A 228213-nucleotide genomic window follows, 5' to 3' on the forward strand; every position below is an offset into this window, starting at 1 on the left:
CGTCAGGTGAGTGCACGAGCAGTCCTCCCGGCCACGGCCGACAGATCCCGTTCAAGACCCGAAGTCAGTTAGAGGGCGGGTCAGACCGGACCGGGAGGACTCTCTCGTACATCCTCACTGTTAGCGGAGGGCTAGGCGGGCGGCTCGGGCGTCGCGCTTCTCCTCGAAGCGGCTCGCCGCGCGGTCCAGGTCCGCCAACTGGGTGGCGAGCTGCTCGCGGGCGGCCTCGCCGTCGGCGTTGAGGCCGGTCACGTTGAAGACGTCCCACTGGCGCAGGACCGGCTGCAGCACCTCGTCGCGGTGCTGGCGCAGGTCGTAGATGCCGGCCAGGGCGATCGCCACCGACTTGCGGGCGAAGCCGTCGATGCCGTTGCCCGGCATCTGGAAGTCGGCCACCACGTCGGCGACGGCCCGCATGGCCTGGCTCGGGGCCAGCTCGAACGCGGCCGCGAGCAGGTTGCGGTAGAAGACCATGTGCAGGTTCTCGTCGGCGGCCACCCGGGCCAGCAGCGCCTCGCAGGCCGGGTCGCCGGTGGCCTTGCCGGTGTTGCGGTGCGAGATGCGGGTGGCCAACTCCTGGAACGAGACGTACGCCAGCGAGTGCAGCACCTCGTCGCCGTGGGCGTTGGTGTAGCCCTCCGACATGTGCGTCATCCGGGCCCGCTCCAACGCCACCGGGTCGACCGCCCGGGTGACGGTCAGGTAGTCGCGGATCGCGACGCCGTGCCGCCCCTCCTCGGCGGTCCACCGGTGCACCCAGGTGCCCCACGCGCCGTCCCGGCCGAACAGGGTGGCGATCTCGTGGTGGTACGAGGGCAGGTTGTCCTCGGTCAGCAGGTTCACGATCAGCGCGGTGCGGGCCACGTCCGGGATGGTGGAGTCGGTCGGCGACCACGCCTCGCCGCCGAGCGGCCCGTCGAAGGTCCGCCCCTCGCTCCACGGCACGTACTCGTGCGGGAACCACTCCTTGGCGAGCGAGAGGTGGCGGTCGAGGTTGCGCGCGACCACCGGCTCCAACTCGACGAGCAGCGCGGTCTGACTCAATGTGGTGCTGACGGTCACGAGAAACTCCCTACGGTGGCGTAACTTACGCTACCGTAGGTCCCCGTGGCCGTTAGCGCCAGTGGGGACACTCAACCGACCGTCGGAGTGAGGTCCACCAGGGGTGGCATCCACTCCTCGGCGCCGGCCGTGACCTGCTCACCGGAGCGGATGTCCTTCACCTCGTCCGGCGCTCCCTCGGCACCGGGGAACCAGACGTACGGGATGCCGCGCCGCTCGGCGTAGCGGATCTGCTTGCCGAACTTCGCCGCGCTCGGTGACACCTCGGTCGGCACCCCGCGCCGCCGCAACGCCTCCGCCACCCGGTTGCTGGCCGTCCGCTGCTCCTCCCTGGTCACCGCGACGAGCACGGCGGTCGGCACCTCCCGGGAGACCGACAGCGCCCCCGCGCCGAAGAGCAGCCCGAGCATCCGGGTCACACCGATCGAGATCCCCACCCCCGGGTACGAGACAGCACCGGCGCTGGCCAGGTTGTCGTACCGACCACCGGAGCAGATCGAGCCGAAGCGCTCGTAGCCGCGCAGCTGGGTTTCGTAGACGGTGCCGGTGTAGTAATCCAGGCCACGGGCGATGCGCAGGTCCGCCACGCAGAGCCCGGGCGAGTGCGCGGCGGCGGTCTCCACCACCCGGATCAGTTCCTCGATGCCCTCGTCGAGCAGCGGGTCGCTCACCCCGAGCGCCCGCACGGCGTCGGCGAACGACGCGTCCGGGGCGGAGATCTCGGCCAGCGCCAGGCACGCCTTGGCCTGCGCCTCGCTCGCCCCGGCGGTCTGGGCGAGCAGGTCGGCCACCTTCGCCGGGCCGATCTTGTCGAGCTTGTCGACGGCGCGCAGCGCGGCCTCCGGGTCGGTCAGCCCGACACCCCGGTAGAAACCCTCGCTGATCTTGCGGTTGTTGACCTGGATCGTCACCGGCGGGATCGGCAACGACCGCAGCGCGTCCCCGATGACCAGCGGCATCTCCGCCTCGTGGTGCGGGGCCAGGGTGTCCCGGTCGACGATGTCGATGTCGGCCTGGACGAACTCCCGGTAGCGGCCCTCCTGCGGCCGCTCGCCGCGCCACACCTTCTGGATCTGGTAGCGGCGGAACGGGAAGCTCAGCTTTCCGGCGTTCTCCAGCACGTACCGGGCGAACGGCACGGTCAGGTCGAAGTGCAGGCCGAGCTGGTCGTCACCGGCCGGGCCCTCAGCGTCGGCGTGCAACCGCCGGATCACGTAGACCTCCTTCGAGGTCTCGCCCTTGCGCAGCAGCTGGTCCAGCGGCTCCACGGCGCGGGTCTCCAGCGGCGCGAAGCCGTACAGCTCGAAGGTGGCCCGGATCTTGTCGAGCACGAACTGCTCGATCATCCGCTGACCGGGGGTCCACTCCGGGAAACCGGAGATGGGCGTGGGCTTGCTCATCGGCGTACTCCTTGCGGTTCCGCACCGGTGGCGCGGTGGTGTCGTGGGTCCGCGCGTGGCGCGGACGAAGATCTAGAGGCCCCGGGTGGGAGCGGCCGGCGACGTGCCAGCCACCTCGATGAGGTACGGGTTACTGGCGCGCTCGCGGCCGATGGTGGTGCTGGGGCCGTGGCCGGGCAGCACGACGGTGTCGTCGGCCAGCGGGAGGATCTTGTCGCGCAGGCTGCTGAGCATGGCCGGCATGCTCCCGCCCGGCAGGTCGGTGCGGCCGATCGACCCGGCGAAGAGGACGTCACCGGAGAGGCACAGCTCGTCGGCCTCCCAGCCCGACCCGGCGCCGGGCAGCCGGAACAGCACCGACCCGCCGGTATGGCCCGGGGCATGGTCGACGGCGATCTCCAGGCCGGCGAGGGTGAGGGTGGCGCCGTCGGTCAGCTCCGCCACGTCCTCCGGCTCGGTGTAGCTCAACCGGCCACCGAAGAGCGACGTCAGGTCGGCCGAGAGGCCCTTGGCCGGGTCGGCCAGCATCTCCCGGTCGCCCGGGTGCACGTAGGCGGTGATGCCGCGCGCACCGCAGACCGGCGCTACCGAGAAGGTGTGGTCGAGGTGGCCGTGGGTGAGCAGCACGGCGGCCGGATGCAGGCGGTGCTCGGCGAGCAGCGCGTCGAGGCGGCCGAGCACCCCGATGCCGGGGTCGACCACCACGCACTGCTCCCCCGGCGCGGTGGCAACCACGTAGCAGTTGGTGCCGAAGGCGTCCGCGGGAAAGCCGGCCACGAGCACTGGCGCTGTCCTTTCCGTCGAGCAGCTGTCGTCCTGCCCCGCAGCCTATCGGGCGCGCCCAGCCAGTTTGCCGCGTCCGTCCCAGGCACCCCGCAGGGCACAGTGACGATCTCCGATAAGCGCTGCTCGGGACGGGGCGGACCTCGTACACCACATTCCCAGTCACTAGCCGTACACTCTGGCGGGCGTGTGGCGCGGCACACGTGACGCCCGGACGGGCCGGGGCGACCGGCCGCCGGCGACGACCAGGTAGAGGAAAGGGGAGCACTGGTGGCTTCCAGCAGGGACCGGCAGCGCAAACTGGCACGGGCCAAGCTCGACCGGCAGTTGGCTCGCCGGGCGGCCGCTACGCGGCGCCGACGGCAGATCCAGGCCGGAGTCGGCGCCGCTCTGATCCTCGTGTTGGTAGTGGCCGGCTCGGCCTGGGCGCTCGGGGCGTTCGACTCCGACCCGAAGCAGAACACGGCCGCGGCGGAAACCTGCCTCTGGACGCCGCAGGACGCGACGGCCAACACCAACCTCAAGGACGTCGGCACGCCGGCCACCAAGGACCTGCCCACCGACGGCACCCGGCCGATGACCGTGACCACCAACCAGGGCGCGCCGATCACCGCGGAGCTGAACCTCACCAACTCCCCGTGCGCGGCGGCGAGCATCGCCCACCTGGCGAGCCGGTCGTTCTACGACAACACCAAGTGCCACGAGATCACCACCGAGGGCGCGCTGCGCTGCGGCGACCCGTCCGGCACCGGTCTCGGTGGGCCGACCTACTCGTTCTACGACGAGGAGCTGCCGACCGTGCCGTCGGCGTCACCGTCGGCCACCCCGGCCCCCGACCAGCCGCCGACGTACCCGAAGGGCACTGTGGCGATGGTCTCCAACCCGCCGGGCAGCAACGGCAGCCAGTTCCTGATCTTCTTCAAGGACTTCACCACCACCGACCCGAAGTACCCGGTCATCGGCCGGGTGACCGGCGGGCTGGACGTGGTGGAGAAGATCGGCGCCCTCCCGACCGTGGACAATGGGACCGGGGCGAAGGTCAAGCCCAGCACCGATGTGACGATCCAGAGCCTCACGGTCGGTGAGCCGGTCTCCGCCGCGGCACCGGCGCCGTCGGCATCCGGCACCCCGGCCAGCAGCCCGAGCGCCGGCTGACCGGGCGCCACCACCCACCCAAGCGGCACTCAGCAGCAGACAGCCAGGAGGATCCAGGCGTGACGTCCACCAGAGAGCGGCAGCGCGCGGCGGCCCGCGCCCGGCTCGAGAAGGAGATGGCCGAGCGCGCGGCCAAGGCCCGCAAGCGCCGGCAGACGACGGCGATCGTCAGCGCGGCTGCCGCGCTGGTGCTCGTGGTCGCCGGCACCGTCTGGTTGGCGGTGAGCCTCGGCGACGACGACGACAAGGCCGACACCACCACCGCGGCGCCCGGCGCGTCCGAGTGCGCGTTCAACGCGGTGCCCGCCGAGCAGCGGCCACCGCAGATCAAGGACGTGGGGTTGCCGAGCAACGAGCAGTCGGCCACCGGCGTGCAGACCATGACGATCGACACCAACCTCGGCCCAATCACCGCCAAGGTCGACCGGTCGCTGGTGCCGTGCACGGCGGGCAGCTTCACCTACCTCGCGGAGAAGAACTTCTTCGACAACACCAAGTGCCACCGCCTGGTGACCGAGGGCATCAAGGTGTTGCAGTGCGGTGACCCCAGCGCCACCGGCAACGGCTGGCGGGACACCGACGGCCAGGGCGGCCCGAGCTACCGCATGGCCGAGGAGAACCTGCCCACCGACAAGCGCCCGCCGTACCCGGAGGGCGTCATCGCGATGGCCAACTCCGGCCAGCCGGGCAGCACCGGCAGCCAGTTCTTCATCGTCTACGGCGACTCCCCGCTGGACCCGGCGTACACGGTGCTGGGCACCATCACCGGCGGCCTGGACCTGGTCAAGGACGTGGCCAAGGCCGGCGACGACGGGGCGTTCGCCCAGCAGGCCGGCGGCGGCCACCCGAAGAAGGAGGTCATCATCAAGGACCTCGCGATGAGCAATCCGCAGGGCTGACACCCGCGCAGACGACACAGCGCCCGCCGGCTGAGCCGGCGGGCGCTGTCGTGTTCGGGGTACGGCGTCAGGCGCCCGAGGTGACCCGGTAGGCGTCGAAGACGCCGTCGACCTTGCGGACCGTGGCCAGCAGGTGGCCAAGGTGCTTCGGGTCGGCCATCTCGAAGCTGAACCGGCTCACCGCCACCCGGTCACGGGTGGTGGTGACGGTAGCGGAGAGGATGTTGACCCGCTCGTCGGAGAGCACCCGGGTGACGTCGGCCAGCAGCTTGTGCCGGTCCAACGCCTCGACCTGGATGGCGACCAGGAACGTCGAGGCGGAGGTGAGCTTCCAACTCACCTCGACGACCCGCTCGCTCTGCGCGCGCAGGTCCTCGGCGTTGGCGCAGTCGTCGCGGTGCACGCTCACCCCGCCGGAGCGGGTGACGAAGCCGAACACCGAGTCCGGTGGCACGGGGGTGCAGCACCGGGCCAGTTTGATCCAGACGTCGCTGACGCCCCGGACCACCACGCCCGGATCGCTGCTGCTCTGGCGGCTGCGCGGCGGCCGGGTGGCGACGGCGGTCTCGGCGATGTCCTCCGCAGCGCCCTCCTCGCCGCCGTACGCGGCCATCAGCTTCTGCACCACCGACTGCGCGGAGACCTGGCTGTCGCCGACCGCCGCGTAGAGCGACGCCACGTCGGCCAGGTGCAGGTCCCGGGCGATCGACATCAGCGCGTCGGAGGTGAGCATCCGCTGCAACGGCATGCCCTGCTTGCGCATCGCCTTGACGATCGCGTCCTTGCCGGCCTCGATCGCCTCCTCGCGCCGCTCCTTGTTGAAGTACTGCCGGATCTTCGTGCGGGCGCGCGGGCTCTTGACGAAGCCCAGCCAGTCCTGCGTGGGGCCGGCCGTCTCGGACTTCGACGTGAAGATCTCGATCACGTCGCCGTTGGACAGCGTCGACTCCAACGGCACCAGCTTGCCGTTGACCCGCGCCCCGATGCACTTGTGCCCCACCTCGGTGTGCACCGCGTACGCGAAGTCCACCGGCGTCGATCCGGTCGGCAGCGGGATGACGTCACCCTTGGGGGTGAAGACGTACACCTCCTGGCTGGACAGGTCGAAGCGCAGCGCGTCCAGGAACTCGCTCGGGTCGGCCGCCTCCCGCTGCCAGTCCAGCAGCTGCCGCAGCCAGGTCATCTCGTCGATGTGCGCCGGCGGGCCGACGATCTGGGTGCCCTTGTGCTCCTTGTACTTCCAGTGCGCGGCGATGCCGAACTCGGCGGTGCGGTGCATCGCGTACGTGCGGATCTGCATCTCCACCGGCTTGCCGGTGGGCCCGATGACAGTCGTGTGCAACGACTGGTACATGTTGAACTTGGGCATGGCGATGTAGTCCTTGAACCGGCCCGGCACCGGCTGCCAGTTGGCGTGGATCACACCAAGCGCCGCGTAGCAGTCCCGAACCGTGTCGACCAGGATGCGCACACCGACCAGGTCGTAGATGTCGTTGAAGTCGCGACCCCGCACGATCATCTTCTGGTAGATCGAGTAGAGGTGCTTCGGCCGACCGGTCGTCTCCGCCTTGATCTTGGCGGCCTTCAGGTCGGTCTGCACCTTCTGCGTCACCTGCCGCAGCAGCGCCTCGCGCTGCGGCTGGTGCTCCCCGATCAGCCGGTTGATCTCCTCGTAGCGCTTCGGGAAGAGCGTGCCGAAGGACAGATCCTCCAGCTCCCACTTGATCGTGTTCATACCGAGCCGGTGCGCCAGCGGCGCGAGGATCTCCAGCGTCTCCTTGGCCTTCTGCTCCTGCTTGGGGCGGGGCAGGAAGGTCAGGGTACGCATGTTGTGCAGCCGGTCGGCCAGCTTGATCACCAGCACCCGCGGGTCCTTGGCCATCGCCACGACCATCTTGCGGATCGTCTCGGCCTTGGCCGCGTCGCCCAGCTTGACCTTGTCGAGCTTGGTGACGCCGTCGACCAGCAGGGCGACCTCGCCGCCGAAGTCGGCGCGCATCTGGTCGAGGGTGTACTCGGTGTCCTCGATGGTGTCGTGCAGCAGCGCGGCGACCAGGGTGGTGGTGTCCATCCCCAGGTTGCCGAGGATCGTCGCCACGGCGAGAGGGTGGGTGATGTAGGGGTCGCCGGACTTGCGGTACTGCCCGGAGTGCCACCGGGCGGCCGTGTCGAAGGCGCGCTGGAGCAGCCGGGCATCCGCCTTGGGGTGGTTGTCCCGGTGGCTCGCGATGAGCGGCTCCAGCACCTCGCTGACCTGAGAGGTCTGCCAGGGCGCGTTGAACCGCGCCAGCCGGGCCCGGACCCGCCGGCCGGTGGGCGCGTTGGACAGCCCGAAGCCACCGCTGGGCGACGGGTCGATGCCGGCGTCGCTCGGGAACGGCACCACCACACCGTCGGCGCCGGGAGACGCCTCGGCGCTCGGCGGGCCGCTGGTCGGACGCACCGGACTCTCGCCGGAAGCCCTGCCGGAGCCGTTGCCGGTGCCCGTCACCCGGGCCGGCGCGTCGCCTGTCCGGTCAGTCACCGAGCCGTCAGCGTCGCCTGTCGGGTGCACCGTGCCCTCCGCCGGAGGGACGACATCGTGGGACACCGGCCTCCTCACCGCTCGCCGGAAACACGCCGGCCGAAGATCGGCCGACCTGGTCTCGCCCGCCGGACGGGGTACCGCCGGCGTCAGCAAAGGGCAATGCTACCCGCACGGACGGTCCCCTGCCGCTCCGCCGGACGGTCGGCACCGGGTCCATCCGACAGGTCCGGGATCAAACGGTCAGCCGGGTATCGACCGGCTCAAACAGTCAACAGGGCGTGGACGGGACGCGGCGCCAGTCGTTCACGCCCACCCAGGAAGCCGAGCTCCAGCAGCACTGTGAAACCGGCGACGGTCCCACCGGCCCGCTCGACCAGGTCCAGCGTCGCCTCGGCGGTGCCACCGGTGGCCAGCACGTCGTCGACCACCAGCACCCGGTGCCCGGCGGTGAAGGCGTCCTCGTGCACTTCCAGCGTCGCCTCGCCGTACTCCAGGGCGTAGGAGACCGAGTGCGCCGGGCGGGGCAGCTTGCCGGCCTTGCGTACCGGGACCACGCCCACCCCTGTCGCGTACGCGATGGCCGCCGCGACGACGAACCCACGCGCCTCGATGCCGACCACCACGTCGAAGGCTTCCCGCCCGTGGTACGAGATGATCCCGTCGATCACCTCACGGAAGACCTTGCCGTCGGCGAACAGTGGCATCAGGTCCTTGAACAAGACGCCCGGCTTGGGAAAGTCGGGCACGTCCAGCACCCGACTGGCGACCAGTCGGGCGGCCTCCGGGCCACTGTCCCCGCGCGCTGCGGTGCTGTGGGTCTCCGTCACGGCTGTTTCGCTCTCCTTCGACGACGAACGGCGTCCGGCAACAGCATGCCGGACGCCGTTCGGGTGTTTCCTGTCGGGTCAGCGCCGCTTGGCGCCACCCGGCCGGTTGCCGCCGCCACCCGGGCGACCGCCCCGGGCACCGGTCGGGCGCTTGCCCGCCGGCCGAGCCCCCACCTTGGGGGCGGCACCGGCCAGCGCGGCGGCGTCCTGGTCGACCGGCTCGTCGGACGCGACGGCCTGGGCGGCCGGGCGCGCGGCGCCCTTACCGGGGACCTCGCCGCGGGCGACAGCGCCCCGCCGGCTCAGGACGCGCTTGTTGTGCGCCTGGATCCGCGGGTCGTAGTTCTTCAGCAGCGCCAGCAGCGGGGTGGCCACCAGGATGGAGGTCAGGAACGCCACCGCCATACCGACGAACAGCACCAGACCGAGGTCCTTCAACGTGCCGGCGCCGAGCAGGCCGGCACCGATGAAGAGCAGACCGCCGACCGGCAGCAGAGCGACGACGGAGGTGTTCAACGACCGCATCAGGCTCTGGTTGATAGCCAGGTTGGACGCCTCGCCGTACGTCTGGTTGTTGTTGGCGGTGATGCCCCGGGTGTTCTCCTGGACCTTGTCGAAGACCACCACCACGTCGTAGAGCGCGAAGCCCAGGATGGTGAGGAAACCGATGATCGTCGACGGGGTGACCTCGAACCCGACCAGCGAGTAGATGCCGGCGGTGAGGATCAGGTTCGTGATCAGCGAGACAACCGCGGCCACGGCCATCCGCCACTCGAAGCGCAGGATCAGGTAGACCATCACCAGCGCGATGAAGATGACCAGACCGAGCACGGCCCGCTCGGTGACCTGGCTGCCCCACGCCTCACTGACCTGGTTGCTGCTGATCTGGTCGGCGTTGATGCCGAGGTCCTCGGCGATCTGGGCCTTGACCGCGGTGGCCTGCTCGGCGGTGAGCTGCGGCGTGCGCAGCTCGTACGAGTCGCCGCCCGGGCCGCCGACCTTCTGCGTGGTGGCCACCGTGACGCCGGTGTTCTCGGCGGCCAGGGCCGCGTTGACCTCCCGCTCGGCGTCGTCCAGGGTGCCGACGCTGGCCGGCACCTGGAACGAGTTGCCACCGGCGAACTCGATGCCCAGGCTGAACCCGCGGATCGAGAAGCTGAGGATCGCGATCAGGATCAGAACCCCGGCGGCGCCGAACCAGAGCTTGCGCCGGCCGACGATGTTGAGACCGGCCTCGCCGTTGTAGAGGCGGCTCGCCAGACCGTTTTCAGCCATCTCAGGCCTCCTTGGCGCGCGGGTTGCGGGGCTGAGTCGGCTGGTTGCGGGCCGGGAGTGCCCGGCCCAGACCGCTGACCCGCGGGGACAGGAACGCCCGGGTCCGGGCGAACATCGTCATGATCGGGTGACGGAAGAGGAACACCACCACCAGGTCCAGAACGGTGGCCAGGCCGAGCGCGAACGCGAAGCCCTTGACCGTGCCGACCGAGACCACGTAGAGCACCACCGCGGAGAGCAGGGTGATCGCGTTGGCCGAGATGATCGTGCGACGGGCCCGGATCCAGGCGCGCGGCACCGCGCTACGCGGGCTGCGCCCCTCCCGGATCTCGTCCTTCAACCGTTCGAAGTAGATGACGAACGAGTCCGCCGCCACACCGAGCGAGACGATCATGCCGGCGATGCCGGCGAGGGTGAGCGTGAAGCCGATCTGCCGGCCGAGCACCACCAGCGCGCCGAAGACCAGCAGCGCGGAGAGGATCAGGCTCAGGAAGATGACCGAGCCGAGCAGCCGGTAGTAGAAGAACGCGTAGATGATGACCAGCAGCATGCCGATGCCGGCCGCGAGCAGACCAGCCCGCAGGTGGCTGGCGCCCAGGGTGGCGGTGACGTTCTGCGCCTCCTGCTGCTCGAAGGTCACCGGCAGCGCGCCGTAGCGGAGCTGGCCGGCGAGGGTGCTGGCGTCCTTCTGGGTGAACTGGCCGGTGATCTGCGAGTTGCCGGTCAGCACACCCTGGATCTCCGGGGAGGACACGATCTCGTTGTCCAGCACCACGGCGACCCGGCACTTGCCGTCCTGGCCCAGCGCGGTCGCGTCACAGGCCTGACCCTCGTTGGTGAACGCCTCACGGGTCAGCGAGGTCCACTTGCCCTGACCGTCGCCGGTGAAGTCCAGGCTGACCACCCAGGCGTTGGTCTGGTCGAGCACCGCATCGGCGTCGGACACGTCCGTGCCCAGCACCTTGGCCTGATCGAGCAGGTACTTCGACGCGCCGTCCTCGCAGGAGACCACCTGCTGCTTCGGGTCGGAGATCGACGCCGGGGGGCGCTGGTCAAGCTGCGCGCAGCCGATCGTCGGCACGTTGAACTGCATCTGCGCCGGCAGCACCGCGACTTCCTGCGGAGACAGCGTGCCGAACGGCTTGAGCTTCTCGGCCAGCGACGGGTCGGCGGTCAGGTCGGCCGGGGCCTGCAGCCCGTTCGCGGCCTGCCAGGCGGCGGCGCCGACCTTCTGCTCGACGAGCTTGCGCTGCTCCTCGATGCTGGCCGGCACCGGCTCCGAACTGGCGGTGGGCGCGGCGGCGCTGGGCGAGGCCGAGGCGGACGCGGAGGGAGTCGGCGTGGCACTGGGCGACGCCGGGGCCATCCCGCCCTGACCACCGCTGGGCGACGAGGTCACCTTCGGCGAGGCGCTGCCCGTGGGGGTCGGGGTCGCGGCGCCGGACGGGGTCGCGCTGCCGGTCGGGGCGGCGCTGCCGGACGGGGTCGGCATGGCGGCGGGCGGCGCCTCGGCCACACCGCTGCCGGAGGCGGCCTTGAGCACCTTGCGGAAGCGCAGCTCGGCGGCTTCGCCCACGTCGTCGAGGTTGCGGTTCTCACCGGGCAGGGAGATGACGATGTTGCGGTTGCCCTCGGTGACCACCTCGGCCTCGGCCACGCCGAACGCGTTGACCCGGCTCTCGATGATCTCGCGGGCCTCCTCGAGGTTCTCCGCCGTCGGGGGCTTGCCGTCGACGCTGTTGGTCGCCTCCAGTGTCACCCGCGTGCCGCCGATGAGGTCCAGACCGAGCTTGGGCTCGAGCCGGTCCTTCCAACTGCCGCTGGCGCCGGCGAAGAACACCAAAAGATAGAGGACCACGAAGATGAACCCGAGCACGGCGAGCTGCCGCCCGGGGCGCATCTGTCCCTGAGGTGGTGCCACGGCTGTCCTGTCTCCCTGTACGGTCGCGCCGCTGTCGCAGCGGCGGCGGTGTCGGGCCGGGGGTCCCGCCCGACGGGTCTGCCTTGAGTCGACGAGATGCCGACACGGGGACCGGGCCCCCCGGCGCGGAACGCCGACGGCCACCGGAACGTGTCGACGCCCGACGTCGACCCAACTATCCAGTTTTCACGTCTCGCCCGCTGCCCCGTCGGGGCGCGACGACCCGGAAGCCGGGTCGACCGGCCGTACGCCGGATTCGCCGCTCCCGGGGGGAGGGGTCAGTCCTTGGCGGTGTCCGCGTCCTCGGTGACCGGCTCGCTCGGCAGCTCGGCACGGGTGACCACCCGCGCGATGGCCGGGCGGGCGTAGCGGGTCTGCACGCCCGGGGCGACCTCGATCAGGACGGTGTCGTCCTCGATGCCGGTGACCGTGCCGTAGAGCCCGCCGATGGTCACGACCTCGTCGCCGGGGCCGAGATTGGACTGCATCGCCTCCGCCTCACGGCGACGCTTCTGCTGGGGCCGGATCATCATGAAGTACATGACGCCGAAGAGCAGGGCGATCATCAGGATCGGCGTGAAACCGCCGGCCCCGCCACCCGCTGCTGCCAATTGCACGGTTACTGACCTTCCCATTGGCCGCCTGCCCGGCACCGTGGGTGCCGGAGCGGAGGCGGATTCTCACGTCCTGTACAGACCGCGGCGAAGTCTAAACCCTGCACCTGAGAACGCCGAATGCGGCACAGATCACGTTCACATCACGGCTGTTCGGCATCCAGCGAGAACAGATCGGGCACAGGTGGACTATCTACACCAAATGTACCATTCGGTGGTGTGCGCCCCAGATGCCGCCAGGCAGCCTCGGTCGCCACCCGCCCCCTGGGCGTACGGGCCAACAGCCCCGCTCGCACCAGGAACGGCTCGCAGACCTCCTCGACCGTGTCCGGCTGCTCCCCCACCGCCACCGCCAGGGTGGACAACCCGACCGGGCCACCCCGGAACGAGTCGACCAACGCGGTCAGCACCGCCCGGTCCAGCCGGTCCAGGCCCAGCGCGTCCACGTCGTACACGATCAGGGCGGCACGGGCGGTGTCCAGATCGACCACCCCGTCCGCGCGGACCTCGGCGTAGTCGCGGACCCGGCGCAGCAACCGGTTGGCGATCCGCGGCGTACCCCGGGACCGACCGGCGATCTCGGTCGCGCCCTCCGGGGTGATCGGCACCCCCAGAATCCGCGCCGAACGGTGCAGCAGCGTCTCCAGATCCGCCGGGGAGTAGAAATCGAGGTGCGCGACGAAACCGAACCGGTCCCGCATCGGCCCGGTCAACAGGCCCGACCGGGTCGTCGCGCCGACCAGGGTGAACGGCTCGACGTCCAGCGGAATCGCCGTCGCCCCCGGACCCTTGCCCACCACCACGTCGACCCGGAAGTCCTCCATCGCGCTGTACAGCAACTCCTCCGCCGGCCGCGCGATCCGGTGGATCTCGTCGATGAAGAGCACGTCGCCCTCGGCGAGGCTGGTCAGGATCGCCGCCAGATCACCCGACCGCTCGATCGCCGGGCCGCTGGTCACCCGGATACCCGCGCCCAACTCGGCGGCGACAATGTTGGCCAGGCTCGTCTTACCCAACCCGGGCGGGCCGGAGAGCAGAATGTGGTCCGGCGGCGACCCCCGCCGCAGGGCGCCCTGCAACAACAGGTCCAGCTGGTCGCGGACCCGGTCCTGGGCGATGAACTCGGCCAACCTCCTCGGCCGTACCGTGGCCTCCGCGTCCCGGTCGGCGTCGTGAACGTACGCCGAGACGAGCCCCTCGGTCTCGCTCATCGGGTCGTCTTCAATCGCGACTGCGGGGCTCGCAAACCCGGCTCACTCCTCACGCTCATCGGGTCGTCTTCAATCGCGACTGCGGGGCTCGCAAACCCGGCTCACTCCTCGCACTCATCGGGTCCGCCCCAGCAGCCGGATGGCCTGCTTGAGCAGCACCGGCACCGGCGGGGTCTCACCCTCGATCGACTCCGCCACCGCGGCCACCGCCTGGTCGGCCTGACCGGCCGTCCAACCCAACCCCACCAGGGCCTGCCGGACCTGCTCCGGCCAGCTGCCACGGGTCACCCCGGCCGACCCGTCGGCGCCGATCGGCACCGGGCCGATCCGGTCGCGCAGCTCCAGCACCAGGCGTTCCGCGCCCTTCTTGCCGATGCCGGGCACCCGGGTCAGGGCGGCGGTGTCGGCGTTGGCGATCGCCTTGCGGACCGCGTCCGGGGTGTGCACCGCCAGCACCGCCTGGGCCAGCCGCGGGCCGACCCCACTGGCCGTCTGCAACAGCTCGAACAGCGACTTGGCGTCGTCGTCGGCGAAGCCGTACAGGGTCAGCGAATCTTCCCGCACGATCAGGCTGGTGGCGAGCCGGGCGACCTGGCCGACCCGCAGCTCCGCGAGGGTCCCCGGGGCGCAGTGCACGGCGAGCCCGACCCCGCCGACCTCGATCACGGCCTGGTCCGGACCCGTCGCGGTCACCGTGCCGCGCACGCTGGCGATCATCGTGCTCCTCCTCGTCGTGCCCGGTCGGCCGCAGCGGCCAGCTTGGAGCGGGTCCCGCCGCGCCACACGTGGCAGATGGCCAGGGCCAGCGCGTCGGCGGCGTCGGCCGGCTTCGGCGGCTCGGCCAACCGCAACAGCCGGGTCACCATCGCGGTCATCTGCGCCTTGTCAGCCTGACCGGACCCGGTCACGGCCGCCTTCACCTCGCTCGGGGTGTACGTCTGCACCGGCAGCCCGGCCCGCGCCCCGGCCAGCACCGCGATGCCGCTGGCCTGCGCGGTGCCCATCACCGTACGGACGTTGTGCTGGCTGAACACCCGCTCGACGGCGACGCTCTCCGGTTGGTGCTCCGCCACCAACTCGGTCAGCGACCGGTCCAGGTGCAACAGGCGCAGCGCCAGGTCGTCGGCCGGATCGGTGTAGACCACGTAGTACGCGACCAGGGTGCAGGGCCGGCCGGGCACACCCTCGACCACGCCCACCCCGCACCGGGTCAGACCCGGGTCGACACCGAGCACGCGCACGCCGCCCCCTCCCCAACCGTCAGCAGTACGTGTGTTCGACACCCTAACCGGCGCCCTTCCCACCAGCCCCACGGGACACGCCCTGCGCCCCCGGCCCCCACGGCCTACGCCTCAACCCTCACGCCCCACGGCCTAACGCCCCACGGCCCACGCCCCACGGCCCACGCCCCACGCCCCACGCCCCACGCCCCACGCCCCACGCCCCACGCCCCACGCCCCACGCCCCACGCCAAGATCTAGGCAACTTCCCTGATGTTGCTGCCTCCGAGACGCCGGAGACAGCAACATCCCCGATGCTGCGCGGATCTTGGTGGACTCGGACCCCTACCGACCCACAGATGCGTGGTTCGAACACCCACAGCCGCCAAGATCGCGCTCGAACCAGGATCGAGTGGTCACACAACAGCGGGGTGCCACTACTTCCTGGTTCGAGCGCGATCTTGCCGGCGCGGCACGGCACGGATCGCCACGTCGTCCCGGCCTCGCCCGTTGATCGACTCGATTTTCAGGAAGTCGCGGGGTCAGAACCGCCCCGATGCCCCGACTTCCTGAAAGCCGAGTGGATCATTGCGCGAGCCGAGACTGCGCGGCGCGAGACTGCGCGGCGCGAGACTGCGCGGCGCGAGACTGCGCGGCGCGAGACTGCGCGGCGCGAGACTGCGCGAGGCGACGCGGGGCGAGGCGACGCGGGGCGAGGCGACGCGGGGCGAGGCGACGCGGGGCGAGGCGACGCGGGGCGAGGCGACGCGGGGCGCGGGGATGGGAGTGGGCCTGACTGCGGGTGGGAGTGGGCGGGTGAGTGGATGGCGGGGGCGGGCGGGCCACACAGCTTCGGCACGGAGTATGTGTCGCCGGCCCATGTGCCGGGGGGCACACAGCTCGTAACTTCTTGCGCCATGACGGCAGAACCCGTGGTGGTCCCCCACGTCGTACAGGTCGACCTCACCGGTCGGACCGCCCTGGTCACCGGGGGCGGCGGCGGCATCGGGCGGGCGTGTGCCCTGCGGCTCGGCGCGGCCGGCGCCACGGTGCTCGTGGTGGACCGCAACCTGGAGGCGGCCAAGGCGGTGGCCGCCGAGGCCGGGGGCCGGGCGGAGGGGATCGACCTGTCCGACGCGGCGGCGGTGGACTCCCTCGACGCGGACGTGGACATCGTGGTGAACAACGCCGGGCTCCAGCACGTCGCGCCGTTGCAGGACTTCCCCGTCGAGCGCTTCGAGTACATCCAGCGGGTGATGGTGGAGGCGCCGTTCCTGCTGGTCCGCCGGGCGCTGCCGCACATGTACGCCCGGGGCTGGGGGCGGGTCATCAACATCTCCTCGGTGCACGGGCTGCGGGCCTCGCCCTACAAGGCCGCGTACGTCTCGGCCAAGCACGCCCTCGAAGGGCTGTCGAAGGTGGTCGCGCTGGAGGGCGCCGCGCACGGGGTCACCGCCAACTGCATCAACCCGGCGTACGTGCGCACCGCCCTGGTGGAGAGCCAGATCGCCGACCAGGCGGCCAGTCACGGCATCGACGAGACCGAGGTGGTCGAGAAGATCATGCTGGCCCGGGCCGCGATCAAGCGGTTGATCGAGCCGGAGGAGGTGGCCGAACTGCTGGCGTACCTCTGCTCGCCGCCGGCGGCGTTCATCAGCGGAGCGTCGATCGCCCTCGACGGGGGCTGGACGGCCAACTAGTGGGGCTGAGCACAATGTCGACCATGTCATCGCCGGTGGAGTTCCTGGAACTGCTCGCCCGAGAGGCCGCGGCCGTCGAGTTCGAGGGACCACTGGTGGCCGCGCGGGCCGCCGGGCTGCCACCGGAGCGGCTGGCCGAGCTGGAGCAGGCCAGGGCGGTGGCGTTGCGGGTCCGCGCGCTGCTGGAGCGTCGCCGCCGCCGGGAGAGCGAGCTGTCCGGCCTGTACGACACGGTCAGCGACCTGGCCGGGCTGCGCGACCTGGACGACGTGTTGCGGGCGATCGTGCACCGGGCCCGCCACCTGCTCGGCGCGGACGTGGCGTACATGACGCTCAACGACGACGAACGCGGCGACACCTACATGCGGGTGACCGACGGGTCGGTCTCGGCCCGTTTCCAGCGGCTGCGCCTGCCGATGGGTGCCGGCCTCGGTGGCCTGGTGGCCCAGTCCGGCGCCCCGTACGTCACCGCGAACTACGGCGAGGATGCCCGCTTCCACCACACCGGCGAGATCGACGCGGGGGTGGGCGAGGAGGGTCTGGTGGCGATCCTCGGGGTGCCGCTGCGGCTCGGCTCCACCTCGATCGGGGTGCTCTACGCCGCCAACCGTTCGGCTCGGCCGTTCGTCCGGGAGGAGGTGGCGCTGCTGGTGTCGCTGGCCGCGCACGCCGCGGTGGCGATCGACACCGCCCGGCTGCTGGCCGAGACCCGTTCGGCGTTGGCCGAGTTGTCGGCGGCGAACACCACCATCCGGGCGCACAGCAGCTCGGTGGAGCGGGCGGCGGCGGCCCACGACCGGATGACCGCGTTGGTGCTGCGCGGCGGTGGGGTGGAGGACGTGGCGGCGGCGGTGACCGAGGTGCTGGGCGGCGCGCTGCTGGCGTTGGACGCCGAGGGCCGCCTGCTGGCCCGGGTGGGTGAGATCGAGGAGCCGGACCGCGCGGACATCGTCGAGGCGGTGGCCGCGTCCCGGACCGAGGGGCGCAGCGTCCGCCGGGGCCCCCTCTGGTACGCCGCCGTGGTGGCCGGCGCGGAGAACCTGGGCGCCCTGGTGCTGCGCCCGGACGACGAGTTGGTCGACGCCGACCAGCGCATCCTGGAGCGGGCCGCGTTGGTGACCGCGCTGCTGCTGCTGTTCCGCCGCACGGTCGCGGAGGCGGAGGGGCGGGTGCGGGGCGAGCTGCTGGACGACCTGATCGCCCGCCCGCTGCGCGACACCGACGCGTTGCGCAGCCGGGCCCGTCGGCTCGGCGTGGACCTGGACGCGCCGCACGTGCTGGTGGCGGTGGGTGACGACGCTATCGCCGCGACCGGTTCGGCTCGGCAGCGGGTGCTCTCCTGGGCCACCACGTACGCCTCGGCGCGCGGCGGACTGGCAGCGGCCCGCGATGGCCGGGTGGTGCTGATGCTGCCGGGCTCGGACGCCGGCGGCAGTGCCCGCGCGGTGGCCCGGGACCTGTCCCGGGTGACCGGCCGCCCGGTGACCGCCGGGGCGAGTGGTCCGGCGAACACCCCGGCGGCGCTGGCGGTGACGTTTCAGGAGGCGGACCGGTGTCTGACGGCGTTGGGCGCGTTGGGTCGTGCCGGGCAGGGCGCGAGCACCGTGGAGTTGGGCTTCGTCGGGTTGTTGCTGGGCACTGTCGGTGACCGCGGTGAGAAGGACGTGACGGAGTTCCTCAGCGCCACGGTCGGCCCGGTGCTCGACTACGACGCCCGCCGAGGCACGGCTTTGGTGAAGACACTGGAGGCGTACTTCGGGGTGGGTGGCAGCCTGGCCCGGGCCGCCGAGCAACTGCACGTGCACGTCAACACGGTGACCCAGCGGTTGGAGCGGGTCGGGCAGTTGCTCGGCGTCGACTGGCAGCGCCCCGAGCGGGCGCTGGAGGTGCAGCTCGCGCTGCGTCTGCACCGGCTGCGCGCGCCAGCCGGCTGACCGCGCCGCCCGGACCGCCGTGCCGACCGGACCGCCGTGCCGCCGTGCCGACCGAGCCGACCGAGCCGACGTCAGCGGGCGCGGATGCCCTCCAGCACCGCGTCGACGACGCGTTCGGGCAGGTCCTTGTCGTCCAGGTCAGGATTCCACTGCAACACCCGCTGGATCAGCATCGGCCCGGTGAGCAGCGCCATGGTCACCTCGACGTCGATGTCAGCGCGCAGCACCCCCTCGTCGATGCCGCGCCGCAGCACCTCGCGCATCAGCTGTCGCCGGGGCTCGATGATGTTCTGGTAGAGCTGGTACTGGTCCGGGGTGCGGTTCACGGCGGGCACCAGGCAGGGCATGATCTTCGCCGCTCGCGGGTCGACGTTGGTGCCGACCGCGCCGACCAACAGCACCAGGTCGTCGCGGACGGAGGTGCCGGCCGGCTGGGCCATGATGCCCTTGAGCCGGCGCAGCGCGTCCAGCAGCAACGCGTCCTTGCCGGCCCAGCGGCGGTAGATGGTGGCCTTGCCGACGCCCGCGCGGGCGGCGATGGCCTCGATCGAGAGCGCCTCGATGGTGCTGCCCTCGGCGAGCAGGTCGAGGGTGGCCTCGATGATCGCCTCGTCGGCACGGATGCTCCGCGGTCGCCCGGGCGACCGCGGAGCATCAGCAGTGGACGTCATGTCCGACATTCTTCCCGCACCTAGGCCGTGCCGGCCAACTCGGGCTCGGCGACCGGCGCCACCGGGGCGACGCTGGTCTCCTCCTTGCCCGGCATCCAGCGCAGCACCACGATGATCCCGAGCGCGGCGATCACCGCGGAGAGCCCGGCCGCCCAGTGCATGGCGGTGACGAAGGCGTCGTTGGCCGCCGAGATCAGCCCCGGCGCCGCCGGGCCGAGCTGGCCCGCCGCCGCGTACGCCCCGGAGATCGACTCGTTGGCCGCGTCCTGGGCCTGCGTGGGCAGGCCGGTCAGCGCGTCACCGATGTCGCTGCGGTAGACAGCGGAGAGCACCGAGCCGAGGACGGCAACGCCGAGCGCGCCGGCCACCTGGCGGATGGTGTTGCTGACCGCGGAGCCCACCCCGGCCTTCTCCCGGGGCAGCGCCGACATGATCGACTCGGTGGCCGGCGGCATGATGTTGGCCATCCCGGCGCCCTGGATGAGGAAGACGAGCAGCACGATCCAGATCGGGGTGGAGGCGCCGATGAAGACGAAGGCGCCGAGTGACACGGCGGTCAGCACCAACCCGACGGCGGCGACGGCCTTGCCGCCGTAGCGGCGGACCATCGTGGCGCTGCGCGGCGCGAACACCAGCTGGGCGCCGGCGAAGGGCAGGAAGAGCAGACCGGTCTGCAACGGGCTGTAGTCACGCACGAGTTGCAGGTAGAACGAGCCGAAGAACATCGAGCCCATCGCGGCGAAGAACACCAGGCCGACGATGGCGACCGGAGCGGCGAACCGGGGCACCTTGAACAGCCGGACGTCCAGCGACGGGTGGTCGCTGCGCCGCTCGTGCTGCACGAACCAGGCCAGCACCGCGACGCCGACCACTATCGAGCCCCAGGCCATCGGGCGGCCGAAGCCGTGCTCGCCGCCGTCGATGATGCCGTAGGAGAGAGCGACCAGGCCGACCACGGAGAGCAGGACGCCGAGCACGTCGATGCGGCCCGGGCGCGGGTCGCGCGACTCGGGGACCAGCAGCGCCACCAGCACCACGCCCGCGGCGACCACCGGCACGTTGATCAGGAAGACCGAACCCCACCAGAAGTGCTCCAGCAGCGCGCCGCCGAGGATCGGGCCGATCGCCACGGCGAGGCCGACAGCGCCGGCCCAGACCCCGATGGCCCGACCGCGCTCGCGCGGGTCGAAGACGTTGGAGATGATCGACAGCGTCACCGGCATGATGGCCGCGCCGCCGACCCCCATCAGGGCGCGGGCCGCGATGAGCTGTCCGGGGCTCTGGGCGTACGCGGAGAGCAGCGACGCCAGGCCGAACACCAGCAGACCGATCATCAGGAAGCGCTTGCGGCCGGCGCGGTCGCCGAGCACGCCGAAGGTGAACAGCAGCCCGGCGAAGACGAGGGTGTAGGAGTTGATGGACCACTCCAGCTCGCCCTGGCTGGCACCGAGGCCGTGCACCGGGTCGGCCAGGGTGCGCAGGGCGACGTTGAGGATCGTGTTGTCGAGGACGACCACGAGGAGGCTGATCACCAGCACCCCCAGGATCGCCCACCGCCTCGGGTGTCCCGTGTTGTTCTGCAGTTCCATTCCTGGCTTTCCCCCCATGATCACCCGCGACGAAATACGATACGGGTCAGACTCGTAACGCGAGTCAGCGTACGACGCGCATTAACGATACGGCACCGATCCGTATCGTATGTGGTGGGCGTCACGTCCCGGCGCGACCGCCAGGCAGGCGGCGACGGCGTCCGCCAACGTGCCGAGCCGCACTGCCGGCTCGCCGAGCGGCTCGATCCACCCCGGCCCCGCGCCGTACACCCGAAGGCGCGGAAAGTCCCGGGCGAAGCGCACCAGGCGGTACGCGCGGCCGGTGAGCGGCGTCTGCGACCAGAGCACGACGGTGTGCGGGCGCGCCCGGTACACCGCGCTCGTGAGCGCGGACCAGGGCAGCGCGGGGCCGAGATTCAGACAGCCGCGACCCTGCTCGCGCAACGCCGCGGCGAGCGCGAGCAGACCCAGGCTGTGCGCCTCCTTCTCGGAACCGGCCAGCAGCACCCCGCCGGTGGGCAGCGACCGGCCCGGCTCCCGGCGGTACGCGTCCAGCCCGACCCGGACACCCTCGAAGAGGGCGTGCCCGACGGCGACCTCGGCGGCGGTCCGCCCCGGCAGCCGGGCCAGCAGCGGACGGCACACCTGCTCCCAGAGCGCCGGCACGCCCCACGCCCCGACCAACTCCAGCAGCAACGAGGCGACGCCGTTGGCGTCCAGGTCCTCGGCTGCCAGCAGAACCTGCTTGTGCGCGATCTCCACGGCCTCCGCCGGCATCGAAGCGCTCAGCACCACACGTACCCCCGGGTAGACGGTCTCTACCCGGGGGTTCGCTCGAAGGGCGCGTGGCGGATGCGCCGTCGCGCAATCTCAGCGGCGACGGGCCGCCAGCCGGTGGGCCAACGCGGCGACGCTGCCCCAGATGCCGCGCCGGAACAGCACCACGACGAGGACGAAGATGCCGCCGGTCACCAGGCCGATCGCCTCGAACCCGGAGAACGACAACCAGTCCTCCAGCCGGACCACGAGGGCGGCGCCGAGCACCCCGCCCCAGAGGGTCCCGATCCCGCCGAGCACCACCACGATGACCGCCTTGCCGGAGGTGGTCCAGTGCAGCACGTCCAGGGAGACGAACCGGTGGCCGACCGCGAACAACCCGCCACCGAGGCCGGCGATGAACCCGGAGAGCACGAACGCGGTGAGCTTGTAGCGGTGCACCGGGTAGCCCAGTGCCCGCGCTCGGGCCGAATTGTCCCGGATGCCGACCAGCACCCGACCGAACGGTGAGTGCACGATCCGCCAGGCGGCGGCGAGCCCGAGCAGCACGATCGGCAGGATCGCGTAGTAGAAGAAGTAGTCGTCGGTGAGGTCGAGGCCGAACAGCTCGCGGGGCACCCCCTGGAGGCCGTTCTCGCCCTGGGTCACCGAACGCCACTCGTTGGCCACGTAGTAGACCATCTGCGCGAAGGCCAGGGTCACCATGGCGAAGTAGATGCCGGTCCGCTTGACCGCCAGGTAGCCGATCGGCACCGCCAGCACCGCCGCGGCGAGGGCCCCGGCCAGCACCGCGAGGGGAAACGGCAGGCCGGCGTGGATGGCCACCAGCCCGGTGACGTACGCGGAGGTGCCCCAGAACGCGGCGTGACCGAAGGACATCAGCCCGGTGAAACCCAGTAGCAGGTCCACCGCCACGGCGAACAGCGCCCAGCAGAGGATGTCGACCGCGACCGCCGGGTAGAGGCCGTTGGGCAGCCACACCGCGACGGCCAGGCCGACGGCGAGCAGCGCGTACCGAACCCAGCCGGGCGCACGGGCCACGGCGATCAGCCCGGACGGTGGTGTCGAGCGGGACGCGTCGGTAGGGGTGTCCACGGTGTTGGTCATGCGGGGGCCTCCTCCCGACCGAACAGGCCGGCCGGGCGCCAGAGCAGCACGCCGGCCATCACCACGAAGACGATCGTCTGCGAGACGAGCGGGAAGTCGGAGAGGTACGCCTCACCCCACGCCTGCACCAGCCCGATGCCGAAGCCGGCGGCGACCGACCCGAAGATCGAGCCCAACCCGCCGATCACCACCACGGCGAACACCACGATGATCAGGTCGGCGCCCATCAACGGGTTGACCGCGCGCATCGGCGCGGCCAACACCCCGGCGAGGCCGGCCAGCCCGATGCCGAAGCCGAAGACCGGGGTCACCCACCGTCCGACGTCGATGCCGAAGGCGCGGGTCAGGTCCGGCCGCTCGGTGGACGCGCGGACCACCATACCGATCCGGGTCCGGGTCAGCACCCACCACACCGCGACGCAGAGCAGCACCGTGAAGCCGAGGATGAACACCCGGTACGTCGGGAAGTCGAACAGCCCGAAGTCGACCGACCCGCTCAACACCGACGGCGTCTCGTACGGGCTGGACTGCACGCCGTAGCGCAGTTTCACCAGGTCCTGAAGGATCAGCGTGAGACCGAAGGTGAGCAGGAAGTTGTAGAGCGGGTCCAGTTTGGTGAGCCGGTGGATCACCGCGCGTTCCAGCGCCATGCCGAGCAGGCCCAACCCCACCGGCATGATCACCAGGGCGGCCCAGAACGGCACGCCCGCCTCGCTGAGCAGCACGTACGCCCCGAACGCGCCGAGCATGTAGAACGCGCCGTGCGCGAAGTTGACCACCCGCAGCATGCCGAAGATGACCGCGAGCCCGAGGGCGAGCAGGGCGTAGAACGCCCCGCTCACCAACCCGTTGAACGTGTTCTGCGCGAATCCGCTCATAGCTTGCAGTCCGCCGAGGGCGCGCGGAACGCCTCCGCGGCGGGGATCGTCTTGAGCACCTTCACGTAGTCCCACGGCTCGGCGACCTCGGCCTGCGGCTTCACCTGGGCCAGGTACGCGTCGTGCACCACCCGGTGGTCCTCGGCGCGGATCTTCCCGTTGCGCAGGAAGACGTCCTCGACCGTCTTGCCCTCCAAGCCCTTGACCACGGCGTCCGCGTCGTCGGTGCCGGCGGCCTGCACGGCCTCCAGGTACTGCAACGCCGCGGAGTAGTTGGCGGCGTGCGCGAACGTCGGCCGGGTGCCGGCCTTCTGCTGGAAGCGGTCGGCGAACTCCCGGTTCTTGGCGTCGAAGTTCCAGTACCAGGCGTCGGTGTACGTGGTGCCGGCCAGCGCGGCCGGGGTGAGCGAGTGGATGTCGGTGAGGAACATCAGCCCCACCGCCAGGCCGACGCCCTTGTCCCGCAGCTTGAACTCGTTGTACTGCTTCACCACGTTGACCAGTTCCGCGCCGGCCTGCATGGTGCCCAGCACGTCCGGCTTCGGATTCAGGTTCGGTGCCTTGAGCAGGAAGGTGGAGAAGTCACCGCTGGTGTTCGGGAACGGCGCCCCGTCCCTGCCGACCACAGTGCCGCCGGCCGCCGTGATCGCGGTGGAGAAGCTCTTCTCCATGTCCTGACCGAAGGCGTAGTTCGGGTAGAGGATGTACCAGTTCTTGCCGATCTGCTCGGTGGTGGTCTTCCCGGTGCCGTTGGCCAGCATGTACGTGTCGTACGCGTAGTGGAAGGTGTACTTGTTGCAGCTCTTGCCGGTCAGGTCGGTGGTCGCCGCTCCGATGTTGAAGTAGAGCTTCTTCTTCTCCTTCGCCACGTCGGCGACCTTCAACGCGGCCGACGAGGTGGGCACGTCCAGGATCAGGTCGACGCCCTTGCGGTCGTACATCTCCTGGGCCTTGGAGTTGGCCACGTCCGGCTTGTTCTGGTGGTCGGCGGTCTCCACGGTGATGTCGGTGGTCACCGCCTTGTCGCCGTACTTCGCGGTGAAGTCGGCGATGGCCATCTCCACCGCCGCCACCGAGTTCTTCCCGGACAGCTCCGAGTACGCCCCGGACTGGTCGTTGAGCACGCCCAGCACGATCTTGTCGCCGGTCAGCTTCTGGTCGCCACTCGACTGAGGTCCGCCGCCGCCGCATCCGGCGACCAGCACCACCACGGCCGACGCCGCGGCCACACCCATCGTCCTGCGCATGCCCACTCCATCCATCCCGCGCGTCGTCGCGCGGGTCGTCGTTGGGAAAATTCAGATTCCGAGGTACGCGAGCAGCTCGCGCTCGCGCGAACGCACCTCGGAGTTGTCCATCGCCTCGGCGACCCGGCCCTCGGCCAGCAGGTAGTGCCGGTCGGCGACACCGGTGGCGAAGTGCAGGTTCTGTTCGACAAGCAGCACCGTCACCCCGTGCCGCTTGGCCTCGCGCAGCAGGTCACCGACCTGCTGCACCAGCAGTGGCGACAGCCCCTCGGTGGGCTCGTCGCAGAGCAGCAGTCGGGCGCCCATCCGCAGCACCCGGGCCAGCGCGAGCATCTGCTGCTCGCCGCCGGAGAGCATGGTGGCCGCCGAGTCCCGGCGCGTGTGCAGAGCCGGGAACGCCTCGTACACCCGCTCCAGCGACCACGGGTCGGGGCCGACAGTGGGTGGCAGCGTGAGATGCTCGGTGACTGTCAACGTGGCGTAGCTGCCCCGGTCGTCGGGCACCCAGCCCAGTCCCAGTCGGGCCCGCTTGTGCGCCGGCAGCCTGGTGATGTCCCGCCCGTCCAACTCCACAGTGCCGCGCTGACCGGAATGCAGTCCCATCACGCAGCGCAGCAGGGTTGACTTGCCGGCACCGTTGCGGCCGACCAGGGTGACCACCTCGCCAACGGAGACCTCGAGGCTGACGTCGCGCAGCACCTGCGCCTCCCCGTAGAAGGCGGACAGGTTCTCAATGCGCAGCATCGGCGACTCCCAGGTAGGCGGTGATCACGCGCTCGTCGGCGCGGACCTGCTCGTACGGGCCCTCGACGAGGACCTTGCCGGCCTGGAGCACAGTGACCGTGTCGGCGAGGCGGCCGACCACGCTCATGTTGTGCTCGACCATCACCACGGTCCGGCCCTGGCGGACCCGGCCGATCAGCTCGACGGTGCGGTCGACGTCCTCCAGGCCCATGCCCGCGGTCGGCTCGTCGAGCAGCAGCACCTTCGGGTCCAACGCCAGGGCGATGGCCAGCTCAAGGGCGCGTTTCCGGCCGTACGCCAGGGCCGCGGAGGGGGCGTGCGCCAGCTCGGCCAGCCCCACCATGGCGAGCAGGTCGTCGGCCCGCTCGGTGTAGCGGCCCATCAGCTTCGCCGACCGCCAGAACCGCCAGCCCAGTCCACTGGACGACTGCAACGCCAGCGCGACGTGCTCGCGGGCGGACAGTTGCGGAAAGAGGCTGGTGATCTGGAACGAGCGGGCCACACCGAGCCGGGCCACCTGCTCCGGGGGCAGCCCGGTGACGTCCCGCCCGGCCAGCTCGATCCGTCCACCACTGGGTCGCAGGAAGCCGGTGAGCAGGTTGAACAGGGTGGTCTTGCCCGCGCCGTTGGGGCCGACCAGCGCGTGCACGCTGTCCGACGCCACGTCGAGGTCGATGTCGTCGACCGCCCGGAAGCCCCGGAAGTCGCGGGTCAGCCCACGGGCCGACAGGAGCGCTTGCCCGGCCATCGCCTCATCCTCCGCACGTCGCGGCGACGGTCGGTTCGGTGACCGCGGTCACAGGCCCGTCGCGTGGACGAAACCTACGGCGGGCCGCCAGAGTCGAACCATGTCGATGGACTCCATATTCGACCCACGTCTGACGTGCGTGAACTCCACTCCCCGTGCCGTCGACTTGACCGGACCCCCTAGGTTGATGATCCACACAGCCCAGCGGAAGGTCCCCACCCCATGCCCGTCGGCTTCACCATGGCGATCGTCTTCGCCGTCGCCCTGGCGGTCAGCGCCGTCGTCGCTCTCGTCGCTCCCGCCCGGCCGCTCAAGCGGATGGCCGCCCTCGCGGCGCTCGGCCTTCTCGCCCTCACGCTGGTGGTCGGCATCGCCTCCAGCGCCCACTCGGTGCCCATCCGCTCGGTCGGCATCGTCACCAGCTTCGGCAAGCCCACCGGAGAGGTGACCGGATCGGGCCTGAAGTGGGTGGCGCCCTGGCAGAAGGTCGGCGAGTGGGACGCGGGCCGGCAGAAGTACGACCACATCGGCGGCAACAACTGCGTACGCGTGCGCACCGGAACCCTCGCCGACGCCTGCGTCGAGGTGCTCGTCGAATGGCAGGTCAAGCCGGAGAACGCGCCGAAGCAGTTCATGGACTACAAGGGCGACTTCGGCAGCTTCCGCGGTCAGCGGGTGGGCGTGCAGCTCGACAGCGCGGTGAACGACGCCTTCGCCGCGTACAACCCGCTGGAGAAGATCGACGCCCGGACCGGTGACCTCAACGTCGACCTGAAGCCGTTCGCCGCGAACATCAAGACCAGCGCGGAGACCCGCCTCGCCAGCGACGTGGACATCCTCTCGGTGACCATCACCCGGGTCAACCACGACGACAAGACCGAGGGCAACATCAAGGCGTTCCAGGACAAGCTGGCCCAGACCCGCAACCTGGAGCAGGACCGCAAGAACGCCGAGATCTCCAAGCAGATCACCGAGACCAACGCGAAGGTGGACAAGGTGACCCGCTGCCTGGAGATCGCGGAGAAGAACGGCGCGAACCCGGGCCTGTGCATCAACCCGGGCATCGTCACCGGCAAGTGACAGCGGGCCGGCCCACCCGTGGCGGGTGGGCCGGCCTCGGTTCGCGGCTGGTCGCTCGCCGACTACGCGAAGCTGAACAGCGGCGGAAACACCAGCACCACGATCCAGGCCCACGCCGCGTACACCGGCAGGTAACCGGTCTGCCACCGTTCGAGCGCCGCGAACGGCGTGCGCCGGCGGATGAAGGTCAGCAGGAGCCACGCCGACCACGCGAGGTTGACCAGCAGGATCACGTTCTCGCCGAGCGCGGCGGCCCGGTTGGGCGTACCGCCGTAGTCGTCGGTGATGCGCCCGGTGATCTCTATCAGCACCAGCACGTCGATGGCCAACGCGCTGACCACGAGCGCGAGTTGGAGTTTGTCGAACGGGCCGGGCGGGGCCGACGGATCGCGGGCCGACAGTGAGTAGAGCAGCAGCCCCAGCACCACGACCAGCAGGAGGTCGAAGAGGAGCAACGCCTCACGCTCGACGTCGATGCCGTGGCTGGTCCAGACGACAGCGACGAGGAAGGCGAGCAGGGCGGCCGTGAAGAGCGGGGTGAACAGCCGGGTGAGCACCGGCGCGATGTTCTCGACGACGCTCTGCTTGGCCTCGACGAGCCACCCGGCCACCACGACGGCCGCCGCGGCGCCACCGGGCAGCAGCCACTGCGAGACGAACTCCTCCGGGACGATGCCGATGGCCGCGAACGTGTTGAACAGGAACGCGGCGAGCACGCCGCCGCCGAGCGCCATGAGCACCAGGTAGATGAACCACTCGCCGGTGAACCGGATGAAGTCCATGCGCCGACGCGACGAGCGCCAGTCGTCGGCGACGTAGGCCAGGCCGACCACCAGCCACAGGGCGATGGGAAGGTGGACGCTGGTGACGACCACTGACTGCGAGTCGTCCGCCAGGGGGTAGGCGTTGGCCGCCACCGCGCCGAGGGCGAAGAGGACCGCGAGCGCCGCGATCACCGACCGTCGGGCGCTGCGACGCCAGGCCAGGTACGCCGCCAGCCAGGGCAACGCGAACAGTGTGAAGTTCCGCGCGTAGAACGCGCCGTCGTCGGCGAAGCTCAGCCCGAACAGCGCCGGCACCTTGACGGACACCAGCGCGCCCGCCGCGCAGGCGAGCATCACCCACAGGTCCCGCCGGGAGCGGGGGCCGTCGGCCGGGCCGGCGGAGTCGCCGGTCAGCACCAACTGCTTCCACAACCGTTCCGAGTGTTCCCGGGCGAACTCGCGGGAGAGCTCGTCGAGGCTGCCCATCCGTTTCACCGCGACCAGGAACGCCTCGTCCGGGCTCAGGCCGGCGGCGACGAGTTCGTCGACGGAGCCGCGCAGGTGGTCTTCCAACTCGTCGGCGTCCACCGCCTGCAACTCCCGGCGGCGGAGCACGTACTGGCGCCACCGGGCGAACTGCGCCTCCAACTCCTCCGGGCCGTCGGGCGCCGTCATGCCAGGCCCCCCAACGGGGGCACCGTCAGCGGCGCGCGGTCCTGCCAGATCTCCTTGAGCGCGCCCACCACCGTGTCCCACTGCCGGCGCTGCTCGGCCAGCTCAGCCAGGCCGCTGTCGGTGATGCGGTAGTACTTGCGCTTGCGCTCACCGGCGACCGACTGCCAGCTCGACTCCAGATAGGAGAGGCGCTCAAGTCGGTGCAGCAACGGATACAACAGCCCTTCGGTCCAGTCCAGCTCACCCCCGGACAGCTCGTTGATCCGCCGGAGGATGGCGTAGCCGTAGCTCTCGCCCTCGGCCAGGATGCCGAGCACCATCGGGGTCGCCGAGGCGGCGACCAGGTCCTTGGCGACCTTCATGAAACCTCCCACCCAAACCTAGAAGTACGATGCATAGTACTGCTAGGTATAGCGCCTGACACAACCTCAGCGCCACCACCGGCCCGGCGAAAATCGCTCGAATCCCGATGGCCGGGTCACCACAATGGCCGGTGTGCCGGAGGTCAAGGTGGTCGTAGCCCATCAGGAACGCGCCACCCTGCGCATCGGCGACGTGTTCCTGAAGATCGACGCTGATTCGGGGCGCACCGACGTCGAGGTCGAGGCGATGGCCATCGCGCCGGTCCCGACTCCCGAGGTCCTCTGGCGCCAGCCGCCCGTGCTCGCGCTCGCCGCCCTGCCCGGTACGGCACTCGGCCGCCTCGGCGAGCCGTCGACCGCGTCGTCGGCGGCGTGGACCGCCGTGGGCGCCGCCGTTCGGAAGCTGCACGACGCGCCGCTACCGCCGTGGCCCGGTCGCGACCGCGCCGAGTTGACATCACAGCTCGACGCCGAGTGCGAGTGGCTCGTCCGCGACGGCGTCCTCCCCACCGACCTGGTCGCCCGCAACCGCCAGGTCGCCGAGGCGGCGCTCCGACCGTGGACCCCGGTGTTCACGCACGGCGACCTGCAGATCACCCACGTGTTCGTCGACGGCGACGAGATCACCGGGGTGATCGACTGGTCCGAGGCGGGCCAGGGCGACGCCCTCTTCGACCTGGCCACCCTGACGCTCGGGCACGAGGAACGCCTCGCCGACGTCCTCGCCGGCTACCGCGCCGACGTCGACCTCGACGTCATCCGCGGCTGGTGGTCAGCGCGCAGCCTGCTGGCGATCCGCTGGCTCGTCGCGCACGGCTTCGACCCGTTCGCACCAGGCTGCGAGGTCGACGTCCTGAAATCCCGGCTGTGACCGGCGTCAGCTGAGGGTGACCACCCAGCGGGCGCCCTCACCCCGGGCCAGCCGGTCGAACGCCGTGGGCGCCTCGTCCAACGGGATCGTGCCGCTGACCAGCACCCCCAGATCCAGTGCGCCGTCGGCCAGCTCGGCAGCCAGCATCGGCACCTCCCGATCCGGGTCGGACGATCCGTACACCGAGGAGCGCAGCGTGCGCGCCGAGTGGAAGATGTCCAGCGCGCCGAGGCTGACCATGTCGTCCTTCGCGCCCATCCCGACCACTGTCACCGCTCCGCCGCGCCGGGTGAGCCGCCAGGCGGCACGGATGGTGGCGGCCCGACCGACGCACTCGAAGGCGTGGTCGACGCCACGGCTCTCGGTGCGCGCCCGTACCTCCTTGGAGAGCCGGTCGTCGGAGAGCAGGAAGTCGGTGGCCCCGGCGGCCAGCGCCAGGTCCCGCTTCGCCTCCGCGACGTCGATGGCCAGGATCGTGGTGGCACCGGCCCGGCGGGCCGCGCTGAGCACGGCGAGCCCGACGCCACCGAGCCCGACGACCGCCACCGACTCGCCGGGCGTCACCCGGGCGGTGTTGCGGACCGCACCCACGCCGGTGAGCACCGCGCAGCCGAGCAGTGCGGCCTGCTCGGGGGGCAGCCCGGCCGGGATCGGGATGACGGCACGCTCGGGTACCACCACCGCCTCGGCGAGAGCGCCGAGGCCGAGGGTCAGGTGCAGCGGGACACCGTCGTCGGTCTCGCCACGCGCCACCGTCGGGGCCGTGGTGGCGGCGCAGAGCCACGGCTCGCCGCGCCGGCACCACCAGCAGGCCCGGCACGCCGGTGCCCAGTTGAGCACCACCGGGGTACCGACGGCCACCTGCACGCCCGGCCCGGTCTCGGCCACCACGCCGGTCGCCTCGTGCCCGAGCACCAGCGGGAACCTCGCGGCGAGGGTGCCGTTGACCATGGACAGGTCGGAGTGGCAGACACCGGCCGCCGTGATCGTCACCCGCACCTCGCCGGGGCCGGGCGCGGGCAGGCGTACCCGCTCGACCCGCAGCTCGGCACCCGACCCGCGCGCGACCAGCGCGCGAACGGTGACCGGCGCGGACGCCGCTTCGGTGCCGCCGCCCGGCACGGCCGGGGACAGCTCGCCGCCGGTCATCGCTGGATCGCCTTCAGCTCGCAGAACTCGGCCAGCCCGTGCACGCCCAACTCCCGGCCCAGGCCGGACTGCTTGTAGCCACCGAACGGGGCGAGCGGGTTGAACGGGGCACCGTTGATGTCGACAGCGCCGGTGCGCAGCCGCCGGGCCACCGCCAGCGCCGCGTCCGTGTCGGCGGACCAGACCGCGCCGGCCAGCCCGTACTTCGAGTTGTTGGCGATGCCGACCGCCTCGTCGGTGTCGGCGAACGGGATGACGGCGAGCACCGGGCCGAAGACCTCCTCCTGGGCGAGCGCGCTGTCGGGGTGCACGTCGGCGAAGACGGTGGGGGCGACGAAGTGCCCCCGGGCCGGCACCGGCGCGTCCGGTCCACCGGCGACCAGCCGGGCGCCGTCGGCGACAGCCCGGTCGATGTGGCCGCGCACCCGCTGCGCCTGGGCGGCGGAGACCAACGGGCCGAGCCGGGTCGCCGGGTCGAACGGGTCACCGAGCCGGTAGCCGGCCACCGCCGTGGCGATCAGGTGGAGGGCTTCGTCGTACCGGTCGCGGTGCACCAGCATCCTGGTCCACGCGGTGCAGGTCTGACCCGAGTTGAGCAGGGCGTTGCCGACGCCCACCTTGACGGCGGTGGCCAGGTCGGCGTCCGGGAGGATCACGTTGGCGGACTTGCCGCCCAGCTCCAGCGCGACCCGGGCGATCCGGTCGGCGGCGAGCCGCATGATCCGCGCGCCGGTGGCGGTGGAGCCGGTGAACGAGACCAGGTCGACGTCGGGGTGCCCGGCGAGAGCTTCGCCGACCACCGGCCCGGTGCCGCTGACCAGGTTCAGCACCCCCGGCGGCAGACCGGCCTCGGTGACCGCGTCGAAGAGCAGGTACGCGGTCAACGGGGTCAGCTCGCTGGGCTTGAGCACCACCGTGCAACCGGCGGCCAGGGCCGGGGCGAGCTTCGCCATCACCTGGTGCAGCGGGTAGTTCCACGGCGTGATCGCGCCGACCACGCCGATCGGCTCGCGGACGACGAGGGAGTTGCCGATGTGCTCCTCGACCGGCTCGCGGGCGGCGAGCGCCACGTGGTCGCGCAGCGCTCTCAACGGGAGCCCGACCTGCACCCGGGTGGCGAGCTTGAGCGGCGCGCCGAGTTCCCCGGCGATGGTGTGGGCGAGGTCGTCGGCCCGGGCGGCGAGCGCCGTGTGCAGCCGGTCGAGGTGAGCGGAGCGCTGCGCGGGGGTGGCGGCCGACCAGCCGGGAAACGCGGCGCGGGCCGCGGCCACGGCGCGGTCCACGTCGGCCGGGGTGCCGGCCGGCACCTGCCCGATCAGCTCCCCGGTGCTCGGGTTCTCCACGTCGATCAGGTCGGTGCCGGCGGGCGACGTCCACTCCCCGTCGACGTGCAGGTGGCGCCGCAGGCGCAGGGGGTCGGGCAACTGCGACGGCGGGGCGGCGGCGAGGTCCATGTCGTCCCTTCGGGGGTGGGCGATGGGCGATGGCGACGGGGTCGCGAGGGGCGATGAAACTAGCGCTGGGAGTTTGGACGCTACCCGGTGGGCCGGGCGGACTCCACCGGGCCGACGGTGCGGGCGTACTCGGCGGCCAGCCCGTGCAGCAGGGCGTCCAGGCCCAGGGCGAAGGCGCCCTCGTCGACGCTCTGCTGGTGCTCGGCGAGCCGGTGCGCCTGGCGCAGGTGCGGGTAGTGCGCCGCGTACAACTCCGGGTCCTCGACGAAACCGCGGGCGAACGAGCCGAGCGCCGACCCGGCCACGAAGTAGCGCAGCGCCGCGCCGATGTGGGTGGCGCGGGCCGGCGGCCAGCCGGCCCGGACCAGGCCGCCGTAGACCGCGTCGGCCATCGCGAGGGCGGCCGGTCGACGACCCGGCCCCTGCGCGAGGTACGGCACGATGTTCGGGTGCGCGGTGAGCGCCCGACGGTACGACCAGGCCCAGTCCCGCAGCGCGGTGACCCAGTCCCGGCTGGCGAAGCCGCTGGTGTCGACAGCGCCGGTGACCGTGTCGGCGACCGCGTCGAGGATCTCGTCCTTGGTGGCGAAGTGGTTGTAGAGCGACGGCCCGCGAACGCCCAGTTCGGCGGCGAGCCGGCGGGTGGAGAAGGCGGGCAGGCCCTCGGCGTCGATGAGCGCCGTGGCGCTCTCGACGATCAGCTGCCGGGTGAGCCGGGGCTGGCGGGGTCGGGGCACTGCGCTCCTTGAGGGTGTCGGGTCGTGGGGTCTGGACGAATGAAAACTTACACCGCTAGTTTAGGTGTGACCGCTGCGTCCCGCAGCGGCGCACCGCCACGTCGACCGAGGGGGAACCGTGGACTTCGCACTGTCCGACGAGGAACGCGCCGTCCGAGACACCGTGCGCGCGTTCATCACCCGCGAGGTGATGCCCCTGGAAGCGGAGGTGCTCCGCCGGGAACGGGCGCACCAGCCGGGCCTGGACCACTCCGAGGTGCGGGAACTGCAACTCAAGGCGCGCAAGTTCGGCTTCTGGGGCCTGGCCACACCGGAAGAGTACGGGGGGATGAACCTGCCGGCCGTCCTCCAGTCGTTGATCTGGACCGAACTGGGCCGCACGTTCGTGCCGTTCCGCTTCGGCGGCGAGGCGGACAACATCCTGTTCCACGCCACCGAGGAGCAGAAGCGGGAGTTCCTCATCCCGACCATCGAGGGCGAGCGCCGCTCCTGCTTCGCGATCACCGAACCGGGCGCCGGTTCGGACGCCGCAAACATCCGGCTGTCCGCCCGCCGCGACGGCGACGACTGGATCCTCGACGGCGAGAAGACCTTCATCACCGGCGGCCACGACGCCGACTTCGCCATCGTGGTCGCGGTGACCGACCGGGAGAAGGGCGCCCGCAACGGTGGCGCCACGGCGTTCCTGGTGGACCGGTCGATGGGCTGGCGCTCCGAGTTCATCCAGACCATGGGCGAGGGCGGGCCGGCGTCGCTGATCTTCGAGGGCGTCCGCGTGCCCCACCGCAACATCCTCGGCGAGATCGGGCAGGGCTTCACGCTCGGCATGGAGTGGATCGGCAAGGGCCGCTACACCATCCCGTCGCACGCCATCGGCATCGCCGAGCGGGTGCTGCAGATGGCCATCGACTACGCCAACACCCGGGAGACGTTCGGCGCCACGATCGGCACCAACCAGGCCATCCAGTGGATGATCGCCGACTCGGAGACCGAACTGGAGGCGGCCCGCTGGCTGGTGCTGCGCTCGGCGTGGACGGTCGACCAGGGGCTGGACCCCCGGCACGCCTCGTCGATGGGCAAGCTCTACGGCGCCGGCATGGTCAACCGGGTGGTCGACCGGGTGCTCCAGATCCACGGCGGCATGGGCTACACCCGGGAACTGCCGATCGAACGCTGGTACCGGCAGGTCCGGCTCTACCGGATCTTCGAGGGCACCGACGAGATGCAACGGTTGATCATCTCCCGGGACCTGCTGCGCGGCTACACGAAGATCGGCGGCCACCTGGCCTGAGCCGGATGCCGTACGCCGTCGGGGACGGCCGGGTGCGCGCCCGGTCGTCCCCGACGTCGGATTTCAGCCGGTCAACGCCGTCAGCGCGGCGTCCACATCGGCCTCGGTGGAGTAGACGTGGAAGGAGGCCCGGACCCGACCGGCGCGCACCGCCGCCCGGATGCCGGCCGCCGCGAGGCGCTGCCGCGCGTCGGGCACGTCCACGCTGACGATGGCGCTCTCCCCCGGTGGCCGACCCAGCCCGGTCAGGAACCGGTTGGCCAGCGCCACGTTGTGCGCCCCGATCGCCGACACGCCGATCTCAGCGACCACCTCCAGGGCGGGCGCCGCGCCGACCCAGCTGAACCAGGCCGGTGAGATGTCGAACCGGCGGGCGTCGTCGGCCAACCGCAGCGGCGGACCGTAGTAGGAGGCGTGCGGGTCGTCGCCCGCGTACCAGCCGGCGGCGTCGGGGCGCAGCCGCTCCCGCAGCGCGGGGGCCAGATAGGCGAACCCGGTCCCGCGCGGATTCATCAGCCACTTGTAGCCGCCCACCGCCACCACGTCGGCCCGGCCGCCGTCGAACGGCAACCACCCGCACGCCTGCGTCGCGTCCACCGCCACCAGCGCGTCGTGCGCGCGGGCCGCGGCCACGATCTCGTCGTACGCCGCGACCGCCCCGTCGGCCGACTGCACCAGGCTGAACGCGACCAGGTCGGTGTCGGCGTCGATGGCGTCGACCAGCGACTCCAGCGGCACCGTACGGACGGTGACACCCCGCTCCCGCTGCACCAGCCAGGGGAAGAGATTCGAGGTGAACTCGACCTCGGGGACCACCACCGTGGCACCGGCCGGTAGCGCCGCCGCGACCGGCGCGAGGAGTTGGGACACGGCCGCGCCGACCGCCACGTCACCGGCCGGCACCCCGATCAGGCCGGCGAACGCTACCCGGGCCCGGTGCGTCGACTCGCCCCAGCCCTCCCACGACGTACGACCGACCCGCCAGGCGGTAAGGGCCTCCTGCACCGCCGCCCACGCCGGCTCCGGCGGCAGCCCGTAGCTGGCGGTGTTCAACCAGCCCGGCTCCGGCTGCCACAGCTTCTGCGCCTGCTCGATCTCCATGCCACGACGCTATGTCGGGCCCGGCGCGACGGGCACTGCCAATCGGCGACCCGCGGCCTCACCGGCGGTGCCCGGCCGACTCGTCGGCGGTGGGCCGCTGGATCCTGGTGAGGCTGTCGGCGAGGCCGGCGAGCCACCGGTCGACCTCCACCAGGTGCCGGACGGACCGCAGGTCGGCCCCGCGCAGCAGCGGACGGATCCGGTCCAGCTGGTCGACGCAGGTCATCGAGACCGGTGCCGGGCCCGCTGTCCGGCCGTGGGCGACCTCGTCGGCGAGGGTGCCGTACGCCGAGCGCAGGCGGCCGGCGGCGTCCGCCAGCAGCGCCGCCGCCTCGGGCCAGCCTGCGAGGCAGCCGGGCGGGTTGCGGCGCAGCAGCGACTGCGCGCCGGGCAGGACGTGGTGCCCGGCGCTCAGCACGGCATCCCAGTTCACCTGCTCGTGGCGCGGATCGTGGTGTTCGGAGTGGTACTGGCAGTACGACGAGTCGACCAGGACCATCCGGCGGCGGACCCGGTCGAGGGCGGCATCGGGTGGCGGCGCGGCGCCGAGCGCCGCCCGGACCGTCTGGTCGACGGCGTCCGCGTTGACCGCCAGGTAGCGGGCAGCGTTGTGCCGCAGGTCGTGGCCCGCCCCGCGCGGCCACATCGCCACCCCGGCGAGCACGCCGATCACCGTACCGAGCAGCACGTCGACGAGGCGGGCCTCGGCGAGCCGCCAGCCTTCCGGGCTGAGTTGGGCGAAGACGACGGTCAGCAGGACCGTGAACAGCGCCTGCTGCCACACCGGACCGAGCAGGCGGCCAACACCCAGGGCCAGCAGCAGGGTGACCGGAAGGACGACGGCGTAGACGACCGGTTCGTCGACGACGAGCATCACCCCGCCGCTGACAACCGCTCCGATGATCGTGCCCAGCACGGCCGGCCGCAGTGCGGTGCGGGTGTCGGCGGCCGAGGTGCGCAGGACCGTGAGGGTGGCCAGCAGCACCCAGAAGCCGTGGGTCAGCTGCAACACCCCGGCGGCCACCCGGGCGATGGCGAGGGCCACGGCCAGCCGCAGCGAGCTGTGCAGGTGGGCCGAGCGCGGCGCCAGGTGCGAGCGGAACTGCCACCAGTACAGCCTCCACGGGCTGTGCCGGGCGTACTCGAACAGCCCCGAGGAGTTGTGCGGATCGTCGAGCCGCGCCCCGGCGGCCACCCGGCAACCGACGGCGAAGACCCGCACCTGGTCCGCGAGGGCCAGCGCCGTGGCGTCGCGGCACAACCGCTGCACGTCCGGCGTGTCGCGGACGCTGCCCGCTCCCACGGGGTACGCGCCCTCGGCTCGTCCGACCGCGACGTCCAGGTCGGCGAGGGTCACCGCCGGCGCACCCGGCGACAGGCTCCGGCCGGCGACACGGGTCGTCTCCGCGCACGAGCGCAGCAGACGCGCCGCCGCCAGGTCCGGAATCGGCTCCGGCGGGGCGTCCGCCGCGAGCCGGTCCGCCTCGACGAGCGCCTCCCGGAGCGCGGCGGCGCAGATCCGCAACGCCCGGTCCTGCGCGCCCGCCGCGGTGGGCGCCCACGTCGCGGGGGTACGGCCCAGCTCGATCGCCGCCATCGTGTCGTACGCCCGCGCGCGCCGAGTGTCCCGGTCGGCCCCGGCGGTGTGCGGGTCGGTCAACGTGGCGGCGGTGTCGTCGAGGAAGGCCGCGAGGCTGTCCGCCGCCGCGGCGAGGCGCTGCCGGTAGGAGACCGGCACCGGGTCGGGCCAGAGGACGACCTCCGCCGCGGCGAGCAGCACGACGGCGAGCGTCACCCCGCCGAGTCGCGCCGGCAGCGTGCCCGGCTGGTACGGCGGGAACGACGCCAGGATGTAGAAGAGCTGGAACGCGCTCGCCAACCCCACCAGGCGCGGGTTGCCGACCCCGGCGAACGCCACCACGAACCCGACGACGAGCATGCCGCCGGCGGCCGCCCACGTGCTCCACGCCAGGAGCGAGCCCACCGCGATGAGCGCCCACACCACCGGTAGCGACAGCACGAGGATCCGTGCCCGCTGCGGCGCCGGACCCGGCAGCTGCGCGAACGACCCGGCCGCGATCGTGCCGAACAACCCGTACGTGGCGAGGGTGGAGTTGCCCGCACCGTAGCGGCAGCCGAAGAAGACGACCGACGCGACGAGCGTCAGTCGTGCCGCGCGTCGCAGGATGACGTCACCCGGGTCACGGCGGCGAAGCCGGCCAAGGAGGCTGGTTCCGAGCACTACCGCTCCCCCGGTCCGTCGCAGCAGCCCTCCCCGGCCCACCATTCTCCACCGCGCCCCGCCACGGGCGGCGGGTTTAGCGACGAATCATCGCCGGGAGCTGCCGAGCAGACCGAGCCGGAGAGCCCGCAACAGGGTGCCGGGGCGGCTCAGGGCGGCCGGATGGTCGAGCATGGTGGTGACCCGACCCAGTCGGGCGTTGATCACCGGGTCGGTCAGCGACGCCCGGAAGAGCAGGTCCCCGAACCACTTGGTGACCCTGTAGCCGGGCGGGTACGGCCCGTCGACGTGCGGCAGCTCGATGTCGGCGGTGGTGGAGATCTGCCAGGCCGCGTCGACCACCACCCGGACCTGCTCGAAGTACGCCCGCGCCGGCTCGTCGTGCGGTTTCGGCCCGGATCGCAGGTACCTGGACAGGCAGGAGGCGTGCAGCGTCGCGGAGGTCATGCCCTGGCCGTACACCGGGTTGAAGGACGCGACGGCGTCGCCCGCGGCGACCAGTCCGGCGGGGAGGCGGTCGAGCTTGTGGAAGTCGCGGCGTCGGCTGTCGGCCTGGTGGTACGTGACCACCCCGCCGAGCATCTCCCCGTGTTCGGCGATGTCACCGAACATCTGCGGGTAGTGCTCCCGGCAGCGGGCGGTGAAGTCGGCGACGTCGCGGCTGGGCCGGTCACCGTCGTAGCCGGCCACCAGCATGATCCAGCGGTCCCCCTCGACCGAGTTGATGCCACCGATCCGGGCGGTACGCCCCCTGCCCGCCATGGTGTGGAAGACCGCCACCCACGCGTCGCTGACCTTCTCGTCGCGCTTGAAGAGCGCCGTGGCGTAGTTCAGCTTGATCGGCATGCGCTGCAGGGGCGGACGCGGCCACCCGTGCTCGGCCAGCCAGTCGCTCAACCGGCTGGACCGCCCCATCGCGTCGACCACCAGGTCGGCCGCTTCGACGACGGGCTCGGTGCCGCCCTCGGGCACGTACCGGGCGCCGGTGACCCGCCGCTCGTCGAAGAGCAGGCCCTCCGCCCGGCCGTACACCATGCGGATGTTGTCGACGGCGAGGGTGCGCCGCCGGACCAGCGACTCCAGGAACGGACGCGTGGTGATCAGCGCCGGCCCGGTGCCGGTCGCCGCGGGTGGCAGGCCCAACATGCCGTTCACGAAGACCTTCGCCGTGCCCGGGTCGCGCGGCGGCGGCGGAGCGCCGAGCGTGAGCGCCTCGTCGGCGATGCCGGGAAACCAGCGCTCCAACTGGACCTGACCGGCGGGCAGCAACGCGTGCACCTGACTGCCCTGCGGCACCCCCGGTCGTGGCCCGGCGTCGACGTCGGACGGGTCCCGTTCGACGATCAGCACCTCCTCGGCGTGGTCGCTGAGCACCCGGGCCGCCAGCAACCCGGCCATGCTGCCACCGAGCACCACCGCACGTCGCATGACGACTCTGGTCTCGGCCGGTCGTTCGGCCGTCGCTATCTCCGCGAAGAGCCGGGACGGAGAGGGGGGCATGCGATCACTCCTCGGACGGTCGGGAAAGCGTGGCATCCACGACCGTAACCACCGCCGCCCCCGCCGTCAGCGTTCAGCTGGCCCGCCACTTCTGGTTCGCGTTGCCGGTGCACTGCCAGATCTGCAGTCGGGCGCCGTTGTCCGGGTTCGAGTCGACCACGTCGACACACCTGTCCGCCTTGGTGTTCACCAGGTCGTACGCCTTGTTGAGGGTGAACCTCTGCGACGACGCGCCGGAGCACTCGGCCAGGATGACGTGCGCCCCGTCCTGGGTGGAGTGGCCGGCGACATCAAGGCACAAACCCATCGAGCGGACGGTGCCGTCCGACGGGAACGTCCACAGTTGCTTCGCGGTCCGTCGACAGTCCCAGATCTGCGGTCGCGCGCCGGCGTAGGCGTTGCCCTCCGGGATGTCGATGCAGCGGTCACTGGCGAAGCTGGAGATCTGCTTACCGGCGGGCGGGTTGCTCTTCGTCGGAGACGGAGGCGGAGCGGACGGCGGCGCCTGGTTACCCGGAGCGGTGGTCGTGTTGCTGCCCGTCCCGGTCGACGGCGGCGGCGCACCGGCCGACGGTGGCGCGCTGGCGGCTCGCGACGGCGGGGCACCCGCGACGGGTAGGCCCTGGAAACCATCCGTGATCAGCGCGAGGACGGCCTCGCTCGCGGACCATTCGGCGGCCGAGGTGGTCCAGTCGATCGAGTACGCGTGCCCGTTGTGGCCGACGAACACCCGGCTCGACGTGTGCATCGGCGTGCCGTCCTCGTCGGTGTACGTCCACGCCCACTCGGCGGCCCGCAGCTGGTAGCGCAGCGCGTCGAGCCGGACCTGCCGATAGTCGGCGTACCGGCCGCGTTGCGCCGTCTCCCGCGCCCGCAGCTGCGCGAGCGGGTCCGCGGGGACGGACCGGAGTTCGTCGACGACGAGCACGCGGCTGCCGTCCGGCTCGCGGAACACGGCGCGCCCACCGTCGCGCCGGGCCTGCCAGCCGTCCGGCACCGGTACGAGGAAGCGCGGATCGTCACGGTGGTAGCGCCAACCCGCCGGCGGCGGTGGCAGCACCCTGGACACCGGCGTCTCGGCGACCGGCGACGGGTGCACGGCCGGCGCCGCGACGTCGCCGGCACCCGCGTCGCCGAACAGCCCGCCCTTGAGCACTGACGCGGCCACCAGCAGGACGACCAGCAGCACGGCCGCCCCGATCGACCCGATCAGCCGCGCCCGACGCTGACGACCCTTTCCAGGCACCGGGGCGGCAGCGGGTGACGGGGGCACAGCCGGCGACATGGGCGCAGCCGGTGCGGCAGCGACGCCGGCCTGCGCGGCGGCGGGTGACGTGGTGGCGGCGGGCGACGTGGTGGCAGGCGGCGCGGCGTTGGCAGCCGGTGCCGCGGGGGCGTCGAACGCGTCGGGGAGGGCCGGCGACGCGGGCGGACCGGGTTCGGCGGGGACGAACTCGGGCACGATCGTCGGACGGGGCAGGTCGGCCGTGGCGGTGGTGATCCGGGTCAGCGGTCCGCCGCCGGCACCGCTCACCTCAGTCGCCGGCACATCCCCAGTGGCGGCCTGGCGCAGGAGCCGGTCCGCCTCCTCGGCCCTGATCCGTTGCTCCGGCTCCCGGCGCAGCAGTCCCTCCAGGAGCGGGGTCAGCCGACCGGCCCGTCGCGCCGACGGTGGTGGCTCGGTGGCGAGGGCCGCCAGCGTGGCGATCGGAGACGAGCGGTGGTACGGGGTGCGTCCCTCGACCGCCGCGTAGAGGGTGGCGCCCAGCGACCACAGGTCGGCCGCCGGCCCCACGTCGCCGTCGGTGGCCCGCTCGGGCGCGAGGAACGCCGGTGAGCCGAGCACCATCCCGGTCTGTGTCATCCGTGGGTCGCCGGGGAGGGTGGCCAGACCGAAGTCGGTCAGCACCACCCTGCCGTCGTCGGCGAGCAGCACGTTGGCCGGCTTGACGTCCCGGTGCAGCACACCGGCGCGGTGGGCGGCCCGCAGCGCGCCCAGGATGCCCAGCCCGATCCGTGCGGCGCGGTCCGCCGGCATCGACCCCTCGGCTTCGAGCACCTGTTGCAGGGACCGGGACGGCACGAGCTCCATCACGATCCAGGGGTCGCCGCCGGAGTGCAGCACGTCGAAGACGCGTACCACGTTGGGGTGGCCCAGACGGGCGACGGCCCGCGCCTCACGCATGGACCGTTCGCGCATCTCCCGACGTTCGTCGTCGCGTAGGCCGGGCGGTGCCACCAACTCCTTGATGGCGACGTCGCGCTGCAGCATCTCGTCGCGGGCCTGCCACACGCGACCCATCCCGCCCTGGCCGAGCGGACGGACCAGCCGATAGCGATCGGCAATCAACTGTCGAGAGGCGTCTGGCACGACAGGAAGGTACCTGCCCTGGTTTACGTACCCAATTCTTGTGGCGGCTGGAAATGCGACAGTTGGATATGTCACACGCAAGATCGACTGGTTACCGGTCGTTCATTTCCGCTATTGGTTACGAGCAGTGTCGCCCACCGCGATGTTACCAACGCGTATATCGGCGTCCTGCTATAAATATCGAATGAATTCGAATTCTGCGGAGCGCCGGACCGGACGCGCCGCGGCCGGGTTGGGCGGCCTGTGCCTGGCGGTGGTCCTGTCCGCCTGCACGCCGGCAGGTGACCCGCGCCAGCCCACCTCAGCGCCGGCCGACGGGGCAACACCGGCTGACCGGGCGGCGCCGGCCAGCGGTGCCGGGCTGCCGTGCACGCCATCGGTCGATGCGCTGCCGGCACCGCCGGCCGGCTACCGGTTGGTGGGCGAGGACGTCGCGGTGCCCGACACCCCAGTGCTGACGGCGGGCGACTCCGGGGAGGCCGATCCGGCGGCGCGACTGTTCGCCAAATGGGGGCTCGTCGTCCGCGCCGGCACTGTCGTCGACCTGCGGGTGGCACCGGGCTGGCAGGACAGGGCCCGGCTCGGGTGGGGCGGCACCGGCGCGCCCGCGACGACCGTCACGGTGCACGCCTGCACTCCCGAGGGTGGGCAGGCGCACTGGCTGGCCTTCGTCGGCGGCGCCTGGGTCGCGCAGGTCGCCTGCGTACCGCTGATCGTGACGTCGGACGGCCGGACCGACCGCGTCAACCTCGGCATCGGCACCCCCTGCGACACGACCGCCACACCCCACCCCGCCACCTCATGAACCCCGAACGGCCCGGCGCCGCCTGCTGCCGCTCAGTCCGGCAGCGCTCGTGCGCGTTAGGGCCTGTCCTGTCGATCATGGAAGCCAGATGATGGCGGCGATCAGGATCAGGCTGGATCGGTAGAGGGATGCGCGTTTGGCGTAGCGGGTGGCCAGGTCTCGCCAGTGTTTGAGCCGGTTGAAGCAGCGTTCCACGACGTTGCGCTTCTTGTAGACCACCTTGTCGAAGGCCGGCGGTCGCCCGCCGTGGCTGCCCTTGGCGGCACGGCGGGCGACCTGGTCCGAGCGTTCCGGGATGACGTGCCGGATTCCTCGTTGGCGCAGGGCTCGGCGGGTGGAGTCATGCGCGTAGCCCTTGTCCGCGATCAGCACCTCAGGCCGCTTGCGGGGCCGACCCGGCCCGGGCTCGTTGACCCGGATCGCGTCCAGCAACGCCAGGAGTTGCGGATTGTCGCCGGCCTGGCCGGGGGTGAGCAGGATCGACAGCGGCCGTCCGCGTCCGTCGACCGCGAGGTGGATCTTCGTGCTCAACCCTCCTCGTGACCGGCCGATCGCCTCGCCATCTTCCGCACCAGGTGTCGTCGGACTTGTCGGGGAGCCCCTTTTTTGCGGGCGCCAGCGGCATGCTGGTGCGCCCGCACGATCGACGAGTCGATGCTGATCGTCCACTGCACCGGTGTGCCGTCGTCGTGGACCTGCGCCGCGGCGAGGATCCGATCCCATGTCCCGTCAGCGGTCCACCGGCGCAGGCGTTCGTGACAGGTCTTCCACGGCCCGAAGCGTTCCGGCAGATCACGCCACGGCGCACCTGTGCGCAGCTTCCACAGGATCCCGTTGATGACCTGCCGGTGATCCCGCCACCGCCCCCGCGCACCACCCGGCTCGGGCAGCAACGGCGCGATCACCACCCACGCCTCGTCAGTCAATTCGCCACGACGCACCACCGACACATCGTCAACGACCAACCACTACAAGATCGGCAGGACACGCCCTAGTCGGGTAGCGCTCGTGCGCGTTAGTCCGGTAGCGCTCGTGCGACTCGATCAAGCAGGTCGCGGGCACCGGCCTGGACTGCCGGGTCGGGATCATCCAGCAGACTCCGGAGCGCGACGCGAAAACGGAGCCGGTCCTCCGGCCCCGCGCCGGCGAGCTCGAAGAAGACGGCGCTCAGGCAACCGGTGAGATGATCCCCCTGCTCCGGCTCAGCAAGATGCCACGCTGCCGCGATGAGACGCAGGCCAGCCGGGTCACGACGCCGCAACAACTCCTCGGCGGTGGCATCGGTGACCGCGGTGTTCGCGCTGTCGAGAAGCAGGCTCCGCACCACGGTGTCCACCGGTTCCCGCCCAACGACAGGGCTCAGGTTACGCCCGGCGCGGGCCCGGTCCGACCACAACTGCGACCGAGCCAACCGCAGCGCCTCCCCCACCTCCACCCCCACATCATCCCCGCCCCACCCGGAATGACGTCCACCGCCCTGGTGATCAAGAGCTTTACGTACGCCATCCCGGTGTGTCGTGACGCGAACCTCTTGATCACCAGGGGTGACGTGGGGGTTGGGGCGGGTGGACGGGGGTGTCTACTGTCTACAGAGGCTGGCGTCCGACTGTCGATGTCCTGGATGTTCTGTCGAGAGGGTCAACGACATGCTGAAGGCCGAGGATCTTCCCCCGTTTCAGCGCGCCGTGTCCGATGAGTCGCAGCGCGGCCAACGCGTGTACGCCACCCTTGTCGCGCTGCGGCTGTCCCTGCTCCTGGTGGCCGCTGTCGCGGGAGTCGCCACCTGGAAGCTCGACAATTTCGCCCTCGGCCCGGCGCTGGCGGCGGGCGCGTTCGCCGCCACCTCGATCGTCGAGGTCTTTCTCCTCACCAATCGTCCGAATGAACGGTGGTACGTCGGCAGGGCCCTCTCCGAATCCATCAAATCACTCACCTGGCGATTCACCGTCGCGGCTGACCCTTTTCCCCGATCACAGAGCGAATCGGACAGCGTCCAGGAATTCACCAACCGATTGTTGGGCCTGACCGGGGACATGTCGGCGGCCGGGTTGGCGGCTCCCGCGGTGGCCGGGCAACAGATCACTGACGGAATGCGTGCGTTGCGCGCCACCCCCCTTGAGGAGCGCCGCGCCGCGTACCTGGTCGGCCGTCTCGAGGCCCAGCGGGCCTGGTACGCCGAACGGTCGCTGGCGAACCGGGCGCGGGCGACCCGCTGGTCGGTGACCATGCTCGTGCTGGAGATCGTCGGGGTGACCCTGGCCGTGTCGAGGGCTGCCGGACTGACGGACCTCGACCTGCTCGGGGTGGCCGCCGCGGCGGTCGCGGCCGGAGCGGCCTGGACCCAGACGCGGCAACACGGGGCGGTGGCGACCGCCTACGCGCTGGCCAGTCAGGAGCTTGCCGCCATGGGGTCACTGGCCACCCGGATCAGTACGGAAGCCGAACTGTCGCGGTTCGTGAATGACACGGAGACGGCGATTTCCCGGGAACACACGATGTGGCGCGCACGCCGACGCTGACACCGCCCAGCACTCGCCCCTCGCCCCCGCCGCCCGCCGCCCGGAGATCCCCGCCCGGAGATCGACTCGGTTTTCAGGAAAGCGCGGTGTCGGGGCCGATCGGATACCCCGATATTCAGAAAGCGGAGTGGATCACCGCGCGGACCGGCGTCACCGCGCGGACCGGGGGCACGGCCCGGACCGGGGGCACGGCCCGGACCGGGGGCACGGCCCGGACCGGGGGCACGGCCCGGACCGGGGGCACGGCCCGGACCGGGGGCACGGCCCGGACCGGGGGCACGGCGTGGACCGGGGGCACGGCGGCCGGGGCCGCCGCTAAGCCCGGTCCACGTCCATGCATCAGGCCGGCGCTCCGGCCGGCGCGGTCTCCCTCTCGTCGGGGCGCGGTGCCGCGTCGTCGTGCTCGTCGACCATGGTGGCCTCGTCGAACGGGTCGTTGCCGCTCAGCACCCCGACCGCCCGGTCCCGGTCGAACTCGCCGGTCCAGGTTCCCACCAGCACTGTCGCCACCGCGTTGCCGGCGAAGTTGGTCAGCGCCCGGGCCTCCGACATGAACCGGTCGATGCCGACGATCAGTCCGACCCCGTCGACGAGGTCCGGTCGGTGTGACTGGAGGCCGCCGGCCAGCGTGGCCAGCCCGGCGCCGGTGACACCGGCGGCGCCCTTCGAGGCGATGATCATGAACAGCAGCAGCGAGATCTGCTCACCGACGGCGAGTGGCTTGCCCAGCGCGTCGGCGATGAACAGCGACGCCATGGTCAGGTAGATCGCCGTACCGTCCAGGTTGAACGAGTAGCCGGTCGGCACCGTGATGCCGACGACCGGCTTGCTCACGCCGAAGTGCTCCATCTTGGCGATCAGGCGCGGCAGCGCCGACTCCGACGACGAGGTGGACAGGATCAGCAGGAACTCCCGGCCGAGGTAGCGCAGCAGCGAGAAGATCGAGATCCGGGCCACGAACCACAGCAGCGCGCCCAGGAAGACCAGCACGAAGATCAGACAGGTGACGTAGAAGCCCACCATGATCTGGGCGAGGCTCTTGAGGGCGTCCACGCCGGTCGCGCCGACCACGGCGGCCATCGCGCCGAACGCGCCGATCGGCGCCAGCCACATGATCATGGCGAGGACCTTGAAGACGACCCGCTGGATGACGGTGATGGCGCTGAGCACCGGCTCACCCCGCTGTCCCATGGCCTGGACGGCGAACCCGACCAGCAGGGCGACCAGCAGCGTCTGGAGCACCTTGCCCTCGGTGAGCGCGGAGAGCAGCGTCGTCGGGATGATCCCGAGCAGGAAGTCGGCGGTACCGGCCGCCTCGTCACCGGCGGCGGCCTTGCCCGAGCCGGCGAGGTCCGGGCCGAGGTTCAGGCCGGAGCCGGGGTGGATGAGGTTGCCGACGACCAGGCCGATGGCGAGCGCGACCGTCGACATGGTCAGGAAGTAGCCGAGGGCCAGGCCGCCGACCTTGCCGACCTTCGCGGCCTGCCGGACGGAGCCGACGCCGAGCACGATGGTGCAGAAGATGACCGGGCTGATCATCATCTTGATCAGGTTGACGAAGCCGGTGCCGATCGGCTTGAGTTCCTTGCCGAAATCGGGGGCGACCAGGCCGACCACGATGCCGGCGACGACGGCCACGATGACGGCCAGATACAGGTAACGGGTACGGTCCCGGCGGACCGCCGGTGCCGGGGTGGCGGCGGATGCGGTGGTGTCCATGTCGACAATGTGAAGCGCGTCTCACCCGTTGACAGCCTTGCGGTCATTCTGTTCACCGCGACGGCGGCAACGGCGGCGCGACGAGGAGGTGGTGGAGGTGGCCCGACGCCAGTGGAGCATCGCGGGGCAACTCTTCGCCCTCCAGGCGATGGTGGTGACGTTGCTGGTGCTGGCCGGCGCGGCGGGCGCCGTCTGGCTGGCCCGCAGCGACTCCCGCCAGGCCGCGCAGGAGGAGGTGCTCGCGGTGGCGCAGACGGTGGCGCGCTCCCCCGACGTCCGCGCCGCCCTCATCACCGCCGACCCGGCCAGCATCCTGCAGCCGTACGCCGAATCGACCCGGCTGGCCACGGGCACCGACTTCGTGGTGGTGATGGCCCCCGACCGCACCCGTTTCTCACACCCCACCCGGGAGCGCATCGGCCAGCCGTTCGTCGGCGAGATCGGGCCCGCCCTGGCCGGCCGCCCCTTCACCACCACGAACGTCGGCACGCTCGGCGAGTCGGTGCGCGCTGTCGTTCCCGTGTACGACGAGCAGCGGCACCTCGTCGGTCTGGTCTCGGTGGGCATCACCACCCGGGCCATCGACCGTAAGCTGCTCGGCCAACTGCCGGTGCTGTTCGGGGTGGCCGCGCCGGCTCTGGCGCTCGCCGCGACGGGCTCCTGGCTGCTCAGCCGCCGGCTGCGTCGCCAGACGCACGGTCTGGGGCCGGCACAGATGACCCGGATGTACGAGTACTACGACGCCGTTCTGCACTCGGTGCGGGAAGGTCTCGTCGTGCTGACCACCGATCGTCGGGTGGCGCTGGTGAACGACGAGGGCCGCCGCCTGTTGGGGCTCGACGCGGACGCGCCGGTGATCGACCAGCCGGTGGCCGGGATCGACCTGCCACCCGCGGCGGCCGAGTTGCTCGACTCCGGGCGTGACGCCCGCGACGAGCCGATCCTCGCCGGTGACCGGGTGCTCGTCGCCAACCAGCGGACCGCCCGCTTCGAGGGCGCGGCGCTCGGCACCGTGCTGACCCTGCGCGACCAGACCGAGCTGCGCACCCTGGCCAGCGAGCTGGATTCGGTGCGGGCGCTGACCGAGGCGTTGCAGGCGCAGACCCACGAGTCGGCCAACCGGCTGCACACCGTGCTGACCCTGGTCGAGCTGGGCCGCACCGAGGAAGCCGTCCGGCTCGGCACCCGCGACCTGGCCCTCGCCCAGCAGCTGACCGACCGGGTGGTCGGCGCGGTGACCGAACCGGCGCTCGCGGCGCTGCTGCTCGGCAAGTCCGCGCAGGCCGGCGAGCGCGGAGTGGACCTGGTCGTCGAACCGGACTGCCGCCTCGACGACAGCCCGCTGCCGACCGCTGACCTGCTCACCGTGGTCGGCAACCTGGTCGACAACGCGCTCGAAGCGGTGGCCGGCACCCCGGCGCCCCGCCGGGTACGCGTCTTCGTCGGCGCGGCCGACGACGAACTGGTGGTCCGGGTCGCCGACAGCGGCCCCGGGCTGGCACCGGAGCGGGTCGCCGACGCGTTCCGGCGCGGCTGGTCCACCAAGAGCACCGGCCGCGGCCTCGGCCTGGCGCTGGTCGGGCAGGTGGTGCGCCGGCACGGCGGCAGCGCCGAGGTGGATCGCTCGGACGACGGTGGCAGTCTGTTCACCGTCCGGCTGCCGAGCCGGATCGAGCGGTCATGACCGACATCCGGGTGCTCGTCGTCGAGGACGAGCCGCTGCTGGCCGAGGCGCACAGCGCGTACACCGAACGGGTTCCCGGTTTTGTGGTGGTCGGGGTGGCGCACACCGCGCGGGCGGCGATGGCGGCCCTGCGCGCCGACCACGGCGGCGGCGTGGACCTCGTACTCCTGGATTTTCGGCTGCCCGACCTGCACGGCCTGGACGTGTGCCGGGCGCTGCGCGCGGCCGGCAGCAGCGTGGATGTGCTGGCCGTGACGTCCGCGCGGGACCTGGCGGTGGTGCGCACCGCCGTGTCCCTCGGGGTGACCCACTACCTGCTCAAACCGTTCACGTTCGCCGCGTTCCGCGACAAGCTGGAGCGCTACGCCGACTACCGCGCCCAGGCGCTCGCCGACGGCGAGGTCGCCGCCCAGCACGAGGTGGACCAGATGTTCGCCACCCTGCGCGGCACCGCCGGGCACAGCCTGCCCAAGGGGCTCGACGCGCAGACCCTTGATCGGGTACGCGCCGCCCTCACCGACGGCACCCGCGCGGCTGCCGGGCTGTCCGCGACCGAGGTGAGCGCGCTGACCGGCATCTCCCGGGTGACCGCCCGCCGCTACCTGGAGTACCTGGTGACCGTCGACCGGGCCGCCCGCACCCCCCGCTACGGCACCCCCGGCCGCCCCGAGGTCGAATACCGACCCCGCTGAACATGACCGCGCATCCGCGGGACCGCAGACCTCGCCAAGATCCGAGCAAGTTCCCCGATATTGCTGCCTCCGGCGGCCGCGAAGCAGCAACATCCCCGATGTTGCGCGGATCTTGGCGAGGCGCGCCGCCACCGGGCTTGGCGGCCCGGGAACCCGGTGGCGCGCGGAAGATCCGTTGTTAGACTGGGCGGGTTGGGTTAGCGGCACGACCAGGGAGACCAGACATGGCGGGTGACGACGACATCTCCGGGTGAGACCGGATGTGTTCGGCCATCGGTTCGGCGCGCGTAAGGCGCAGCCGCGGTGGCCATGACGTCGTTCCACCGGTCCCGTTCGTCGTCGGGCGGTTCACGCACGCCCACCCCACCTTCTGAGGTCACTCGCAATGTCTGATGCTTTCATCGTCTGCTCGAATCTGTCCTTCTCCTGGCCGGACGACACCCCGGTCTTCTCGGACCTGTCCTTCACCGTGCCGGGCGGTCGCACCGGCCTGGTCGCGCCCAACGGCGCCGGCAAGAGCACCCTGCTGCGGCTGATCGCCGGGGAGCTGCGGCCCAGCGGCGGCAGCGTCACCGTCGACGGCCTGCTCGGCTACCTCCCGCAGACGCTGCCCCTGGCCGGTGACCTGAGCGTGGCGCAGGTGCTGGGCGTGGCCGAGCGGGTCGCGGCGTTGCACGCCATCGAGGCCGGCGACGCCAGCGAGGAACACTTCGCCACCATCGGCGACGACTGGGACATCGAGGAGCGCACCCGCTCGGAGTTGGACCGGCTCGGCCTGGGTGAGCTGTCGCTCGACCGGCGGCTGCACACCCTCAGCGGCGGTCAGGTGGTCTCCCTCGGCCTGGCGGCGCAACTGCTGCGCCGCCCGAACGTGCTGCTGCTCGACGAGCCGACGAACAACCTGGACCTGGACGCCCGGCACAAGCTCTACGACGTGCTCACCGGCTGGTCCGGGTGCCTGCTGCTGGTCAGCCACGACCGGGAACTGCTGGACCGGATGGACCGCATCGCCGAGCTGGACCGGGGCGAGATCCGCTGGTACGGGGGCAACTTCACCGCGTACACCGAGGCGGTGCAGGCCGCGCGGGAGGTCGCCGAGAGCAACCTGCGCAACGCCGAGCAGGAGGTCAAGCGGGAGAAGCGGGAGATGCAGCAGGCCCGGGAGCGCGCCGACCGGCGGGCCAGCAACGCCGCCAAGAACCTGAAGAACGCCGGTCTGGCCCGGATCGTGGCCGGCGGCCTCAAGCGCAGCGCCCAGGAGTCGGCGGGCCGGGCGCAGGAGACGCACGCCGGCCGGCTCGGGCAGGCCAAGGCCCGACTCGACGAGGCGGGGCGGGCGGTACGCGACGAGGACCGGATCACCGTCGACCTGCCGGACACCAGCGTCCCGGGCGGGCGCACCGTCTTCTCCGGCCAGGGGATGCGGGCCCGCTTCGACGGCCGGGACCTGTTTGGCGGCGACGGCGCGGACCTGGTGATCCGGGGGCCGGAACGGATCGCGCTGACCGGGGCGAACGGTGTCGGCAAGTCCACCCTGCTGCGCCTGGTCACCGGCGACCTGGAGCCGGACGGCGGCGAGATCCGGCGGGCCGACGGGCGGATCGCGTACCTGTCGCAGCGGCTGGACCTGCTGGACCTCGACCGTACGGTGGCGGAGAACTTCGCCGCGTACGCGCCGAGCCTGCCGGACGCCAAACGGATGAACCTGCTCGCCCGGTTCCTGTTCCGGGGCGCCCGGGTCAACCTGCCCGTCGGGGTGCTCTCCGGTGGCGAACGGCTACGCGCCACCCTCGCCTGTGTGCTCTGCGCCGAACCGGCACCGCAACTGCTGCTGCTCGACGAGCCGACGAACAACCTGGACCTGGTCAGCGTCGGTCAGTTGGAGAGCGCGCTCGCCGCGTACCAGGGGGCGTTCGTGGTGGTCAGCCACGACGAACGGTTCCTCGCGGAGATCGGCGTGCAGCGCTGGTTGCGGCTGGCCGACGGCCAACTGCGGGAGATCAGCGCCCCCGACCGGGGCTGAGCCCGGCGGTGTCCCCGGCCCGGTCAGCTCGCGCCGGCCGGGCCGAGGCCCGGTCAGCTCACGTTGGCCGGGCCGAGGACGCTCTTCAGGTCACCCATCAGGGCGGTCGTCGGCGCCACCCGGAACGGCCCCAGCCGCAGGGTGGTGGTACGCCCGCCGTTCTGCAGCTTGACGTGCACCTCGGTGTCGCCCGGGTGCAGCACCAGGGTCTCCTTGAGCCGCTCGACCAGCGGTGGTGTGCACCGGTGCACCGGGATGGTGAGGGTGACCGGCTTGTTGGTGGCGCTGGTGCTGACGTCCGGCATGGACATGTCCATCGCCATGATCCGTGGGGTGTCGTCGCGGCGGTCCACCCGACCCTTGACCACCACGATGGCGTCCTCGGCGATGTACTGCCCGATCACCTCGTAGGTGTTGGGGAAGAACAGCGTCTCCACCCCGCCGGCCAGGTCCTCCAGGGTGGCCGACGCCCAGGCCCGGCCCTGCTTGGTGACCCGGCGCTGCACCCCGGAGAGAATGCCGGCGAGGGTGACGACCGCCCCGTCGGGCACCGCGCCCTCCTCGGCCAGCGAGGCGATGGTGGTGTCGGCCGCCGCGTTGAGAATGTGTTCCAGGCCGAACAGCGGGTGGTCGGAGACGTACAGGCCGAGCATCTCCCGTTCGAAGGCCAGCTTGTCGCGCTTGTCCCACTCGCTGTCGCCGATGGTCGGCATCACCGTGGTGCTGCCGGTGTCGGCGTCACCGAAGCCGGCGCCGAACAGGTCGTACTGGCCGACGGCCTCCTTGCGCTTGACGTCGGCGTACGCGTCGATCGCGTCGGCGTGCACCGCGAGCAGGCCCTTGCGGGGGTGGTCCATCGAGTCGAACGCGCCTGCCTTGATCAGCGATTCGATGGTCTTCTTGTTGCAGACCACCGCGTCCACCTTGGACAGGAAGTCGTAGAAGTCGGTGTAGTCGCCCTTCTCCTCCCGGCAGCGCATGATCGAGGCGACCACGTTCGCCCCGACGTTGCGCACGGCGGCCAGGCCGAAGCGGATGTCCTTGCCGACCGGGGTGAACGGCCCGGCCGAGGTGTTCACGTCCGGTGGCAGCACCTGGATGCGCATCCGGCGACACTCGGCCAGGTAGAGCGCCATCTTGTCCTTGTCGTCGCCGACGCTGGTCAGCAGCCCGGCCATGTACTCGGCCGGGTAGTGCGCCTTCAGGTACGCGGTCCAGTAGGAGACCAGGCCGTACGCGGCGGAGTGCGCCTTGTTGAACGCGTACCCGGCGAACGGCACCAGGACATCCCAGACGGCCTGGATCGCCTCGTCGGAGTAGCCGCGTTCGCGGCAGCCGTCCCGGAACGGGATGAACTCCTTGTCGAGGATCTCCTTCTTCTTCTTACCCATGGCCCGGCGCAGCAGGTCCGCCTGACCGAGGCTGTAACCGGCGAGGATCTGCGCGGCCCGCTGCACCTGCTCCTGGTAGACGATCAGGCCGTGGGTGGGTGCCAGGATCTCCCGCAGCGGCTCCTCCAGCTCCGGGTGGATCGGGGTGATCTCCTGCAGGCCGTTCTTGCGCAGCGCGTAGTTGGTGTGCGAGTCGACGCCCATCGGGCCGGGCCGGTACAGGGCCAGGACGGCGGAGATGTCCTCGAAGTTGTCCGGCTTCATCAACCGCAGCAGGGACCGCATCGGCCCACCGTCGAGCTGGAACACGCCGAGGGTGTCACCGCGGGCCAGCAGCTCGTACGCGGCCTTGTCGTCCAGCGGCAGGCCGAGCAGGTCGAGTTTCAGGCCGTGGTTCAGCTCGATGTTCTTGACCGCGTCGTCGATGATCGTCAGGTTGCGCAGGCCGAGGAAGTCCATCTTCAGCAGCCCGAGCGACTCGCAGGTCGGGTAGTCGAACTGCGTGATGATCGCCCCGTCGGCGTCGCGGCGCATCAACGGGATGTGCTCGATGATCGGCTCGGCGGACATGATGACGCCGGCGGCGTGCACGCCGGTCTGCCGGATCAGCCCCTCGATGCCCTTGGCGGTGTCGATCACCTTGCGGACGTCCGGGTCGGAGTCGTACAGGCCGCGGATCTCGCCCGCCTCCGCGTAGCGGGGGTGCTTGTTGTCGAAGATGCCGGTGAGCGGGATGTCCTTGCCCATCACCGCCGGCGGCATGGCCTTGGTGATCCGGTCGCCGACCGCGTACGGGAAGCCGAGGACCCGGGCCGAGTCCTTGATCGCGGCCTTCGCCTTGATCGTGCCGAAGGTCGCGATCTGGGCGACCTTGTCCTCACCCCACTTGTCGGTGACGTACTTGATCACCTCACCGCGCCGACGCTCGTCGAAGTCGATGTCGACATCCGGCATCGAGACCCGCTCGGGGTTGAGGAACCGCTCGAAGATCAGGCCGTGCTGGATCGGGTCCAGGTCGGTGATGCCCAGCGCGTACGCCACCAGCGAGCCGGCGGCCGAACCACGGCCCGGACCCACCGCGATGCCCTGGTTCTTCGCCCACTGGATGAAGTCGGCGACCACGAGGAAGTAGGACGGGAAGCCCATCTGGTTGATGACGCCCAGCTCGTACTCCGCCTGGACGACGTGCCCCTCCGGGATGCCGTTCGGGTAGCGACGGCCCAGACCGGCGAAGGTCTCCTTGCGGAACCAGGACTCCTCGGTCTCACCCTCGGGCACCGGGAAGCGCGGCATCAGGTTGTGGAACTCGAACATCCCCTTCGGGTCGACCTTCTCGGCGACCAGCAGGGTGTTGCGGCAGCCCTCCTGCCACAGCTCGGACGAGTCCACCGCGCGCATCTGGTCGGCGCTCTTGATGAAGTAACCGCCGCCCTCGAACCGGAACCGGTTGGGGTCGTCGATGTTGCTGCCGGTCTGCACACAGAGCAGCACGTCGTGGGCGGTGGCCTGAGCCTCGTGGGTGTAGTGCGAGTCGTTGGTGACCACCGGCGGGATGTCCAGCTTGCGGGCGATCTCGGTGAGCCCCTCGCGGACCCGGCTCTCGATGGAGAGGCCGTGATCCATGATCTCCAGGAAGTAGTTCTCCTTGCCGAAGATGTCCTGGTAGCTGGCGGCGACCTTGAGGGCCTCGTCGAACTGACCCAGCCGCAGCCGGGTCTGCACCGCGCCGGACGGGCAGCCGGTGGTGGCCATGATCCCCTCGGCGTGCTCGGCGATCAGCTCCATGTCCATCCGGGGCCACTTGACGTAGTGCCCCTCCATGGAGGCGCGCGAGTTGAGGGTGAAGAGGTTCTTCAGGCCCTGCGCGTTGCGCGCCCACATGGTCTTGTGGGTGATCGCGCCGTTACCGGAGATGTCGTCGCTCTTCTGCTCCGGGCGACCCCACTTGACCCGCGCCTTGTGGTAGCGCGACTCCGGCGCCACGTACGCCTCGACGCCCAGGATCGGGGTGATCCCGGCGGCCATCGCCTGGTTGTAGAAGTCGTTCGCGCCGTGCATGTTGCCGTGGTCGGTGATCGCCACAGCGGGCATGCCCAGCCGCTTGGCCTCGGCGAACAGGTCCTTCAGTCGGGCCGCTCCGTCGAGCATCGAGTACTCGGTGTGCACGTGCAGATGCGCGAACGAATCAGCCATGCGTGGCGCCCCCCGGCGGTGTGGATCTTGTTGGTCGAGCCGACCGGGACCTACCCTACCGAGGTGATCTCGGCGGCTCCACCGTCCGCGCCGAGGGTGGCCCTCGTCTCCTGATCGTCCCCGGATGGGCCTAGGCTCTCCAGGATGGCGAGGTACTACGACGTGCACCCGGAGAACCCGCAGCCCCGGGTCATCGGCCAGGTCGCCGACCTGATCCGCGGCGGTGGGCTGGTGGCCTACCCGACCGACTCCTGCTACGCGCTCGGCATCCAGCTGGGCAACCAGGACGGACTCGACCGCATCCGGCAGATCCGGCACCTCGACGACCGGCACCATTTCACCCTGGTCTGCCACGACTTCGCGCAGCTCGGGCAGTTCGTGCAGATCAGCAACTCGGTCTTCCGGCTGGTGAAGGCGTCCACCCCGGGCAGCTACACGTTCATCCTGCCGGCCACCCGCGAGGTGCCCCGCCGGATGCTGCACCCGAAGAAGCGGACCGTCGGTGTTCGGGTGCCCCGGCACGTCGTCACCCAGGCGCTGCTGGCCGAGCTGGCCGAGCCGCTGGTGTCCAGCACGCTGGTCCTGCCCGGCGACGAGGAGCCGATGACGCAGGGCTGGGAGATCAAGGAGCGGCTCGACCACCAGCTCGACGCGGTGCTCGACGCCGGCGACTGCGGCATGGAGCCGACGACGGTGATCGACCTGTCCGGGCCCGAGCCGGAGATTCTGCGTCGGGGCGCCGGGGACGTGTCCCGCTTCGAGTAACGCGCTCGACGCGGCGCGCGCGTCACCACTTCGATCACCTGGCCCGGCGGCCTCTGAGCGCCGGGCCACTGTGCGTGCGCACCTCCTTTGCTCTGCTGCCGGTTACGCACCACCCCCCTGCGGCACCGCGCTGGCGCATCCGCAGCAGCAGAGCAAAGGGAGCGAAAGATCCTCCCGGCCCCAGCTCCGCGCGGGACTGCGGGTCGCGCCCGACACCCCGGCAGACGCGACGTTATCGTCCTGGACAATAGTGTGTGGCACACAGTATGGTGTGACACATGGTTAGCGAGGATGTTCTACGGACGCACCTGCAGGAGTTGCGTCGAGGCACCGTCGTGGTGGCCAGCCTGGTCGCGCTCCGCCGGCCGGACTACGGCTACGCACTGCTGCAACGGCTCACCGACCACGGCTTCCCGGTCGACGCCAACACGCTCTACCCGCTGCTGCGCCGCCTGGAGGACCAGCGGCTGCTGACCAGCGAGTGGAACACCGCGGAGAGCCGGCCGCGCAAGTTCTACCGGACCAGCGACGAGGGCGAGTCGATGCTGAGCCGACTTCTCGACGACCTCGCCGCCGTGCAGACCTCCATCACCGGGCTGATCCAAGGAGTGGACCGATGAACACCCTGACCGACCGCTACCTCGCCGCCACCCTGCGCTCGGTGCCCGCCCAGCGCCGCGACGAGATCGCCACCGAGCTGCGCGCCTCCATCGAGGACATGATCGAGGGTCGGACCGATGGGGGGCAGGACGCCACCACCGCCGAGCGGGAGGTGCTGACCGAGCTGGGCAACCCGGACGTGCTGGCCGCCCGGTACGCCGACCGTCGACTCCAGCTCATCGGCCCGACCTACTACCTGCTCTGGCTGCGGCTGCTGAAACTGCTGCTCAGCTTCATCCCGGCGCTCGTCGGCACGATCGTCACCATCGTCGAGGCGGCCGAGGGGAAGGGCTTCGGGGCCATCGGGCCGGGCCTCGTCGTCGCCCTGCAGGTGGCGGTGCAGATCGCCTTCTGGCTCACCCTGACCTTCGCCATCATCGAGCGCTCCCAGACGGCGGTGGACCTGCCGGACTGGACTGTCGACCAGCTGCCCGACGCCCCGGTGCACCGGGGCATCCCGCTCGCCGACACCATCGCCTCGGTGGTCATGCTGGTGGCGACCATCGCGTACCTGCCCATCCAGCACTTCCAGTCCTGGGTGCGCGGCACCGACGGCGAGAACATCGCGATCCTCGACCCGGCTCTCTGGTCGTTCTGGCTGCCGGCGCTGATCGTCGTGCTGGTCGCCAGCGTGATCTTCGAGATCGTCAAGTACCGGATCGGACGCTGGACCTGGCGTCTCTTCGGCACCAAGGTGCTGCTCAACCTGGCGTTCTCCGTGCCGCTGGTGTGGTTGGCGCTCTCCGACCGGCTGCTCAACCCGGCCCTGGCCGAGCGGCTGAGCTGGCTGGCGGACGCGGACAACCGAAACGTCCTCGGCGCGGCGATCGCGGTGGGAGCGGCGGTGGTGGTGGTCTGGGACCTGATCGACACCGCGATCAAGACCCGACGCCAGACGGCGTGAGCGACACCCTCAGACGGCGGCCCGGCGCGTACCCCGCGCCGGGCCGCCGCCCGTTGGCCGGCACCGACCCGCCCGCCGGCCCCGCCCGGGCGGGCACGTGGCATCGTTCTCGGATGACCGCCGCACCGCAGGGGGAATGGCAGCGCCCCGGTCCAACGGCCGAGCAGCGCCGCAACGACCTGTGGCTCGGGTTGGGGATGACCGGGCTGGCCCTGGTGAGCCTCACCCTGGCCCGCAGCACCGGGGCGTTCCTGCTGGGCCCGCCGCCGTCCGGGCCGGAGCAACTGTTCTGGACCGTCGCGGTGACCCTGCCGCTGATCTGGCGACGACGATGGCCGGCCGCCACCCTGCTGGTCGTCGCGGTGATGTTCATCGCCGCGCAGGCACGATCGGCGCCCGAGACGCAGTTCTCCCCCTGGGCCCTGTTCTGCGCCATCTACACAGTCGGGGCGTGGGGGCAGGACCGCCAGCTGTCCCGCCGACTGCGGGTCGGGGTGATCGCCACGATGTTCGCCTGGCTCGGGGTCTACTACGCGGTGATGATCGACCACATTCCGGCGGATGCCTTCGCCGGTGCGGTCGGACCGGTGCCGCCGGTGCTCGCCGCGATGGTCACCGGCGTCCTGCTCAACGTCCTGGTGTTCGGTTTCGCGTACTTCTTCGGTGAGACCGCGTGGGTGGCCGCGCGGCGCGAACACGAACTGCGCACCCAGGCCGAGGACCTGCGCCGGTCGCAGGCCGAGGCCCGGGAGCGGGCGGTGCTCGGCGAACGGGTCCGGATCGCGCGGGAGCTGCACGACGTGGTGGCCCACCACGTGTCGGTGATGGGCGTGCAGGCATCCGCCTGCCGCCGGGTCTTCGACCGCGACCCGGGCAAGGCCCGCACGGCACTGACCGCCATCGAGCAGAGCGCCCGCACCGCCGTCGACGAGCTGCGTCGGATGCTGGGCGTGCTGCGGACCTCCGCCGGCACCGACGCCGCGCCGCCGACGGCCGGCGGCCTGGAACGGATCGACGAACTCGTCGAGCGGGCGCGCGCCGCCGGGCTGACGACCACCCTCGGGGTGTACGGCGACGCTGTCACGTTGCCCGCGTCCGTCTCGCAGGCGGCCTACCGGGTGACGCAGGAGGCGGTGACCAACACCCTGAAGCACGCCGGAGCGAACCTGTTGGACGTGCGGGTCCGCTACCTGGCCCGCGAGGTGGAGGTCGACGTGACCGACGACGGACGGGGCGGCGGCCGGGCCGACACCGTCGGGTTGGGACTGATCGGGATGCGCGAGCGGGTGGGCGCCCACGACGGCGACCTGGAGGCCGGGCCGCGGGCCGGCGGCGGTTGGCGGGTACGCGCCCGCTTCCCCCTGGCGGCCCCGGTCACCCCGCAGCCGAAGCCGAGCGACAGGCAGCAGGCGGCAGCAGGCGCGGGGCCGTCGGCATGAGCGCTGCGGCACACCACACACCGGACACCGGCCCGACGGTCCGGGTCCTGCTCGCCGACGACCAGCACCTGGTCCGTACCGGCTTCCGGGTCATCCTGGAGGTGGAGGACGACATCGAGGTCGTCGGTGAGGCCGCCGACGGCGAACGGGCCGTCGCCATGGCCCGGGCCACCCGCCCGGACGTCGTACTCATGGATGTGGAGATGCCCGGGATGGACGGCCTGGAGGCCACCCGGCAGATCACCGCCGACGGGCCCGGTGGGCCGGCCGTGCTGATCCTCACGACCTTCGACCGCGACGACTATCTCTTCGCCGCGCTGCGGGCCGGGGCCAGCGGCTTCCTGCTCAAGAACGGCACGCCGGAGGAGCTGGTCGAGGCGATCCGGGTGCTGGCCAGGGGCGACGGTCTGCTCGCTCCGGAGATCACCCGCCGGGTGATCTCCACCTTCGCCCGACCCGGTGACCCGACCGGCACCGCCCACCGGGGCCCGGACGCGGAGGCCGCGTTGGCCGAGCTGACCCCGCGCGAACGGGAGGTGCTGATGTTGCTCGCCGCCGGGTCGAGCAACGCCGAGATCGCCACGACCATCCACCTGGGCGAGGCGACGGTGAAGACGCACGTGAGTCGGGTGCTGGCCAAACTCGGCCTGCGTGACCGGGTGCAGGCAGTGGTCTTCGCGTACGAGAACGGGGTGGTCCGCCCCGGCGGGTGACCGGCGTCCACCGCCCGGCGGACCCGCCCGCTCCGCCGCCGGGCGGACGGCGCAGGGGCGTACTCGATCTAGCATCAGCGCGTGACCAGAACGCTTCGCCTCGACGGCGTCGACCGCAGCTTCGGCGACCGGCAGGTGCTCAACAACGTGTCCTTCGAGGTGGCCGCCGGGCGGATGACCGGCTTCGTGGGTGCCAACGGCGCCGGCAAGACCACCACCATGCGGATCATCCTGGGGGTGCTCTCCGCCGACGCGGGCGAGGTCAGCTGGGGTGGCACGGCGCTGACCCGGCAGGACCGCCGACGCTTCGGGTACATGCCGGAGGAGCGCGGCCTCTACCCGAAGATGACCACCCGGGAGCAGGTCGCCTACCTGGGCCGGCTGCACGGCCTGGACGCCGCCGCGGCACGGCGTGCCACCGATGCCCTGCTGGAGCGGGTCGGGCTCGGTGAACGCGGAAACGACCTGCTGGAGACGCTGTCGCTGGGCAACCAGCAACGCGCCCAGATCGCCGCCGCGCTGGTGCACGACCCCGAGGTGCTGGTGCTCGACGAGCCGTTCTCCGGCCTCGACCCGCTGGCCGTCGACACCGTCGTCGCCGTGCTGCGGGAACGGGCGTCGGCCGGCGCGCCGGTGCTCTTCTCCAGTCACCAGCTCGACGTCGTGGAGCGCCTCTGCGACGACCTGGTGATCATCGGGGACGGGGTGATCCGGGCCGCCGGCAGCCGGCAGCAGCTGCGCGACTCGTACACGGTGCCGCGCTACGAGCTGGTGGTGGCCGGCGACGCCGGCTGGGTACGCGACCACCCCGGGGTGACAGTGGTCGAGCTGGACGGCCCCCGGGTGGTCTTCGACCTGCCGGCCGGCGCCGACGAACAGCCCGTCCTCCAGGCGGCTCTCGCCCGCGGCCCGGTCCGCGCCTTCCGCCCGGTCAGCCCCTCGCTCACCGAGATCTTCCGAGAGGTCACCCAGTGAACGTCACCCAGGCCACCCGGCTGGTCGCCGAACGCGAGATCCGCGTCAAGCTCCGCGACCGCACCTTCCTGTTCGGCACCCTCTTCTTCCTGCTGATCGCGGCGGCCGGCACCATCCTGCCGCCGTTGCTCGCCGGCGGGCCGTCCACCGTCGCGGCGACCGAGAGCGTGGCCGCGCCGCTGCGCGCCGCCGGGCTGGAGGTCCAGGTCGTCCCCGACGACCGGGCCGCCGAGCGGGCCGTCCGCGACGGCGACGTGGACGCCGCGGTGGTCACCGGACCAGCCGTCGTGGCCATGGACGAGGCCCCCGACGACGTGGTGCGGGCCCTGAGCAGCCAGCCGACCGTACGCCTGCTCGACCCGGACGCGGTCGACCCCGTGGTGGCGTTCCTGGTGCCGTTCGTCTTCGCGTTCGTCTTCTTCATCACCTCGCAGACCTTCGGCCTGCAGATCGCGCAGAGCGTCACCGAGGAGAAGCAGACCCGGATCGTGGAGATCCTGGTGGCCGCCGTGCCGGTCCGGGCCCTGCTGGCCGGCAAGGTGGTGGCCGGCGCGATCCTGGCGTTCGCGCAGATCGCCTTGATCGCGGCGGTGGCGGTGATCGGGCTGCAGATGGGTGACAGCGGGGGCCTGCTCACCCTGCTCGCCCCGGCGATCGGCTGGTTCGTGCCGTTCTTCCTCATCGGTTTCGTGCTGCTCGCCGCGATGTGGGCGGCGGCCGGCGCGCTGGCCAACCGGCAGGAGGACATCGCCGCCGTGTCGACACCGGTGCAGTTCGCCGTGATGCTGCCGTTCTTCGCGGTGATCTTCCTGAACGACAACGACACCGCGATGCGGGTGCTGTCCTATCTGCCGTTCTCGTCGCCCACGGCCATGCCGCTGCGACTGTTCACCGGTGACGCGGCCGGTTGGGAACCGATCGTCTCGCTGGTCATCCTGCTGGCCGCCGCCGGTGCGTTCCTGCTCGCCGGGGCCCGGGTGTACGAGGGTTCGCTGCTGCGCACCAACGGCCGGACCTCGCTGCGTACCGCCTGGCGGGAACGGGAGACCATCGGCTGAGCAGTACGGTTCGCCCCTGCGGGCGTCGGTGTCCTGATCGGATGCCGGCGCCCGCTGCCGTACGGCACCGTTCCGAGCATTGTTCGGAGGCCGTGAACAGCGCGAACGCTCCTATGGTGAGCCGAACCCCACGGCGGCGACCTGGTCGTGGCCGGTTTCCGGACCGGAAAGGCTCTCGATGTCCCCACCGATCAACGCACGGCAACTCCGTGGTCTGCTCAGCATGCTGCTCGCGGTCGCCCTCGCCAGCACCCTCACCGCCCTCGTTCGCCCCGCGCCGGCCGCCGCCGCCGCCGCCAACCTCATCCTCAACGGCACGTTCGACAGCGGCAGCACCCAGCCCTGGTGGACCCGGCTCGCCTCGACCAGCACCACGGTCAGCGCCGGTCAACTGCGCGTCCGCACCAGCTCGACGGTCGGCAAGCCGGCCTGGGAAGACCTGGTCGGTCACTTCGAGTTCGGGGTGACGGCCGCGCAGCCGTACCGGTTGCAGTTCGACGCCTCCGCCGACGTCAACCGTTCCGTGCGCGTCTCGGTCTCCCGGGTGGACACGCCCTTCACCTCGGCCGTCGACCAGAGCGTCGCGCTGACGCCCACGACGCGTCGGTTCACCTTTGACTTCGCGTCCCCGTTCGATGACCCGAAGGCGGTGCTGCTGTTCCACTTCGGGGGTCAGGCCGCCTCGACGGTCCGGTTGGACAACATCTCGCTGACCCCGCTGGCCGTGGACCCGGCCACCGACCCGATCCTGTACTGGAACGGTGTCCTGCTGGCCACCTACCGGGCGCTGGACCTGCCACCCACAACCTCGTCGCGGGAGGCGGCCATCCTGCACGCGGCGATGCACGACGCCGCCGTCTCGGTCACCGGAGTGGGCAACCCCTATCGGGTACGGGTGCCGGTCAGTTACCCGGGCACCATGGACAACGTCGTGGCACCGTCCCTGCACGCGGCCATCGACCGTGCCGCGTACGACGTGCTGACCGCCCTCTACGGCGGGCAGGGCCAGTCCTACTCGCAGGCTCTCGCCGGCGCTGTCGCCCTGCGGCCGTCCGGGGTGAACGCCGCCGAGGTTGCCCGGGTGACACCGTCGGCGCGGCGGCGGCCGCCGCCAACCTTCAGGCCCGTGCCAACGACGGCTTCGACAACGACACGGCGTACCCGGTGCAGGACGTCCGCGACTACGGCGGTCGGACGTCGGCACGACGGACCGCTGACCAGACGCAGATCGCGTTCTTCTGGGCCAACGACCTGGGCGGCACGTACAAGCCGCCGGGCCAACTCTTCGCGCACACCCGGATCGTGGCGGAGCAGCGCAAGCTCGGCATCCTGGCCAACGCCCGGCTCTTCGCGAACCGCCTGCGCCCGTGATTCGTCAGTCGGTGTAGTTCAGTCGGGCTGCTCCCCGTCCGGATCACGGCAACGGGGTGCAGTCCCAGTGCTCGAAGCTGGTGGTACGCGACCACACGTCCCGTGCGGCCCGGACGTTCCACACCGGGTCCAGTGCGGTCCGACGGTCGACGCCGAGGCGGGACAACTCCACGTCGCTGAACTGGAACACCCCCCAGTGCCGTGACCCGTCCGCGGCGATCTCCACCCGGTACGGGTCGAGCCCGGACAGGCACCGCGCCACCTGCACCGCTGCCATCGGATCCTCCGGGAAAGCCTTCCGCACGTACGTTCCGACCCGCTCCTCCGGCCACCTGGCCGCCACCAGATCGCCCGACAGTTCGTCCAGCATCCTGCCGTCCGCGGTGCCGCTGACCGGCAGGCCACCCAGTACCTGGAAGGCGATCAGCCGGCTGGTGGTGTCCGGGCCGAACCAGCCGTCCACCGGCACGAACAGTCCGCCCGCCACCAGCCGTTCCTGAAGGCTCTGCACGCACGGGCCGTACATTCCCTGGCGCAGGACGACCGGGCAGTCGTCGGCCGGCGCGTCGTCCGTCGTGGGGGTGGCGCGCGGCAGCAGCGTCCCGGCCGCGCCGACCGTCAGCACGGCGAGCAGCGCGACCGCCGCCAGCCGGAGGCGTCGGCGCGCCGACCGGGGCACGTCGGGTGACACCAACTCCGGTGGGACCGGTCCGGCAGGCGGGGCCTGGTCCGCCGGCGGGGTCGGGTCTGCCGGCGGGGCCGTGGTGGTCGCCGTCCCCTGAACCGCCACACGGTCCCGCTCGCTGAGGTGGGCCTCGATGTCACGCCGCACCGTCAACCACCGCTCGACCTCGCCGACCGTCGTACCGCAGGCCGCCAGCAACGCCACGACGGTACGTTCCCGGGGCAGGGTGCTCCGCCCCAGCATCGTGGCCAGCGTGCTCGCTGGAAGCCAGTGTCCGCTGGCCGAGGCCCGGCGGGAGATCTCCCGGTAGGTCAGGCCGGAGCGCCGACGGACGTCTCGGAGCAACGCGACGTACTCCCCCGCAGTGGTCGCCTGCGGCGCCAGATCCAGGGCAGCGTCATCCATCGAATCCCCCAGTTCGTTGGTGTCGTCAGGTCCGGACCGGTGCCGGTCCGAACCCGTGGGCCGTACGCCGTCAGCGGCGCGGCCATCGAGGGAGACGCTAGGGAACGCCGTTGGCCGGAACAATGGCCTGACCGCCTCGGCGCGCTGTCCGCGCAGTTCAGGGCCACCTGTCCGGGTTTTGTCCGACCATCTCGGACAGTCGCTGGACCCCGCCTTGCCCCCACGGCTGTACGGTCAGGAGAATCGGGCGATGTCCACGGGGGAACGACGACCGGACGAGGCGGCCGACCCGGCCGAGTTCGTCGACCTGCTACGCCAACTCAAGGACCGGTCCCGGCTCACGTACCGCCAGTTGGAGCAACGCGCGGCGGCGGCCGGTGACGTGCTGGCCCGCAGCACCGCGGCGGACGTCGTCCGTCGGAACACGCTGCCGCGACCCGAGGTGGTGGCCGCCTTCGTCCGGGCCTGCGGTGCCGGCGACGAGGTCGAGGTGTGGCTGCGGGCGCGGCACCGCCTCGCGGTGGGCGCCTACGCACCGGAGTCGCCCACGCCCGACCCACCGTCCACGGACCGCACCGCTCCCGACCACCCGTCGCCCGAGACCACCGTGCCGGGAGTGGTGGACGGGAGCGCGACCCGTTCGCGGTGGCTCACGCAACCCCTGCCGCTGGCGCTGTCTCTCGTCGGCACCCTGCTGGTCGCGCTCGGCATTGGTGTCTGGATCCAGCGGCCCGACGACAAGCAGCGAACGACGCCGCTCGGCGAGTCGACCACTTCGGCGAGCGCCAGCCCGACGTCCACACCGGACGGTAGTGCCGGTCAGCCGGCCACACCGGACGGCAGTGCCGGCGCCACGCTCGCGCCGAGCGCGCGGCTGAGCCAGATCCGGCCCGCCCGAAGTCCGCAGTTCTGTGTCACCGAGGGGCGGGATCGCACCGGCCGGTACCCGCACGAGGTGGCGGTTCAGCGTCCCTGCGCGGAGGCCACCCCACCGGACACCTACCTGGAGCCCGTGTCGGACGGGGTGTACTTCATCAAGTGGAACCACCCGGCGCACGGGGTTGGGTGCCTCAGCGTCCGGGACGAGGATCCCGGGCGGAACATGCTCGAACCCGTGAACGACTGCTCCACCACCTCGTCCCGGCTGTTCCGGTTCGAGTCGACCGGATCGACGCCGACCGCGTACCGGATCCGGCCGGCCGACGTCGACCTGTGCGTCGGCCTGCGCGACGACGACACCGAGGTCTCGGCCGAGGCGCTGGCCGAGCCGTGCACCGACGGCGCGGACCAGGTGTTCCTGGTCGACACACTGCCGGGCCGCTGAGTCGAGGGCCGCTCAGCGGGCCGGGGGTACCCGGTCCCAACCGGCCGGCAGCGGCGGCGCGGACCAGGCCGGGTCGGGCTGCCATGTCGCCCACGCCAGGTCCCACCACCGCTCACCGGCGTCGAGCAGCGCGGCGATCCGATCGCCCTCGGCCTGGATCTCGTCACCCATGCCCGGGTAGCGCCCCTCGACGAGGCGCTGGGCGAACAACTCCACGTCCTTCCAGACGTACCGGTCGGCGTCCGCACCCCACCACAGGTCCAGCTCGTGGTCCAGGGTGTCCACCCCGATCGGGGTACGCCGCACCGGGTCCTGGAGGTTGAAGTACCAGCCGGCGAAGTCGCGACCCGGCCCCGTCCAGAACACGTCGATCGAGTGCGCCTCACCGGGGCGTTGCAGCATCAACTTTCCGTGCCCCGACCAGGAGCGGTGCCCGGCGGTCTCCCACGGGTGCCTCCCGCACGGGAAGACGCCGGCCGCCGGGAAGCCGAACTCGGCGCCCGGCTGAAGGTAGAGCGCGAGCAGGTCGGGCGAGTCCTCGACACAGATCGTCGGGCAGGCGAACCACACCTCGCCGCGCAGCACCTCACGCCGCACCACTGTGTCGCCGGGCGCGAACCGGTCCGTCACCACTTCCACCTCCGCACTCTTTCCACCGAGGGCTCGGTGACGTCAGGACCGACACGATGTCACGGCGTCCACCCTGCCCTACTTCTCGGTGATCAGCGCGCGGTGCCGATCACCTTCGCCAGGTTGACGAAGCTCTGCCACGATGCCTGCCCGAAGGTCAGCGATCCGCCGTCCGGGTCCTTGCTGTCCCGAACGGCGACTATGCCGGGGAGGTTGTCGGCGACCTCCACACAGTTGCCCTGTGCCCCGCTCCGGGTGCTCTTGCGCCAACGAGCGCTGGTCAGATCAAACATGGTGCCTCTCCTTGATCCCCTGCATCAGCTTCCGGGATTCCTCAACGCTCAACGCTTGGGCGGTGAGGGCGTTCCAAACTTCCGCGTACGCTCTGACCTCTTCGAACCGGTCGAGGTAGAGCGCACCCGAAAGACCTTCGTTGTAGACCGTCGTCGGCTCAGCAGACCTCGCCTCGGTCGTCGGGAAATCAAGGATGACGAACCCGCCAGACACCACTACTTGCGTGATCGCGCCCCTGAGGGGAAGGACCCGCACGCAGACGTTGGACGCGTCACTGGCCCGCACAAGCTTGTCTATCTGCGCCGACATGCCCGGCACGTCCTTGTGCAGTAGAGCTTCCTCGATGATCACGTCCAGCGCGGGAGCGGCAGGTCGCTTTCGGGTTAGCAGCCGCTGACGCTCGATGCGCAGCTCAACTAGCTTTGCCGCTTCGTCGTCGGTGACGGCCGGACGCGTACGAACCACCTGATCGGCATATTCGGGGGTCTGCAACAGCCCTGGCACAACAGCGTGTTCATAGCTACGGATACGGCTGGCCGCCGACTCAAGGCCGACGTACAGCTCGAACCAACGCGGGATCACCTCGCCGTAGGCGTGGTACCAACCCTTGCTCTTTGATTCCTTGGCGAGGCTGACGAGGACTTCCGTCATGCCTGGAGTAGCCCTGTAGAGCCGGCACATCTGATCAACGTCCAGGGCACGGATGGGAGTTTGCCCCGACTCGATGCGGTACATCTTGGCGCGCGACCACTCAAGGTCGGAGGCCGCTGCCTCAAGACCGATGCCGGCTTGCTCCCGGGTCTGCCGCAGCAGCCGGCCAAGCTCCCGCCTCGGCACCGTCGATCCCGCGTCACCCATCGGCACCATCCTCCCTGTCTCATCCTGAGCCGTCATCCGACCTGCTTTGAGACGGCGCATGCATCATGACTCGTAAAGCTTGTCTCTTCGTGAATGTCTCACGCGGAGTGTTGCACACTCCATCGACTTTCCCGGATCGTGGCTGTCAGCGACGGCAGCAACACGGGAGGTATGACATGGGAAGATGGAAGTGGTTCCAACGGCAGAACGACCCCATCGACGTGGTCGAACAACCTGTGTACGGGCACCGGGCTGGCGCATACGGCTACGGTCCGCCCTCACCCTCAGTTGAACCGGCCCATCTGTGGAACGCACCCACGACCGCCCTGTGGGAGCGGCCCTTACTCACCCGGGCCGGGGAACACCGGACGAGGCGGATGCGGCGGAACACGCGGTGAGCGATGGCCTTTCCGCTGCCCTACCCGCACGTTGGCCCCTGGTGGCTGTTGGTGACGTCTTGACCATCAGCCCGGCCGACTACTGCTTTGGAAGTGATCGGCTCCACTTTCGGGTCACTCACGTCCCGAGAAACGCCGACCTGCTGGCCCTTGAGTGGGTGCAACTCCACGGCGTGGAGCTGTGGCCGGACGGCAGGGCGTTCCAAGAACGCGCGGTATTAATCCGGGTGCAGGCTCTCCGGGACAACCCGCCAGCCCGGCTTGAGCCGGATGCCGTGGACCTCGGAACGGTTGCCGGTGCCTGACCTCAAAGCGGGCGAGGTTGTTTACGTCACCCGAGCCGCGTCGATCCAGTTCATGCGGCCCATCACCTTCCGCGTCATCAAAATGCTCGACTGGCCCACCTACGACGGATGGGCCTGGCTGGACGGCTACGAAGTGAACCGCAGGGGCGACGCTGTCGCCCGCCGAACCATCTTCGTGCAGCCGGCCGAGCTACGAAGACTGTCAGCCGGCCTGGCGAGGCGGGCGAGGGCGCCGCCCTCGCCCACACCTAGACTGGGTCGCGCCGGCTGAGCTGCTCTGACGTGCGGGAAATGGAGTCGATACATGCAGGTGACCGAAGCCTTAGACGCGATCGCGGCACTTATCAGTGCCAGCGAGCACCCCGACATCACGGCGGTAACGCGCTACGGCGGGGACATCAGCCCGGGTGGGCAGTCCCCCCCCGGTGTCAAGGTCATGTATCGATCTGGCTCGTCCGCCCTGTTGTGGGCTGCCGAGGAGCCACGCCCCGTTCCGGCTCCGAAGCCGCTCCCGGCGGAGATGCCCCCGCCTACGCAGCGGGCAAGCCGAATGCTCGCGTTCGCCACACAACTGCTCGACTACGCGCGCCTACCCATCTTCACGACGTGGGAGACGTGCGCGTACCCCGGCGTTCACCTGTCGCCGTCCACGCTGCGGATCACCTGCGCAGATGGCACGAAGGTCTACCTCCGTGTGACAGTGGCATCCGGCCCCGGCCGTGAACCGGAGGCGGATCCTCACCCGGATTACCGAATCCCCGAAGGAGTCCGCGAATGGCCCCTCAGAGTCAGTGTTCCGTCTGCGGCGCGCGAGTAGGCGTCGCGCCTGGCAAGAACTGTCCGCCGCACCAGGCGATGGGCAGCAGGGGCACGTGCCCCGGGTCGGGACAGCCGACCTCCTGACTGAACCACAAAACGGAGGGGGCCCGGTGAAGGCCCCCTCCGTTACGGCTTTCTGACCTCGCGTTGAAGGTGTTCAGCGCCCTCAGGCGTCGACGGCCGCCATCACGTCGTCGCTGACGTCGAAGTTCGCGTAGACGTTCTGCACGTCGTCGCAGTCTTCCAGCACGTCGATCAGCTTGAAGACCTTGCGCGCGCCCTCCTCGTCCAGCGGAATGTTCATGCTGGGGATGAGGGAGGACTCGGCCGACTCGTACTCGATGCCGGCGTCCTGCAGGGCGGTGCGGACCGCGATCAGGTCGGTCGGCTCGGAGACCACCTCGTACGCCTCGCCGATGTCGTTGACCTCTTCGGCGCCGGCGTCCAGGACAGCGAGCATCACGTCGTCCTCGGTGGTGCCCTCCTTGGGGACGATCACCACGCCCTTGCGGGAGAACATGTACGACACCGAGCCGGCGTCGGCGAGCGAGCCGCCGTTGCGGGTCAGCGCGGTCCGCACCTCGGTGGCCGCCCGGTTGCGGTTGTCGGTGAGGCACTCGATGAGCATGGCCACGCCGTTCGGGCCGTACCCCTCATACATGATCGTCTGCCAGTCGGCGCCGCCGGCCTCCAGGCCGGAGCCGCGCTTGACGGCGCGATCGATGTTGTCGTTCGGCACCGAACTCTTCTTCGCCTTCTGGATGGCGTCGAAGAGCGTCGGGTTACCCGAGGGGTCACCGCCGCCGGTGCGCGCGGCCACCTCGACGTTCTTGATCAGCTTGGCGAACATCTTGCCGCGCTTGGCGTCGATGACGGCCTTCTTGTGCTTGGTCGTCGCCCACTTTGAGTGGCCGGACATCTTCTACCTCCGTCTGTCATTGCACGCCTGCGTCGACTGCCGCACCGATTCCGCGCCGCATCCGGCGATCCGGCGGCCGATCGGCCCCGCGGGAAGTGCCCGCGCCGGGCGACGGCCCTGCCGAACCGCGGCAATCTTACCGAGGCCACACCCGGGCGTGTCACATCCGGCACCCGCCGGGGTGCCGCCGGTGACCCTCTGGACAACCACCCGGGGCCGGAGAACATGCCCCGCCGGCCTGATGGCGACCCGCCCGACCGCTCACGCGGCCCGCACCAGGTCCACGAAGTACGCGTGCACCCGCGGGTCACCGGTCAACTCCGGGTGGAACGAGGTGGCCAGCAGGTTGCCCTGCCGGACCGCCACGATCCGGTCGGCGGCCGGGCCACCGGTCACCGTGCCGATCACCTCGACACCGGCACCGACCCGTTCGACCCAGGGCGCCCGGATGAAGACCGCGTGGAACGGCTCCCCCGGCACCCCGGTGATCTCCACCGGGGCCTCGAACGAGTCGACCTGCCGACCGAACGCGTTGCGCCGCACGGTCATGTCGATGCCGGCGAAGCCACGCTGGTCGGGTCGGCCGTCCAGCACGGCCGTGGCCAGCATGATCATGCCGGCGCAGGAACCGTAGACCGGCATGCCGTCGGCGATCCGCTTGTCGATCGGCTCGCGCAGCTCGAAGATGTCGACGAGCTTGCTGATGGTCGTGGACTCCCCGCCGGGGATGACCAGGCCGTCGACCGCGTCCAACTCACCCGGACGACGGACCGGGCGGGCGTCCGCGCCTGCCCCGGTCAGCGCCGCCAGGTGCTCCCGGACGTCCCCCTGAAGGGCGAGGACACCGATCACGGGTACGGTCATCCGTCGGTCACCAGCCCCGCTCGGCCAGGCGGTGCGGCTGTGGGATCTCGTCGACGTTGATGCCGACCATGGCCTCGCCGAGCCCGCGGGAGACCTTGGCCAGCACGTCCGGGTCGTCGTGGAAGGTGGTCGCCTTGACGATCGCGGCGGCCCGCTGGGCCGGGTTGCCGGCCTTGAAGATGCCGGAACCGACGAAGACGCCCTCCGCGCCGAGCTGCATCATCATCGCCGCGTCGGCCGGAGTGGCGATCCCGCCCGCGGTGAACAGCACCACCGGCAGCTTGCCGCTCTCGGCGACCTCCTTGACCAGCTCGTACGGGGCCTGCAGCTCCTTGGCCGCGACGTACAGCTCGTCGGCCGGCAGCGAGGAGAGCCGGCGGATCTCCTGGCGGATCTTGCGCATGTGGGTGGTGGCGTTGGAGACGTCACCGGTGCCCGCCTCGCCCTTGGAACGGATCATGGCCGCACCCTCGGTGATCCGGCGCAGCGCCTCGCCCAGGTTCGTCGCGCCACAGACGAAGGGCACCGTGAACGCCCACTTGTCGATGTGGTTCGCGTAGTCGGCCGGGGTCAGCACCTCGGACTCGTCGACGTAGTCCACACCCAGCGACTGGAGGATCTGCGCCTCCACGAAGTGACCGATGCGGGCCTTGGCCATCACCGGGATGGAGACCGCCTCGATGATCCCGTCGATCATGTCGGGGTCGCTCATCCGGGACACCCCGCCCTGCGCGCGGATGTCGGCGGGCACCCGCTCCAGGGCCATCACGGCCACGGCACCGGCGTCCTCAGCGATCTTGGCCTGCTCGGCGTTGACGACGTCCATGATCACGCCGCCCTTGAGCATCTCGGCCATGCCGCGCTTCACGCGGGCGGTGCCGACGACGGGGGCGGTACCGGTGTTCGAGGCGGTGTTTTCGGGCACGGGTCATCGCTCCTTGGACCTGCGGTGGGGTGGCAGCGAAAATGCTACGCGGGGTGCAACGCCGGACCGACAGCCAATCAGACCCCCGGTGGCCTGCACTGTGGCAGTGGTCACCGGGCCGCCCGCGCCCGTCGGGGAGCGGCCGGCGCCCGTCGGGATCAGGCGGCGGGGACGTCCGCCGGGACGACGAGGGTCGGGTCGTCGATGTCGAAGTAGCGCGGCCACTGCCGGCCCCGCCCCATCCGCAACAGGCGCACCAGCGGCCGGCTGCGCGCCGAGCGGGCGTCGCGGACCAGGTCGGTGTGCACCTGCCGGGACAACGCGAGCCGACGACTCGCCGCGATGACGGCCGCGCAGTCCGGATCTCCCGCGTCCAACTGGACGGAGCGCAGCTGCCGGGTGAGGTCGTTCTCCGCCGCCTCCCGCTCGTCCGGGCCGGCGTCCAGGGCGATCCGTGCCGCCGCGTACAGCTCGACGCCGAAACGCCTCTCCGCCAGGACCGCGGCGGCCGCCGCGCGGCGCAGCAGGTGGGCGTCGAGGGCCCGGGCCGCCAGCTCCGCGCGGCCCTGCAGCCGCTCGACCCGGCCGGCGGTCCAGATGAGGTACGCCGCGATCAGCCCCACGACCACGCTCGCGGCCACCACCCACCACATGTGCGGCATCGTAGTGCTGCTCCGTTTCGTCCGATTGGGCGCGGGCGGACCGGTCCCGCCGGTCACCGCCGCACCATCCGTCACACCCGGCTCAGCCCAGCCCCACCCACTCCTGGTCGATGACCCGCCCGTCGGTTGCCTCGATCGCCGCTGCGTATACCTCCAGAACGCGCCGAGCAACCACCGGCCAGTCGAAATTCGCCACCACCTGATCGCCACAGGCACTCAGCGTGGCCCGCGCGTCCGGATCGTCCAGCAGCTCACTGAGCACGTCACGCAACCCCATCGGGTCACCAGTGGGGAAGAGCCGACCGGCCCGCCCACCGTCGAGCACCCGCCGGAACGCGTCGAGGTCACTGGCGACCACGGTCGTGCCCGCGGCGAGGGCCTCGGTGAGGATCATGCCGAACGACTCACCGCCGGTGTTCGGTGCGACGTAGAGGTGCGCACTGCGCAGCATGCGCGCCTTGTCCGCTTCGCTGACCAGACCGAGGAACGTGATCCGCTCGTGCAGGTCGGCGGGGAACTGGTCGTACAGGTCGTCGGGGTCACCGGGACCGGCGACGAGCAACCGCAGACCGGGCCGGGTGGCGGCCAACGCCACGAACGCGTCGCGCAGCACCGGGAAGCCCTTGCGGGCCTCGGTGAACCGGCCCAGGAAGCCGAGCGTGCCCCCGGTGCCGGCCGCGCACTCCCCCGGCCAGCCCGGCAAGGGCTCGGCGTCGGCGAACTTGGCCACCGCCACCCCGTTGGGAATCTCCACCGCGCCGCCGTCCATGTGCTCGACCTGCACCTTGCGGGCCAGCGCGCTCACCGCGATCCGGGCCGTGATCCGCTCCAACACGATCTGGAGCACGCCCTGCGCGGCGGCGAGCACCCGGGAACGGGTCATCGCGGTGTGGAACGTGGCCACCACCGGGCCACGGGCGGAGAGCACGGCCAGCAGCGACAGGCTCAGCGTGAGCGGCTCGTGCACGTGCAGCACGTCGAAGTCACCGTTGGTGATCCACCGCCGCACCCGGGCGGTCGACACCGGGCCGAACGCGATCCGGGCCACCGAACCGTTGTACGGCAGCGGAACGGCACGCCCGGCGGACACCACGTACTCCGGCACCGGCGAATCGTCGTCAGCCGGCGCGAGCACGCTGACCTCGTGGCCCAGCGCGATCAGCGCCTCGGCGAGGTCCATGACGTGGTTCTGCACCCCACCGGGCACGTCGAAGGAGTACGGGCACACGATGCCGATCCGCATGCGTCAGCCCACCTCCTCAGGCCTGGTCGGAGGCCGACGAGGGCAGCGCCGCGCCCTCCCCCGACCTTCCCTGGTCCAGCCACATCCGCTGCAACATGTGCCAGTCTTCCGGATGCCGGGCGATACCCGCCGCCAGACGGTCAGCGATCAACTGGGTCAGCGACCGGACCCGCTGGTCCAGGGGACCCACCTCGGGCCCGGGCACCGGCAGCGGGCCATCCAGCGACGCACACGCGGCGTCCGGTTCGTACCACATCGAGGCCACGTAGAGCGGCGCGCCGGTGTGCAGCGCGAGCAGCGCCGGCCCGGCGGGCATCCGGGTCTTCCCGCCGAAGAAGTCCACCTCCACCCCCCGGGCGGAAAGGTCCCGGTCGGCCAGCAACGGCACCACCGCACCGGCGCGGAGCCGGTCCAGCAGCACGTCGAAGGCCGGGCGCGGCCCGCCGTGGGTCGGCAGGATCTCCATCCCGAGGACCTCTCGGAAGGCCAGGAAACGCTTGTACACGCCCTCCGGCTTGAGCCGCTCCATGACCGTGGTGAGCGGCCAACCGGTGGCCGCCACCCAGGCGCCGGCGGCATCCCAGTTGCCGGCGTGCGGCAGCGCCACCACCGCGCCCCGGCCGGCCGCCACGTCGGCGGCGAGCAGCTCCGCGCCGTCCAGCCGGAAGGTGGACAGGATCTGCGACCGGCTCAGGCTGGGCAGCCGGAACGCCTCCATCCAGTACCTGGCGTACGAGCGCAGCCCGCGCTTGACGAGGTCGTCCAGCTCGGCGTCGGACAGCTCCGGGCCGACCACCCGGCGCAGGTTCGCGCGCAGTCGGGCCGTACCCCCGCCGCCGGCGCGGTGGGCGCGGTCCGCGCCCGCCCGGAACGCCGCCGCCACCAACGGCCGGGGTAGCGCGCGGATCACCCGCCAACCGGCGATGTAGCCCAGCTCGGTGAGGTTCACGCGACTCGGCCGCCGGTCTTTCGACGGCGGGTCACCGGCAGGCCACTCACGCCTGACCATCCGGCTGGAGCTGCTGGGCCTGGCGGTAGACGTGCGTCATCCGCTGACCCACCGTGAAGATCGACACGGCGGCGAGCAGCCAGAGCGCGATCTCCAGCGCCGGCTTCACGTTCAGGCCGGTGAGGATCCCGCCGACGCCGACGATCAGCAGCCGCTCGGTGCGTTCGGCGATGCCCACGTTGCAGGTCATGCCGAGCCCTTCGGCGCGGGCCTTCACGTAGGAGACCAGGCTGCCGGCGGCCAGGCAGACCAACGCGGCGGCCACCCCGGAGTAGTTGCCCTGCGTGGCCAGCCAGTACGCGACAGCGCCGAAGACGGCGCTGTCGGCGACCCGGTCCATGCTTGAGTCGAGGAACGCGCCGAACCGGGTGGAGCCACCGCTCATCCGGGCCATCGTCCCGTCGAGCAGGTCGGTGAGCGCGAACAGGGTGACGATCAACGCGCCCGCGACCAGATGGCCGCGAGCACCGAAGCCGAGCGCGCCGACGAGCACACCAACGGTGCCCGCGACGGTGACGGCATTGGGGGTGACGCCCGCGCGCAGCAGGGCGCGGGCAATCGGCTCGACGACGCGGGTCATCCCCGCGCGGGCCGACACTTGGAAGATCTTCGCCATGGCGGTCCCCACGATAACGGTCCGCCCAGCTCCGCCGATACGGACGGTACCGCCGACGCGCCCGGGGGAGGCTTGTGCCTGTCCGACAACGGGTGTGAGATCGAGCCGGGAGGTGAGCCAGCTCACCCGTCCGCCCGTTGAGTTCCCGCTGTGCAGCAGACCACCGGAGGATATCGCCGCGCACTCGCCCCGGGCCGCTTCCCGTCGCGCGGCGGTCGCCACCACCACCGGCTGAGGGAGGTGCGCCCCATGGCGCAGAAGAGTCACGACAAGGGTTCCACCGGCGGCACGCCGGTGGTGACCGAGCCCGAGCGGATTCGCAACGTGGTGCTCGTCGGCCACTCCGGGGCGGGCAAGACCACCCTGGTCGAGGCGCTGCTCGCGGCGACCGGCACGATCGGTCGCGCCGGCACCGTGGTCGACGGCACCACTGTCGGCGACCACGACCCCGCGGCCGTACGCCAGCAACGCTCGGTCAGCCTGTCCTGCGCGCCGCTGCTGCACAACGGCATCAAGGTCAACCTGCTGGACACCCCCGGGTACGCCGACTTCGTCGGTGAGCTGCGCGCCGGGCTGCGGGCCGCCGACGCCGCGCTGTTCGTGGTCTCCGCCGCGGGCGGCATGGACGCGGCCACCGTCGCGCTGTGGGAGGAGTGCGCCGCCGTCGACATGCCCCGGGCTGTCGCGGTGGCCCGACTGGACCAGCCCCGCGCCGACGTCGACGAGACGGTGGCGCTCTGCCAGCGCCTCTTCGGCGACAACGTGATGCCGCTCTACCTGCCGATGCTCGGCGACGACGGGGTGTCCACCGAAGGTCTGCTCGGCCTGATCACCCGCCGGGTCTTCGACTACAGCGCCGGGCTGCCCGCCGACGTCCGCGACCCGGACCCGGAGCACCAGCGGGCCATCGACGAGTCCCGCGACGAGCTGATCGAGGGGATCATCGCCGAGAGCGAGGACGAGACCCTGATGGACCGCTACCTCGACGGCGAGGAGATCAGCGACGAGGTGCTCATCGACGACCTGGAGAAGGCCGTCGCCCGGGGCCACTTCTACCCGGTGGTGCCGGTCTGCGCCCAGACCGGTGTCGGGCTGGACGTGCTGCTGGAGGTGCTGACCGCCGCGTTCCCCTCCCCGCTGGAGCACGAGCTGCCGGCGGTGACCGGCGTGGACGGCTCACCGCGTCCGCCGCTGAGCTGCGATCCGGCCGGGCCACTCGTCGCCGAGGTCGTCAAGACCACCGTCGACCGCCACGTCGGTCGGGTCTCGCTGGTCCGGGTCTTCTCCGGCACGCTGCGCCCCGACCAGACGGTGCACGTCTCCGGGCACGGCCTGGCCGAACGCGGGCACCCCGACCACGACGCCGACGAGCGGGTCGGGCACATCTACACCCCGCTGGGCGCCACCCTGCGGGAGGTGTCGCTCTGCGTGGCCGGTGACATCTGCGCGATCACCAAGTCGGGCAGCGCCGAGACCGGCGACACCATCTCGACCAGGGACGAGCCGCTGCTGATCGCCCCCTGGGAGATGCCGGAGCCGCTGCTGCCGGTGGCGATCGTCGCCCGCAGCCGCGCCGACGAGGACGCCCTGGCCCGCAACCTCGCCCGCCTGGTCGCCGGTGACCCCACCCTGCGGCTGGAGCGCAACCCGGAGACCCACCAGCTGGTGCTCTGGTGCATGGGCGAGGCGCACGCGGACGTGGTGCTCGACCGGCTGCGTGCCGGCGGCGTCGAGCTGGACACCGAGCCGGTCAAGGTGTCGCTGCGCGAGACGCTGACAGTGCCCGCGAAGGGGCACGGCCGCCACGTCAAGCAGTCCGGCGGCCACGGCCAGTACGCGGTCTGCGACATCGAGGTCGAGCCGCTGCCCCGCGGCAGTGGCTTCGAGTTCGTCGACCGGGTCGTCGGCGGCGCGGTGCCGCACAACTACATCCCGTCGGTGGAGAAGGGCGTCCGGGCCCAACTGGAGCGCGGGCTGGTCGCCGGCCACCCGGTGGTGGACCTGCGGGTGACACTGGTCGACGGCAAGGCCCACAGCGTCGACTCCTCCGACGCGGCCTTCCAGACCGCCGGCGCGCTGGCGCTGCGCGACGCCGCCGAGCGTGGTCAGCCGGCCCTGCTGGAGCCGATCGACGAGGTCAGCATCCGGGTTCCGGACGGCTCGGTGGGCACGGTGCTGGGCGACCTGTCCGGCCGGCGCGGCCGGGTGCTCGGCACCGAACCGGACCCGGACGCCGAGGGCCGCACCCTCGTCCGCGCCGAGGTGCCGGCCACCGAACTGCTCCGCTACGCCGTCGAACTGCGCTCCATGACGGCCGGCACCGGCACCTTCCGCCGGCACTTCGTCCGCCACGACCCCATGCCCACCCACCTGGCCGACCAGGCCCGCAAGGAACAACCCGCGTAACCCACCCTGTCCTGCCCCGCCCCGCCCCGCCCCGCCGATCTTGCGCTTTCGTCGAGGGCTGGGGTGACTCACGGGTCGATCATGGAGTTGTGGTGGGCGGAAGGCCGATCTATGCCCGATTTGCGGGGCACCACAACTCCATGATCGACGCGGACGGGCATGGCGCGCAGGCACGGCCGACGGGACGGGGGTGGGGGGTGGGGGCAGGTCGGTTTACGGGTGGACTGTGGGGTAGGCCGGGCGGGGCCAGTGGGGGCGGTCGGCGTCGCGTAGGGCGGCGGTGCGCAGGGCTGCCAACTGGCGCTCCACCTCGGCGAACTGGTCGCCCGGCAGCGGGCCCCGGTGCAGGGCGGCGGCGTTCTCCTCGACCTGGGCGACAGTGCGGCAGCCCGGGATGGGGATGGTGCGACCGCTGCGCGCCCAGATCCACCCCAGCGCACCCTGGGCGAGGGTGCGCCCGTCGGCGGTGAGCGCGGCGCGGACCGCGCCGACCCGGCGCAGCCACTCGGGCGCCGGCCGGCCACCCCGGAACCACCCCAACCAGCCCGGCGCCAACCCTCGCACGTCGTCGCGGGGCAACGTCGACGAAGCCGTGTACTTGCCGGTGAGCAGCCCCATCCCGAGCGGCCCCTGGTTGATGCTGGCCAGGTCGTACTTGTCGCACACGGCCAGCAACTCGGGGGCGTCGCGCAGCACCGACAGGGCGTGCTGCACAGCGGTGGCACCGGCGGCGGCCTGCCCGAACGCGGCGGCCCGGTCGGGGCGGTCGGTGCTCCACCCGTACGCCCGGATCAGGCCCTCGGCCACCAGGTCCTCGCAGGTCCCGATCAGCGCCTGCGCCCTCGGCACCGACAGGTCGGCCAGGTGCAGCTGATACAGGTCGATCCGGTCGGTGCCCAACCGGCGCAGCGAGGCGGTCACCGCGCCGCGCAGGTACGTGGGCGACGCGTCCTCCCCGGTGGCCTGCCGGCTCGCCTCGTCGAACGTGTAACCCCACTTGGTGGCGATCACGGCCTCGTCGCGGCGGCCGGCGAGTGCCCGGCCGAGCACCCGTTCGCCGTGCCCGGCCCCGTACGCGTCGGCGGTGTCGAACAGGGTGACGCCGAGGTCGAGTGCCCGACGGACGGCCCGCACCGACTCGTCGTCGTCGACCGCGCCCCAGCCCAGCGGCTGACTGCCCTCCGCCCAGGGCCCGCCGATCGCCCAGCACCCCATGCCGAGGGCGCTGACCTCGATGCCGCTGCGCCCCAACATCCGTGTCGTGACTGCCATCGGCCGATCGTGCCACCTTCATCGGGTCGGGGCGTAGCAGATCCGGCGGGCGGACACGCGGGCGCAGGGAGACGGTCACCGTGCGGCGTGATCGCCCGCATGCGACGGCTGGTCGGAGCTGGCCTCGCTGCTGCGCGCCGACCAGCCGGGCCGGAGCGGACGCCACCGAGCCAACCCGGCACGGACGTCGCCGAGCCAACCCGCCACGGACGCCGCCGAGCCGGCCCGGCGCGGCCGGCGACGGTCAGGACGGCCAGGCGCGGGCGAGCAGGTCGCGGGTGTCGCCGAGCAGCTGAGGCAGCACCTTGGTGCGGCCGATCACCGGCATGAAGTTCGCGTCGCCACCCCAGCGCGGCACCACGTGCTGGTGCAGATGCGCGGCGATGCCGGCGCCGGCCACCCCGCCCTGGTTCATGCCCAGGTTGAAGCCGTGGGCGTTGCTGACCTTGCGGATCACCCGCATGGCGGTCTGGGTGTACGAGGCCAACTCAGCGGTCTCCGGCACGTCCAGGTCGGTGTAGTCGGCGACGTGCCGGTAGGGGCAGACCAGCAGGTGGCCCGGGTTGTACGGGTAGAGGTTGAGCACCACGAACACGTGCTCGCCACGGGCGACCACCAGGCTCTGCTCCGGGGGGAGTTGGGGCCCTCGGCAGAACGGACAGCCGGTGGGCTTCTCGTAGCCCTCGGCCGGGCGGTCCTCGCCGGAGATGTAGGTCATCCGGTGCGGCGTCCAGAGCCGCTCCAGGCCGTCCGCCATGCCGTCGGTGTCCGTGTGCCGTTCCGCCCCTGTCACGAGCCGATCCTACGGAGCCCGGTGGACACGCCGCGACACCGCCGTCAGGAAACCGGGCATTGCAAGTTCTTGACGGATCAACGGCAAGGCATGAAACTTCCATGCATTCAGGTACTTCCATACATTGATGGAGGGCTTCATGTTCCGACGGCTCGGCAGGTTCCTCGCGGCACTTGCGCTGACCGCCACCACCACAGTGGTCGGCGTCACCCTCACCGCCGGCGCGGCCCAGGCGGACGGCTGCTACACCTGGGGTCGCACCCTGGCCCAGGGGGCGTCCGGCGAGGACGTCCGGCAGCTCCAGATCCGGGTCGCCGGCTACCCCGGCTACGGCGCGGTGCTCACCCTGGACGGCGCGTACGGCCCAGCCACCCGATCGGCGGTGATCCGCTTCCAGCAGGCGTACGGGCTGCCCGCGGACGGGATCGCCGGCCCACAGACCTTCAACCGGCTCTACGCCCTCCAGGACGACGACTGCACCCCGGCCAACTTCAGCTACCCCGAGCTGAACAAGTGCAACAGCGACTGGTCCGGCGGCGCGGTCTCGGCGAGCACCGCCCGGTTCAACGCGCTCGTGTCGATGTGGAAACTCCAGGCCATGCGGCACGCCCTCGGCGACGTGTCCATCGCGATCAGCAGCAGCTTCCGCAGCTACGCCTGCAACAGCGCGGTCGGTGGGGCGTCGAACAGCCGACACCTGTACGGCGACGGGGTGGACCTGGTCGGGTCCCCGTCGTTCTGCCGACTGGCCCAGCAGGCCCGCTACCACGGCTTCGGGCAGATCCTCGGCCCCGGCTACCCGGACCACAACGACCACACCCACGTGGCGGCGGTCGGCGGCTGGTCAGCGCCGAACTGCGGCATCTGACACCCGAAACCGCCTCCGGCCCCGCACGGCGGCCCCCGCCTCCGGCCGATGATCGCCGGCCGCCGACCCCCGGGCCCATGATCGCCGACCCCCGGCCGCCATCCCATGATCACGCTCGAACAGTGATGTAGTGGCCTCCCGCACCGGGGAGGCCACTACATCCTGGATCGAGCACGATCATGCCGGCGAGCCAGTACCACGAGCGCGGCGAGCCAGCACCACGAGCGCGGCGAGCGGGCAGGCGAGGCGCACACCCGCCGCGCGGCGGTTGCGCTACTCCGCGGCGGCGGAGGGACCGACGTTGGTGCGGGAGGTGACCACGTCCAGGACGTGGGTCACCGCCTCGGCGATCGGCACCCCGTTGCGTTGCGAGCCGTCGCGGTAGCGGAAGGAGACCGTGCCGGCGGCCACGTCGTCGTCTCCGGCGATCACCATGAACGGGACCTTCTGCTGCTGGGCGGTACGGATCTTCTTCTGCATCCGGTCGTCACCCGCGTCCACCTGGGCCCGGATGCCCTCCGCGCGCAGCGCGGCGACGAAGCCGTGCAGGTAGTCGGTGTGGTCCTCGCGGATCGGGATGCCCACCACCTGCACCGGCGCCAGCCAGGCCGGGAAGGCACCCGCGTAGTGCTCGGTGAGCACCCCGAAGAACCGCTCGATCGACCCGAACAGCGCCCGGTGGATCATCACGGGCCGCTGCCGGCTGCCGTCGGCGGCCTGGTACTCCAGCCCGAACCGCTCGGGCTGGTTGAAGTCGACCTGGATGGTGGACATCTGCCAGGTACGGCCGATCGCGTCGCGGGCCTGCACGGAGATCTTCGGCCCGTAGAACGCCGCCCCACCCGGGTCGGGCACCAGCTCCAGGCCGGAGGTCGCGGCGGCGGTGCGCAGCGCCTCGGTGGCCTCCGCCCAGTCCTCGTCGGCGCCGATGAACTTCGGCGAGTCGTCGCGGGTCGACAACTCCAGGTAGAAGTCGTCGAGGCCGTAGTCGCGCAGCAGGTCGAGCACGAAGCTGAGCAGCGTGGACAGCTCGCCGGCCATCTGCTCACGGGTGCAGTAGATGTGCGAGTCGTCCTGGGTCAGGCCCCGGACCCGGGTCAGGCCGTGCACCACGCCGGACTTCTCGTACCGGTAGACGGTGCCGAACTCGAACATCCGCAGCGGCAGCTCCCGGTACGACCGCCCGCGCGACCTGAAGATCAGGTTGTGCATCGGGCAGTTCATCGCCTTGAGGTAGTAGTCCGCGCCTTCGAGCTGCATGGGCGGGAACATGGTGTCCGCGTAGTACGGCAGGTGACCGGAGGTCTGGAACAGCTGCGCCTTGGTGATGTGCGGCGTGTTGACGAACTCGTACCCGGCGGCCTCGTGCCGCTGCCGGGAGTAGTTCTCCATCTCCCGGCGGATGATGCCGCCCTTGGGGTGGAAGACCGCCAGGCCGGAGCCGATCTCGTCGGGGAAGCTGAACAGGTCGAGGTCCGCACCGAGCTTGCGGTGGTCGCGCCGGGCGGCCTCCTCCAACAGCTTCAGGTACGCCTTGAGCTCGTCGCGGGTCGGCCACGCGGTGCCGTACACCCGCTGCAGTTGGGGGTTCTTCTCCGACCCCCGCCAGTACGCGGCGGCCGAGCGCATCAGCTTGAACGCGCCGATCAGCCGGGTGGTCGGCAGGTGCGGGCCACGACACAGGTCCGACCAGCAGACCTTGTCCTCCTTGGCGTCGAGGTTGTCGTAGATGGTCAGCTCGCCGCCGCCGACCTCCATCACCTCGTCGGTGTCCAGGCCCTCGCCCTTGACATCGATCAACTCCAGCTTGAACGGCTCGTCGGCCAACTCGGAGCGGGCCTCGTCCAGGCTGCCGAAGCGGCGGCGACGGAACCGCTGCCCGGACTTGATGATCTCCTGCATGCGCTTCTCGAGCTTGCTGAGGTCATCGGGCTGGAACGGCTTGTCGACGTCGAAGTCGTAGTAGAAGCCGTTCTCGATGGGCGGGCCGATGCCCAGCTTCGCCTCGGGGAAGATGTCCTGCACGGCCTGGGCGAGCACGTGCGCGGTGGAGTGACGCAGCACGTTGAGCCCGTCGGGCGAGTCCAGGCTGACCGGCTCGACGACGGTCTCCTCGGCCGGCGACCAGTCCAGGTCGCGCAACTGGCCCTGCGGGTCGCGGACCACGACGATCGCCTTGGGGCCGTTCGCGGGCAGTCCGGCCGCGGCCACCGCGTCGGCCGCCGTGGTCCCGGCGGCGACGACGACGGGGTCGGCCACGGCGGGGGTACGGGGTGCGGACACGGTGACTCCTCCAAGCGGTACGAAACGGTGCCGATCCTCGGCTCCTGCCGATGCTATCGGTCGCCGTGTCCCGGACCGGGAAGGGCACCTTCCTTACCGCCGCCGTTGAACCTTTCGCGCCCCGCAGCCGAACTAGAAGGTGTGGCCGGAACCGGTGCCGGCCGCGTCGACACGGATGGGGGCACGAGATGGGGAGCACGCACGGCGACGGCCGTCGGCGGCGGATCGTGGCGGCGACCGCGGTGACCGCCGCCGGGCTGCTGCTCTGGCCGGGCACGGCGTACGCGGCGGACGTGACGATCACCCCGACCGAGGCCCGGCAGGGCGACGCGGTACGGCTGGAGTTCACCGTCCCGGCGGAGCGGGCCGGCACCACCACCAAGCAGATCGAGGTGCGACTGCCGGCCGACGCGCCGGTCGCCGAGGTCTACCCCATGTCGGTGGACGGCTGGGCGCCCCGGATCAGCTCCCGCACCCTGGACAAGCCGCTGGCCGGTATCCACTCCTCCGGGGTGAGCACTGTGACGACGGCGGTGACCTGGGTCCGGGTCGGTGCGGGCAACAGCGGCCCGGCCCGGTTGGCGCTCTCCATGGGGCCGATGCCGCAGGCCGAGCGGCTCACCTTCGAGGTCGTCCAGACGTACGCCGACGGGACCGTGGTCCGGTGGGCGGACGCCGCCGGCGCGCAGCGGGCCCCGGCGCTCACCCTGCTCCCGGCGACCCCGGGCGCCGCCGGACCGGCCGCACACGGTGGCGGTCACGGCGCGCCGGCGGCCGGCGCGCCAGCCGCTGGGGGCAACGGTGCCGACGGCAACACGGGCGGTGGGGTGGACGGCGACCCGGCCGCCCGCGCGGGTGGCGCCGGCGACGAGTCCGGCAACGCCGACGGGATGCTGGCCGCCGGCCTGCTGGCCGGGTTGGGCGGCGGCGCGGCGATCGGTTGGCTGGTCAGCCGGTGGCGCCGACGCGGCCCGGACGAGGCCATCGCGCTCGCCGAGATCACCGGCGACCCGGACCAGGGCACGAAGCGCGACGAGGCCGCGACCCTGGCCGAAATAACCGGCCGCGCCGACCCCCAGCCCGCCGACCCCCAGCCCGCCGACCCGCAGCCCGCCGTTTCCGCGGCATCGCGGTGATCCACTCGGGTTCCCGGAAACCGCGGCATCCCGACCGACCGGACACCCCGATTTGGCGGTGATCCACTCGGCTTTCCGAAAACCGCGGCAACCGGGCCGCGCGGACACCCCGATATACAGAAAACCGAGTCGATCTTGCGGAGGGCAGCCCGCGCGGGCACGGCAGCCCCGGTGCGCAGGGCAGCCCGCGTCGTCAGAGGGCCCGCGCGGGCTGGGCGGCCTCGGGTCAGGGGAGCCAGGTGGGTAGTGGCTCGCGGGCGGCCAGCCACGACTCTGGTACCCCGCCCGGAGTGCCGACGCCGGTGTACGCCGCCACCACCGATCCCGCGATGGCGGCCGTGGTGTCCATGTCCCCACCGGCCCGGATGCACGTCTCGATGGCCGCCGGATAGTCGTCGAGGTGGGTGGCGGCCACCCAGAGGGTGAACCCGACGGTGTCCTGGGCGGTCACCCGGGAGCCGTTGCCGAGCGCCGCCACCACCCGGGGCAGCGGCCGGCCGAGCAGCTCGGCCGCCCGGTGTACGCCCCGGTGCACAGCGGTGCCCGGGTCGAGCGCGGCACCGATCCCGGCGAGCAGCCGCTCCGGGGCCGGCCGGTGACCGTCGAGGCGGGCCCGGGCGGCCAGCGCGGCGGCGACGGCGACGGCGACCGCGCCGGCGATCCCCTCCGGGTGCGCGTGCGTCACCTCCGCACCGGCGCGGGCCTGCGCCGCGGCGCGCGCGGTCGAGTCGGCGAAGTACGCGCCGAGCGGGCCGATCCGCATCGCCGCACCGTTGCCGCAGGAGCCCTGCCCGTCGAAGGCCGAGGCGGCGGCGAGCGGCCACGGGGTGCCGGTGCGGATCAGTTCCAGGATCAGCATCGCGCCCTGGCCGTAGCCTCGGCCCGGGGTGCACCGCTCGGCAAAGGAGAGTGCCAGCCGGTCCCGGTCGATGCCGCCGGAGTCGGCCAACTGGGCGAGGACCGAGCAGGCCATCTCGGTGTCGTCGGTCCATTCCCAGGGTGCCGGCGGCAGGGCGTCGGCGGCGACGTCCGCCGGCGCCGACCCCGGCAGGAAGTACTGCGCGCCGAGGGCGTCGCCGGTGGAGAGACCGGCGAGGCTGTCCCGGGCGAGGGCCAGGCGGGCATCGGCGAACAGGGTGAACGACATCGTCGTACCAGCTTGCCCGGTCGCCAGGCACGTCGCAACGCGATCAACTTGCCAGGCCAAGTACGGTCTTGTCGTGGCCTCCGTGCTCCTGGTCGAAGACGATCACGTCGTACGCGGCGCGATGCTGCGGTCCCTCACCGACCGGGGGCATGCCGTGCACGCCGTGGGTACGGCGTTGGACGCGCTGCGTCGGGTTGCCGCGGAGACACCCGACCTGGTGGTGCTCGACCTCGGCCTGCCCGACCTGGACGGCTCGGACGCGCTGCGGATGCTGCGCGGCATCACCGACATTCCGATCATCATCGCCACCGCCCGCGACGACGAGCAGTCGGTGGTGAAGCTGCTGCGCGCCGGTGCCGACGACTACATGGTCAAGCCGTTCACCGGGGCGCACCTGGACGCGCGGATCACCACGGTGCTGCGCCGGGCCGGCCGGGCCAGTCGGTCCGTGCAGCCGGCGGTGCACAGCGTCGGCGGGCTGCGGGTGGACGTGGGCGAGCGCAGCGCCCAGCTCGACGGGGAGTCGCTGGCGCTGACCCGTAAGGAATTCGACCTGTTGGCGTATCTCGCCGCGCGACCTGGGCGGGTAGTGTCCCGCCGGGAACTCTTGGAGGAGGTATGGCGGCAGCCATCGGTCGGCGAGGATCAGACCATCGACGTTCACCTGTACTGGCTCCGCAGAAAGATGGGCGAGTCCGCGGCGAAGCCGCGCTACCTGCGCACCGTGCGGGGGGTCGGATTCCGGCTGGTGGCACCGGACTGAGGACGGCGCTGGCGGTGCTCACCGCCGGCATGTGCAGCCTGGTGGCGCTCGCGTTCCTGATCCCGCTCGGCCTCAGTCTGCGGGAGCAGAGTCGGGACGAGGCGATCGCCGACGCGGCCCGGCGCAGCGCGCTGGTGACCGGTGCGCTGGCGGTGAGCACCGACCCGGTGGTCGTCGAGCGTGCCGTCGTGGCCAGCGCCGACGGCGCACCCACCCGACCCGTGGTGCACGGGTTGGGGCTGGACGAGTCCGCTGGCCGGGCCGGCGGCGGGGACCTGGAGCGGGCCCGCTCCGAGCGCCAGTCGGTGGTCGTCGACGTCGACGGCGGGGTGGCCCGGCTCGACCCGGTGGTCCTCGGTGACCGGACGGCAGTGGTCGAGGTGTTCCTTCCGGAGTCCGCGCTGGGCGAGGGCGCCGGTGGCACCTGGCTGCTGCTGTTCGCCGTCGGTGCGGCGATGGTCGGCGCGGCGGTGCTGGTGGTCGACCGGGTCGCCGCCCGCGCGGTGGACTCGACCCGCGGCCTGGTCAAGGCGGCGCTCTCCATCGGCGACGGCGACCTCGGCGTCCGCGTCGAGCCGACCGGTCCGCGCGAGCTGGCCGAGGCCGGGTACGCCTTCAACCGGATGGCCGACCGGCTGGACGCCGCCCGCACCGACGAGCGGGAGCTGGTGGCCGACCTGTCGCACCGGCTGCGTACCCCGTTGACGGTGTTGCGGTTGGACGCGGAGGCGTTGGAGTCCGACGACACCAGCGTGGGTTCGTTCAGCCAGGCCGAGCTGGACCGGCTGCGTGGGATCCGGCGGATCCGGCAGGCGATCGTCACCCTGGAGGGTGAGATCGACGTATTGATCAAGACCACCCGCAAGGCGGTGGCGCACGAGGCCGGGCCGGCGATGTGCGACGTCAGCGAGGTGGTCCGGGACCGGATGGTGTTCTGGGCGGCGTTGGCCGGTGACCAGAACCGGCCGCACCGGGTCACCGGCGCGCAGCTGCGCATCCCGGCGCCGGTGCCGCGCGCCGAGCTGGCCGCGGCGCTGGACGCGGTGATCGGCAACGTCTTCCGTTACACGCCGCAGGGCACCGCGTTCGAGGTGGCGGTGTCCCGGCGCGACGGTTACGTGGCGATCCGGATCGACGACGCCGGCCCCGGCATCGCCAACCCGGACCGGGCACTGCGCCGGGGCGCCAGTGACCAGGGCTCGACCGGGCTCGGCCTGGACATCGCCAAGCGGGTGGCGTTGCAGGCCAACGGCTCGGTGAGCATCGACCGCGCCCGGCTGGGCGGGGCCAGCGTGGTGATGCTGCTGGCCGACCCGGAGGCGACGCCCCGGCAGGTCAGCCGCTTCGGTCTGGTCGGCCGGATGGCCCGCGACGCCCGGGACACGAAGGCCAGCGGACGCCGGTGGCCCCGCCAGCGCCCCACCGACGACTGACCCGGCCGGCACCCGGACTGTGCGCCGGCGCAAGTCTTCCTTAGATCGCGGTTAACGACGGCCTCGCGTCGGTCGCGGGCTGACAGGATCACAGCACGAACCCACCAGTTCCACCGGCCGAGCGCAGCACGCACCCACTGCCGGTGGAGCCGCGCGCGCGGCGGGAGCCACAGGTCCCCCCACACCCCACGCTCCCGCCGCGCGCCCTGCTCGCCGGCCCGGCCGGCGACCGGCTCAGCCGGCGGTGGCGAGGTACGCGTCGAGCTCCGCGAGGATCCGCTGCTTCCCGGCGGGGTCGAGGAAGGACGCGGTGACCGCGTTGCGGGCCAGCCCGGCCAGGCCCTCGGCGCCGATCCCCAGCAGGCGGGCCGCCACCGCGTACTCGTCGTTGAGGGTGGTGCCGAACATCGGCGGGTCGTCGGAGTTGATGGTGACCAGCAGCCCGGCCTCGACCAGTCGGGGCAGCGGGTGCTCGTCGATGGTGGCCACCGCCCGGGTGCGGACGTTGGACGTCGGGCAGACCTCCATGCCGATCTGCCGTTCGGCCAGGTACGTCAGCAGCTGCGGGTCCTGGGCGGCGGAGATGCCGTGCCCGATGCGCTCGGCGCCCAGCTCGTTCAGCGCGTCCCAGACGGTCTGCGGCCCGGTGGTCTCCCCGGCGTGCGGCACCGAGCGCAGCCCGGCGGCGCGGGCCTGGTCGAAGTACGGCCGGAACTGCGGTCGGGGCACGCCGATCTCCGGGCCGCCCAGGCCGAAACTGACCAGCCCGTCCGGGCGCTCGTCCAGCGCGATGCGCAGCGTCTCCTCGGCTGCCGGCAGGCCGGCCTCGCCGGGGATGTCGAAGCACCACTGCATCTCGATGCCGAAGTCGGCCTGGGCGCGCTTGCGGGCGTCCTCGATGGCCTCGCAGAACGCCGGTGCGGGGATGCCCCGCCGGACGTGCGAGTACGGGGTGATGGTCAGCTCCGCGTACCGGACCTGTTGGCGGGCCAGTTCCCGGGCCACCTCGTGGGTGAGGATCCAGACGTCCTCCGGGTCCCGGATGAGGTCCACGACGCTCAGGTACACCTCGATGAAGTGCGCGAAGTCGCGGAACTCGAAGTAGGCGGCCAGCGCGTCCGGGTCGGTCGGCACGGGGGTGCGCCCCTCGTGGCGGGCGGCCAGCTCGGCGACGATGCGGGGCGAGGCGGAGCCGACGTGGTGCACGTGCAGCTCCGCCTTGGGCAGGCCGGCGATGAAGGTGGGCAGGTCGGTCACGGGTTCTCCTGAACATGGTCGCCGGTGCGGGCGACGACGAAGACGCGGCGGAACGGGAAGTACACCTGACCCTGCCGCACCGGGTACGCCGCGGCGAGCCGTACCCCCAGCTCGGCCCGGAAGGCGGACCAGCCGGCGGCGTCCAGCGCGGCCCGGACCGGGCGCAGCGCGGTGCCCTCCATCCAGACCAGCACCGGGTGCTCGGCCGCGGGTCGGGCCGGTAGCAGGTGCACGTAGGTAGTCTCCCAGGCGTCCACGGCGCAGCCGGCGGCGGTCAGCAGCGCCGCGTAGTCGGCCGGGTCGTCGACCGGGTCGGCGCGCAACAGCGGGGCGACGTCGGCCCGCCAGGTCGGCCGGTTGGCGACCTCCCGCAGGGCGCGATGCGAGTCGGCGTCGAAGTTGCCGGGGACCTGCATGGCGAGCCACGCCCCGGCGGGCAGCTCGTCGGCCCACCGGCGCAGCAGCTCCTGGTGGCCGGGGACCCACTGCAGCGCCGCGTTGCTGACCACCACGTCCTCGTCGCCGGCCGGACGCCAGTCGCGCAGGTCGGCGACCGCGAAGTCGACCGGCGCACCGAGGGCCGCAGCCCGTTCGATCATGTCGGGTGAGGAGTCCAGGCCGAGCACGCGGCTCGTCGGCCAGCGCTCGGCGAGGGTGGCGGTGAGCTGGCCGGGGCCGCAGCCGAGGTCGACCACAGCCCGGGGTCGCCCGGCCGGGATCCGGGCGACGAGGTCGTGGAACGGCCGGGACCGCTCGTCGCCGAAGCGCAGGTAGGCCGTCGGATCCCACATGATCGCCTCCTAAACCGTACGTGCGTACTGTTTACGGTACGGCTCACCTGGCACGGTGGCAACCCGATCACTAGGCTCGGGGCATGGAACAGCGCAGCTTCAACCGGCTCGGCCGGACCGTTGGCGCGGTCGGCCTGGGCGCGTGGCAACTCGGTGCCGACTGGGGCACCGTCAGCGAGGACGACGCGATGGCGGTGCTCGCCGCCGCCGTGGACGCCGGGGTCACCTTCCTCGACACCGCCGACGTGTACGGCGACGGCCGCAGCGAGCAGCTGATCGGCCGCTTCCTGCGCACCCGACCCGACGCCGGGCTGACCGTCGCCACCAAGATGGGCCGCCGCGTCGAGCAGCGGCCCGAGGCGTACACCCTGGCCAACTTCCGGCAGTGGACCGACCGCTCCCGGGCCAACCTGGGCATGGACACCCTCGACCTGGTCCAGTTGCACTGCCCGCCCACCGCGGTCTTCTCCTCCGACGAGGTCTTCGACGGCCTGGACACGCTGGTCGCCGAGAAGGCCATCGCCGGGTACGGGGTCAGCGTCGAGACCTGCGACCAGGCCCTCACCGCGATCGCCCGACCGGGGGTGGCGAGCGTCCAGATCATCCTCAACGCGGTCCGCCACAAGCCCCTGGAGCGGGTACTGCCCGCCGCGGCGGCAGCCGGTGTCGGCATCATCGCCCGCGTGCCGCTGGCCAGCGGCCTGCTCTCCGGCCGCTACGACGAGCACACCGAGTTCCCCGCCGACGACCACCGCAACTACAACCGGCACGGCGCGGCCTTCGACGTCGGGGAGACGTTCTCCGGAGTCGACTTCGACAGGGGTCTGGCCGCCGTACGCCGGCTGGCCCCGCTCGTCGACGCGGACCGCACGATGGCGCAGTTCGCGCTGCGCTGGGTGCTGGACCAGGCGGGCGTCACAGTGGTCATCCCCGGTGCCCGCGACGCCGACCAGGCCCGACGCAACGCCGCTGCGGCCGCCCTGTCCCCGCTCACCGACGAGCAGCTGACGGCCGTCCGCGAGACCTACGACGAGCTGATCCGCCCGCAGGTGCACGACCGGTGGTGACCCGCGCGCCCGGGGTGCTCGCGTCGCACCGTCCGGCCGGCGATGCTGGACGGCGGCGTGCCGCCCCGGGCGGCGGAGAGGGGACGCGATGAGGGGCTGGCTTCCGCTCACCCTCGGCCTGCTGGCCGTGGTGATCGGCGCGGTGTGGACGGTCCAGGGCCTCGGCTACGTCGACGGCAGCGTGATGACCGACCAGAAGATCTGGGCGGTGATCGGTCCGGTCGTGGCGTTGGCCGGGCTGGTGGTGCTCTGGCTCGGTCTGCGCTCGCGTCGACGCTGAGCGCCCGCTCCACTGGGGAGCCCGAACACGTGTGCAGCCCCGCATCCCGATGGGATGCGGGGCTGCACAGTTACCCTTGGGCCGGATCGTCCCACTGGCCGGCGGGGGCCGGCCGTCCTACTCAGATGGGACGGACCTGCTCGGCCTGCGGGCCCTTCTGACCCTGCGCGATCTCGAACTCCACCCGCTGGTTCTCCTCCAGCGAGCGGTAGCCGCTGGTCTGGATGGCCGAGAAGTGGACGAACACGTCAGCACCCCCACCATCGACGGTGATGAAGCCGAAGCCCTTGTCAGCGTTGAACCACTTCACGGTTCCCTGAGCCATGTGTATCTCCCTCTAAAAACTGGCGGCCGTGCACGCCGTCCGGCCGATTGGCCGTTTTTGAGCAGCGGTGCCTGAGGCGGCCCCACGAAGGAGACTTCTCTCAACCCACGCCATCTCGCAACAGCGGGGACCAGCAAATCACGGACGCAAAAAGTCTGTCACGACCTCTCCGACGAATTTCTCCGACATGTGACCTGACGGATGCCTCAGGTGTGCCGGGTGGCGGGCGATGCCAAGCGAAAGCCCCCTTCCCATCGATGCGGGAAGGGGGCTGACGTCGCTGTCTGGTCAGTCCGGCCAACTGCCGGTCATCCGGCGTACGCCGACCGCGCCGCCCCGGTCCACGGCGGCCCGGACGACCGCGAAGATGGCGCCCTGCAATGCCGCGGCCGCCAGGATCTCGCCCCAGCCGCGATCCTCGTCGGTCGCGTTGGGCGCCTCACCGTCGCCCGCGGTGACCTTCCAGACCTGCCGGAAGATCGCCCCGGCCACCGCGCCCGCGGCGATGCCCATCAACACGCCGACCGGCCGGTACGCGACCCTGCCGATGCTCTTACTCACCTACGCCTCCCCCGCACGATCATCAACACCACAACGGTGGCCACCGCACCGGCCGCGATGGCCGCCCACGGCATCGGGTTGCGGCGCACCAACTCGCCCTTGTCGTACGCCTGTGCGCGTACCAGCTCGCTTTTCTCGTAGGCCCGCGCCCGCGCCATCCCGGCGCCCCGCACGGCCTGCCCGCGGACCCGGGCGACGGTCTGCGCCGCCTGCTCACGCATCCGCTCCTTGGCCTGCTCGGCGGACTCCCTGAGACGCGCCTTGACGTCGGCCTTGGCGGCCAACGCCTCCATCGTCTCGCCCAGCTCGACCCGGGTGCGACGGATCTCCTCGCGCAGCGCCTCCGTGTCGCCGGTCCCGTTGCCGGTCATTGCCGCCCCCTGTCCTTCACCGCGGCGGTGACGGTGTCCATGTCTGCCCGGAGGCTGCGGACCGTGGCCGCCGGGACCGGCGGGACGGCACGACTGACCTGCTTCTTGCCCACCAGGGCGAGGATGCCGGCCACCAGGAAGCAGGCCACCGCCACGATCAGTGCCGCGGCCCAGGCGGGCAACACCAGGTCGAGCAGCAGGATCGCCGTGGCGACCAACGCACCCAGGCCGAAGAACGCGAGCGCGCCGCCGCCGCCGAACAGGCCGATCCCGATGCCCGCGTGCTTACCCTTCTGGGTCAACTCCGCTCGGGCCAGCGTCAGTTCGTCCCGCACGAGGCGGGAGATCTGCTCGGTGGCTCGTTGCACCAACTCGGCGGTGGAGGGCTCGCTCCCATTCTGGGATGTGCGGGCTTTCGCCACGTCAGCCATGCTGTCCTCCTTTCCTCATCACCGCGCTGTATGCCCGGAGTCGCCGCTCGTCAATCCTAAAGCGCGGCAAGCGGCGCACCGTCGGTCTTGTCCGCACGCCGCGCCGCCGATACGCGGCCACAGCCGCCGCGATCACGCCAGAGACGTCCGGCAGCACATCCCCCACCCAAGCCCGACCAAACCTCCGCCAACGGACCCCTCTCCCGGCGCGCCCCCGCCCCGCCCCCGCAGCGGCGATCATGAGGTTGGCGGGGACAAATCAGGCGTACGCAACCCGTCAAGCCCATGATCGTCGGGGTCTGGCGGGGTGGGGGCGGGGCGGGGGCGGGCGGGGCGCTACTGGCGGGATTCGTCGGGGCCCACGAAGGCTTCGCTGCGGGCGTCGCCGTCGTCGCTGCCGCCGAAGACACGGGCGTCGTCGGGCGCCTCGGTGTCGGAGGGACGCCGGGCCGGGCGCCGCGGCTGCACCCACTGCCAGGACAGGTTGCTGTTGGAGTCGCCCAGCTCGGTGCGCAGTCGGGGCATCGCGGTCGGGCGGTTGTCCCGGATCCAGGCGACCAGGTGCTCCCGGACGAGGCAGCGCAGGTCCCACAGACTGCCCGCGTCGGCGGCGCTGACCAGCGCGCGCAACCGCACCGTCCCGCCGGTGGCGTCGGTGACCTGCAGGACGCAGACCCGCCCGTCCCACAGCTCGGTGCCCTCGACGAGGCGGCGCAGCTCCTCACGCATGGTCTGCACCGGCACCGCCCAGTCCACGTCGAACTCGGCGGTGCCGAGCACCGCCGCCTCGGTCCGGGTCCAGTTCTGGAACGGTTTGCTGGTGAAGTACGAGGTGGGCAGGATCAACCGTCGGTCGTCCCAGATCTGCACCACCACGTAGCTGAGGGTCAGCTCCTCGATGCGCCCCCACTCCCCCTCCACGACGACCACGTCGTCGAGCCGGACGGCGTCGCTGAAGGCGAGCTGGAGGCCGGCGAAGACGTTGCCGAGCAGGCTCTGCGCGGCGAGCGCGGCCACCACACCGACCACACCGGCGGAGGTCAGCACACCGGCGCCGATACCCCGCACGCTGGGGAAGGTCATCAGCATCACGCCGACGGTCAGGATGACGATCACCGCGATGGTCAGTCGGCGCAGCATCACCACCTGGGTCCGTACCCGCCGGGCGTGCCGGTTGTCGGGCACGTCGACCCGGAACCGGGCCAGCGCGGTGTCCTCCACGACGACCAGCAGGCAGGCGACCAGCCAGGCCAGTGTGGCGATGACGCCGAGGATGAGCAGGTGCAGCAGGAGCCGCCGCCAGCCCTCGCCCACCGCGTACCCGGTGGTGAAGCGGACGGCGAACTGCACGGCGAGGACCGTCGCGGCGACCTGGAACGGGCGGTGCGCGTGCTCGGTCAACTCGGTCAACAGCAGTGACCGGCGACCGAACCGCCGGGTCAACCGGTGGACGACCTCGACCAGGAACAGGGCGACCGCCGCCGCGACGAGCGCGGCGACGGCCGTTTCGAGATAGTTCTGCACGGCTTCGGTGCTCCCCTTCAACCAGGCGTCGGGCACTCCGGGCAAAAGCCCAAGAGTGCCCGACGGCCTAGGATTCGACCAGTTCAGACCTTGCGGTACCGGGACTGGAGGAAGCAGTAGACGCCGAAGGCGGCGATGCCCAGTGCGACCAGGGTCAGCAGGAACGTGCCGTACGACTGCTCGCGCAGGGTGTGCAGCGCGGCGTCCAGACCACGGGCCTTCTCCGGGTCGTAGTTCACCGCGGCCACGACGACCAGCAGACCGGCGATGCCGTACGCGACACCCTTGGCCACATACCCGGCCATGCCCAGCCGGCGGGCCAGCTGGCGGGTCTTCGGGTTCATCTCACCGGTCTTCAGGTGCTTCTCGAACTTCTTGCGGATGCCGTAGATGACCAGGCCGACACCGATCGCGGCGAGCACCAGGCCGGCGAGGCCGACGAGCCAGCGGCCACCGCTGGAGGTCATCAGCTTGCCGGTCAGCGCCTCCTGCTGGTCGGCGCTGTTCGACCCGGCGTCGGAGAAGACCTTGAAGGCGGTCCAGGCGAAGTAGAGGTAGACGATGGTCCGGCCGGCCGACGCGACCCGTTCGGTGACCCGTTCCTTGCCGCGCTCGGCGCGGTGCCCGACCGCCGCCTCCAGTCCCTGCCAGATCGCCATCGCGAGCAGGCCGATCGCGACGGCGATGACGAGGAACTTGCCGAGGGGCTGTTGGGAGAGGGTACGCAGCGCGCCGGACTGGTCGCCGTCGTCGGACGACGTGCCGAACGCGATCTGCAACGCCAGCCAGGCGAAGAGCAGGTGCACGATGCCGTAGCCGATGAAGCCGGCCCGGGCGAGGAGTTCCAGCCACCGGCTGTCCGCCGTACGGGAGGCGGTGGCTTCGGCGTTACGGGTAAGTGACATGGCGCCACAATCTCCGTTTACGAAGATTTCCAAACGTCGGCCACCGCCGCCCGCCCGGGTCAGCTCCCCGGGTTACGCGATACGCGGATCTTGATCTGCTGGTCGGTGACGCTGTCCAGGGTCACCGCGAAGCCGCCGGCCTCGGTGGCCTGCTGCCCGGTGGTGAGGGTCAACTGCTCGCCGGCGACCTCGACTGTCACCTGGTCGCCCTCGGCGCCGACCAGCTTGGCCTCGACGCCGAGGATGGTGGCGCTCGCGTCGACACCCCGCTCGAAGGTGACGGTGCAGGCGTCCAGCCCACAGTCGGTGGAGGCGCCCTGGGAGCTGCACCCGGCGAGCACGGCGAGGCCGAGCGCCAGACCGGCGAAGAGACCGGCGGCGCGGCGGACGGAGGGCATGGGCATGGTGGCGGGTCGGTTCGTCACCCCGCCAAGGGTACGAGACGGACGCGACGCCGGGCGGCGGCGAGTGCCCGGAGCACCCCGGCTAGGGTCCGGGACATGCCGTTCGACATCGCCCGTACCCGGGCCGCGTACCCCGCCCTGACCGAGGGCTTCGTCCACTTCGACGGTGCCGGCGGCACCCAGACCGCGGCCGGTGTGATCGACGCGGTCACCGCTGCCATGCGGATGGCGGTCGGCAACCGCAGCGCCGCCAACGTGGCCGGCCGCCGGTCGTTGGAGCTGGTGGCCGAGGCCCGTTCGGCGGTGGCCGACCTGCTCGGCGCCGACCCGGCCGGGGTGGTGCTCGGCCCGAGTGCCACAGCGTTGACGTACACCATGGCCCGCACGCTCGGCGCGACCTGGCGCCGGGGTGACGAGGTGGTGGTCTCCCGGCTCGACCACGACGCGAACGTGCGGCCGTGGGTGCAGGCCGCCGAGGCGGCCGGCGCGACGGTGCGCTGGGCGGAGATCGACCGGCAGACCGGCGAGCTGCCCGCCGCCCAGTACGCCGACCTGGTCGGTGGGCGGACCCGGCTGGTGGCGGTGACCGCCGCCAGCAACGCCATCGGCACCATGCCGGACGTGCCGGCGATCGCCAAGACCGCGCACGCGGTCGGCGCGTTGGTCTACGTCGACGGGGTGCACTCGGTGCCGCACGTCCCGACCGACCTGACCTCGCTGGGCGCCGACGTGCTGGTCACCAGCGCTTACAAGTGGTCCGGGCCGCACCTGGCGGCGATGGTGGCGGACCCCGCTCTCTGGGCGACGCTGCGCCCGGCGAAGCTGCTGCCGTCCTCCGACGCGGCGCCGGAGCGCTTCGAGTACGGCACGCCGAGCTTCCCGCTGCTGGCCGGGGTGGCCGCCGCGGTGGATCACCTGGCCGGGCTGGACCCGGACGCGGTCGGGGACCGGCGGGCCCGGTTGCGGGCCGGGCTGGCCGCCGCCCAGGCCCACGAGGAGGCGCTGCTGGACCGGCTGCTCGGCGGGCTGGCGCAGCGCCCGGCGGTCACCGTCTACGGCTCGCCGGCCCGGCGCTGCCCGACGGTCTCGTTCCGGGTCGCCGGGATGTCACCGGCGGCCGTCCAGGAGGCCTTGGGCTCCGCCGGGCTCTGTCTCTCCGTCGGCGACTACTACGCCTACGAGTACTTCCAGCTGATGGGTCTGCGCGACAGCGGCGGCGCGGTGCGGGCCAGCATCTACCACTACAACACCGCCGACGAGGTGGACCTGTTGCTCGGCGAACTCGACGCGCTGGCCGACGCGGCGGGGAGAATGGCCGGATGAGCACCCTGGTCGAGGACAACCCGGCGAAGCACCGTTTCGAGATCCTGGTCGACGACGCGCTGGCCGCCTACACCGCGTACCTGATGCGCGGTGAGGTCCTGGTCTTCACCCACACCGAGGTGGACCGGGGCTTTCAGGGCAAGGGGGTCGGCGGCGCGCTGATCCGCGGCACGCTGGACCAGCTCCGGGCGCGCGGCGCCACGGTGGTGCCGCAGTGCCCCTTCATGGCCGCGTTCATCGACAAGCACCCCGAGTACGCCGACCTGGTCGCCGACCTCCCGTAGCCGGGCGGGTCAGCGGGCGCCGGTGAGCACCTCGGCGGCGGCCCGTCCGCTGGCCCGGGTGGCGCTGTGGGTGGCCAGGTGCACCGCCCCGGTGACCAGCTCGGGCACGCCCAACTCGACCACCACCGCGTCCGGGCGGGCGGCCAGCGCGCGGTGCACGGCGGCGCGCATCCAGTCGTGCCGGTGCAGGTCCCGGACGACCAGGACCAACGGGCGGGTGCCCGCCCCGGCGCCCGGGTCCGCCGGCACGTCGGGTTCGGCGTAGCGGACGGTGCTGGTGCCGGGCAGCAGCTCGCCCAGCGGCCCGCCGATGCCCCAGGGGGTCTCGGCGCCGATGGCGATGTTGCGCAGCGGCTCGAACTCGACGACGTGTGCGGCGCTGGTCAGTGGCAGCGCGCCCGTCGTACCCGGGGCGGCGGTGACCCGGACGGCCCGGCGGGCGGCGACCAGCCCGACGTCGGCGGCGCGCGCCGCGGCGGAGCCGGCGCCGCGGGCGGCCACCGTCCAGGCGGCGAGTTGACCGACGCGCTTGGCGGCCTCGGCGAGCCGTTCCTCGGGCAACTCGCCGGAGATGACGGCGGCCACGATGGCGTCGCGCAGCTCGCGGACGGCCTGCTCGTCGGCCCGTTCGCCGCCGATGCAGATCGCGTCGGCACCGGCGGCGAGGGCGCGGACCGTCGCACCGGCGAAGCCGTACCGGTCGGCGACCGCGCGCATCTCCACCGCGTCGGTGACCACCACGCCGGAGAAGCCCAGCTCGTCGCGGAGCAGGCCACCGAGGATGCGCTGACTCAGCGTCGCCGGCAGCTGCGGGTCGAGCGCGGGCACCAGCAGGTGACCGGTCATCACCGCCTGCACCCCGGCGGCCACGGCGGCGCGGAACGGGGCCAGTTCGCAGGCGTCCAGCCGGGCCCGGTCGGCGGTGATCCGGGGCAGGTCGTGGTGTGAGTCGACGCGGGTGTCGCCGTGCCCGGGGAAGTGCTTGGCGCAGGCCGCGACGCCGCCGGCCTGGAGCCCGCGGACCCAGGCGGCGGTGTGTCGCGCGACCAGCGTCGGGTCGGTGCCGAAGGAGCGGACACCGATCACCGGGTTCGCCGGATTGGAGTTGACGTCGGCGTCGGGGGCGTAGTTGAGGGTGACGCCGGCCGCGGCCAGTTCGACGCCGAGGTCCCGGGCGACGGCCTCGGTCAGCGCCGGGTCGTCGACAGCGCCGAGGGCGAAGTTGCCGGGCCGGGAGCTGCCGTGGACCGACTCCAGCCGGGTGACGTCGCCGGCCTCCTCGTCGATCGCCACGATGACGTCCGGCCGTTCCGCGCGCAGCGTCGCGGTGAGCGCGGCCACCTGCTCGGTGTCGACGACGTTGCGGGCGAAGAGCACCACCGAGCCGAGGCCGTCGCCGAGCCAGCGGCACACCCACGGTGGTGGGGTGGTGCCGACGAAGCCGGGTTGCAGGACGGCGGCGGCGAGCGCCGGGAGGTGCCCGGTGGTCGTGGTCACCGCACCCCCTCGCAGTGGTCGACGTCGATCGCCGACGACGGTGCGCCCCCGTCGATCCGCTGGTTGCGCTCGCTCATGCGGCCCCCGTACCCCATCTCTCACGCGCCCTCGGCGCACCGCCACCGGCAGGCGGTCCTGCCATGGTCACACTGAGCGATTCAATAGTCAATAAACCTTACAGTTGCCTGCCGGCCCGCTCCCCGGGGAGAGTGCGGGGATGGATCCCGTCCCGCTGGCCGACGCGACGAGCCCGGCCGACATCCCCGGCGTACGACTGCTCGGCCTGGTGGTCGGCGCTCTGCTGCTGCTCGCCGCGATCCGGGCGATGTTCGGTCGACGCTGACCCCGGCCCACGGCGAGCACCGGTGTGACCCGGCCCCGCCGGGGTACGGCTCTGCCCATCAGCAGTCCGCGCGCCGAAGGGGTAGGCCATGAAGATCGGATACTTTCTGTCCAGTGAGGAGTTCACGCCAGCCGAGTTGCTGGAGCAGGCGCGCGGTGCCGAACGGGCCGGCTTCGAGGCGCTGTGGATCTCCGACCACTACCACCCCTGGGTGGACGCCCAGGGCCAGAGCCCGTTCGTCTGGTCGATGATCGGCGCGCTCAGCCAGGTCTGTTCGCTGCCGGTGACCACGGCGGTGACCTGCCCGACGGTGCGGATCCACCCGGCCGTGATCGCCCAGGCGGCGGCGACCAGCGCGGTGCTGCACGGCGGACGGTTCGTGCTCGGCGTCGGCACCGGCGAGGCGCTCAACGAACACATCTTCGGCGACGCCTGGCCGCAGGCCGACGTCCGGCTGGAGATGCTGGAGGAGGCCGTCGAGGTGCTGCGCGCGCTGTGGGGCGGCGACTTCGTCAGCCACCACGGCAAGCACTACACGGTGGAGCAGGCCCGGATCTACACGCTGCCCGACGCTCCCCCGCCGATCTACGTCTCCGGCTTCGGACCGAAGTCGATCGACCTGGCCGCCCGCATCGGCGACGGCTACGTCAGCACCATGCCCGACGGCGAGATGGTCCGGCGCTTCCGCGAGAACGGCGGCGGCGACAAGCCGTGCCAGGCCGGCTTCAAGGCGGCGTACGCCGACAGCGAGGACGAGGGGATGCGGATCGCGTACGAGCGCTGGCCCAACGCCGGGGTGCCCGGTGAGCTGTCCCAGGTGCTGCCCTCGCCGCAGCACTTCGAGCAGGCCAGCGAGCTGGTCAGGCCGGAGATGCTGAAGGAGGCGTTCGTCTGCGGCAACAGCGCCGACGCGCACCTCGAAATGATCGACAAGTACGCCAAGGCCGGCTTCGACGAGGTCTACGTGGCCAACACCGGTCCGCACCACCAGGGACTGTTCGACCTCTACCAGCGCGAGGTCCTGCCCCGGCTGCGTTGACGCGACCGCCGGCGGGCCGGTGATCGAGGGCACGGCAGGTGCCCGGCCAATGATCGTCCGAACGCGTTTCGGCGGTCCGGGGCTCGGGTACCTCCGGCCCTCGATGAAACTGTCCACGCACTCGATGACGTTGCGCCGCGCGGCCCGCAGCCTTTTCGGCTGGAAGGCGCTGCGGCCCAACCAACTGGCCGCCATGCGCGCGGTGATGAAGCGACGCGACGCCCTGGTGGTGTTGCCCACCGGCGCCGGCAAGTCGGCGATCTACCAGATCCCGGCCAGCCTGATCCCCGGCCCGACAGTGGTGATCTCCCCGCTGCTGGCTCTCCAGCAGGACCAGATCGCCTCCCTCAACGAGCGGCAACGCCCGGAGCTGCGGGCGGTGCGGATCAGCTCGAACGAGTCGCCCACCCAGCAGGCCGAGGCGATCACCGAGGTCCGCGAGGGCCGGGCGGAGTTCCTCTTCATCACCCCGGAACAGCTCAGCAACCCGGAACGGATGGCCGAGGTCGCCGCGCTGAAGCCGGCGCTGGTGGCGATCGACGAGGCGCACTGCATCTCGGCGTGGGGCCACGACTTCCGCCCCGACTACCTGGCGCTCGGGCACCTCATCGACGGCATCGGCCGACCGCCGGTGGTGGCGTTGACCGCCACCGCCTCCCCTCCGGTCCGCGACGACATCATCGCCCGGCTGCGGCTGCGCGAGCCGGAGGTGGTGGTCTCCGGGCTGGACCGGCCGAACCTGTTCGTCGAGGTCGCGCACTGCCCCACCGAGGACTACCGGTGGCGGCGGCTGATCGCGCTGCTCCAGGACGACGAGCGGCCCGGGATCATCTACGTGCCGACCCGTCGCGCCGCCGAGGAGTTGGCCACCCGGTTGACCGACGCCGGCTTCCCGGCGCAGTTCTACCACGGTGGGATGGCGGCCGGCGCGCGCGCCGAACTGCACGAGGCGTTCCTCGCCGACCAGGTCCCCATCATGGTGGCGACGTCGGCGTTCGGCATGGGCATCGACAAGCCGAACATCGCCTGGGTGGTGCACATGGCGCTGCCGGACTCACCGGACAGCTACTTCCAGGAGATCGGCCGGGCCGGCCGGGACGGGCAACCGGCCCGGGTGCTGCTGCTCTGGCAGGCCGAGGACGTGGGCCTGCAACGGTTCTTCAGCGGCGGCCTGCCCGACGAGAACGAGCTGCGCGACCTCGCGGCGCTGCTGCGCCGCAAGCCGGCCACCAAGACCGAACTGCGCGAGAGCACCGGCCTCGGGCCGCGCAAGCTGGGCCAGTATCTCTCCCTGTTGGAGCAGATCGGCGCGGCCGAGCCCCGCGCCCGGCAGCGCGTCGGCGCGCCCCGGTACTCCCCCACCCCGGCCGACGCCGCGGCGGCCGCGCTGGCCGAGGCGGAGCGCCAGCAGACCGTGACCCGGTCCCGCACCGACATGATGCGGGCCTTCGCCGAGACCCGGTCCTGCCGCGGGCAGACCCTGCTGGCCTACTTCGGTGAGCAGATGACGGAGGTCTGCGGGCACTGCGACAACTGCCACAACGGCACCAGCGTGGCCGACCAGGGCGCGGTCGGGCCGTTCCCGGTGCACAGCCAGGTGCGGCACCCGGAGTGGGGGCAGGGCATGGTGCTCTCCTACGAGGACGACAAGATGACGGTTCTCTTCGATGAGGTCGGGTACAAGACGTTGTCGGTGCGCGTGGTGTCCGAACAGGGCCTGCTGACCCTGGACTAGCCTGACCCGGGCACCGGTGTCGGGCCCGGTGGATCGACCAAGCAGAGCACCGATTGATCAAGCAGAGCAGGGCGGAAGGGGCGTTGCCGTGATCGAGCAGCCGGCGTACACCGGGTTCGGGTTCTCCGACGAGGAGTGGGGGCTGCTGGTCGGCCTCCCGCAGTCGGTGCTGACCGCGGCGAGCGCCGCCGAGTCCGACGGCACCCGCCGGACCATGGCGGAGAACGCGGCCGGGCTGGAGACCATCGCCGCCGGCCGGGAGTCGGCCAGCCCGCTGGTCGCCGCCGTGGCCGGTGAGATCGTCACCCGGGTCGGCGACCCGGAGACCGGTGAGGAGCTGCCGGTCATCGCGCCCGCCGACCCCGGGGCCTACCTGGACGACGTGCTGCTGCGGGCCGGCCAGGCGGCCGAACTGCTGGCCGCGCGGGTCGACGAGGGTGAGGCCGGCGCGTACAAGCACTGGCTCGTGAAGATCGCCGAGCAGGTGGTGGGCGCCGCCTCCAGCGGTGGGCTGCTGGGCATCGGCGGCGAGTCGGTCAGCGACTCCGAGCGGCGTTTCCGCGACCGGCTCGCGCACGTGCTCATCGACTGACCGACGACAACGAGGGGTCGGCCGGACCGGTCGGCTCGGCGGCCAACGCCGCGGAGTCGGCCGGTCGGACGCCGCGCAGCGCGGCCAGCGCGGTGACGGCGCCCAGCAGCATCACCGCCATGGCGGCGTACGCGGCCAGGTGCAGCCCGTCGGTGAACGCGACCCGGGCGGCGTGCAGCACCGCGTCGGCCATGTTCGCCGGCAGCCCCTGGGCGACCGCGAGCGCACCGCCCAGGGTCTCCTGGGCCGCGTCGGTGGTGTCCACTGGCAACCCGGGGGGCAGGCCGTCGAGGATCTCGCGGCGGTACACCGCCGCGCCGACGCTGCCCAGGATCGCCATTCCCAGCGCGCCGCCCAGCTCACTGCTGGACTCGGTCAGCGCCGACGCGACACCGGCCTGCTCGGGCGGCGCCGCGCCGAGGACCAGCTCGGTGACGAGCGACATCACCATCACCAGGCCGCCCGCGTAGACGCTGGCGCCGACGAGCAGCAGCCACAGCGGCGTCTCCGGGGTGACCCGGGTCAGCACCGCGAAGCCGACCACGGCGATCCCGAACCCGGCGCCGATCAGGTAGGCCCGCTCGACGCGCTGGGCGAGCGCCGCGGCGGCCGGCGCGATGCCACCCACCGCGAGCGACGGCACCAGGCTCCACAGTGCCGCCCGCAGTGGGCTCAGGCCGAGCACCAGCTGGAGATGCTGGGTGGTGAAGATGGCGAATCCGACCAGGGCGAACATCGCCAGCAGGTTGACCGCGAGCGACCCGGCGAAGCCGCGACGGCGGAACAACGCGAGGTCGACCATCGGGTACGCCCGGGTCCGCTGCCGGTGCAGGAACAGCGCGCCCACCAGCACACCGCCGACGATGGCGAGCACCCGCACCAAGCTGACGCCGTCGCGGGCCATCTCCTTGATGCCGTAGATCACCGGCAGCAGCGCGCCGAGCGACAGCGCCGCGCTGATCAGGTCGAACCGCCCGGTCGCCGGGTTGCGGAACTCGGGCACCAGCAGCGGGGCGAGCAGGAGCAGCAGCAGCATCGCCGGGATGTTGATCAGGAAGATCGAGCCCCACCAGAAGTGCTCCAGCAGGATGCCGCTGAGCACCGGGCCGATTGCGATGCCGCCGGTCAGGGTGGCGGTCCAGACGCCGATGGCGGTGCCGCGCTGCTTGGCGTCGTGGAACATGTTGCGCACCAGGGCCAGCGTCGAGGGCATCAGGGTGGCCCCACCGACGCCGAGCAGGGCGCGGGCGGCGATCAGCGTCGCGGTGCTGTCGGCGTACGCGGCCAGCAGCGACGCCGCCCCGAACGCGGTGGCACCGATCAGCAGGAGCCGGCGTCGGCCGATCCGGTCACCCAGAGCGCCCATGGTGATGAGCAGCCCGGCCAGCACGAAACCGTAGATGTCGAAGATCCAGAGCTGCTCGGTGGCGCTGGGGCGCAGCTCCGCGCTGATGAACGGGACGGCGAAGTAGAGCACCGACACGTCCATCGAGACCAGGAGCAGCGCCAGCATCAGCACCGCGAACCCGATCCACTCCCGTCGGCCGGCGCGCGCCGCCGGTGTGGTGGTGGTCTTCATGATCAGTTCCCCTTCTGCGTATGTCGTACGCTGTTATGCGTAGACCATACGCAGAACTAGGATGGCGAGGCAAGGAGGAAATGTGGCGGCGAAGACAGACGACAGCGGGCCCGTACTCCCGCCGGCCATCGAGAGCGCCTGGGGGCTGCGGGAGCGACCACCCAAGGGGCCCCGGCCGGGAATGAGCGTGCCCGCCATCGTGGACGCCGCGGTCCGGGTGGCCGACGCCGACGGCCTGGCCGCCGTGTCGATGAGCCGGGTGGCCAAGGAACTGGGCGCCGCGACCATGGCCCTCTACCGGTACGTCGGCTCGAAGGACGAACTGCTGATGCTCATGGTGGACACCGGCTACGGTCCCTCCCCCGGCCCGCCCGGCCCGCGCGACGACTGGCGTACCGGCCTCACCCGGTGGGCCTGGGCCGAACACGAGGTGCTGCGGCGACGGTCCTGGTTGCTGCACGTCCCGATCAGCGGCCCACCGATCACCCCGCAGCAGCTCGGCTGGATGGAGGACGGGCTGCGCTGCCTCGACGGCACCGCGCTCGGCGAGAACGAGAAGATGTCGGTGCTGCTGCTGATCACCGGGTACGTCCGCAACGAGGCCACCCTCACGTCGCAGATCGCCGAGGGCAGCCGGGCGGCCGGCGTCGAGCCCGCCGAGATGATGCCCGGGTACGCCCGGCTGGTGGGCCGGCTCATCGACCCGGCCCGCTTCCCCGCGCTGCACCGGGTGCTCAGCGCCGGCGTGCTCAACCAGGACGACCACCCCGACGACGAGTTCGCCTTCGGGCTGGACCGGATCCTCGACGGCGTCGAGGCCCTGATCCGACGCCGAGCGGCCTGAGGCGGCCCGGATGCTGCCGAGAGAAACCCTCGACACGACCGTCCTGCCACCGGCCGAACGATTCGGGATGTGGCTGGAACTGGTCGCACGCACCTCGGCGCCGATGCGGGTCCGGTCCGCGCACGACGAGGACTTCATCGCCCGGGCCGACTTCGTCGACCTCGGGCCGATCCAGCTGATCAGCTACGACTACCCGTCCCTGGACGCCTTCCGGACCCCGAAGCTGATTCGCCAATCGGACCCGGAGCTGTACATGCTCGCCCTCACCACCGGCGGGGTCGGCACGTCCAGCCAGGACGGCCGCCGCAGTGAGATCCAGGTCGGTGAGTTCACCTTCTACAACGCGTCCCGTCCGCACGACCTCGGCCACCACGCGACAGAGCCGGAGCGGGGCCAGGCCAGCTCGATCGTCACGATCATCCCGCACGCCGCGCTACCGCTGCCACCGCAGCGGATGGCCGCGCTCTACGGCGGCCGGATGTCCGGCAGCGAGGGGATCGGGGCGCTGCTGGCGCAGTTCCTCATCCAGGTGACCGGGCACCCCGAGCAGTACCATGCCGCCGACGCCAGCCGGCTCGGCGCGGTCGGCCTCGATCTGGCCACCACGATGCTCGGCCGGCACCTCGTCGCCGAGGACGCCGTGCCCACCGAGGTCCGCCGCCGGGCGCTGCTCACCCAGGTGCAGTCGTACATCCACCGTCACCTCGGCGAGGTGACCCTCGACCCCCAGGTCGTCGCCGACGCCCACCACATCTCGGTGCGGTCCCTGCACCGCCTGTTCGAGGGCGAGGACGCCACCGTGGCGTCGTACATCAGGGACGTGCGACTGGCCCGGTGCCAGCGCGACCTGACCGACCCGGCGCTGCGCAACCAGCCCGTGCAGACCATCGCGGCGCGGTGGGGGTTTCCCCACAAGGCCCACTTCAGCCGGGCGTTCAAGGCCGCCTACGGAATGACCCCGCAGGAACACCGCGACAACGCTTCGGATCTGGCGCGGATCGTCAACCGCCAGGCGTCCACGGTCAACGCGGGGCCGGCAGACTGACACCGGCGCGGCCGACCATCGCCTGGTGGGCCGCAACGGGGGCCGTGGCGAGGCGCCCGCCGCGCGAGCGGCGGGCGGCCGCCCGGTGACACCCGCAAAGGCCCGAGGCTCCGACCCGTCGCGCTTCCCCAGAATCGCCGGCGGGGCCGGTCAGGTCCCCTCCAGCAGCTTCAGGACGACCCGCTCCGCCTCCTCGCGAGGTGCCAGCGGATCCACCGCCGCCACCACCCCCTCGTGGTAGAGGTCGACCACCCGAGGGTCCACGTACGACGCCCGCGCCACCGTCGGCGTGTTGCCCAGCAGCTCCGCCACCTCCCGCATCACGGCGACCACCGCCTTGCGCCGGGCCGTCACCGAACGGGCCGGACCGGCGGTGGCCAACTCGGTGGCCGCCAGCACCGTGGCGTGCCAGGTGCGGAAGTCCTTCGCGGTCATCTCCCCACCGCTGGCGTCGCGCAGGTAGCCGTTGACCTCGTCGCTGCGCACGTCGCGCCACTCCCGGCCGTCCCAGTAGCCGAACAGCCGCTCCGCCCGTCGCCGGCGACGGCGCAGATTGACGAGCACCTGGCACAGCTCCGGGTCCTCGATCCGGCGTACCTGCTCGATGCCCCCCTTCGCGGGGAACACGAACACCACGCAGCCGCGCCGGGACCGGGCGTGCTCGGGGCGCAGGGTGGACACCCCGTACGTCGGGTCGTCGCCGTTGGCGTACTGGTCGCTGCCGACCCGGAACATTCCCATGTCCAGCAGCCGGGCGACCGTCGCCAGCACCCGGTCCCGGCCCAGTCCACGGCCGTCCAGGTCGCGGCCCACCCGCTCCCGCAGCACCGGCAACCGCCGGGCCACCTCCAGCATGTGGTCGAACTTCGCCTCGTCCTGCTTCTCCCGCCACCGGGGGTGGTAGACGTACTGCTTGCGCCCGGCCGCGTCGATCCCGACCGCCTGGATGTGCCCGTTCGGATGCGGCGCGATCCAGACGTCCTGCCAGGCCGGCGGAATGACCAGCTCCCGCAGCCGGGCCAGCACCTCCGGATCCCGCACCGGCGCCCCGGACGGATCGACGAACAGCCAACCCCGTCCGCGACGGCGCCGTCCGTACCCCGGTCGACCCGGGTCGCTACGCCGCAACCGCACCGGAGACCCGCACCACCCTCTCCACCTCGGCCACCGCGGCCAACACCTCGTCGAGGTGCAGAGCCGCCATCGTCGGGTGGCTTCCTACCCCGTCCCACCTGGGCCAATCCCCCGCACCGGCCCACAGCACCCGGTGCCGTGGCCGGTCCGGTGGTGGCCCCCAGTGCGCCGGTGGCACCGGCCCGAAGAGGACCACCGACGCGGTGCCGTACCCGGTGGCCAGATGGGCGACGCCGGTGTCCCCGCTGACCACCAACCGGGCGTCGGCCACCAGCGCGGCGAGCCCGCCGAGGTCGGTCCGGCTGGCCAGAACGGCGTCCGAGGTCAGGCCGGCCGCCTCGGCCACCCGGGTCGCCAACTCCCGTTCGTCGGCCGAGCCGGTGAGCAGCACCCGGTGCCCCTGGTCGGTGAGCGCCCGGGCCAGCGCGGCGAACCGCTCGGCCGGCCACCGCTTGGCCGGGATCTTGCTGCCCGGGTGCAGCACCGTGGCACCGCTGGGCAGCCCCGCCGACCCGGGCCGGCGCAGGCTGAGGTCGGCCCGGTCGGCCGGGATGTCGTACCAGGACAGCAGCCGGCACCACCGGTCCACCTCGTGCTCGTCGGCGGCCCAGCGCGGGCCGTCGGCACAGCCGGCGTCCGCGTTGGCGAAGGCGAGCAGCCGACCGGGCCGGGTGGCCGCGAGCAGCCGGTGCGACTGCGGACCGCGGCCGTGCAGGTTGACAGCTACCCGCGGGGCCGACCCGACCCGCAGGGGTCGGTCCAACCCGGTGGTGTCCACCAGCCGGTCCACCCCGCCGACCAGGTCGACCAGCGGAGCCAGCCAGGCCGGCGCGGCGAGCGCCAGCTCCCGCGAGGGAAACGCGGCCCGCAGCGCCCGCAGCGCGGGCACCGCGGTCACCAGATCGCCGACGCCGAGGGCGCGCAGCACGAGGATCACGGGTACGAGGTCTCCTGCTCGGCGCAGACCACCATCTCGCGCACCGCGCAACCGGCCGGCTGGCTGAGCGCGAACATGATCGCGGCGGCGGTGTCGGCGGGCTCGTTGAGGTTCGCGTCCGGCCCCGGCTTGTACTGCGGGTCACGTTCGTCGAAGAACGCGGTGCGCATCCCACCCGGGATGAGCAGGGTGACGCCGACCTGACCGGCCAGCTCGGCGGCGAGGGCTCGGGTGAACCCCACCACCCCGAACTTCGCCGCGCAGTACGCGGTGGCGTCGCTGACCGCCTTGACGCCCAGGGTGGAGGCGACGGTGACGACGCGCCCCCGAGAGGTCAGCAGGAACGGCAGCGCGGCCCGGATCACCGCCGCGGTGGCCAGCAGGTCCACGGCGACGATCCGGTCCCAGGTCTCGCCCGGCAGGTCGGCGAGCCGGCCCGGCACGTCGGTGCCGGCGGCGGTGACCACGGCGTCCAGGCCACCGGCCTGCTCGGCGAGATGCCGGGTGGCCGCCTCGGCGGCGCGCGTGTCGGCCAGGTCGCACTCGGTCCAGGACACCCCGTCGACCGGCGGCTGCCGGTCCAGCACGAGCGGTCGGCCACCGGAGGCGGCCACCGCCGCGACCACGGCGGCGCCGAGCCCGCTGGACCCGCCGGTGACCAGGACGGTGGGCCCGGCACCGGGCCGCGTGGCGGTCATCGGGTCCGCTCCGCGAGCGTGCGGACGATCAGGTCGGTGGTGGACCGACCGTCCAGGTAGGGCACCACCACCGTGTTCCCGCCCCACCGGCGTACGACCTGCGCCTCGGGCAGGGCGGCGGAGGCGTCCCCACCACCGGTGGCGTAGTCGCCGCCCTTGACCCAGACGTCGGGGCGTATCCAGGACAGCGCCGCGTCCGGGGTCGGCTCGTCGAAGATGAGGACCGCGTCGACGCAGCTCAGCGCGGCCAGTAGCCGGCTGCGGTCACCTTCGGACTGCACCGGCCGGTCCGGACCCTTCAACCCGGTCACGCTGGCGTCGGAGTTCAGGCAGACGATCAGGCAGTCACCGAGCTGCCGGGCGGCCTCCAGGGTGGCCACGTGCCCGGCGTGCAGCAGGTCGAAGCACCCGCCGGTGGCCACCACGGTGCCCCCAGCGGCGCGTACCTCGTTGAGGAGCGTGGCGACGGCGGCGACCCCCACCCGGTCAGCCACCGCACCACCTCGTGGTCCGGGCTGGAGAACGCGCGGCCCCGACGTGCTCCCGGCCCGCACCGCCGGCCCCGATGGCGGCAGCGCCGCCGCCACTCCCCCACCCGCCACGTACGCGGACGCCTCGGCGACCGCCACCTGCACCGCCTCGGAGACCAGCGCCCCCTGGGCCAACGCGAGGCTGGCTGCCGCCGCGAACCGGTCGCCGGCACCGCAGGTGTCCCCCTCGGCGCTACCCGGCGTCGGCACCACCAGCGGCGTCGACCCGGCGTGGCAGAGCAGCGCGCCGTCACCGCCCAACGTCACCGCGACCGCGCCGGCCCGCCAGCGCCGCCGCAGCCCCTGGGCGCCGCGCGACGCGGTGGCCAGTCGGGAGGCGCCGGGGAGCGCGGGGACCAACTCGCGCACCTCGGACTCGTTCGGGGTGGCCAGGTGGACGCCGGGCACCGCCGCCGGGCCGCGCGGATGCGGGTCCCACACCACCGGCGCGCGGGTGGCGGCCAACGCGTCGCGCAACGCGGGCTGCCGGGCCACCCCCCGGCCGTAGTCGCTGACCAGCACCGCCGACGCCGCCGCGATGACCCGCAGCACCTCGTCGGAGGGCTGACCCGGCTCCCCGGACGTGCCGCCCCGGTCGTGGCGCAGCAGCACCCGCCCCCGGGCCCGCAGCCGGATCTTCTCCGGCGTCGCGCCGGAGAGGGCCAGGGGGTACACCTGCACGCCGGCGGCGGTGAGCAGAGCGCTCAGCCGCGCCCCGCCGGCGTCGTCGGCGAGCGCGGTCACCAGCACCACCTCGGCGCCCTGCGCGGCGGCGAACACCGCCGCCAGCCCGGCGCCCCCCGGTCGGTCGGTGGCCGCTGTCTCGTCGAGCACCGGCACCGGGGAGTCCGGGCAGAGCCGGTTCACCACGCCTTCCACGTCCCGGTCGAGCAGGGTGTCCCCCAGCACCACCACCGGTCCCCTCACGCTTGCCTCCTCATCCTCACGCGTCGACCTGCTGTCCGGTCCCGCCGTCGAGCACCACCTCGACCCCCACCGGTGCCGGCTCCCCGGGCCCGGGGTGGACGACCGCCGGGTCGCCGACCGCGGCCAGCGCGGCCGGCAACTCCTGTTCGAGGTACTCGCAGAGCAGATGACTGGTCACGAGGTGCAGCTCCTGGACGACCTGGGTGTCCGGGGACGCGACGGCCAGCACGTCGTCGCAGGCGTCGGCGAGCGGATTGGGAGCGACGCCGGTGAGCGCCCAGGTGGTCACCCCGACGTCGCGGGCGGCCCGCGCGGCGGCGACCAGGTTGGCGCTGGTCCCACTGGTGCTCAGCAGCAGCAGGATGTCGCCGGGGCGGCCGTGGGCGCGCACCTGGCGGGCGTACACGTCGGTGTAGCCGTAGTCGTTGGCGATGGCGGTGAGCGCGCTCGTCTCGGCGTGCAACGCGATCGCCGACAGCGGCCGACGATCGTCGCGCAGCTTGCCGACCAGCTCGGCGGTGAGGTGCTGGGCCTCGGCGGCGCTGCCGCCGTTGCCGGCGACCAGCAGGCGAGCACCGGCGGCCAGCCGGTGGGCCAGGTCCGCGCCCCAGCGCGTCAGCTGCCGCTCACACCGCCGGTACGGCACCAGCGCCGCCGCGAGATTCGTCAGGTGGGTGTCCAGCAGGCTGCCCGTCGGCATCAGGCCACCACCCGGGTCGGCCGGCGCACGGCGGCCACCTCGCTGTAGACCTCGACCAGCCGCTCGGCGGTCGCCGCCCACGAGTACCGCGCCCGGGCCCGCTCGCGCGCCGCCGTCGCGTACGCGAAGCGCCTGATCCGGTCGTCGAGCAACCCTCGGATCGCGGTGGCCAGGGCCTGCGGATCCCGGGCCGGCACGAGATCACCGGTCGTCCCGTCGACAACGGTGTCCCGGATGCCACCCACGGCCGTGCCGACGACCGGCACCCCGCAGGCCATCGCCTCCAGCGGGGTCAACCCGAACGGCTCGTACCAGGGCGCCGCGACCAGCAGGTCCGCCGAGCGGTACCAGCGGCCCATCTCCTCCCGGGGCACCGCCCCGACCAGGTGCACCCGGTCGGCCACCCCGCACGACTCGGCGAGGGCCCGCAACCGGCGGGCGTACGGGTCGGTCTCCAACAGCCCCTCGGGTGGGCCGCCGACGACCACGCACTCGGCGTCCGGCACCAACGCCATCGCCCGGACCACCGTCTGGAAGCCCTTGCGCTCGACCAGCCGGCCCACGGTGAGGATCCGGGCCCGTCCCGGTTCCCGCTCGGCGGCCGGTCCGAGCGGGGCGAAGGTGGCGAGGTTGACCCCGGAGGGCACCACCGTCATCCGGGACCGGGGCACCCCCATCCGGACCAGCTCGCCCACCTCGTCGCGGCACTGCGCGACGACCCGGTCGACCGAGCGGCCCAGCTCCCGCTCGTAGGAGATCCGTCGGGCCGGGCTGGTGTCCTGCACCCCCTGGTAGCGGCGCTTCACGGTGCCCAACGCGTGGTACGTCTGCACCACCGGCACCCCGGTCTGCCGGCCGGCGGTCAGCCCGGCCAGACCACTCATCCAGAAGTGCGCGTGGATCACCTCGGGCACCCAGTCGCCGCCGCGCCAGCGTTCGATCAGCCAGGCGCTGAACTCCCGCATGTGCGGCAGCAGCGCGTCCTTGGCCACCGGCTCGGCCGGGCCGGCCGGCACGTGCACCACGTCGTACCCGTCCGGGCTGCGGACGGTCACCGGCAGGTCGGGCGCGTCGCGGCGGGTGTAGACCCGCACCTCGTGCCCGGCGGCGGCGAGCGCGGCGGACAGCTCCGCGACGTGCGTGTTCTGGCCGCCGGCATCCTCCCCTCCGAGGACGGCGAGCGGGCTGGCGTGCTCCGAGATCATCGCGATCCGCATACTTCCTCCTCCAGCAGCCGGTCCCAGTCAGCGAGGAAACGGTCGAGGCCGTACCTGTCGCGTGCGGCGGTTCGCGCCGCCGCCCCGGCCTGACGCGCGGTCGCCGGTTCGGTGATGAACCGGCGGGCGGCGTCGAGCAGGGTGTCGGTCCGGGTGGCCAGCGCCCCCGCCTGCGGGGGCACCGCCATCACCGCCTCGGTGGTGGCGAGCGCGACGACCGGCATGCCGATCGCCATCGCCTCGATGAGGCTCAGCCCGAGGGAGGTCCACCGGCACAGGTGCAGGTACGCCCGCCGCCGGGCCAGTTCGACGTGCATCCGCTCCTGGGGCACGTCGTCGTGGCTGGTGAGCCGGTCGGCGGGCAGCCCCAGGTGGTCGGCCAGACCGGCGACCCCCATGCCGAACACGTCCAGCGGCGCGATCTCGGCGAACTGGGGCAGCAGGTCGGTGCCGGTGACCCGGCCCCGCCGTACCGGCTCGTTGATCACCACAGCGAGCCGGTCCAACTCGCCCGTGTAGGACGCCGAGGGGGCGACGATGCCGTGGTCGACAACTCTGGTGCGGGTGGCGCCGGTGTCCCAGAAGATCTGGTTGAACCCGGTGACGTGGGCGATGAGCAGGTCGTCGCGGTCGGCCATCGGGTGGCGGGTGTTGGGCACGTCGCCCTTGGGGGTGTTGTGTTCGACGTAGATCGCCGGAAGGTCGCGGCCCGGGCGGCGCCGAAGCCACTCCTCGGCCCGGTCGAGCTCCTCGGGGCGTTGCAGGATCACCAGGTCCACGTCGGCGCTCGGCAGCTCCTGCGGGCTGACCTCGACCGCGTTGTCCGGCCACGGGTAGGTGCGGGCCCGGCCGAGACCGTACGGCCCGCGGTCGGGTGTGGTGGGAATCAGGTAGCGGTGGCTGCCGTGCACGAACGACGTGGTCCACGAGCCGTGCACGTGCCAGAGCAGGATGTTCATCGGCCGCCACCACCGCTGACCGCGAGCGTCCGGAGCGCGTCGACCACCTGCTCCGGGTCGATGCCGCTGAGGCAGGGGTGCCCGGGGACCGGGCAGCTGGCCGCCCGGGTGTCCCGGCAGGGTCCGGCGGCGTCGCCGAGCCGGACGGCGGGCACCCGGTAGGGCCCCCACTGTCCGAACGGAACTGTCGGCGCGAAGAGACTCACCACCGGCACTCCGGTGGCGGCGGCCAGGTGCGCGGGCCCGGTGTTGCCGACCACGACCGCGCTGGCGTCCGCGACGATCGCGGCCAGCCCGGCCAGGTCGGTGCGACCGCCCAGGTCGGTGCCGCCGACCGCGGCGACCCGGGCGGTGACAGCGCGTTCGTCCGGGCCGCCGGTGACCAGCACCCGGTGCCCGGCGTCGGTCAACGCCCCGGCGATCCGGGTCGCCAGCTCCGGCGGGCAGGCCCGGCTCGACGCGGCCGACCCGGGGTGCAGCACCACGTACCCCGGGTCGCCGAGGTCGGCCGGGCGCGGCGGCACGGCGTCCCGGCGCAGCCGGAGCACGGGTTCGTCGCCGTCGGGCAGTCGGTGGCCGGCGGCGGCGGCGAGGGAGAGGGCGCGTTCGGGTTCCGGGACGCCCACCGGCACCCGGTGCCGGACATCCAGCAGCGAGCCCGGGTAGTCGTCGCTGATCGCCGCGATCCGGTCGATCCCCGCCATCCGCAGCAGCAGCGCCAACGGCAGGGCGGACTGGTGGAACGAGGTGAACACCACCGCCTGGTCCGCGCCAATCGCGCCCAGCCGCGCGGTCAGGTCCCGGACGGCCTGCGGATCGACCGGCCCCGGTGTGGGGTCGATCCACGGCAGCGGATGCTCGATGATCTCGTCGACGCCGGGCAGCAGGTTGGCGGCGGCCCGACCGCGCGGCCCGCACAACAGCACCACCCGCTGCGCTCCGGCCGCCACGGCGCGGATCGCCGGGCCGGTGACCAGCACGTCGCCCGCCGAGTCCGAGCGGACCACCAGCGCCGTCCGTACCGGTTCGGTGGGTGTGGTCGCCGGCTGCACGGCCTGTTGCCGGCGCAGGATCTCGTGCACCGCCGACGGCAGGTCGGTGGCCACCCACCCGGCGGCGGCGATCTCCTCCGGTCGGGTCACCGGGGTGGGCACCAGCACGCCCGCCGCCCCGGCGGCCAGCGCCGCGGCGACGTCCCGGCCGATGTCGCCCACCAGCACGCACCGGGACGCGGTGGTGCCCAGCTCGCGGGCGGCGGCGTGCACCAGACCGGGTGCCGGCTTGCGGCAGTCACATCCGTCGGCGTCGTCGTGCGGGCAGACCAGCCACGCGTCGAACCGGCCCAGCAGCTCCTCGACGCGGGCGTGCACCGCCCGCATCTGCTCCCCGGTGAAGTAACCCCGGGCCAGGCCCGACTGGTTCGTGACGACCGCCAGCCGCAGCCCGGCCGCGCGCAGCCGGTCCAGCGCCGCCCGGGCGCCCGGCACCGGGCGCACCTTCTCCGGGTCGCCGTTGTACGGCACGTCCTCGATCAGGGTGCCGTCCCGGTCCAGCAGCACCGCGTCGTACAGGACGGGCCGGGGGCTTGCGACAGACCCGGAACCGGCGCGGTCAGCAGCGGCGTACACCTGGGCTGACCTGCGCTGATACGGATCCTCCTGGTCCTGTCGCACAGGCGGCGGGTTCCCTGCGCCCCGAGGAGTAAACGTCGTCGTCGAGGCGGTGGGCCAGCGCGCCGCGGTGCCCCGGGTCGGCCTTACCCGCCGTGCCGGAGAAGCTAACCCCGTCGGCCGTTAGCCACTGCCGTGCCCCGGGTATGGAATCCCGGTGGCGATTGTGGAGAAAGTGATCGACGCTCCCCCGCAGCGGGTGTTCGACGTGCTCGCTGACGGATGGACGTACAGCGACTGGGTGGTCGGCACCGCGCACATGCGCGACGTGGACGACGCCTGGCCCCGGGTCGGCAGCCAACTGCACCACCGTGCCGGGCCCTGGCCGTTCTCCCTGCAGGACGCCTCGACGGTGCTGGTCTGCGAACCGCCGCACCGGCTCGTGCTCAAGGCCGGTCTCTGGCCGGCGGGTGAGGCGATCGTGGCCTTCACCCTGGAGCCGGTGGGAGGGGGAGCCACCCGGGTCCGCATCGGGGAGGACTTCGCCGCCGGCCCGCTGCGCTGGGTCCACAACAAGCTCAACGATCTGGTGTTGCACCGGCGCAACCGGGAGACGTTGGCCCGGCTCTCCGACATCGCCACCCGGCAGAAGGGGTGAGCGTGACGCGGACCGTGGTGGTGACCGGCGCGAGCGCCGGCGTCGGCCGGGCCGTCGCCCACGCGTACGCGGCGCGCGGCGCCCGGCTGGCGCTGTTGGCCCGGGGCGAGGCGGGCCTGGCCGCCGCCGAGCGGGAGTGCCGGCTGCGCGGCGCGACCGACGTGCGCGTGTACCGGGTCGACGTGTCCGACGCGGGCGCGGTGCAGCGGGCCGCCGACGACGTGGTGCACCGGTGGGGTGGCATCGACGTGTGGGTCAACAACGCGATGGTGTCGGTGTTCGCGTCCGCCTGGGAGATTCCGGCGCGGGAGTTCCACCGGGTCACCGCTGTCACCTACCTGGGCACGGTGCACGGCACGCTCGCCGCGCTGCGGCACATGCGGGCGCACGGGCGGGGCACGATCGTGCAGGTGGGCTCGGCGTTGGCCTACCGGGGCATCCCGCTGCAGTCGGCGTACTGCGCGAGCAAGCACGCAGTGCAGGGGTTCAACGACTCGCTGCGCGCCGAGCTGCTGCACGACTGCCCGGGGGTGAAGGTGTCGATGGTGCAACTGCCGGCGATCAACACGCCGCAGTTCTCCTGGGTCCGTACCCGGCTGCCCCGGCATCCGCAGCCGGTGCCGCCGATCTTCACTCCGGAGCTGGCCGCCCGGGCCATCGTGTGGGCGGCGGACCACGGCACCCGGGAGTTGAACGTGGGTGGCCCGACCTGGCAGGCCCGGCTGGCCGACGCGCTGGTCCCCGGCCTGCTCGACCGGAAGCTGGCCCGCGACGGGTACGACAGCCAGCAGACCGGCGCCACTATCGATCCGGCGACCTGGCGTGACAATCTGGACCACCCCGGCGACGCGGACACCGACCGGGGCGCGGCCGGGGTGTTCCGCCACCAGGCACGTGACCGTTCCGCTGCGTTGTGGGTGAGCACCCACAAGCCGGCGCTCTCCGGTGTCGCGCTCGCCGTCGCGACGCTCGCCCTCGGCGCTGTCGCTCGCCGTCGGCGCTGACCGGCACAAGCCCCCTGACCAGGGCTGCTGCCCCGGGACGCGGTGGACGACGACGGTCCGCAACGCCCGGGAGGGGTGCCCCCTCGGTGCGAATGCGGCAACTGGATACCCTTTCCATGACCCATGTCCGCAAACCGAGGATGACCGACATGATCCAGCCGGTGCAGTTGCCGTCGCCGTGGCGGGACGCACGCCTGACCGTCGTCGTGCCCACGTACAACGAGGCGGGCAACCTCCCGGCGCTGGTCGAGCGGCTGCTCGCGCTGCCGCTGCCGGGGCTGCGCATCCTCGTCGCCGACGACAACTCCCCCGACGGCACCGGGGAGGTGGCCGACAAGCTGGCCATCGAGAACCCCGACCGGATCGAGGTCGTGCACCGCGCCGGCAAGGAAGGCCTCGGCCGGGCGTACGTGGACGGGATGAGTCGGGCGGTCGCGGGCGGCGCCGAGTACGTGGCGCAGATGGACGCCGACCTCTCGCACCCGCCGGAGGCGCTGCCGGGAATGCTGGGTGCGCTGCTGTCCACCCAGGCCAGCGTGGTGATCGGTTCCCGGTACGTGCCCGGTGGCGAGCTGGACGAGAACTGGCCGCTCTACCGCCGGGCGCTCAGTGGCTGGGCGAACCTCTACGTGCACACGCTGCTGCGGGTGCGCATCCGGGACCTCACCGCCGGCTTCAAGGTCTGGCGGGCCGACGCCCTGCGCGACATCGACCTGGAGCGGGTGCAGTCCAACGGCTACAGCTTCCAGGTGGAGATGCACTACCTCGCCACCAAGCTGGGGCACACCATCCTGGAGGTGCCGATCCGCTTCGAGGAGCGGCGCGACGGCGTCTCCAAGATGACCACCGCGACCAAGGTGGAGAGCGCCCTCATGCCCTTCCGCCTGCGCAGCAAACACCGCAACGTAACCCGCTAACAGTGCAGGGGTGCGTGGTGCCTGGCGCGGGGGCGGTCAGGCCGGGTAGATGGCCCTGTGGGCGGTGGCGATGGTTGCGGCGTAGGCGCGGCCGGTGAGCGCACGGTCGCGGGCCAGCGCCGCGCGGGCCGCGTTCGCACCCGGCGCGCCGTGCACCCCGCCGCCCGGGTGCGCCGACGAGCTGGCCAGGAAGAGCCGGTCCACCGGGGTGTCCGCCCGGCCCAGGCCAGGGATCGGGCGCAGGAAGAGCTGCTGGTACGCGGCGGCCGTCCCGCCGCCGAGCGCGCCGCCGACCAGGCTGGGGTTGCCCTCCTCCAGATCGGCCGGCGAGGCCACGTGCCGGCCCACGATCAGGCGCCGGAAACCCGGTGCCGCGGCCTCCAGCACGTCCTCCATCCGCTGCACGTGCCCGGCCACGTCGTCGGCCCGCCAGGTCCGCCGGAACGGCAGATGGGTGTACGACCAGAGCGACTCGGTGCCCGGCGGGGAGTGGCTCGGGTCCGCCACCGACATCTGCCCGACCAGCAGGAACGGGTCGCGGGGCAGCTCACCACGGGCCAACTCGCCGGCGTAGTGGGTGAGCCCGTTCAGGTCCGCGCCGAGGTGCACGGTGCCGGCGCCGGCCACCTGCCGGTTCGTCCACGGCACCGGCGCGGAGAGCGCCCAGTCCACCTTCAGCGTGGAGCCGTCCCACCGGAAGTGCGCCAGGTCCTCCACCAGCCGCGACGGCAGCGCCGCCGGGCCGACCAGGTCGAGGTAGAGCGCCGGCGCCGGGACGTCGGCGAGCACGGCCCGCCGGGCCCGCCACAGCGCGCCCCCGACGGTGCGGACCCCCATCGCCCGGCCCCGGGCGGTGAGCACCCGGTCGGCCCGCGCGCCGTAGATGATCGTCCCGCCGCGCCCCTGTAGCCGGTCCACCAGCGCGTCGGTGATCCGCTGCGCGCCGCCGTCGGGCACCGGCCAGCCGACCTGCTGGCCGAGCATGGCCAGCAGCCAGCCGTACACCCCGGAGCCGGCCTCCTCCGGGGAGAGGTCGGTGTGCAGGGCGCAGCCGGCCAGCAGGGCCGGCCCGCCGGGTCCGTCGAAGAGTTCGTCGCCAAGTTTGCGGACCGGCACGACAAGCCGGCGGGCGAGTCGCAGCGCGCCAGCGACCCGCAACCGTCGCAGCAGGCCCAGCCCTCCGCGTACCGGCGGGAACGGCGCGGTGATCGCGTCCAGCATCGGCTCGGCCACGTCGAGCCACTCGGCGTACGCGTTCAGCCACCGCTTGCCGTCACCGGGAGCGAACTGCTCCAGCGACGCGGCGGTGGCGTCCGGGTCCCGGTTGATCACCGCGGCCCGGCCGTCGGGCAGCAGGTGGGCCAGCACGTCCGGGGCGTGTCGCCACGACAACCCGTGTCGATCCAGGCCGAGGGCGCCCAGCACCGGTGAGGCGTACCCGAGGGGGTAGAACGAGCTGTAGAGGTCGCTCAGGTAGCCGGGCGCGGTGACCCGAGCGGAGCGGACCGCGCCGCCGGGCGTCGCGGTCGCCTCCAGCACCACCACGTCCCAGCCGGCGTCGGCCAGCAGGTTGGCCGCCACCAGGCCGTTGTGCCCGGCACCGATGATGACGGCGTCCGCGCTCTGCGCGACGGTGGTTGTCATCGGATCCGCCTACCCGGCGCGCAACCGGGCGAAACGCGTTTGCCTCGCCGGGGCCGGGGCATCCAGCGCCGCATGTACACGGTTGCGCAGCTGGTGGGCGGGGTGTGGGGTGCGGGCGGCGACGGCGGCGAACTGGTCGTGCGTGATCCGGCGGACGACCAGCCGGTGAGCACGGTGCCGGTGGCCACCGCCGACGAGGTGGGCAAGGCGACCCAGGCGGCCCGCAACGTGGCGGCCCAGTGGGCGTCGACCGCGCCGGCGGAACGGGCGGCGGTGCTGCACCGGGCCGCGGACGCGGTGGAGGCGGTCGTCGAGGAGTTGTCGGCGGCGGTCACCGCGGAGATGGGCAAGCCGTTGGCGGACGCCCGTGGCGGCGTCGAGGCGGGGATCGGCACCCTGCGACAGTATGCGGAGCTAACACCGCTGCGCGGCGGGCGCACCCTCAACGGCGAGCCCGACGCGCTGGACTTCCTGACCCCGCAGCCCCGCGGGGTGGTCGCGGCGATCACCCCCTGGAACGACCCGGTGGCGGTCTCCTGTGGGCTGCTCGGCGCGGCTCTGGTGACCGGGAACGCGGTGCTCTACAAGCCGAGCGAACGGACCCCGGCGACGGGTTGGCTGCTGGCCCGCGCACTGGACCAGGCGCTGCCCCCCGGGGTGTTGTCGCTGCTCACCGGCGGCCCGGAGGTGGGTGCGGCGCTGGCGGCGCAGGAGGTCGACGTGGTGGCCCACGTCGGCGCGACAGCGACCGGCCGGGCGATCGCCGCCGCCGCGGCCCGCACCGGCGCGAAGGTGCTCCTGGAGAACGGGGGCAGCGATCCGTTGGTGGTGGACGCGGGCGTCGACCCGCAGTGGGCGGCGGAGCAGGCCGCGCTCGGCGCGTTCGCCAACGCCGGGCAGATCTGCGTGGCGGTGGAGCGGCTCTACGTGCACCGGGAGGTGGCCGACGACTTCGTGGCCGCGCTGGTGCGACGCGCCGAGGCGCTGCGGGTCGGGTCGGGCCGGGACCCGGGCACCGAGTTGGGCCCGCTGGTCGACCGCCGGCACCGGGACCACGTGCACGGGCAGGTGGCGGCGGCGGTGGCCGACGGGGCGCGGGTGCGCACCGGCGGAGAGGTGCCGGCCGGGCCGGGCGCGTTCTATCCGGCGACCGTCGTCACGGACTGCCGCCACGACACGGCGCTGGTCCGGGAGGAGACGTTCGGGCCGGTCGCACCGGTGGTGGTGGTCGACTCGTTCGACGAGGCGTTGCGCTGCGCGGCGGACTCCCCGTACGGGCTGGCGGCCACCGTGTTGACCCCGTCGATGAGTCACGCGCAGCGGGCCTGGCGGGAGCTGCCGGTGGGCACCGTCAAGATCAACGCGGTGTTCGGGGGCGCGCCGGGCGGTGCCGCGCATCCGCGCCGGGGCAGTGGGCAGGGCTTCGGGTACGGCCCGGAGCTGCTGGACGAGTTCACCGCCACCAAGGCGGTGCACATCGAGGCGCCGGGTGGCGGGCACTGGTAGGACAGCACGGGCGGACGCAGGGGTGGCGCGTCCGCCCGTACCGCGTCGGTGGTGCTCCGGTGCGGCGCGGTCAGTTCCCGCGGGCCTTGCGGGTGGCGCGGTCGTTGGCCTTCTCGATGGCCGTGACCAGCTCCGGCTTGGTCATGCCCGATCGGCCGGGTACGTCGAGTTTGCGGGCCACCGACATCAGGTGGTCCTTGGTGGCGTTGGCGTCCACGCCACCCGCCGTGGGGGCCCGTCGTTCCGGCCCGCCACCGGCGGCCTGCTGGTCGCTGGGGCCCTTGCGGCCCTTCGGCTCCCAGTGGTCGCCCACCTTCTCGAACTGGTGCTTCACCGCGGCGAAGGCGGTGCGGTGCGCCCGCTCCCCCTCGCCGTAGGTCTCGACCGCCGAGTCGTGCGTCTTCTCCCAGGTGCGCTGCGCCTTATCCGGGGAGCGCCGCAGCGTGCTGGGCAGGTCTTCGCGCCCGGGCATCTCGTCCTCCTCCGTGTCGACAGGGTCACTGTGACCGTTCCCCGGTGACGCGGCGGCAAACCATAGCGGCGTCGGCCGGCCCGGGGGTGGGGTTTGTCGATTTACCCATCCGGGTACCGCCGGGCCAGGCCAGACCGGACGACCGGTCATCCGGCGGCCGGGGCGCAGGGAGCGGGCGATGACGACCACGGAGCCCGGTACCACCCTCGACGGCACAGCGGGCCGCCGGGTGCCGCGACGGATACGGCAGCTGAGCTGGCGAACCTGGCGTGGGGTGCTGGTTCGCAGCGCGCAGAAGTTCGTCACCGACAACTGCTCCGACTGGGCCGCCGCGCTCACCTACTACGGCGTCCTGGCGCTCTTCCCGTCCGCCATCGTGGTGGTGGCGCTGGTCGGCCTGGTCTCCAGCGGCGAGCAGACCGTCGACACCGTTGTCGACCTCGCCAACCAGGTGGGCGTCGGGGCGGTGCTGACCGACGACAAGGATGGCGTGATCGGGGTGATCCGCGCCGTGGTGCTCGAGCAGAGCAACCCCAAGCTGTTGCTGAGTTTCGGCCTGCTCGGTGCGCTCTGGTCCGCGTCGGGTTTCATCGGCGCGTTCACCAGGGCCTCGAACGCGGTGTACGGGGTGACCGAGGGTCGCCCGGTCTGGAAGCTCCGGCCTCTGCAGATCGGCCTGGCGGCGATCACGCTGGTGCTGCTCGCGGTGGTCGCTCTCGGCCTGATCGTCAGCGGGCCGGTCACCGACGCGGTCGGCGACCTGATCAACGCCGGCGGCCTGGCCCGCACCACGTGGAGCGTGGCGAAGTGGCCGGTCCTCGCCATGATCATGATGGTGCTGCTGTCCCTGCTGTTCTGGATCGCGCCGAACGTGCGCCAGCCCCGGTTCCGCTGGCTCACCCCGGGCGGCGCGGTGGCCCTGCTCTCCTGGGCGGCGGCCTCCTTCAACTTCGGCCTCTACGTGGCCAACTTCGGCTCGTACGACACCACCTACGGCAGCCTCGGCGCGGCCATCGCGTTCCTGGTCTGGCTCTACCTGTCGAACTCGGCGCTGATGCTGGGCGTGCAGATCAACGCCGAGGTGCAGCGCGGGCGGCAGTTGCAGGCCGGCGACCCGGACCCGGAGGAGCCTGTGCTGCCGCCGCGCCGACCGGCCGACGAGTGAGGTCCCGTTCGGCGGTGACGTCCGGTTCGTCGCCGGGCCGAGGGCCGGTTCGTAACCCGGTGCCGGTTTAGCGGGCGGGGTGCCGGGTAGCGCAGAAGGCATGGAGCGTGGCAACAGCAAGCACGGACCGAGGATCGACGAACAGATGAGTCAGGAGGTCAGCGGCCTGGTACAGGGGCCGGGGACCGGTGGCTCTCGAGTCGACGAGTTCCGGGTTCCGGAACCGGCCGGTGAGGACCAACCGGAGGCGACCACCGCCCCGGCCGGCGATACGCGCACCGGCGCCCCGCAGGGGATGAGCTCGACGGACGTCGAGCAGCGCAGCCGGCTCGGCCGGTTCATCTCGATGAGCGCGCTGCCGGGCGACCGCCTGGTGCTCATCGCCAGCGCCCGCGAGAACGAGGCGCCCGACGACATCGTGGCGGCGCTGGAACGGCTGCCCGAGGGCACCGTCTACCAGACCGTCTCCGAGGTGTGGGCCGCGCTCGGCAACAAGAACGAGACGACTCGCTGGTGAGAAGGATCGCCCCCGATCCACCACCCACCAGCTGCTGAAGGAGGTTTCCCCGATGAGTGGCGTTACCGAACACGTAGACGTTTCCGTGCCCGTCCGCACCGCGTACGACCAGTGGACGCAGTTCGAGGAGTTTCCCGAGTTCATGGAGGGCGTGCAGGAGGTCCGGCAGCTCTCCGACACGATGACCCACTGGACTGTGGACATCGCCGGGGTGAAGCGCGAGTTCGACGCGGAGATCACCGAACAGCTCCCCGACGAGCGGGTCGCCTGGCGGTCCACCGGCGGCGCCCAGCAGGCCGGCGTGGTGACCTTCCACCGCTTGGACCAGGACAAGACCCGGGTCACCCTGCAACTCGAGTTCGAGCCGCACGGTGTCGTCGAGCAGGCCGGCGACAAGCTCGGCATCGTCGACCGGCGGGCCAAGGGCGACCTGGAACGGTTCAAGACCTACATCGAGCGGCGTGGTCAGGAGACCGGTGCCTGGCGCGGGCAGGTGGACCGCCCGCAGCCGTGACGCTGAGCAGTGACCGGAGATGGCCGTCGGGGTTCCCGGCGGCCATCGCCGTGTCCGAGCCTGTTTGCGATCATCGTGCCCGGGTACGGCTGGAGGTATGACCGACGACAGCATCAGGGTGTGGCGGGACGAGGAGCGGCTTCCGTTGGAGGAGTTGGAGCGCGCCGTGTCGGGCTCCAGCCTCGACGGGCAGGCCGACGACGTGACGGGCAACGACGCCGGCGAGGAGGCCGCGTTCGGGCACGGTGCGGCCGCGTCGGACCGCGAGGGGCAGGCCCGGGGCAACAGCCGGGAGGCCACCGACCCGCAGCGCGCCTACCGCCCGTCCACCACCGGCAGGACCGGGCCGGACGTCTGACCCGCGCTCCCGATCTGGTCGGACGCGGGCGGCTCGGTGGCGGGTCGGCGCGTACCCCACTCGTGCAGCGCGATCAGCGCCAGCGCGAGCACCAGCAGGGCCGAGCCCAGCACCTGCACCGACGTGTTGCCGATCAGCACGCCCAGCCCGGCCGGGACGAGCGCCGCGCCGATGCCCGCGGCACCGATCTGCAGCCCGATGGCCCGGTCCGCGTGCGCCACCCCGACCCGTTCGGCGGTGGTGAGGGTGAGCAGCGGAAACACCGGCGCGGCGGCGAAACCGACAACGACCAGGCCGAGCACCGCCAGGACGGCCGGCCCGGGTACCGCGATCAGCGCCGCGCCGACCGCCATTCCGGCCAGGCTGACGCGCAGCACCAGCCCCGCCCCCAGGCGCTCGGCGACCAGACCCTGCACGACCCGGCCGACGAAGAGACTGCCCCAGTACGCGGAGACGCAGCCGCCGGCCACCGCCGCGCTCAGCCCTCGCCCCTCGGTGAGCAGCAGGAACGCCCACAGCCCGGCGGACACCTCGATCGCCACGTACAGCACGAAGGCGAGCGTCCCGGACCAGACCGCCGGCAGCCGCAGCGTCTCCCCGATCGGAACCCGGACGACCGGTGCCGGCCCGCCATCAGTGGCGGAGAGCCCGGCCTGGGCGGTCGTGCCCGCCTCGGCGCCGGCCGGGACGCCCCGGTGCCAGGCCCGCACGGTGAGCGCGAACGCGGCGGCGAGGACGAGCTGGGCGGCGGCGATGATGCCGTACCCCCAGCGCCAGCCGAGCCCGGTGCTCAACACCCCGGTCATGATCAGTGGGCCGATCGCCACGCCGAGGCCGAAGAAGGCGTGCAACCAGTTCATGTGGCGCGGCCCGAAGGCCCCGGCGGCGTACGCGTTGAGCCCGGAGTCGACAGCGCCGGAGCCGAGCCCGAGCAGCAGCGCACAGCCCACCAGCACCACCAGCACGGGGCTGGTCGCGTAGCCGGTCAGCGCCAGGCTGGCCAGCAGGGTGCTGCCGGCGAGCAGCGCGCCCACGCCGACCCGGGCCAGTGTGAAGCCGGCCAGCACGCTTGAGGTGAGGTAGCCGACGGTGCCGGCGGTGAGCACCCAGCCGACCGCCTCGGTCGGCACGTCGAAGTCGGCCCGGATCGAGGGCCAGCCGACGCCGAGCAGACCGTCGGGCAGGCCGAGACTGACGAACGCGAGGTACGCGAGCAGGAGCAGTGCGGCGCGGGGGCGCGCGGGCGGGGTGGACACGAGTCACCATCCTGCCGCAGGGGCACCCTAGCGCCGTCGGCACCCGACCGCTCGCGGCGCAAAGAAGTCGTGTCCGTACGGTTGGGAAAACGGACAGCTCATCCAGAATCGGCCGATCGGAGGACGGCAAACCGGCGGGTTCGCGTAAGAATTTCGGGATGCATCAAGGCTCCGGAATCCTCTCCACGCGTCAGCGCCGGCTCGCCTGGCTCGGCTTCCTGCTCGCCGCGCTCCAGGCCCCCGTGTCCGCCTGGCTCGTCACCGACGAGTCGTGGCTGTTCAGCCTCTGCGTCGCGCTGATGGTGGCCACCGTGATCATCGCCGACGACGCGGCGCGGCGACGCCCCGCCGACGCGACCAGCGACTAGTCCCCACCGCCCGGCCGGGCCTCGTGGCCCGGCCGGCCCCGGCTCCGGCGGCGTTCCTTCATCTCCGCCTCGTACAGGTGGCGCCGCCCGCCCACCAGCTCGTCGCGGGCCTGCTGATCCAGCTCCCGGAACACCGCGTGGTAGCCGTCGTCGAAGTCCTCGACGATCTGGAAGGTCCACCGTCCGGCGATGACGTTGCGACCGCGCAGTTCCGTGCCGATCCGGTCGGCGAGGTGCGGGTGACCCGCGGCACGGAACTGCTCCACCGCGTCGTCGAGCATCAGGTCGGCATGGCCGATCAACTGGTGCATCGAGTAGAGGTGCCCCCGGGCCCGCTCCACACACTCCAACGCCTCGCTGAGCTTGCCGAGCGCCGCGACGGTGGCGTCGCTGACCCCGTCCGGCCGCTGGTGCCGCTCGTCGGGTCCGTCCGTCCGCTGTCCCATCCGTGCCTCCGTGCCGGGTGCCGCTGTCCGTGGGTGGTTCTCCTGCTGCCCCGTCTGTGCCGGATCAACCCCCCAGGTCAGCGGCGATCGCCCCAGTGGCGCAGGTGACATCCACCGAGCGGACGAGGCCGACGCGGTGACCGGTCGGTTAGCCTCGGTCACCATGCGTGTGCCGTTCAACCGGGTCGCCTCCCGTACCGCCGTCGACTCGGCGCGGTCCACCCTGGCCGCCCTCACCGTCTCCGTGGGCACTGTCGGGCTCGCCGCCGCCGCCGCGCGACCGGGGCTGCTGGCCCAGGTCGACCAGCACGCGGCGGCCGTTCGGGACAGCCTCGACGGTGACCGCACGCCGCTGACCTCCGCGGCGCTCGCCGGCTACGCCGAGGGCGTGCGCGCCGCCGCCCTGGAGCACGGGTGGACGCCGCCCAGCGGGCCGGTGGACTGGAGCCACCCGGAGTGGCTGCTCACCCGCCTGCTCGCGGTCTGCGCGTTGGCTCGCGCACTCGACCGGGACTGACCCGACCCGCGAAGGGAGGGCGTCCCGCGCCGTACGCGGAACACCCTCCCCACCGTCGTGCCGTTACGCCCGTTACGAGCGGTACTGCTGGGCTTCGTCCACCCGAGGCATGGCCTGGGTGCGGTCACCCCCGCGGTCGGCCATCTGCCGCTCCACGTCACTACGCCCGGCCGACGTGGCCTGACGCTGCTGTTGCACCGCCCGGGCCTCCTGGGCCGCCCGGTGCAGCCAGCCGTCCCAGCGGTTCTGCATCGGCTTCACGAGACCACCGCCGACGCCGACGATCAGGATGCCGGCCACCGTGGCGAGCACCGCGATCAGCACCGGAGTGGTCACCGTGGTGGCGATACCCACCTGGTTCAGGGCGGCGATCACGCCGAGCGCGATGATGAAGATCGCCGTCAGGTCGGCCAGGACCTTGCCGTACGAGAGCCCGCCCAGCGCCCCGGTGACCAGATCCCGCACCGCGTTGGCGATCGCGGCCGCCACCACCACGATGACGATCGCGATGAACGCACGCGGCAGCCAGGCCACCACGCCGCTGATCAGGTCACTGATCGCGTTGGGCCCCCAGACTCCGAAGGCGAACTGCAGCGTGAACAGCAGTACGGCGTAGTACGCCAGTCTGGCCAGGATGTCGCTGGCGTCGTACTTCGTTCTCTCCAGGGCCCGTTTGATGCCACCGCGTTCGACCGCCTGGTCGAAGCGCACCCGTTCCAGCACCGTATCCACGATCTTGAGGACGGCTCTGGCGATGAGCCAGCCGACCACGAGGATGACGATGAAGGCCACTGCCTTCGGGATGAAGAGCAGCACCGACCTCCAGGTGTCGGCGATGGCATCGCCGATGTCGGCCTGCCGGACCGCGAGGGTTTTCAGCATGATGTCCCTCCTGTCGCATGGACTGCGCCGGGCGCATACCCGGCAACCGGTCCGGCAGTCCGCGCAGCGCGCCGCGTTTTTTGCGACAGACCTCCGGACAGGGGCCCTGAACTGCCCGAACGGCCACCTCGACGGACGCGGCGACGGCCCGCCGCCGTGGTCGGATGCCTTTTCCGTCCGGCCGACTAGGCTGCGAACATGCCAGGAACGGTCGGACGGGTCCCCTCGCCAGCGACTCCGGGCCCGGACGCACCCACCGGGCCCGGCCCGGCTGTCGGCCTGCTGGCCCACGACTGGGCCGACACCCCGCTGGGCCCACCCGACGAGTGGGACGTCGCGGTGCGGGCCGTGGTGGAGATGATCCTCGCCTCGCCGATGCCGATGGCCCTGGCGTACGGCGACGACCTCGTCCTGCTCTACAACGCGGGTTACGCCGAGTTGCTGGGCAGCAAACACCCGGGCGCCTTCGGCCGACCGGCCGCCGAGGTGTTCGCGGAGATCTGGGCCCTGCCCGGCGTCGGTGCGGTGATCGAGCGCTGCTACCGGCAGGGCGTGCCCTTCCTGGAGAAGGAGTCCACCCTGCCACTGGTGCGTGGGCACTCCGCGACGGTGGAACAGGCGGTCTTCACCAGGGGTTACTCGCCGGTGCGGGACAGCGTCGGGCAGATCGTCGGCGTGTTGGCGGTGGCGGCCGAGACCACCCACGTCACCGGGCAGTTGCAGAGCCTCAGCGAGGTGGCCGCCGCGCTCGCCGGCACCCTCACCCTCGACGACGTGGCCCGGGTGGCGCTGCGGTACGCGATCACCACGTTCGACCCCGACCAGGCCGCTTTCGCTGTCGACGAGGGCGGCGGCGGCTGGCGCATGGTGCGTCGGGTCCGTGGCGAGTTGCTGGACGAGGCCGACGAGCGGCTTCCCCCGCTCTGGCGGCGCGCGCCGGCGGACTGGCCGGCCCCCGTGGTGCAGGCGGCCCGCTCCGGCGGTCCGTCGTTCACCGGCGACGGGCAACCACTGCGCGACACCGCCGTGGACCGCCACGACCAGAAGATCCGCGCGATGGCGGCCCTGCCGCTGGGCACCTCGGTGGTCCGCGGCGGGCTGGCGGTCGGCTACCAGGTTCCGCACACCTGGTCACCGGCCGAGCGGGCGCTGCTGGCCGCCTCGGCCGAGCTGATCGGCCAGGCCGCGGAGCGGGCCCGCCGGTTCGAGACCCAGCACGGCACGGCCCAACTGTTGCAGCGCAGCATGTTGCCGGAGCACCTGCCGGACCTGCCCCGGCTGCGTATCGCGGCCCGCTACGACCCGGGCGTGGACGGCAACGCGGCCGGCGGCGACTTCTACGACGCGTTCCTGCTGCCCAACGGCTCGCTCGGCGTGGTGCTGGGCGACGTCGCCGGGCACGACGTGCAGGCCGCCGCGCGGATGGGGCAGGTCCGGGCCGCGCTGCGCGCCCTGGCCCTGGCCGACCCGGCACCCGACGCGGTCCTGGCCGGCCTGGACCGGCTGGTGACCAGCCTCGGCGCGGAGGCCGGCACCCACGAGCTGTTCGTGACAGTGGCGTTCGGGGTGATCGACGCGGAGCGGCGGGAGCTGACACTCTCCAGCGCCGGTCACCCCGCCCCGCTGATCCGCCGCGGCGACCCGGACGGCCGGTTCCACGCCGAGTACGTCGACGTGCCCGCCGGGCCGCCGCTGGGGCTGGGCGGTCGGCCGGGCACCACGACCGTGGCGTTCCGTCCGGGAGACACTCTGCTTCTGTTCAGCGACGGGGTGGTGGAGCGCCGCCGGCAGAGCCTGAGCGTCGGGCTGACCACGTTGAGCGACGCCGTCGCCAAGGCCGGCAGTGGTGACCCGCGCGCGCTCTGCGCGGTGGCCACCGCGGCCCTCCCCGGTGGCACCGAGGACGACGTGGCCGTCCTGGCTGTCGAACACGCCCTCAAGCCGAGTCGTTCGGCGAGCATGGAGGTGCCGGCCGAACCGACCGCGCCCAGCCGGGTGCGGCACTGGTTGACCGGCCAGCTCACCGAGTGGCAGGTGCCCGAGTCGGTGATCGGGGCGGCGGTGCTCTGCACCAGCGAGCTGACCACCAACGCGTTGCTGCACGCCGGCACCGCCGCCCGGGTGGAGATCGACCTCAGCGCCGAGCGGTTGCTCGTCTCGGTCGCCGACTCCGGCACCCGGGGCACCGTGACCCGGGCCCGTACCGACACGTTGAGCAGTCGTGGCCGCGGCCTCGGCCTGATCGAGGAGCTCAGCGACGCCTGGGGCACCGACCCGTCGGTGCGCGGTTCCACCGTCTGGTTCGAGATCCTCACGCCGCCGCAGCCCTGAGACCAGCCCCGGCAGGGGCAGGAGGACGTCCATGGCCACCGATCGCCTCGCCGGAGTCCTCTTCGATGTCGACGGCACCCTGGTCGACACCACCTACCTGCACACGGTGAGCTGGTGGGAGGCGTTACGGCAGACCGACCAGCCGGTGCCGATGGCGGTGGTGCACCGCGCGATCGGGATGGGGTCGGACAAACTCCTCGACCACCTCCTCGGCCCGGAGCGGGACCGCGACGCCGACCAGAAGCTGCGCGACGCGCACGACACCCTCTACGCCGAGTACTGGGAACGGCTCACGCCGCTGCCCCGGGCGGCCGACCTGTTGCGGGCCTGCGCCGAGCGGGGGCTGCGGGTGGTGCTGGCCACCTCCGCCGCCGAGCACGAGGTGGCGGCGCTGCGCCGGGCGCTGAACGCCGACGACGTGGTGGACACCGTCACCTCCTCGGCGGACGCGCGGGAGAGCAAGCCGGCACCGGACATTCTGGAGGCGGCGCTGGCGCAGTCCGGGTTGACCGCCGAGCGGGTGGTCTTCGTCGGCGACTCGGTCTGGGACGTCGCGGCGGCCGGCAAGCTGAACATCCCCTGTGTCGGCTTGACCTGCGGCGGCACCAGCCGCGGCGAGCTGGCCGGTGCGGGTGCCGTCGCGGTGTACGACGACCCGGCCGCGCTGCTGTCCGAACTGGCGGACTCGCCGCTCACCCGACTCCGATGAGGATCGTTCCGGTTCCCCGGCACCGACGCGCATAGCCGGAGCCCTTGCGGGGCAAGGTGTGTCACCACCTGCCCGCGCCTCGCGGGTGCGGCGGAGAGGTGGTGCCGTGGAGCCGGTCGATGTGGCGTTCGCGCTGGTGGGTGTGGGCGCTCTGCTCGCGGGCATCCTGCCGCGGGTGCTGGAACGCCGCCCACTGTCCATGCCGATCGCCTTTCTCGCCCTGGGCATGCTGGTGTTCCTGCTGCCTGTCGGGCTGCCGTCACCGGACCCGCTGGCCCACCCGGAGCTGGCCACCCATCTCACCGAGATCGGGGTGATCGTCGCGCTGATGGGCGCCGGGCTGAAGATCGACCGACCGTTGAGTTGGCGACGGTGGTCGTCCACCTGGCGACTGCTGGTGATCGCGATGCCGCTGTGCATCGCGGCGGTGGCCGTGCTCGGCTGGTGGTGGGCGGGGCTGGTGCCGGCCGCCGCGCTGCTGCTGGGTGCCGCGCTGGCCCCCACCGATCCGGTGCTCGCCGCCGATGTGCAGGTCGGCGAGCCAACCGACGTGGAGGACTCCGAGGACGAGGTCCGCTTCGCGTTGACCTCCGAGGCCGGCCTCAACGACGGGCTGGCGTTCCCGTTCGTCTACGCCGCCATCGCCATCGCCTCGACCAGCCTCGCCCCGGGTGACTGGTTGGCCGAATGGTTCACGGTGGACGTGCTCTGGAAGGTCGGCGTCGGCGTCGGCGGTGGGCTGCTGATCGGCTGGCTGCTCGGCAAGCTGTTCTTCCGCGCGCCCAGCGAGCTGCGGTTGGCCCGGCACGCCGAGGGCTTCCTGGCGCTGGCTGCCACGTTCCTGGCGTACGGGCTGGTGGAGGTGGTCGGTGGGTACGGCTTCCTGGCGGTGTTCGTGGCCGCACGGGCGATCCGGGCCGCCGAGCGGACCCACGAGTTCCACTCGGTCCTGCACGACTTCGCCGAGCAGGTCGAACGGCTGCTCACCCTGGTGCTGTTGCTGCTGCTGGGCGGCGCGATCGTGGGTGGTCTGCTGGGCCCGCTGACCTGGCCGGCGGCCGCTGTCGGGCTGGCCCTGGTGTTCCTGGTGCGGCCGCTGATCGGCTGGTTGTCGCTGCGCGGCGCCCCGGGACGCCCGGCCGAGCACTGGGTCATCGCGTTGTTCGGCATTCGTGGCGTCGGCTCGTTCTACTACCTCGCGTACGCCACCACCAAGGCCGACTTCCCGCAGGCCGAGCTGCTCTGGGCGACCGTCGGGCTGGTGGTGCTCGTCTCCGTCGTGGTGCACGGCGTGACGGCGACCCCGGTCATGCAGCTGCTCGACCGGGAGGGAGAGCGGACCTCCGACCCGGCCGAGCGGGACGCCGACGCCCGGCCGGTCGCGGCGGCCGGGCACGCCTGAGCAGCCACCCCAGGCCCGCCGCCCACGCCGGCTCGGCCCGGCCTGAGCGCTGGTTCAGCCCAGCCGGGCGGCCAGGGCCCGGCCGAGGTCCCGGCCGGAGCGCCAGGCGCTCTGCACCCGGGGCTTGCCGAACGCGTCGCCGGCCAGGCCGATCCCGTCGGCGTCGAGGTGGTAGGTGGCGTCGGCGGCGGCGTGGGTCGGCTTCGCGTACGTCCAGCGGTGCACGTGCACGTCGACGGCCTGCTCGGGCAGCCCGAGCAGGTCCCGGACGGCCTGCTCGATCGCCGGCCCGGCCCCGGTGGGTTGGGCCAGGTGACCGGCCGCGAACTGAGGCACCGTGTGCGCGACCAGCACCGGCGCGCCGTCACCCCGCCGGTCGCCGTCGTCGCAGACGAGATTGAGGACCGGGTGGTCGTTGACGAACGCACCGCGGAAGTCCGGCCAGCGCCGGTGCGGGAACCGCAGCACCGCGGCCAGGGACGGCGACCACCGCTGCGCCTGCACCACCGCTGTGGCGTCGGTCAGGGCCGGGTCGAGCAGCAGGGCGGCCTGCGGACCCGGCATGGCCAGGACGACCGCCGCGCACGACTCGCCGTCCACGACCGGGCCGGGCTCCACGCCGAGCACCAACCGGTCGACGGTCACCGGCACCGCGCCGGCCAGGTGCTCGACCAGCGACCGCAGCCCACCGGGGGCGGCGAAGCGCATCGGCCCGGTCACCTCGTGGTTCCCGCTCCGGTCGTACGCCCGGAAGGTGTCGGTCCACTCGCGGACCAGCCCGGCGGCGCGCCACCGCTCGACCAGTGCGACGAAGTCCGGGTCGGTGGCGGTGAAGTAGGCGGCGCCGATGTCCGCGGGCCGCCCCTGGAAGCGTTTGCTGGCCATCCGACCACCCCGGACGTGCCCCCGCTCCCGGACCCGCACGGGCACCCCGGCCCGGGTCAACTCGACAGCACAGGCCACCCCGGCGATGCCCGCCCCGACCACCACCACACCCGACCGGTCCACCGTCATCCGATGATCGTAGGCGGCGGACGACGACCAGGATTTCGCCCCACGCCCCACGCCCCACGCCCCACGCCCCACGCCCCACGCCCCACGCCCAAGATCCACGCAACTTCAGGGATGTTGCTGTGTCAGACCCGCCCGAGACAGCAACATCCCTGATGTTGCGCGGATCTTGGCGACGAGCGCCCGGGACGGGCGGGCGGGGCGGGCGGTGGCGGGGCGGGGCGGGGCCGGGCCGGGCCGGGGCGGGGCGCATGAACCGCCGACGATCGGGGTACTGGCACACCTGTTCGAAGGAGGGGTAATGACGATGACGGACCGCGACAACCAGCAGGTCGACCAGAACGCCGCGATCAAGGACCCGGACGAGTGGGTCACCGGCGACGAGCCGCCCACCGCGGCTCAGGAGTCCTACCTGGGCACCCTGGCCCGGGAGGCGGACGCGGAGGTTCCGGCCGACCTGACCAAGGCCGAGGCTTCCAAGCAGATCGACGAACTCCAGGCGGAGACGGGCCGAGGCCAGTGATACCCGGTCGAGCATGGAGTTGTGGTGGCCGACTTGATGCGACACAAGCCCTTTGTCACCCACCACAACTCCATGATCGACGGCGCAGGACTGCACGTGGCGCGGTCAGTTGCGGGTGACCCGGTGCAGCGTCACCTCGGTCAGGCGGCCGGCGCTGATCGTGGCGCTCAGGTAGGTGGCCTGGGGTTGGGCGCGGCGGTCGGTGGGTGAGCCCGGGTTGAGCAGGCGCAGCCCACCGGGCGCCGCGCTGTCCCAGGGGATGTGCGAATGCCCGAAGACCAGCAGGTCGATGTCGGGAAAGCGGGCCGCGCACCGCTTCTCCCGGCCGGTCCGTGGCCCGGTCTCGTGCACCACCGCGACCCGCAGACCGTCGAGTTCGACCCGGGCCACCTCGGGCAGCCGGGCGCGCAGCGCCCGGCCGTCGTTGTTGCCGTACACCCCGATCAGTCGGCGCGAGCGCGCGGTCATGGCGTCGAGCAGTGTCTCGTCCACCCAGTCACCGGCGTGCACCACCACGTCGGCCGCCTCGATGGCCGCCCAGAGGGGCCCGGGTAGGTCCCGGGCCCGCTTCGGTACGTGGGTGTCCGCCGTGAGCACCAGCCGCATACCCGCATTGTCCCCCGGGCCCCGACCGTCCACCGGCGACGCGGCTCAGCGGTCCACCGGGGAGAAGTACGCCGGGGGCATGCCGCTCTGCCGCACCGTCGGGTCCCGCTCGACGTCGGTCAGCACACCGGCCGCGTTGATCAGGCCGATGTGCGAGAACGCCTGCGGGAAGTTGCCCAGTTGCTCCCCGGTCAACGGGTCGATCTGCTCGGCGAACAGCCCGAGGTCGTTGACCCGCTCCGCCAGCCGCCGGAACAACTCGTGCGCCCGGTCCCGCTCACCGGCCAGCGCCAGGCAGCACACCAGCCAGAACGAGCAGATCACAAACCCCGCCGGGTCGCCGTCCCAGCGCCGCAGCAGGCCGTCGTGGGACAGCCGCCGCTCCACCGCGCGGATCGTCGAGCGCATCCGCGGGTCGTCGGCCCGCAGAAACCCGACCAGCGGCATCACCAACACCGACGCGTCCAGGTCGTCGGTCTCGAAACTCCCGGTGTACGACTGGAGCCGCTCGTTCCAGCCCCGCTCGAGCACCTCCGCGCGCACCGCGTCACGGGCGGCCGACCAGCGGGCCACGTCCTGCGGCTCGCCGAGCGTGTCACCGAAGCGGACCGCCCGATCCAGGGCGACCCAGCACTGCACCTTCGAGGACACGTGGTGGTGCTGGATGCCACGCTCCTCCCACATGCCCGCGTCGGGCAACGACCAGTCCCGCTCGGCCTGGTCGGCGAGCACCCGGAGCACGTGCCGCACCTCCGGGTCCAACGGCTCCAGCTTGTCGCGCATCAACCAGGCGGCGTCCATCGCCTCGCCGAAGATGTCGGTCTGCCGCTGTTGCCACGCGTCGTTGCCGATCACCACCGGTGGGCTGTCGCGGTAGCCGCCGAGCTGTTCCAGTCGGTGCTCGGTGAGGTCCCGCTCCCCCAGCACCCCGTACATGATGGGCACCGGCCGGTCGTCGACGCGACCCATCGCCCGGCCCAACCAGGCGAACTGCCGCTGCACCTCGTCCAGGCACGCGGTCCGCCACAGCGCCCGCAGGGTCAGGCTGAAGTCCCGCACCCAGACGTAGCGGTAGTCGTAGTTGCGGTCCCCGCCGAGCTTCTCCGGCAGCGACGTGGTCACCGAGGCCACCACCGCGCCGCTGGGCCGGTACGTCATGCCCTGCACCACCAGCCGGCTGCGCCGCACCTGGTCGGCGTAGAGCCCGTCGTACGGGTGCTCGTCCGACCAGGAGCGCCAGCCGGCGACGGTGTCGGCGATGGTCTGGTCGGCGTCCGGCACCTCGGGCAGCGGGGCGTCGTAGGTCGGGGCGTACCCGAGGGTGAAGGTGTGTTTCGTGCCGGCGCGGGCGGTGAACGTCCCGGTGGCCTCGCCGTCGCCGGCGGTCAACCGCACGCTGCCGCGCAGGGTGAGTCGGGCGGCCCCGGCGATGGCCTCCAGCATGTCCTCCCGCTCGATCAGGTACGCGACGGTGCGGCCGTACTCGAAGCGCGGCCGGTAGTGCACCCGCATCGGCACCGAACCGGACAGCCCCTCCACGGAACGGACCAGCACCTGCGGCGAGTGCAGGCCGATGTCGTGACCGCGCGAGCCGGGCTCGAAGGCCAGCGCGTCGGTGAGCGCGACCTCCCCCTTCGCGGTGCGGAAGACCGTTCGCAGGACCAGGGTGTCGTCGAGGTAGCTGCGGTCGACGCGGTAGTCACCCTCGGGCTGGATGGACCAGTGCCCGGCGTTGTCGTCGAGCAGCCGCGCGAACACCGACGGGGCGTCGAACCGGCCCGGGCACCACCAGTTCACCGAACCCGCGGGGTCCACCAGCGCCGCGCTGCGGCCGTCGGCGAGGAAACCGTAGTCGCTGATCTGTCCGCTCTCCACCTGACTGCCTACCCGGGCAGTCAGGTGGCATTCCCCTGCCGCCGAGACGGCGCCGGCCGCGTTACCGGTCGGCCTGGCGGGGAACCCGGGGAGCTGACGAGGGAGGATGCTCATGACGTCAGCTTCGGGGCCGGCCGCCGCCTGGCGGCCCGGCACACAGGGTGGCGACCTGCTTCCATCCGGGCCGGCCGGCCGCCTGTCGACACCGGCCGGGGACGGCCACGGGCCGCAGACCGGCCCGCCGACCGTGACGATCGGCTCGTACCCGGACTATCCGAGCGCGCAGCGGGTCGTCGACTATCTGGCCGACAACCGCTTTCCGGTGGAGCACAGCGCCATCGTCGGCACCAACCTCACCCTGGTGGAGACGGTGCTCGGGCGGATGACCACCGGTCGGGCCGGTCTGCTCGGCGCGGGCACCGGCGCCTGGTTCGGGCTCTTCATCGGCCTGTTGTTCGGCATCTTCACCGTCGGCAACTGGCTGGCGGTGATCCTGGTCGGGCTGGTCATCGGTGCGATCTGGGGTGCCGTGTTCGGCGCTGTCGCGCACGCCATGACGGGCGGGCAGCGGGACTTCACCTCGGCCAGCTCACTGCGGGCCGGCCAGTACGCGGTGACCGTCGACGCCCAGCTCGCCGACCAGGCGCGACAGCTGCTCGGTCGGATGCAGATGCCCGGTTCGGCGGCGAACGCCCGCTGAGCGAACGATCGACCGGCCGTCCCGGCAGCCACGCCGGGGCGGCCGGTCAGTCGTGGTACGCCATCTCGCCGGCGCGCAGTGGCACGTCGACCCGGTTCTCCGGGGGCGCCAGCGGGCAGGCCCAGCGGTCGTCGTAGGCGCAGCTGGGGTTGTAGAGGTAGTTGGCGTCGAGCCGGACCCGGTCGCCGGGCAGCAGCTCGACGCCACGGCCGAAGGTGCCCTTCACCGTGTCGGTGAGGTACCGCCCACCTCCGTAGCTCTCCCGCCCGCAGGTGCCGTCGCGCAGCGGAACGAACAGCCCACCCCCGTACGCCTCGATCCACCAGAGGGTCAGCGGCCCCCACGGCGTCTCGGCCACCGCGACCCGCCGGTACGCGACCACCCCGTCCGGGCCGCCGGTGTCGATGCGCAGCTCGCCGCTGGCCTGGCGCAGAGGCGCCTCGACCACGGCCTCCGGATTGGGCGGGAAGTAGCGCACCCCGGGAAAGTCGGGCCGCTGCGGTGCGAGGATCGGGCTCTGCGGGTGGGTGGCGAAGAGTTCGTCGCGGCCGGCCCGGAAGCCCGCCAGGTCGACGTCGGACAGGTACAGCCGGGCGACCCGCTCCCGCCAGTCGGCCAACTCCAGATCATCCACAGCACCGAGCCTATGCCGTGCCGCCGCGGCAGCTCAGCGCGGTGGCCAGTTGGTGAGCACGGCGTCCAGGGCGTCCAGGGCGCGCGACCACGAGTCGTCGGTGGGGCGCGGGGTGTGCCGGAACCCGCCGGTCCGCTCCAGGCTCACGAACCCGTGGAACGTGCTGTGCATCATCCGCACCGCGTCGGTCTGGTCGGGCTCGGAGAGTCGGTAGCCGCGCAGGATCGCCCGGGTCATCTCCGCGTGCCGGACGCCCGCGCTCGCGGCGGCGGTCTCCGGGTCGAGGTCGATCTGCATGGCGGCGTACCGGCCCGGGTGCTCGCGCGCATAGTCGCGGTACGCGTTGGCGAAGGCCACCAGCGCGTCCTTGCCGGCCCGGCCGGCGAGCGCGTCGGCGACCCGGTCGGCCAGCTCCGCCAGCGCCAGCAGAGCGATCCTGACCCGCAGCTCGTGCGCGTTCCTCAGGTGGAAGTACAGGCTGGCGTCCTTCACCCCGAACTGGCGGGCGAGCGCGGCGACGGTCACGTTCTCCACGCCCACCTCGTCGGCCAGCTCGGCTGCGGCCAGCGTCAGGCGCTCGGCGGTCACCCCGGCACGTGCCATCCAACACACCCCTCTAGTTTTTTGCCTAGTAGGACTAGGCTGGCACCTATGTTAGCCCCAACCGAGTCCGCCATCCGCGCGTCCTTCGTCAACACCACCCAGGGCGAGTCGAAGCGGCTGGCCCTACCACATGATCTTGACGCGCGATCCTGGAGCGACCTCGACTTCCTCGGCTGGCGGGACCCCGCCGCGCCGCAGCGGGCCTATCTCGTCACCGAGACCGACGGCGAGCTGGTCGGCGTGGCGCTGCGGGTCGCACCGCAGCAGACCGGGCGGGTGCGACGCAGCATGTGCTCGCTCTGCCTGACCACGCACACCGGCGACGGCGTCTCGCTGATGACCGCGCGCAAGGCCGGTTCGGGCGGGCGGCAGGGCAACTCCGTGGGCGTGTACGTCTGCTCCGACCTGGCCTGCTCGCTCTACCTGCGGGGCAAGAAGCACGCCGGGCCGCGCATGCACGAGACGCTGACAGTGGCGGAGAAGATCGACCGCACCAGGGCCACCCTCACGGCGTTCCTCCGCAAGGTCACCGAGTGACGGTTCGCGCCGACGGCGGGTCCGTCCCCGGTCAGCCGACGGCGGCCGGTCGGTCCCCGGCTAGCGGTCGGTGGCGAGGCGGGCGTGCAGGTGCTCGTCGTAGCGGCGGCCGTCGCCGTACCGGTACGACTCGCGCAGGGTCCCCTCGGCCGGGTAGCCGGCCCGCTCGGCGACCCGGCAGGACGCCGGGTTGGCCACCGCGTGGCACAGCTCCACCCGGTGCAGCCCGAGGTCCGCGAACGCCCAGTCGGTGAGCCGCACGACGGCGCGCAGCGCCACGTGACGCCCGCGCGCCGCCGGCGCCGTCCAGTAGCCGATGGAGGCGTCGCCGTGCCGGATGTGGTGCAGCGACACCGAACCCAGCAGGTCGCCGTCGGCCGCCGAGGTCACCGCCAGGGAGGCGTGGTCCCCGGCGGACCAGTCGGCGCGGCGGCGTACCCAGAGCAGCGCCACCTCGTCGTCGATCAGGCCGTCACCCTGCGGGTTCCACTGGGCGATGGCCGGGTCACGAAGAGCGTCGCGCACCGCCGGAGCGTCCTCGTCCCGCCAGGGGCGCAGCAACAGCTCGCCGGCAGCGAGTTCCACGTGTTCCACGAGGCCGGAGTCTGGCACACCGCACGGCCTTCGCGCCGCCGGATTACCCCATATTTCCTTCAAAACTGCATGAGTTGCTCGTGAGACGTGAGGAAAGTGACCCAGACAACGTCCAACCACAGTAGTTAAATTTTGAAGTAGTGCTATCGTCGTGGGCATGACCGAGAGCCTGGACAGCACCCGAGAGGCCGCCTGGCGGGCCTACATCGAGGCCAGCCAGCGTCTCTACACCCAGTTGGAGGAGGACCTGCGGGCCGACAGCGACCTCAGCTTCCCCGACTACCACGTGCTGGTCCTGCTCTCCGAGGCACCCGGGCAGCGGCTCCGGATGGGCGAGCTGGCCAGCCGGTTGATCTTCTCGCCCAGCCGCCTCACCTACCAGGTCTCCTCCATGCAGCGTCGTGGCCTGGTCAGCAAGGAGCCCTGCCCCGACGACCGGCGCGGCAGCGAGGCGGTGCTCACCGCCGCCGGGCTGCTCGCGCTACGGGAAGCCGCACCCCACCATCTGGCGTCGGTGCGCACCCATCTGATGGACGACCTCGACGACGCCGAGGTCGCCTGCCTCACCCGGGTCTTCGATCGGCTCGGCGAGCGCCTGCGGGCATCGCGGGACGGCTCGACCACCCCTGCCCCACGTTAGGAGCCTTCGACATGCCCGCGATCACCGTTGACAATGTTCTCATCCTGCCCCGCCTGCCTCGACTCGACGAGGCCACCACGATCCGACCGGTCCGCACGGTGACCACCGCGCCCAGCGGCTTCGAGGGTGAGGGCTTCCCGGTCCGCCGCGCCTTCGCCGGGGTGTCGACCGCCGACCTGGACCCGTTCATCCACCTCGACCAGATGGGCGAGGTCGACTACGCGCCGGGCGAGCCCAAGGGAACGCCCTGGCACCCCCACCGCGGCTTCGAGACCGTCACGTACATCATCGACGGCGTCTTCGACCACCAGGACTCCCACGGCGGTGGCGGCACCATCACCGACGGCGACACCCAGTGGATGACGGCGGGCAGCGGCCTGCTGCACATCGAGGCCCCACCGGAGCACCTGGTGGTCAGCGGCGGGCTCTTCCACGGCACCCAGCTGTGGGTCAACCTGCCCCGCTCGGCCAAGATGAACCCGCCCCGCTACCAGGACATCCGGGGGCGCGAGTCGGCGCTGCTCACCACGCCTGACGGCGGCGCGCTGATCCGGGTCATCGCCGGCGAGGTCGCCGGGCACCGCGGCCCGGGCTCGACCTTCACCCCGATCACCATCACGCACGTCACCGTGCAGCCGGGCGCGCAGGTCGACCTGCCCTGGCGCCCCGACTTCAACGCCCTGGTGTACGTGCTGGGCGGTCGCGGCACCGTCGGCGCCGACCGGCGGCCGGTGCGTACCGGCCAGCTCGCGGTGCACGGCCCGGGTGACGCGCTGCGGTTCAGCGCCGACACCACGCAGGACAGCAACACCCCGGCGCTGGACCTCTACATCATGGGTGGTCAGCCGATCCGGGAGCCGGTGGCACAGTACGGCCCGTTCGTGATGAACACCCGCGACGAGCTGCTCAAGGCGTTCGAGGACTTCCAGGCCGGTCGCCTCGGCGTGATCCCCACCGAGCGGCTCCCGCACACCGGCGGCCAGGGCACCCGGCCCTGACCACGGTCGACCGCTGAGATCGGCGCCGACGCCTCCGGTTCACCCCGGGGGCGTCGGCGCCGCCTCAGGAGACCGCAAAAATCCCGGCGACACCCAGAATCACCATCACCAACACCGCTACCAGCGCACCCCGCTCGCTCTCCACCGCCGGCTCGCGGTTCTCGGTCATGGGGTTCGTCGTGTCGCGGGGCATCGTGTGGCCTCCTCGGCTGTTGTCGCGTCACTTGCGATGGCGTTGGCCAGGTCACCGCTCGGTTCGCCTGGCGTGCGGACCCGCGGCGGGGGTCCTACCGTGAGGACGTTGCCGACCTCCAGGAGGGCTGGACGGTGCCGTTGCAGGACTGGTTTCTCACCGCTGAGGAACGCGCCAACCCGGTCTCTGGGATACCCGTGTGGACCACGGGAAACCTCGCCGAGCCGTTGATTCACGGTGCCGCCTACTTCGACCGGCTGGTCGACGAGGTCGAGGCGCTGGGCGCCGGGGACCACCTGTTCTTCACCGACTGGCGGGGGGACCCGGACCAGCGGCTGCGCCCGGACGGCCCGACCGTGGCCCAGCTCTTCGCGCAGGCCGCCCAACGCGGCGTGGTGGTCAAGGGGTTGATCTGGCGGTCGCACCTCGATGTCCTGGCGTACAGCGAGGCGGAGAACCGCGACCTCAGCGAGACGATCTCGGCCGCCGGCGGGGAGGTGCTGCTGGACCAACGGGTCCGGCGCGGCGGCTCGCACCACCAGAAGCTCGTGGTGCTGCGGCACCCGGGCGCACCCGAGCGGGACATCGCCTTCGCCGGCGGGATCGACCTGTGCCACAGCCGCCGCGACGACGCCGCGCACCACGGGGACCCGCAGCCGGTGCAGATGTCCCAGCGGTACGGGCCCAATCCGCCCTGGCACGACGTGCAGCTCGCGGTGCGCGGTCCGGTGGTCGGCGCGTTGGACACCCTGTTCCGGGAACGCTGGACCGACCCGATGCCGCTGGACTCGGAGAACCCGATGGCCTACCTGCGGGATCGGCTGCGCGGCTCGGACCTGCGCCCCGACCCGCTGCCCGAGCAGCCGGCGGATCCGCCGCCCTGCGGTCCGCACCAGATCCAGGTGCTGCGCACCTATCCGGCCGTCCGTCCCCGCTACTCGTTCGCACCGGACGGGGAGCGGACCGTGGCCCGGGGTTACACCAAGGCGGTCCGTCGGGCCCGTCGACTCATCTACCTGGAGGACCAGTACCTCTGGTCGGCCGAGGTCGCCGACCTGTTCGCGCACGCGCTGCGGGACAACCCGGAGTTGCACCTGATCGCTGTCGTTCCCCGCCACCCGGACGTCGACGGCAAACTGGCGTTGCCACCGAACATGGTCGGGCGCGAGCAGGCGCTGTCGCTGTGTGAACGGGCCGCACCGGACCGGGTGCACGTGTTCGACGTGGAGAACCAGGCCGGCGGCCCGGTCTACGTGCACGCGAAGGTGTGTGTGGTCGACGACGTGTGGGCCAGTGTCGGCAGCGACAACTTCAACCGGCGGTCCTGGACGCACGACAGTGAGTTGTCCTGTGCGGTGCTCGACGAGACGCCGGACCAGCGGGAGCCCACCGACCCGGCGGGGCGGGGCGACGGCGCGCGCAGCTTCGCCCGGGACCTGCGACTGCGGCTGTGGCGCGAGCACCTGGACCGTGACCCGGACGGCCGGGACGACGCGGACCTGCTGGACCCGGCGGACGCCGTCGCAGCCGTCACCGCCGCCGCCGACGCGCTACAGCAGTGGTACGACGACGGCCAGGTGGGTGACCGGCCGCCCGGGCGACTGCGCCCGCACCGCCCCGAACGGCTGCCGTGGTACACCCGGGCGTGGGCGCTGCCGGTGTACCGGTTGGTCTACGACCCGGACGGCAGGCCGCTGCGCGCGAGACTGGCCGGCACCTGGTGAAGCGGCCGGGTCGGCTCGGGCGCGGGGGCCCGGTACACGTTCAACCCACCGGGGTAGGCGAACGACGAGCGCGGTGAGTAGTAACCGAAGCCGATGGTCAGCGGGTTGGCCGGGCGCAGCGCGTACATCGGGTGGCCGCGCTGGAGGAACTCCACCGACTCGATCTCGAACGGGGCGACCGGCTCGGCGACGAACGGGTAGGCCGAGCTGAGCAGTTGCCCGTCGCGTCGGGTGAAGTAGCGGTGGTGCCCACTGCTGATCGCGTGCCCGGTCTCCCCCACCCGGCACCGCGCCCGGATCACCGTCGTGCCGTCGATCTCCGTCTCGGCGTGCAGGTCCTCGCCGGTCACCTCGATCCGGGTGCGCCCGGCGAACACCGGCGCGCCGCGGGCGACAGCGTACTCACGGACCAGTCGGCTGGAGGCCACGTAGTGGGTCCACCAGCCACCCGCGTTGAGGCCGCCGGGCGCGTCGACGCCGAGCAGCGAGACACCGAGGTAGGTCAGCGAGTACGCACCGAAGCCGGAGGTCTGCGTCTCGTCGTCGACGACGTACTGGTTGAGGAAGACCTGCCGATCGGGGCGGGGGCTGAGCCCCGGGGGGACCAGGGCGGCGACGGCGTCGGGATCCGCCGGCAACCAGCTGAAGTAGAGGGTGCGGCTGTTCACGACGAGCTGGGGAGCGGTTGGATCGAGCACGGTGCCTCCGAACCGGGTGTGTACACGCGACGCTACGGCCGGTCCCGCCAGCGGGACAAGGACGGATAGTCGACACTCCGGCCGACTTGTCGGATTTTGTGTTGACCGGTCGACGTGGCCCGGGGGCCGATCGGTGGAGCCGGTGGGACGACCGGGCAGCGCTTCTGCGGCCGGGAAAGCGGGTAAGGCTCCTCACAGCGACCCCAACTTCCTGACGGTTTGCCCGTTTTGTTGTCCGACACCCCTTAAGTACATCAACCTTTCGGCTAGATTTTGGGGAGACGATCAGGTTAAGGTGACTCCCGAACGGCCCATTGGAACTTAAACCAAAGCGTCACGTCTCTTTGTCCGTGGACGAGGTGCAGGGAGGACCACCCATGACCGCGCCAACGATCACCGAGCAGCCGAGCACCGCCGCCAAGGCGAGCGCCAAGCTCGACCCGCGCGCTCTCACCGACAGCGCTGCCGACGTGCTCAACGCGATGGCGGCGCTGCCCGCCAACCACCCGTCGCGCCCCGCGCTGCGAGACCGGGCGATCGAGGCGTGGCTGCCGCTCGCCAACCACCTGGCCCACCGCTACAGCGGGCGCGGCGAGCCGAACGACGACCTGGCGCAGACCGCCGCGATCGGCCTGATCAAGGCCATCGACAAGTTCGACCCCTCGCGCGGTGTCGACTTCGCCGGTTACGCGATCCCCACCATCATCGGCGAGCTCAAGCGCCACTTCCGCGACCGGACCTGGGACATCCGGGTGCCCCGCCGGCTCCAGGAGCTGCGGCTGGCCATCTCCGACGCCAACAGCTCGCTGCTGCAGACCCTCGGCCGCTCGCCGACGGTCGCCGACATCGCCGCGCACCTCAAGCTCACCGAGGAAGAGGTGCTGGAGGGCCTGGAGGGCGCCCGCGCGTACAACGCGGTGTCGCTGTCCACCCCGACCGGCGACGGCGAGCGCGCCACCGAGCTGGGCGACATGCTCGGCGGCGAGGACAGCGAGTTCGAGCTGGCTGAGCTGCGGGTCGCCCTCGGCCCGGCACTGGCCACCCTCGACGAGCGCGAGCAGAAGATCCTCACCCTGCGCTTCTACGGCAACCTCACCCAGTCGCAGATCGCCGACCAGATCGGCGTCTCGCAGATGCACGTCTCGCGGCTGCTGACCCGGGCGCTGACCAAGCTGCGCGGCCAGCTCGACGGCACCTACTGACCGGTTCACGCCAGCAGGGCCGGGTCCGATGGACCCGGCCCTGCTCGCTGTCCGTGCTGTCACGTCGACGTGACAGCACGATCCCCGATCGCGTCGACCCGGACGGGTCAGCGGCCGACCGGCTCCCGCCACATCGGCCAGAACGGCGTGCCGTCGGGCACCCGGAACGGCTCGCCGGCCAGATAGCCGTGCTTCGCGTACAGGTCCCGGCTGCGCGGGCTGCTCGCCTCCAGGTACGCCGGCATCCCGTTGGCGTCCAGCCAGGCGTGGTGGTGGCGCATCAACGCGCTACCCAACCCCTGCCCCTGCCGGTCCGGCCGGGTCGCCAGGAAGGCGAGGTGGTGGTGATCCGGATGCGGATGGTTCGCCGCGAACAGCTCGTCGAGGTGCTGGAACCGGTCGGTCCACTCGCCGCAGGCGGCGGCCAGTCGGGCGTCGTAGTCCGCCGGCGGCGGCGCCGGCTCGCCGACCGACGGAAACCAGACGGCGACCGAGGCGCGATCCGCCGTGGCGTGCACCACGCCGTGCCGCATCGCGTGCCCGACCAGGATCTCGAAGTCCCCGGCCAGCACGGCCTCCCGCTTGCTCGCGTCCGGGACCAGCCACGTCGTCACCTCCAGGACGGTGAACGCCTCGGCGATCCGACCCGCCACGAGGCTGGTCTCCTCCGGTCCGAGCCGCTCGATGACCACGCTCATCGGGTCACCTCCACGGCGGCCGGCGGCGGCGACGTGACGGCGGCGGCGCTCGCCGCGCCCAGGCCGATCCGGGCGTACGTGTCCGGACGGTTGCTGCGCAGCAGCAGGGCCCAGCCGATGCCCAGCAGTGCCGCCACCGGGTACGCGGCGGGCAGCGCCCAGCGCAGGGTGGAGTCCGGGGAGACGCCGAGCAGGTTGGCGAAGTTCGACACGGCCAACCAGATGATCACGAAGAGCGCGATGGTGGCCAGGCCGGGCGCGATGGCCCGCCGCCAGAGGTTCTCACCGCTGGCCGAGCGGGCGAAGTAGGCGATCACCGCCACCGAGGTGGTGGCGATCAACAGCAGGACGCCGAAGCCGCCGGTGGTGCCGACCCAGAAGAACAACTGGACCACCGGGTCCCAGTCGTTGATCGCGTACAGCAGGATGACCAGCAGCCCGAGGACGCTCTGCGCCACCGAGGCGGCCCGTGGCGCCCCGGTTCGGGCCGAGGTCTGCCCGAACACCGCCGGCAGCACCCGCTCCCGACCGAGCGCGAACGTGTAGCGGGCCGTGGTGTTGTGGAACGAGATCATCGCGGCCAGCACCGAGGTCAGGAAGAGCACCTGCCCGATGGTGACCACGGTGTCGCCGAGCTGTGCGGCGGCCAGGTTGAAGATCAGCTCGACGCTCTGCTCGCCGGCCGCGGCGACGATCTGGTCCTGGCCGACGGCGACCGTCATGGTCCAGGACGACAGCGCGTACAGCCCGGCGATGATCGCCACCGAGAGGTAGGTGGCCAGCGGCACCGTCCGCTTCGGGTCCTTGCTCTCCTCGCTGAAGACCACCGCCGACTCGAAGCCGACGAAGCCGAGGATGGCCAGCACCAGCACCGCGCCGAGGCCGGGCACGAAGAGGTTGTCCGGCGAGAACGAGGCGAAGCCGACCTGACCGTCGGCCGGGTTGCTGATCTGCCCCAGGTCGAAGACGAGGACCACCACGATCTCGGCGACCAGCAGCGCGGCCAGGACCATGCCGTTGAGGTCGACCCGGAGCAGGCCGAGCAGGCCGACCAACGCCCAGGCCACCAGGGCCACGACGGCCCAGTGCGGGTGCCCGCCGAAGAGCCGGTCCAGCACCGGCTGGGCCGCCGCGCCGATGGTGCCGTACAGCCCGACCTGCAACGCGTTGTACGCGATCAGCGCGACCCAGGCGGCGCCCACGCCGGCCGGTCGGCCGAGGCCCCGGGAGATGTAGGCGTAGAAGGCGCCGGCGTTCTCCACCCGACGCGACATCGCCACGTAACCCACCGAGAAGAGCGCGAGCACCGCGGCGATCAGCAGGAAGGCCAACGGGATTCCGGTCACCCCGATGACGCCGTAGCCGGTGGTGACGACGCCGGCCACCACGGTCAGCGGCGCGGCGGCGGAGAGGACGAAGAAGATGACCGACGGGATCCCGAGGCGACCTCGGGCCAGGGCTTCGGAGACGTTGCTGGGTCGGTCGACTGTCGATGTCGGGGGCATACGACTACTCCGGTTGTCGAGGGGAGGGTTGGGGGTTACCGGGACGGGTCAGGGGATGCCGCGCAGCACGGCGGCGCCGACGGCGGCCTCGGTGTGCCCGACGAGTTCCTTGAGCGGGGCCGGCAGCGCGGGGATGAGGACGTTCAACCGGTGGTGGGCCCGGGGGCCGGCGCTCCACAGCACCTCGCGGGTCAGCCCGGCGGCCACGACCAGGCCGAGCAGCAGCGCGTCCGGCACACCCGGCGGGTCCGGCCGGTCCAGCAGTGCCCGCAGCCGGGTGGCCGGCCAGGCCACCGCGTTGAGGTCGATCGGCAGGTAGGTGACTGTGGTCCGCAGCAGCCGGCGGCTCTCCTGTCGGCGCAGCACCCCGGCGCGGGCCAGCCGCTCCCCCACCGAGGTCGTCGCGCTCTGCGCCAGGAAGCTCAGCCAGGTGTTCAACTCCCGGTGCTGGGACTCACCGACCAACTGGTCCAGCACGGTGTGCGCCAGCGCGTCGGCCGGCGGGCGACGGTCGATGACGGTGACCTGCCCGCCCAGCACGGTGATGTGTCCATACAGGATCAGCTCGCCCAGCAGCCCGCCGGCGAGCCCGAGCCCCGTCGCCGCCGGGTGCAGTTTGGCCTTGCCACGACTGTCGTTGTGTGCGATCAGGAAGAACTCGTCGGCGATGAGCAACGGTCCTCCCGCACAGGTGTGTCCACAGTGATCGCGACCGGGAAAGGATGCACCGACAGCTACTGCAACGCAACTCCCAGATTTGAAAGTTGCACTCCGTGCAGGCGCGACCTGCGAATCTGTCGTGGCAGACTCGGACGGTGACCGCCACCCCCGCCATCCGACCCGCTGCCAGCCCGACCGTCCGGCGACGCCGCATCGCGCGGGAACTCCGTCAACTTCGGGAACGCGCGGGCATGACCCTCGATGTGGCCGCCCGTCAGCTCGACATGTCGAAGAGCAACCTCTCCCGGATCGAAACCGCGCAGATCGGCATCAAGCCACGCGACGTCCGGGCCGCCCTCGCGCTCTACGAGGTGACCGGCTCGGATGCCGAGGCGCTCATCGAGATCGCCCGAGGGGCCCAACAGCGGGGCTGGTGGCAGAACTACAGCGACGTGCTCCCCGAGTGGTTCGAGTTCTACGTCGGGCTGGAGGCCGAGGCGGCGACGCTGCGCACGTACGAGGCCGAGTCGGTGCCCGGACTGCTGCAGACCGAGGCGTACGCCCGGGAGATCTTCCGGCGCACCGCTGGCGAGGACGGGCTGGAGCGCAAGGTCGCCGCCCGACTGCGCCGGCAGGAGGTGCTGCGCCGCGACGACCCGGTCGACCTGTCGGTGGTGATCAATGAGGCGGTGCTGCTGCGCCCGGTCGGCGGCACCGCGGTGATGGCCGAACAACTGGTCCACATGAGCCGGATCGCGCAACTACCCAACGTGACAATTCAGGTACTTCCGTTCGCGGCCGGCGGACATCCGGCGATGAGCACCCCGTACGTGATCCTCCACTTTGCCGACGCCGGCGACGCGTCAGTGGTTTACCTGGATAACCTCACGATGGGGCTGGCTCTGGAGGAAGCCGATCATGTGCTCGGGTATAGCCTTCTGCACGAGGAGCTGTGCCGGATGGCGCTCGATCCGACGGCGTCGTTGACCCGTCTTGAGCATGCTTCTCGTAACTTTGCGTGACCGCTTCTGCGGCACGCCGACGCAGACGAGAGGTACCGCGGATGACGGCGTACGACCTGACCCGAGCGGACTGGCGCACCAGCACGCGCAGCAGCGGCAACGGCAACTGCGTGGAGGTCGCGACAGTCGACGGTCAGGTCGCCGTCCGGGACAGCAAGGACCGCTCCGGCCCGGTGCTCGCCTTCGGTGCGGTGCCCTGGCAGGCCTTCGTACGCCGCGTCGGCGAGGTCCGTCGCTCCTGACCCACCCGGGCCGGTGCGAGACTGGGCCGTGCTCTCCGACGTAACCCTCGACCTGCCGGTCCGTCCGGTGCTGCCGGCGCTGGTAGCGGCACTGGACGAGGCCGGCGCCGGCGTGCTGGTGGCCCCGCCGGGCACCGGCAAGACCACCCTCGCGCCGCTGGCGGTGGCCGACCGGGTGACCGGTCGGGTGGTGATCGCCCAGCCCCGCCGGGTGGCGGCGCGTGCCGCTGCCCGACGGATGGCCGAGCTGCTCGGCGAACGGGTCGGTGAGCGGGTCGGCTACGCGGTACGCGGCGAACGCCGGGTCGGCCCGGCCACCCGGATCGAGGTGGTCACCACCGGCCTGCTGGTCCGCCGGCTGCACCACGACCCGGAGCTGCCCGGCACGGGCGCCGTGCTGCTCGACGAGTGCCACGAACGCCAACTCGACGCCGACCTCGCGCTGGCCTTCACCGTGGAGGCGCGCGCCACGCTCCGGCCGGACCTGTGGCTGCTGGCGATGTCCGCGACCCCGGACACCGACCGGTTCGCCACGCTGCTGGGCGGGCCCAGCCCGGCCCCGGTGGTCCGCGCCGACTCGGCGTCGTATCCGGTGCAGCGGGTCTGGGCGCCCCCGGCCCGCCCGATCGCCGCGCCCGGGGCCGGGCCGGTGGACCGGGCCCTGCTCGACCACGTCGCCGCCACCGTCCGGCGGGCGCTGCGCGAGCACGACGGCGACGTGCTGGTCTTCCTGCCCGGGGCCGGCGAGATCGCGGCGGTCACCGGCCGGCTGACCGACCTGCGGGACACTGTCGCGCTCCTGCCCCTGCACGGCCGTCAACGCGGCGCCGAGCAGGACGCCGCCCTGCGTCGCGCGGACCGGCGGCGGGTCGTCCTGGCCACCGCGTTGGCCGAGACCAGTCTGACCGTCCCGGGCGTGCGGATCGTGGTGGACGCCGGGCTCTCCCGGGTGCCCCGGATCGACCTGGCCCGTGGGTTGGGCGCGCTGGTCACCGTGCCGGTCTCCCGGGCCGCCGCCACCCAACGGGCCGGCCGGGCCGGCCGGGAGGCCCCCGGGTACGTCTACCGCTGCTGGTCGGCGGCGACCCACGAGCGGCTGCCCGCCCGCGCCGAGCCGGAGATCGCCACCGCCGACCTGACCGGTTTCGCGCTGGAGCTGGCCGCCTGGGGCCGACCGGACGGCGTCGGGCTCGCGCTGCCCGACGCGCCGCCGGCCGCCGCGATGACGGTCGCCCGGGACACCCTGCGGACCCTGGGCGCTGTCGACACCGACGGTCGGATCACGGCACGGGGGCGGTCGATCGCCGCCGCCGGGGCGCATCCGCGGCTGGCCCGGGCGCTGCTCGACGGCGCCGGCCGGGTCGGCGCCGACCGGGCCGCCGAGGTGGTCGCGGTGCTCGCCGAGGAGAGCGCGGCCGGCCCCGGTGACGACCTGGTCGCCGGTTGGCGTCGGCTGCGCACCGGCGCGGACGCGGGCGCGACCGCCCGCTGGCGTGCCGAGGTGCGCCGGCTGCGCGCCGCGCTGCCGACCGGTGCCCCGGCGACGGGTCGCGTCGACGCCACCGGCCACCAGGGCTCGGGTCGGCTGAGCGACGATCTCGCCGCCGGGCTGCTCGTCGGTCTGGCGTACCCGGAGCGGTTGGCCCGGGTGCGGCGGCCGGGCGGTTCGGCGTACCTGATGACCGGCGGGACCGCCGCGGAGCTGGCCGCCGGATCGGGGCTGGCCGGGTCCGACTGGCTGGCGGTCGCGGTCGCGGACCGCACCCCCGGCGCGCCGTCGGCCCGCATCCGCCGGGCCTGCCCGGTGGACGAGGCGACGGCCCGAGAGGCGGCCGGCCCGCTGCTGCGCACCGACCGCGAGGTCGGCTGGTTCGACGGGGACGTGGTGGCCCGGGAGGTGACCCGGCTGGGCGCGATCGAGCTGGTCCAGAGACGGCTGGACCGGCCGGACCGGGCGAAGGTGGCCGCCGCGCTGCTCGCCGGCCTGCGTCAGGACGGCCTCGGGCTGCTGCAGTGGACGCCGGCGGCGCGGGCGCTGCGCGAGCGGCTCGCCTTCCTGCGGCACCACCTGGGTGATCCGTGGCCGGAGGTCGACGACGACTCGCTGCTCGACGCCGCGCCGAGCTGGCTGGGCCCGGAGCTGGCCGCCGCGCGACGCCGGGCCGACCTGGCCCGGGTGGACGTGCCGTCGGCGCTGCGCCGGCTGCTGCCCTGGGCGCAGGCCGCCCGCCTGGACGAGCTGGCCCCGGAACGGATCGACGTGCCCAGCGGCTCCCGGATCCGGCTGGACTACGCCGACCCGGCCGCGCCGGTGCTCGCCGTGAAACTGCAGGAGACGTTCGGCTGGCCGGCGGCCCCCCGCATCGCCGACGGTCGGGTGCCGGTGCTGCTGCACCTGCTCTCCCCCGCCGGCCGGCCGGTGGCGGTCACCGCCGATCTGGCGTCGTTCTGGCGCACCGGCTACCCGCAGGTCCGCTCGGAGCTGCGGGGGCGCTATCCCCGGCACCCATGGCCGGAGGACCCGGCCACGGCGACACCCACCCGGCACGCCACGCCACGTCGGCGCTGAGCGCCGGCCTACTCCTCGACCACGTCGGCCACCACGACGGTGACGTTGTCCGGCGCGCCGGCGTGCAGGGCCAGGTCGATCAGCTTGCTGGCGCAGGCGCCCCGCTCCGGATAGCCGCCGAGCACCTCGGTGAGGGTGTCCGGGCGGACCACGTTGGAGAGGCCGTCGCTGCACAACAGCCACCGGTCGCCGGCCCGGGGCACCATCGTCGCGTACGACGGGGAGACCTCGTCGCCCTGCAGTGCCTGGGTGACCACGGCACGGCGCGGGTGGCTGCTGGCCTGGTCCGCGGTGATCACACCCTGGTCCACCAGCATCTGGACGAACGTGTCGTCCCGGGTCACCTGCTTGAGCACGCCCTCGCGGAACAGGTAGGCGCGGGAGTCGCCGACGTGCGCGAGGGCCAGGCAGCTGCCGGTACGGGCGAAGAGCAGGGCGGTCAGCGTGGTGCCCATGCCCTGGCGCTCAGGATCCTCGGCGACCGCCTGCCGGATCCGGGAGGTGGCCAGCGCGATGCCACCTTCCAGCGCGGCCACCAGGGCGTCCTCGGGTGTCTCGACGTCCAGCGGGGCGACCGCGTCGATGGTGAGGGCGCTGGCCAGGTCGCCGGCGGCCATCCCGCCCATGCCGTCGGCGACGGCGACGAGCCAGGTGCCGGCGTGCAGGGCGTCCTGGTTTCCGCTGCGGATCAGCCCACGGTCGCTCGTTCCTACGGAACGCAGCTTCAGGGTCATGGGAGGCAGCCTGCCAGGCGAAGGGCGCAGTTGTCTCTAGGAGATCAGGACGACGGCGCGTGGCGCGGCCAATCTCACGTTCGGGTGGCGGCGCGTCGGGGAGCACCCGCCGGGGTGACCGCCCTCGTCGTACGCCGGAACCCATCCAATCAGATCAATTGACATGAGGTACCGACGCTGGAAACATCGAGCCGACATCTGGGAGCGCTCCCAGATTTCGTCGCCCCACAGTGCCACCACCACGTCCCACTTGTCCCACTTCCCGTCCCGGAAGGACTCCCCGTGACGCCATCCCGACGCCGCCTCCTGTTGGCTGCGGCGACCACTCTGGCCCTCACCGGCGCGGGCGCCGGCGCGGCCCACGCCGACCCACCACCGGACGCCCCCGAGCAGATCGACAACGGCGACTTCAGCGCCGGGGTGAGCCCCTGGTTCTCCTTCGGCACCGGCCCGCTGGCGGTCACCGACGGCCGGCTCTGCACCACCGTGGCGGGCGGGTTGGCCAACCCGTGGGACGCCGGCATCGGCCAGGACGGCGTACCGCTGATCGCCGGCGCCGAATACACCCTCGGCTTCGATGTCTCCGCCACTCCCGGCGCCGCGGTCAAGGCCGTGTTGCAGCTCGGCAGCGCCCCCTACACCACGTACGCGGCGGTGGACGCCACGGCGACCGGCACCGCCCAGCGGGTCGAGCAGACCTTCACCGTCCCGGACACCAACCCCAACGCCCAACTGATCTTCCAGGTCGGCGGTGCCGCCCAGGCGCAGACCATCTGCCTGGACGACGTCTCGCTGCGCGGCGGCGAGCCGCCCGAGCCGTACGTGCCGGACACCGGGCCACGGGTGCGCGTCAACCAGGTCGGCTACCTGCCTGGCGGGCCGAAGAACGCCACCGTCGTCACCGAGGCCACCGAAGCGCTGCCCTGGCAGCTGCGCAGCGCCGCCGGCGCCGTCGTGGCCAGTGGCACCACCACCGCTCGCGGTGTCGACGCCGCCTCCGGGCAGAACGTGCACACTGTCGACTTCTCCAGCTACCGCACCCCGGGCACCGGGCTCACGCTCACCGTGGACGGCGAGACCAGCCACCCGTTCGACATCTCCGGCGCCCTCTACGACCAACTGCGCTCCGACTCGTTGCAGTTCTTCTACGCCCAGCGCAGCGGCATCGCCATCGACGGCGACCTGATCGGCGACGAGTACGCCCGACCCGCCGGCCACCTCGGCGTCGCACCCAACCAGGGCGACACCAACGTGCCCTGCCAGCCGGGTGTCTGCGACTACTCGCTGGACGTGCGCGGCGGCTGGTACGACGCCGGCGACCACGGCAAGTACGTGGTCAACGGCGGCATCGCCACCTACCAGCTGTTGAACACCTTCGAGCGCACCAAGACGGCGGCCACCGCCAACGGCGGCGCCGAACTCGCCGACGGCACCCTGCGGGTGCCCGAGCGCGACAACGGGGTGCCGGACATCCTCGACGAGGCCCGCTGGGAGCTGGAGTTCCTGCTGCGCATGCAGGTGCCCGCCGGCAAGCCGCTCGCCGGCATGGTCCACCACAAGATCCACGACCAGAACTGGACCGGGCTGCCGCTCGCCCCGCAGGACGACCCGCAGCCGCGCGAGCTGCACGCACCGTCGACGGCGGCCACCCTCAACCTCGCGGCCACCGCCGCCCAGTGCGCCCGGCTCTTCGCCCCGTACGACGCGACCTTCGCGGCCCGCTGCGACACCGCCGCGAAGACGGCCTACGCCGCCGCCAAGGCCCACCCCGCGGTGTACGCCAGCCCGACCGACGGCACCGGCGGCGGCGCGTACGACGACAGCAACGTCACCGACGAGTTCTACTGGGCGGCGGCCGAGCTGTACCTGACCACCGGGGCGCAGACCTACCTGGCCGACCTGACCGCCTCACCGCACCACACCGGCAACGTGTTCGACCCGCGCGGCTTCGGCTGGCAGAGCGTCGCCGCGCTGGGCCGCCTCGACCTGGCCACCGTGCCGAACGGGCTGCCCCCCGCCGATCTGACCCGGGTCCGCGCCTCGGTCACCGCCGCGGCCGACACGTACCTCGCCGAGCTGCGCCGCCAGGCGTACGGGCTGCCGATGCCCGGTGACGCGAACAGCTACTTCTGGGGCGGCAACAGCAACGTCATCAACAACGCCGTGGTGCTGGCGACCGCGTTCGACCTGACCCGCAACGCCGCCTACCGCGACGGTGCCGTGCAGGCGATGGACTACATCCTCGGTCGCAACGCCCTGAACATCTCCTACGTCACCGGGTGGGGCGAGCACGCCGCGGAGAACCAGCACAGTCGGATCTTCGGCCACCAGCTCGACCCGAGCCTGCCCCGACCGCCGGCCGGTTCCCTCGCCGGTGGCCCGAACGCGGCCCTCCAGGACCCGTTCGTGGCGCAGCTGCTGGCTGGCTGTGAGCCGATGTTCTGCTACGTCGACGACATCAACTCGTACTCGACCAACGAGGTGGCGATCAACTGGAACTCGGCGCTGACCTGGATCGCCTCGTTCCTGGCCGACCAGGGTGACGCCGGCGCGGTGCCGGGCACCACCTGCTCGGTGGCGTACACCAACTACGGCGCCTGGCAGGGCGGCACCGGGTTCACCGCCCAGCTGACCATCCGCAACACCGGGTCCACCGCCGTCAACGGCTGGAGCGTGCGCTTCGCGTTCACCGGCAACCAGCGGGTCCGCGAGGCGTGGCTGGCGAAGGTCACCCAGTCCGGCGCGACGGTGACCGCGCGCAACGAGTCGCACAACGCCAAGATCGCGCCCGGCGGCTCGGTGATGTTCGGCTTCAACGCGACGACGGCCGGCGGCGCCAACCCGAGCCCCGGCCTGGTCACCGTCAACGGCGCGGCCTGCTCGTTGACCTGATCCCCGTCCTGGTGGCCGCCCGGGGAAGGCGGCCACCAGGACGGCACGAACACGCGGTCGGCGGGTCAACCGCCGGCCGCGTTGTGCGTCGCGACGAGGCTCGGCAACTCGACAAGCGAGTCGATCCGGAACAGGCACCGCTCGGCCACCGCGGAGGGGTCGAGGATGTACCCCCACGGACCCCGTCGGATCAGGCACGCCTTCATGCCAACCTCCAGGGCCGGGCGGACGTCGTTGTCGGGCCGGTCCCCGACATACAGGATCGACGACGCGACCCCACCGCCCGCGTCGACGACCCGCTCGAAGAACGCCGGTGCCGGCTTCGCCACGCCCCACCCGTGCGACGTGCCGATCACGTCCACGGGAAGGTCGAGATCGCGCAGGGTCGCCTCCGCGTGAGCCGGCTGGTTGCCGGCCAGACCCACGAACAGGCCCTGGTCCTTCAAGGACGTCAGGCACCCACGCGCGTCCGGGTACAGGTCCTCCTCGACGAACGACTCCGGCCGGCCGGCGGCCTCCCGACGGACCAGCTCGGTGGTGAGATCGAAGTCGGGCCGGAAGACCCGGAACACCTCCTGATAGTCCAGACCCCGCGCGATCACCGCGCCGAAGACCGCCGAGAACGTGTGCCGGGGCACGCCGAGCCAGTCGGCCCAGTCGGCGAACTCGCGGGACTCGTCGAGAATGGTGCCGCCCACATCGAAGAAGACCGTGCCGATCATGCCTGTCCCCGTTCCTCGTCGCGGGTCGCTGAGGCGCGGCCGCTGTCGCTGTCGTACGGCCGCTGTCGCTGTCGTGTCGCCGCGGTGTCGCTGGAGCCTAGGTGAGGTTGCCGGCAGTCGGCGTCCCTCCCGGCGTCCCTTTCGGCGGCACTGTCGAGCTGATGACGTGGACGAATCACCGGACCGGCGGCAAAACCGGTGGAGCGGCCGGGCGCCGTCAGCCACGGTGAGGCCCATGGATGGCGACGAACTGGCCGGTGCGGAGCGTCGGGTGTGGGCGGCCATGCCGGAGGGGACGCGGACCGCGCTGGCCGGGCTGTCCGGGGCGGACCTGCGGACTCTGCTGTTGGCGGTGGCGCGTGACCGGGCGGCGGCGGTACGCCCGTCGGAGGTGGTACGCCGGTGGCGCGAGGACCGGTTCGTCCGCCCGGCCGGCGCCGACCCGCGGGTGCTGGCTCGGGTGGAGGCCCGGATGTGGCAACTGCTGCCCGCCGACGTCTCCGGTGTGGAGCTGTCGCCGGTCGTACCGGTGGGCACCTGCTCGGCGGTCGCCCGGGGCGGCCAGAACAGGATCGTCACCACGATGCGCGCCAGCGAGGTGCTGAGCGACCCCACCAACGCCCTCGCGGTCGAGGCCGCGGTGCGTCGCCGCCGGCAGAGCGAGGTGCACCTGGCCGCCGTCCACCGGGTGCTGCGGGCGCAGGATTTCGGCGCCGGGGCGTCGGCGCACTTCCGGCTCTTCGCTCTGGTGTCCAGCGCCCGGGACACCGGCTCGGGCGGGACCGAGGCCCGGCTGCTGGTCCGGCACCTCAGCTACTGGCGGACCGTCCTCGCCGAGCTGGCCCCGTCGGCCGTCCCGCAGTTGCACGTCACCCACTTCGACGACCAGGTCGTCCGGGAACGGCTGGCCGACACGGTCCGACCGGCACTCGCCGGGGGTACGGTGCCGCTCGTGGACGAGCCGGGGCGCACCCGCGGTCGCGGCTACTACACCGGGTGTGCCCTACGGATCAGCCTCCTCGGTGGCGACCTGGAGATCGGCGACGGCGGCCTCACCGACTGGACCGCCCGGCTGACCGGCGACGCCAAGGAACGCTGTCTGATCTCCTGCCTCGCGACCGAACGCCTGGTCGACCACGTGGTCCACTGAGCCCGCTCAGACGCTGGCGGCCAGCGCTCAGCGGTCAGCCGATCTCCTCGTCGACGTAGCACCACCGCCAGGCCTCGCCCGGCTGCGCCGAGCGGATCACCGGGTGGCCGGTGGACGCGAAATGCTTGCTCGCGTGCTGGTTGGGCGACGAGTCACAGCAGCCGACCTGCCCGCAGCTGAGGCAGGTGCGCAGGTGCACCCAGTAGGTGTCGCCAATGGCGACGCAGTCGGCGCACTCGTCGGGGGTGCGTGGTTCGGCGGCACCGGCCTCGGTCAGGTGCTGACAGCTCACTTCTCAACCTCTCGCAGCAACGACTCTTCCAGGTCCAGGTCACGGTAGGCCTGCACCAGCACTTCCTCAGGGATCCGACCGGAGTCCCGGGCAGCCCGGAACACCTCCCGCTCGGCGTCGATCATCTCCTGTCGCAGCCGACCGTACGCCTGCGACGGGGTCTCCCGCTCGTCGCCGCCGAGTCGTTCCCACGCCATGTTGGTGCGGTCCTCCACCGCTCGGCGCAGCCGGGCCACCACCGGGTCCGGGGCGGTGTCGGCCAACTCGTCCAGGCGTTCCTGGGCGGCCCTGCTGGCCTGCTGTTGCACCCCGGCCGCGGAGAGCGCGTCCTGCATCGCGTCGTCCGGCGGCAGCTTCAACCGGCGTGCGACAAGTGGCAGGGTGGCGCCCTGGCCGACCAGGGTGAAAACAATCACGGCGAAGGCCAGCCAGATGAACAACGCCCTGGGGTACGGCTCGTCGCCGGCCAGCGTCAGCGGCAGCGCGAGCGCGGCGGCCAGGGTGACCACGCCGCGCATGCCGGCCCAGCCGATGATGATCGGGACCTTCGGCGACGGCCGGGCGTCACGGCGGCGGACCCGGGGGACCAACCGGGCCAGGTAGGTGGCCGGGAAGAGCCAGACGAACCGGGTCAGGAAGACGGTGGCGAGCACCGCGAGGGTGATCAGGGTGAGCGAGCCGATCGGCTCGTCGAGTTCGCGTAGCACCTCCCGCAGTTGGAGCCCGACCAGCAGGAAGACCAGGCCCTCCAGCAGGAAACGAACAAGCCGCCAGAACGCGCCGATCTGCAACCGGGACGCCGCCGACAGCAACTGCGGCAGCTTGTGGCCGAGCACCAGACCGGTGACGACCACCGCGACCACGCCGGAGGCGTGCAGGTGTTCGGCGGTGAACACCACCGCGAACGGGATGATCAGCGACAGCGCGTTGTCCAGCAGCGGGTCGGTGATGCGCCGGTGCAGGAAGCCGAACACCAGCGCCCCGAGCGCCCCGATCAGGATGCCGCCGCCGGTGGCCCGCAGCACCTCGACGGCGACCTCCGCCGTGCCGACGGCCGAGCCGACGGTGGCCATCGTCGCGACCCGCAGAAGCACCAGGGCGGTGGCGTCGTTGACCAGGCTCTCGCCCTCCAGGATGGTGACCACCCGGCGGGGCAGCCCGACCCGGCGGGCGACGGCCGTGGCGGCCACCGCGTCCGGTGGGGCGACCACCGCGCCGAGGGCCAGGCAGATCGCGAACGGCACCTGCGGCAACAGCAGGTGCAGCACCAACCCGACCACGAACGCGGTGAACAGCACCAGGCCGACTGCGAGCAGCAGGATCGGCCGGATGTTGTTCTTGAACGCCGGCACCGAGGTCTCCAGCGCGGCCACGTAGAGCAGCGGCGGCAGGATGCCGATCAGCACCAGCTCCGGCTCCAGGTGGACCTGCGGGAAGCCCGGCACGAATGAGAGCGCCAGGCCGAGGACGACCAGCACGATCGGCGCGAGCAGGCCGAGCCGGCGGGCCAACGCGGCGCCCAGGGTGGCGATCGCCAGGAAGACGACGACCGGGAACAGGCTTTCCATGGGGTACGAGCCTAGGGGTACGTGAACACCGCTCTGCTCAGCCGCCCGGGCGCAGCTTCGGCAGCACCTCCGCACCGAAGGCGTCGATGAATCCGCGCTGCTCCTGCCCGACGTGGTGCAGGGCGATCTGGTCGAAGCCGAGTTCCAGGTACTCCTCCAGCCAGCCGACGTGCCGGCCCAGGTCGGAGGAGACGTTCACCACCTCGGCGACGCGCTGCGCCGGCACGTCGGCGGAGACCACGTCGAAGTGCTCGGCGGTCTCGAGGTCCCAGCAGACCGGCGGGGGGAAGACGTTGCTGCGCCACTGGTCGTACGCGATCGCCTCGGCCTGTGCCTGTTCCGGCGCCCAGGAGACGTGCACCTGCAGGTGCAGTGGTCCACGCCCGCCCGCGTCCCGGTACGCGTCGATCATCTCGCGGAGGTGCGCCACCGGGGCGTTCACGGTGATCAGCCCGTCCGCCCATTCGGCGCACCACCGGGCGGTGGCCACGCTGACGGCGGCGCCGACAAGCGCGGGCGGCTGCTCGGGGCGGGTCCACAGGCGGGCGCGATCCACCCGGACCAGCCCGTCGTGGCTGACCTCCTCGCCGGCCAGCAGGGCGCGGATCACGTCGACGCACTCACGCAGCCGGGCCGAACGCACGTCCTTGCGCGGCCACGGGTCGCCGGTGATGTGCTCGTTGCTGGCCTCGCCGGTGCCCAGCGCGGCCCAGAACCGGCCCGGGTACATCGCGCCGAGGGTGCCGATCGCCTGCGCGATGATCGCCGGGTGGTAGCGCTGACCGGGTGCGTTGACGACCCCGAACGGCATACCGGTGGCCTGCAACGCCGAGCCGAGCCAGGACCAGGCGAAGCCGGACTCGCCCTGCCGCTCGCTCCACGGGGAGAAGTGGTCGGAGCACATGGCGGCGTCGAAGCCGGCCCGCTCGGCGTGCATCACCGCCTCCAACAGGGCGCGCGGACCGATCTGCTCATGTGAGGCGTGAAACCCGAACGACGTCATGGGCACACCTCCTACCCACGACGGCGCCGGCTGACGCGTGCCGCGCCCCGAACTGTTCGGCGTGCGCCCCCCGAACTATTCGGCGTGCGCGCCGGCGCCCGCTGAGGCGGCGCCCTCGCCCACCCAGACCGTCTTGGTGTTGCAGAACTCCCGCATCCCCAGCGCCGACAACTCCCGCCCGTACCCGGAGTTCTTCACGCCGCCGAACGGCAACTCGGGGTAGGAGGTGGTCATCCCGTTGATGAAGACGTTGCCGGCGTCCAGGTCGGTGGCGAAGCGCTCCTGCTCGGCCGGGTCGCGGGTCCAGGCGTTCGAGCCGAGCCCGAAGCTGGTGCCGTTGGCGACAGCGATGGCCTCCTCGTACGACGACACCCGGAACAGGCCGGCGACCGGGCCGAAGACCTCCTCCGACCACATCCGCATCTGCGGGGTGAGGTCGGTGACCACCGTCGGCGGGTAGAACCAGCCGTCACCGGTCGGCCGCTCGCCCCCGCAGAGCACCGTCGCGCCGTTGTCCACCGCGTCGCGGACCTGGGCGTGCACCTCGTCGCGGCCCCGCTCGCTGGCCAGCGGCCCGACGTCGGTGTCCGGGTCCATCGGGTCGCCGACCCGCAGGGCGGCCATGTTCGCGGCGAACTTCTCGGCGAACGCGTCGAAGACGTCGGTGTGCACGATGAACCGCTTCGCGGCGATGCAGGACTGGCCGTTGTTCTGGCAGCGGGCGGTGGTGGCCACCTCGGCGGCCCGGTCCACGTCGGCCGAGGGCATCACCACGAAGGGGTCGCTGCCGCCGAGTTCGAGGACCGTCTTCTTCAGCTCCCGTCCGGCGATCTGGGCGATGGACCGGCCGGCGGGTTCGCTGCCGGTGAGCGTCGCGGCGCGTACCCGGGGGTCGCTGAGGATGCGGTCGACGGCGTCCGAGCCGACCAGCACGGTGGTGAACGCCCCCTCGGGGAAGCCGGCGCGGCGGAACACGTCCTCCAGCAGCAGCGCGGTCTGCGGCACGTTCGAGGCGTGCTTGAGCAGCCCGGTGTTGCCGGCCATCAGCGCCGGTGCCGCGAAACGCATCACCTGCCAGAGCGGGAAGTTCCACGGCATCACCGCGAGCACCACACCGATCGGCTGGTAGCGGATGAACGCCCGGGTCGCCTTCACCGCGTCGGCGTCGGCCGGCTCGTCGGCGAGGAACGCGGGGGCCCTGTCGGCGTAGAAGCGGGCGGCCGTGGCGCACTTGGTCACCTCGGCCTGCGCGGAGGCGTAGGTCTTGCCCATCTCGGTGGTCATGATCCGGGCGATCTCGTCACGCTCGGCGTCGAGCAGGTCCGCGGCGGCGTTCATCCACCGGGCGCGCTGGTCGACTGTCGTCTCCCGCAACTGCTGGAACGCGAGGTCGGTGCGCTCGATGGCACCGTCGAGCTGCTCGGTGGACATCGCCTCATAGGTCTTGAGCACCTGGCCGGTGGCGGGGTTGGTGGTGGCGATGTGGGGCATCTCGTCCTCCTGTCACTCGAACAGCGAGTGTCGTACGCCCGGCTCCTCGCGGCGGCGGGCGGCGCGGCGGCGCTGGATCACGACCAGGTCGACCACGGCGACCACGGCGAAGATCGCGCAGAGTACGCCGAGCCAGGCGATACCGGCCCAGAACGCCAGCACCGCGAAGATCACCATGATCACCAGACCGAAGCTGGCGAGGGTGAGCCGGAGGTTCAGCGCGCTGTTCGCGTGGCCGACCGTGCCACGGGCACGCCGAGGCTGCGATCTCGTCATACCCACCGATCTACCCCCGATCGGCCGGCTTAACCGGTACGGCGCGCGGGCGGACCCGGCCGCGCCGGTGTGCTCCGGCACATCCGTTCGCGCCGCGGCCCCGCCGGCCGGAGGATGAGCGCATGTCAATGACCCTCACCGTGCCGGTGACCGTCTCCATCGCCCGCCGCGTCGACCCCGACCGGGCCAGCGAGATGGTGGCCTGGATGCGGGCCGGCACCGCGCTCGCCGAGGCGTTCCCCGGGTTCCTGGGCGCCGGCTGGGTGCAGAGCGGCCCCGGTTCGCCGGAGTGGCACATGCTCTACCGATTCGCCGACGCCGAGACGCTGCGCCGGTGGGAGGAGTCGCCGCAGCGGCACTGGTGGCTCAGCTCGGCGCAGGGCATCGTCGAGCACACCCGGGTGGAGCGGCGTACCGGGATCGAGGGCTGGTTCGACAGGCCGCTGGAGCACTCGGTGGACCAGGTGGAGCCGGCCGCGCCCGCGTCGCCGCCGCGCTGGAAGCAGGCGGTGACCATCTGGTTGGCGTTCTTCCCGCTGAGTCTGACCGCCACCCTGCTGACGAGCCGCTTCCTCGACGCGGTGCCGCTGGCGGCCCGGGTGCTCCTGATGACCCTCTGCCTGACCCCGCTGATGACCTATCTGGTGCTGCCCCGGATCACCCGGGCGTTGCACTGGTGGCTGCACGGCCAGCCGGCACCCTGGCGGGACGCATAGCACCTCGACGGCTTCCGTGTCGGCGCTCTGCCGCATACCCGACAGCAACTTCCCGGCACACCGCGTCCAGCGCATAGAGTTACCGCGCTGTCGCTCTGTGCTGCGGAACGGGAGACGTCATGCCTCGACGCTGGGTTGCCGCCCTGGCCTGTCTCGCGGCGCTGGTCGCGCTGGCCTGCGAGGGCGGCACCTCGGCGACACCCCGCCCCACCACGAGCGCCCCGCCGTCGGGTGGGCCCGGCGGCATCGCCGCCCTCGGCGACTCGATCAGCACCGGTTTCGCCTCCTGCCTGGTGCTCACCTCCTGCGAGCGCAACTCCTGGTCGACCGGGGACGGGCTGCGGGTGCAGAGCCACTACCGCCGGCTGCTGGAACAGAACACGGCGATCCGCGACCGGAGGTACAACCACGCCCGTCCCGGCGCCCGCGCGGACGCTCTCGCCGGTCAGGCCGAGGCGGCGGTACGCGACCGCGCCGACTACGTCACGGTGCTGATCGGCGCCAACGACGTCTGCCGGGGCGGGGTGGACGCGATGACGCCGGTGAAGCAGTTCCGGGCCGACGTCGACCAGGGGCTGCGGGTTCTGCGGACCGGCCGGCCGAAGGCCCGGGTGCTGGTGGTGAGCATCCCCGACCTGTACCGGCTGTGGGAGGTCGGGCACGACGACGCCCGGGCGACCCGCGCGTGGCGGCGGGGCGGCATCTGCCCGGCCCTGCTGGCCGAGGCGACCTCGACCGCCCCCGCCGACCGGGCGCGCCGGGCCGCCGTCCGGGACCGGATCGCCGCGTACAACGCCGAGTTGACGGCGGCCTGCCGGGCGTACGGGTCCCGGTGCCGGCACGACGGCGGCGCGTTGCACAAGGTCCGGTTCACACTGGATCTGCTCAACCCGCTGGACTGGTTCCACCCCAACGCCACCGGTCAGGGCCGCATCGCCGAGGTGACCTGGCGCTCCTCCGGCCTGGCCAACTGAGGACCGGGACGGACGTCAGGGCTGGCGCGGCTGCGGGACGGCGCTGCCGTGGGAGCGGTAGAGCGCCCGGGATCGCTGGGCGAGATCCTTTGTGGCCGACGAGTTGGCCCAGGTGCCGAGCACGATGGCCGCGCCGGGGACGATCTTGGCAACCATCCGCTTGGCGGCCCGGACGCCGGCCATCTGGGCCAGCCGGACGCCGAGTTGCAGCATGACCCGACCGAGCGGACGCTGGCCGCCCAGGCCGAAGAGCGCGTCGGCGCGTTCCCGGCCGGCGGCCACGCCGAGCGCCAGTCGGGCGCTCTCGGCGACCTTGTGTACCCGCTGGAGCACCAGCAGGTCGGTGGCCCGATCGCTGTGCAGCGGGTCGACGTCGTACGCGGCGGCGATGTGCAGCACCATCCGCGCCTGGGTCCAGGCCAGCACGCCCACGTCGATCACGGCGCCGGGCAGCCCGGCCGCGCCGGAAACCGCGCCGGAGAGCCGGGCCAGGTTGACGAACTTGCGGGCCGCCTGGTCGGCGAGCACATCGGCGGAGATTCCGGGCTGCTCGGCCCGGGCCCGGGCGGCCCACTGCACGGCCTCCGGCCCGAGGCGGCGCACCGCCTCCAGGGCGAGGTGCTCCGGCGCGTACTGCGGGTCGTCACGCATCCGGTCCCAGAGGCGGGCCGGCGGACCCTCGGGAGCGTCCACCGGCCCGGCCGGCAGGTCGACGGACGGTCGCGGAGTTGGAGCGGCGGGCTGACTGCCGACGGGCGGGGTGTCGGTCACCAGGTCTCCCCAGGGGTGGGATCGGTGGACAGGGCGGCCGATGCAGCGGTCAGCGGCGGCGGTTGGACAGCCTGGCCGCCAACCCCTTCAGCTTCTGCTGGTTGCCCGGCTTGGCCATCTCCCGACGACCTCGCTCGACCAGCTGCTGCCCCTTCGGCGATCGCAGGAACGTGGTGATCCGCTGCATCAGTGACATGTCGTCCTCCTGTCGACGATCCCGTAGTCATGTTTGTACCCCGTACCCGCAAGACATGTACCCGGGATGCGACAGCCTCAACCCTGACCGTCCATAGTGGGCGGTAGGTTACCGCCCCGCCGGCACGATGGCGTCAACGACCCGGGTCGCCCGCCACTCGTGCTGCTGGTAGTGCTCGGGGTACGCGGAGACCTGCACCGCCTGGGCGGCGTCGGTGAGCCGCATCCCCTGCCAGCCGGGCACCTGCTGCAGCGCGGCGAGGAACTGCCGGGTCGCGAACTCGGGGTCCATCAACCGCCCGACCGGGCCCCAGCCGCTGCTGGAGCGCTGCTGGAACAACCCGACCGAGTCGTGGTCCCAGCCGACGCCCTGGTGCGGGTAGTCCTGCGACTCGGGCAGCACGCCGCTGGCCACGTTGTAGAGGTTGCTCTCCTGCATGGCGGTGGCCACCGCGATCACCAGACCCCGGCGCGGCACCCCCATCTTGCGTCCGGTGCGGACGATCGCCTCGGCGTTCTCCATCTGGTCCTCGTCCAGTCCGGCGACGGGCGCCGGGTCGGTCGGGCGGGCCGGGGCGGCCTTGCGGGCCGACGCGGTGGTGTCCGGGTCGGCGGGGCTCGCCGTGGGGGCGGCCGCGGACGCGCTCGGGGCGGCCGTGCGGTCGAGGGAACGGGAGGAGCCCTGCTGCTCGGCGCGCTGCGCCAGCTCGGCGCTGGAGGGCGATCCGCCCCGGGTCGTCGCGCCGGCGTCCTCGTCGCGGACCTGGACGACGGCGGTCAGACCGAGGCAGCACACCACGCCCGTGGCCAGCGCCAGCTGCGCCCGGCGTCGACCGGTCAGGTCCCGGGCGTACGCCCGGAGCCGACTCGCGGCGGTTGTCCGTTCGGTTGAGGTGCCATCCTCCGTATCGGCACTGGGGGTGCTCGGGGCGTACGTCTCGTCGAGGGTGCCGTCGTCACGCATCAACCGAGGCTAGGCAGACCGAAACGCCGATCACGCACGGTGATCACGTGGTCCTCGACACAGATTCGGCGGGTGCCGGTGGACGACCCGGGCGGGTCGACCCGCCCGGGGAACGGACCTCGCGTACCGGATGAAGCGGGTGCCGCACGCGGACTGCCACGGAACGTGGCAGAGCCGGACATCCGCCCGCCGAGCCTGACATGATCGACAAACTCGGCCTTTGGGCCGAACCGCCCCTCCACCGATCGGCCAAGCGGCTCGACCGGGTGGCACAAACAACCCATTGGTCCGGTCCTGCCCACCACCCGGCCAACGGATCGCCCGGCGCAGGAATGCACCAGGATGGCGGGTACGTTGCCCGAACGGGTGCCCTCCGTCGCGAGCGCGCCCCGCAGGCACATTTCAGGGAGGTCCGCACCGGTGCTCGACCCACACGAGCTCTACCAGCTCACCGACGATCTGCCCGACCTCGGGCAGCCGGTCCTGATCCAGGCCCTCACCGGGTTCGTGGACGCCGGAAACGCCAGCCGACTGGCGCGTGAGCAGCTGCTCACCTCGCTGGAGGGTCGGCCGATCGCCACCTTCGACGTCGACCAGCTCTTCGACTACCGGTCGCGGCGACCGGTGATGACCTTCGTCGAGGACCACTGGGAGAGCGTCGACGCACCCAAGCTGGAACTGCACCTGCTGCACGACGACGACGAGACCCCGTTCCTGCTGCTCACCGGCCCCGAGCCGGACCTGCAGTGGGAGCGTTTCGTGGCCGCCGTCGCCGGGCTGGCCGCCCGGCTGGACGTCCGGCTCACCGTGGGGCTCAACTCGATCCCGATGGCGGTCCCGCACACCCGCCCGACCGGGGTGACCGCACACGCCACCCGCCCGGAGCTGATCAGCGGCTACGAGCCCTGGCTGCAACGCGTCCAGGTGCCCGGCAGCGTCGGTCACCTGCTGGAGTTCCGCCTCGGTGAGCAGGGCCGCGACGCGCTGGGCTTCGCCGCGCACGTGCCGCACTACGTGGCGCAGACCGAGTACCCGGCCGCCGCCGAGGTGCTGCTCACCTCGGTGTCCCGCAGCACCGGGCTGCTGCTGCCCGGCGACGGGCTGCGCTCGGCCGCCGAGGTCGTCCGGGTCGAGATCGACCGGCAGGTGGCGCAGACCGAGGACGCCGCGGCCCTGGTCCAGGCCCTGGAGGAGCAGTACGACGCGTTCGCCCGGGGTCGGGGCGAGAAGAGCCTGCTCGCCCCGGACGCCGGTCCCCTGCCCACCGCCGACGAACTCGGCGCCGAACTGGAACGGTTCCTGGCCGAACAGACCCGTCCCGGCGACACCCCGGGCAGCTGACCCAGCGTCGCGCGGGCGAATGCGGCAGGCTGGGGGCATGCGCCTGGCGACCTGGAACGTCAACTCGGTGAAGGCCCGCCTACCCCGGCTGCTGCAGTGGCTGGCCGACACCGGGCCGGACGTCGTCTGCCTGCAGGAGACCAAGTGCCCGGACGGCGCCTTCCCGGTGACCGAGGTGGGCGAGCTGGGCTACACCGTGGCGAGCCACAGCGACGGCCGGTGGAACGGGGTGGCCATCCTGTCCCGGGTCGGGCTGAGTGACGTCCGGGTCGGGTTCGCCGACGAGCCCGGCTTCCCCGAGCCCGAGGCCCGAGCCATCTCCGCCACCTGCGACGGGGTGCGGGTCTGGTCGGTGTACGTGCCCAACGGCCGGACGCCGGACGACCCGCACTACGCGTACAAGTTGGCCTGGTTCGCGGCACTGCGTGACGCGCTGGACGCCGAACTGGCCACCGGGTTGCCGCTGGCGGTCTGCGGCGACTTCAACGTCGCCCCGACCGACGCCGACGTCTGGGACCCGGCGGTCTTCACCCACTCGACGCACGTCACCCCGGCCGAACGGGCGGCCCTCGCGGCGTTGCGCGACCTCGGCCTCACCGACGTGGTGCCGACCCCGATGAAGGGCCCGCACCCCTTCACCTACTGGGACTACCGCGCCGGCATGTTCCACCAGAACAAGGGCATGAGAATCGACCTGGTGTACGCGTCCGCGCCGTTCGCCCGAGCGGTCCGCTCCGCGTACGTGGACCGCGAGGCCCGCAAGGGCAAGGGCCCCTCCGACCACGCGCCGATCGTTGTCGACGCGGACCTGGTCCCCGCGGTCGAGGCGTTCTGACTGGCTAGGGTGGGCAGATGGCAGTCGTGAAGATCAACGCAATCGACGTCCCGGCCGGCGGCGGCGCGGAGTTGGAGAAGCGGTTCGCCGCACGGGCCGGCGCGGTGGAGAACTCCCCCGGCTTCCTCGGCTTCGAACTACTCCGCCCGGTGGCCGGTGAGACCCGGTACTTCGTCTACACGAAGTGGGAGAGCGAGGAGGCGTACCAGGCCTGGGCCGCCGGCCCGTCCCGCGCCGCCCACGCGAGCGCGCCCGGCGAGAAGCCCCGCCCCCCGGTCGCCACCGGCGCCAGCCTCCTGGAGTTCGAGGTGGCCCTGCACGTCCCCCAGCCCTAGTTGGGCGCCGAGGGTCACCGCAGCGGTCCGCGACCCGCCTCAGGGAATGAGCAGGGCCTTGCCCGGGATCGAGCGCGCCTCCATCGCGCGGTGAGCGTCGGCCGCCGAGGACAGCGGGTACTCGCGTGCGATGACCGGGCGTATCCGCCCTTGCACCGCCTCGGTCAGGGCACTGCTCGCGAGCTGCACCATCTTCGGCGCCTCGAACTGGACGTCCCCGATGCCGTGTACGTCGACGCCGCGCGCCTGCGCACCTCCCAGGTCCACCGTGGCGAAGGTGCCACTCGCGGCCCCATGGGCCGAGACCCGCCCGCCGTCGGCCACCAGATGAAAGGCGTCGCTGCCCAGATCTCCCCCGACACCGTCCAGCAGCACGTCCACAGAAAGGCCGCCGAGGGCTTCGCGTACCACGTCGGCCCACCCCTCCGTGGCGTAGTCGACGACAGCGTCGGCGCCGAGCCGTCGTACAAGTGTGAGCTTGTCCGTGCCACGGGCCGCTCCCACGACCTGCGCACCAAGACCGTGGGCGAGCTGAACGAGCAGCGTTCCCATGCCGCCCGCGGCCCCCAGGATCAGCACCCGGTCGCCAGGCTTGACGCCGAGGCCGTCGATGATGCCCATGGCGGTCACACCGTCGTGTGCGAGGCCAGCCGCTTCCCGCAGGCCCAGACCGTCGGGGACCGGCACCAGCCGGTCGACGCTGGTCCGAACCAGTTCAGCGTACGAACCCCGCGTCCCGGCACCCGCGACGACCTGGCGGCCGAGCCAGGACGCGGAGACGCCCGGTCCGGTGGAGACGACCGTTCCGGCCGCTGCGCCGCCCGGCACGTACGGCGGGGTGACGCCGAACCTCTCACCCCAGCCACCGCGGATCTGAGTCTCCACGTAGATCGTGTCCACGGCCTCGGCCCGAACAATGACCTCCCCCTCCCCGGCTTGCGGATCGGGCAGGTCCACCGAGGTCAGAACCTCCGGACCCCCGTACGAAGAGACCTGGATCGCACGCACGTATGTCTCCGATCAGCCGCGGTCCGACGGCGAGGAGCCGCCTCGACACGTCGTCTCAGCGACGCTAGGACTTGAACATTGGTTGAGGTCAAGCGGGAGGCTCGGAGATCGATGGCGAGATTCACCGGGCGTCGGCACCACGCCGCCGCACCCGCGGACGCGCTCCGGCCGGCACCTGCCCGGTGTTGTTCCTCTGGAGCCAGGGCGGCCAGGTCGCGAAGCTCTACGACGACCCGCTGGCCATCTGGCGGGAATGGGCCGACGACGTACGCGGCGAGCCGGTCCCGGTCGGCCACTTCATCCCGGAAGAGGCACCCGAGCAGACCGCGCGCCGACTCCTCGACTTCCTGAGCTGACACCCGCGCCAACCGGCGGACACGTCACCGGTTGATCCACTCGCGTTTGTGAAAGTCGGGGTGTCCGGGCCGACCCGACACCCCGACTTTCATGATCCCGAGTTGATCAAGCAGTGGCGGGCGGCCGACCGACCGAACCAGGAACGAGGTCGGTCTCAGGACTTGCGGGACGACTGGAACGTGGCGAAGGCGATGACGTTGTCGGCGTAGCCGGTGCGCCCGCCGATGAACTGGCCGCCGCAGGTGATCAACCGCAGCCCCCGTGGCCCGTCGTGGCCGTAGATCCGCTCGGCGGGCAGCTGGTCCTTGGGGAAGTGCTCGACGGTGTCGACCCGGAACACCACCACCGACTCGTCCGCCCGGGCCACCTCGATCAGGTCGCCGGGCTTCAGCTTGCCCAGGTCGTAGAAGACCGACGGCCCGGTCTTCGTGTCCACGTGCCCGACGATCACTGCAGGGCCCGGCTCACCGGGGGTGGGCCCGCGGTCGTACCAACCGGTCTCGTTGTGCCGTTCCAACGGCGGTACGGCGATCGAGCCGTCGCGCGCCTGCCCGACCGGTGTCACCGGCGCGGCCACCTTGATCGCCGGCACCGAGAGGCGCACCGGGCGGCTGGCTGACAACCCGACCGACTCGCTGCGGGCCGGCCGGTCACCGCCGGCCGGGGCGAAGTCGAGCGGGCCGACCGAGCGGCCCAGCCCCGCCCCGGTGGCGAAGACCCCGGCCAACACCAGCACCACTGCCAGCGGTATCGACCACGGGCTACGGCCGGAGGGGCGACTGCGTCGAGGGGCGACGGCGGTCGGCGGACGGGCTGCCACAGTCGGGCGTTCGGGGCTCAGCGGACTGTCGTCCAGCGGCAGGCGGCGGTCGTCGTCGAAGCGGTCGCCCGTCGGCCACCGGTCGTCACGCGGGAGCCGGTCGTCCGTCGGCCACCGGTCGTCACGGGCGCGGCGGTCGTTCGTCGGCGAGCGGTCGTCGCGCGCTGGGCGGGGCCCGGAAGAGGGGCGAGGGCTCGACGACGGGCGGGAGCCGGGAGACGGGCGGGGGCCCGGCGGCGAGGCAGGTCGGAAGATCTCCATGGCCGGCTCAGCGCCCAGCGCCACGGACCAGACGTGGGCGACGCAGCGCCACCACGGCGAGGATCAGCCCGGTGATGGTCAGCGCCGCACCGGCGGGCAACAGCAGCTCGCCGGTCATGCCGCCCGCACCGCCACCGAAGCCGGTGGCCGGACCGCGACTGGGATGGGGGGACGGCGTCTTCTTGACCACCTGGAGCATGGTGGAGGCGGTCTCGCCGTCGCGGCACTCCAGCTTGACCCGGTAGTTGCCGGGGCGGGTGCGCTCGCGCACCATCGGCGCGGCGGTGAGCACCCCGTGCTGCGGCTGCACGCCGACCGCCCCGAAGGCGTCGGAGACCACGGTGGCGCCCACCGAGTTGTCCCGACAACTGGCCCGGATGCCGACCAGATAGCCGGGCTGCACCGTGCTGGGGCTGACCTCGACGAAGATGTCCACCGGCGGCGGCGGTTGAGGCGCCCCACCGGGCGGCCATTCCGGCTGCCGGACCGGCGCAACGCCGGCGGCGAGCTGGAACACGGCAGGAGCGGCGAGAACGCGTTCCGGCGCAGGTGCCGCGAGGACGGGCACGGATGCCGCGACGGCGAGCCCAGGCGCCGCGAGGACGGGCACGCGCGCCGCAAGGGCGGGCGCGGCAGCCAACAGGGGGGTGGCGAACACGGTCACCAGCGACAGGATCACGACGCCGCGGGTCAGTCTCACGATGCCCCCTCTCGACGCCGTGCGGCCGGGTCGGGCAGTGGCGCACCTCGACCTGCCGTACCAGTTGGATCCTCTCATTTCCGGTCGCACATCACATCCGATCCGCTGGCGGCGTCGCGTAGGCTCGGGACGCTGTGACCGCCACCGACCATTCTCCCGCCGTCCCGCCCGCGAGCCGGACGATCCGCACGTTCCACCCCCGACGGGGTCGGATGAGCGACCGGCAGACCGACGCGCTGAGCCGGCTCTGGCCCGCGTACGGCCTGGATGTGCCGGACGGACCTGTGGTGCCCGTCGACCTGGCCGACCTGTTCGGTCGCCGGGCGCCCGTGGTGCTGGAGATCGGTTCGGGCATGGGCGACAGCACCGCCGCGATGGCTGCCGCCGACCCGGATCGAGATTATCTGGCGGTCGAGGTGCACACGCCGGGAATCGCCAACCTCCTCGACCTGGTGCAGCGCGGTGGCCTGCGCAACGTACGGGTGGCGCAGGGCGACGCGTTGTCCCTGGTCAGCGGCTTACCCGAGGGTGTGCTGGACGCCGTGCACGTCTTCTTCCCGGACCCGTGGCCGAAGTCCCGCCACCACAAGCGGCGGATCATCCAGCCGACGCACGTGGCGTTGTTACGGTCCCGGCTGCGTCCCGGTGGCGTGTTGCACTGCGCGACGGACTGGGCCGAGTACGCCGAGGCGATGAAGGCGACGCTGGACGCCGACCCGGAACTGGTGGACGCGTACGGCGGCTTCGCGCCGCGTCCGGCGCACCGCCCGGTGACGAAGTTCGAGCGGCGGGCGATCACCGCCGGCCGGCCGGTCGCCGACCTGCTGTACCGCCGGCGGTGACCGACGAAACGCCCTAACCGCAATACGGCGGGGCGTCTGGGCGAGGTCCGGTGCGGGCCCGGTTGGCGTAGCGGGGCATGATCCAGGCACCATGGACAGGCTATGACGCTCACCGCCGCGCTGCCGACAAGCGCCGACCCCGACACCCTCTTCGACGCGTTCGCCGGCTGGGCGAAGGAGCGCGGCCTCGACCTCTACCCCCATCAGGAGGAGGCGGTCATCGAGATCGTCTCCGGCGCCAACCTGATCATGAACACGCCCACCGGCTCGGGCAAGAGCCTGGTGGCGATCGCGGCGCACTTCGCGGCCCTCGCCGACAGCCGGACGACCTTCTACACCGCGCCGATCAAGGCGTTGGTGTCGGAGAAGTTCTTCGCGCTCTGCGAGGTCTTCGGCGCCGAGAACGTCGGGATGCTCACCGGCGACGCCAGCGTCAACGCCGACGCCCCGATCATCTGCTGCACCGCGGAGATCCTGGCCAACCTGGCGCTGCGCGAGGGCGACCGGGCCGACGTCGGCCAGGTGATCATGGACGAGTTCCACTTCTACGCCGAGCCCGACCGGGGCTGGGCGTGGCAGGTGCCGATCATCGAGTTGCCGCAGGCCCAGTTCATCCTGATGTCCGCCACCCTGGGGGACACCACCCGGTTCGTCGACGACCTGACCCGGCGCACCGGACGGCCGACCGCCGTCGTGCGCTCGGCCGAGCGGCCGGTCCCGCTGATCTTCTCGTACGCGATGACGCCGCTGCACGAGACGCTTGAGGAGCTGCTGGAGACCAAGCAGGCCCCGGTGTACGTGGTGCACTTCACCCAGGCCGCCGCGCTGGAACGCGCCCAGGCGCTGACCAGCGTCAACGTCGCGACCCGCGCCGAGAAGGACATGATCGCCCAGGCGATCGGCAACTTCCGGTTCACCGCCGGCTTCGGCAAGACGCTCTCCCGGCTGGTCCGGCACGGCATCGGCGTGCACCACGCCGGCATGCTCCCCAAGTACCGCCGCCTGGTGGAGACCCTCGCCCAGGCCGGCCTACTCAAGGTCATCTGTGGCACCGACACGCTCGGCGTCGGCATCAACGTGCCGATCCGCACCGTGCTGTTCACCGGCCTGTCCAAGTACGACGGGGTACGCACCCGGCTGCTCAAGAACCGGGAGTTCCACCAGATCGCCGGGCGGGCCGGACGGGCCGGTTACGACACCATCGGCCGGGTCGTGGTGCAGGCCCCCGAGCACGTCATCGACAACGAGAAGGCCCTCGCCAAGGCCGGCGACGACCCGAAGAAGCGCCGCAAGGTGGTGCGCAAGAAGCCGCCGGAGGGTTCCATCGGCTGGGGTCAGCCCACCTTCGACCGACTTGTCGACGCCGAGCCGGAGCCGCTGACCTCCAGCTTCCAGGTCAGCCACTCGATGCTGCTCAACGTCATCGGCCGGCCCGGTGACGCGTTCGCCGCGATGCGGCACCTGCTCACCGACAACCACGAGGAGCCGGCCGCACAGCGCCGGCACATCCGCCGGGCGATCGCCATCTACCGGGCGCTGCGGGCCGGCGGGGTCGTCGAGGAGCTGCCCGAACCGGACGAGACCGGCCGGCGGATCCGGCTCACCGTCGACCTCCAGCTCGACTTCGCGCTCAACCAGCCGCTCTCCCCCCTCGCCCTGGCCACCATCGAACTGCTCGACGCCGAGTCGCCGTCGTACCCGCTCGACGTGTTGAGCGTGATCGAGTCGATCCTCGACGACCCCCGCCAGATCCTCTCCGCGCAGCAGTTCAAGGCGCGCGGCGAGGCGGTCGCCGCGATGAAGGCCGAGGGCATCGAGTACGAGGCGCGCCTCGAGCTGCTCGAGGACGTGACCCACCCGAAGCCCCTGGCCGAGCTGCTGGAGGCCGCGTACGAGATGTACCGGCAGGGGCACCCGTGGGTCGCCGACCACCAGCTCTCCCCCAAGGCCGTGGTCCGCGACATGTACGAGCGGGCGATGACCTTCACCGAGTACGTGCAGTTCTACGGGCTGACCCGCTCGGAGGGCCTGGTCCTGCGCTACCTGGCCGACGCGTACAAGACGCTGCGCCAGACCGTGCCCGAGGACGCCAAGACCGAGGAGTTGATCGACCTCATCGAGTGGCTGGGCGAGCTGGTCCGCCAGGTCGACTCCAGCCTGATCGACGAGTGGGAGCGGCTGCGCAACCCGTCCGACGTGGCCGAGGTGGCTCAGGCGCACGCCGCCCTCGCCGACCGGCCACCGGCGGTGACCCGCAACGCGCGGGCGTTCCGGGTGCTGGTGCGCAACGCGCTGTTCCGCCGCGTCGAGCTGGCCGCGCTACGCCGCTGGGATCTGCTCGCCGAGTTGGACGCCGAGGACGGCTGGGACTACGACGCCTGGGCCGACGCCCTCGGGCCGTACTTCGAGGCGTACGACTCGATCGGGGTCGGGCCGGACGCCCGCGGCCCGGCGCTGCTCATGATCGAGCAGGGCCGGGAGCGGTGGACCGTACGGCAGATCTTCGACGACCCGGACGGTGACCACGACTGGGGCATCAGCGCCGAGGTCGACCTGGCCGCCTCGGACGAGATCGGTGCGGCGGTCGTCCGGATCACCGACGTCGGCCAGCTCTGACAGGCGTCTCGGCAGGGGGTCGTCCGCACGCCGGACGGCCCCCTTTGTCGCGTTTTCCGCACCCCTTCTTTCGCTGGGCGATGTCAGACCCGTCGATTAGAATGTATGTACTAATCGAGTTCCTGACCTGCAGGATTACGATCCGGGAGGACGCCCGTGACCGCGCCCGCCGCCACGCCCCTCACCCCCTACGCCACGTTGCTCGGCTTCACCCGCTACGTCGACCGCACCGGCCCCACCAAGGCGACCTTCGTGGGCGGCCTGCGTAAGCAGCGAGCCAGCCGGTCCGGCTTCAACCCGCACGGGCAGTTCGTCAAGGCACTCAAGGCCGACATCGCCTTCCACACCGGCGGCACCCACCTGACCGGGGTGGTCGACGTGGTCAAGCCCCGCTGGCGCCCGCTCTACCAGGCGCTCGTTCCCGGCGCCACGGCCTGGCTGCACTCCCTCGGCGAGCCGGCCGCCGTCGACCTCGCCCAGACCCGCGACGCCCTGGCCATGCTGGGCGACCTACCCGTCAAGATCAACCCCCATTTCGGGGTACGCCACGCCGACGGCCGCGCCGAAGCGGTCCGCCTGCACTTCGACGAGACCCCGCCGAGCGAGGAATCGGTGCTGGCCACCCTGCACCTGATGGCCCGGCACATGGACGCGCTGCTCCCGCACGCCGAGCCGGTCCTGGTCGATGTCCGCCGTGGCCAGGCCCACCACATGCCCACCGACGCCAAGCCCGAGCAGATCGAACGCTGGCTGGCCGGCGAAGCCGCCGCCTTCCGCGCCATCTGGTCCACCGCCGCCTAACCCACCCGACCCCCACCCCCACCCGCACCCCGCCGCCGCCCTCAAGATCCGCGCAACTTCAGGGACGCTGCTGTCTCCCACGATCGGGAAGCAGCAAGAACCCTGAAGTTGCGCGGATCTTGTACGTCCGGCCCCCACGTGAGGGTTATCCACAAGGGCTGTCGGCGGGCGTGCCCGGCCGGCAGGGTGTCTTCATGCCTGCTTCTCCACGGCGTCCGACAAGGTTGCAGGGGCGTGTCTTCCGCGGCTCCCGCGCCGTCGCGGACGGACTCATCACCCCTGCGGAACTGCGCAGCTCGGCGTGGCGGCCCCTTTTCCGCGACGTCTACGCGGATGCCCGACTGGAGGTCACGCACCGCGCTCGTTGTGCCGCGGCGGCACAACTGGTGCTACCCCCGGGTGTGGTGATCGCCGGGCGCAGCGCGGCAGCCCTCTACGGCGCAGCGTCGGTCGCCGGCAACGAGCCGGTCGATGTCCTCGTGCCCAGCGGCCAGCGGTTCGGACCGGTGTCGGGCCTCGCCGTCCACGTTGGCACGATCGACGGAGCCGACGTCATGCTACGCCGGGGCATCCCGATGACCACGCCGACGCGTACCTGCTGGGATCTGGCCCAGTGGCTGCCGACGGAGGAGGCCGTCGCGATCGTGGATCGGCTCGCCCACAACCATCTGGTGGCACTCGCATCGTTGCGGGCAAACGCCCGGGCGCGGGTCGGCGACCGAGGGTGGAAGCGCATGGTGCGGGTGGCCGACCTGGCTGACGCGGGCGCGGAATCGGCCCCGGAGTCCCGGCTGCGGGTGCGGATAGTGCTCGCCGGAGTGCCGGCGCCCGTGACGCAGTTCGTGGTCGAGCGCGAGGGGAGATTCGTGGCCCGCCTGGACCTGGCGTGGCCACACCTCAAGGTCGCCGTCGAGTACGACGGGCTGTGGCACGACGACCCCGAGCAGTTTCACCGCGATCGACGTCGCCTCAACCGCCTGCTCGGTGACAACTGGATCGTGCTGCACGTGACCGCGAAACGATTCCGGGAGGACTTCGACGGCTTCCTCGAGGAACTCCGTCAAGCCCTCAACTCCCGATCCCGCTGACCCCGACGGGCCCCCGACCCCAAGATCCGAGCAACTGCAGGGTTACTGCTGCTTCAGCGGCTTGCGAGGCAGCAGTTTCCCCGTAGTTGCTCGGATCTTGGGGTTCGTTCGCGGCGGACCGGGGGTCAGGCGGCGGGGAGGTACTTGGCCAGGTCGTCGAGGATCTTGTTGGCGGCGCCGACGCCGATGCCGGTCATCCAGACCTCGTCGGAGACGGGGTACGCCTTGCCGGCCTTGACGGCGCCCAGGCCCTTCCAGAGGGTCCCGCCGGCCACCTTGCTCTGCTCGGCGGCGGCCTTGTCGCCGTACGCGGTCACGAAGATGACGTCACCGTCGACCTCGTTGATCCGCTCGGGGCTGACCAGGTCGAAGCGCTTGTCCTCCTTGTTGGCGAGCATCTGCCGCTCGGGGCGGCCGAGGCCGGTGTCGCCGATGACGATGCCGGAGAACGAATCCGGGCCGTACACCCGGATGTTGCCCGGGATGAACCGCACGATCGACACCTTGCGCGCGGCGGGGTCGCCGAGGGTGGCACCGAAGTCCTTGGCCCGCTTCTCGTACGCGCCGAGCAGGTCCTTGGCCTGCTGCTCGCGGCCGAGCGCCTTGCCGTCGAGGAGGAGGTTCTCCTTCCAGGTGATGCCCACCTTGTCGGTGAACACGGTCGGCGCGATGGCGGCCAGTTCGTCGTAGAACTTCTCCTGGCGGAACTTGCTGCCCAGGATGAGGTCCGGCTTCAGCGCGTTGATGGCCTCCAGGTCGGGCTCGGTGAGCACCCCGACCTCCTTGATGCCGGCGAGCTTGTCCGCGCCGAAGTAGGTCGGCCAGCTCTTGGCCTCACCGGCGGTGGCGGCACCGACGGGCGTGATGCCCAGCGAGAGCGCCGTGTCGATCTTGTCGGTGTCGAGCACGACCACCCGCTTGGGCTCCGCCGGGACCTTGGTGGTGCCCATGGCGTGGGTGATCTCCCGGGTCTCCCCGGTGGTGGTGCCGGCGACCGGGTCGCTCTCACCGCAGGCGGTGAGTCCGACGCCGAGGGCGGCGGCCGCGGCGAGAGCGGCGACGAGACGACGCATCAGAGTCCTTTCGAGGGGTACGAGCCGGCGAGCGGGATCGCTGCGTCGGCGGGGGTGACCGGGCTGGCGGAGTTGCCGCCGGTGTACGCGGGCACCACCAGGGGCGCGCCGGTCACCGGGCAGGGCACGACCACGCAGGCCAGCCCGAAGACGTCGCGGACCAGGTCGGCGGTGAGGATCTCCCGGGGCGGTCCGGCGGCCACCACGGCGCCGGCGCGCATCGCGACCAGGTGGTCGGCGTAGCGGGCGGCCTGGTTCAGATCGTGCAGCACGGCGACCACGGTGCGGCCCCGCTCGGCGCGCAGCCGGTGCAGCAGGTCCAGCACCTCCACCTGATGGGCCAGGTCGAGGAAGGTGGTCGGCTCGTCCAGCAGCAGGGCGTCGGTGTCCTGGGCGAGGGTCATGGCGATCCACACCCGTTGCCGCTGACCGCCGGAGAGGCTGTCCACCGGTCGGTCGGCCAGGTCGGTCACGTCGGCGAGGGCCATCGCCTGGTCCACCGCCGCGCCGTCCTCCGACGACCACTGCCGCCACCACCGCTGGTAGGGCTGCCTGCCCCGCCCGACCAGGTCCGCCACTGTGACGCCCTCGGGCACCAGCGGGCTCTGCGGCAGGACGCCGAGGCGGCGGGCGACCTCCCGGGTCGGCAGGTCGCGGATCGCGGTGCCGTCCAGCAGCACCGTGCCCCGGCGGGGGGTGAGCAGTCGGGCCATCGTGCGCAGCAGGGTGGACTTGCCGCACGCGTTGGGGCCGACGATGACGGTGAACGCGTCGGTCGGCAGGTCCAGGTCGAGCCCGTCGAGCACGGTCCGGTCGTCGTAGCCGGCGACCAGGTCGCGGGTAGAGAGCATCACACGACTCCTCGAGGCGTCACGACGACCGCCGCCGACCACGCAGCAGCAGGAAGATCAGGTACGGGCCACCGATCGCGGCGGTCAGCACCCCGGCGGGCAGTTGGGTGGGTGCGAACAGCCGCCGGCCGGCCAGGTCGGCCAGCACCAGCAGGAGCGCGCCGAGCAGGGCCGCGCAGACCAGCGGCGGCCGTTCGGCGCGTACCAGCCGACGGGCCACCTGCGGGGCGACCAGCGCCACGAAGTCCACGGCCCCGACCTGGGCGGTGACCATCGCGGCGACGAGCACACCGGTGCCGGCGAGGCCGATCCGGCGGGCCACCGGGCGCAGCCCGACGCCCCGGGCGGTGTCGTCGTCGAGGGCGGTGCTGTTCAGCGCCCAGCCGGCCCAGGCCAGCACCGGCAGCAACGCCAGCAGGGTGCCGGCGATCCAGGCGGCCTCGGTCCAGCCCTTGCCGGCGAGGGTGCCGATCAGCCAGATCTGCGCGCGCAGCCCGTCGATCGGGTCGGCGGTGAGCATGACCACCTCGGTGAGCGCCCGGAAGCCGAACGCCACCGCCACGCCGGCGAGCACGAACCGCTGTGCCGCCAGCCCGTGCCGGGCGCCGAGGGCGAACAGCAGCGCCGCCGCGAGCAGCCCACCCACCAGCGCGGTGGGCGCCACCAGCACGGCGGCCATTCCGCTGGTCAGGGCCACGGTGGCGGCGAGACCGGCGCCCTGGGTGATGCCGATGACGTCCGGGCTGGCGAGCGGGTTGCGGGCCACGCTCTGGATCAGCGTGCCGGCCACGCCGAAGGCGGCGCCGGCCACGGCGGCCAGCACGACGCGCGGCAGCCGAAGGTCGAAGACCACGAGGTCGTACGGGGTGCCGGCCCCGGAGAGGGCACGCAGCACGTCGGCCGGGGCGACGTACGGGGTGCCCAGCGAGAGGCTGAGCACGACGGCCAGCAGGAGCAGCACGGTCAGCACGGCGGCCACCAGGACCGCGCGACGGCGGATCAGCAGGCTGACCGAGCCGATCCGCAGCAGCGACCGCCCGGCCAGCCGGATCGATTCACCGGGCGGCACGGCAGCGCTCGACAGGCCGGCGGCACCGGGCGAGGCGGCGGCGGACGAGCCAGCGGCGTCAGACGCGTCGGAGGGTCCGGAGGTGCGCTGGGTGGTGGTCACGCGGTCACCACCCGGGCGCGACGGACCAGCACGGCCAGCAGTGGCGCACCGATCAGCGCGGTGACGATCCCGGCCGGGATCTCGCCGGGTGGGGCGACGAGCCGACCGATGATGTCGGCGGCGAGCAGCAGCGCCGGCCCGAGCAGCGCGGAGACGGCCAGGGTCCAGCGGTGGTCCGCGCCGACCAGGGCGCGCGCCAGGTGCGGCACGGCCAGCCCGACGAACGCGACCGGGCCGGCGGCGGCCACCGCCGCACCGGTCAGCAGCACGGCGGCGAGGCCACCGCCGAGGCGGACCAGGCCGATCCGGTGGCCGAGTCCACGGGCCACGTCGTCGCCGAGGGCCAGCGCGTCCAGACCGCGGGCCACCAGGGCGGCCAGGACCAACCCGACGAGGACGAACGGCAGCACCTGCGCGGTGACCGACAGGTCCCGGCCGGAGAGCCCGCCGACCACCCAGAAGCGGTACTCCTCGAAGGTGCGGGCGTCGATGCTGAGCAGGGCGTACACCCCGGAGGCCAGGCTGGCGTCGAGCGCCGCGCCGACCAGCGCGAGGGTGACCGGGCTGGCGCCCTCGCGGGCGCGGGTGGCGATGGCGAAGACCAACAGCCCGGCGATCAGGGCTCCGGCGATGCCGAACCAGACGTACCCGGCGAGCGTGCCGACGCCGAAGACGGAGATCGCGAGGACCACCCCGAACGACGCTCCCGCGCTGATGCCCAGGATGCGCGGCTCGGCGAGGGGGTTGCGGGTGAGCGCCTGGAACAGCACACCCGCCACGGCGAGCGCCAGCCCGACGGCGAGGCCGAGCACGGTCCGTGGCATCCGCAGCTCACGGACGATGGTGCTGGCGTCGCCGCCGTCGGGTGCGACGAGCGCGTGCCAGACCGCGTCGACGCCGAGCTGTCGGCTGCCGAGCGCGAAGCTGGCCAGCACGGTGAGCAGCAGCACCACCGCGGCCCCGACGGTGACGGCCACCCTGCGGCCGGTGCGGGTGCCGGACCGGTTGCGGGCCAGGGTCGGCCGGGCGGCGAGGGTGGTCACGAGTCTCCTGCATGTTCGGGCTTAGGTTCGCCTAACCTTAGCCGAGCTGCAGAAAGAGGCCTAACTGGCGTCTGTCGATGCTGTCCCGGCACCCTCCGCGCCACCGTCACCGGCCGCCGCGCCACCGCGCGGCAGCACGTTCAGCGGTCGCATCATCTCGTTGTCCTCGTGCTCCAGCAGGTGGCAGTGCCAGGCGTACCGACCCGGCAGGTCGAACCGCGCCTTGATCCGGGTCACCTCCCACGGGTACGCGAGCACCGTGTCCATCCACCCCCGGTCCGCCGGGCCGGGCCGCGACCGACCCGAGTGCCCCCGGCCGAGCAGCTCGAACTGGACCTGGTGCAGGTGGACCGGGTGCACGTGGTGGGTGAAGTTGCGCACCTCCCAGACCTCGGTGTCGCCGAGAGTGGGCTGTTCGGTCACCGGATCGCTCCAACGCAACGGCAGACCCCGGCCGCGCTCGTCGAGGACGCCGAGCAGCATCACCATCGACCCGCCGGACCCGCGCTCGTTGAGCGACAGCCGGCGTACCCGCTGGGCCGCTCCGAGCCGAGGGTGCGCCGGCAGCCGTAGCTGTTCCGGTGGGACGCTGGGGTCCGCGCCGGCGGCGTCGGTGACCACGAACCGCAGCACCTGCCCGGTGGTCTGCGGGTCGGCCGGCGGGAAGTCCACCCCGGGGCGACCGCCGCCGTACATCCCGTCCGGTCCTTCGTTCACGAGGTACAGCTCGGAGCCGGCCGGAACGTCGGTGAAGTCGACGATCGCGTCGACCCGCTGGGCGGGGCCGAGTGACACGCGTTCGTGCGCCACCGGCTCCGGCAGGAAGCCGCCGTCGCTGCCGATCTGCCAGACCGGCAGCACCGGCCGGGCCGGCCGGGCGGTGGCGTTCGCGGCCACGCTGAGCAGCAGGAAACGGCTGTTGCAGCCGTTGAGCAGCCGGAACCGGTAACGCCGGCGCCGCACGGTCAGCGTGGGCCAGGTGCGGCCGTTGACCACGATGGTGGAGCCGGAGAACCCCGGCACCGCAACCGGCGGCCCGTCGCCGTTGCCGGAGTACCGCTTCGGGTAGCGCAGCTCACCCTCGGCGGTGAAGCTGCGGTCCTGGATCAGCAGTGGAATGTCGTGGTACGAGGCGTTCGGCGGGTCGGCGCGGGTCGGCGCCGGGCCGGGCAGCACCTCCTCCGGCAGTTCGTCCCCACCGCCGAGCAGGTAGAACCCGGCCGGCCCGGCGTAGACGTTCTCCCGGGTGAGCCCGAGCGTGTGGTCGTGGTACCAGAGGGTGCACGGGCGCTGGTCGTTCGCGTACTCGAAGGTGGCCGAGCCCGGGGTCCAGCGCAGCCCGGACCGCTCGGCGAACCGGGACCGGAACTCGCGGTACGCGCTGCCGGACACGGCGAAGTCCGGCGGCAGGTCGCGGGCCACCGGCAGATACCACGCCTCGGCGTGCCCGTCGCTCTCCTGGGTGCTGTGCGCACCGTGCAGATGCACCACCTGGGGCACCGGCCCGCGGTACCCCTGCGGGCTGCCGTCCCACTGCCCATGGTGGTCCCGGTGCTCGATGCCACCGCCCGGGTTAGCCCAGTGCACTGTGGGGTCCACCGGCAGCAGGTGCGGCAGGTAGTCGCCCCGGTCGTCGACGAGCTGGTTGATCCAGGTCACCCGGACCGGCCGGCCCACCCGCGCCATGATGGTCGGCGCCGGGTAGCCGAAGCTGCCGGGGTGGGCGGTGGAGCCGTAACCCCACACCGTGGTGCGCGGCCACGGGGGCGGCAGGATCTGCTGGCGGAACTGTCGCACCGCGATCTCGTAGGTGTCGCGCTCGGGATCGGTCGCCACCGTCGGCATCGCCGGGGGGATCAGCAGCGGCGTGACGTACTTCGGGATGTCACGGGCGTCCAGCGACGCTGCCGCGGCGAGCGCCCGGCCCGATGCCGCCCAGCCCGCCGGGATCAGCGCCGCCGCGCCGCCGGTGGCACCGGCCGCGAGCAGCCCACGTCTGGTGACCATGCCGCACCTCCCAATCGCTCCGCACCTCGATATGAGAATGAGATTCGCGGACGACCACAGGGCGGACAGATGCCCGATGACACCCAGAAGAGGGACATTCACCTCATAGGGTGGGGACATGCGATTCGACCAGCACACGGTCGTCCTGCTGAGCCGACCGTCGGATCCGCCGGAGCTGCCGCAGGACGCCATCGACCGCCTGCAGGACGCCCACCTGGCACATCAGGCGGGCCTCGTGCAGCAGGGCCTCGTCCTCGCGGCCGGGCCGTTCCTGCACCCCGACGACGAGCGGTTACGGGGCTTCGTTGTGCTGTCCATCGCCCCGGACGAAGCCCGCGGGCTCTTCGCCAACGACCCGGCCGTGCGTGCCGGTCGCCTGCTCGCGCGGGTGACCACCTGGCTGCTCCCGGAGGGCAACCTGCGCTTCGAGAGCGTGCCGGTGCCGCAGTCGATGCTGGAGGCCGCCGCCGGGGACTGACGCGCGCCCGGTCAGCCGGCCGAGCTGCTGCCGGCCTCCGCCGGCAGGTCCCCCAGCGGGACCACCAGCGGGGCGTCCATCGGGCCGACGATCACCCGCAGGTCCGGGAAGTGGTCGGCCAGCACCTGCCGGCACAGGGCACAGGGCGCGACGACCTCGCGACCGCGCTCGGCGACCGTGACGATCGTCTCCAACGCGGTGACGCCCTGCGTCGCGGCCGTGCCGATCACGACCAGCTCGGCGCAGACCCCTCCGCTGCCGTGCCGAACGTTCACGCCCGTGAAGACCCGCCCGTCCACGGTCCGGGCCGCCGACGCGACAGTGTGGCGCTGGCTGCGGCACCGCAGCTTGGCGACCGCGGTGGCGGCCTGCACCAACGCGCGGTCGGTGTCGCGCATCTCCATCCCGGCTCCCCCAGCGCTCGACGTCGGCCGCCAACTCTAGGTCCCACCCATGGCCGTCGCGGGACCGGAGGTCCCGGTGGACGGCAGTCGAGGAGCGGGCCGCTCGATAACCCGGGGGCGGTGCGCCGCCGGGCTGCCTATCCTTGGGCACGACATGCAGAATCCAACCGCCTCCGTCGCGACCGATCCCGTTCGCGAGCTGCACCGCCGTATCGCCCCTCTGATGTTCCGCGACCAGCGCCGACTCCAGCGGCGGCTGGACGGTGCCCGCAAGCTGCGCGACCCGCAGCGTCGGGAGGCGGCGCTGACCGAGATCACCACCGACCTGGTCCGGGCCGAACAGCGGCTCACCGCCCGCCAGGCGGCGGTGCCCGTGATCACGTACCCGGCGGGTCTGCCGGTCAGTGAGCGCAAGGACGACATCGCCACGGCCATCCGCGACCACCAGGTGGTGATCGTGGCGGGCGAGACCGGTTCCGGCAAGACCACCCAGATCCCCAAGATCTGCCTGGAGCTGGGGCGCGGCGTGCACGGCGTGATCGGGCACACCCAGCCCCGGCGGCTGGCCGCCCGGACGGTGGCCGACCGGATCGCCGACGAGCTGGGCACCGAGCTGGGCGACGTGGTCGGCTACAAGGTGCGCTTCACCGACCAGGTGAGCGAGCGCAGCCTGGTGAAGCTGATGACCGACGGCATCCTGCTGGCCGAGTTGCAGACCGACCGGATGCTGCGCCAGTACGACACGTTGATCATCGACGAGGCGCACGAGCGCAGCCTCAACATCGACTTCATCCTCGGGTACCTGCGGGAGCTCCTGCCCCGCCGACCCGACCTCAAGGTGATCATCACCTCGGCGACCATCGAGACCGACCGGTTCGCCCGGCACTTCGCCGGGCCACCCACCGCCGACGAGCCCGACGGCGTGCCCGCGCCGGTGGTCGAGGTGTCCGGGCGTACCTACCCGGTGGAGGTGCGCTACCGGCCCCTTGTCGAGCTGGCCGAGGGCGAGGACGACGGCGACGCCGACGAGGAGAACGTCCGCGACCAGATCCAGGCGATCGGCGACGCCGTCGAGGAACTGGCCGCCGAGGGCCCCGGCGACATCCTGGTCTTCCTCAGCGGCGAGCGGGAGATCCGGGACACCGCCGACGCGCTGGGCAAGCTGGTGCAGAAGAAGCGAACGCTGCTCGGCACCGAGATCCTGCCGCTGTACGCGCGGCTCTCCTCCGCCGAGCAGCACCGGGTCTTCGCCGCACACGCCAACCGTCGGGTGGTGCTCGCCACCAACGTCGCGGAGACCTCGCTGACAGTGCCCGGCATCAAGTACGTGGTGGACCCGGGCACCGCCCGCATCTCCCGCTACTCCAGCCGGCTCAAGGTGCAACGGCTGCCGATCGAGCCGATCTCCCAGGCCTCGGCCAACCAGCGCAAGGGCCGGTGCGGGCGTACCTCGGACGGCATCTGCATCCGCCTGTACGACGAGCAGGACTTCGCGTCCCGACCCGAGTTCACCGACCCGGAGATCCTGCGCACCAACCTGGCGTCGGTCATCCTCCAGATGACGGCGATCGGGCTCGGCGACCTCGCCGCGTTCCCGTTCATCGACCCGCCGGACAAGCGCAACATCACCGACGGCGTCAACCTGCTGCACGAGTTGGGCGCGTTGGACCCGACCGAGGCCGACCCGACGAAGCGGCTCACCACGCTGGGCCGGCGGCTGGCTCAGCTGCCGGTCGACCCGCGACTGGCCCGGATGGTGGTCGAGGGCGAGCGCAACGGCTGCGCCACCGAGGTGCTGGTGATCGCCGCCGCGCTCTCCATCCAGGACCCGCGGGAGCGGCCGGCGGAGAAGCAGGCCCAGGCCGACCAGGCGCACGCCCGGTTCGCCGACAAGGAGTCGGACTTCGTCGCCTACCTCAACCTGTGGCGCTACCTGCGCGAGCAACAGCGCGAGCTGTCCTCCAGCGCGTTCCGCCGGATGTGCAAGGCGGAGTACCTGAACTACCTGCGGATCCGCGAGTGGCAGGACATCGTCGGCCAACTGCGCCAGGTGCTGCGTACCCCGGGTGACGGCGACCGGCGCGGTGGGCGGCCGGCGCGCGACACCCCGGCCGACGCGGACGCCGGCCGGGCCCGCCGTGGTGGCGCGGACCTGCCGGAGGAGATCGACACCCCGAAGGTGCACCAGTCGCTGCTGCCCGGCCTGCTGTCGCACATCGGCCTCAAGGACGCCCAGAAGCACGAGTACCTGGGGGCGCGGGGGGCGAAGTTCGCGGTCTTCCCCGGATCGGCGTTGTTCAAGAAGCCGCCGCGCTGGGTGATGGCCGCCGAACTGGTGGAGACCTCCCGGCTGTGGGGCCGCATCGCCGGCCGGGTCGAGCCGGAGTGGGTCGAGCCCCTCGCCCAGCACCTGGTCAAGCGCAGCTACAGCGAGCCGCACTGGGAGAAGAAGCAGGCCGCGGTGATGGCCTACGAGAAGGTCACCCTGTACGGCGTTCCGCTGGTCAGCTCCCGCAAGGTCAACTTTGGGCGGATCGACCCGACGCTGAGCCGGGAGCTGTTCATCAGGCACGCCCTGGTCGAGGGTGACTGGCAGACCCACCACCAGTTCTGGGCGGAGAACAAGCGGCTGCTCGCCGAGATCGAGGAGCTGGAGAGCCGGGCCCGACGCCGGGACATCCTGGTCGACGACGAGACCATCTTCGGTTTCTACGACCAGCGGATCCCGGCCGACGTCTCCTCCGGCCGGCACTTCGACTCGTGGTGGAAGAAGACCCGCCGCGAGCGACCCGACCTGCTCACCTTCACCCGCGACCTGCTGATCAACGACGGCCGGGCGGGGGTGGCCGAGGACGACTACCCGGACGAGTGGCAGACCGACGGGGTGAGCCTCCCGCTGACGTACCGGTTCGAGCCGGGCACACCGGACGACGGCGTCACAGTGGACATCCCGTTGCCGCTGCTCAACCAGGTGCCGGCGGAGAGCTTCGACTGGCAGGTGCCGGGGCTGCGCGAGGAGACGGTCATCGCGCTGATCCGCTCGCTGCCGAAGGCGATCCGCCGCAACTTCGTCCCGGTGCCGGACTACGCCCGGGCCGCCCTGGCGGCGATCACGCCCGGCGAGGAGTCGCTGCTGGACGCGCTCACCCGGCAGCTGCGCCGGATGACCGGGGTGACAGTGCCCCGCGACGCCTGGGAGCCGGGCAAGCTCCCGGCGCACCTGCGGGTGACCTTCCGGGTGCTCGGCGACGACGAGAAGCCGGTCGCCGAGGGCAAGGACCTGCCGGCCCTGCAACGCCAGCTCCGCCAGGAGGTACGCCAGGTGGTGGCGGCCGCCGCGCCGGAGGTGGCCCGCACGGGGCTGCGGGAGTGGAGCATCGGCACGCTGCCCCGGACCATCGAGCAGGTCCGGGCCGGGTACGCGGTCACCGCGTACCCGGCGCTGGTGGACGAGGGCGCCACGGTCGGGGTGCGGGTGTTCGACTCCCCCGCCGAGGCCGAGGCGGCGCACTGGGCGGGAACCCGCCGGCTGCTGCGGCTCACCGTGCCGTCCCCGGCGCGGTTCCTGCAGGGCCGGTTGAGCAACGAGGCGAAGCTGGCGCTGAGCCGTAACCCGCACGGCGGCGTCCAGGAGTTGATCGAGGACGCGGCGGGCGCGGCCATCGACCGGCTGATCGGTGCGGCCGGCGGGCCGGCGTGGGACGCCGACGGTTTCGCGGCGGTGCGTGAGAAGGTCCGCGCAGACCTGGTCGACACCGTCGTCGAGGTGATGGACCGGGTCCGCAAGGTCCTCGCCGCCGCGTACGCCGTCGAGCAGCGCCTCGGCGCGACCCGCAACCTCGCCGTGGTGGCGGCGCTGGCCGACATCCGCAACCAGCTCGCCGGGCTGGTGCACGCCGGGTTCATCACCGAGACCGGGTACGCGCGCCTGCCCGACCTGCTGCGCTACCTCACCGCCATCGAACGTCGACTGGACCGCCTCGGCGGCAACCCGCAACGCGACCGCCAACAGCAGGACCGGATCGCCGTGGTGCAGAAGGAGTACGCCGACCTGCTCGCCAACCTGCCGCCGGCCCGCCGCCAGGAGACAGCGGTCCGGCAGATCCGGTGGATGATCGAGGAGCTGCGGGTGAACGTCTTCGCCCAGGCGCTGGGCACCCCGTACCCCGTCTCCGAGCAGCGGATCTACCGCGCGATGGACGACGCCGAGGGCCGCTGACGCCGGTCAGAGCGGGTCCACCCCGGGCGGGAGCTCGTCACGGTCGATGGCCGACTGGATGTAGTCGAGCAGGATGCGGCGCAGCTCCCGGCCGGCGTGGGTGGGTACGACATCACGGCGGCGGGCCACCGCGATGGTCCGCCGCACCCCGGGCGGGGCGAGCGGGGTGATCCGCACGCCCGGTCGGCGCGCCAGCACGATGCCGGGCACGAGCGCGATGCCGAGCCCCGCCTCGACGAAGCTGAGCACCGCGTCCATCTCGCCGCCGTCCACCGCGAAGGTGGGTTCGAAGCCCGCCTCCCGACAGGCCTGGATGGTCGCGTCGCGCAGGTCGTAGCCCTCCCGGAACATCACCATCGGCTGGTCCCGCAGGTCGGTGATGCGCAGTTCCCCGGTCGGCGACGCGGTCGCCACCTCTCCCACCGAGGCCACCACCAGGCTCTCGCGCAGGATCGGGTCGACCCGCAGCCCCGGGTCGGCGCCCTGCGCCGGCATGATGATCAGGGCCAGGTCGAGGTCGCCGCGCAGCAGGTCACGCACCAGGTCCTGGGAGCCGCCCTCCTCGACCCGCAGGTCGACGGTGGGGTGCGCGTCGCGGAACCGGCGCAGCACCGGCGGGGCGAGCGAGGTGGCCAGGCTGGGGGTGGCCCCGAGCCGGACCCGACCTCGCCGCAGCCCGACCAACTCCTGGACCTCCCGGGTGGCGGTCTCCACGTCGGCGAGGATGCGGGTGGCCAACGGCAGCAGCACCTCACCCGCCGCGGTGAGCGCGATGTTGCCCCTTACCCGCTCGAACAGGGGCGCCCCGAGGTCGGCCTCCAGAGCGTGAATTTGCTTACTGAGAGAAGGCTGAGTGATGCCGACCAGGTCGGCGGCTTGGGTGAAATGTCGTACTTCGGCCACCGCGACGAAGTACCGGAGCTGATGGAGCTGCATCTACATAGCCTACGGCTATCAACGCTGCGAGTTTGATGCATTGGACGACTGATCGAAGTGCTCCTAGCGTCGGTCTCGTGGTAATGACGAAAACTCGGTCGCCCATCCGCTCGAACGTCGGCCTCAAGGCCGTCATGGCGGTGACGGGCATCCTGCTGGTGCTCTTCCTCATCGCCCACATGCTGGGGAACCTGAAGGTGTTCACGGGGGAAACCTCGTTCGACCACTACGCGCACTGGCTGCGCGACATCGGCAAGCCACTGCTGCCCGGCGTCTGGTTCCTGTGGATCCTGCGCACCGTGCTGGTGGTGGCCGTCGTCGCCCACATCGTGGCCGCCACCGTGCTGGCCCGGCGGGCCCGCGCCGCCCGCCCCGTCAAGTACGCCCACCGCAAGAAGGTCAACGGCAGCTACGCCGCGCGCACGATGCGCTGGGGCGGCGTGATCATCCTGCTCTTCGTGATCTACCACCTCCTGGACCTGACCACCGGCACGCTGAACCCAGTCGGCAACGAGAGCAAGCCGTACGGCAACGTCGTCGCCGACTTCGCGCCGGAGCGCTGGTACGTCACGCTCTTCTACACGCTCGCCATCGTCACGGTGGGCTTCCACCTGCGCCACGGCGCGTTCAGCGCGTTCCGCAGCCTCGGCCAGCAGACGCCGCGTGGCGAGCGTCGGGCCCGCGTCGCGGCACTGGTCTTCGCCGTGCTGCTCTGCGCCGGGTACCTGGTGGTCCCGTTCGCCGTACTCACCGGATTGGTGTCCTGACATGGAACTCTTCACCGAGGGCGACCCGATCGCCGACACCAAGGCTCCCGCCGGCCCGGTCGAGAAGCGTTGGGAGACCCGGCGCTTCGAGGCCAAGCTGGTCAACCCGGCCAACCGTCGCAAGATGACGGTGATCGTGGTCGGCACCGGCCTGGCCGGCGGCTCGGCCGCGGCGACCCTGGCCGAGCAGGGCTACCACGTCAAGTCCTACTGCTACCAGGACAGCCCGCGCCGGGCGCACTCCATCGCGGCGCAGGGCGGCATCAACGCGGCGAAGAACTACCGCAACGACGGTGACTCCGTCCACCGGCTCTTCTACGACACCGTCAAGGGCGGCGACTTCCGTTCCCGGGAGTCGAACGTGCACCGGCTCGCCGAGGTGTCGGTGAACATCATCGACCAGTGCGTCGCCCAGGGGGTGCCGTTCGCCCGCGAGTACGGCGGCCTGCTGGACACCCGCTCCTTCGGTGGCGCCCAGGTGCAGCGCACCTTCTACGCCCGGGGCCAGACAGGTCAGCAGCTGCTGCTCGGCGCGTACCAGGCCCTGGAGCGGCAGATCGGCCTGGGCAACGTGGAGATGAACGCCCGGCACGAGATGCTGGAACTCGTCCTCGTCGACGGCAAGGCCCGGGGCATCGTCGTCCGGGACCTGGTCACCGGCGAGATCAGCACCGAGATGGCCGACGCTGTGGTGCTCGCCTCCGGCGGCTACGGCAACGTCTTCTACCTCTCCACCAACGCCAAGGGCTGCAACGTCACCGCCACCTGGCGGGCGCACCGCAAGGGCGCGTACTTCGCCAACCCCTGCTACACGCAGATCCACCCGACCTGCATCCCGGTCTCCGGCGACCACCAGTCGAAGCTGACCCTGATGAGCGAGTCGCTGCGCAACGACGGCCGGGTCTGGGTGCCGAAGACCAAGGGCGACGACCGCAACCCTCGCGAGATCCCCGAGGAGGAGCGGGACTACTACCTGGAGCGGATCTACCCCTCCTTCGGCAACCTGGTCCCCCGCGACATCGCCTCCCGGGCCGCCAAGAACGTCTGCGACGAGGGCCGGGGCGTCGGCCCTACCAAGCTCGGCGTCTACCTCGACTTCGCCGACGCGATCAACCGGCTCGGCCGCAAGGCGATCGAGGCCAAGTACGGCAACCTCTTCGAGATGTACGAGCGGATCACCGGCGAGGACCCGTACGAGGTGCCGATGCGCATCTACCCCGCCGTGCACTACACGATGGGCGGCCTGTGGGTCGACTACGACCTCCAGTCGAACATCCCCGGCCTGTTCGTGATCGGTGAGGCGAACTTCTCCGACCACGGCGCGAACCGCCTTGGCGCCTCGGCGCTGATGCAGGGGCTCGCCGACGGCTACTTCGTCCTGCCCACCACCATCGCCAACTACCTGGCCTCCGGCGGACTGGACAAGGTCGACGCCAGCCACCCGGCGGCGATCGAGGCCCGCAACGACGTCGAGGACCGGGTCCGGCGGCTGCTCGCCGTCAACGGCGACCGGACCGTCGACTCGTTCCACCGCGAGCTGGGCCAGATCATGTGGGAACACTGCGGCATGGAGCGCAGCGAGGCCGGCCTGCGCAAGGCGATCGGTGAGATCCGCTCGCTGCGCGAGGCGTTCTGGCAGCGGGTCAAGGTGTCCGGCACCGGCGAGGAACTCAACCAGTCGCTGGAGAAGGCCGGCCGGGTGGCCGACTTCTTCGAACTGGCCGAGCTGATGTGCATCGACGCCCTGCACCGCGAGGAGTCCTGCGGCGGCCACTTCCGGGCCGAGCACCAGACCCCCGACGGCGAGGCGCAGCGCGACGACGAGAAGTTCGCGTACGTGGCGGCCTGGGAGTTCACCGCCGACGGTGAGCCCTCGGTGCTGCACAAGGAAGACCTGAAGTTCGAATACGTCCACCCCACGCAGCGGAGCTACAAGTGAACCTGACCCTGCGCATCTGGCGCCAGAAGGGCCCTGAGGACAAGGGTCGGATGGTGACCTACCCGGTCGACGACGTGTCCCCGGACATGTCGTTCCTGGAGATGCTCGACGTGCTCAACGAGCGGCTGATCCTCTCCGGCGAGGACCCGGTGGCGTTCGACCACGACTGCCGCGAGGGCATCTGCGGCATGTGCGGCCTGATGATCAACGGTGACGCGCACGGGCCGCAGCGCGGCACCACCGCGTGCCAGCTGCACATGCGGCAGTTCTCCGACGGCGAGACCATCGACATCGAGCCGTGGCGGGCCAGCGCCTTCCCGGTCGTCAAGGACCTGGTCGTCAACCGCAGCGCCTTCGACCGGATCATTGCGGCTGGCGGCTACGTCACCGCGCCGACCGGCAGCGCGCCCGAGGCCCACTCCACCCCGGTGGCCAAGGCCAACGCGGACGCCGCCTTCGAGTCGGCGGCCTGCATCGGCTGCGGCGCCTGCGTGGCCGCCTGCCCGAACGGCTCCGGCATGCTCTTCACCGCCGCCAAGCTCACCCAGCTCTCGCTGCTGCCGCAGGGCCAGCCCGAGCGCTACACCCGGGTGATCGGCATGGTCGACGCGCACGACGAGGCCGGCTTCGGCGGCTGCACCAACGCCGGCGAATGCACCCCGGCCTGCCCGAAGGGCATTCCGCTGAACACCATCGGCCGGCTCAACCGCGACTACCTCACGGCCACCGCCAAGGGTGCCAACAACACCCCCGGTTCCTGAGGACCCGCCGTACCAGACGCCCGACCGCCGTACCCCACGTGGGGTGCGGCGGTCTGGCTTTGTCTCTTGGTCGCCGGGGGCTGTCTTGGGTAGCGCTGAGGGCTGGGGCGACCGTCCCCGGCTCCGGGCGGTCAGGCTTGATCCCTCCGCCGGGGACGGTCGCCCCAGCCCTGACCTCGGTCCCGGTCCGTCCGCCGGTCGCGGACCCGGGCGTGCAGGTCGTCCGCCGGTCGCGGACCTCGGCCTCGGTCCGTCCGCGGGTCGCGCTCCTCCGGTACGGCGTCAGCCCTCGACCACCGACATCCCGGTGAGACCCAGCCAGATCGACCCACCCCAGCCCGACGCGGCGCGAGCCCGACCCGCCCGCCGGCACCCGACCGGGCCCCATCCGGCCCACGTCGCCCCGGTCAGCGGACCTACCGGTGCCCCCTGCAGCGCGCTGCCGCGCTTCGCCCCTCTTGTCAGGAATTGGCGCAGTTCTGCTTCGTCGACGGGCTCGCTCTTTGGGTGATCCACTCGGGTTTCAGGAAGTCGGCCTGTCGGATGCCCTCGGATACCGCGACTTCAAGGAACGCGAGTGGATCAAGCAGGGGTCGCTCTTCAGAGCCCCTGTATCAGCACGACAAACGGGTCTAAGCGGGCAGATCGTAGCTTGAGCCACCGGCCAGTGCGGGTAGCGCGCGGACGCGAGCCGCCCACCGGGCTGGGGGCGACCGTTCCCGGCGTAGGGATCAAGCCTGACCGCCCGAAGCCGGGGACGGTCGCCCCCAGCCCTCCAGCGCAACCACCGACAAGCCAGACGGGCCAGACAAGCCAGGCAGGCCAGACGAGCCAGACCAGCCAGACGGACAAGTCGACGGGACAAGGACGACAGGAGCGGACCCACGGCCGGTTCAAGTGCCCGAGCCCGGGTAGCAGTCCTCTCAGGCGGCAGTGAGAGGGGACGAGGGACATGAAGGCACTCACCTGGCAGGGCAAGCGGGACGTACGGGTCGAGGAGGTCCCGGACCCTTGCATCGAGGAGCCGACCGACGCGATCGTGAAGATCACCTCGACCGCCATCTGCGGTTCCGACCTGCACCTGTACGAGGTGCTCGGGCCGTACCTGAAGCCCGGTGACATCCTGGGCCACGAGCCGATGGGCATCGTCGAGGAGGTCGGGCCGGAGGTGACCGGGCTCAAGCCCGGCGACCGGGTGGTGGTGCCGTTCAACATCGCCTGCGGCAGGTGCTGGATGTGTTCGCGTCAGCTCTACGCCCAGTGCGAGACCACCCAGGTCACCAGCGAGGGCAAGGGCGCGTCCCTGTTCGGTTACACCTCGCTCTACGGTTCCGTGCCGGGCGGGCAGGCCGAGTACCTGCGCGTCCCGCAGGCCCACTTCGGGCCGATCAAGATCCCGGAGACCGGCGCCGACGAGCGGTACCTTTACCTGTCCGACATCCTGCCGACCGCCTGGCAGGCGGTGAAGTACGCGGACACCCCGCCCGGCGGCACCCTGGCCGTCTTCGGGTTGGGTCCGGTCGGGCAGTTCTGCGCACGCATCGGTCGTCATCTGGGCGCGGGCCGGGTGATCGGGCTGGACCTGGTGCCGGAGCGGCTGGAGCTGGCCCGCCGGCACGGCATCGAGGTGCTCGACGTCAGCGAACTGTCCGACGTGCCGGGCGCGCTGATCGATCTGGTCGACGGCCGCGGCCCGGACGCGGTGATCGACGCGGTGGGCATGGAGGCGCACGGTTCACCGATGGGCAAGCTGGCCCAGACGGCCGCCGGGCTGCTGCCGGACAAGGTGGCCCAGACGATGATCGACCGGGCGGGGGTGGACCGGCTCTCCGTCCTGCACGCCGCGCTCAAGGCGGTACGCCGCGGCGGGACGGTGTCGGTCTCCGGCGTGTACGGCGGCGAGGCGGACCCGATGCCGCTGATGGAGATGTTCGACCGGGGCGTCCAACTGCGGATGGGGCAGTGTCACGTGCGCCGGTGGACCGACGAGATCCTGCCGCTGCTGGCCGGCGACGACGACCCACTGGGCGTCGAGGACCTGCGGACCCATCGGGTGCCGCTGTCCCGGGCCCCGCAGGCGTACGAGATGTTCCAGAAGAAGGAGGACGGCTGCATCAAGGTCGTGCTGGCACCGTGAGCAGGGTCGTGGTGGTCGTGGGCGCGACCAGCGGGATCGGCCGGGCGACGGCCCGGGCGTTCGCCGAGCGCGGCGACCGTCTCGTCCTGGCCGCCCGCGCCACCACGACCCTGGCCGAGGTACGCGGGGAGTGCGCCGCCGTCGACGTGCTGACCGTGCCGACCGACGTCACCGAGCCGGGCGCGTTGGACGCGCTCGTGGAGGCGGCACTGGAACGGTTCGGTTGCGTCGACGTGTGGGTGCACACGGCTGCGGTGATGGCCTACGGGCGTTTCGACGAGCTACCCGGGCGGGTCTTCGACCAGGTGGTACGGACCGATCTGCTCGGCACCGCCGAGTCGGTGCGGGTGGCGCTGCGGCACTTCCGGGCGGCCGGCGCCGGCACCGTCGTCGTCACCGGTTCGGTGCTCGGGCACATCACCGCCCCCTACATGAGCGCGTACGTGGCGAGCAAGTGGGGGTTGCAGGGTCTGCTCCGGACGGTGCAGCAGGAGTTGCGGGACAACCCTCGGATCCGGCTGTCTCTGGTCAACCCGGGCAGCGTGGACACCCCGGTCTACCAGCAGGCGGCCAACTATCTGGGTCGCATCGGGCGGCCTCCGCCACCGGTGGCGAGCCCGCAGCGGGTGGCCCGGGCCATCGTGCACTGTGTGGATCGGCCCCGACGGGAAGTCTCCGTGGGCCGACTCAACGTGCTGTTGCGCGCCGGTTTCACCGTACTGCCGGGGGTCTACGACGTTCTGGTCGGGCCGTTGATGCGGGCGGCTGGCCTGAGTGGACGGCCGGTCGCCGCGCACGACGGCTCGGTGTTCGCGCCGAATCCGGCCGGCGAGGCGGTCCGTGGCGGTCACCTGCCTGACCTGCGGCAACTCGCCCGCCACGTGCCCGGTCCGGTCGGCGCCGTGCTGCGCCGACGGTTCGGCTGACCTGTTCGGGACTGTTCGGGACTGCGTTCGGGGGCATCGTGCATCGATCAACTCGCCTAGGGTGGTGGGCCAGCAAGCGCTCTGGCGCACCACGATGGGGGAGACGATTGACCATGCGACTGAACCGCAGGACCGCGCTCGGCCTGGGCACTGTGGCCACCGCCGGCACGGTGTTGGGCGCCGCCGGCACGGCCAGCGCCGCCGAGAGCACCGAGGCCTCCCCGACCACTCCCGCCCGTGCCGCCCGCCGGGTGGCCGCCGTCTTCGCCAAGCACAGCACCGAGGCCGGTGGCAACTGGCAGGCGTACGTCAGCGTCGCCGACCCGGCCGGCGCGCCGGTGGTCGCGGTGCAGGCCGACCCGGACCGGCGGATCGAGGCGTACAGCGTCAACAAGATCGCGGTCGCCACGGCGGTGCTCGACAAGGTCGACCGGGGGCTACTCACCCTGGACCAGCAGGTCGAGGTGAGCGCGGCGATCGTCGTGCCGGGCGGTGACGGCATCTTCAGCCTCGACGGCGCGTACCCGAGCCGGGTGACCATCGGGCACGTGCTGGCCAACCTGCTGACGGTCTCGGACGACACGGCGGTGCGGCTGTGCGGCTTGGTCGCCCCGGCCGCCGAGATCAACTCCATCCTGGTCGCCAAGGGCTTCCCGAACACCCAGGTCGAGCCGGTGGCCAACCCGAACCGGTTCTTCCTCGGCACCAGCACCCCGCGCGAGACGCACGACCTGCTGCGCGCCCTGGTCGCCGGCACGCTGCTCTCCCCCGCCTCGACGACGTACCTGTTGGGGCTGTTGCGGTCCCCGGTGGCGTTCACCGACGGCATCCGGCGCACCATGTCGTCGGACGACCGGGCGCGGATCGCCACCAAGGCCGGCTGGTTCGCCGACGCCCGGCACGAGGCCGGAGTGATCTTCGACCGGTCCGGGGCGGCGGTGCTCACCTACGCGCTCTTCGCCGACGGGCAGGCCAACCCGGAGGACTTCGGCGCCACCCACCCGGCGGTGCAGGCCCGGGCCGCCATGGGGCCCAAGTTCCTGGCCGCGGTGGACCGGATCGCCGGCGTGGGCACCACGTTCCGGATCACCGCCCGGCGGCCCAGCAACGGCGGCTGACGCCATCCCGGGTCGGTCGCCGAGGCGGGCGACCGACCCGGCGTGGCGACCGCCGGGGCACGGGTCGGTTCGGGTGACTACCGTGTAGGGCGGACACGTCGGAGGGACGGCAATGGCACGAGCGCAGAGCACTGACGTCGAACGGTCGCTCGGGCGGCGGATGCGGGGCGTGGCCGGGCTGGCCGCGCTGGCCGGCCTGGCCTGGGTCGCCCGGGATGTGCCGGCGGCGCTCGGCGGCCGGCTCAGCGGGGCCCGCGCCGAACGGGCGGCCCGCTCGCCCCAGTTCCGCGACGGCACCTTCCACAACCAGGCCGGCACCCGCACGATGGTCGCCGAGCCGGGCCGCAACCTGGTCCGCGAGCTGATCTTCGGTAAGCAGAAACGGCACCCGACCACACCGGTGCCGCTGCTGCGGCCGGGCACGACGGACGCCGCCGACACGGCCGACGAGCTGAACATCGTCTGGTACGGGCACGCCTCGACGCTGATCGAGATCGAGGGCCGGCGGGTGCTGCTCGACCCGGTGTGGAGCGACAGGTGCTCCCCCTCCGGGCTGGTGGGCCCTCGCCGGCTGCACGAGCCACCGGTGGGCATCGACGAACTGCCGCTGCTGGACGCCATCCTGATCTCGCACGACCACTACGACCACCTCGACATGGCCACCGTACGGGCGCTGCTCGCCGGGCAGTCCGCGCCGTTCCTGGTCCCGCTCGGGGTGGGGGCGCACCTGGACCGCTGGGGCGTACCCGCCGAGCGGATCATCGAGCTGGACTGGTCCGAGTCGCACCGGGTCGCCGGCCTGGAGATCACCGCCACCGCCGCCCAGCACTTCTCCGGCCGGGGGCTGCGCCGCGACGGCACCCTCTGGAGCTCCTGGGTGGTGGCCGGGGCCCGCCGCAAGGTCTTCTACACCGGCGACTCCGGTTACTTCGCCGGGTACGCCGAGATCGGCGCCGAGCACGGGCCCTTCGACGTGACGCTGATGCAGATCGGCGCGTACGACCGGGCCTGGCCGACCATCCACATGTTCCCCGAGGAGGCGGTCGACGCCCACGTCGACCTGCGCGGCGGGCTGTTCGTCCCGGTGCACTGGGCGACGTTCAACCTGGCCCTGCACGACTGGTCCGAGCCGGTCGACCGGCTGTGGGCCGAGGCGAAGGCCCGCGACGTCCGGCTCGCCGTGCCCCGCCCCGGCGAGCGGGTGGTGGTCGACGAGCCGCCCGCCGTCGACGGCTGGTGGCAGGCCATCGCCTGAGGCGGCCCGTCAGGCCTTCGCAGCGCTGGTCTGCGCCGTCCGGCCCGGGGTCTCGCAGGTCAGAGCACGAAGGCGTCGGTCCAGAGCGCGCCGGAGCGGCCGGAGAGCGCGTCCAGCATGGCCACCGCCTGCCCGTCGGTGAGCTGCGCGACGAAGTCCACGATGGCGCGCCCACGGGCGCGGCCGATCCGGTCCGGGATGCGCGGGTGCAGCTCGGCCTCGGCCAACTCGACCAGGTCGTGCAGCCGGCGGGGCAGCCGCGACTCCTCCTCCGGGTCGAGCAGCCACTCCCAGAGCGCCTCGACCAGGGTGCCCAGCAGCCGGGCCTGGCCGCGCTGGTGCAGGGCGAGGTCCGGGCGGGCCAGCACGAACCGGTGGTGGACGAACTTGAGCACCTGCACCTCGTGCCACTGCGCGCAGCCCAGCAGCACGTGCCCGGACCGCACCGACGGCTGGTCGGTCACGGTGATGGCCTCGACGAAGCGGGTGGACCAGCGGGCGGAGAACCGCGCCACGTACTGCTCGGCCTCGATCGAACCGTCGAACGGCATCGCGAGCAACCCGTCGACAAGTTCCTCGCGGACGTGCTCGACCGCGGCGGCGAACGCGTCGTCGTCGGCGATCCAGGCGTCCTTGCGGTGCAGTTGCCGCCGCAACCGCTCGATTGCCGCCCCGGGTCGCCGCGCCGACGTGGCCAGCGCCGCGTCGGTGATCGCCCGGAAGTGCACACTCTCGCGCTGCCACGCCATCAGCTCGGCGGAGACCGAACCCTGTTGGAGCACACCGACCCGGTAGAAGTCCTCCACGTCGTGGATGGCGTACGCGATGTCGTCGGCGGTGTCCATCACCGACGCCTCCACGGTCTGCTGCCAGTCCGGGATGCGGCCGGCGAACGGCTCCCGGGCCTGCCGCAGGTCGTCGAGTTCCGTCCGGTACGCGCCGAACTTCGACGAGCCGCTGTCCGGGTCGTCCGGTGGCGGGGTGGCTCCGCGCGGCGGCGGATCCATCGAGCGCGGATGCGGGTCGGGGTGGTCCAGGCGGGTCCACGGGTACTTCAGCATCGCCGCGCGGACCGCCGCGGTCAGGTCCAGCCCGGTGGTGGCCGCGCCCCGGATCTCGGTGCTGGTGACGATCCGGTACGACTGCGCGTTGCCCTCGAAACCGTCGGAGAGGCCGAGGCGCTGACGGGCCAGCCGGTCCAGCACCCGCTCCCCCAGGTGCCCGAACGGCGGGTGACCGAGGTCGTGGGCGAGCGCGGCCGCCTCCACCACGTCGGGGTCGAGGCCGCCGAGCTTGTCCAGCAGGTCACGCCACCGGTCGTCGGCCGTCAGCCGCTCGGCGATGGCCCGGGCCACCTGGGCGACCTTGAGGCTGTGGGTGAGCCGGTTGTGCACCAGCAGCCCGGACCCGACCGGGCTGATCACCTGGGTGACACCGCCGAGTCGGGCGAAGAACGGCGAGCCGACGATCCGGTCCCGGTCGGCGCGGAACGGGTTGGCCGCGAGGTCGCCGAGGGCCCGGGCGCTGCCGCCGAACAGCCGCCGGGCGCGCGACTCCGCAGCAGATTCCATGATCGCCACGCTAGCGCAGGCCGGGAGGGAGCGCCGCCGGGTCACCCGGCCGGGCGCGGCGACAGCGACCCGGGCCGCCCGGCAGAATGCAACCGGTACCCACTCCCGAAGGCGGATCGAGATCGTGACCCAGTCTGTTCATCAGCGGATCGCCGACGAGCTCGGCGTGGCCGAGCGTCAGGTACGGGCGGCCGTGGAGCTGCTCGACGGCGGCTCGACAGTGCCGTTCATCGCCCGTTACCGCAAGGAGGCCACCGGCCTGCTCGACGACACCCAGCTGCGCACCCTGGAGGAGCGGCTGCGCTACCTGCGCGAGCTGGACGAGCGGCGGGCGGCCGTCCTGGAGTCGATCCGTGGTCAGGGCAAGTTGGACGAGGCCCTGGAAGCGCAGATCATGGCGGCCGACTCGAAGTCGCGGCTGGAGGACATCTACCTGCCCTACAAGCCGAAGCGGCGGACCCGGGCCCAGATCGCCCGCGAGGCCGGCCTCGCCCCGCTGGCCGAGACGCTGCTGGCCGACCCGACCCAGGACCCGAAGGCCACCGCCGCCGCGTTCGTCGACGCGGAGAAGGGCGTCGCCGACGCCGCCGCCGCGCTGGAGGGCGCGCGGGCCATCCTCATCGAGACCTTCGCCGAGGACGCCGACCTGATCGGCACGCTGCGCGAGCAGATGTGGTCGCGGGGCCGGCTGGTTTCCCGGGTACGCGACGGTCAGGAGGCCGCCGGCGCCAAGTTCGCCGACTACTTCGACTTCTCCGAGCCGTACCCGAAGCTGCCCTCGCACCGGATCCTGGCCATGTTCCGGGGCGAGAAGGAGGGCGTGCTCGACCTGACCATGGAGCCGGAGGAGGCCGGTGAGGCGGACGCCGTGCCGACCGGCCCGACCCGGTACGAGGCGGCCATCGCCGGCCGGTTCGGGGTGTCCGACGCGGGCCGCCCGGCCGACCGCTGGCTGACCGACACGGTCCGCTGGGCGTGGCGTACCCGGATCCTCATCCACCTGGGCGCGGACCTGCGGATGCGGCTGTGGCAGGCGGCCGAGGAGGAGGCGGTGCGGGTCTTCGCCACCAACCTGCGGGACCTGCTGCTCGCCGCGCCGGCCGGCACCCGGCCCACCATGGGCCTGGACCCGGGCCTGCGCACCGGCGTGAAGGTGGCGGTGGTGGACGCCACCGGCAAGGTCGTCGCCACCGACACCATCTACCCGCACGAGCCCCGTCGGCAGTGGGACGCGTCGATCGAGACCCTGGCCCGGCTGGCCGGGGCACACGGGGTGGAGCTGATCGCGATCGGTAACGGCACCGCCTCCCGCGAGACGGACAAGCTCGCCGGTGAGCTGATCGCCCGGCACCCGCAGCTCAACCTGACCAAGGTGATGGTCTCCGAGGCCGGCGCGTCGGTCTACTCCGCGTCCGCGTACGCCTCGCAGGAACTGCCCGGGATGGACGTGTCGCTGCGCGGCGCGGTCTCCATCGCCCGGCGTCTACAGGACCCCCTCGCCGAGCTGGTCAAGATCGACCCGCGGTCGATCGGAGTGGGGCAGTACCAGCACGACCTGTCCGAGGTGAAGCTGTCCCGGTCGCTGGACGCGGTGGTGGAGGACTGCGTCAACGCGGTCGGGGTGGACGTCAACACCGCGTCCGCGCCGCTGCTGACCCGGGTCTCCGGGATCGGCGCCGGGCTGGCCGAGAACATCGTGCTGCACCGGGACGCCAACGGGCCGTTCCGCTCGCGTACGGAGCTGAAGAAGGTGGCCCGGCTCGGCCCGAAGGCGTTCGAACAGTGCGCCGGCTTCCTGCGCATCCCCGGCGGCGACGACCCACTGGACTCGTCCAGCGTGCACCCCGAGGCGTACCCGGTGGTGCGCCGGATCCTGGCCAGCACCGGTCAGGATCTGCGCTCGGTGATCGGTAAGAGCACGATCCTGCGCGGGCTGCGGGCCACCGACTTCGTCGACGACCGGTTCGGCCTCCCCACCGTCACCGACATCATCGCCGAGCTGGAGAAGCCGGGCCGCGATCCCCGCCCGGAGTTCCGCACCGCCACCTTCGTCGAGGGGGTGGAGAAGATCAGCGACCTGACGCCCGGCATGGTGCTGGAAGGCGTGGTCACCAACGTGGCCGCGTTCGGCGCGTTCGTCGATGTCGGGGTGCACCAGGACGGTCTGGTGCACGTGTCGGCGATGTCCCGGACCTTCGTGAAGGACCCCCGCGAGGTGGTGAAGTCCGGCGACGTGGTCAAGGTCCGGGTGCTCGATGTGGACGTACCCCGCAAGCGCATCTCGCTGACCCTGCGCCTGGACGACGAGCCGGCGGCCGGCGGTGCCGGTCGGACGAACCAGGAGGGGCGTGGCGGCCCGGCGCAGCGCGCACCGCAGGGCGGTCGTGGCGGCCAGGGTGGTCGTGGCGCGCAGGGCGGTGGCGGCGGGCAGGGTGGTCGCGGCGGGCAGGGCGGTGGCGGCGGCCAGGGTGGTCGCGGCGGGCAGGGTAGTCGCGGCGGCGGGCAGCACGGTGGTCGTGGCGGGCAGCAACGGCAGGGCGCGCCGGCCCCGGCCAACGACGCGATGGCGGAAGCCCTGCGCCGCGCCGGACTGGCCTGACCCGGGTCAACCGGCGCGAGCGATCGACCGAAACGCCCACGCCACAGCAGATCTTGGACAGTTTCCGTTACCAGGGCGGGCTCAACCGGTGGTTGAGCCCGCCGTCGGAACGGAAACTGTCCAAGATCGGAGTCCGTCCGGGCGACGACCCGCACGAAACGCGAGCCAGGCCGATGACGTGGTCGCGGCCGGTGGCCGCGACGGTGAGTCGATCCCGTTGCGGACGCTGCTCACCCGGTTGCTGGACGACGGGACCGACGAGCCAGACCCCACCACCAGACCTGCTGCACCACCAGGGTGAGCAGTCCGGCCAGGACGATCGCACACAGGTTGATCACCAGTTGGAGGGCCGAGCCGCCCGCTTCGTCCCACACTCCGTAGGCGGCGGCCACCGCCACGTTCGCGGCGGCCGGGACCGTGGTCACCGAGATCAGCACGCCGACCAGGCTGCCGGACTTCTTCGACGTCAACGAGAGCATCCCGGCCACGCCGGCGAGTAGACCGACCACCCAGGACAGCGCGTCCGGCCGCCAGATGAAGTCGGTGAGCGGACGTTCGGCGAGCAGCATCTCCCGACTGACCAGGCCGGCGGCGGTCAACGCCCAGGTGCTCAGCACGGTGACCGCCATGGCCGCCATAAAACCAACAGTCAGGGCCAGCACCGAGCGGCCGATCACGTCCAACCGACGACGTAGCAACGCCACGCAGAGCGCGGCGAGCGGGCCGAACTCCGGACCGACCACCATCGCCCCGACGATGAGGATCGGCTGGTCCAACAGCACACCGATGCCGGCGATCATGGTGGCCACCACGATCAGTACGAGGTAGGTGCCGGACAGTTCGGTCTGCTCGCCGGTCTTCGCGGCGATCTCGTCCCAGACCACCGCGTCCGCCCCGCTGCCCGGTGCCCGCTCCGCCGCCCGGTCCGCCGCGGCGGAGACGGTCAACTCCACATCGTCGGCCGCGATTCCGCCGGTGTCGTCCACCCCCATCCGCTGCAACTCCTGCAACACCCGGTCGGCGCTCTCCCGGACGACGTCGAACTGGATGAGGTCGCCCGAGGGCTGCCGGGCGGCGCCGGGCAGCACCACCAGGTGGGTCACGCCGGGCTCGGCGGCCAGCAGGTCGATCACGTTCGCCGACTGCTCCGGCGAAGCGATCACCCTCAGGTGCAGCACGCGTCCTCCCCCTCACCCGACCGGCCGGTCCCCTGCCCGCCCGGCCGGCCGGTCGAGACCCTACCGCCCGGCCGCCGGCCGCACGGACCGCAGGAGGGCGTACGGCTGCTGAACCCGCAATGGTCTGGTCGACCGCCCCTGCCCGGCGACGCGTGCCGGGCGCAAACCCCCGCGGCGGGTTGCCGGGCAGGGCAGCCGCGCCGGGCAAAGGATCTCTTGCGGCATCCTTTGGAGCTGATGCGGCAAACGAATCGCGCCGTATCCCGCGCCACCGCGTCGCTCCGAACCTGATTCGACGAGCGGGTCACGCCATGATGTCACAAACGAGTCAGCTCGAAAGGACTCGCCAAGCACTCCCAGACCGGGCGCGGGACACGGGTGGCGCAGGGGAGAACGGGACCGTCCACAGCGGCGGCTATGGACGACCTCGTGCAGCGCCCGCTCGACCCGCTCGGCACTGGCGGCGCGCGGAGAGCGAATGGCCGCAGGAGCGCGGCGGGCGGCTGGCCGCTGTCATCAACCTGGGTGCGGTCGGCGTGGGCGACCCTGCGATGGACCTGATCGCCCGGCACACGCTGCGGGCCGTACTCGACTGAGCCGGTCGCGTACCGTCACCCTCGTGGGTGAGCGGGACGCCCGGGAGTGGCGGGATCAGCAGCGGCAGGCGGTGCGGGCGCACGCCGACGCGGACGCGCGGCGGCGGGCCGCCGAGCACGCGCAGGCGGCGGACCTGGTGGCCTGGTTCGTGGCTGAGGCCACCCGGCGGGGGCTGCCCACCACCCGGTTGGCCGCCCGGGGGTACGACGGGCGTGGACGCTACCGGACCAGGCTGAACGGCTGGTACGTCGACCGGGCCGAGAGCCGGGCGGTGGACGTGGATGGCCGGTTCCACCTGTTGACTGTGCCGGGTGGTTTGCGGGCCTGGCTCTTCGGCGTCGACCCGGAGCCCAGCCCGGCGCCGTTGGTCGTCGGGGCGGGAGGCCGCGACGGCGAGTCGATCCCGTTGCGGACGCTGCTCACCCGGCTCCTAAACGACCCGACCGGCGAGCCGGGTTCGACCGCCGCCCGACTCTGAGCGGGCCGGCCGGCTCGTCTCACATTCGATAGCCGTCCACCGTCACCGTCACGTCCGCCGGGGTGACCGACGAGGTCAGCGCCCGCACCGGGCTGCCGGACGTCGTCGAGAACAGCGCGAGCAGTTTCAGCCGTGTGTTCCACACCGAATAGCGCGAACGGTCGTTTGTCTGTAGTAGCGACCCCCTATGATTGATTCATCCTTGTTTGACCAGTTCAAACCAAAGGCCTAATTGGTGAATCTCTTACGCATTCAAGAGGATCCTCACTGTATTTCGTCAGGAATCACGCCATGCTGAGCGTTCCGCTCACCGGCGGAATCGTTCTCGCACTCGTCGTCGGCACACTGCTGCAACCGCTCGTCCTTCGCCTACTGAGAGCAGCAGCGGTTCTCGACATACCATCGGAGCGGTCCTCGCACAGCACACCGACCCCGCGCGGCGGCGGCCTGGGAGTCGCCGCGGCGGCGGGGCTCGCGCTTCTCCTGAACGAACACGCCCAGTCCATCGCCGTACCGCTGCTCTTCTTCGCGGCGATCGGGCTCCTGGAGGACCTGCGGGGTGTCCCGATCCGCAGCCGACTGCTCCTGCAGGTGCTCGCCGGCCTGGGCACGGCGGTGGTCCTGGTGCCCGGTGGGCAGGCGTGGTACGTCCACGTGCTCCTCGTCCTCGCCCTGGCGGCCTGGGTCACCTCGTACGTGAACGCCTTCAACTTCATGGACGGCATCAACGGCATCTCGGCCGTGCACGCAATCCTCGGCGGGCTGCTGTACGCCGCACTCGGAGTGCTCACGGACCTTCCGCTGCTGACCGCGGCCGGCAGTCTGATCGCCGCCGCCTCACTGACATTCCTGCCCTGGAACGCCTGGGTCGCGAAGGTCTTTCTCGGAGATGTGGGGTCGTATGCCCTCGGCGGCGCCCTCAGCACGCTCGCCGCCTACGCCATCGTGCGCGGCACGCCGCCCGAGGCAGCCGTGGCGCCACTCGCGTTGTATCTCGCCGACACGGGCTGGACGCTCCTGCGCCGCATCAGCAAGGGCGAAGCCTGGTACCGCCCCCACCGCAACCACGCCTATCAGCGGCTGACGGACGGCGGTTGGTCGCATCAGCGGGTCACCGCGACGACCGCCGTCGTCGGCGCGACAGTGGCCGGCTGCCTGCTCGCCGCGTCCTTCAGCGGACCGGTCACCCGGGTCGCACTGGACGCCACGGCCCTCGCCATCCTCGCCGCCTACCTCGCTGCCCCCGCCTGGCTCACCGCACAGCGGGCCCAGCCGTCGCCGGAAGGAAGAACGATCCATGCCAGAACTGTCAGCTCAACGAGCCGGTGACCCGGCCGGCCCCGGGAACCGGCCGGTGAAGAGGGTGGCGGTGCTGGGGAGCAGCGGCTTCGTCGGCCGCGCGGTTGTCGCCGAGCTGCGCAGCAGGGGGGCCGAGGTCCAACTCGTCTCCGCACCGCGCCTGTCGTGGCCACTCACCGAGTCACTCCACAGCAACTCGGTGCCGGCGGATCTCCAGCGGGACGTTGTCGATGCCCTCGCCGGACAGCTCGACGGCGCTCACGTCGTGATCAACACGGCCGGGCTGCCGAACGGGTCCGCCCCGGACAGCGCGCAGCTGTACGGCGGAAACGCACTGCTGCCCACCCTCGTCGCTCGAGCCAGCGCCCTGGTCAACGCCGACCGGCTGGTCCACGTCAGCTCGGCGGCGGCGCAGGGGGCGATGGATCTCGACGAGACATCGCGGACGATGCCCTTCTCGCCGTACTCCCGCTCGAAGGCGATCGGCGAACGCCTGCTGCAGCGCGAGGACCGCATCGACACGGTCATCTATCGGTCGACCTGGGTTCACGACGTGGACCGGCCGAACACCCGGGCGCTCGTCCGGCTCGCGCAGTCGCGGATGAGCTGCGTCGCCGGGGACGGTACCGCGCCGACACCCCAGGTCCTCATCGACGACGTCGCCGCGGCGATCGCCCACCTCGGGCTCGTCGACGGCCCGGTGCCACCCATCGTGCTCCAGCCCCACAACGGCATGACGACGGGGCTGCTGCTGCGCCTTCTCGGTGGCCGCGAGCCACTGCACCTCCCACCACTGATGGCGCGGTACGCGACGCGCTGCCTCACCGCGTACGGGCGCACGGGTCTGCACGCCAACGCGCACGCCCGTCGCGTGGAGATGCTCCTGTTCGGCAAGCGGCAGACGCCGGGCTGGCTCACCGACCAGGGGTTGGCGCCCACGCTGCGCCCCGAGGCATGGGAGCGGCTGAGGACGGCCGGCGCCCAACCGGCACCCGCCTCGAAGCCGAACACTGACGCCGTGGCGCGTCCGAGAGCAGGCGACTCGCCACCACGCGACGAAAGCGGATCGTCGTCCGGACACTCCAACCCAGCCGCCAGCCATCCCATGCGATAGCCACCAGGTGGGGAGCGCCCGTAGCACGAAAGCGGACCCGTCCTCACCGCCCTGGCGGGTGACTCGGTCCGATTGGCAACGAGTTCGAGGCCGGATCAACCGTGCCTGCGGCTCCGGCCGCGGATAGACGTAGGGCGGGACAGCGGGTAGGGCCGGTCGCTCGTGGTTGCCGGGGCCGGTACCACGACGAAAGGAACGCTCGACCGACTCGGCACCCCAACCAGAACGCCGCCCAGAGCCTCACCGCGACCACGTCTCGGTCATTCCACAGGACGTGATGTCGGCCGAGGGCCCACCGGCAGCGGACGAACTGATCGGGACCGCCATCGGAATGTCGCAGGGCCCGTGGCCGGGAGGACAGCACGTGGGCGCTCACCTGCGTTCCTCTGGATGTGATCGATCAATTGGTGTGCTCGGTGCCGATCAGGTCCACCGATGACATCGGAGATTCGGGCACTAGTACCAAATATCTCGAAACCGGCTGAAAGTTCTCCTTCGTCATGTAACAAGAACAAAGAGCACAAAAGCTCTTTCTGCCGGACGCGGAAACAGTCGGAAGACGGGACGAGGAGCCAGTACATGCCGCAGGACACGGAGCACAGGGAGCAAACGGGCCAGCGGACGCGGCGAGCCAGGGCGCGCCGCCGCGCGGTCGGATTTCTCGCAGCCGATACCACCGCATGGGTCGGCGGTTTCGTCGCGGCCGTTTGGACCCGATTCGAGTTCCAGCTCGCTCCGAGCCAGGTCGGCCGGGCCGCAGCGGTCGGAATGGCCGCGGCAGTCATGCACGTGGCAGTGGCGGCGTTGCGTCGGATCCACTCCGGGCGGCACCCGCTCGGCAGTCTGCAGGAGGTTCAGGGCATCGCTGGCACCGCCATCATGACTGGCGCGATCGTGCTGCTCGCCCTGCTACCGTCCAGCGACCGGCCGGTACCAGCGAGCACCCCGCTGGTCGGCGGCGCGCTCGCCCTGCTGTTCATGCTCGGTGCCCGGTTCGTCTATCGGCACCGGCGTGACCTCGCCTTGCGGCCGGACGTCCGGTCGTCAACGCCGGTCCTGTTGTTCGGGATGGGAGATGCTGGGCAGGGCCTCCTCCGCGCCCTACTCAGCGACCCGCGCGGCCGGTACCTACCGGTCGGGGCATTGGACGACGACCCGGACAAGCGCAACCTGCGCATCGGCGGAGTGCGCGTGCTCGGCGGACGGCACGACGTCGCTGAATCAGTCCGGCATACCGGCGCCGGGACCGTCATCTTCTCGGTGGCCAACGCCGACGCCGCACTAATCCGCCAAATCCGAGAGGCGACACTGCAGGCCGGTGCGGCGTTCAAGGTGCTGCCGCCGGTACGGGACCTGGTCGACCACCGGATCACCGTCACCGACGTTCGCGACGTGCAGATAAGCGACCTCCTCGGCCGCCGTCAGGTCGTCGGCGACCTACCTATGAGCACGAGCAGCCTGACTGGCCGCCGGATCCTGGTCACCGGCGCCGGCGGCTCGATCGGTTCCGAACTCTGCCGACAGGTGATGAAGGCCGATCCGGGCGAACTCATGATGCTCGACCGCGATGAGTCTGCTCTGCACAGTCTTCAGATGTCGCTCTCCGGGCGAGCCCTGCTGGACGGTCCCGAGCTGATCCTCGCCGACCTGCGCGACGACGAGGGCATCCGGCGGATCATTCGGGAGCGCCGCCCCGAGATCATCTTCCACGCTGCGGCGCTCAAACACCTCACTCTGCTCCAGCGGAATCCGGGCGAGGCGGTCAAGACCAACGTCTGGGGCACCCTCTCCGTGCTGGACGCCTGCCAAGACGTGGCGAAGTTCGTCAACATCTCCACTGACAAGGCCGCCGATCCGATCAGTGTGCTCGGCTACTCGAAGCGGATCACCGAGCGGCTGACCGCACACGCCGCGTCCCGATTCCCGGGGACCTTCCTCAGCGTCCGGTTCGGCAACGTACTGAGCAGCCGCGGCTCGGTCGTCACGGCGTTCCAGCGACAGATCGAGGATGGGAAGGCGCTAACGGTCACCCATCCAGACGTCACCCGCTATCTGATGACCGTTCAGGAAGCCGTGCACCTGGTACTCCAGGCCGCCGAGATCGGACGAGACGGCGAGGCCCTCGTGCTCGACATGGGCGAACCGGTCCGCATCGCCGACCTGGCTCGCCAGATGGCCGACCAGGCGTCCAGCACCGTCCCGATCGTCTACACCGGCCTACGTCCCGGCGAGAAGCTGCACGAGGACCTGCTCGGCACCGGTGAAATCGACACCCGGCCGTTCCACCCCCTGGTATCCCACGTGACCGTACCGGCACTGGACCCGATGGAAGCGAGTGGCCTCGACCCGTACGAGGAGCCGGCGAAGGTGATCGAGCAACTCGAGTTCCTCTGCGCGCAGCCCGTCCGTTCGTTGGTCCAGGACCAACGAAGCGCGCCGCTGCCCCGGTGACGGCCACTCGGCGCAGGCCACGTCGGCAATACGGATAGACGCGGGCCGCAAAAGTCGATACCACCAACTGCACCAGCAAGAAACCGCGTTCATCCATCGCAATTTTGTTTCCAAATAGGATGGTTATCATGACTCTCGCCGTCGTGACAGGCTCGGGTGGGTTGATCGGCTCCGAGGCCGCGCGGCACTTCGCGCGACTCGGCCTCGATGTGGTGGGCATCGACAACAACATGCGGCAGGAGTTCTTCGGCCCCGAGGCCTCCACCAACTGGAACGTGCACCGACTCACCCGTGAACTGGGCGCGTACACCCATTACCAGGTGGACATCCGCGACCGCGACGCGCTTGCAAAGATCTTCGCCCGATACGGCCGCAACATCGCGGTGGTAATTCACACCGCCGCCCAACCATCACACGACTGGGCCGTACGGGACCCCTTCACCGACTTCGATATCAACGCCGTCGGCACGCTCAACATCCTGCAGAACGTCCGCCAGCACTGCATCGACGCACCGGTGATCCACTGCTCCACCAACAAGGTCTATGGCGACCGCCCAAACAATCTGCCGCTGATCGAACTCGCCACCCGATGGGAGATCGAGCCGAGCCATCCGTACCGGAATGGGATCACCGAGGACATGCCGATCGACGCCTGCCTGCATTCCGTCTTCGGCGCTTCGAAAGTCGCCGCCGATGTCATGGTCCAGGAGTACGGACGCTACTTCGGCATGAAAACCGCCTGTTTCCGCGGCGGCACTCTGACCGGACCGGCGCACTCGGCGACTGAACTACATGGTTTTCTCGCGTACGTGATGCGTTGCAACATGGAGCGACGGACTTACAAGGTCTTCGGCTACCGGGGCAAGCAGGTCCGCGACGCAATTCACAGCCACGACGTGGTCGCAGCGTTCGAGGCGTTCTTCAACAACCCACGCTCGGCTGCGGTCTACAACCTCGGAGGCGGGCGCCACTCCAACTGCTCCATCTCCGAGGCGTTCACTCTCACTGAGAAAATCACCGGAGAAGAAATGCGCACCGAGTATCGACCGGCGAACCGGGTCGGCGACCACCAATGGTGGATCGGCTCCAACGCCGCATTCCAGTCCGACTATCCGGTATGGAAGCAGGAGTACGACGTGCCCGCGATCCTCGAAGAGATCTACCAGGCGAACGTCGACAAGTGGGTGCCCAACGCGGATACGGCGGCACAACGTTGACCAAGATCGGAATCATCACCCAGTGGTACGACCCGGAGGGCGGTTCCGCCGTTCTGCCCGGGATCATCAGCCGTTCGCTCGTCGCGCTCGGACACGAGGTGCACGTACTCACCGGCTTCCCGAACTATCCCTCCGGGCAGTTGCACCCGGACTACCGGCTTCGCCCGTACCAGTTCGAAGAGATGAACGGGGTGTCGGTGCACCGGGTGCCGCTGATGCCCAGTCATGACCGGTCGGCAGTCAAGCGGACGACCAACTACCTTAGCTTCGCCGCCTCCGCGGCCGCCCGGCTGGACCTGCTCCGCAAGGTCGACGTGTGGCTCGTCTACTCCTCGCCGGCAACCGTGGCGCTGCCCGCGATGGTGGCACACTGGCTACACAGACGCCCGTACGTGATCCTCATGGAGGATCTGTGGCCGGACACCCTGGCGGACAGCGACTACGTTGGTCCTGGTCGCCGGACTGACCTCATTGTCCGGACGCTCCACAGATTCTGCGACGCAACGTACCGCAGAGCCTCGCACGTGGCCGTGATCGCGCCCGGTATGGCCGACATCCTGGCCCAACGAGGCGTCCCCCAAGACAAGCTATCCGTCATCTACAACTGGGTCGATGAGCGCATCTTCCGCCCCAGACCCCGGGATCCGCAGTTGGCAGCCGCTCTCGGGCTGCAGGGCTTCGTCGTCATGTACGCCGGAAGCATGGGAAACCTCCAAGGACTCGACGTCGCTGTCGCCGCCCTGGAGTATCTCGACGACATCCCGGATTTGCAGCTCGTGTTCGCCGGACGTGGGATCGAGGAACCCCGGCTACGCCAATCGGCCGCACGGTACGCTCCCGGCCGGGTGCTCTTCCTCGGCCAACAGCCGGTTGAGCGAATGATCGAGCTGATGCCGGCCGGCGATGTTCAACTGATCTCCCTGCGTGACCGACCACTCCATCGCAACACCATGCCGAGCAAGGTGCAGACCGCCCTCGCGTGCGGTCGACCCATCGTTGCTGCGCTGGCGGGCGACGCGGCCCGGCTCGTCGACGAGTCCGGTGCCGGATTCGTCGCTCCCCCCGGCGACGCTCCGGCGCTGGCCGATGCGATTCGTCGGATGTACGAGTTGGGCGCCGACAAGCGCGAGGAGTTGGGCCGCAACGGCCGGCAGTTCTACCTGGACCGGCTCTCGGAACGGATCGGAAGTGTCGCCCTCGCCAACCTTCTGGAGAACGCGGCGCGGGACGCGCCTACGGGCCGCAACCGCCCCGCGCACCGGTGATGTTGTCGGTTGATACGCGCACGACCACAGCATCAACAGCCCCGGTCATGAAGTGCCTTCTGATCTGGGAGATAGGGCTTGTCGAGAGTCCCATGTTCCTGTCACGGAAGGCACCTGCTGGGTGCAGGTCACGGCAACAGGTCCGAAGATCATGGTAAGCGGCGGCGGGCGAGGCGTGGTAGGTCACGGCGGTGCCCGGCGGACGCGGCGCTGTTGGCCGGGCTGCGCGTCGCGCGGGCCGGAGCCGGTGAGGTCGCCTGGGTCCAACATGACAGGGTCCGCGGTGGCCTGCCGCGTTCGTTGGTGGCCGGCCGGCAGGTCGAGGATTGGTCCTGGAACATCGACGCGCCAATCGCGCTCTGCCACTTCGAGAAGGACTTGCGCCAACAGCAGCTGGGCATCCGGTTCTCCGTCGGTGCCGCGATCACCGAGCCGGTCCGGGCCGCTACCGGCTGGCTCCCGCCGTCGACACCGACGGTGAACTGCGCGATCACGCCGAGGTCTGCGAACTGTCGGCCATCCACCACGGTTACGGGTGCCGCACCCACTCCGACTGCCGGGCTTGCTCGAGAATGTTGGGGCCGTCGCTCCGTCGTCGCCACAATCGGTATGCATGGGCTGCTGCATGCCGGGCATGCAGTCGGTCGGCCGGCTCCATCGCACCGATCCGGTCGAGCTCTTCGGCCAGTGGTTCTGGAGCCAGGGCCCGCAGCACCACTCCGCCACCCGTGTCCAGAACATCCGTCCACGGGGTTTGGTCAGAACAGATCACCGGACACGATGCGGAAAGACTCTCGGCGATGACATGTCCGAAGTTTTCGCCCACTGTGGGAAAGACAAATACATCGTAATTGACGAACGTGCTTCGCACCTCGTCCGGATTCAGCTCACCACAGTAGCGCACTCGGACGTTGGACGGAAGATCGTCGAGGAGAGACTTGCATTTCTTCCAGTATCCGGCGTCCTCCAATGGCCCGTAGATATCGAACTCCAGCACCGTCGAGGCACGTTGGAGGGCGCGAAGCGCAAGATCCAGATTCTTTTCAGGGCTGATCCGGCTGATGAAGACAAGACGCGCAACACCGTCGCCCGCCGCTGGCACGGGAAGCGGCTCCAGAGGCAGCGACACCTGGGATCCATTGACCTCGATCCGAGCCCATCGACATGCTCTGCGAATATCCGCCGCCTCTCGGTCGCTCGTAGCATGCCAGACGACACCGGCCACCTTGAGGAGGGGCATCCAAAGCCACAGAAACGGTTCCTTCTTCCACCGTTTAGACGACAACGCACCACGCTTCAGCTCTCCTCGTGGGGCCACCAGGATCCGCGCTACGCGAATCACGCCGAGCCGGGCCGCGACGATCGGAATGATCGAGAACAACGAGAAGAGGCTGTTGACGTACAGCAGATCGAAAGACGTCACCCTGAACTCCCGCCAAAGCCGACGCCAGTGGCGAATACTGGATGGATCCATGTAGAACACGCGCGAGCCCCCGCGCCTAACCCAACGGCCAGAAAGCCCAGGGTATGGGTCCGGAGTTGCCAGATCCCGATCACGTGTCACCAGGGTCAGGTCGATGCGATCCGACACCGTGTCCACGATCCGGACGAGCGAACGCACCGGTCCTCCGTAGCGGAATCCCGGCAGGAACCCCCCGCACATCATCAGGACACGGAAGGGGCGTGTCGCCCCTTCCGACGGCCTGCCGGTACAGCCGTCGACGATCTCGATCACCGAACTGCCCCTTCCATGGTCTTCATCAAACAAATAACGAGCAGCGGTCGGCCAGGTCGCGTGGAGCAAGAGCCCGTGGTTTGAGAGCCGACGTCGCTTGAGAAATTGACACAGGAAAGGTGAAAGTCCGGACGCCGGTGCCGCGACGCCGGTATAACCGTGCAATGACCACCACAGAGGTCACTCCACTTCCCGCAGGCACGCGAGCCGCGCTCGCCAACTCATCAATGGTCGTGCTAGGCACCTCCGGGCACGCCAGGGAGGTCGCCTGGATCGCAGAACAGGCGGGGAGGCCGCTGCTCGGCTGCCTCGGCCCACACCGCCCGGCGGAGGCCGCCCGGCTTCCCGCCACCTGGCTCGGCGACGACGAGTGGCTGGACACGGCGCACCCCACAGTGCAATTCGTCATCGGCGTCGGCGACGGTGAAGCGAGAGCCCGGATCGACTTCCTGGCCAGCCGCAACGGCCGCCGCGCCGGGTCGTTGGTCTCTCCAGCGGCGACTGTTGGCGCAAGGTGCGAGCTGGGCGACGGCAGTGTCCTGTGGCCCGGCGCGATCCTCACCACTGATGTGCGACTTGGACGGCACGTGCATGTCGGAACCGGTGCCACTGTGAGTCACGACGCTGAGATCGGTGACTTCGCCACACTGCTGCCGGGCTCCAGGGTGGCTGGCAGTAGCCGGGTCGGCCAAGGCGCGACCATCGCCGCCGGCGCCACCGTTGTCAACAACATTTCCATTGGCGCAGGGGCGATGGTCGGTGCCGGTGCCGTGGTTGTTCACGACGTTCCGGAGAACGTCGTGGTCGTGGGTGTTCCGGCACGGATTCTGCGACCACATCATCGCGAAACGCATTAGTCAAGGCTGCTCAACGAACGGGAAAGGCGAAGCATGGGGCGAGTTGCGCTCATCACCGGAATCACCGGGCAGGACGGCAGTTACCTATCGGAACTCCTCCTCGACAAAGGCTACACAGTGCACGGCCTCAAGCGCCGATCGTCGAGTTTCAACACAGAGCGAATCGACCGGATCGATGTGCACCCGCGGCACGATGATGCCCGACTGTTCCTTCACTACAGCGACCTGTCCGACGCGGGTTCATTGGTCGGCTTACTACGCGATATCCAGCCGGACGAGATCTACAATCTGGGCGCGCAGAGTCACGTACGAGTTTCCTTCGACATTCCGGGCTACACCGCCGATGTCACTGGATTGGGAGCCTTGCGGCTGCTCGAGGCCAGCCGGCTGGCGGGCTTGAGCAGCCGCTTCTACCAGGCGTCCTCCTCCGAGATGTTCGGATCCACCCCGCCGCCGCAGCGCGAGGAGACCCCGTTCCATCCGCGTAGCCCCTATGCGTGCGCGAAGGTGTTTGCGTACTGGGCGGCCGTCAACTATCGAGAGTCATACGGGATGTACTGCGCCAACGGCATCCTGTTCAACCATGAAAGTCCGCGGCGGGGAGAGAATTTCGTCACGAGGAAGATCAGCCGGGCCGTCGCTCGAATCGAGGCCGGATTGCAGGAAAAACTCTACCTAGGTAATCTCGATGCGATCCGCGACTGGGGTTACGCTCCGGAATATATGGAAGCGGTCTGGCTAACCCTACAGATGGATCGGCCAGACGACTTTGTGATCGCCACCGGCGAAGGTCACACCGTTCGCGAATTCGTCGAGACGGCGTTCGCTCACGTCGGACTGGACTGGCAGGATTACGTGGCGACCGACCCTGCGTATTTCCGTCCGGCGGAGGTCGACGCGTTGATCGGCGACTACGGAAAAGCCCGTCTGCAGCTCGGCTGGGCGCCCAAGACCCACTTCACCGACCTCGTGCGGATCATGGTAGACGCCGACCGGCAGCTCCTTGATGACGAGCGCATGGGCCGCCTTGTGCGGGTCGATCGATGAGGGTCAGCATCGACACGTCGCACGGACATGACACGACGGGCGGCCGCTGCCGGCCCTCGTCGGATTACCCATCGGGTAAGGAAGTCATGAAGCAGGTCGCTGTTCTTCATCACCTTGACTCCCGGGAAGCGCGTTGACCATCGATCGCTATCCAGTCGCCCGTCCGGCTCTGTCTGAGCTGGAAGAGCGATACTTGCTCGACGCATACCGCAGTGGCTGGATCTCCTCTCAAGGACCATACCTCCGAAAGTTCGAGGAGCAGTTCGCGCAGCGGTGTGGATCAACCGCTGCGGTGGCCACTGGTAACGGCACCGTGGCCTTACACCTCGTCCTCGCCGCAGCGGGAATCGGCCCTGGCGACGAGGTAATCGTCCCGGCGTTGACATACATTGCCACCGCCAACTCGGTTACCTACTGTGGAGCTCGGCCCATCTTCGTTGATGTGTCGCCGCAGAGCTGGTGCATTGACGTGGACCAGGTTGCCTCGGCCATCGGCCCTCGAACCCGAGCCGTCGTGGCCGTCGATTTGTACGGCCATCCCGCCGACTACACGGCACTCAGGGCACTCTGCGCGCGACACGGACTGTTCCTGGTCGCCGACGCCGCTGAGTCCTTCGGCGCCCGCTTGAACGACCAGGTGAGCGGCAGCCTGGCCGATGCCACCACCTTCTCGTTCTTCGGCAACAAGATAATCACTGCTGGCGAGGGTGGATGCGTGACCACCTCGGACCCGGCGCTGGCCGACCGGATGCGGCTGCTGCGCAACCAGGGAATGGATCCGCACCGCCGCTACTTCTTTCCTGTCATCGGCTACAACTATCGGTTGACGAACCTGGCCGCAGCGTTGCTCTGCGCCCAACTCGAGCGGGCCGACGAGATCATCGCCCGCCGGGATACGGTCATCGCCACCTACGAGCGGGAACTCACCGCCCAGCCGCTGATGAATCCACAGCCGGTTTTACCTGGCGTGCAGCGGGCACCGTGGATGGCCTCATTCCTCGTGGGCCAACCAGGCGCCAACGGCCTTCGCGATGAGTTGATCCGACGTCTCGAGGCCCTCGGTATCGAGACACGGCCATTCTTCGTCCCGATTCCACACCTGCCGCCGTATGCCCGCGCCAGCGGTGAATATCCCATCACCCTCGATCTGGCCCGCCGCGGAATTAATCTCCCAACATACGCGGAACTCTCGGACATCGACCTCAAAGTCATCGTCGATCGGGTTCGATCTGCACTCGTGCAGGTAGCCGGCCGCTCGTAGGAGTATCGAATAGTCGCGCTCAAGCTCAATTGCCCTAGGTCTCCCAGGTTCCGATCCCGATTTCGCGGGGCCCAGGGAGGCCGCAGGAGACGTTGATCGGGCGATGTCGACGTAACGAGAGCCGACCACCACGGTACTCAAGACGTCCTCATGCCGAAGCGGCGATTCGCGATGGAACGGAGTTGGGACAAAATGGTCGCACGGGCCGTAGTCGCCCGTCGCGCGGCCAGTCCGACCGAGAGTCCTCCGATACTCCAACCGCACCTAGTGAGGTTGGCGCCTTCGCTGGTAGTGGATCGTTCTAACGCAATACCGGTGTCGGCGTAGCCAGCGCAATCATCGATGGACGTGGTCGAAAGCTCGGATGTGCTGAGCAGATGGGTCAGCAGACGTCGGACCTCGCCGAAGGAGCACTCCTCGATCGCCTCGCTGGGGTCCTGTAGGGAAGCTACCGTCCGGAGGGCCGACGGCGGGCAGGTTCACTCTGCGCTAAGGATGCTGACGCCAAGCACGATCACGACGAGGTAGGCCGGGTGACGGCACGAAAGCATCGTTCCTGTGCCGCGCGACATGGCGGTGCGGGCGACCGCCCCGGGACACGCACACCGTTGCTCGTCTCCGGGTGAGCCATAGGAGCACGAAGATGGGCAGTGCTGCGACAGTGTGCTGCATAAGCGCAATCGTCGAATCGGGGTACGCGCTCGACCAGAGCAGCGGCCCGGAAAGCACAAAGCAGAGAAGTGCGAGGCGCACGGGTCCAGGCCCTCCGCCCAACCGCAGCAACATCATTACCACAGCGGACCACAATGCGTAGTAGATTACGACTGCCCGACGTCCGTCAAGGAAGTACACGTTGCCCAATGTCATGAAGCTGTATGCCGAGGTGGCAACGCCCCCCAGATACTGATTGATCTCCCGTCCAGTTGACAGGACGGGACGCTCCGGGTCGAGCACACGAGGAACGAGCCCGTATCGAATGTAGTCCAACGGGCTAGGCTGACGCACTTCCGCCGGCACGTCATGATGGGCGGCAGCCGACATCTGCAGATCGAACCGGAGTCGGTCTTCAGCCGTAATTTCTTGCGACACAGTGAAACCGCCATTTTGGCGAACCTCATTGCGTATTTGAAAGAGGCTGGGCCAGGCAAGTACGAGGACTATTGCCGTGACCGCGACATAGCGAGCCCTGATGACCCCGGAGATGGCCCCTAACGCAGCCACCAATGTCACGAACCCAAACAGAGGCGACGAGATGGCCGTGATGCCGACGAGCACTACCTGAGTCACAATCAAGGCCAGCAGCCAGACGAAAATTCTCCGCCTGCTGGCCTTGTTTCCCAGGTATGATGCGATAAGCAACGCAACCGCCAACTCCGACCAGCCCGACACCAGCGAGGTCGCGTTAGCGAGTGGAGATTCAGGCATTGCACCCGACAACTGGGTAAATACGGTCCCACGACCGGCCGCAGCGCCGACCAGGTCAGCGACAATGCTGGTTATCGCGACCGCTCGAGCGATCAGATAGATCCGCGGATGGTCGTTCGCCCCGAGCGCGGACCGGACCCACCCTTCGGGCGCCCAGCGCAGCAGGAGCGCTGCGCTCTCCACTAACAGACTGCCCCCCAGACCCAACGCGATCAGACTCACGAGGAATCCAATCTCGGGGTTCCCGTACACTACCGCGACTGGCATGATGAAAACTACGTACGGTGCAAACATAACAAGACTAACCGGGTAGCTGCGGAAGGTCCGTGCCGCCCATCCCTCAAGGGCACCGGACCCGCCAACACGGCTACGTTGACGGTGCAGGCCGGCTGGTGTCCTCGGGCGGACGGATGCCGGATAGCCCACCCACGATTGCCTCACCAGATCGCCCAACTGCAGAACAACGTAGGCTTCACCTTTTGACCAACGACACGCAAAGATCGGTGGAAACGGCCCGTCAAGAACAAAGTCCAGCAGGGAAAACATGAGAGTTCCTTTGGGGCAATCATGGGTCGCCCAGCCCATCGATCAGATCAACTCCAAAGCGCGCCGGGAGCCGTCCCTCCTCAACAGCGAGACGTAACTAGCCCACCACACCCCAGTCGATATCAGCGCCATCACCACCATGGCGTAAGCCGCGCCAGGGGCGCCGAGAATCACTCCACCCGTAACGACAAGTAGGACGCGCAGCAGACCCATCACCGACCCGAGCAGCAACGCCCGACCGCCAGCCTGCTGTATCCGATGACCCGCGAAGCCGATGAGGGCCGGCGCTTGGAGCAAGCCCTCCAGCGCGAGAGCCAACAACAACGGCTGCGCCGATGACCAGTTCCCCGCCAGCACTGACCGACCAACCGAGTCAGGAATCAGCGGCAACAGCAGCGCCAAGGGCAGGGTGAGCCCGCCTACCAGGAGCGTCAGTCGAAGAGCGGCACGTAGCCGCACCTGCGGCTGCGCTGTCCTCGTCCGGGCTAAGTACGGGATCATCAATGACGAGGCCGCACCCGACAGCAGCGTGATCGGCCCGAGAATGGTCCGACCTGCGCTCAGCGCACCTACGACCGCCGTGCCCGCAGTAGCCGCCAGCATCGAGCTGGCGAGCTGCGCCGAGCCGGACGTCACCAGAAACTGGCCACCGAAACCCATAGCGACCTTCGTTTCCGAACGGGCAAGCCCCCAACTGGGTACTACCGGGTACTTCTGCAGAACGGCGACGCTGTAACCGATCAACGCGCCTGCCCCCGCCCAGATACCAAAGACCGCCACCGAGGGAACGACGTGCAGGAGGTTGAGCATGACCGCCACACTGGTCAGAGTTGTCCAGAACACCTCCTGAACAAGCGCAACTCTCGGCCGGGCCAGCCCAAGGTTGACCACCTTGTTGTAGTCGTAGAGCACTAGGCCGGGCAGCAGCACTCCGACGATAGTGAGGTACGGCGAGCGGATCAGCACCCCAGCAAACGCCACAACAAGCCCGACAGCCACACCGACCGCACTAGCTCGGGTCGAACCTCGGCCGATCGACTCCAACCGCCCGACGGCGAGAACCGAGTCGGTAACGACAGCACGTGCGAGCCCGGTAGTGAGAACGTATAACGAGAAGGCAATAGCGAACTGCCCCACCCCCGCGATCGTCTCGCTTCGGGCGACGGCGATCGACAGGAGAAGATTTCCAAGGCTGGACAGGCCGGTGACGGCCATCGCCATTGGCGCTCGCCCACCTGCCATACCACGGGCCAGACCGGTGAGTCTGCTGATCCCGGCAACGGCGGGCACATCCCGCGAGGTAGACCGGGCACTCATCTCCGGATCCCGCAGGGAATGTTGCCGGCGCGGTCAAGTACGAGAGGCGGAAAGGCGGGCAAACCATCCGACTTCTCCACGAAAGCCGGCCCGGCGCCAGGGGGACCCGGCCTTCGACCGGCGGGCCGCACGATGCGACGAGGTCGATGAAATCGATGAGAGATCCTGGGCTTGGACTCTCGACCTACCGATGAGAACCGCGCGTAATCTCCGACGGAAACTGAGTCTATCAATTCTTCCTCTCAGTGATGGCTGCCGACACGCCCGATCAATTGGGGGTGTGTCGGCCAGGCGCCGGCGTCGCCAACCGCACATCGGTCAACGACTCAGCGGACGCAAGGTTACGGTCCGACGATTTCCAACGACACACGAGAAGCTGGACGAATTTTCCCCGATGAAGGTGTACAACAAGAAATGCGACCTCACCAAATCCGTCGCAGCTCACCACCACGACAGCCAACGTCTCGTCGAGCAGAACGAAAGGCAGAACGCCATGCGGATCAGAGTCGATGCCTCCTCGATCATACCGGGCGAATCCGCAGGCATCGAGACCTACACCTACGGGCTGCTCAACGGACTCGCCGCGATAAGCGCAGAAAGCATGAGGGTCGAGGTCACCATCGCTCAGAACACGGGTAGTATGTGGCTGCGCGAGGTGCCGGATGAGAAGGTGTCTTGGTCAGAGGTTGAACTGCCGTTGAGCGCCAGCCGCCCGCTCGGCCGACGACTACGCAAACTGCTGCCTGCACAGGCGCAACGATCAGCCTTGGCCGCTCGAATGTCCTGGGCGTTGCGTAACCGAGCGAATCCTGTGCAAGACGATGCAGACGTGACGGTCTACCCGTTCTCGCCGGTGCCGGTACGCGCGCCGCGATCGATCGTCGTGCTCCATGACCTCCGACGATTCCGGCCAAACACCGAGCCAACCAACCTCAACGCTATGATCAGGGAAAACGTCAGCCGGGCTGGAGCTGTGGTCACCTCGTGGCCCCACCCGTATCAGCATGCGCTGGAGACCTTTCCAGAGGCGCGCTTCAAGACCGCGATGATCCCCCTCCCGGTATTCAACCCACCCCCTCCCGGCATTCAGCCAAACTCGGACCCGGCACTACTGCTCTTCCCCTCGGCCACCGGCCCCGACAAAAACCACCCACCGCTACTTGAGGCGATGGCACTCCTACCCGAGCTGTGTTTGGTGTGCCCGGGTCCGCTGGTCGAGCCACAGGCCGGTGTGTTGCTCTCCCGAACGTCGCAGCTAGATCTGCGCGGCCGGGTCTCGTTCCCCGGCTTCGTGACGTCAGACGAACTGGTGTCGATCTATGCCCGGGCCACAGCCGTGGTCGTCCCATCGATCTGGGAAGCTGCCAGTGGGGCGATCTTCGAGGCTTTCAGTTGGGGCCTGCCGGTGGCATGCGCTGATGTGGCGCCCCTTCGCGCCCAGGTTGCGTTCTCCGGTGCGGAAGTCTGCTTCTTCGATCCGGCCGACCCTCAATCGATCAGGGACGCGGTACGCCGCCTGCTGGCCGACCGGGACCGCTACGCTGCCGCCTCGAGGCTCGCCGGCCAAAGGCTTGCAACTCGCACCTGGCGAAGCACGGCGGAGGACTATCGAGCGGTCTTCGAGTGGGTGGCCGGAGGGCAGGTGGGATCGATTCCAAAGTCCCCGTTTGCCAGCTTGAGGGACGTCTCGCAACTCGACGAAGGTGAGAGAGTCCAGGACAACTCGAAGGTCGTCTAGCTTGGTCATTAGCCTGTCCGAGGCGGACAGGGATTGGCGGACTTCATCTTCTTCGTGGTTGCTGTCTTGGCGTGGCCCTGGTGGTGGCCGGGCGTTGATCGACGCGGTGCCGCAGACGGTGTTTGATGACGTAGCGCTGCGTGGGTAGCTGTTGCGGTGGCCGGATGGTCACCCGAGTTCGGGTGGGTGGGTTGGGGGTGCGCCGGCGGGGCACGGGGCCTTGGTGCGGATTTGCCAAAAGCCTCAGCAGACGCGGGCGGATGACAGACGCTGCGGTGGTGCGGGCCGCTCCCAGGGCGGCGCAGGTCGGACGGCGAGGACGCGGGCCAGGCGTAGCTGGGGGCAGGTCCAGCCGAGGGTCCGTTGAGCAGGCGGATCGAGTATTCAATGGCGATGCGGTGCAGGAACGTCCCCCACAGCAGGTCCACGTCATCCGGAGCCGGCCAGCGGATCTTGTGTCACACTCACGAACGCGGCAAGGATCAGACTACCGAGATTCCGGTTGGCCGTACTCGATGGTCGAGGCTCTCGAATCGGGCCAAGGGTCGTGGACCGCATCCCTGGACGCGGTGCAGCTGGCGCCTCGCCAGCTCCCGACTGCACCAGACGGACGACGGTCATGAACACCGGTCACCAGAACAACACTTGCTAGTTTGATATTCGTCGGTCAGACCGCGGTCGTCGGTCACACATCAGCGATCTAGACAAATATCTAGATTTCCTATCTAGCCCCCGCCGCCTCGCCAACAGATCGACCTGACCGCTCACGGATCCACACTCGCCGCGCTGGGCAGACACCTTCACCTCTTATGAACAGCCAGCGGGCGCGTAGGCACCGGCCAAGGGATCTCTCCGACCGATCGCCGGTCCTCGACCCTCAGAGTCAGCGACCCCGGCCGAGGGTTCCGCACCACGCGGGTCGGGATGGGCGCCTCCGCTGGCGGCGGTGCCGCAACTCGCAATGAGCGAGCAGGTGGGGCCACCAGCAGCAGCGCGACCAGCAGCCACACCACCGTCGCAATACGGTTGCCCGTGGTCACGGTCAGCCCTGTCGAACCGGCCACCACGATCGCCACCAACCCTGCCCCGAACCGTACGGCGGCAGGGTCCGCCCATCGGCGGACCCTGAGCCACGACCACACAAGAACGGCGATGATCAAGGCTTGCAACACCAGCCCGATCACGCCGGCCATCACCAGTGCCTCAACCCAGGTGCTGTCGTAGGGGACACGCATGCCGTCCAAGCCGAACCCGGCGAACGGAGAATACTTAAGGACGATGCTGGCGATGTCCGCGAGGACCGATTGTTCACCGAATCGGCCAGCAGTGTAGAGGGATAGCAGGCTTTGGCTACGCTCCCCTGGATGGAGCCACGTGCCTAGGAGAACCCCACCGATCGGCGAGCCAGACTGCCGAGTCTGATAGTCGAACGCGGCCAGCACCCCTGCGACGGCGATGACCGTTCCGGTGCGGGTACGCCATGTTGACCCGGCCCACGTCTGCCACAGTGCGATCGGAAGCCCGACCAGAAGGAAGACCTTCGATGCGGTGAGCAGACCCCCGAGGGTGAGGGTGACCCCGGCTGTGGCAAACAGAATCAGTCGGCGACGCAACAGATACGCAGCGGCAACGATCCCGATGGAGTACATTACCCCGGCTTCCGCCGGCTGATTGAAGATGCCAGAGTAGCGACCCATCGTGGCCGCCCTCTCGGCGGTGGTAATTTCGGACGCGCCGGACCACCACATACTGAGAACGTGGTCGTACTGGCCCGGGTTCATCAGTGACACGTAGGAAGCCACACTGTTGGCGGCCAAGAGAATGAGGAGTGCCCCCGCGACGATCCGGATGAGCCGCGCCCGGTCTACCTGGCCAGCTGCGATGAGGGAGCCGGCGGTGAGGGCCGCTAATGGAAGCGCGAGGTTGTCGAGTCCAGCCCAGAACCCGACAGCGCCATGGCCGCTGAGTTGCTCGGCCGGCCCGATGGCGGCGACCGCAGCGAAACTGACGTATCCGGCGAGGAGTGCGGCTAGCGGTGTGGCGGAGAGTTGTCGAGCACGAGCCAGGAGTGCGATGCCAGCGATAGCGAACACGGCGAGTTGTTCGGTGCGCACGCCGGATACGACGTAGGGGCCGAACGCGGCGATGACGAGCAGCAGGACTCCCATGTCAGAGGATCGCTGCTGCGCAGAGAGTGTGCGCTTATGCGTGGGCATGTGACCTCCATCGTCGCGGTTCTGTCCCTTTTGTACCATCGTTGACCAGTAGACAGACCCAATTGCGCGATTCTGGCGGATCCCCAAACCGACTACTGCCTGGAACGACGAAGGCGTCCGGGTTGCCGGACCGGTCCCGGGAGATCGGTTCCTTCACACCCTGAAGTGGATTTGCGGCTGAAAGCTAGTGGGATTGACCCGACCCACCCGCAATGTGACGGCCCGGGTCAACAACTCTTGTCGCGCTACTTGTGACGGTTCTCCTGCCGGAGCCACGCCAGTTCGTCACGCCCGTCGCTGGCCAACCTGTCCGCGCGAGTGCCTGCGTCGAGGTCGGCATGCTTCACCCGCCCGCACCGAGATCCCGGTCAGGTCGAAATCGTCACCCGAACTTTTCAGGATGAACATTCTCGGGAGGCGCACGCCACCCTCCGATCTGGAATGTCCGTCAAGCCGGGTCAAGTGCTGACACGATCGGAATCTGCCGGCGGTTGACGGCCATCGGACGCGGCATCACAGGTGCGCTGCCACTCGCCCGTCCCCGCAGCAAAGGTGGGGTCATTGGCCTATCAAGGGTGGCAGATGCCACGCTCAGGACACGAATAGCGGGTGCTTTCCGGCCAATGTCATGGCCTGCTCAGCCACCTGGTCAACGTGGATCGAGTTCGGGTCAAGGCTGGGATGGTCCTTACGCAGTTCGCGGATGAAATACGAGGTCACATCATTCAGGTCGAGTACATGGTCGGCCTGAACGTATATGCGGAGCAGGTTCGGACGCTCCTGACGGAACTGGACGCCAACGATCCCTGGGTAAGACTTGAGGATGTGAACTGGCAAGATGGCGGAAAGCTCCAGGAAGCCTGTGCTCGAAGAGACCTGAACGATGTCTTGCTCACGGCCGAGCACGGCACGGAAGGCCAACGCATTGCCATCAATCACGTCAGCCGGCTCGACCCGATCACCGATAGCATAGTTGATTAGGGGGAACAGCCGCGGTGTTAGGCTGGTGATGGTGAGATCCCCGTCGGTGTTGACCAAGCAGATGTGACTGTCCCAGATGACTCTGATCCACCTGGTGCGACCACATGACATGGCCACCACTCCGGTCTCGGCAGCCCCGTACTCGATCACCGCTGGTACCTGAAACACCCTTTCAACCAGTGCAATGTCCGCGTCGCTAGCAGTCTCGGCACAAAGGATGGCGGCCCGGAGCCGGCTCTTCTTGCCAATGTCCAAGCAATTCCGCTCTATGTGCCGAGCCAGCTTGAAGACAGCCGAGGTGTAGCCGACGACAGCAACCGGATTGCTGCGGCGGAAGGCCATGTAGTGAGCGTGCATCGACGCCTCGCTCATATCGTAGGCGTTCAGCCGTGTGATGTTGGCGAGGTAATCGGTTACTCGACGTTGACCTTGGGCCAGCCGGCCACGCATGCCACTACCGAACAAGTGCGAGTGCCCCCAGAGCAACACTTGCCGGTCGAGTGGACGAAATCCGGACCAATGGCGCCCGAGATAGTTGTCGACCCAGCGGTCAGCCACTTCGGAGGGATCCCGCGGATACCGAGTTGGCTGGCCAGTGCTCCCACCACTCGAGTAGGCGTGGGTGATCCGTCCGCCCTGGAAGATCTCGTCGGCGCGCCGAATCAGGATGTTCTTGTCGATGACAGGGAAGTCGCGGAGTTCGGAGGGCCGTTGGATGCGCTCGGGCAGGTGGTGCTCCCGCTTCCACGCACGGTAGAACGGCACCTCGGTGATGCAGTACTTCCATATATCGTTGAACTTCCGAACCTGAATTCGCTCAATGTCATCACGGCTTAGGTCTTCTTCGAAGCGAGCGATTCGGCGCGCCAGTTCCTGGTGACGCCCGGCAAGAAGCGTGTGGCGCAATATCGATGCGTTCATCGGCGAAGAAGTTCCTTTCCCTGCTGCAACAGCATGCCGTGCTCAACTGGCCTGACGCCGCCAGCACGTGCCACGCCTGCGGCGTACAACGACGACCCAACCGCCTGGTTACGGCGGCCGGCGAATACTCGCGGCCCCGTTCAGCTTATTGGACAGAAAATCCGAATCGTGCCACGGCGGCCATACTGTCGGATATCAAGGAACAGGCAGAAGCCACCTACTGGAACCACTCTCACATTGCTGGAGTCGTTGATGTCACCCACCACCGCGCCGCGCCCCCGGCTGACCTTCCTCGGCACCGGCTACCTCGGCGCGACGTACGCCATCTGCTTCGCGGAACTGGGCTACGAGGTGATCGGCTACGACGTCGACGTCAACAAGATTGCCAAACTGTCCGGCGGTGATGTGCCGTTTCACGAGCCAGGTCTCGACGAACTTCTCAAGAGGAACCTGGCTGCCGGGCGGCTGAGGTTCAGCACGAACCTGGCCGAGGTCGCCGACTTTGGCGACGTGCACTTCATCTGCGTGGGCACTCCCCAGCGCGTCGACGGCATGGGTGCCGACCTGTCCTACGTCGAAGCTGCCGTTGCCGGCCTGGCACGGCACCTGACACGCAGGGCCCTCATCGTCGGTAAGTCCACTGTGCCGGTCGGCACCGCGGAGTGGGTAGAGCAACTCGTCGAAAAACATGCTCCCGCCGACCTGGGCGTCGAGGTGGCCTGGAGCCCGGAGTTCCTGCAGGAAGGCTTCGCCGTCGAAGACGTGCTGCGCCCCAACCGCATCGTCGTCGGCGTCAAGAGCGAATGGGCCAGCGGCATGCTCCACGCCTCCCACAAGGGGGTCTTCGACCTGGCCGCCAGCGAGGACCGCGACGTGCCGGTCGTGGTCACCGACTTCGCCACCGCCGAACTGGTCAAGGTAGCCGCGAACGCTTTCCTCGCCACCAAGATCTCCTTCATCAACTCCATGGCCGAGGTATGCGAGGCCGCCGGCGGCGACGTCGTCGAACTGGCCCGGGCCATCGGCCACGATCCACGCATCGGCAACCGTTTCCTCCAGGCCGGCCTCGGCTTCGGCGGCGGCTGCCTACCCAAGGACATCCGCGCCTTCCAGGCCCGGGCTCAGGAACTCGGCACTGGCGAGGCCCTACGCTTCCTGCACGAGGTCGACCTGATCAATCAGCGCCGCCGCGCCCGCGTGGTTCAGCTCGCCTCGGAGCTCCTCGGCCGCCGCTACGGACCCGCCGGCCCCGACCTGTCGGGCCTCCGTATCGCCGTGCTCGGCGCCACGTTCAAACCCAACTCGGACGACGTACGCGACGCACCCTCGCTGGCCGTCGCCGCCCTGCTGGCCAAGGCTGGCGCCGCTGTTCACGTCTACGACCCGCAGGGCATGACCAATGCCCGCCGCGCACAGCCGCACCTCAGCTACGCCCCCACCATGGCCGATGTCGTGCTCGACGCCAACCTTGTCTGCGTGCTCACCGAATGGGCCGAATTCCGCAACGCGGACCCCGACATCCTTGGCGCTCTCGTCAGCGACCGTCGCGTCATAGACGGTCGCAACTGTCTGGATCCAACGCTGTGGGCCCGGGCGGGCTGGCAGTACCGAGGAATGGGCCGCCCTCAGATGACGGAGAACCCGACGTTCATGTGATCGACCCTATGGCCGTCAGCGAACGACTTCCAGCAGTCCGGCCGGGCGTACACGTACATCAACCAACACGACACCGAACCGACCATCACAGCAAGCAGCGACGTCGGCACGGCTAGCAACCACGCACCCATCGACCGATTGACATCGATCACGCCGCACCGAAGGCTCGCGCCTACAGGTCCTTCACCCAAGGAGGCGCGATGAGACCGAGACGACTGGCGATCGCCAGCGTGGTCACCCTGCTCGGCGCACTGGCACTCACCCCACCGGCCAGCGCGCGGCCACCGTCCGACCCGGGCGCCCGCGACGGCCTGGAGGTGTACGTCGGCACCGTCGACGCGAAACAGCGGGAGCAACTGCGCGCGGCGGGGGTCGATCTCGGCCACGACGCGAAGACGGACTCGGCCGGCCGGACGACTGTCGAGACGGTGCTCAGCCGACGGCAGGCGAAGCGGTTGGCCGACAAGGGCGTACCGCTGTCGGTGAAGAAGGTTCGCGGCAAGGACGCGTCGCAGGCGCTGCGGGAGCAGGCCGCGGCCGGCTGGACGAGTTTCCGTCCCTACGGTGAGCCGGGCGGCCTGCGCGACGAGCTGAACGCCACCGCGGCCCGGTATCCGAAGCTGACCAAGGTGCAGACGATCGGTCGCAGCCAGCAGGGGCAGCCGATCGTCGCGGTGAAGGTCACCAAGAACGCGCGGACCGTCGAGGACGGCAAGCGGCCGGCGGTGCTGTATGCCGGCGCGCAGCACGCCCGCGAGTGGATCACGCCGGAGATGACCCGCCGACTCATGCACCACGTGCTGGACAGCTACGGCACCGACCCGGAGATCACCAAACTCCTGAACACGACCGAGCTGTGGTTCCTGCCGGTCGCCAACCCGGACGGCTACGACTTCACCTTCACCCCCGGCAACCGGTTGTGGCGCAAGAACCTGCGGGACAACAACGGTGACGGGCAGATCGGCTCCGGCGACGGCGTCGACCTGAACCGCAACTTCAGCTACAAGTGGGGGTACGACAACGAGGGCTCGTCGCCGGAGCCGAACAGTGAGACCTACCGGGGCCCGGGCCCCAACTCGGAGCCGGAGACGGTGGCCCTGGACCGGCTCTTCAAGCGGGTCGGGTTCGAGTTCTTCGTCAACTACCACTCGGCGGCCGAGCTGCTGCTCTACGGCGTCGGCTGGCAGGTGAGCACCCCCACCCCGGACGACGAGATCTACAAGGCGATGGCCGGGGACGACGCGCACCCGGCGGTGCCCGGCTACGACCCGGACATCTCCGCGGAGCTGTACACCACCAACGGGGACACCGACAGTCACGCCACCGTCAAGTACGGCACGCTGGGCTTCACCCCGGAGATGTCCACCTGCGAGGCCGCCTCGGCTGTCGACCCGGACGACCAGTGGCGCCCGGAGGACTGCGTCAGCGGTTTCATCTTCCCGGACGACGAGGCGCTGATCGCCGGCGAGGTGGGCAAGAACCTGCCGTTCGCGCTGGCCGTGGCCCGGTCTGCGGCGGACCCGGACGAGCCGGTGTCGGTGGTTGGTCGGAGCACCCCGGACTTCGTGGTGGACGCCTTCGACACCTCGTACGGGCGCACCCAGCAGGTCGCCTCGATCACCCGTCGGGCGCTGAAGAACGTGCGGATGCACTACATGGTCAACGGTGGGCGGCCGAAGACTGTCGCGGTCCGCGAGTGGCGCGGCGGCGAACGGTACGGCGACACGCACGACGACTACTACGCGGAGCTACGGGGCACGGTCAGCGGTGCGAAGCCGGGCGACCGGGTGGAGGTCTGGTTCACCGGGAACAAACCGCGTGCCGGGGTGGTGGCCAGCGAACACTTCACCTACCGGGTGCACAACGACATCGGCGGTGACGTGCTGGTCCTCGCCATGGAGGACGTCACCGGCCTCAGCCCGGCGCAGACCGGCAGCTCCGCGAAGTACGCCGACGAGGTCGCGGCGTCGTTGAGCGCCGCCGGGCGCAGCAGCGACGTGTACGACTTCGACGTCATGGGCCGTAAGGCGCCGCATCCGCTGGGCGTGCTGTCGCACTACCGGGCGGTGGTCTGGGAGACCGGCGACGACGTGATCCTGCGCTCCCCCGGTCAGGTGGCCGGCACGACGGCCAGGGCGGCCCTGGACACCGAGCTGGCCGTTCGGGACTACCTGAACGAGGGCGGCAAACTGCTGCTCAGCGGCCAGTACGCGTTGTTCGCGCAGGGCGCCAACGGGTCGTACGTCTATCACCCGGACGCGCCACCGGAGTGCACCGACGCCGGTGACGCCAGCTGTCTGCCCCTGTTGAACGACTTCCAGCAGTACTGGCTGGGCGCGCACACCTACGTCAGCGACGGCGGAACCAGCCCGGCGGGGGAACCGTTCCCGGTCGCCGGGACCGACGCGGCGTTCACCGGCTTCAGCGGGCAGCTGAACGCTTCGGGCTCGGCGGAGAACCAGGCGCACACCGCGTCGTTCCTGACCACGTCGAGCTTCCTGCCGCCGGACGAGTTCCCGCAGTTCGCCAGTTCCGCGCCGGTGGGCTGGACCCGACCGGGCGGTGCGCCGTTCGATCCGCGTACCGGTGAGTGGTACCTGTACAGCGGGCAGACCGACGAGTCGTACAAGCGGCTGACCCGCACGGTGGACCTCACCGGGGCGAGCAGCGCGGAGTTGCGCTTCTTCACCTCGTACGAGATCGAGCAGGACTGGGACTTCATGTTCGTCGAGGCGCACGAGGTGGGCAGCGACGACTGGACGACACTGCCGGACGTCAACGGCAAGACCGGCACTGTCACCGGCGACAGCTGCGCCGAAGGTTGGGTGGAGCAGTTGCACCCGTTCCTCGCGCACTACCAGGGCGCGGACTGCTCCCCCACCGGGAGCACCGGCAGCTGGAACGCGGCGACCGGGTCGTCGGGTGGTTGGAAGGAGTTCGTGGTCGACCTGTCGGGCTACGCCGGTAAGCAGGTCGAGGTGTCGATCACGTACGCCTCGGACTGGGGCACCCAGGGGCTGGGTGTCTTCCTGGACGACGCCCGGGTGCTTGTCGACGGGTCGACCGTGGCGGAGACCTCGTTCGAGTCGGCCGACCTGGGGGGCTGGACGGTGGCCGGTCCGCCGCCCGGCTCCGCGGGCAACGCCAACGACTGGTCGCGCAGCCAGCAGGCGTTCGAGGAGGGTTCGGTGGTGGTCACCGGGGACACGGTGTATCTGGGCTTCGGGTTGGAGGGTCTGCCTCCGGCGGCCCGCGATGACCTGGTCGCCCGCTCGTTGACCCA

206 protein-coding genes and 2 pseudogenes (1 of these 208 only partly in view) are annotated in these 228213 nt (G+C 71.3%); 96 read left to right on the top strand and 112 right to left on the bottom strand.

The window, feature by feature from the left end; translation table 11 throughout:
• Positions 1–120: 120 nt before the first annotated feature.
• From QCZ28_RS15125 to QCZ28_RS15135, 3 genes are all read right to left on the bottom strand, one after another.
• Positions 121–1062, bottom strand: a complete 942-nt coding sequence (locus QCZ28_RS15125; RefSeq protein WP_279517259.1) for an acyl-ACP desaturase — start codon at positions 1060–1062, stop codon at positions 121–123.
• Positions 1063–1133: 71 nt separating this feature from the next.
• The gene (gene hisS, locus QCZ28_RS15130) at positions 1134–2462 is read right to left on the bottom strand and encodes a histidine--tRNA ligase (RefSeq protein WP_279517260.1); all 1329 of its coding nucleotides are present in this window, start codon (positions 2460–2462) and stop codon (positions 1134–1136) included.
• Between the two features lie 72 nt (positions 2463–2534).
• Positions 2535–3245: an MBL fold metallo-hydrolase gene (locus QCZ28_RS15135; RefSeq protein WP_030336975.1), complete on the bottom strand. Its 711-nt coding sequence runs from the start codon at positions 3243–3245 to the stop codon at positions 2535–2537.
• A gap of 270 nt (positions 3246–3515) precedes the next feature.
• Between QCZ28_RS15135 and QCZ28_RS15140 the strand changes: the two genes are divergently transcribed.
• Together QCZ28_RS15140 and QCZ28_RS15145 are read left to right on the top strand one after the other, a co-directional pair.
• Entirely contained in the window at positions 3516–4400 is an 885-nt protein-coding gene (locus QCZ28_RS15140; protein ID WP_210866853.1) for a peptidylprolyl isomerase, read from the top strand.
• A gap of 59 nt (positions 4401–4459) precedes the next feature.
• Positions 4460–5299 (top strand): peptidylprolyl isomerase, encoded by an 840-nt coding sequence (locus QCZ28_RS15145; protein ID WP_279517261.1) that lies wholly within the window; start codon positions 4460–4462, stop codon positions 5297–5299.
• 67 nt (positions 5300–5366) lie between these two features.
• Here QCZ28_RS15145 and QCZ28_RS15150 read toward each other — a convergent pair whose 3' ends face one another.
• The 8 genes from QCZ28_RS15150 to ruvC form a co-directional block, all read right to left on the bottom strand.
• A complete protein-coding gene (locus QCZ28_RS15150) occupies positions 5367–7889 on the bottom strand; it encodes a bifunctional (p)ppGpp synthetase/guanosine-3',5'-bis(diphosphate) 3'-pyrophosphohydrolase (RefSeq protein ID WP_030336970.1) in 2523 nt (840 codons plus the stop codon).
• 197 nt (positions 7890–8086) lie between these two features.
• The gene (locus QCZ28_RS15155) at positions 8087–8653 is read right to left on the bottom strand and encodes an adenine phosphoribosyltransferase (RefSeq protein ID WP_279517262.1); all 567 of its coding nucleotides are present in this window, start codon (positions 8651–8653) and stop codon (positions 8087–8089) included.
• Positions 8654–8731: 78 nt separating this feature from the next.
• On the bottom strand, positions 8732–9928 hold the full coding sequence (secF, locus tag QCZ28_RS15160; RefSeq protein ID WP_279517263.1) for a protein translocase subunit SecF: 1197 nt from the start codon (positions 9926–9928) through the stop codon (positions 8732–8734).
• A 1-nt stretch (position 9929) separates the two neighbouring features.
• The gene (secD, locus tag QCZ28_RS15165; RefSeq protein WP_279517264.1) at positions 9930–11849 is read right to left on the bottom strand and encodes a protein translocase subunit SecD; all 1920 of its coding nucleotides are present in this window, start codon (positions 11847–11849) and stop codon (positions 9930–9932) included.
• Positions 11850–12127: 278 nt separating this feature from the next.
• Positions 12128–12466, bottom strand: a complete 339-nt coding sequence (yajC, locus tag QCZ28_RS15170; protein ID WP_279517265.1) for a preprotein translocase subunit YajC — start codon at positions 12464–12466, stop codon at positions 12128–12130.
• Positions 12467–12606: 140 nt separating this feature from the next.
• A complete protein-coding gene (ruvB, locus tag QCZ28_RS15175; protein WP_279517266.1) occupies positions 12607–13674 on the bottom strand; it encodes a Holliday junction branch migration DNA helicase RuvB in 1068 nt (355 codons plus the stop codon).
• A 114-nt stretch (positions 13675–13788) separates the two neighbouring features.
• Positions 13789–14391 (bottom strand): Holliday junction branch migration protein RuvA, encoded by a 603-nt coding sequence (gene ruvA, locus QCZ28_RS15180; RefSeq protein ID WP_030336961.1) that lies wholly within the window; start codon positions 14389–14391, stop codon positions 13789–13791.
• Entirely contained in the window at positions 14388–14915 is a 528-nt protein-coding gene (gene ruvC / locus QCZ28_RS15185; RefSeq protein WP_030336959.1) for a crossover junction endodeoxyribonuclease RuvC, read from the bottom strand. Before ruvC ends, ruvA begins: the two co-directional genes overlap by 4 nt.
• An 896-nt stretch (positions 14916–15811) precedes the next feature.
• Here ruvC and QCZ28_RS15190 point away from each other — a divergent pair.
• Entirely contained in the window at positions 15812–16594 is a 783-nt protein-coding gene (locus tag QCZ28_RS15190) for a 3-hydroxybutyrate dehydrogenase (protein ID WP_279517267.1), read from the top strand.
• 14 nt (positions 16595–16608) lie between these two features.
• Positions 16609–18528: a helix-turn-helix domain-containing protein gene (locus QCZ28_RS15195; protein ID WP_279517268.1), complete on the top strand. Its 1920-nt coding sequence runs from the start codon at positions 16609–16611 to the stop codon at positions 18526–18528.
• A gap of 71 nt (positions 18529–18599) precedes the next feature.
• Here the strand turns inward: QCZ28_RS15195 and QCZ28_RS15200 are convergent, their stop codons facing one another.
• From QCZ28_RS15200 to QCZ28_RS15235, 8 genes are all read right to left on the bottom strand, one after another.
• Complete coding sequence (locus QCZ28_RS15200; RefSeq protein ID WP_279517269.1) at positions 18600–19208, bottom strand: TetR/AcrR family transcriptional regulator; 609 nt, start codon at positions 19206–19208, stop codon at positions 18600–18602.
• 11 nt (positions 19209–19219) lie between these two features.
• Complete coding sequence (locus QCZ28_RS15205) at positions 19220–20788, bottom strand: MFS transporter (protein WP_279517270.1); 1569 nt, start codon at positions 20786–20788, stop codon at positions 19220–19222.
• Positions 20789–20869: 81 nt separating this feature from the next.
• Entirely contained in the window at positions 20870–21541 is a 672-nt protein-coding gene (locus tag QCZ28_RS15210; protein ID WP_279517271.1) for a transcriptional regulator, read from the bottom strand.
• A gap of 78 nt (positions 21542–21619) precedes the next feature.
• Positions 21620–22633 (bottom strand): branched-chain amino acid ABC transporter permease, encoded by a 1014-nt coding sequence (locus tag QCZ28_RS15215; protein ID WP_279517272.1) that lies wholly within the window; start codon positions 22631–22633, stop codon positions 21620–21622.
• The gene (locus QCZ28_RS15220) at positions 22630–23511 is read right to left on the bottom strand and encodes a branched-chain amino acid ABC transporter permease (RefSeq protein WP_279517273.1); all 882 of its coding nucleotides are present in this window, start codon (positions 23509–23511) and stop codon (positions 22630–22632) included. Before QCZ28_RS15220 ends, QCZ28_RS15215 begins: the two co-directional genes overlap by 4 nt.
• Positions 23508–24746: an ABC transporter substrate-binding protein gene (locus tag QCZ28_RS15225; RefSeq protein ID WP_279517435.1), complete on the bottom strand. Its 1239-nt coding sequence runs from the start codon at positions 24744–24746 to the stop codon at positions 23508–23510. The genes QCZ28_RS15220 and QCZ28_RS15225 overlap by 4 nt, the downstream gene beginning before the upstream one ends.
• A gap of 63 nt (positions 24747–24809) precedes the next feature.
• Positions 24810–25502 carry an ABC transporter ATP-binding protein gene (locus tag QCZ28_RS15230; protein WP_279517274.1) on the bottom strand — a complete coding sequence of 231 codons (693 nt, stop codon included), beginning with the start codon at positions 25500–25502 and terminating at the stop codon, positions 24810–24812.
• Complete coding sequence (locus QCZ28_RS15235) at positions 25489–26250, bottom strand: ABC transporter ATP-binding protein (RefSeq protein WP_279517275.1); 762 nt, start codon at positions 26248–26250, stop codon at positions 25489–25491. The genes QCZ28_RS15230 and QCZ28_RS15235 overlap by 14 nt, the downstream gene beginning before the upstream one ends.
• A gap of 222 nt (positions 26251–26472) precedes the next feature.
• Between QCZ28_RS15235 and QCZ28_RS15240 the strand changes: the two genes are divergently transcribed.
• A complete protein-coding gene (locus QCZ28_RS15240) occupies positions 26473–27330 on the top strand; it encodes an SPFH domain-containing protein (protein ID WP_279517276.1) in 858 nt (285 codons plus the stop codon).
• A gap of 62 nt (positions 27331–27392) precedes the next feature.
• Here QCZ28_RS15240 and QCZ28_RS15245 read toward each other — a convergent pair whose 3' ends face one another.
• Entirely contained in the window at positions 27393–28769 is a 1377-nt protein-coding gene (locus QCZ28_RS15245) for a permease prefix domain 1-containing protein (RefSeq protein ID WP_279517277.1), read from the bottom strand.
• Positions 28766–29131, bottom strand: coding sequence for a PadR family transcriptional regulator (locus QCZ28_RS15250; RefSeq protein WP_030336945.1), 366 nt, complete (start codon positions 29129–29131; stop codon positions 28766–28768). Before QCZ28_RS15250 ends, QCZ28_RS15245 begins: the two co-directional genes overlap by 4 nt.
• A 124-nt stretch (positions 29132–29255) precedes the next feature.
• Here QCZ28_RS15250 and QCZ28_RS15255 point away from each other — a divergent pair, with 124 nt between their 5' ends.
• Positions 29256–30002: an aminoglycoside phosphotransferase family protein gene (locus tag QCZ28_RS15255; RefSeq protein WP_279517278.1), complete on the top strand. Its 747-nt coding sequence runs from the start codon at positions 29256–29258 to the stop codon at positions 30000–30002.
• Positions 30003–30008: 6 nt separating this feature from the next.
• Here QCZ28_RS15255 and QCZ28_RS15260 read toward each other — a convergent pair whose 3' ends face one another.
• From QCZ28_RS15260 to QCZ28_RS15270, 3 genes are all read right to left on the bottom strand, one after another.
• A complete protein-coding gene (locus QCZ28_RS15260; protein WP_279517279.1) occupies positions 30009–31151 on the bottom strand; it encodes an alcohol dehydrogenase catalytic domain-containing protein in 1143 nt (380 codons plus the stop codon).
• Positions 31148–32605, bottom strand: a complete 1458-nt coding sequence (locus QCZ28_RS15265) for an aldehyde dehydrogenase family protein (protein ID WP_279517280.1) — start codon at positions 32603–32605, stop codon at positions 31148–31150. Before QCZ28_RS15265 ends, QCZ28_RS15260 begins: the two co-directional genes overlap by 4 nt.
• Before the next feature lie 80 nt (positions 32606–32685).
• A complete protein-coding gene (locus QCZ28_RS15270) occupies positions 32686–33342 on the bottom strand; it encodes a TetR/AcrR family transcriptional regulator C-terminal domain-containing protein (protein ID WP_279517281.1) in 657 nt (218 codons plus the stop codon).
• A gap of 118 nt (positions 33343–33460) precedes the next feature.
• On the opposite strand from QCZ28_RS15270, the gene QCZ28_RS15275 reads away from it, so the two are divergent.
• Entirely contained in the window at positions 33461–34633 is a 1173-nt protein-coding gene (locus QCZ28_RS15275) for an acyl-CoA dehydrogenase family protein (protein ID WP_030336937.1), read from the top strand.
• A gap of 63 nt (positions 34634–34696) precedes the next feature.
• Here the strand turns inward: QCZ28_RS15275 and QCZ28_RS15280 are convergent, their stop codons facing one another.
• The 5 genes and pseudogenes from QCZ28_RS15280 to QCZ28_RS15300 all read right to left on the bottom strand — a co-directional run.
• A complete protein-coding gene (locus tag QCZ28_RS15280) occupies positions 34697–35734 on the bottom strand; it encodes an aminotransferase class V-fold PLP-dependent enzyme (RefSeq protein ID WP_279517282.1) in 1038 nt (345 codons plus the stop codon).
• A 58-nt stretch (positions 35735–35792) separates the two neighbouring features.
• Entirely contained in the window at positions 35793–37976 is a 2184-nt protein-coding gene (locus QCZ28_RS15285; RefSeq protein ID WP_279517283.1) for an FUSC family protein, read from the bottom strand.
• Positions 37977–38063: 87 nt separating this feature from the next.
• Positions 38064–39476 carry an FAD-dependent oxidoreductase gene (locus QCZ28_RS15290; protein ID WP_279517284.1) on the bottom strand — a complete coding sequence of 471 codons (1413 nt, stop codon included), beginning with the start codon at positions 39474–39476 and terminating at the stop codon, positions 38064–38066.
• 73 nt (positions 39477–39549) lie between these two features.
• Positions 39550–39921 carry an RICIN domain-containing protein gene (locus tag QCZ28_RS15295; RefSeq protein ID WP_279517436.1) on the bottom strand — a complete coding sequence of 124 codons (372 nt, stop codon included), beginning with the start codon at positions 39919–39921 and terminating at the stop codon, positions 39550–39552.
• A gap of 165 nt (positions 39922–40086) precedes the next feature.
• Positions 40087–41847, bottom strand: a pseudogene (locus QCZ28_RS15300) (serine/threonine-protein kinase); the annotation flags it as partial.
• Positions 41848–42031: 184 nt separating this feature from the next.
• Here QCZ28_RS15300 and QCZ28_RS15305 point away from each other — a divergent pair.
• A complete protein-coding gene (locus QCZ28_RS15305) occupies positions 42032–42652 on the top strand; it encodes a hypothetical protein (protein WP_279517285.1) in 621 nt (206 codons plus the stop codon).
• A 75-nt stretch (positions 42653–42727) separates the two neighbouring features.
• On the opposite strand, the gene QCZ28_RS15310 is transcribed toward QCZ28_RS15305, so the two are convergent.
• Both QCZ28_RS15310 and QCZ28_RS15315 read right to left on the bottom strand, forming a co-directional pair.
• Positions 42728–43593, bottom strand: a protein-coding gene (locus QCZ28_RS15310; protein ID WP_279517437.1) for an IS5 family transposase whose coding sequence is annotated in 2 segments (ribosomal slippage) — positions 42728–43254 and positions 43254–43593 — 867 coding nt in all. Because the reading frame shifts where the segments join, the coding sequence is not laid out codon by codon here.
• A gap of 74 nt (positions 43594–43667) precedes the next feature.
• A complete protein-coding gene (locus QCZ28_RS15315; RefSeq protein ID WP_279517286.1) occupies positions 43668–43988 on the bottom strand; it encodes a hypothetical protein in 321 nt (106 codons plus the stop codon).
• Between the two features lie 229 nt (positions 43989–44217).
• Between QCZ28_RS15315 and QCZ28_RS15320 the strand changes: the two genes are divergently transcribed.
• Both QCZ28_RS15320 and QCZ28_RS15325 read left to right on the top strand, forming a co-directional pair.
• Positions 44218–45171 carry a DUF4231 domain-containing protein gene (locus QCZ28_RS15320; RefSeq protein WP_279517287.1) on the top strand — a complete coding sequence of 318 codons (954 nt, stop codon included), beginning with the start codon at positions 44218–44220 and terminating at the stop codon, positions 45169–45171.
• Between the two features lie 127 nt (positions 45172–45298).
• On the top strand, positions 45299–45490 hold the full coding sequence (locus tag QCZ28_RS15325) for a hypothetical protein (RefSeq protein ID WP_279517288.1): 192 nt from the start codon (positions 45299–45301) through the stop codon (positions 45488–45490).
• A 20-nt stretch (positions 45491–45510) separates the two neighbouring features.
• Here QCZ28_RS15325 and QCZ28_RS15330 read toward each other — a convergent pair whose 3' ends face one another.
• Positions 45511–46890, bottom strand: a complete 1380-nt coding sequence (locus tag QCZ28_RS15330; protein WP_279517289.1) for a cation:dicarboxylase symporter family transporter — start codon at positions 46888–46890, stop codon at positions 45511–45513.
• Positions 46891–46987: 97 nt separating this feature from the next.
• Between QCZ28_RS15330 and QCZ28_RS15335 the strand changes: the two genes are divergently transcribed.
• The 3 genes from QCZ28_RS15335 to abc-f all read left to right on the top strand — a co-directional run bounded on the left by QCZ28_RS15335 (position 46988) and on the right by abc-f (position 51289).
• Positions 46988–48574, top strand: coding sequence for a sensor histidine kinase (locus QCZ28_RS15335; RefSeq protein ID WP_279517290.1), 1587 nt, complete (start codon positions 46988–46990; stop codon positions 48572–48574).
• Entirely contained in the window at positions 48571–49266 is a 696-nt protein-coding gene (locus QCZ28_RS15340; protein WP_279517291.1) for a response regulator, read from the top strand. The genes QCZ28_RS15335 and QCZ28_RS15340 overlap by 4 nt, the downstream gene beginning before the upstream one ends.
• 385 nt (positions 49267–49651) lie before the next feature.
• A complete protein-coding gene (abc-f, locus tag QCZ28_RS15345) occupies positions 49652–51289 on the top strand; it encodes a ribosomal protection-like ABC-F family protein (protein ID WP_279517292.1) in 1638 nt (545 codons plus the stop codon).
• Between the two features lie 53 nt (positions 51290–51342).
• Here abc-f and dnaE read toward each other — a convergent pair whose 3' ends face one another.
• The gene (gene dnaE, locus QCZ28_RS15350) at positions 51343–54873 is read right to left on the bottom strand and encodes a DNA polymerase III subunit alpha (protein WP_279517293.1); all 3531 of its coding nucleotides are present in this window, start codon (positions 54871–54873) and stop codon (positions 51343–51345) included.
• 144 nt (positions 54874–55017) lie between these two features.
• Here dnaE and QCZ28_RS15355 point away from each other — a divergent pair, with 144 nt between their 5' ends.
• The 7 genes from QCZ28_RS15355 (at position 55018) to QCZ28_RS15385 (ending at position 61387) form a co-directional block, all read left to right on the top strand.
• The gene (locus tag QCZ28_RS15355) at positions 55018–55638 is read left to right on the top strand and encodes an L-threonylcarbamoyladenylate synthase (RefSeq protein WP_030336914.1); all 621 of its coding nucleotides are present in this window, start codon (positions 55018–55020) and stop codon (positions 55636–55638) included.
• Between the two features lie 278 nt (positions 55639–55916).
• Positions 55917–56258, top strand: coding sequence for a PadR family transcriptional regulator (locus QCZ28_RS15360; RefSeq protein WP_279517294.1), 342 nt, complete (start codon positions 55917–55919; stop codon positions 56256–56258).
• The gene (locus QCZ28_RS15365; RefSeq protein WP_279517295.1) at positions 56255–57202 is read left to right on the top strand and encodes a permease prefix domain 1-containing protein; all 948 of its coding nucleotides are present in this window, start codon (positions 56255–56257) and stop codon (positions 57200–57202) included. The genes QCZ28_RS15360 and QCZ28_RS15365 overlap by 4 nt, the downstream gene beginning before the upstream one ends.
• 113 nt (positions 57203–57315) lie before the next feature.
• Entirely contained in the window at positions 57316–58641 is a 1326-nt protein-coding gene (locus QCZ28_RS15370) for a sensor histidine kinase (RefSeq protein ID WP_279517296.1), read from the top strand.
• Positions 58638–59354, top strand: a complete 717-nt coding sequence (locus tag QCZ28_RS15375; protein WP_030336898.1) for a response regulator transcription factor — start codon at positions 58638–58640, stop codon at positions 59352–59354. The genes QCZ28_RS15370 and QCZ28_RS15375 overlap by 4 nt, the downstream gene beginning before the upstream one ends.
• A gap of 81 nt (positions 59355–59435) precedes the next feature.
• Positions 59436–60329, top strand: a complete 894-nt coding sequence (locus tag QCZ28_RS15380; RefSeq protein WP_210866836.1) for an ATP-binding cassette domain-containing protein — start codon at positions 59436–59438, stop codon at positions 60327–60329.
• Positions 60326–61387: an ABC transporter permease gene (locus QCZ28_RS15385; protein WP_279517297.1), complete on the top strand. Its 1062-nt coding sequence runs from the start codon at positions 60326–60328 to the stop codon at positions 61385–61387. The genes QCZ28_RS15380 and QCZ28_RS15385 overlap by 4 nt, the downstream gene beginning before the upstream one ends.
• Before the next feature lie 447 nt (positions 61388–61834).
• Here QCZ28_RS15385 and QCZ28_RS15390 read toward each other — a convergent pair whose 3' ends face one another.
• Entirely contained in the window at positions 61835–61999 is a 165-nt protein-coding gene (locus tag QCZ28_RS15390) for a hypothetical protein (protein WP_279517298.1), read from the bottom strand.
• 552 nt (positions 62000–62551) lie between these two features.
• On the opposite strand from QCZ28_RS15390, the gene QCZ28_RS15395 reads away from it, so the two are divergent.
• The gene (locus tag QCZ28_RS15395; protein ID WP_279517299.1) at positions 62552–62758 is read left to right on the top strand and encodes a hypothetical protein; all 207 of its coding nucleotides are present in this window, start codon (positions 62552–62554) and stop codon (positions 62756–62758) included.
• A gap of 43 nt (positions 62759–62801) precedes the next feature.
• Here QCZ28_RS15395 and QCZ28_RS15400 read toward each other — a convergent pair whose 3' ends face one another.
• On the bottom strand, positions 62802–63848 hold the full coding sequence (locus tag QCZ28_RS15400; protein ID WP_279517300.1) for a peptidoglycan-binding protein: 1047 nt from the start codon (positions 63846–63848) through the stop codon (positions 62802–62804).
• 250 nt (positions 63849–64098) lie between these two features.
• On the opposite strand from QCZ28_RS15400, the gene QCZ28_RS15405 reads away from it, so the two are divergent.
• Positions 64099–65172 (top strand): helix-turn-helix domain-containing protein, encoded by a 1074-nt coding sequence (locus QCZ28_RS15405; RefSeq protein ID WP_279517301.1) that lies wholly within the window; start codon positions 64099–64101, stop codon positions 65170–65172.
• Positions 65173–65184: 12 nt separating this feature from the next.
• Here the strand turns inward: QCZ28_RS15405 and QCZ28_RS15410 are convergent, their stop codons facing one another.
• The 3 genes from QCZ28_RS15410 to QCZ28_RS15420 all read right to left on the bottom strand — a co-directional run bounded on the left by QCZ28_RS15410 (position 65185) and on the right by QCZ28_RS15420 (position 66990).
• Complete coding sequence (locus QCZ28_RS15410) at positions 65185–65802, bottom strand: DUF402 domain-containing protein (RefSeq protein ID WP_279517302.1); 618 nt, start codon at positions 65800–65802, stop codon at positions 65185–65187.
• A 92-nt stretch (positions 65803–65894) separates the two neighbouring features.
• Entirely contained in the window at positions 65895–66095 is a 201-nt protein-coding gene (locus QCZ28_RS15415) for a DUF397 domain-containing protein (protein WP_279517303.1), read from the bottom strand.
• Positions 66088–66990, bottom strand: a complete 903-nt coding sequence (locus QCZ28_RS15420; RefSeq protein WP_279517304.1) for a helix-turn-helix transcriptional regulator — start codon at positions 66988–66990, stop codon at positions 66088–66090. The genes QCZ28_RS15415 and QCZ28_RS15420 overlap by 8 nt, the downstream gene beginning before the upstream one ends.
• Before the next feature lie 632 nt (positions 66991–67622).
• On the opposite strand from QCZ28_RS15420, the gene QCZ28_RS15425 reads away from it, so the two are divergent.
• The gene (locus QCZ28_RS15425; protein WP_279517305.1) at positions 67623–67928 is read left to right on the top strand and encodes a hypothetical protein; all 306 of its coding nucleotides are present in this window, start codon (positions 67623–67625) and stop codon (positions 67926–67928) included.
• Between the two features lie 714 nt (positions 67929–68642).
• Here the strand turns inward: QCZ28_RS15425 and QCZ28_RS15430 are convergent.
• The 7 genes from QCZ28_RS15430 to pgsA form a co-directional block, all read right to left on the bottom strand.
• Positions 68643–69395, bottom strand: coding sequence for a YebC/PmpR family DNA-binding transcriptional regulator (locus tag QCZ28_RS15430; protein WP_279517306.1), 753 nt, complete (start codon positions 69393–69395; stop codon positions 68643–68645).
• A 261-nt stretch (positions 69396–69656) separates the two neighbouring features.
• Complete coding sequence (gene pdxT / locus QCZ28_RS15435; RefSeq protein ID WP_279517307.1) at positions 69657–70259, bottom strand: pyridoxal 5'-phosphate synthase glutaminase subunit PdxT; 603 nt, start codon at positions 70257–70259, stop codon at positions 69657–69659.
• A gap of 7 nt (positions 70260–70266) precedes the next feature.
• A complete protein-coding gene (gene pdxS, locus QCZ28_RS15440) occupies positions 70267–71184 on the bottom strand; it encodes a pyridoxal 5'-phosphate synthase lyase subunit PdxS (protein WP_279517308.1) in 918 nt (305 codons plus the stop codon).
• 158 nt (positions 71185–71342) lie between these two features.
• Positions 71343–71846 (bottom strand): hypothetical protein, encoded by a 504-nt coding sequence (locus QCZ28_RS15445; RefSeq protein WP_279517309.1) that lies wholly within the window; start codon positions 71844–71846, stop codon positions 71343–71345.
• Between the two features lie 82 nt (positions 71847–71928).
• Positions 71929–73089 (bottom strand): glycosyltransferase family 4 protein, encoded by a 1161-nt coding sequence (locus tag QCZ28_RS15450; RefSeq protein ID WP_279517310.1) that lies wholly within the window; start codon positions 73087–73089, stop codon positions 71929–71931.
• Positions 73090–73105: 16 nt separating this feature from the next.
• Positions 73106–74038: a phosphatidylinositol mannoside acyltransferase gene (locus QCZ28_RS15455; RefSeq protein ID WP_279517311.1), complete on the bottom strand. Its 933-nt coding sequence runs from the start codon at positions 74036–74038 to the stop codon at positions 73106–73108.
• A 46-nt stretch (positions 74039–74084) separates the two neighbouring features.
• Positions 74085–74714: a phosphatidylinositol phosphate synthase gene (gene pgsA / locus QCZ28_RS15460; protein ID WP_030336879.1), complete on the bottom strand. Its 630-nt coding sequence runs from the start codon at positions 74712–74714 to the stop codon at positions 74085–74087.
• Between the two features lie 249 nt (positions 74715–74963).
• Here pgsA and QCZ28_RS15465 point away from each other — a divergent pair, with 249 nt between their 5' ends.
• On the top strand, positions 74964–77120 hold the full coding sequence (locus QCZ28_RS15465) for an elongation factor G-like protein EF-G2 (RefSeq protein WP_279517312.1): 2157 nt from the start codon (positions 74964–74966) through the stop codon (positions 77118–77120).
• A gap of 213 nt (positions 77121–77333) precedes the next feature.
• Here the strand turns inward: QCZ28_RS15465 and QCZ28_RS15470 are convergent, their stop codons facing one another.
• Positions 77334–78392: an aldo/keto reductase gene (locus QCZ28_RS15470; protein WP_279517313.1), complete on the bottom strand. Its 1059-nt coding sequence runs from the start codon at positions 78390–78392 to the stop codon at positions 77334–77336.
• A gap of 244 nt (positions 78393–78636) precedes the next feature.
• Entirely contained in the window at positions 78637–79149 is a 513-nt protein-coding gene (locus QCZ28_RS15475) for an HIT domain-containing protein (protein ID WP_209444630.1), read from the bottom strand.
• Positions 79150–79324: 175 nt separating this feature from the next.
• Here QCZ28_RS15475 and QCZ28_RS15480 point away from each other — a divergent pair, with 175 nt between their 5' ends.
• Entirely contained in the window at positions 79325–80053 is a 729-nt protein-coding gene (locus QCZ28_RS15480; protein WP_279517314.1) for a D-Ala-D-Ala carboxypeptidase family metallohydrolase, read from the top strand.
• A 273-nt stretch (positions 80054–80326) separates the two neighbouring features.
• On the opposite strand, the gene thrS is transcribed toward QCZ28_RS15480, so the two are convergent.
• Entirely contained in the window at positions 80327–82336 is a 2010-nt protein-coding gene (gene thrS / locus QCZ28_RS15485; protein ID WP_279517315.1) for a threonine--tRNA ligase, read from the bottom strand.
• 188 nt (positions 82337–82524) lie between these two features.
• Between thrS and QCZ28_RS15490 the strand changes: the two genes are divergently transcribed.
• The gene (locus tag QCZ28_RS15490; protein ID WP_279517316.1) at positions 82525–83472 is read left to right on the top strand and encodes a DUF1775 domain-containing protein; all 948 of its coding nucleotides are present in this window, start codon (positions 82525–82527) and stop codon (positions 83470–83472) included.
• A gap of 226 nt (positions 83473–83698) precedes the next feature.
• On the opposite strand, the gene QCZ28_RS15495 is transcribed toward QCZ28_RS15490, so the two are convergent.
• On the bottom strand, positions 83699–84619 hold the full coding sequence (locus QCZ28_RS15495) for an ADP-ribosylglycohydrolase family protein (RefSeq protein WP_279517317.1): 921 nt from the start codon (positions 84617–84619) through the stop codon (positions 83699–83701).
• Positions 84620–84692: 73 nt separating this feature from the next.
• Here QCZ28_RS15495 and QCZ28_RS15500 point away from each other — a divergent pair, with 73 nt between their 5' ends.
• On the top strand, positions 84693–85382 hold the full coding sequence (locus tag QCZ28_RS15500) for a response regulator transcription factor (protein ID WP_279517318.1): 690 nt from the start codon (positions 84693–84695) through the stop codon (positions 85380–85382).
• Positions 85383–85411: 29 nt separating this feature from the next.
• Entirely contained in the window at positions 85412–86815 is a 1404-nt protein-coding gene (locus QCZ28_RS15505) for a HAMP domain-containing sensor histidine kinase (RefSeq protein WP_279517438.1), read from the top strand.
• 234 nt (positions 86816–87049) lie between these two features.
• Here QCZ28_RS15505 and QCZ28_RS15510 read toward each other — a convergent pair whose 3' ends face one another.
• Together QCZ28_RS15510 and QCZ28_RS15515 are read right to left on the bottom strand one after the other, a co-directional pair.
• Positions 87050–88072, bottom strand: a complete 1023-nt coding sequence (locus QCZ28_RS15510) for an adenosine deaminase (protein ID WP_279517319.1) — start codon at positions 88070–88072, stop codon at positions 87050–87052.
• Positions 88069–88863, bottom strand: coding sequence for a trans-aconitate 2-methyltransferase (locus QCZ28_RS15515; protein ID WP_279517320.1), 795 nt, complete (start codon positions 88861–88863; stop codon positions 88069–88071). The genes QCZ28_RS15510 and QCZ28_RS15515 overlap by 4 nt, the downstream gene beginning before the upstream one ends.
• An 83-nt stretch (positions 88864–88946) precedes the next feature.
• Between QCZ28_RS15515 and QCZ28_RS15520 the strand changes: the two genes are divergently transcribed.
• Complete coding sequence (locus QCZ28_RS15520; RefSeq protein WP_279517321.1) at positions 88947–89930, top strand: aldo/keto reductase; 984 nt, start codon at positions 88947–88949, stop codon at positions 89928–89930.
• Between the two features lie 88 nt (positions 89931–90018).
• Complete coding sequence (locus QCZ28_RS15525; RefSeq protein ID WP_279517322.1) at positions 90019–90210, top strand: hypothetical protein; 192 nt, start codon at positions 90019–90021, stop codon at positions 90208–90210.
• A gap of 121 nt (positions 90211–90331) precedes the next feature.
• Here the strand turns inward: QCZ28_RS15525 and QCZ28_RS15530 are convergent, their stop codons facing one another.
• From QCZ28_RS15530 to QCZ28_RS15560, 7 genes are all read right to left on the bottom strand, one after another.
• Positions 90332–90535 carry a cold-shock protein gene (locus QCZ28_RS15530; protein ID WP_030338233.1) on the bottom strand — a complete coding sequence of 68 codons (204 nt, stop codon included), beginning with the start codon at positions 90533–90535 and terminating at the stop codon, positions 90332–90334.
• Between the two features lie 288 nt (positions 90536–90823).
• On the bottom strand, positions 90824–91096 hold the full coding sequence (locus tag QCZ28_RS15535; protein ID WP_030338235.1) for a DUF4235 domain-containing protein: 273 nt from the start codon (positions 91094–91096) through the stop codon (positions 90824–90826).
• On the bottom strand, positions 91093–91467 hold the full coding sequence (locus QCZ28_RS15540) for a DUF3618 domain-containing protein (RefSeq protein ID WP_279517323.1): 375 nt from the start codon (positions 91465–91467) through the stop codon (positions 91093–91095). Before QCZ28_RS15540 ends, QCZ28_RS15535 begins: the two co-directional genes overlap by 4 nt.
• Positions 91464–91898 (bottom strand): phage holin family protein, encoded by a 435-nt coding sequence (locus tag QCZ28_RS15545; RefSeq protein WP_030338239.1) that lies wholly within the window; start codon positions 91896–91898, stop codon positions 91464–91466. The genes QCZ28_RS15540 and QCZ28_RS15545 overlap by 4 nt, the downstream gene beginning before the upstream one ends.
• A 336-nt stretch (positions 91899–92234) precedes the next feature.
• Positions 92235–93422, bottom strand: coding sequence for a mechanosensitive ion channel domain-containing protein (locus QCZ28_RS15550; RefSeq protein ID WP_279517324.1), 1188 nt, complete (start codon positions 93420–93422; stop codon positions 92235–92237).
• Positions 93423–93505: 83 nt separating this feature from the next.
• The gene (locus tag QCZ28_RS15555; RefSeq protein WP_279517325.1) at positions 93506–94327 is read right to left on the bottom strand and encodes a DUF1206 domain-containing protein; all 822 of its coding nucleotides are present in this window, start codon (positions 94325–94327) and stop codon (positions 93506–93508) included.
• A gap of 59 nt (positions 94328–94386) precedes the next feature.
• Positions 94387–94752 (bottom strand): hypothetical protein, encoded by a 366-nt coding sequence (locus tag QCZ28_RS15560; RefSeq protein ID WP_279517326.1) that lies wholly within the window; start codon positions 94750–94752, stop codon positions 94387–94389.
• Positions 94753–94827: 75 nt separating this feature from the next.
• Here QCZ28_RS15560 and QCZ28_RS15565 point away from each other — a divergent pair, with 75 nt between their 5' ends.
• Together QCZ28_RS15565 and QCZ28_RS15570 are read left to right on the top strand one after the other, a co-directional pair.
• The gene (locus tag QCZ28_RS15565) at positions 94828–96054 is read left to right on the top strand and encodes a cysteine desulfurase-like protein (protein ID WP_279517327.1); all 1227 of its coding nucleotides are present in this window, start codon (positions 94828–94830) and stop codon (positions 96052–96054) included.
• On the top strand, positions 96051–96338 hold the full coding sequence (locus tag QCZ28_RS15570; protein ID WP_279517328.1) for a GNAT family N-acetyltransferase: 288 nt from the start codon (positions 96051–96053) through the stop codon (positions 96336–96338). Before QCZ28_RS15565 ends, QCZ28_RS15570 begins: the two co-directional genes overlap by 4 nt.
• 9 nt (positions 96339–96347) lie before the next feature.
• Here the strand turns inward: QCZ28_RS15570 and QCZ28_RS15575 are convergent, their stop codons facing one another.
• The gene (locus tag QCZ28_RS15575; protein WP_279517329.1) at positions 96348–97835 is read right to left on the bottom strand and encodes a glycoside hydrolase family 3 N-terminal domain-containing protein; all 1488 of its coding nucleotides are present in this window, start codon (positions 97833–97835) and stop codon (positions 96348–96350) included.
• Positions 97836–98052: 217 nt separating this feature from the next.
• Between QCZ28_RS15575 and QCZ28_RS15580 the strand changes: the two genes are divergently transcribed.
• The 4 genes from QCZ28_RS15580 (at position 98053) to QCZ28_RS15595 (ending at position 101544) form a co-directional block, all read left to right on the top strand.
• On the top strand, positions 98053–98178 hold the full coding sequence (locus QCZ28_RS15580; RefSeq protein ID WP_256443624.1) for a hypothetical protein: 126 nt from the start codon (positions 98053–98055) through the stop codon (positions 98176–98178).
• An 88-nt stretch (positions 98179–98266) separates the two neighbouring features.
• Positions 98267–99217, top strand: a complete 951-nt coding sequence (locus QCZ28_RS15585; protein WP_279517330.1) for a TIGR03557 family F420-dependent LLM class oxidoreductase — start codon at positions 98267–98269, stop codon at positions 99215–99217.
• 103 nt (positions 99218–99320) lie between these two features.
• On the top strand, positions 99321–100952 hold the full coding sequence (locus QCZ28_RS15590) for a RecQ family ATP-dependent DNA helicase (protein WP_279517331.1): 1632 nt from the start codon (positions 99321–99323) through the stop codon (positions 100950–100952).
• Between the two features lie 88 nt (positions 100953–101040).
• Positions 101041–101544: a hypothetical protein gene (locus QCZ28_RS15595; RefSeq protein ID WP_030334948.1), complete on the top strand. Its 504-nt coding sequence runs from the start codon at positions 101041–101043 to the stop codon at positions 101542–101544.
• On the opposite strand, the gene QCZ28_RS15600 is transcribed toward QCZ28_RS15595, so the two are convergent.
• Positions 101534–103123: an MFS transporter gene (locus QCZ28_RS15600; RefSeq protein ID WP_279517332.1), complete on the bottom strand. Its 1590-nt coding sequence runs from the start codon at positions 103121–103123 to the stop codon at positions 101534–101536. The genes QCZ28_RS15595 and QCZ28_RS15600 overlap by 11 nt on opposite strands.
• A gap of 82 nt (positions 103124–103205) precedes the next feature.
• Here QCZ28_RS15600 and QCZ28_RS15605 point away from each other — a divergent pair, with 82 nt between their 5' ends.
• Together QCZ28_RS15605 and QCZ28_RS15610 are read left to right on the top strand one after the other, a co-directional pair.
• Positions 103206–103967, top strand: a complete 762-nt coding sequence (locus QCZ28_RS15605; RefSeq protein WP_279517333.1) for a TetR/AcrR family transcriptional regulator — start codon at positions 103206–103208, stop codon at positions 103965–103967.
• 10 nt (positions 103968–103977) lie between these two features.
• The gene (locus tag QCZ28_RS15610) at positions 103978–105012 is read left to right on the top strand and encodes a helix-turn-helix domain-containing protein (RefSeq protein WP_279517334.1); all 1035 of its coding nucleotides are present in this window, start codon (positions 103978–103980) and stop codon (positions 105010–105012) included.
• Positions 105013–105162: 150 nt separating this feature from the next.
• Here QCZ28_RS15610 and QCZ28_RS15615 read toward each other — a convergent pair whose 3' ends face one another.
• Genes QCZ28_RS15615 through QCZ28_RS15650 form a run of 8 tightly spaced genes read right to left on the bottom strand, consistent with a single transcriptional unit; the run spans position 105163 to position 113787 of the window.
• Complete coding sequence (locus QCZ28_RS15615) at positions 105163–106146, bottom strand: DNA topoisomerase IB (protein ID WP_279517335.1); 984 nt, start codon at positions 106144–106146, stop codon at positions 105163–105165.
• The gene (locus QCZ28_RS15620; protein WP_279517336.1) at positions 106130–107083 is read right to left on the bottom strand and encodes a glycosyltransferase family 9 protein; all 954 of its coding nucleotides are present in this window, start codon (positions 107081–107083) and stop codon (positions 106130–106132) included. Before QCZ28_RS15620 ends, QCZ28_RS15615 begins: the two co-directional genes overlap by 17 nt.
• Positions 107080–107781: an SDR family NAD(P)-dependent oxidoreductase gene (locus QCZ28_RS15625; protein WP_279517337.1), complete on the bottom strand. Its 702-nt coding sequence runs from the start codon at positions 107779–107781 to the stop codon at positions 107080–107082. The genes QCZ28_RS15620 and QCZ28_RS15625 overlap by 4 nt, the downstream gene beginning before the upstream one ends.
• A complete protein-coding gene (locus QCZ28_RS15630; RefSeq protein ID WP_279517338.1) occupies positions 107778–109238 on the bottom strand; it encodes a PfkB family carbohydrate kinase in 1461 nt (486 codons plus the stop codon). Before QCZ28_RS15630 ends, QCZ28_RS15625 begins: the two co-directional genes overlap by 4 nt.
• 16 nt (positions 109239–109254) lie before the next feature.
• Positions 109255–109941, bottom strand: a complete 687-nt coding sequence (locus QCZ28_RS15635) for an SIS domain-containing protein (RefSeq protein WP_279517439.1) — start codon at positions 109939–109941, stop codon at positions 109255–109257.
• The gene (locus QCZ28_RS15640; RefSeq protein WP_279517339.1) at positions 109938–111155 is read right to left on the bottom strand and encodes a glycosyltransferase; all 1218 of its coding nucleotides are present in this window, start codon (positions 111153–111155) and stop codon (positions 109938–109940) included. Before QCZ28_RS15640 ends, QCZ28_RS15635 begins: the two co-directional genes overlap by 4 nt.
• A complete protein-coding gene (locus QCZ28_RS15645) occupies positions 111140–112114 on the bottom strand; it encodes a glycosyltransferase (RefSeq protein WP_279517340.1) in 975 nt (324 codons plus the stop codon). Before QCZ28_RS15645 ends, QCZ28_RS15640 begins: the two co-directional genes overlap by 16 nt.
• Positions 112111–113787, bottom strand: coding sequence for an HAD-IIIA family hydrolase (locus QCZ28_RS15650; protein ID WP_279517341.1), 1677 nt, complete (start codon positions 113785–113787; stop codon positions 112111–112113). Before QCZ28_RS15650 ends, QCZ28_RS15645 begins: the two co-directional genes overlap by 4 nt.
• A 154-nt stretch (positions 113788–113941) precedes the next feature.
• On the opposite strand from QCZ28_RS15650, the gene QCZ28_RS15655 reads away from it, so the two are divergent.
• The 3 genes from QCZ28_RS15655 to QCZ28_RS15665 all read left to right on the top strand — a co-directional run bounded on the left by QCZ28_RS15655 (position 113942) and on the right by QCZ28_RS15665 (position 116303).
• Complete coding sequence (locus QCZ28_RS15655; protein ID WP_279517342.1) at positions 113942–114382, top strand: SRPBCC family protein; 441 nt, start codon at positions 113942–113944, stop codon at positions 114380–114382.
• 2 nt (positions 114383–114384) lie between these two features.
• Entirely contained in the window at positions 114385–115386 is a 1002-nt protein-coding gene (locus QCZ28_RS15660; protein WP_279517343.1) for an SDR family oxidoreductase, read from the top strand.
• A 149-nt stretch (positions 115387–115535) separates the two neighbouring features.
• Positions 115536–116303, top strand: a complete 768-nt coding sequence (locus QCZ28_RS15665; protein ID WP_279517344.1) for a polyprenol monophosphomannose synthase — start codon at positions 115536–115538, stop codon at positions 116301–116303.
• A gap of 36 nt (positions 116304–116339) precedes the next feature.
• Here the strand turns inward: QCZ28_RS15665 and QCZ28_RS15670 are convergent, their stop codons facing one another.
• Complete coding sequence (locus QCZ28_RS15670) at positions 116340–117947, bottom strand: NAD(P)/FAD-dependent oxidoreductase (RefSeq protein ID WP_279517345.1); 1608 nt, start codon at positions 117945–117947, stop codon at positions 116340–116342.
• A 72-nt stretch (positions 117948–118019) separates the two neighbouring features.
• On the opposite strand from QCZ28_RS15670, the gene QCZ28_RS15675 reads away from it, so the two are divergent.
• Positions 118020–119453, top strand: a complete 1434-nt coding sequence (locus tag QCZ28_RS15675; protein ID WP_279517346.1) for an aldehyde dehydrogenase family protein — start codon at positions 118020–118022, stop codon at positions 119451–119453.
• Between the two features lie 70 nt (positions 119454–119523).
• On the opposite strand, the gene QCZ28_RS15680 is transcribed toward QCZ28_RS15675, so the two are convergent.
• Positions 119524–119925 carry a ChaB family protein gene (locus QCZ28_RS15680; RefSeq protein WP_030334978.1) on the bottom strand — a complete coding sequence of 134 codons (402 nt, stop codon included), beginning with the start codon at positions 119923–119925 and terminating at the stop codon, positions 119524–119526.
• Positions 119926–120103: 178 nt separating this feature from the next.
• Between QCZ28_RS15680 and QCZ28_RS15685 the strand changes: the two genes are divergently transcribed.
• The 4 genes from QCZ28_RS15685 (at position 120104) to QCZ28_RS15700 (ending at position 122479) form a co-directional block, all read left to right on the top strand.
• A complete protein-coding gene (locus QCZ28_RS15685) occupies positions 120104–121090 on the top strand; it encodes a YihY/virulence factor BrkB family protein (RefSeq protein ID WP_279517347.1) in 987 nt (328 codons plus the stop codon).
• Between the two features lie 100 nt (positions 121091–121190).
• A complete protein-coding gene (locus QCZ28_RS15690; protein WP_030334982.1) occupies positions 121191–121607 on the top strand; it encodes a DUF2795 domain-containing protein in 417 nt (138 codons plus the stop codon).
• A 52-nt stretch (positions 121608–121659) separates the two neighbouring features.
• Positions 121660–122121, top strand: coding sequence for an SRPBCC family protein (locus QCZ28_RS15695; RefSeq protein ID WP_279517348.1), 462 nt, complete (start codon positions 121660–121662; stop codon positions 122119–122121).
• Positions 122122–122218: 97 nt separating this feature from the next.
• Positions 122219–122479 (top strand): hypothetical protein, encoded by a 261-nt coding sequence (locus tag QCZ28_RS15700; RefSeq protein WP_030334986.1) that lies wholly within the window; start codon positions 122219–122221, stop codon positions 122477–122479.
• On the opposite strand, the gene QCZ28_RS15705 is transcribed toward QCZ28_RS15700, so the two are convergent.
• On the bottom strand, positions 122437–123735 hold the full coding sequence (locus QCZ28_RS15705) for an MFS transporter (protein ID WP_279517349.1): 1299 nt from the start codon (positions 123733–123735) through the stop codon (positions 122437–122439). The genes QCZ28_RS15700 and QCZ28_RS15705 overlap by 43 nt on opposite strands.
• A 158-nt stretch (positions 123736–123893) precedes the next feature.
• On the opposite strand from QCZ28_RS15705, the gene QCZ28_RS15710 reads away from it, so the two are divergent.
• The gene (locus QCZ28_RS15710; RefSeq protein WP_030334989.1) at positions 123894–124103 is read left to right on the top strand and encodes a hypothetical protein; all 210 of its coding nucleotides are present in this window, start codon (positions 123894–123896) and stop codon (positions 124101–124103) included.
• On the opposite strand, the gene QCZ28_RS15715 is transcribed toward QCZ28_RS15710, so the two are convergent.
• A complete protein-coding gene (locus tag QCZ28_RS15715; RefSeq protein ID WP_279517350.1) occupies positions 124100–124549 on the bottom strand; it encodes a hypothetical protein in 450 nt (149 codons plus the stop codon). The genes QCZ28_RS15710 and QCZ28_RS15715 overlap by 4 nt on opposite strands.
• Before the next feature lie 163 nt (positions 124550–124712).
• Here QCZ28_RS15715 and QCZ28_RS15720 point away from each other — a divergent pair, with 163 nt between their 5' ends.
• A complete protein-coding gene (locus tag QCZ28_RS15720; RefSeq protein ID WP_279517351.1) occupies positions 124713–125066 on the top strand; it encodes a DUF6401 family natural product biosynthesis protein in 354 nt (117 codons plus the stop codon).
• Positions 125067–125138: 72 nt separating this feature from the next.
• Here the strand turns inward: QCZ28_RS15720 and QCZ28_RS15725 are convergent, their stop codons facing one another.
• On the bottom strand, positions 125139–125948 hold the full coding sequence (locus QCZ28_RS15725) for a hypothetical protein (protein ID WP_279517352.1): 810 nt from the start codon (positions 125946–125948) through the stop codon (positions 125139–125141).
• 198 nt (positions 125949–126146) lie between these two features.
• Here QCZ28_RS15725 and QCZ28_RS15730 point away from each other — a divergent pair, with 198 nt between their 5' ends.
• From QCZ28_RS15730 to QCZ28_RS15740, 3 genes are all read left to right on the top strand, one after another.
• Positions 126147–128279 (top strand): SpoIIE family protein phosphatase, encoded by a 2133-nt coding sequence (locus QCZ28_RS15730; RefSeq protein ID WP_279517353.1) that lies wholly within the window; start codon positions 126147–126149, stop codon positions 128277–128279.
• A 31-nt stretch (positions 128280–128310) separates the two neighbouring features.
• Positions 128311–128988: an HAD family hydrolase gene (locus QCZ28_RS15735; protein WP_279517354.1), complete on the top strand. Its 678-nt coding sequence runs from the start codon at positions 128311–128313 to the stop codon at positions 128986–128988.
• 106 nt (positions 128989–129094) lie between these two features.
• A complete protein-coding gene (locus tag QCZ28_RS15740; protein WP_279517355.1) occupies positions 129095–130390 on the top strand; it encodes a cation:proton antiporter in 1296 nt (431 codons plus the stop codon).
• A gap of 54 nt (positions 130391–130444) precedes the next feature.
• On the opposite strand, the gene QCZ28_RS15745 is transcribed toward QCZ28_RS15740, so the two are convergent.
• A complete protein-coding gene (locus QCZ28_RS15745; RefSeq protein WP_279517440.1) occupies positions 130445–131383 on the bottom strand; it encodes an FAD-dependent oxidoreductase in 939 nt (312 codons plus the stop codon).
• A 325-nt stretch (positions 131384–131708) separates the two neighbouring features.
• Between QCZ28_RS15745 and QCZ28_RS15750 the strand changes: the two genes are divergently transcribed.
• Entirely contained in the window at positions 131709–131924 is a 216-nt protein-coding gene (locus QCZ28_RS15750; RefSeq protein WP_279517441.1) for a DUF3072 domain-containing protein, read from the top strand.
• A 105-nt stretch (positions 131925–132029) separates the two neighbouring features.
• Here the strand turns inward: QCZ28_RS15750 and QCZ28_RS15755 are convergent, their stop codons facing one another.
• Together QCZ28_RS15755 and QCZ28_RS15760 are read right to left on the bottom strand one after the other, a co-directional pair.
• A complete protein-coding gene (locus QCZ28_RS15755) occupies positions 132030–132530 on the bottom strand; it encodes a YfcE family phosphodiesterase (RefSeq protein ID WP_279517356.1) in 501 nt (166 codons plus the stop codon).
• Between the two features lie 45 nt (positions 132531–132575).
• On the bottom strand, positions 132576–134405 hold the full coding sequence (locus tag QCZ28_RS15760) for a glycoside hydrolase family 15 protein (protein WP_279517357.1): 1830 nt from the start codon (positions 134403–134405) through the stop codon (positions 132576–132578).
• Between the two features lie 112 nt (positions 134406–134517).
• Here QCZ28_RS15760 and QCZ28_RS15765 point away from each other — a divergent pair, with 112 nt between their 5' ends.
• Positions 134518–135105, top strand: coding sequence for a general stress protein (locus QCZ28_RS15765; RefSeq protein WP_279517358.1), 588 nt, complete (start codon positions 134518–134520; stop codon positions 135103–135105).
• A 46-nt stretch (positions 135106–135151) separates the two neighbouring features.
• Here QCZ28_RS15765 and QCZ28_RS15770 read toward each other — a convergent pair whose 3' ends face one another.
• Positions 135152–135739: a DUF1684 domain-containing protein gene (locus QCZ28_RS15770; protein ID WP_279517359.1), complete on the bottom strand. Its 588-nt coding sequence runs from the start codon at positions 135737–135739 to the stop codon at positions 135152–135154.
• A 33-nt stretch (positions 135740–135772) separates the two neighbouring features.
• Complete coding sequence (locus tag QCZ28_RS15775) at positions 135773–136342, bottom strand: TetR/AcrR family transcriptional regulator (protein WP_030335014.1); 570 nt, start codon at positions 136340–136342, stop codon at positions 135773–135775.
• A 48-nt stretch (positions 136343–136390) separates the two neighbouring features.
• Between QCZ28_RS15775 and QCZ28_RS15780 the strand changes: the two genes are divergently transcribed.
• Positions 136391–136879 (top strand): FBP domain-containing protein, encoded by a 489-nt coding sequence (locus QCZ28_RS15780; RefSeq protein WP_279517360.1) that lies wholly within the window; start codon positions 136391–136393, stop codon positions 136877–136879.
• Positions 136880–136939: 60 nt separating this feature from the next.
• Here the strand turns inward: QCZ28_RS15780 and QCZ28_RS15785 are convergent, their stop codons facing one another.
• On the bottom strand, positions 136940–137473 hold the full coding sequence (locus QCZ28_RS15785) for a GNAT family N-acetyltransferase (RefSeq protein ID WP_279517361.1): 534 nt from the start codon (positions 137471–137473) through the stop codon (positions 136940–136942).
• Positions 137474–137630: 157 nt separating this feature from the next.
• Here QCZ28_RS15785 and QCZ28_RS15790 point away from each other — a divergent pair, with 157 nt between their 5' ends.
• Together QCZ28_RS15790 and QCZ28_RS15795 are read left to right on the top strand one after the other, a co-directional pair.
• The gene (locus QCZ28_RS15790; protein ID WP_279517362.1) at positions 137631–138113 is read left to right on the top strand and encodes a MarR family transcriptional regulator; all 483 of its coding nucleotides are present in this window, start codon (positions 137631–137633) and stop codon (positions 138111–138113) included.
• An 11-nt stretch (positions 138114–138124) separates the two neighbouring features.
• The gene (locus tag QCZ28_RS15795) at positions 138125–139111 is read left to right on the top strand and encodes a pirin family protein (protein ID WP_279517363.1); all 987 of its coding nucleotides are present in this window, start codon (positions 138125–138127) and stop codon (positions 139109–139111) included.
• Positions 139112–139175: 64 nt separating this feature from the next.
• On the opposite strand, the gene QCZ28_RS15800 is transcribed toward QCZ28_RS15795, so the two are convergent.
• Positions 139176–139304 (bottom strand): hypothetical protein, encoded by a 129-nt coding sequence (locus QCZ28_RS15800; protein ID WP_256443318.1) that lies wholly within the window; start codon positions 139302–139304, stop codon positions 139176–139178.
• 134 nt (positions 139305–139438) lie between these two features.
• On the opposite strand from QCZ28_RS15800, the gene QCZ28_RS15805 reads away from it, so the two are divergent.
• Positions 139439–141028: a phospholipase D-like domain-containing protein gene (locus QCZ28_RS15805; RefSeq protein ID WP_279517364.1), complete on the top strand. Its 1590-nt coding sequence runs from the start codon at positions 139439–139441 to the stop codon at positions 141026–141028.
• On the opposite strand, the gene QCZ28_RS15810 is transcribed toward QCZ28_RS15805, so the two are convergent.
• The gene (locus QCZ28_RS15810; protein ID WP_279517365.1) at positions 140977–141726 is read right to left on the bottom strand and encodes a hypothetical protein; all 750 of its coding nucleotides are present in this window, start codon (positions 141724–141726) and stop codon (positions 140977–140979) included. The genes QCZ28_RS15805 and QCZ28_RS15810 overlap by 52 nt on opposite strands.
• A gap of 377 nt (positions 141727–142103) precedes the next feature.
• Here QCZ28_RS15810 and QCZ28_RS15815 point away from each other — a divergent pair, with 377 nt between their 5' ends.
• Positions 142104–142928 carry a SigB/SigF/SigG family RNA polymerase sigma factor gene (locus tag QCZ28_RS15815; protein WP_030335027.1) on the top strand — a complete coding sequence of 275 codons (825 nt, stop codon included), beginning with the start codon at positions 142104–142106 and terminating at the stop codon, positions 142926–142928.
• Between the two features lie 107 nt (positions 142929–143035).
• Here the strand turns inward: QCZ28_RS15815 and QCZ28_RS15820 are convergent, their stop codons facing one another.
• Genes QCZ28_RS15820 through QCZ28_RS15830 form a run of 3 tightly spaced genes read right to left on the bottom strand, consistent with a single transcriptional unit; the run spans position 143036 to position 145806 of the window.
• A complete protein-coding gene (locus QCZ28_RS15820; RefSeq protein ID WP_279517366.1) occupies positions 143036–143626 on the bottom strand; it encodes a GNAT family N-acetyltransferase in 591 nt (196 codons plus the stop codon).
• The gene (locus tag QCZ28_RS15825) at positions 143623–145131 is read right to left on the bottom strand and encodes an APC family permease (RefSeq protein WP_279517367.1); all 1509 of its coding nucleotides are present in this window, start codon (positions 145129–145131) and stop codon (positions 143623–143625) included. The genes QCZ28_RS15820 and QCZ28_RS15825 overlap by 4 nt, the downstream gene beginning before the upstream one ends.
• Positions 145132–145179: 48 nt before the next feature.
• On the bottom strand, positions 145180–145806 hold the full coding sequence (locus tag QCZ28_RS15830; protein ID WP_279517368.1) for a GPP34 family phosphoprotein: 627 nt from the start codon (positions 145804–145806) through the stop codon (positions 145180–145182).
• A 140-nt stretch (positions 145807–145946) separates the two neighbouring features.
• Between QCZ28_RS15830 and QCZ28_RS15835 the strand changes: the two genes are divergently transcribed.
• The 3 genes from QCZ28_RS15835 to hrpB are packed head-to-tail and all read left to right on the top strand — an operon-like array spanning position 145947 to position 149624.
• Positions 145947–146813, top strand: coding sequence for a helix-turn-helix transcriptional regulator (locus tag QCZ28_RS15835; RefSeq protein ID WP_279517369.1), 867 nt, complete (start codon positions 145947–145949; stop codon positions 146811–146813).
• Between the two features lie 41 nt (positions 146814–146854).
• Positions 146855–147055 carry a DUF397 domain-containing protein gene (locus tag QCZ28_RS15840; RefSeq protein WP_279517370.1) on the top strand — a complete coding sequence of 67 codons (201 nt, stop codon included), beginning with the start codon at positions 146855–146857 and terminating at the stop codon, positions 147053–147055.
• A gap of 28 nt (positions 147056–147083) precedes the next feature.
• On the top strand, positions 147084–149624 hold the full coding sequence (gene hrpB / locus QCZ28_RS15845; protein WP_279517371.1) for an ATP-dependent helicase HrpB: 2541 nt from the start codon (positions 147084–147086) through the stop codon (positions 149622–149624).
• Between the two features lie 8 nt (positions 149625–149632).
• Here the strand turns inward: hrpB and QCZ28_RS15850 are convergent, their stop codons facing one another.
• Complete coding sequence (locus QCZ28_RS15850) at positions 149633–150358, bottom strand: protein phosphatase 2C domain-containing protein (protein WP_279517372.1); 726 nt, start codon at positions 150356–150358, stop codon at positions 149633–149635.
• A gap of 282 nt (positions 150359–150640) precedes the next feature.
• Between QCZ28_RS15850 and QCZ28_RS15855 the strand changes: the two genes are divergently transcribed.
• Positions 150641–153250, top strand: coding sequence for a glycoside hydrolase family 9 protein (locus tag QCZ28_RS15855; protein ID WP_279517373.1), 2610 nt, complete (start codon positions 150641–150643; stop codon positions 153248–153250).
• Between the two features lie 65 nt (positions 153251–153315).
• On the opposite strand, the gene QCZ28_RS15860 is transcribed toward QCZ28_RS15855, so the two are convergent.
• Positions 153316–153972, bottom strand: a complete 657-nt coding sequence (locus tag QCZ28_RS15860; RefSeq protein WP_279517374.1) for an HAD family hydrolase — start codon at positions 153970–153972, stop codon at positions 153316–153318.
• A gap of 235 nt (positions 153973–154207) precedes the next feature.
• Between QCZ28_RS15860 and QCZ28_RS15865 the strand changes: the two genes are divergently transcribed.
• The gene (locus QCZ28_RS15865) at positions 154208–155122 is read left to right on the top strand and encodes a hypothetical protein (protein ID WP_279517375.1); all 915 of its coding nucleotides are present in this window, start codon (positions 154208–154210) and stop codon (positions 155120–155122) included.
• A 34-nt stretch (positions 155123–155156) separates the two neighbouring features.
• On the opposite strand, the gene QCZ28_RS15870 is transcribed toward QCZ28_RS15865, so the two are convergent.
• The 5 genes from QCZ28_RS15870 to QCZ28_RS15890 form a co-directional block, all read right to left on the bottom strand.
• Positions 155157–155414: a UBP-type zinc finger domain-containing protein gene (locus QCZ28_RS15870; protein ID WP_279517376.1), complete on the bottom strand. Its 258-nt coding sequence runs from the start codon at positions 155412–155414 to the stop codon at positions 155157–155159.
• Positions 155411–156982, bottom strand: a complete 1572-nt coding sequence (locus tag QCZ28_RS15875; RefSeq protein ID WP_279517377.1) for a Na+/H+ antiporter — start codon at positions 156980–156982, stop codon at positions 155411–155413. Before QCZ28_RS15875 ends, QCZ28_RS15870 begins: the two co-directional genes overlap by 4 nt.
• 37 nt (positions 156983–157019) lie before the next feature.
• The gene (locus QCZ28_RS15880) at positions 157020–157985 is read right to left on the bottom strand and encodes a TIGR03885 family FMN-dependent LLM class oxidoreductase (RefSeq protein WP_279517378.1); all 966 of its coding nucleotides are present in this window, start codon (positions 157983–157985) and stop codon (positions 157020–157022) included.
• Positions 157986–158060: 75 nt separating this feature from the next.
• A complete protein-coding gene (locus QCZ28_RS15885; RefSeq protein WP_279517379.1) occupies positions 158061–159476 on the bottom strand; it encodes an NADP-dependent succinic semialdehyde dehydrogenase in 1416 nt (471 codons plus the stop codon).
• Between the two features lie 12 nt (positions 159477–159488).
• Positions 159489–159752, bottom strand: coding sequence for a DUF6343 family protein (locus tag QCZ28_RS15890; RefSeq protein WP_130400182.1), 264 nt, complete (start codon positions 159750–159752; stop codon positions 159489–159491).
• A 122-nt stretch (positions 159753–159874) separates the two neighbouring features.
• Between QCZ28_RS15890 and QCZ28_RS15895 the strand changes: the two genes are divergently transcribed.
• Complete coding sequence (locus QCZ28_RS15895; RefSeq protein WP_279517380.1) at positions 159875–160468, top strand: antibiotic biosynthesis monooxygenase; 594 nt, start codon at positions 159875–159877, stop codon at positions 160466–160468.
• A gap of 119 nt (positions 160469–160587) precedes the next feature.
• On the top strand, positions 160588–161442 hold the full coding sequence (locus tag QCZ28_RS15900) for a GDSL-type esterase/lipase family protein (RefSeq protein ID WP_279517381.1): 855 nt from the start codon (positions 160588–160590) through the stop codon (positions 161440–161442).
• A 15-nt stretch (positions 161443–161457) separates the two neighbouring features.
• On the opposite strand, the gene QCZ28_RS15905 is transcribed toward QCZ28_RS15900, so the two are convergent.
• From QCZ28_RS15905 to QCZ28_RS15915, 3 genes are all read right to left on the bottom strand, one after another.
• A complete protein-coding gene (locus QCZ28_RS15905; RefSeq protein WP_279517382.1) occupies positions 161458–162213 on the bottom strand; it encodes an EcsC family protein in 756 nt (251 codons plus the stop codon).
• 49 nt (positions 162214–162262) lie between these two features.
• The gene (locus tag QCZ28_RS15910; protein WP_167457721.1) at positions 162263–162409 is read right to left on the bottom strand and encodes a hypothetical protein; all 147 of its coding nucleotides are present in this window, start codon (positions 162407–162409) and stop codon (positions 162263–162265) included.
• A gap of 108 nt (positions 162410–162517) precedes the next feature.
• Positions 162518–163372 carry a peptidase M23 gene (locus QCZ28_RS15915; RefSeq protein ID WP_279517383.1) on the bottom strand — a complete coding sequence of 285 codons (855 nt, stop codon included), beginning with the start codon at positions 163370–163372 and terminating at the stop codon, positions 162518–162520.
• Positions 163373–163792: 420 nt separating this feature from the next.
• Between QCZ28_RS15915 and QCZ28_RS15920 the strand changes: the two genes are divergently transcribed.
• The 3 genes from QCZ28_RS15920 to QCZ28_RS15930 are packed head-to-tail and all read left to right on the top strand — an operon-like array spanning position 163793 to position 165883.
• A complete protein-coding gene (locus QCZ28_RS15920; protein ID WP_030335067.1) occupies positions 163793–164713 on the top strand; it encodes a PAC2 family protein in 921 nt (306 codons plus the stop codon).
• A 37-nt stretch (positions 164714–164750) separates the two neighbouring features.
• Entirely contained in the window at positions 164751–165548 is a 798-nt protein-coding gene (locus tag QCZ28_RS15925; RefSeq protein WP_279517384.1) for an exodeoxyribonuclease III, read from the top strand.
• Positions 165549–165565: 17 nt separating this feature from the next.
• A complete protein-coding gene (locus tag QCZ28_RS15930) occupies positions 165566–165883 on the top strand; it encodes an antibiotic biosynthesis monooxygenase (RefSeq protein WP_279517385.1) in 318 nt (105 codons plus the stop codon).
• Between the two features lie 39 nt (positions 165884–165922).
• Here the strand turns inward: QCZ28_RS15930 and QCZ28_RS15935 are convergent, their stop codons facing one another.
• Positions 165923–166891, bottom strand: coding sequence for a zinc-binding dehydrogenase (locus QCZ28_RS15935; RefSeq protein ID WP_279517386.1), 969 nt, complete (start codon positions 166889–166891; stop codon positions 165923–165925).
• Between the two features lie 182 nt (positions 166892–167073).
• Here QCZ28_RS15935 and QCZ28_RS15940 point away from each other — a divergent pair, with 182 nt between their 5' ends.
• The gene (locus QCZ28_RS15940) at positions 167074–167247 is read left to right on the top strand and encodes a hydrolase (protein WP_279517387.1); all 174 of its coding nucleotides are present in this window, start codon (positions 167074–167076) and stop codon (positions 167245–167247) included.
• A gap of 155 nt (positions 167248–167402) precedes the next feature.
• Here the strand turns inward: QCZ28_RS15940 and QCZ28_RS15945 are convergent, their stop codons facing one another.
• A complete protein-coding gene (locus QCZ28_RS15945) occupies positions 167403–168068 on the bottom strand; it encodes a class F sortase (RefSeq protein ID WP_279517388.1) in 666 nt (221 codons plus the stop codon).
• A gap of 268 nt (positions 168069–168336) precedes the next feature.
• Positions 168337–169032: a hypothetical protein gene (locus QCZ28_RS15950; RefSeq protein ID WP_279517442.1), complete on the bottom strand. Its 696-nt coding sequence runs from the start codon at positions 169030–169032 to the stop codon at positions 168337–168339.
• A 209-nt stretch (positions 169033–169241) separates the two neighbouring features.
• Between QCZ28_RS15950 and trmB the strand changes: the two genes are divergently transcribed.
• The 4 genes from trmB (at position 169242) to QCZ28_RS15970 (ending at position 174376) form a co-directional block, all read left to right on the top strand.
• Positions 169242–169871, top strand: a complete 630-nt coding sequence (gene trmB, locus QCZ28_RS15955; RefSeq protein WP_279517389.1) for a tRNA (guanosine(46)-N7)-methyltransferase TrmB — start codon at positions 169242–169244, stop codon at positions 169869–169871.
• Positions 169872–169973: 102 nt separating this feature from the next.
• Positions 169974–172487, top strand: a complete 2514-nt coding sequence (locus tag QCZ28_RS15960; RefSeq protein ID WP_279517390.1) for a DEAD/DEAH box helicase — start codon at positions 169974–169976, stop codon at positions 172485–172487.
• Positions 172488–172643: 156 nt separating this feature from the next.
• A complete protein-coding gene (locus tag QCZ28_RS15965; RefSeq protein WP_279517391.1) occupies positions 172644–173288 on the top strand; it encodes a hypothetical protein in 645 nt (214 codons plus the stop codon).
• 194 nt (positions 173289–173482) lie between these two features.
• The gene (locus tag QCZ28_RS15970; RefSeq protein ID WP_279517392.1) at positions 173483–174376 is read left to right on the top strand and encodes a hypothetical protein; all 894 of its coding nucleotides are present in this window, start codon (positions 173483–173485) and stop codon (positions 174374–174376) included.
• Positions 174377–174501: 125 nt separating this feature from the next.
• On the opposite strand, the gene QCZ28_RS15975 is transcribed toward QCZ28_RS15970, so the two are convergent.
• From QCZ28_RS15975 to QCZ28_RS15995, 5 genes are read right to left on the bottom strand one after another with little or no spacing between them, the layout of a single operon-like run.
• Positions 174502–175449, bottom strand: a complete 948-nt coding sequence (locus QCZ28_RS15975; protein ID WP_279517393.1) for an iron-siderophore ABC transporter substrate-binding protein — start codon at positions 175447–175449, stop codon at positions 174502–174504.
• The gene (locus tag QCZ28_RS15980) at positions 175449–176300 is read right to left on the bottom strand and encodes an ABC transporter ATP-binding protein (RefSeq protein ID WP_279517394.1); all 852 of its coding nucleotides are present in this window, start codon (positions 176298–176300) and stop codon (positions 175449–175451) included. The genes QCZ28_RS15975 and QCZ28_RS15980 overlap by 1 nt, the downstream gene beginning before the upstream one ends.
• A 19-nt stretch (positions 176301–176319) precedes the next feature.
• A complete protein-coding gene (locus QCZ28_RS15985; protein ID WP_279517395.1) occupies positions 176320–177471 on the bottom strand; it encodes an iron ABC transporter permease in 1152 nt (383 codons plus the stop codon).
• The gene (locus tag QCZ28_RS15990; protein WP_279517396.1) at positions 177468–178514 is read right to left on the bottom strand and encodes an iron ABC transporter permease; all 1047 of its coding nucleotides are present in this window, start codon (positions 178512–178514) and stop codon (positions 177468–177470) included. Before QCZ28_RS15990 ends, QCZ28_RS15985 begins: the two co-directional genes overlap by 4 nt.
• A gap of 60 nt (positions 178515–178574) precedes the next feature.
• Entirely contained in the window at positions 178575–180521 is a 1947-nt protein-coding gene (locus tag QCZ28_RS15995) for a multicopper oxidase domain-containing protein (RefSeq protein WP_279517397.1), read from the bottom strand.
• A gap of 118 nt (positions 180522–180639) precedes the next feature.
• Between QCZ28_RS15995 and QCZ28_RS16000 the strand changes: the two genes are divergently transcribed.
• Positions 180640–180999, top strand: a complete 360-nt coding sequence (locus QCZ28_RS16000) for a YciI family protein (protein WP_279517398.1) — start codon at positions 180640–180642, stop codon at positions 180997–180999.
• 11 nt (positions 181000–181010) lie between these two features.
• Here the strand turns inward: QCZ28_RS16000 and QCZ28_RS16005 are convergent, their stop codons facing one another.
• On the bottom strand, positions 181011–181403 hold the full coding sequence (locus QCZ28_RS16005) for a cytidine deaminase (protein ID WP_279517399.1): 393 nt from the start codon (positions 181401–181403) through the stop codon (positions 181011–181013).
• 154 nt (positions 181404–181557) lie between these two features.
• Here QCZ28_RS16005 and hrpA point away from each other — a divergent pair, with 154 nt between their 5' ends.
• A complete protein-coding gene (gene hrpA, locus QCZ28_RS16010) occupies positions 181558–185622 on the top strand; it encodes an ATP-dependent RNA helicase HrpA (protein ID WP_279517400.1) in 4065 nt (1354 codons plus the stop codon).
• Positions 185623–185628: 6 nt separating this feature from the next.
• Here hrpA and QCZ28_RS16015 read toward each other — a convergent pair whose 3' ends face one another.
• A complete protein-coding gene (locus QCZ28_RS16015) occupies positions 185629–186558 on the bottom strand; it encodes a LysR family transcriptional regulator (RefSeq protein WP_279517401.1) in 930 nt (309 codons plus the stop codon).
• Positions 186559–186641: 83 nt separating this feature from the next.
• Between QCZ28_RS16015 and QCZ28_RS16020 the strand changes: the two genes are divergently transcribed.
• The 7 genes from QCZ28_RS16020 to QCZ28_RS16050 all read left to right on the top strand — a co-directional run bounded on the left by QCZ28_RS16020 (position 186642) and on the right by QCZ28_RS16050 (position 195461).
• A complete protein-coding gene (locus QCZ28_RS16020; protein WP_210860985.1) occupies positions 186642–187325 on the top strand; it encodes a succinate dehydrogenase cytochrome b subunit in 684 nt (227 codons plus the stop codon).
• Position 187326: 1 nt separating this feature from the next.
• Complete coding sequence (locus QCZ28_RS16025) at positions 187327–189264, top strand: fumarate reductase/succinate dehydrogenase flavoprotein subunit (protein WP_279517402.1); 1938 nt, start codon at positions 187327–187329, stop codon at positions 189262–189264.
• The gene (locus QCZ28_RS16030) at positions 189261–190025 is read left to right on the top strand and encodes a succinate dehydrogenase/fumarate reductase iron-sulfur subunit (protein WP_279517403.1); all 765 of its coding nucleotides are present in this window, start codon (positions 189261–189263) and stop codon (positions 190023–190025) included. The genes QCZ28_RS16025 and QCZ28_RS16030 overlap by 4 nt, the downstream gene beginning before the upstream one ends.
• A 952-nt stretch (positions 190026–190977) precedes the next feature.
• Positions 190978–192162, top strand: a complete 1185-nt coding sequence (locus QCZ28_RS16035) for a glutathione-dependent formaldehyde dehydrogenase (RefSeq protein WP_279517404.1) — start codon at positions 190978–190980, stop codon at positions 192160–192162.
• Complete coding sequence (locus QCZ28_RS16040) at positions 192159–193088, top strand: SDR family NAD(P)-dependent oxidoreductase (RefSeq protein ID WP_279517405.1); 930 nt, start codon at positions 192159–192161, stop codon at positions 193086–193088. Before QCZ28_RS16035 ends, QCZ28_RS16040 begins: the two co-directional genes overlap by 4 nt.
• Before the next feature lie 113 nt (positions 193089–193201).
• Positions 193202–194206 (top strand): class A beta-lactamase-related serine hydrolase, encoded by a 1005-nt coding sequence (locus tag QCZ28_RS16045; protein WP_279517406.1) that lies wholly within the window; start codon positions 193202–193204, stop codon positions 194204–194206.
• A 160-nt stretch (positions 194207–194366) separates the two neighbouring features.
• The gene (locus QCZ28_RS16050; protein WP_279517443.1) at positions 194367–195461 is read left to right on the top strand and encodes an MBL fold metallo-hydrolase; all 1095 of its coding nucleotides are present in this window, start codon (positions 194367–194369) and stop codon (positions 195459–195461) included.
• A 59-nt stretch (positions 195462–195520) separates the two neighbouring features.
• Here the strand turns inward: QCZ28_RS16050 and dgt are convergent, their stop codons facing one another.
• Positions 195521–197032: a dGTP triphosphohydrolase gene (gene dgt, locus QCZ28_RS16055; RefSeq protein ID WP_279517407.1), complete on the bottom strand. Its 1512-nt coding sequence runs from the start codon at positions 197030–197032 to the stop codon at positions 195521–195523.
• 124 nt (positions 197033–197156) lie between these two features.
• On the opposite strand from dgt, the gene QCZ28_RS16060 reads away from it, so the two are divergent.
• Complete coding sequence (locus QCZ28_RS16060) at positions 197157–199631, top strand: Tex family protein (RefSeq protein ID WP_279517408.1); 2475 nt, start codon at positions 197157–197159, stop codon at positions 199629–199631.
• Positions 199632–199861: 230 nt separating this feature from the next.
• Here the strand turns inward: QCZ28_RS16060 and QCZ28_RS16065 are convergent, their stop codons facing one another.
• Complete coding sequence (locus QCZ28_RS16065; protein ID WP_279517409.1) at positions 199862–200809, bottom strand: DUF389 domain-containing protein; 948 nt, start codon at positions 200807–200809, stop codon at positions 199862–199864.
• 619 nt (positions 200810–201428) lie between these two features.
• On the opposite strand from QCZ28_RS16065, the gene QCZ28_RS16070 reads away from it, so the two are divergent.
• Positions 201429–201884: a hypothetical protein gene (locus QCZ28_RS16070; protein WP_279517410.1), complete on the top strand. Its 456-nt coding sequence runs from the start codon at positions 201429–201431 to the stop codon at positions 201882–201884.
• Between the two features lie 19 nt (positions 201885–201903).
• On the opposite strand, the gene QCZ28_RS16075 is transcribed toward QCZ28_RS16070, so the two are convergent.
• On the bottom strand, positions 201904–202029 hold the full coding sequence (locus QCZ28_RS16075) for a hypothetical protein (protein WP_279517411.1): 126 nt from the start codon (positions 202027–202029) through the stop codon (positions 201904–201906).
• A 146-nt stretch (positions 202030–202175) separates the two neighbouring features.
• Between QCZ28_RS16075 and QCZ28_RS16080 the strand changes: the two genes are divergently transcribed.
• From QCZ28_RS16080 to QCZ28_RS16105, 6 genes and pseudogenes are all read left to right on the top strand, one after another.
• Positions 202176–203213 carry a glycosyltransferase family 4 protein gene (locus tag QCZ28_RS16080; RefSeq protein WP_279517412.1) on the top strand — a complete coding sequence of 346 codons (1038 nt, stop codon included), beginning with the start codon at positions 202176–202178 and terminating at the stop codon, positions 203211–203213.
• Between the two features lie 25 nt (positions 203214–203238).
• Positions 203239–204297, top strand: coding sequence for an NAD(P)-dependent oxidoreductase (locus QCZ28_RS16085; protein ID WP_347815107.1), 1059 nt, complete (start codon positions 203239–203241; stop codon positions 204295–204297).
• Between the two features lie 579 nt (positions 204298–204876).
• On the top strand, positions 204877–206748 hold the full coding sequence (locus QCZ28_RS16090) for a nucleoside-diphosphate sugar epimerase/dehydratase (protein ID WP_279517444.1): 1872 nt from the start codon (positions 204877–204879) through the stop codon (positions 206746–206748).
• Between the two features lie 128 nt (positions 206749–206876).
• Positions 206877–207965: an NAD-dependent epimerase/dehydratase family protein gene (locus tag QCZ28_RS16095; RefSeq protein ID WP_279517414.1), complete on the top strand. Its 1089-nt coding sequence runs from the start codon at positions 206877–206879 to the stop codon at positions 207963–207965.
• Complete coding sequence (locus QCZ28_RS16100) at positions 207866–209230, top strand: glycosyltransferase family 4 protein (protein WP_279517415.1); 1365 nt, start codon at positions 207866–207868, stop codon at positions 209228–209230. The genes QCZ28_RS16095 and QCZ28_RS16100 overlap by 100 nt, the downstream gene beginning before the upstream one ends.
• Before the next feature lie 151 nt (positions 209231–209381).
• Positions 209382–209751: pseudogene (locus QCZ28_RS16105) on the top strand (hypothetical protein); the annotation flags it as partial.
• Between the two features lie 8 nt (positions 209752–209759).
• Here QCZ28_RS16105 and QCZ28_RS16110 read toward each other — a convergent pair.
• Positions 209760–210965, bottom strand: a complete 1206-nt coding sequence (locus QCZ28_RS16110; protein ID WP_279517416.1) for a glycosyltransferase — start codon at positions 210963–210965, stop codon at positions 209760–209762.
• 164 nt (positions 210966–211129) lie between these two features.
• Here QCZ28_RS16110 and QCZ28_RS16115 point away from each other — a divergent pair, with 164 nt between their 5' ends.
• The 3 genes from QCZ28_RS16115 to QCZ28_RS16125 all read left to right on the top strand — a co-directional run bounded on the left by QCZ28_RS16115 (position 211130) and on the right by QCZ28_RS16125 (position 214130).
• A complete protein-coding gene (locus tag QCZ28_RS16115; RefSeq protein ID WP_279517417.1) occupies positions 211130–211822 on the top strand; it encodes a NeuD/PglB/VioB family sugar acetyltransferase in 693 nt (230 codons plus the stop codon).
• A gap of 33 nt (positions 211823–211855) precedes the next feature.
• Entirely contained in the window at positions 211856–212869 is a 1014-nt protein-coding gene (gmd, locus tag QCZ28_RS16120; protein ID WP_279517418.1) for a GDP-mannose 4,6-dehydratase, read from the top strand.
• Positions 212870–213002: 133 nt separating this feature from the next.
• Positions 213003–214130, top strand: a complete 1128-nt coding sequence (locus QCZ28_RS16125; RefSeq protein WP_279517419.1) for a DegT/DnrJ/EryC1/StrS family aminotransferase — start codon at positions 213003–213005, stop codon at positions 214128–214130.
• Positions 214131–214619: 489 nt separating this feature from the next.
• On the opposite strand, the gene QCZ28_RS16130 is transcribed toward QCZ28_RS16125, so the two are convergent.
• Positions 214620–215777, bottom strand: a complete 1158-nt coding sequence (locus QCZ28_RS16130; protein ID WP_279517420.1) for a hypothetical protein — start codon at positions 215775–215777, stop codon at positions 214620–214622.
• Positions 215778–216143: 366 nt separating this feature from the next.
• A complete protein-coding gene (locus QCZ28_RS16135) occupies positions 216144–217322 on the bottom strand; it encodes a hypothetical protein (RefSeq protein WP_279517421.1) in 1179 nt (392 codons plus the stop codon).
• A 490-nt stretch (positions 217323–217812) separates the two neighbouring features.
• On the opposite strand from QCZ28_RS16135, the gene QCZ28_RS16140 reads away from it, so the two are divergent.
• Positions 217813–219156, top strand: a complete 1344-nt coding sequence (locus QCZ28_RS16140; protein ID WP_279517422.1) for a glycosyltransferase — start codon at positions 217813–217815, stop codon at positions 219154–219156.
• A gap of 800 nt (positions 219157–219956) precedes the next feature.
• Here QCZ28_RS16140 and QCZ28_RS16145 read toward each other — a convergent pair.
• Positions 219957–221372 carry a hypothetical protein gene (locus tag QCZ28_RS16145; RefSeq protein WP_279517423.1) on the bottom strand — a complete coding sequence of 472 codons (1416 nt, stop codon included), beginning with the start codon at positions 221370–221372 and terminating at the stop codon, positions 219957–219959.
• A gap of 591 nt (positions 221373–221963) precedes the next feature.
• Positions 221964–223274: a hypothetical protein gene (locus QCZ28_RS16150; protein WP_279517424.1), complete on the bottom strand. Its 1311-nt coding sequence runs from the start codon at positions 223272–223274 to the stop codon at positions 221964–221966.
• 252 nt (positions 223275–223526) lie between these two features.
• Here QCZ28_RS16150 and QCZ28_RS16155 point away from each other — a divergent pair, with 252 nt between their 5' ends.
• Both QCZ28_RS16155 and QCZ28_RS16160 read left to right on the top strand, forming a co-directional pair.
• Positions 223527–224930 carry a UDP-glucose/GDP-mannose dehydrogenase family protein gene (locus tag QCZ28_RS16155; RefSeq protein WP_279517425.1) on the top strand — a complete coding sequence of 468 codons (1404 nt, stop codon included), beginning with the start codon at positions 223527–223529 and terminating at the stop codon, positions 224928–224930.
• Positions 224931–225130: 200 nt separating this feature from the next.
• Positions 225131–228213 carry the 5' portion of a M14 family metallopeptidase gene (locus QCZ28_RS16160; protein ID WP_279517426.1) on the top strand. The gene runs 25 nt beyond the window's last position, so only the first 3083 of its 3108 coding nucleotides appear in the window; its start codon is at positions 225131–225133; its stop codon lies off the right edge, out of view.

It is taken from the genome of Micromonospora sp. DH14 (assembly GCF_029809455.1).
GTDB lineage: Bacteria > Actinomycetota > Actinomycetes > Mycobacteriales > Micromonosporaceae > Micromonospora > Micromonospora parva.

Excerpts from the sequence above, each read along its gene's own strand:
- QCZ28_RS16115 (WP_279517417.1), top strand. The coding sequence starts at position 211,130 with ATGACCACCACAGAGGTCACTCCACTTCCCGCAGGCACGCGAGCCGCG.
- QCZ28_RS15820 (WP_279517366.1), bottom strand. The coding sequence starts at position 143,626 with ATGAGCGTGGTCATCGAGCGGCTCGGACCGGAGGAGACCAGCCTCGTG.
- QCZ28_RS15880 (WP_279517378.1), bottom strand. The coding sequence starts at position 157,985 with ATGACGTCGTTCGGGTTTCACGCCTCACATGAGCAGATCGGTCCGCGC.
- QCZ28_RS16025 (WP_279517402.1), top strand. The coding sequence starts at position 187,327 with ATGGAACTCTTCACCGAGGGCGACCCGATCGCCGACACCAAGGCTCCC.
- QCZ28_RS15800 (WP_256443318.1), bottom strand. The coding sequence starts at position 139,304 with ATGCCCCGCGACACGACGAACCCCATGACCGAGAACCGCGAGCCGGCG.
- QCZ28_RS15680 (WP_030334978.1), bottom strand. The coding sequence starts at position 119,925 with ATGCCCGGGCGCGAAGACCTGCCCAGCACGCTGCGGCGCTCCCCGGAT.
- QCZ28_RS15540 (WP_279517323.1), bottom strand. The coding sequence starts at position 91,467 with ATGACCGGCAACGGGACCGGCGACACGGAGGCGCTGCGCGAGGAGATC.
- QCZ28_RS15690 (WP_030334982.1), top strand. The coding sequence starts at position 121,191 with ATGGAGCGTGGCAACAGCAAGCACGGACCGAGGATCGACGAACAGATG.
- QCZ28_RS15530 (WP_030338233.1), bottom strand. The coding sequence starts at position 90,535 with ATGGCTCAGGGAACCGTGAAGTGGTTCAACGCTGACAAGGGCTTCGGC.
- QCZ28_RS15420 (WP_279517304.1), bottom strand. The coding sequence starts at position 66,990 with ATGACGGCTCAGGATGAGACAGGGAGGATGGTGCCGATGGGTGACGCG.
- hisS (WP_279517260.1), bottom strand. The coding sequence starts at position 2,462 with ATGAGCAAGCCCACGCCCATCTCCGGTTTCCCGGAGTGGACCCCCGGT.
- QCZ28_RS16145 (WP_279517423.1), bottom strand. The coding sequence starts at position 221,372 with ATGCCCACGCATAAGCGCACACTCTCTGCGCAGCAGCGATCCTCTGAC.
- QCZ28_RS15685 (WP_279517347.1), top strand. The coding sequence starts at position 120,104 with ATGACGACCACGGAGCCCGGTACCACCCTCGACGGCACAGCGGGCCGC.
- QCZ28_RS15975 (WP_279517393.1), bottom strand. The coding sequence starts at position 175,449 with ATGCGTCGTCTCGTCGCCGCTCTCGCCGCGGCCGCCGCCCTCGGCGTC.
- QCZ28_RS15375 (WP_030336898.1), top strand. The coding sequence starts at position 58,638 with ATGAGCGCTGCGGCACACCACACACCGGACACCGGCCCGACGGTCCGG.
- QCZ28_RS15840 (WP_279517370.1), top strand. The coding sequence starts at position 146,855 with ATGACGGCGTACGACCTGACCCGAGCGGACTGGCGCACCAGCACGCGC.
- QCZ28_RS15205 (WP_279517270.1), bottom strand. The coding sequence starts at position 20,788 with ATGGAACTGCAGAACAACACGGGACACCCGAGGCGGTGGGCGATCCTG.
- QCZ28_RS16140 (WP_279517422.1), top strand. The coding sequence starts at position 217,813 with ATGAAGGTGTACAACAAGAAATGCGACCTCACCAAATCCGTCGCAGCT.
- QCZ28_RS15415 (WP_279517303.1), bottom strand. The coding sequence starts at position 66,095 with ATGTTTGATCTGACCAGCGCTCGTTGGCGCAAGAGCACCCGGAGCGGG.
- QCZ28_RS16090 (WP_279517444.1), top strand. The coding sequence starts at position 204,877 with ATGCCGCAGGACACGGAGCACAGGGAGCAAACGGGCCAGCGGACGCGG.
- QCZ28_RS15340 (WP_279517291.1), top strand. The coding sequence starts at position 48,571 with ATGACCGACATCCGGGTGCTCGTCGTCGAGGACGAGCCGCTGCTGGCC.
- QCZ28_RS15695 (WP_279517348.1), top strand. The coding sequence starts at position 121,660 with ATGAGTGGCGTTACCGAACACGTAGACGTTTCCGTGCCCGTCCGCACC.
- QCZ28_RS15545 (WP_030338239.1), bottom strand. The coding sequence starts at position 91,898 with ATGGCTGACGTGGCGAAAGCCCGCACATCCCAGAATGGGAGCGAGCCC.
- QCZ28_RS16005 (WP_279517399.1), bottom strand. The coding sequence starts at position 181,403 with ATGGAGATGCGCGACACCGACCGCGCGTTGGTGCAGGCCGCCACCGCG.
- QCZ28_RS15495 (WP_279517317.1), bottom strand. The coding sequence starts at position 84,619 with ATGTCGTTCACCCTGTTCGCCGATGCCCGCCTGGCCCTCGCCCGGGAC.
- QCZ28_RS15215 (WP_279517272.1), bottom strand. The coding sequence starts at position 22,633 with ATGACCAACACCGTGGACACCCCTACCGACGCGTCCCGCTCGACACCA.
- QCZ28_RS15490 (WP_279517316.1), top strand. The coding sequence starts at position 82,525 with ATGGGGAGCACGCACGGCGACGGCCGTCGGCGGCGGATCGTGGCGGCG.
- pgsA (WP_030336879.1), bottom strand. The coding sequence starts at position 74,714 with ATGGCGAAGATCTTCCAAGTGTCGGCCCGCGCGGGGATGACCCGCGTC.
- QCZ28_RS15555 (WP_279517325.1), bottom strand. The coding sequence starts at position 94,327 with ATGTCACTTACCCGTAACGCCGAAGCCACCGCCTCCCGTACGGCGGAC.
- QCZ28_RS15710 (WP_030334989.1), top strand. The coding sequence starts at position 123,894 with ATGCATCAAGGCTCCGGAATCCTCTCCACGCGTCAGCGCCGGCTCGCC.
- QCZ28_RS16050 (WP_279517443.1), top strand. The coding sequence starts at position 194,367 with ATGCGGGGCGTGGCCGGGCTGGCCGCGCTGGCCGGCCTGGCCTGGGTC.
- QCZ28_RS15290 (WP_279517284.1), bottom strand. The coding sequence starts at position 39,476 with ATGCCCCCCTCTCCGTCCCGGCTCTTCGCGGAGATAGCGACGGCCGAA.
- hrpA (WP_279517400.1), top strand. The coding sequence starts at position 181,558 with ATGCAGAATCCAACCGCCTCCGTCGCGACCGATCCCGTTCGCGAGCTG.
- QCZ28_RS15700 (WP_030334986.1), top strand. The coding sequence starts at position 122,219 with ATGACCGACGACAGCATCAGGGTGTGGCGGGACGAGGAGCGGCTTCCG.
- QCZ28_RS15200 (WP_279517269.1), bottom strand. The coding sequence starts at position 19,208 with ATGTCGGACATGACGTCCACTGCTGATGCTCCGCGGTCGCCCGGGCGA.
- QCZ28_RS15405 (WP_279517301.1), top strand. The coding sequence starts at position 64,099 with ATGTCCACGGGGGAACGACGACCGGACGAGGCGGCCGACCCGGCCGAG.
- QCZ28_RS15970 (WP_279517392.1), top strand. The coding sequence starts at position 173,483 with ATGCCTGCTTCTCCACGGCGTCCGACAAGGTTGCAGGGGCGTGTCTTC.
- QCZ28_RS15250 (WP_030336945.1), bottom strand. The coding sequence starts at position 29,131 with ATGAAGGTCGCCAAGGACCTGGTCGCCGCCTCGGCGACCCCGATGGTG.
- QCZ28_RS15585 (WP_279517330.1), top strand. The coding sequence starts at position 98,267 with ATGAAGATCGGATACTTTCTGTCCAGTGAGGAGTTCACGCCAGCCGAG.
- trmB (WP_279517389.1), top strand. The coding sequence starts at position 169,242 with ATGAGCGACCGGCAGACCGACGCGCTGAGCCGGCTCTGGCCCGCGTAC.
- QCZ28_RS15520 (WP_279517321.1), top strand. The coding sequence starts at position 88,947 with ATGGAACAGCGCAGCTTCAACCGGCTCGGCCGGACCGTTGGCGCGGTC.
- QCZ28_RS15600 (WP_279517332.1), bottom strand. The coding sequence starts at position 103,123 with ATGAAGACCACCACCACACCGGCGGCGCGCGCCGGCCGACGGGAGTGG.
- QCZ28_RS15260 (WP_279517279.1), bottom strand. The coding sequence starts at position 31,151 with ATGACCGGCGGCGAGCTGTCCCCGGCCGTGCCGGGCGGCGGCACCGAA.
- QCZ28_RS15775 (WP_030335014.1), bottom strand. The coding sequence starts at position 136,342 with ATGGCACGTGCCGGGGTGACCGCCGAGCGCCTGACGCTGGCCGCAGCC.
- QCZ28_RS15980 (WP_279517394.1), bottom strand. The coding sequence starts at position 176,300 with ATGCTCTCTACCCGCGACCTGGTCGCCGGCTACGACGACCGGACCGTG.
- QCZ28_RS16100 (WP_279517415.1), top strand. The coding sequence starts at position 207,866 with ATGGAAGCAGGAGTACGACGTGCCCGCGATCCTCGAAGAGATCTACCA.
- QCZ28_RS15515 (WP_279517320.1), bottom strand. The coding sequence starts at position 88,863 with ATGTGGGATCCGACGGCCTACCTGCGCTTCGGCGACGAGCGGTCCCGG.
- QCZ28_RS15875 (WP_279517377.1), bottom strand. The coding sequence starts at position 156,982 with ATGGAAAGCCTGTTCCCGGTCGTCGTCTTCCTGGCGATCGCCACCCTG.
- QCZ28_RS15890 (WP_130400182.1), bottom strand. The coding sequence starts at position 159,752 with ATGACGAGATCGCAGCCTCGGCGTGCCCGTGGCACGGTCGGCCACGCG.
- QCZ28_RS15860 (WP_279517374.1), bottom strand. The coding sequence starts at position 153,972 with ATGATCGGCACGGTCTTCTTCGATGTGGGCGGCACCATTCTCGACGAG.
- QCZ28_RS15590 (WP_279517331.1), top strand. The coding sequence starts at position 99,321 with ATGAAACTGTCCACGCACTCGATGACGTTGCGCCGCGCGGCCCGCAGC.
- ruvA (WP_030336961.1), bottom strand. The coding sequence starts at position 14,391 with ATGATCGCCAGCGTGCGCGGCACGGTGACCGCGACGGGTCCGGACCAG.
- QCZ28_RS15780 (WP_279517360.1), top strand. The coding sequence starts at position 136,391 with ATGTTAGCCCCAACCGAGTCCGCCATCCGCGCGTCCTTCGTCAACACC.
- QCZ28_RS15625 (WP_279517337.1), bottom strand. The coding sequence starts at position 107,781 with ATGACCGCCACGCGGCCCGGTGCCGGGCCCACCGTCCTGGTCACCGGC.
- abc-f (WP_279517292.1), top strand. The coding sequence starts at position 49,652 with ATGTCTGATGCTTTCATCGTCTGCTCGAATCTGTCCTTCTCCTGGCCG.
- QCZ28_RS15450 (WP_279517310.1), bottom strand. The coding sequence starts at position 73,089 with ATGCGGATCGGCATCGTGTGCCCGTACTCCTTCGACGTGCCCGGTGGG.
- QCZ28_RS15280 (WP_279517282.1), bottom strand. The coding sequence starts at position 35,734 with ATGGAGATCGAGCAGGCGCAGAAGCTGTGGCAGCCGGAGCCGGGCTGG.
- QCZ28_RS15960 (WP_279517390.1), top strand. The coding sequence starts at position 169,974 with ATGACGCTCACCGCCGCGCTGCCGACAAGCGCCGACCCCGACACCCTC.
- QCZ28_RS15425 (WP_279517305.1), top strand. The coding sequence starts at position 67,623 with ATGCCGTGGACCTCGGAACGGTTGCCGGTGCCTGACCTCAAAGCGGGC.
- secF (WP_279517263.1), bottom strand. The coding sequence starts at position 9,928 with ATGGCTGAAAACGGTCTGGCGAGCCGCCTCTACAACGGCGAGGCCGGT.
- QCZ28_RS15220 (WP_279517273.1), bottom strand. The coding sequence starts at position 23,511 with ATGAGCGGATTCGCGCAGAACACGTTCAACGGGTTGGTGAGCGGGGCG.
- QCZ28_RS15505 (WP_279517438.1), top strand. The coding sequence starts at position 85,412 with ATGTGCAGCCTGGTGGCGCTCGCGTTCCTGATCCCGCTCGGCCTCAGT.
- QCZ28_RS15930 (WP_279517385.1), top strand. The coding sequence starts at position 165,566 with ATGGCAGTCGTGAAGATCAACGCAATCGACGTCCCGGCCGGCGGCGGC.
- QCZ28_RS15735 (WP_279517354.1), top strand. The coding sequence starts at position 128,311 with ATGGCCACCGATCGCCTCGCCGGAGTCCTCTTCGATGTCGACGGCACC.
- QCZ28_RS15400 (WP_279517300.1), bottom strand. The coding sequence starts at position 63,848 with ATGGATGACGCTGCCCTGGATCTGGCGCCGCAGGCGACCACTGCGGGG.
- QCZ28_RS15355 (WP_030336914.1), top strand. The coding sequence starts at position 55,018 with ATGGCGAGGTACTACGACGTGCACCCGGAGAACCCGCAGCCCCGGGTC.
- QCZ28_RS15190 (WP_279517267.1), top strand. The coding sequence starts at position 15,812 with ATGACGGCAGAACCCGTGGTGGTCCCCCACGTCGTACAGGTCGACCTC.
- dnaE (WP_279517293.1), bottom strand. The coding sequence starts at position 54,873 with ATGGCTGATTCGTTCGCGCATCTGCACGTGCACACCGAGTACTCGATG.
- QCZ28_RS15330 (WP_279517289.1), bottom strand. The coding sequence starts at position 46,890 with ATGGACACCACCGCATCCGCCGCCACCCCGGCACCGGCGGTCCGCCGG.
- QCZ28_RS15255 (WP_279517278.1), top strand. The coding sequence starts at position 29,256 with ATGGCCGGTGTGCCGGAGGTCAAGGTGGTCGTAGCCCATCAGGAACGC.
- QCZ28_RS16150 (WP_279517424.1), bottom strand. The coding sequence starts at position 223,274 with ATGAACGCATCGATATTGCGCCACACGCTTCTTGCCGGGCGTCACCAG.
- QCZ28_RS15480 (WP_279517314.1), top strand. The coding sequence starts at position 79,325 with ATGTTCCGACGGCTCGGCAGGTTCCTCGCGGCACTTGCGCTGACCGCC.
- QCZ28_RS15900 (WP_279517381.1), top strand. The coding sequence starts at position 160,588 with ATGCCTCGACGCTGGGTTGCCGCCCTGGCCTGTCTCGCGGCGCTGGTC.
- QCZ28_RS16000 (WP_279517398.1), top strand. The coding sequence starts at position 180,640 with ATGCGATTCGACCAGCACACGGTCGTCCTGCTGAGCCGACCGTCGGAT.
- QCZ28_RS16045 (WP_279517406.1), top strand. The coding sequence starts at position 193,202 with ATGCGACTGAACCGCAGGACCGCGCTCGGCCTGGGCACTGTGGCCACC.
- QCZ28_RS15570 (WP_279517328.1), top strand. The coding sequence starts at position 96,051 with ATGAGCACCCTGGTCGAGGACAACCCGGCGAAGCACCGTTTCGAGATC.
- QCZ28_RS16135 (WP_279517421.1), bottom strand. The coding sequence starts at position 217,322 with ATGGCGATGGCCGTCACCGGCCTGTCCAGCCTTGGAAATCTTCTCCTG.
- QCZ28_RS15925 (WP_279517384.1), top strand. The coding sequence starts at position 164,751 with ATGCGCCTGGCGACCTGGAACGTCAACTCGGTGAAGGCCCGCCTACCC.
- QCZ28_RS15825 (WP_279517367.1), bottom strand. The coding sequence starts at position 145,131 with ATGCCCCCGACATCGACAGTCGACCGACCCAGCAACGTCTCCGAAGCC.
- gmd (WP_279517418.1), top strand. The coding sequence starts at position 211,856 with ATGGGGCGAGTTGCGCTCATCACCGGAATCACCGGGCAGGACGGCAGT.
- QCZ28_RS15995 (WP_279517397.1), bottom strand. The coding sequence starts at position 180,521 with ATGGTCACCAGACGTGGGCTGCTCGCGGCCGGTGCCACCGGCGGCGCG.
- QCZ28_RS15470 (WP_279517313.1), bottom strand. The coding sequence starts at position 78,392 with ATGGCAGTCACGACACGGATGTTGGGGCGCAGCGGCATCGAGGTCAGC.
- QCZ28_RS15365 (WP_279517295.1), top strand. The coding sequence starts at position 56,255 with ATGAACACCCTGACCGACCGCTACCTCGCCGCCACCCTGCGCTCGGTG.
- QCZ28_RS15755 (WP_279517356.1), bottom strand. The coding sequence starts at position 132,530 with ATGCGGCTGGTGCTCACGGCGGACACCCACGTACCGAAGCGGGCCCGG.
- QCZ28_RS16035 (WP_279517404.1), top strand. The coding sequence starts at position 190,978 with ATGAAGGCACTCACCTGGCAGGGCAAGCGGGACGTACGGGTCGAGGAG.
- QCZ28_RS15670 (WP_279517345.1), bottom strand. The coding sequence starts at position 117,947 with ATGACAACCACCGTCGCGCAGAGCGCGGACGCCGTCATCATCGGTGCC.
- QCZ28_RS15790 (WP_279517362.1), top strand. The coding sequence starts at position 137,631 with ATGACCGAGAGCCTGGACAGCACCCGAGAGGCCGCCTGGCGGGCCTAC.
- QCZ28_RS15715 (WP_279517350.1), bottom strand. The coding sequence starts at position 124,549 with ATGGGACAGCGGACGGACGGACCCGACGAGCGGCACCAGCGGCCGGAC.
- dgt (WP_279517407.1), bottom strand. The coding sequence starts at position 197,032 with ATGGAATCTGCTGCGGAGTCGCGCGCCCGGCGGCTGTTCGGCGGCAGC.
- QCZ28_RS15465 (WP_279517312.1), top strand. The coding sequence starts at position 74,964 with ATGGCGCAGAAGAGTCACGACAAGGGTTCCACCGGCGGCACGCCGGTG.
- QCZ28_RS15445 (WP_279517309.1), bottom strand. The coding sequence starts at position 71,846 with ATGCCGCACATGTGGTGGGTGGTGGCCGCGAGCGTGGTCGTGGGGCTG.
- QCZ28_RS15475 (WP_209444630.1), bottom strand. The coding sequence starts at position 79,149 with ATGGCGGACGGCCTGGAGCGGCTCTGGACGCCGCACCGGATGACCTAC.
- QCZ28_RS15370 (WP_279517296.1), top strand. The coding sequence starts at position 57,316 with ATGACCGCCGCACCGCAGGGGGAATGGCAGCGCCCCGGTCCAACGGCC.
- QCZ28_RS15850 (WP_279517372.1), bottom strand. The coding sequence starts at position 150,358 with ATGACCCTGAAGCTGCGTTCCGTAGGAACGAGCGACCGTGGGCTGATC.
- QCZ28_RS16080 (WP_279517412.1), top strand. The coding sequence starts at position 202,176 with ATGCTGAGCGTTCCGCTCACCGGCGGAATCGTTCTCGCACTCGTCGTC.
- QCZ28_RS15610 (WP_279517334.1), top strand. The coding sequence starts at position 103,978 with ATGCTGCCGAGAGAAACCCTCGACACGACCGTCCTGCCACCGGCCGAA.
- QCZ28_RS15430 (WP_279517306.1), bottom strand. The coding sequence starts at position 69,395 with ATGTCCGGCCACTCAAAGTGGGCGACGACCAAGCACAAGAAGGCCGTC.
- QCZ28_RS15580 (WP_256443624.1), top strand. The coding sequence starts at position 98,053 with ATGGATCCCGTCCCGCTGGCCGACGCGACGAGCCCGGCCGACATCCCC.
- QCZ28_RS15915 (WP_279517383.1), bottom strand. The coding sequence starts at position 163,372 with ATGCGTGACGACGGCACCCTCGACGAGACGTACGCCCCGAGCACCCCC.
- QCZ28_RS15910 (WP_167457721.1), bottom strand. The coding sequence starts at position 162,409 with ATGTCACTGATGCAGCGGATCACCACGTTCCTGCGATCGCCGAAGGGG.
- QCZ28_RS15665 (WP_279517344.1), top strand. The coding sequence starts at position 115,536 with ATGATCCAGCCGGTGCAGTTGCCGTCGCCGTGGCGGGACGCACGCCTG.
- QCZ28_RS15235 (WP_279517275.1), bottom strand. The coding sequence starts at position 26,250 with ATGGCCGGGCAAGCGCTCCTGTCGGCCCGTGGGCTGACCCGCGACTTC.
- QCZ28_RS15795 (WP_279517363.1), top strand. The coding sequence starts at position 138,125 with ATGCCCGCGATCACCGTTGACAATGTTCTCATCCTGCCCCGCCTGCCT.
- QCZ28_RS16155 (WP_279517425.1), top strand. The coding sequence starts at position 223,527 with ATGTCACCCACCACCGCGCCGCGCCCCCGGCTGACCTTCCTCGGCACC.
- QCZ28_RS15360 (WP_279517294.1), top strand. The coding sequence starts at position 55,917 with ATGGTTAGCGAGGATGTTCTACGGACGCACCTGCAGGAGTTGCGTCGA.
- QCZ28_RS15720 (WP_279517351.1), top strand. The coding sequence starts at position 124,713 with ATGCGTGTGCCGTTCAACCGGGTCGCCTCCCGTACCGCCGTCGACTCG.
- QCZ28_RS15885 (WP_279517379.1), bottom strand. The coding sequence starts at position 159,476 with ATGCCCCACATCGCCACCACCAACCCCGCCACCGGCCAGGTGCTCAAG.
- QCZ28_RS15750 (WP_279517441.1), top strand. The coding sequence starts at position 131,709 with ATGACGGACCGCGACAACCAGCAGGTCGACCAGAACGCCGCGATCAAG.
- QCZ28_RS15645 (WP_279517340.1), bottom strand. The coding sequence starts at position 112,114 with ATGAACATCCTGCTCTGGCACGTGCACGGCTCGTGGACCACGTCGTTC.
- QCZ28_RS15725 (WP_279517352.1), bottom strand. The coding sequence starts at position 125,948 with ATGCTGAAAACCCTCGCGGTCCGGCAGGCCGACATCGGCGATGCCATC.
- QCZ28_RS16095 (WP_279517414.1), top strand. The coding sequence starts at position 206,877 with ATGACTCTCGCCGTCGTGACAGGCTCGGGTGGGTTGATCGGCTCCGAG.
- QCZ28_RS15765 (WP_279517358.1), top strand. The coding sequence starts at position 134,518 with ATGACGTCAGCTTCGGGGCCGGCCGCCGCCTGGCGGCCCGGCACACAG.
- QCZ28_RS15675 (WP_279517346.1), top strand. The coding sequence starts at position 118,020 with ATGTACACGGTTGCGCAGCTGGTGGGCGGGGTGTGGGGTGCGGGCGGC.
- QCZ28_RS15225 (WP_279517435.1), bottom strand. The coding sequence starts at position 24,746 with ATGGGTGTGGCCGCGGCGTCGGCCGTGGTGGTGCTGGTCGCCGGATGC.
- QCZ28_RS15245 (WP_279517277.1), bottom strand. The coding sequence starts at position 28,769 with ATGACGGCGCCCGACGGCCCGGAGGAGTTGGAGGCGCAGTTCGCCCGG.
- QCZ28_RS15730 (WP_279517353.1), top strand. The coding sequence starts at position 126,147 with ATGCCAGGAACGGTCGGACGGGTCCCCTCGCCAGCGACTCCGGGCCCG.
- QCZ28_RS15815 (WP_030335027.1), top strand. The coding sequence starts at position 142,104 with ATGACCGCGCCAACGATCACCGAGCAGCCGAGCACCGCCGCCAAGGCG.
- QCZ28_RS15525 (WP_279517322.1), top strand. The coding sequence starts at position 90,019 with ATGAGGGGCTGGCTTCCGCTCACCCTCGGCCTGCTGGCCGTGGTGATC.
- QCZ28_RS16020 (WP_210860985.1), top strand. The coding sequence starts at position 186,642 with ATGACGAAAACTCGGTCGCCCATCCGCTCGAACGTCGGCCTCAAGGCC.
- QCZ28_RS15565 (WP_279517327.1), top strand. The coding sequence starts at position 94,828 with ATGCCGTTCGACATCGCCCGTACCCGGGCCGCGTACCCCGCCCTGACC.
- QCZ28_RS15230 (WP_279517274.1), bottom strand. The coding sequence starts at position 25,502 with ATGCTGCGCATTGAGAACCTGTCCGCCTTCTACGGGGAGGCGCAGGTG.
- QCZ28_RS15865 (WP_279517375.1), top strand. The coding sequence starts at position 154,208 with ATGGATGGCGACGAACTGGCCGGTGCGGAGCGTCGGGTGTGGGCGGCC.
- QCZ28_RS15895 (WP_279517380.1), top strand. The coding sequence starts at position 159,875 with ATGTCAATGACCCTCACCGTGCCGGTGACCGTCTCCATCGCCCGCCGC.
- QCZ28_RS15240 (WP_279517276.1), top strand. The coding sequence starts at position 26,473 with ATGCCCGTCGGCTTCACCATGGCGATCGTCTTCGCCGTCGCCCTGGCG.
- QCZ28_RS15640 (WP_279517339.1), bottom strand. The coding sequence starts at position 111,155 with ATGCGGATCGCGATGATCTCGGAGCACGCCAGCCCGCTCGCCGTCCTC.
- ruvB (WP_279517266.1), bottom strand. The coding sequence starts at position 13,674 with ATGAGCGAGACCGAGGGGCTCGTCTCGGCGTACGTTCACGACGCCGAC.
- QCZ28_RS16015 (WP_279517401.1), bottom strand. The coding sequence starts at position 186,558 with ATGCAGCTCCATCAGCTCCGGTACTTCGTCGCGGTGGCCGAAGTACGA.
- QCZ28_RS15305 (WP_279517285.1), top strand. The coding sequence starts at position 42,032 with ATGAATTCGAATTCTGCGGAGCGCCGGACCGGACGCGCCGCGGCCGGG.
- QCZ28_RS15195 (WP_279517268.1), top strand. The coding sequence starts at position 16,609 with ATGTCGACCATGTCATCGCCGGTGGAGTTCCTGGAACTGCTCGCCCGA.
- pdxT (WP_279517307.1), bottom strand. The coding sequence starts at position 70,259 with ATGACCGTACCCGTGATCGGTGTCCTCGCCCTTCAGGGGGACGTCCGG.
- QCZ28_RS15265 (WP_279517280.1), bottom strand. The coding sequence starts at position 32,605 with ATGGACCTCGCCGCCGCCCCGCCGTCGCAGTTGCCCGACCCCCTGCGC.